We start from the raw sequence: 230,686 nt of genomic DNA on the forward strand, positions 1-230,686 counted from the left end.
CGATAACAGAACCCATTTGTGCTATTACAGCTATAGTTTGAAAAGCTTGGAAAGAGTCGCTATGATGTTGCTCGAAATTAGCTAAAATCACTGGTGTGATTCCCCAATGCACACCGAAAATAACGAAAACTTGCCAAAAACCGCCAATTAAAGTTCCTGCTAGCCATGGTGCTACATCTACAAGATAGTTAAATCCACCAGCTATACCATGAGCCACTAAGGTTGTGATGGGGCCTATAACTAGTAAAGTGAATGGAACCATGATTACAATGCTAAAAAATGGTGTGAATAGTGGTTTGACGACGTCATGAATCCAACGGTTTAAATATTTTTCAACGTATGATAGTAACCAAACTAAAACTAATGGTGGTAATACTGAGGAAGTATACATTGTTTCTGATAAAGGTATACCAATTAGCCTTACTGTACCGCCGTCACTTATTTTATTAACTATCCCTGTTAAATCAGGACTTACGAGCGCTGCACTACAAGCTACAGCTATATAAATATTTACATTAAAATGTCGAGCAGCTGTTATAGCAATAAATATAGGTAAAAATGTAAAAGGCGCCCATGAAATAAAATTAAATACATCATAAGTCCCTGTGTGTTTAAATACTGGGAAAAGCAATTTAAGAATAATTAATAAACCTTGTAAAATACCAGCTGCAGCTAAAATATAAATAAAGGGAGCGAATACTGCTGACATCGTCGCAATAACTCTATTTAAAATACTTCCTTTATTTTCACTTTCTGCAGTATTGTTTCCTTCACTTTCTCCGATTAAAGTTTCAAATTCCTTATAAACATCTCCTACGTTATTGCCAATCACTATTTGAAATTGGCCATTATTTTCAACAACTGTAACTACACCGTCAATATTAGATACATTTTTTTTGGCATCAGGTAAAGATCTTTTCAAAACAAGACGTAATCGAGTGGCGCAGTGTGTACTGCTGACGATATTATCTTTACCACCTACATTTTCTAAAATTTTATTTGCTAAAGTTTCATTTTTTGACGACACATTAGCTAACCTCCCATCAATAAAAACGCTTTCAATAATTTCTAAAATTCATTATAATTGTACCGGTACAATATTTAAAGTAGGGTATAATATTATTGATTAATGTTTATATAGAAATCATGATAAAATAAAATCTAGAATTGCTAAGTGAGGATAACAAAATGTTAAAATATGAACTTGTAGCACAGTATATTCAACAATTTATAAAAGAGAATGGCTTTCAAGCGGGTGATAAATTGCCCAATGTTGAAAGCTTTAAAAATAAATATGAAGTAAGTAAAAGTACTGTCATTAAGGCGCTTGAAGAATTAGAGAAAAATGGTATTATTTTTCAAACACAAGGTAGCGGTATATATGTTAGAGGTAACAAGAGAAAAGGTTATATGAACTTATTGATATCTCATGGATTTAAAGATGAAATTGAAAATGCAACTGTCTCATATAAAGTTAATAAATTAGAAGAACTAATACCATCTAGTAATGTCCGAGAACAGTTAAAATTAAGAGAAGATGAATCAGTTTATTTTTTAGAAAGAATAATTTATGTAAATAAGGAGATATTGTGCAAAGAAATATCATATTTCAATAAAGATATTGTTCTTTTCTTAAATAAACCTATCGCTGAAGGTTCAATATTTCATTATTTAGAAAATAACTTGAAAGTTAAAATTGGTTTTTCAGATATTTATTTTCAAGTGGATAAACTAAATGAACATGAGGCGAATATATTAAAGCTTCAGGAAGATGATCCATGTTTAAGGTATGAGCAAATATTTTATACTACAACTGGAATTCCATTTGATTACTCTCAACTTGTCTATCATTATGGCAATGCACAGTTTTATATACCTGCCCATAAATAAATAAGGCCATCTAAGTTATATTGTAGTAACTTAGATGGCCTGCTTAATTTTTATCTATTCAAAGCGATTAGTAACGTCTTCGATTGTGTAAGTATTTAGTTTGTTAATAATTGAGGTGTCGACCTCGGTATAAATATCGTTTAATGCGGGCGTGATGTTTTTACCTACGGGACAATGTGTATTCGTATCTTCGTGTATTTTAACGAAATGGCTATCAATGTCTGTAGTATAACGAAAAACCTCACCCAATAAAATTTGGCTTGCTGATTGAGTTAACTTGTAACCTGTAACGCCTTGAGTACTCGTTATAAATTGTCCGTTTTTTAAATAACGACAAATTTTGCGTACTAAACTTGGATTACTATTAACACTGGATGCAATGTATTGACTAGATACTGGATCTTCCTCGAGTGATAATAAGCTAAGTATATGTACAGCTATAGAAAATTGTGAATTCATAAATAGGGTCATCCTTATCATACAACTTGTTATTTTTTTGAATACAAGTAAAGTTTACTCGGTGAAACAGCATTTTACAAATTTTTTCGCTTTTTATTGTATGAAATTATAAAAAGTTATTATATCATACAGTAAATAGTTTATATAAAGGTGAGTGGGGTTCATGTTAAAAAACGAGAAATCGATTAAGGATACTTATACCTCTAGAGAAACGGTAGAAAGTATCGTTAGTCAAGCGCAAATGAAAGAAGTGATGTATAATCAAACGCCGGCGAGGTATGCATTTAAATCAATAATGTCAGGATTTTTACTGGCAATCGTTACTGTATTTATGTTAGCGATAAAAACACAATTTTCAGGTGCTCTAGAAGGGGTCGTGAATTTATTAGGCGCGATTGCATTTAGTTTAGCATTAGTGTTAATCGTATTAACTAATTCTGAATTATTAACAAGTAATTTTATGTATTTAACCGTTGGTTGGTATTATAAGGCCTTGAAATTAAATAAAGTAATGATTATTTTTATCGCTTGTTTTATTTTTAATATTATCGGTGGCCTTATTTTGTTTGCCTTAATGAAATTCACACATATTATGACACCAGACATGATTAAAGCTTTAACGAAGACCGTCGATTCCAAAACAATTGAAGCAACATGGTACGCTATATTAGTGAAAGGGATATTTTGTAATTTCTTTATTAATATTGGCATATACATATCATTGCAATTTAAAGATGGTCTATCTAAAGCATTTTTCATTGCATGTGGCGTAGTTGTATTCGTCTTTATGGGATATGAACACGTCGTATTTAATGCAGGCCTATATGCAGGTATGCTGTTTTATAACTTTGATGCGGTTGCTTGGTTAGACGTATTGAAAAATATCGTGTTCGCATTTATTGGTAACTATATCGGTGGAGGTATTTTTGTAGGTTTACTATATGCTTATCTAAATGGACACCGTGACAGTTTAAAAATTTAATAATTAACTGAGGGCTTGAATGAGGTATGTCACCTTGTTCAAGTCATTTTATTTGTTACCTAAAGCTGTAACATGTAATATATCTTATTGTTATAAACAAGCTGTAGTAAAAAATACCTCATAGACGATTAGAAGAAGGGAGAGTTTTAATTGACTAACCATAATATTCGGATTGCTGAAGAACAAGACGCAGAAGAACTGCAACAGTTAATGTATGAAGCATTTACACCGTTAAGAGAGCTAGGCATCGACTGGCCATCTGTTAATGCTAATGTTGATGCTGTAAGAAGAAATTTAATTGAAGGCACTACTTTTGTGTTAGAAAATGACGATGAAATTATTTCAACAATTACTGTACGTTACCCTTGGCAAAGTAAGCGTAGAGTATCGATATATCCATTTGTATGGTGGTTTGCAACAAAACCTAAATATGACGGACAAGGTTTAGGAAGTAAGTTACTAACGTATGTTGAAGAAACATTTTTACGAGATACTTTGAAAGCCCCTGCGGTAACGTTAGGTACTTCTGCTAGAAAACATCCTTGGTTGCTAGGCATATATGAAAAACGTGGCTATAAAATTTATGATGAACATGAGAGTGATGATGGCGATTTAGGCGTTATTATGAGAAAAGTTTTAATTCCTGAACGCTTTGATGAAGAAGTACTCGGAAAGCCACCATTTTAGTATAAAAATAACCCTTTCGCACTACACATATTGTTGATGTGTATGACGAAAGGGTATTTTAATGTTAGTTAATTTCTATATTACTTGCTACATTAACGGTTGTATCTTGTTCTTTTGGTAATGTAACGTACAATACGCCGTTATCAAATTTAGCTGAGATTTGTTCTTGTATAATATGCTTAAATGTAAATTGGCGATTTAAGTCGTTCGTAGCACGTTCTTTATGAATAGTTTTACCTTCATCCGTAACATTAGCTTGTGATTGTTTTGCTTCTATAGTTAATGTTTCATTGTCGAAATTCAACTGAATGTCAGTTTTGTTAAATCCTGGTAATTCAGCTGCTACTACAAAATGATCATTATATTCTATAATATCTGTCTTAATATCTTTTTTAAAAGGTGATTGTTCATATATCTGTCTGCCTACATCTTTAAAAAACTCTCCGGGATCGACGTCAAATAAATTATTGTTGAAAGATCTTTTTTCAAATGCCAAATTAATCAGCTCCTTTAAATTAGTCTAAAAGTTAGACTACCTATATTGTAAAAGGTAAATGAAAAAAAGCAAAATAAACCACATCTATTAGCATAAAATTAGATGAATAAACTTATGAAGCTTAAAAATCAAATGCTAATAATGTGGTTTATAAGTACGGTATAAGTAAATATTATAAATTTGCGTCGAAATTTTTATTTACAAAATTTTGTAATGTGTCTTTTAATTCTTTTGACTCTTCTAAATCCATGTCGAATTCAGTGAATACTTTTTTAGATACGTCTAAAAGTTGTTCACGAATGTCTATACCTTCCTTAGTCAATGAAACTTGTAAGTTACGTTCATCATTTTGTTCACGCATACGTTTAACAAAGCCTTTTTTCTCTAACTTTTTGAGTAGAGGTGTTAAAGTACCTGAATCTAAGAAAACGCGTTTTCCTAATGTTTTGATGTTGATTTTTTCATCTGGTTCCATGGCAAGTAGCACAATATATCCAGTATATGTTAAATCATACTCTTTTAAGTAAGTAGTATATTTCTTAATTATCTCTTTGGAAGAAACATAAAATAAAAAGCATAATTGTCGTTCTAAATAACTATCTTTATTCATCTAATTAATCGCTCCTTTTGCTTTTTAACCATAATATTATAATGACACCATGTCAATACAAATTGGAAGCGATACGATTTTTATAGTTAAATATTTATAAATTTGTAGATATTAAGAACATTTTGTTACAAAGTTTGTATAACTCTTTATAATTAAATATTTTTAAGTCATAATAAATAAGATACGTATTAACAAACTGGGTTAAAGGAGATTCATAATGAAGACGTTTTTCAAAATACTAGGAATCTTAATTATTTCATTTATCTTAGCTGTTGTCTTCTTTTTTGGAATGAGAACTTATCAAGGCCATAAAAACCTTGAATTAGTAGATAAATATTTAGCTGAACATCATTTAACTGATAAAGTTCAATCTGAAAAAACGAAGTACAGTGGTAAAAAAGGGCTATATTATAAAGAAGTGAAATTTAAAACAGATCCCAACTTAACATATGTCGTACAACCAATTAGTACATTTAAAGGCATAGTAGTACAAGGTTTTGATAATGAAACGAAAAAAAGAGTTAAAGATGCTAAATATCGGAAGTTTGATCAAGACTATAAGCCTAAAAAATAAATAAAAGTCCGTTAACTGCGAGTCACAGAAATATTTATTATTTCTGTGACTTATTTTATTGATATAGGAAGTTGTAAATTGCTTTAAAAGCAAACGGTTTCATAACATGTTACTCATTTATAAATTTAACTTAAAAAAGTATCGTTATATAAATTAAAGCTTCATAAAATTTCAAATAATATCGGTATAATCGTATTTAAATAAAAAATAGAGATTTATTATACTTGATTTTGCAAAATATTACTGATGTTACTTATTTATACTTTTTAAGTGTATAAAATTATAAATGATGTAATAAGTTACAATTTTGCAAAAAGTTTTATATTCTTTTTTTGCTTTGTTTGATATAATTTAGAAATGTCAGAAGAAGGGGAGTTTCAACATGAAATATTTGAGAAAAATTAGTTTGCCAACTCAGGTTATTATTGCTCTTATACTTGGTATCGTTGTTGGTTTACTATTATATGGACACGATGAATGGGTAAATTACATTAAACCATTTGGTGATGTATTTTTAAATTTAATTAAAATGATTGTAATACCAGTCGTATTCTGTGCGCTAGCATTATCAATTTCTAATGTTGGTGAATCAAAAACAGTTGGACGTTACGGACTAAAAACAATTATATATTTTGAAGTTATAACTACAATAGCAATCGCATTGGGAATCATTTTTGCGAATGTCTTTAAACCGGGTTCTGGACTAGATCCTCATAAATTACCGAAAGGTGACATATCATCATACGAATCATCAGCGAAGGCAGCTGAACATTCTACATATGGTAATCACTTTATCGACACACTTGTAAACATAGTACCTACAAACTTTTTTGAAGCATTAAATAAAGGTGATTTATTACCAATTATCTTCTTTGCCGCTTTCTTCGGTATTGCATTATCTGCAATTGGGAAAAAAGCAGAGCCAGTAAGAAATGTTTTAGGTGGCGTTTTAGAAGCAGTATTCTGGATGATTAATAAAATTCTTAAATTAGCACCAATTGGTGTTTTCGCGTTTATTAGTACAACAGTTATGACATTTGGTGCTTCGGCATTATTACCACTATTAAAATTATTACTAGTAGTAATCGGAGCAATGGTATTCTTTGTAGTAGTCGTATTAGGTATTGTTGCTAAAATATGTGGTATCAATATTTTCCATATTATGAAAATACTTAAAAATGAATTAATACTAGCATTTTCAACATCAAGTTCTGAATCGGTGTTGCCAATTATCATGAAAAAAATGGAAAACTTTGGCGCGCCAAGGGATATTACATCATTTGTAGTGCCAATCGGATATACATTTAACTTAGACGGTTCTGCATTGTATCAATCAATAGCGGCACTGTTCGTGGCTCAAATGTATGGTATAGACATGTCAATTGGGCAACAAATTATGTTAATGGTTACTTTGATGGTAGCCTCTAAAGGTATGGCCGGCGTACCAGGTGTATCTATCGTTGTACTTGTAACTACTTTAGGTGCAATGGGATTACCAGCACAAGGTCTAGCTTTAATTATCGGTATCGATAGACTGCTAGATATGGTTAGAACGGCTGTAAACGTAATGGGTAACTCTTTATCAACAATCGTTATTTCTAAATGGGAAGGCGTATACAATAAAGAGAAAGGCCAAGAATATTATAAATCTATATAAAACAAGAGTTTGTGACATAATTCCTAACTTAAATTAAATAGCACCCCATTCTACTGATTTATTCAGTAAAAATGAGGTGCTATTTTTTTATAATCTATGATTTTGTTCGTGCATGCTTGCCTTGATTTAGGATAGTATGGCTCGAGCCTGTAGTCTCTCACACATATGATTCCCTCAGGCGTCAGCACGATGCAAAATCATTACAACTTTCCAATTTTATAAAAAATAAAGCACGCTCGTATAATTTAATTAATCATGACAAAAACCAAATTAACGAGGTGCCTTATGTATAGAGTTTATAACATGCTAGAATCTTTCTGTCCCAAACTCTAACGTATGCATTATTGCATGTGCATATTACCCATGTCATGTATTTTCATCATTAAACCATGAGGAATATCATCGTGCTTAACAATTTTCATAGATGAGTATTTGTCAGAACCTTTGGCTTTAACTAATTTTACAAAATCGCCTTTTTTAGGTGAAAAACCACTTTTAGAAGGGATTTTAACGTCTTTTTCTACTTTGTGATCTTTGTCGTTAATAACTTTTTCTGCAGTGTGTTTATCTTTCATATAACCGTAATACGTTTCTTTTTCACCAGTAGTCAACATGACGATAACTAGAACGATACTTACGATTAACATTACTGCGATTAAGCCGTAACTAAATACTTTTTTATTCATAGTAATTCTTGGCTCCTTTAACTATCTATATTATTAATATAACTTCATTATAATAATAATATAGATAAAAACAAAATTAAATCGTCAAATTTTGTTTGATTTAACAAATTTGTCGTATTTTACATAATTCTAGTGTATATGGCAATTCTGAAATTCAGTTGGAGAGACGTTAATATAAATGTTCGGACAGTATGGAATATAAGTATATTGTTGTCTGTAGGCATGTGGCGTCGTATTTAAGTAACGTTTAAAATGAGTTAAATAATTATAGTAATTTTTAAAACCAAAAAAGTAGGCAATAGATGTAATAGAACTATTTGTAAACAAAAGCTCTGGTATAGACAGCGCGATTTTTAGACTAGTAAGGTAGTATTTAAAATTTACAGTTAGCTTTCTGCTAAATAATAACGAAATGTAACTAGTGGAAAAATATAATTTTTGTGCTAAATAATGTGAAGAAAGCTTTTCTAAACTATAACGGTTAATATACGAGGCTACATTATTTAGAGAATTACTAGTTGAACAAATAATGGGTTTGTAGATTTTACTGTGCGTTACGTATGTTTCAGTATTTAATAACTGTATAATATCGAACAATAATAACGTATTAATTGTATTATTGTAATGATATTCATTAATGATGTGAAAAATTAGTAATTTTAACGTGTGAGATGATTGTAGCTTTTGATAATTATAATGACTGTTAAATAAATTATAATGATTTTGAGCAAGCAGAAACAATGGAATCTTAGTTTCTATAATTTGAGTGCCACCAAGAATCGTGTATAAATCATTATGATTAATAATCAAGACGTTATCATTTAATGCTACTATTTTGCCATTTAAACGTACCTTTAAATCGTTACATAGAGACAAATATATTATAAAGTGATTTAAACAACGACGCGTAGTTGTTGTGTAATCATTGTGGAAGTGGATTGTACAGTGCATTAAATCAACTCCTTAACTCAGATGTTTTCATTGGGACAATATTCATTATACAATAGTTAACCCAACTCATTTTTACTACAGTTTTATAGAAGTTGAGATTTATAGTTACAGCTATATGTTTGTTAGAATAGTAAATATTAAAAATGTGATGTTAAATAGGTGACTGTCGATGAAGCACATATATTCCGATTACTTTAATGGTAAACCTAAAATTACAAATAAAAAGCCACAAATATGTGGTATTGTCTTGCATGATGATGCAGAGAATATGGCTGCCAAAGATTATATAGAATGGCTCAAAGAAAGGGAACAACAAGGTTGTTTAGAAAAAGGATGGGCGAGTATATATGTTGATAAAGATACGTGTTACTGGTTTCACCCTATTGAGTACGTAGAGTGGCATTGTGGAGATCGCTTTGCCAATGAACATTATGTTGGCATTGAAAGGTGTCAGTCGAAAATAGATGGCGTACTGTCTGATTCACAATTTCATGAAAATGAAGAAGCTAGTTTTGCTCTAGCGGCACAAATTTTAAAAGACCATATGTTACCAGTAAACAGAGATACTATCAGACTGCATAGAGAATTTTTCGATACGGCTTGTCCTGCTAGGGCATGGCATATGCATGTTAATAATGGTGAAAATTCTGAAGCGAACAGGAAACGATTAAAGGATTACTTTATTAGTCGAATCCAAAGCTATTACGAAATTATATAACAATGATAAAACAGCTATACTACGATAATGGTTACATTACAGTAGTATAGCTGTTCTATTGTTTATAAAGTTAAAGCTTCTGTTTGCGCCATAAAAATGCACCGACAAATGATACAAGGATCAGTGAAATAACAATAACGACAATCCATGAAATATAACTGTGAGCGTTAATAGGTAACGGCACGTTCATACCAAAGAAACTGAATACTAATGTTGGTAACGTTAAGAAAACCGTAAATAAGGTTAATGTTTTCATAGTGTTATTTAATTCATTTGATAATAGAGAAGCATGTGAAGTCGTAATACTCTCTAAAATCTTAGTATAGAGTTCAGTTGTTTCGACGGCTTGTTTATTTTCGATGACTAAATCTTCAAGTAATTCTTCATCTTCATCAAATCTTTTAATGGCAGGCAATCTAAAGAGTTTTTTAATAATATTATCATTACCTTTAAGTGCCGCTAAAAAGTAAACTAAACTCTTTTCTACTTCCATTAAGTTATACAATTGCTTGTTACTAACATTATTTTTCAAATTACGTTCAATACGTAGTCTTGTTTTGTTTAATAATCTTAAATTTCTGTTATAGTGATTTGCTATTGTTAATAAAATATTTAAAGCAAAGCGACTATGATATTTTAAATTAATATGTTGACGCGAAAAGTTTTCAAGAAATTCATTTTCTTCGTTACATATCGTAATAATTCTTTTATTACCAATAATGATACCTAACGGGATTGTTATAAATGAAAGCACATTATGATTTGTTTTATTTACAACTGGTAAATCGATAATTATTAAAGAATAACCAGATTCATCATCGTATTCGATACGTGAACTTTCTTCACTGTCTAATGGGTCTTTAATAAAATCCTCAGGAATATTATATTGGGACATTATTGTTTCTATTTCTTCTCGTTCAGGCTCCACAATATTAATCCAAGAAGCCGTTGAATCTACTGGAGATTCCATAATTTCTTGATTGTGATTATGCTTGTATGCTGTAATCATTTCCCAATACCTCCTTCAAAATAAATACTTTATTATATTAGCGAATAAATAGGTATCTTACAACAATTACTGTATTTAATATTGCTCATATTTTTCATTAGCCATTAAGCGCAGCGGACCATTAAATATTATTTTAAATAAAATATCTGATAAATCATCTACGCTCATTCGATTATCGTCTTGTACCCAGTGTTTTATAAACGAAATAGTAGCACCTGAAACATAACTATGGAAATAATCTATTGGAATACCAGCAATTTGGTTTTCGCTCGTAATATGGGTCTGCATATTGTTAAACATTAATTGACTTATTTTATTTTCAATTTGGCTTTTACGCTCTAAATTTAATATAACTTTATAAAAATCGATATTGTTTTCGATATAAGACATAATATTCTTAAGTATACTTGAAGTAAATTCTTTAGCAAAGGCTTCTGTTGAATCATATTGTTTGAGTAGATAATCAAAGTTTAATTTTTCAGAGAGATGGGTTATATATTCATCTTCCATTGATGACAACAAGTCATATTTATCTACATAATGTAAATAAAACGTACCTCTATTAATATCAGCTAATGTCGTAATATCTCGTATTGTAATTTTATCTAATTCTTGTTCTTGTAATAATTGAATGAACGCTTGTTTAATTGCTTGTTTTGATTTTTTTATACGACGGTCTTCCAAAATGATACCTCCTTATAATGAACAATTTAATGTTGATTGTTGATTTATGAACACTATGAACAATATTGATTATTGTCAGTGCGTTTAAAACTATTATAATAGACAAGGTGATAGATATTCAACAACGTGTTCAAAAACGTGTTGATACAAGGAGGTAAATAAATCATGAATATTTTAAAAAGTAAATTACTGTGGATTGCACCAATAGCAATCATACTAATATTAGGAATTTTTTCCATAGCGTTTTATCCTGCATATAATCCAAAACCTAAATCCGTACCAATAGCAATCGTGAATCACGACAAAGGGACATCAATTCAAGGTAAAAATGTAGATATTGGTGGAAAATTAGTAGATAACTTAAAAGATAGCGATTCTAAATCTATAAAATGGGTCGAAGTAGATAGTGAAAAAGAAGCTAAAAAAGGTTTAGATGAACAAAAATATTATGGCGCTGCTATTTTAGAAAAAGACTTCTCAAAAAATGCGATGAGCAAAACGCAAAAAGTCGTAATGGATAGTAAGAAAGCCGAAATGAAAGAAAAAATTAAATCTGGTGACATTCCTCCAAAGCAAGCTAAAAAGATGCAACAATCTGCACCTAAAAATGATATAACAGTAAAACAAGCTCATCTTAAAACATTGGCTAATGGCGGAGCTAACATGCAAGCTTCTCAAATGGCTTCAAATGTCTTAAAAGGTGTTGGTGAAAACATCAATAAACAGATTACTAAACAGAGCATCGGCACATTAGAAAAACAAGATGTCAAAGTGAGCGCAAAAGATATTAATAGCATTACGAATCCGGTAAAAGTTAATGACAAAAAAGTTAACGAAGTAAAAGATCATCAAGGTAGTGGGAACGCACCATTCTTAATGTTTATGCCGGTATGGATAAGTTCTATTGTAGGTTCAATTTTACTATTTTATGCATTCAGATCTAGCCGTAACATTACAATTGTTCAACGTGTGACAGCTACGCTAATACAAATTGTTGCTGCGATTGTTACAGCCTTTATAGGTGGCTTTGGCTATATTTACTTTATGTCTGGTGTGCAAGGTTTCGAATTTAATGATGTTAATAAAATTGCACTCTTCGTATCAATATCAATTTTAAGCTTTATGGGTCTAATTATGGGAGTAATGACATGGTTAGGAATGAAATCTATTCCAATCTTCTTTATTGCAATGTTCTTCAGTATGCAATTAGTAACATTACCAAAACAATTATTACCAAAATTTTATCAAGATTACATTGTCGATTGGAATCCGTTCACACATTATGCTAATACAATTAGAGAATTAATTTATATGCATCAACCAATAACAATGAATACTACAATGTGGATGTTTGTTGGTTTTATGATTTTCGGTGTTATTTCATCACTTATAGCAACTATAGTGAGAAAACATAGCAATAAAACTACAGAAATCCCTTCATAATATAAAATGTTTAAGCTGTGTTATAGAATACTTTTATTCTGTAATGCAGCTTATTTTATTTTGTAATATCATTACAGAATGATTGAGCTATAACCTACACAATCTTTAACTTATCTTAACATTAGCTTAACAAAGCTTAGATATAATTTAAGTAGTTAACAAATAATTTAAAGAGGTGGGACGATGAATTCTTTTGCAATGGAAATTCTGTTTACTTTTATTGGTGGACTTGGAATTTTCCTATACGGCATTAAGCAAATGGGAGATGGTCTGCAAGCTTCGGCGGGCGATAGACTGAGGAGTATCTTAAATCGTTTTACAAGTAATCCAGTCATGGGTGTTCTTGCAGGTATGATTGTTACAATTTTAATTCAAAGTAGTTCTGGTACTACGGTAATTACAATTGGTTTGGTCACTGCTGGATTTATGACAATGAGACAAGCTATCGGCGTTGTAATGGGAGCTAATATAGGGACAACGGTTACTGCATTTATAATTGGTATTGATATTGGTGCTTATGCACTTCCTATACTAGCTATTGGCGCATTTTTAATATTCTTTATCCATAAGAGAAAAGTTAAAAATATCGGTATGATTCTATTTGGTTTCGGTGCATTGTTTTACGGACTTGAATTGATGAGTTCTGCAGTTAAACCTTTAGCCAATTTAGATGGTTTTAATAAAATTATGCTCGATATGTCATCCAATCCTGTCTTAGGCCTATTAGCTGGAACGATAGTAACGGTAGTTATTCAAAGTTCAAGTGCGACGATTGGTATCTTACAAGGATTTTACGCAAATGATTTAATTTCGTTACATGGTGCGTTACCGGTATTACTTGGAGATAACATAGGTACAACGATTACTGCTGTATTGGCTAGCTTAGCAGGTTCTATTGCTGCTAAACGTGTTGCGATGGTACACGTATTATTTAATGTCATCGGTGCGACTATCTTTATTATAATATTACCTTTATACCAAGGTGCCATGGTGTGGATTCAAAAAGCACTTAGCTTGAAGCCGGAAATGGTAATTGCGTTTGCACATGGTTCTTTCAATGTCACTAACACATTAATTCAATTACCTTTTATCTTTGCGTTAGCATGGATAGTGACGAAAATTATACCAGGTGACGATATTCACGAAAAATTTCAACCACGTATTCTAGATAAAAATTTAATTAACAGAGCACCAAGTTTTGCATTGCAAGAGGCGCAAGATGAAATACAGCATCTAGGTCATATGTCTTATTCAGTGTTAGAAAATGTGAAATATTACGACGATAAAGTGAAAAAAGATATAGAACAAAAGCAGGCAGTTGTAGAGAATATGTATGATAATATTCGACAGTATTTAACAAAAATATCAGAGAAAAAGTTGTCGGCGAAAGATGCAGAACGTATGTCAGTGTTATTTGATGTAAATAGGGCAGTATTGAAGGTGGCATCGTTATCGCAACAATATTTCAAAATAATAGAACAACAACGTACTGACAAAATTTATATTTCTGAAGAAGCCCAAAACAGTATTAATCAACTGTATGATCACGTTACAGTTTCCTTTAATAAAACAATAAATAACTTTAATGTCTATGATCATATAACAAAAGAAGAAATCGTCAAACGTAGTAAAGATTCATATGGATTAGAGCATGAATTAAGAAAGCAACATATTCAACGCTTGAGTTCTGGTGATTGTTCACCTGAAGGAGCGATATTATACTTGGATATGATTTCAGTGTTAGAACGTATAGGCTATCACGCGAGAAATATTTCAGAAGGCATGATTAATTACAACCATCTTGAACAAGCTGATTATAATCAATCTAATCAATGGGAACTTGAAACAACTTAATAAAATATAAAACGTGCGCATTATGCAATTATACTAAATTATATATCAACTAGGCGTTTTATAAATAATTACAACAAAAATAATAAAGAGAGTTTTGTTCTCTGAAAAAGTACGAGCCAATACTTTGGTTTCGTACTTTTTTTATTTAAATAGTTATATTAATGTAAAATTTTAAATATAAAAGAAAACGTTTCCATTGCAATGTATGAATTATTTATCTTACAATCATTTTATAAAAGTTTTTGGAGGTAAAAATATGTCAATTTTAGATAAGTTTAAATTAGATAATCAAGTTGCTATCGTTACGGGTGGTGCCTCTGGATTAGGAAAAGCTATGGGTAAAGGACTAGCAGAAGCAGGAGCGCATTTAGTAATAGCTGATATTAATTTAGAACTAGCACAAGCTACTGCAGATGAATTTACAAAGGATACAGGTAATAAAGCAATTGCTTGTAAAGTAGATGTAACGAATGTCGACGACGTTTATCAAATGGTTGAAGATGTAAAAAAAGAATTTGGTAGAATTGATATTCTATTTAATAATGCCGGCATAAATGAACATGTAAAATTTGAAGATATGCCATATGACAGATGGGTTAAAAATATGGATGTAAACATCAATAGTATGGTATTAGTATCACAAGCGGTAGGCGAAGTGATGATTGAACAAAAACGAGGATCTATTGTAAATACCTCTTCAATGTCTGGTATTATCGTAAATACACCTCAACCACAAGCGGCATATAATACCTCTAAAGGTGCTGTAATTATGTTCACTAAAAGCTTAGCTAATGAATGGGCAGAACATAATATCAGAGTAAATACGATTGCGCCAGGTTATATGAAAACCGAATTAACTAAAGATTACTTCGCTCAAGGTGGAGAAATGATTGATACTTGGATGAAATTCACACCAATGGGCAGACCAGGCGTGCCTGAAGAATTACAAGGCGCAGCATTATATTTAGCGTCTGACGCATCATCATTTGTAACAGGAAGTATCGTGACAATTGATGGTGGTTATACTGCACTTTAATTAAATAATTAAATAGTTAAATATCAAAAAACAAAAAGCTCAAGTCAGATTTAATACTAAAATCTGGCTTGAGCTTTTCTCATTGCTGCATCATTTATTCAGCAATTGTTATTTTAAAAGGAACATCAGACAACCATTTACTATTAGGTTTTTTATTAGTGATTACTTCGTCGATGTCATTTAATTTGGCAAATGATAGAGTTGAAGAAACGTCAAACTTGCTATGGTCTATAAGTGCTATTACTTTATCACTTTCTTGAACCATCTGTTTTTTCAATTGTACTTCTGGCAATGAAAAATCTGTTAAACCGTTTTGCAAAGTTAGCCCGTTTGCAGACAGGAAGAAATAATCGATATGATACATTTCTAAAATCTGTGAATCAATATTACCTGTAATCGCGTTGGAATCTTGTGACACAAAACCACCGACGATAAGAACAGTTAAATGTGGATTTTCTTTTAATAAAACAGCATTTTCTAAACCATTCGTAATGATAGTTAATTCCATCGACGTTTCAGCGAGTAATTTAGCTAATTCATACGTTGTAGAACTAGCATCTATCATAATGCATTGTTGTGGTTGGATTTTGTTAATCGCGTTTTGACTAATATGATGTTTTTCATCATGTCGTTGTGTTAAACGATATGAAAAGTTAAGTTTAGATTCAATATTTTCATTTATCTTCGCTCCACCGTGTGTGCGAATAAGTTTATTTTCACTTTCCAACCTTCGTAAGTCACTTCTTACCGTTGCCTCAGTTACGCTTAAATAATTAGATAGTTGTTTTACAGTTGCCCTTTTATGAGATTTTATATATGTATAAATATTTTCTCGTCGTTCATCTGCATACATTTTCATTTGCGTCACATCCTTAATTTAATCTTAATTCATTTTATATTATTACTCAATATGTAAGCATAAACAAACAAAAATGAAAATAAACGAAAAAATATTTGAAGAAAACGAAAATATATATTAAAATAATAATTGTAAATGAAAGCGTTTCCTAAAATTGAAAGGGAGTTGTATATTATGACAAAGAAAAATTATCCTGACACTATGAATGCAGTAGTAGCATATGCGCCTGGAGATTATAGATATGAAACTGTTGAAACACCAACAATCGAAAATGGTAAAGAAATTGTAGTAAAAGTTGAAGCTTGTGGCATTTGTGCAGGCGACATTAAAGCTTATGGTGGGGCGCCAAGTTTCTGGGGAGACGAAACGCAACCATCTTACATTAAAGCGCCAATGATTCCGGGACATGAATTTATTGCCCGTGTCGTAGATAAAGGCGACGAAGTAACTGATTATGAAGTTGGGGATAGAGTTATTTCTGAACAAATCGTGCCTTGTTGGAATTGTAGATTTTGTAACCGTGGCGAATATTGGATGTGTGAAAAACATGACTTATATGGTTTCCAAAACAATGTTAACGGCGGTATGGCTGAATATATGAAATTTACAAAAGAAGCTATTAACTATAAAGTTCCAGAAGATTTACCAATTGAAAAAGCTGCATTAATTGAACCATATGCATGTAGTTTACATGCAGTACAACGTGCCAACATTAAATTAGGCGACTTTGTAGTTCTATCTGGTGCCGGTACATTAGGTTTAGGCATGGTAGGAGCAGCTAAAAAAGCAGGTGCTGAAACATTAGTTGTATTAGATATGAAAGACGACCGTTTAGAATTAGCTAAAAAATTCGGTGCGGATATCGTAATGAATCCAGCGAAAGTGGATGTAGTTAAAGAAATTAAAGATATGACAGAAGGTTACGGTTGCGATACTTATATTGAAGCAACTGGTCACCCTAAATCAGTAGAACAAGGATTAAGTGCGATTAGAAAATTAGGTAGATTTGTTGAATTCTCAGTATTTGGAGATCCAGTAACTGTTGATTGGAGTATTATATCTGACCGTAAAGAACTAGACTTAATGGGTAGTCATTTAGGACCTTATTGTTACCCACTAGTTATTGATGGCATTCAAAATGGTGATTTCCCAACTGAAGGTGTAGTAACTCATAAATTACCTCTCGAAAAATTTGAAGAAGGATTCGAGTTAATGAAAAAAGGCGACAAATCACTAAAAGTAGTGTTAGAACCATAAACATCATAGATGAATATAGCTTCAATAAAGGAGAGAGTAATAAATGAAGAAAATGATAAATAATCCGGATAACGTTATTGATGAGTTAATGACAGGGTATCTTGCAGCTTATCCAGAATATATTAGACGCTCATCTTTACACCAACGTGCCCTTATCGGTACAAAGAGACATGAAAAAAGAAAAGTAAGTGTGTTAATAGGTGGCGGTTCTGGTCACGAACCTGGATTTTTAGGTTATGTAGGCAAAGGTATGGCAGACGGTGTTGCGGTAGGTAACATCTTTGCTTCACCTTCACCAATTCCAATTCAAGCTGTTACAAGAGAAATTAATCAAGGTCACGGTGTACTTTATATTTATGGTAACTATGCTGGTGACTTAATGAACTTTGAAATGGCGAGTGAGATGACTGAAATTGAAGATGACATCCAAACAGAGGTTGTTATCGGCAATGATGATGTTGCATCTTCTAAAGATTTAGATGATAGACGTGGTATTGCTGGTGAGTTATTAGTATTTAAAGCAGCTGGTGCAGCGGCAGACTTCGGTCATGATTTATCAGAAGTAAAACGTATTGCACAATTAGCCAATGATAATACACGTTCAATGGGTATTGGATTAAGTCCTTGCTATTTACCTCAAACAGGTAAGCCAAGCTTCGATTTAGAAGACAATGAAATGGAAATTGGACTTGGTCACCATGGTGAACCAGGCATTGAAAAGACTACGATTCGTACTGCTAAAGAAACAGTTAACGTTATCATGAAAAACATTTTAAATGAAGGACTATACGAAAGTGGCGATGAGGTAGCAGTGTTAGTTAATGGCTTAGGTGCTACGTCACAAATGGAATTGTATATCATTAACAAAGAAGTTAATGAAATATTAGAAGAAAAAAATATTGTTACTTACAAATCCTACGTAGGTAATTTCATTACATCAATGGAAATGGGTGGCTTTTCGGTAACATTGATGAAGTTGGATGACACATTGAAATCTTGTCTAGCACATCCAGTAGATTGTCCTAATTTTAAAGAAGTGTAGGTGGAATGATGACATTAACAAGTAATGAATATAAAGAATATATTTTAGCATTAACAGAATTATTTGCGACTAAAAAAGACTATTTATGTGAACTAGATAGAAAAATTGGTGACGGTGACCATGGTGTAACGATGAATATTGGTTACCAAGCAGTGAGAGATACTGTCGAACAAGAACTACAAGAGCAAAATGATATTGCGAAAATTAGTGTAGCCGTAGGTAAAAGCTTCTTAGATGCAGTAGGTTCTTCAGTAGGGCCATTGTATGCTTCAGGTTATTTAAAAGCTGCAGTTGCAGTGAAAAATAAAACTGAACTTGATGATGAGGGTTTATTCGATTTTTGGATCTCTTTCAGTAAAGGCATTAAAGATAGAGGTAAAGCAAAAATCGGCGACAAAACTATGATAGATACACTGGAACCATTTTTCACAACGTTAGATGAACAACGCGTAAATGGTTTGTCATTCTCAGAAGCATTTGACAAAGCATTGGAACATGCGAAAAAAGGAATGGAAAGTACAAAAGATATTGTTTCAAATAAAGGGCGCTCAAAACGTTTAGGATATCGTTCACAAGGACACGTTGATCCAGGTGCGATGTCAGCATATTTAATGTTAGAAACATTTCAACCCTTTGCTAAATAAAAATAAGTAATAAATATAAGGAGGAACAAGATAATGAAAATTGCTATAGGTGCAGATCACAACGGTTATGATTTAAAAGAAGCGGTAAAAAAACAAGTTGAAGACATGGGTCATGAAGTTGAAGATTTTGGTTGCCATCATTGTGCAGAAACAGATTACCCTGATGTTGCTGCAGAAGTGGGTAAAAGTATTCAACAAGGTAATAATGAACGTGGCATTTTAATTTGTGGTACTGGTATAGGTGTTGCAATTGCTGCAAACAAAGTTAAAGGCATTAGAGCAGCAATGGCACATGATGTATACTCTGCAGAACGTGCACAATTAAGTAATAATGCTCAAATTTTAACTATGGGTGCACAAATTATTGGTGTTGAAGTAGCTAAGAAAAATGTAGAAGCATACTTAAATGTTGCATGGGAAGGCGGTTCTCAACGTAAAGTTGATAAAATCGTAGATCTAGAAACATCTGAAGCAGAATAGTAACTTATAAAATAAAAAATTGAGTCATAATTTGATATAATCAAAAAAGACAAAGCCTGTCGCAGGTTTTGTCTTTTTTGATTTTATAAGTCTTAAAGATGTAATAGCTTTATGTCTAAAACATGACAAATTTTAAAATGTATTGTTCATAAAAGTTTTCTTATATATTATTAAATTGTATGTAATAAATAAGTGAATGGAGGCTTAAAAGTGTCTATAAAAAGTAACTTTTTTATAAAGTTATATTTAGTATTTTTTGTAGCGTTAATTTGTTTAACAGTATTTTCAACGCAAAACGCATCGGCGCATGCGACACTTGAAAAAGTAACGCCTCAAGAAAACAGTACTGTTAAGTCGCAACCTAAACAGATATCATTACAATTTAATGAGCCTGTTAATACGAAATACTCTAGTATTACTATTTTTGACGATAGTGGTAATGAGCTTGATAATGTTAAACCTAATACCACAGGGCATAATAAAACACTGGACTTTGATGTTAATCATTTAAAAAAGGGAACTCATAAAATTAAATGGCATGCCATGTCAGCTGATGGTCACGAAGTCGGGAACCAATTTGAATTTTCTATTGGTAAAAAAACAGCTAATAATGTAGATACAACACCGCCGTTTTTTGAAACTGCAGCATTCTGGTTTGGCTTTTTACGCTTTTTAGCTGAAGGATCCATCATCGTGCTTATAGGTCTTTTCTTAGTTAATCAAATGGCTATTAAAAAAGGTTTGCCGGAATTTAATATCATTCCTAAATACCGTTCTGCAATTTGGATGATTATTGGCGTAACATTTATGACGTGTTTAGTTTATTTGATGTCGCTTACTTCAGATGTAAGTAGTGAGATATTAACTTTAAATATAGAGACGTTACTGCAAGTACCTTTATTATTATCATTATTAGGTATTATTGTTCTGCTTATTTTGTTTAGCTTAAAAAATATGTTAGCTAGCTGGTACACACTGATTGCGCTTATTATATTAGTCGTATTGAGCATGTCGGGTCATGCTTTTGCACAGCAATTTCCAGTATGGTCCATCATCATACGTACAATACATTTAGTCGGTATGTCGATTTGGTTAGGTGCATTAGTTTATCTATTTTGTGTAACGCTAAATAACAAAGTCAATCAGCTAACGAATATTAAAAACTTTTTATTAACAGTAAATAGTATCGCCGTCTTGATGATTATTGTATCAGGTGTGTTAATGGTAATTGATGAATCAAGCATATTAAATGTATTTAATCATCTTCAAACGTGGTCGATGCTAGTTATTGTTAAAGTCGCAGGAGTTATTGCGATGATGTGTCTTGGCGCTTATCAGACAACGCGTGCATTAAGCCGTCAATATACAAATAAATCAATGTTATCAATAGAAATAATTATAGGTATCGTACTCATAGTTGCAGGTATTATTATGAGTCAAATTAATATACCAAGTTAAAGGAGAAAAAATATGAAGAAAATAGTAGTTACTATCGTAGCATTTATTGTTGCTTTAAGTATGTCTAAAGTTGCCGATGCGCACGTAACATTAAACCCTAATAGCAGTGAGCCAGGATCATACGATAAGTATGATGTGAGAGTACCAGTTGAAAAAGACGACAACACGACAAAAGTTGAATTAAAAGTACCTAAGGGCCTAAACGTAGTAGGGGTTGAACCTGTAAATGGTTTTGAACATAAATTTACTAAAGATAAAAAAGGTAATATTACTAAAATTACTTGGGAAGCAACTAATGGTGGCATTAAACCGAATGAATTTATTGATTTACCAATTCAAGTAGCAAACCCTGATAAAGAAGGTAAATTTAAATGGGATGCTTACCAAACTTACAAGAATGGTGATGTTGTAAAGTGGACAGGAAATGAAAAATCTGAGACACCTGCACCTGTTACTACTGTAAGTAAATCAAGTAATAGCAATCAAGGAAACGAGCAAGGTGACGCTTCACATAGTAATGTAGCACTATGGATAGTCTCTATTATTGCTATCGTTTTATCATTAATTGCGATATTTAAAAAATCTCGTAAATCATAAAGAAAAGTGATATCTTTAGTAATGAGATAAATAGACTATGCGGTGGTTTATCAAATTAGGAGGGTCATCGATGCGTAGAATTTTATATGCATTTTTAATCTATACGATAATTGGTTTAATTAGTGGTTTTTATTATAGAGAACTAACTGTTGCGCATCATTTTACTGGTGACACGCAGTTGAAAGTTTTACACACGCATTTATTGATGCTAGGTATGTTTATGCACTTAGTGTTACTGCCATTTGAAAAACTGTTTAAATTATCTAGCTACTATATCTTTAATTGGTTCTTTATCATTTATAATCTTGGTGTTTTATTCACGGTAGGTATGATGTTTATGAAAGGTACTTACCAAGTAATAGGAAAAACAGTACCTGAATCATTTGCTGGTTATGCAGGTATTGGTCATACAGTACTAACAGCTGGATTTGTATTACTATTCTTTTTACTTAGAAATGCATTAATTAAAGATCCAAGAGATTAATTATTAAAAAAAGCTAGGACGGAACTGCCAACATAAAATATGAACAACTCATTTTACTGATGTAGTCAGGTAGAATGAGTTGTTTTTTATTTGCTTCATTGTTCTCGTATAAGCGGAAATTAAGAGATTGTAGATTATCGGGAATAAGCGTTATTTAAATTTACCACTATACTTAACATGTAAATATAAAGTGACGAAATAATGAATATACGATGATAATCGATTCATACAAAAGATAGATGTAAACGTTTATATTGATAATGGTTATCATTTATAGGATAATAGATAATGAAATAGAGTTAGTAGATTGGGAGGATTATTATGAAGGACGTTACAATTATAGGTGGTGGTCCTGCTGGATTGTTCGCTAGCTTTTATGCTGGTTTACGAGGAATGGACGTCAGTATAGTCGATGCCCAAGATAAATTGGGTGGTAAAATGCACGTTTACCCAGAAAAAATTATCTGGGATATCGGTGGCTTAGCCCCAAAACCATGTTATCAAGTAATAGAAGATACAGTTGCACAAGGATTACATTTTAATCCTGATGTACATCTTGAAGAAACTGTAACTGATATTAGAAAAATAGATGAACGACATTTTGAAATCGAAACACAAAAAGGGAATGTATACAGTTCTAAGTCAGTGATTATTGCTATTGGTGGAGGTATTATTAACCCTAAACAATTAGATATTAAAGATGCAGAGCGTTATAAATTAACTAATTTACACTACGTTGTACAATCACTGAAAAAATTTAAAGACAAAGATGTACTTATTTCTGGTGCCGGAAATTCTGCATTAGATTGGGCAAGAGATTTAAGTGGTTATGCTAAAAGCGTTACATTAGTATATAGAAAGGCCGATATTTCTGGTTATGAAGCATTGAAAAATATTTTAGATGATTTAAACGTTAAAAAGTTACCTAACAGTCGTATCAATCAACTTATCGGTGACGATGAAGGCGAACGTATCGCGCAAGTTGTATTAGAGAATATCGAAACGGGTGAGACTTATCAGCAACAATTTGATGAAGTGATTGTCAGCCACGGCTTTGATAGGGAAAGCCCATTATTGGAACAATCTTCAGCAAAAGTAGATATGTTTAATGAATATCAGATTAAAGGTTTTGGTAATACTACTACGAGTATCGATGGTTTGTTTGCTTGTGGTGATATTGTGCATCATGATGCCAAGGTTCATCTTATAGCAAGTGCATTTAGTGATGCTGGTAATGCAGCTAATTTGGCAAAAAGTTATATAGAACCTGATGCCCCAAGTGAAGGATATGTATCAAGTCATAATGACGTCTTTAAAGAATCTAATAAAATGGTAATGAAGAAATATTTATAACAATATAAAGCATTAATATTGTAAGACAAATCAGACTGTGTGCTATGGTATAGTCACAGATGATTTGTCTTATTTTTTAGGAGTGATAAAAGTATGATTAATGTAAAACACGAAGCACCTTCAGTTGAAGACTATTGTAATTTAAGAAAAGTTGCAGGTATGAGTGAAAAGACACCATCAGCTGCGAAGAAAGGTTTAGGTAATGCTTGTTTCGATGTCGTTATTTACGACGATAATCGCGCGATTGGCATGGGTAGAGTTATCGGTGATGGAGGTACGGCATTTCAAATTATAGATATAGCAGTCGATCCTCAGTATCAAGGATTAGGATATGGTAAAATGATTATGACGCATGTAAAGGGTTACATTGATTCTGTTGCTGAAAGTTCAAGCTATGTTAGTTTAATTGCTGACTATCCAGCAGACAAACTGTATCAACAATTTGGATTTCAGTCTACAGAACCCAATTCAGGAGGCATGTATATATTATATTAGGCATTGAATTAATAGCAGTGCCATCTAAAGGGGGAAGCGTTATGAGAATATTTGATGCACATTTTCATATTACAGACTATGACTATGACATAAAAGGCAACAATGGATATATGCCACCATCTTTTACCGCCCACGATTATCAACAACAAAGTACTAAGCTCAATATAGCAGGAGGCGCTATTGTGTCAGGTTCTTTTCAAGGATATGATCAACAATATTTAGTGAATGCATTACAAACTTTAGGTGAGCATTATTGTGGTGTGACTCAATTACCAGCTACAACGACGGATGAGGAGATTGTAAACTTACATAAACAAGGCGTTAGAGCTTTAAGATTTAATGTGCAACGCGGTGGCTCAGAAGATTTGTCTCAATTAGCATATTTTGCCCAACGTGTTTATGATTTGGTAGGTTGGCATAGTGAGTTGTATATAGATTCTACGAAGTTACCTCAAATAATGTCTACGATTGAACAATTGCCTGCAGTATCTATTGATCATTTAGGTTTATCTGAAGCGGGCATTAAACATTTATTATCACTCGTCGATAAAGGAGTACATGTTAAAGCCACTGGTTTTGGACGCGTAGATCTTGATGTAGTAAAGACAATGCAATCAATTTATAATATTAATCCTGACGCTTTAATGTTTGGTACAGATTTGCCTTCCACTAGGGCACCAAGACCATTCCAAGAGCAAGACATTGAATTAGTTAAGCAATCATTTGATGACACAGCATGTGAGAAAATTTTCTGGCAAAATGCAATGGATTTTTATAAGCTAAGCAAGTAATAAAAGTAATAAATTTTGACTAGGACAATGACTTGGATATAGGTTGTTTCAAGTATCGACTTATATTCACAAAAGTTAGTAGAGGGATGAATTAAATGTTGTTGTTTGTAACAATGATTTTGGTAGGGGTACTTATTGGATTTACTGGTGCTGGTGGTGCAGGTACTGTTATTGCAATATTAACAGCAATATTTGGTATTCCAGTACATACAGCATTGGGGACTTCATTGGCTTCGATGATTTTTACATCGTTGTCGGGTACGTTAAGTCATTTCAAGGCACATAATGTTGTGCTGAAAATAGGATTAATCACAGGTTTGTTTGGTGCAATTGGTTCTTTTATTGGGGCGCAAATTGCAGGATTTATCGATGAAGATATACTTAAATATTGTACAGCAGGAATGATGACATTTTCAGCATTTTTATTATGGCGTAGACTTTTTATGATACAACGTCCATCTAAAACAAAAACAATAAGCAAATCAGTAAATAATAATACTAATTTAATTGCTAAAGGTGCATTTGTAGGCATTATAACGGGTTGCTTATCTGGTTTTTTAGGTATTGGAGCGGCGCCATTTATACAAATAGGACTTTTAACTATCTTTGGTTTAACTGCTAAAAAAGCCGTGGGTACTACGATGTTAGTTATTTTACCGATTGCTTTTGTAGGTGGTTTTGGTTACTACATAATAGGCCATTTAGATATACCATTATTTATAAAGGTAGTATGTGGTACGATTATCGGTTCATATATAGGAGCCAAATTAACTGCATATGCAAATGAAGTATTTTTAAAAGTAGTAATGATAGCAGTTCCAATTGCATCTGCATTGTTACTTATATTTGGTAAACAATAAAGTATATATGAATAAATAACAAAGACGTTACAAATTATGAAAATTTGTAACGTCTTTGTTGTCTGAAATTATTTAATGTTAGCGTCAGTCGCATTTGTTCTTGAACGTAAGTCTGCTTCTATTTCTTCTAAGCTACGGCCTCTTGTTTCAGGTAAATATTTAATTACAAATATTAACGCTACAATACCGATAACTGCGAAGATTAAGAATACTTGTTCAACTGGTAAAACATCAGTCAATATAGGGAATAACTGAGCTACTAATAAACTACCAATTGATAAGATTAATGCTGCAAAACCAGTTGCCGCACCACGTGCGCGCATAGGGAATAGTTCTGGTAACATAACCCATAACACTGGTCCCCAAGTGAAACCAAAGAAAATAATAAATAAAGTTAAACATAAGATAATAATCCATGCAGAAGATTGAATACCAATCATCCAAATTAAGATTGCCATAATAAGTAATGAAGCAACCATACCACTATTACCGATAACTAATAACTTTTTACGATCAATTTTATCGATAATAAATATTGCTACGATTGTAATAATTACATTGACTGTACCGATACCAACTGTACCTAAAATTGAAGTTGCATCACCTAATCCAGCTTTACTAAAAATTGAAGGAGCGTAATAAATAATGGCATTGATTCCAATTATTTGTTGGAATAGGGCAAAGAGTGAACCGATAATCAATGTGGGACGTAACCATGGTGATTTTAAAACATTCCATGTACTTTCAGAAATACGATTTATTTCTTTCATGTCCGCAATTTCTTTATTAATTTCACTTTCGTTAAATGTCATTTTCATTACGTCTCTAGCGGCTTGTTCGCTTTTATGTTCTAATAGCCATCTTGGACTTTCAGGCATAAAGGCTACACCTATTAACAGTATAAGTGAAGGAACAACTGCTAAACCTAACATCCATCTCCAACCATCGATTGGTGTGAATGCGTAGTTAATTAAGTATGAAGCTAAAATACCGATTGTAATCATTAATTGGTTTAATGAACTTAATGAACCCCTTTGTTCTGTAGGAGCCATTTCTGATAAGTATACGGGTACGATAGCAGTAGAACCACCGACCGCTAAACCGATAACTAAACGACCAATAACCAATACTGGCATTGAAGGTGCTAACGCTAAAATAAGGGCCCCAACAATATAGACGATTGCAATAATAAAGACGACACGTCTACGTCCTAACTTATCGGACATTGGGCCACTAGCACCTGAACCGAATATTGCTCCAACTAGCATTGAAGCTACGACTAGGCCTTCAGTAAAACTATTGAGTGGAATATCATTTTTAATAAATAATAATGCACCGGATATAACTCCCATATCATATCCGTATAATAAGCCACCTAAAGCGCCTAGGAAGAAAATCAATTTTTTGTTTATTTTAATTCCCATACTATAACCCCTCTCGATTGTTTCAACCACAGTAAAGTATACGCTTTCATAATAAAGATGTAAATATTAAAGTATAACTAATTTATATAGTTTTAAATCTTAGTAAATATATATATAAAGAAATTTTTAACTAATATTGTTATCACCAAAGTAAAAAATTTGTTATAAAACAAAAAAAGACAACTTTCAGTAAATGAAAGTTGTCATGTCTAATGAATAGGGACCTAATTATTAAAATCTATAATAATTCTGCCTTTATTATTATGATCAAGCACGTTTTGAATGCCTTGTTCGATATTATCGAATGAGATAACTTGTTTAATATCGTGTAGTTGTTTTGGTTTCAAGTCCGTAGCAAGTCTTCTCCAAATTAATTGGCGACGTTTCATTTTAGTATAAACTGAATCGATACCAAAGACATTAATGCCTCTTAAAATAAATGGGAATACTGAACTAGTAAATTTATCGCCACCAGTCATACCGATTGTAGCTACACTACCATTATAGTCGATATGTTTTAGGACGTGAGCTAAACCTTCGCCACCAACTGGATCGATTGCTGCTGCCCAAGTGCGTGAGCCTAATGGTTTTGCATCATTGTCAGAAATACGGTCTATGACTTCTTTTGCACCTAATGAAGTTAATGTATCTTTCGCATCAGCTTTACCAGAACTTGCGATAACTTTAAAGCCGATTGAATTTAACATCATAACTGCTAATGTACCAACACCACCTGATGCTCCACGAACTAAGACTTTTCCATCTTCAATAGATAAACCGTTATGTTCTAAAGTTTCAATGGCTAAACCAGCAGTGTATCCAGCCGTACCGTAAATCATCGCTTCTTCTAAAGTAAGATTTTTAGGTAAACGAACAATCCATTCTTCTTTAACGCGTGCATATTCACTAAAACCACCATAATGTGAAATACCTAAGTCAAATCCGGTAACGATTACTTCGTCACCTTCTTCAAAAGCGTGACTGTCTGAAGAAGCCACTACGCCTGCTAAATCAATACCAGGTACCATTGGATAATCGCGAACTATTTTATTGTTATCTTCGGTAGCTAATGCATCTTTATAATTTATACCTGAATATTTTACTTTTATTAATACTTCACCTTCAGGTAAATCTTCTGTAGTTATATCTTTAAATTGAGCGTTTACTTTGCCGTCTTGTTCATCGACCACAAAAGCTTTAAATGTTTCAGTCATTGCTCTATGGCACTCCTTTATGTAAATAAAATTTATGAACAGTAAAAAAACTATTGCCACAATATCATGAAAACATACTATTCACAATAAGGCTAATTTTATTTTTTTACAGTAAATGTAGAAGTTTATATAAAAAACAATATTTTCATTTATACAACCGTTTAATTATAAAATATACAAGTAACTTACACAATGATAGATTTTAAATTATTTGTAAAAGTAATGTTAATTATGGTTGGAATTGAAATGCGCCTAATAAAAATATAATATATTAGTATATTTTTAAAATCAGTGTATGAAATGGGTGAGTTGTATGTCTTACGAAATTAAAAAAGTAAAATCAACAGAATTACAATTATTAAAAGAGCTTGGAATAAAAACTTTTCTTGATACTTTTGAAGACAGTTATAGTGATGAAGATTTTCAAGATTATTTTGATTCGGCATTTACAATCGAAAAGTTAGCTGAAGAACTAGAAGATAGCAATTCGGAAACGTATTTTTATGTAGTTGATAGTAACATAGTAGGCTATTTTAAATTAAATATTGGTGAGTCACAAACTGAACCAATGGGTGAACAATATTTAGAACTACAACGAATTTATTTTTTAAAAGAAGCTCAAGGTGGGGGCAAAGGCGCGAATGTTATTAACTATGCCGAAGAACGCGCAAAAGCTTTAAATAAAACGCATATCTGGTTAGGTGTGTGGAAACATAACGAACAAGCGCTGAAATTTTATAATAAACATGGTTTCCAAGTAACCGGTGAACATCGATTTGTTACCGGAGATACGGTCGATTTAGATTTAGTAATGGAGAAATCCGTAGTACATTAACATAATAATTTATTCAGAATCCAACCTCAATCACATGAAACTCATATTGTTTTTAATAGTGTCCAAATATATTGCCTTATTGTTACAATTTTAATTTCATTTAAATATTATTAAAATTTTTAGTATTTAGGTTTATATAAAAAATTTTAGTGTATAAAATAGTTAAGCTTACCAACTAGCCACTTCGTAAAAAGTGGCAATACATATGATGGTTTGCACACAGTAAGCATATTTTTGAGGAGGTTGTATTCTATGAAAAAACTTTTGGCAGGTATTTTAACGTTATCTTTGGCACTTGCAGCGTGCTCAAACGGTGACAATGGTAGTAGTAAGGACGATTCTAATAAAGATAAATCGTCTAGTTCAGACAAAGCTAAAGACTCAAACAAAGATAACAAGAAAAATAACGATGATAGCTCTAAAGCTGACAAAGACAGTGACAGTAAATCAAAAGATAGTAATGGCAATGACAATGCGTCTTCTAATGACAGCGACAAGTCGGATAATAACTCGAACAGTAATGGTAATGGAAACGATTCGTCTTCAAGTAGTAATAGCGATAATAATTCAAATGGTTCAGATGCGGACAATTCAAATGGCAATAGCAATGCTAACGGTAATGACAATAGTAATGCAAATAGTAATGCAAACGCTAATGCAAACGCTAATGCTAATGCGAATTCAAGTGACGATAATGCCAACTCAAATTCACAAAATGGTGCAACAAACAACGGTTCAAATGGTAAGTATGTAGCTCCTTACCAAGGACAAAACGCAGTACCTGTAGCACAAAATATTTCATCATCAAACGATAATTCACAACAAGCATTACGTAACTTACCAAATTTCCAAACTTCATTAGATCAAGCGACTAAAGAAGTAAATGGTTTGAACGGACAAAATAATCCTTATAATGATTATGCAGTTGAAGGTAGTGACGGTAATTATAGTTATATCTTTAGTTTCCAAAACCAAGCACAACCAGGCACTTATGCAATCGCAACTGTAGATAAACAAGGAACAGTACGTATAGTTGACCCTGCGTATCATCAATAATATTTACTTACAATATAAAAGCTGGTAAAGACCTCATCATAGGCTTTACCAGCTTTTTTTATTTATGATAATTAATATGTTTATTAATTATATTTGAAAGTGTCTCGAAAGCGTGATTGTTATCATTTACAAAGGCATTATTCGTAATTGATGTCATTTGAAAGCTAACTAAATCATTGAGTAAGGCTTTAGCGTCACTATATCTGACTGTTGCTAAGGAATGCATAACATCATCATAGACGCCACGTTCAGCAATGTATTGTTCATGATTAGGCGTGTACTGACAAACTGTTTTATCTAATGCTAATGCGTCAAAAATAATTGATGAATAATCAGTCAATACAACGTCTGCACTTAGTATTAAATCTTGTGTTTCAAGATTAGTGGGTGCAATAATGGCATTTTCCGGTAAATAAGTAGAATTACTTTCAACATGACCTTTATAAATCACATTGTATTTATTTAATAAACCATCGCTAATAGGGAATAACGCTTCTTCGTCTGATTCTGATTTCCAAGTAGGCGCATATAATAGAGTTGGTTTTTCAGTATCTAATTTTAGTTCATGTTTTATAAACTGAATATAAGGCGCATCAAATTGTTTGGCCAATAAATATTTCACTCTTGGATAACCACAACTTATGACATTTGTATGTTGTAAAGGATAAGCACTTTTGAAATAATCAACGATTTCTTCACAATCACACACTAAATAATCTTGCTGTAACCATTTATTGTATTTACGAGCACGATAATTATAAATATTAAGATTTTGATATGGCTCGTGACTATCTAAAAATAATTTTTTAATTGGTGTGCCGTGCCAAAGTTGAATAATAGTACCGTTAGGTTGTAGCGAGTCTGGTATATTACTTTCTAATATAACTACTCTTGCTTCTTCTATAAGCGATTTAGCTTTAGGGTCATCTGGATTAATAAAATTAGGACCTTTTATATCACTTGTAATGAAATAAATAGGTATTTTAGCAAAGTGCTTGGCAAAATGATTAAATAAATAACGTGAATTTCCTCTAAAGCCATAATCAAAACCTAAAAATACGATATGATCTTTGAGTTTATTGGCATTTTTTTCATAGATATAACTTTGTTGTTGATGTTTTTTTACAAAGTGTCGTTGTACGCTATTAAATATCCAATGCGGTAGTTTAAACTTTGTTTTTAACAGTAATTTATCAACGAAACGTAATGTGTCTGGCGCTAAAATTTCTTGTTGTTTGAAGGGCACTTTATGACCATGTATATATGCTAATTTATTTAGATTGTATTTTGTCGTGTTTAACAGAGAACAATTTTTAACAGTTGACCATATAGCACTAGAAGTAGTTATATTTTGAGTGAAGTTATAAACTACATGCGGATCGACCGCTACTTCATCTTGTAGTAACGAAATAATAGCTAAATCAAAAATATTATTGATTTCGTGTGTGTTAAGTATGTCTAGTGTTGTTGCAATATCAAAGATAACGTTAGGATAGTGATTAATGTTTTCTATCCAATCATTAAAAGTGATTGTTGTTTTGCCAAAATAGCGACAATCGTTTCTATAGAATTGGTCTACCGTATAATCTGTAATGATAGTACACGGTTTTAGTTCAACAGCGTCTAACATATCCTCATATATCGTAATACTGTCTGATAATGCTACAAAATGAGAATAGCCATCTTGTATAGCTTGTTCTAGTCGGCGTGTTAAATCTTGCCAACTTTCTATAGTTAATTGTTTAATCATAAATTATCTCTACCAATCTTTATTAATTAATTTTAGTGTTATTAGTTCAATGAAGCGTTTAATCATTTAACATAGTTAGAAATTGTGTATAAACGGCATTTGGCTCATATGCTTTAACAGTCTTATAACCATTTTCCACAATGTCGGCGTTATTATCGTCATTAGCAAGTAATGCTTGTAGCTTGTTTGATAAAGCCATGACATCGCCTTGAGTCACTAAATAACCATTTTGTTCGTTGTCAATAATTGACGTAGGACCAACAATATCATCAAAACTTACTACTACACTTCCCTGATTCATTGCCTCCAATATCACCATGCCAAAACCTTCGTTGCGAGAAGGTATGACAGTGTATTTACTTTCGGCTAATTTTGTTGATAATGACTTCGTAGTCGGATTTAACGAAATAATATCTGCCAAGTTAAATTGTTCAATTTGTTGCTGTAGGTGCGTTCGTTCTTGACCTTCGCCATAAATAGCTAATTTATAATTTTGCTCGCGCATCACATTTTGAATATTATTGATACTATCAATGAGTAAATCAAAACCTTTTTCATATTCTAAACGTCCGGCAGCAATGATTAAGTTGCGTTTACTTAGAGATTGGCGTCCTTCATTTAATACATTCGGAACGACATAAGCCGGTGTATCAATAACAGATTCATAGCGTTTCTTATCATTGCTCGTTAATGTAGTAATTTTGTCTAAATGGCGATATGCTTTTACGATTTGATCCTGATAAGCAGTAGGGTGAGCGTCGAAATTCATGTGTTCCATACCTATTTTTTCTACATTAGTAGGTGCATGTTGTGTGATGAAAATATTAAAGCTAGCACGTGTACCGATTAAGACGTCAGTGTCTACTGATTTAATACTACGAATCATTTTGTTCTCAACGTAAGAAGAAAATTGATATAGTCCCGGTTCATGTTGAGATAACACTCGTGGTTTATTGAATGGTGTGAATTTTCTTAAACGGTTATAAAATATATCTTTAACATTTGAAGGATGTAATTGATAATTAGTTAATGCAGTGATTTCAATATTAGGATGTAACTCAAAATAAGGTTCGTTACTTCCTTTAAAAACAGAAATAATTTTTACATTATGTCCTTTTTGAGCTAATACATTCGCTAATTGTGATATTGACTTTACAGTGCCACCCATAGCGTAAATATTGTGAGTGAAAAAAGTGATTGATTTCATTATTTATCCCCCAAAAAATAATAATGCTTATAAAAAATGTGTCCAAAGTTAGTAACATAAGCATTATTTTCTATAAAGTACCTAGTTAATATCATTAATTATATGAGAAGAACTTATAACTTTCAATTATTGTTAAATAAGCATTTAAATAAGAAAAATAGGGTATACAATATAAAGATAAGCCTTAACTAATCGTTAAAAAAATTAATGTTTAGTTTTTGGGGCTTTTTTCATTGTTGATTTATGTATATAATTAAAGAAGTTGATATATGTAAATTGTTATTGTTTGTAAGCATATAATATGACAATGATACAATAACTAAGAATAATGATTTTTTATTTAAGACCAATAGAAAGCGCTTTATCGATTTCATTATCATACGATGAGTACGACTTTGAATTATGTATGAAACCTTTCTATGAACATTTATAAAAGGGGGACTGTATTTGTTATGACTACACAACATAGCAAAACAGATGTCATCTTAATTGGTGGCGGGATTATGAGTGCAACGTTAGGAACTATGTTAAAAGAGTTAGCACCTAACAAAGAAATTAAAATGTTTGAAAGGCTAGATTCACCAGCACAAGAAAGTTCAAATGCATGGAACAACGCGGGCACAGGGCATTCGGCGTTATGTGAATTAAATTATACTAATGAAGACAAATATGGCGGTATAGACATTAAGAAAGCCGTTAAGATAAACGAACAATTTCAAATTTCAAAACAGTTTTGGAGTTATTTAGTTAAACAAGGTAAATTAGAAGATCCTCAAGCCTTTATTCAACCTGTACCACATATGAGCTTTGTACAGGGAATTAAAAATGTTGAATTCTTACGCAAACGTGTAGAGTATTTAAATGAAAATATTCTGTTTAGCAATATGGAAATTACAGACGATAAAGAGAAAATCAAATCATGGGCACCATTAATGATGGAGGGTCGTACTTCTAATATCCCTATGGCAATTACTTATGATAAAACAGGTACGGACGTAAACTTCAGCAGTTTAACACGCCAATTATTTGCCAATTTAGCAGAGAAAAATGTTGAATTAAATTATGAACACGAAGTACAAGACATTAAACAACGTAAAGATGGCAAATGGGAAGTCACAGTTAAAAACTTAAAAACAAATCAAACAGAAGTTGTTGAAAGTGACTTTGTATTTATCGGTGCTGGTGGCGCTAGTTTACCATTGTTACAAAAAACTGGTATCAAAGAGTCTAAACATATTGGTGGGTTCCCAGTTAGTGGCTTATTCTTAGCATGTTCAAAAGAAGAAATTACTAAACAACATAATGCTAAAGTTTATGGTAAAGCCGCTGTCGGAGCACCACCTATGTCGGTTCCACATTTAGATACACGTTATATAGATGGTAAACGTACGTTATTATTTGGGCCGTTCGCAGGCTTTTCACCTAAATTCTTGAAAACAGGTTCAAATATGGATTTAATTAAATCTGTAAAACCAAATAATATTGTAACGATGTTATCAGCAGGCATTAAAGAAATGAATTTAACGAAATATTTAATTTCTCAATTAATGTTATCGAATGAAGAACGAATGGAAGACTTGAGACTGTTTATGCCTAATGCTAAAAGCGAGGATTGGGATGTAATTGTTGCAGGTCAACGTGTTCAAGTTATTAAAGATACTAAAGAAAGTAAAGGTAATTTACAATTTGGTACAGAACTCGTTACTTCTAAAGACGGTTCATTATCAGCGCTGTTAGGTGCTTCACCTGGTGCATCAACTGCAGTAGACATCATGTTAGATTTATTGAAAAAATGTTATAAAAATGAATTTAGCCAATGGGAAGATAAAATTGTAGAAATGATACCTTCTTATGGTCAAAAACTATCTGAAAATGAAGCGTTATATAAAAAAATAAATGAAGAAATCAAAAAGAATTTGAAAGTAAATTAATAAGTTGAAAGCACCTTCTATTTTAATTAAATAGAAGGTGCTTTTTTATTTTGTATGAGGTAATGTAATCGTAAATATTGTAGCGTCATCTTCGCTATTTACTGCGATATGACCATTGTGTAGTTCGCTAATGGTTTTGGCGATAGCTAAACCAAGACCATTGCTATTATCGTGATTGCTCACTTTATAAAATCTTTCAAAAATATGTTGCTGCGTTTGTTTATCAATCACGTTACCTTCATTTTTGATTGTAAATGTGATTGCGTCGGCATTTTCTTTTAAAGATAAATCTATAATGCCGTATTCAACAGAATATTTAATGCCATTCGTAATTAAATTTTGAAATGCTTGATGTAGTAATCGTTCATTACCGACATAATTGATGTCAGCTAAGTCGGACATGATTGTTATCCCTTTTTGTTCCGTGGCGAAGCGCTCATGACGTACGATATCAGTAAGTAGGTTATTTAATTTAACTTTATCGTTAAATGATAAATGTGAGCCATTATCAAGCTCTGATAATAATAGTAATTCTTTTGTGAGCTCACTTAATTGTGTAGTAATGCGATAAATTTCGTCCACATAATAAGCTTGTTCTTCTTTTTTTGTCGTAAACGTAAGTTTATCTAACAATTGATGAATATGTGTAAGGGGAGTTTTAATTTCATGTGATACATTTTGCACAAAATGTTGTCGCATCGAATCTAGCTCTTTTAATGATTGTCGCATCGTATCAAATCTATATTGTAATGTGCCTAGTTCGTCCTTACGTGTAACTTTAATTGGTGTTGAAAAATTACCACGCATCATAAGTTCTGTAGAACGCTTTAATTGTTTGACCGGCTTAATGATAGCGTAAGTAGATAATATAACTAAAGTGATTGAAATGACTAATAAGAGTGTAATTAACACTGCTAAAAAGACTCTAAATTCACTAAATGTTTTACCTATATCTGGACGCATAAAAACGGCAAATTCTTGATTGTGCGTCGTAAATTTAACACCGACAGTATTAGATGTCACGTTTTCAAAAAAGCCTGTAACAAATAATTTGTAAGGTTGATTTTTTATGCCATGATAATCTTTATTATGTAGTACCTGAGAGATAGCATGTTGCGAGATATTATCTTTACGAAAAGGTTCGCCATAAAATTGTTTATGTCCATGTTTATTAACAGTCAAAATTTGGTAATTCATGTCACCCAAATGTTTAAAATAATCGCTACTATATTTAGGGCCATCGTTCATTTCAAAAGCTTTTGCTTCTTTTAATGTGCGCATGATTTTAGCGTCATTATTTTCTTTTAAATAAACATGGTAATATACGTTCGTTATAAGGAAACTTACTAAAGCACTAAAGACCATTACTATGATTGTGTATACTGCAATTCTAATATATAAAGATTTAAACATAATCATCCACCTTATATCCTAACCCTCGTACGGTTTTAATCGTTACATCTGCATTAAGTTGTTCTAGTTTCTTACGCAGTCTTTTAATGTGAACGTCGACAGTTCGTTCATCGCCCTCATAATCAAATCCCCAAATCTTTTCAATTAAATCATCTCTACTAAATACTTGCTTAAAATTAGAAGCTAGTAAAAATAATAATTGAAATTCTTTATTAGGTAAATTCATAGTCTTTCCATTAGCTTGTATTTCTAAATAAGGTTGATTAATAGTTAAATTATTAAGCGTAATTTCACTATTTGAATTGATGTTATAACGTCGTAATACGGCTTTAATTCTAAACATTAGTTCTTTTATTTCAAATGGTTTAGTAACATAATCATCGGTTCCAGTTAGGTAAGCACGTTCTTTATCACTCAGTGCATCACGTGCTGTTAACATAATTACCGGCATTTCATAGTCTTCCTTTAACACCTTGCAAAGTTCAAATCCATTCATGCCTTCCATCATTATATCAACAATACCAATGTCTACCGAATGAGCTTCTAAATAAGTTAATGCTTTTTCAGCACTTGGTTGTGTGATGGTTTGAAGACCTTCACGTTCTAAATATGTAGACACATAGTCTAATATTTTGGGATCGTCATCTACGATTAAACAAGTCGTCAAGATTCGCAACTCCTATCTGTTTATATTGTTAATTCTGACTGTCAGTTTAATTCAAATATAGTCGTTTTAAATTTTTTTAGCAAATATGAATTTTGTTCATATTCAGTTCATATAACAGTCTTATTATACAAATATAAAGTTAACAGAGGAGTGAATATACTATGAAACTAGCACTACAAGAGATGAAATTCTATAAATTCCGTTTTATTTTAATTATGCTCATCATTTTATTACTAAGTATTATGGTGTTATTTATAAGCGGTTTGGCACAAGGACTAGCAAGAGAAAATGTTTCTATGTTAAATAATATGAATGCACAAAAGTACGTCATGCAAGATAATAAACAACCACAAATTGAAAAATCTGTATTATCAACAAAGCAACAAAAAGAAATTAAAGATATTACGAAACAACAACCGATGAAAATAGCACCTCAGACCCTAAATATCAATAAAGATGAAGAAGACGTTATGATGATTAATAGCGTAAAAGATAAACAACCAAAATTAGAAAAAGGTCATTATCCGAAAAACAACAACGAAGTCGCTATTAATAATAAATTAACTGCGGACGGCTTATCAGTAGGAGATAAAGTCAAAACAAAATCTGGTGAGAAATTGACTGTCTCTGGTATTCTTACAGATACGATGCATGCCCACAGTTCAATAGTAATGATGAATAATAAAGGATTCGACGATTTGAATAAACGTAGTTCAGTAATCTTCCCAGTGAATAAATTATCAAAAGATCAACAACAAAAAATAAAAGATTTAGATGGTGTTAAAACGTATAGTGAGAAAAATATCACTGATGAACTTCCAAGTTATCAAGCTGAACAAGCACCATTAAACATGATGATAGTGAGTCTATATATTATAACTGCTATTGTATTAAGTGCCTTCTTCTATGTTATGACAATTCAAAAAATATCAGAAATTGGCATACTTAAAGCAATCGGTATCAAGACAAAACATTTATTATTAGCTTTAGTAACACAAATCGTGTTAAGTACAATGGTCGGAGTTATTATTGCTATCGGCATCATTAGTGGATTATCAATGATTATGCCAGTATCAATGCCGTTCCATATAACAGCTACTAACTTGGCAATCGTAGTAGTCATATTTATTTTAGTTGCAATTATTGGTGCAATCTTATCATTCGTTAAATTATTTAGAGTAGATCCTATAGAAGCCATTGGAGGTGCAGAATAATGACTTTAACAGTAAAAGAAATTACAAAATCATTCGGTAAAGGTCAAGCTGAAACAGAAGTTTTAAAAGGTATTAATTTTAATGTGGACGATGGAGAGTTTGTTATTTTAAACGGTGCATCTGGTTCAGGAAAAACAACGTTACTAACTATTTTAGGTGGTCTATTAACGCCTAATAGCGGTGATATTATTTATAATGATGCGCCCTTGTTCTCAGCAAGTAATAAACCTGCAGATTTACGTCTAAATGAAATAGGACTTATATTTCAATCATCTCATTTAGTGCCGTATTTAACAGTTAAAGCTCAACTAACAACTTTAGGTAAAGAAGCTAAAATGTCTAAAAAAGACGCTGATTCTAAAGCACAAACACTATTGGAAAATATAGGATTAGCACATCGTTTAAATGTTTACCCACATATGTTATCAGGAGGGGAAAAACAACGTGTAGCTATAATGAGAGCGTTTATGAATGATCCTAAAATAATTTTAGCCGATGAACCTACAGCTAGTTTGGATGCAAGCAGAGCAACTGAAGTAGTCCATATGATTAAACAACAAATTCAAGAGAACAATATGATTGGTATTATGATTACACATGACCAACGTCTATTCCAATATGCCGATAGAATTATAGAATTAGATAACGGTAAAATTGTAGATAGCAATAAAGAAACAGTTTCGAATTAAGCTAAAATAAAAAGGAAATCATCATTAAGATGATTTCCTTTTTATTATTTAAAATGACCATAACGCAAAAAAGCTTAAAATAAATAATGCTGCGAAATAAATCGTTAGTACGGCTTTATACTGATACATTAATGCCAGATAATCTCTGATTAACGCTACCTCAAAGAAATGATAGGGTGTTCGACTGCCTAGCCCTTTAAATTTTAAATTGAACTTTTGACCGAATCTAAGCGCACGTAATATGTGAAATTGGCTTGTGACACAAATCATTTTTGTATTTCTGGAAATATGGTTGATAAGTAATAACTTGGTATATTTTATATTTTCATAAGTGCTTGTAGAACGATCTTCCATTATTATTTGGTGTTGTGGTACATCGTTAGCAATTAAATAACGTTGCATAGCTAACGCTTCAGAAATGGGTTCGTCTGGTCCTTGCCCGCCACTAACAATAATTTGTGCAGTGGGATTGGACTGAAATAATTTAAGAGCACACTCTAAACGGTCTTTTAACATAGGTGTTACTTCTTCCGTGAAAATACCTGCACCTAATATTAATATTGCATCGCAGTGTTGTTTAACTGATACATCAGCATAACTAGACGACCATATAGTATAACAAATTAGAGAGAATAATGCGCTGAAACCTACTGCAGCTAACCATAAAAATACAAAGTTGAAAAATAATGGTATCAAGCTAATATAAGTACAGGCTAATATAAAGATACACAGTTTGATAACAATGATATATAATCTTCGGAGAAATAATTTGCTATTATTGCTTTTGAACAGGTGTCGATGTTTAATGTGTAATAAAATACCACCTATAATAATTGTTATGATTAAATCTATAGGAAACGTGTCTTTCCAGACATGGTAGGCGATGCTTATAAAACCTATGATTACTACTGTGATATAAGCATTCAAAGAGATAAAGTATTGTTGACCTAAAGTTAAACTAATAAAAATTAAAACAATAGCAATACAGAGTATAATTGTTGGTAAGTACATCTTGCACCTCGATTGGTTAATTTATAATTAATGTAGAGTATTCGTTAGAAATAAGCAACTAGAAGTCCTTATTGCTTTAAATTAAAAAATTTTAAAAGTGTATTATAAATAATAAATAAAGTTTATATGTTAACCATTATTCTTATAATGCTTTATTACAACCTAATTTATTGATATTATATAATTAACATATTTAGGTGAGAGTGACCATTTTTTAAAGGACAAAGCTAGTTTGGGGTGCGAGGTTTATGGTTAAAAATATTAGAAGTCATATTGAATTTATGGGTGGTTTTTTAGATGACATCAATACTTTGTTAGCTAAACTACTTAAAGATTTAAGAGAAGAATATAACATCTCTAAAGAACAAGAAAATGTTATTATGATGTTGGAAAATGAAAAAGCTTTAACGTTAACAGAAATTACAGAAAGACAAGACGTTAATAAAGCTGCTGTAAGTCGTAGAATTAAAAAACTTATTCAATCGGGCTTAGTAGAATGGGATAAAACAGAAGCACATTTAGATCAAAGATTGAAATACATTAAGTTAACCGACAAAGGGAAACAATTTAGTAATGAATGTAAATCTATTATTAGCGATATCGTAAGCGATATGTTGTATGACTTATCGGAAGAACAAATCGAACAAGCGCGCTATGTGTTAGAAATCATTGACGACCGATTAAAAAACTTCAATGTTAATAGTTAGAAAAGAATAAGGGTGGCTCAATTAGTGGAAAGTTGAGCTTCTTTTTTTATATAAAAAGCACCGGAGCAATCATTTATATCGATTGCTCCGGTGCTTAATTATTGTTTTTAATAATGAATAAGCTTACTGATTGTTACCTTTATATTTGAATGGCCACCAGTTACCTTTACCAAATGATTTAGCGACTGCTGGAATAAATAGTGGTAACATTAATAAATTGTAAATGATTAAACCAAGTATAACGACTGTTGCTATTTCCATTAGTGTCATTGCACCTGATGCATATAATGCAGCAACAGTACCTATTAGAATAATACATGCAGTCATTATAACTTTACCCATTTTACGCATAGCGATTTGTAATGCTTCGTTAATTCCTAGGGAAGCTTCTTCGCTGAAGCGGTTGACTAAGAATATAGCATAGTCAACACCGAGTGCCATTAATACTACGAAACTAAAGAATGGTACTACGAGTAATAATCCGCCCATATGCAACATGTTGCCAAAGATAATATTACTAATACCTATCGAAGCGTAGTAAGTAATTAATATAGAAGCAATCATGTAGATTGGCATAATAATTGAGCGTTGGAATATTAATAACACTATGAATAAGAATATTGAAATTAGGATGATTGCTTTATTCATATCATGGTCGATTGTGTCTTGTAAGTCATTGTTTTGAGAAGACATGCCACCATATTCAATTTTGCTATCTTTAAATGATGTTCCTTTAACTTGATTATCTACTGTTTTATGAATTGTATCGACAGTATTCATTGCTTTATTAGAGAATGGATCATCTTTTAAATCAATATTTAATAGCACAATTTTGCCATTATCTTCGCTATATTGATCAACTGATTTTTTCAAATCTCCATTGTTTAGCATGTCATTTGTAATATACATACCTGATTTTTTGATGTCTTCATCTTTAGACATATCTTTCATTCTTTGTTGAATTTTAGATTGTCCATCTTGAACTTGAGAAATACCATTTTGAGATTTTTCAAGTCCTTGAGACAATTGACCAGCCTGTTGTGTCACTTTTTGGTTTGAACCTTGTGGGTCTTGACTGCCTTGTTGCATCAATCCTTGAACTTGTTGGCTATCTTTTAATGGTGATACTTGTGAGTTCAATTGATTAAGACCATTGTTGACGTCATTTAAGCCATTATTGGCTTTGCCAAGTTGTTTTTGCATTTCATTTAACTGATAAGTAGCACCAAGTTGTTTGATAGGTGTACCAGTTGGGCGAGTGATTGTATTTACTGAATCAACGCCTTTAATTTTGTTAATAGATTGAGATAATGCCTCAAGGTCATTAACACCTTTACTATCAGTTAATTTGCTGTCGGATTTAATCGCTACTTGAACTGGGAAAGCTTCACCGACACTGAAATCATTTTTAATAACATTGATGGCTTTTATTGAGTCATATTTATCACTAATTTCATTAGTATTGTCGTACGTAATGTTATTAGGTGAGAAGAAAATAAGTGGCACCATAATTACGAATACGATTACTAATGCTATGAATGGGCGTTTAGTAGTGAAATCTGCTAATTTACCCCATAACTTACTATCTGAATGACCAGCAGCATTTTTACTTGGCCAAAATACTTTGTCTCCAATTAGTGCTAGGAGTGTAGGCAATAATGTAAATAAAACAATCATTAAACATAAAACGCCGACTGCAATACCAACGGCAGATTTAAATAAGCTAAATTTAACGAAGAATAATGCACCAAAGCCAACTAGTACGGTAATGGCACAAATTAATATTGTACGTCCACCATTTTTAAAAGTGCTTAAAACAGCATCGAAATTAGATTGGTCTTTACCTAATTCTTCCTTATATCTGTTTAGTAATAAAATACAATAGTCAGTACCTATACCGAATAATAGGGCGACTAAAAATGATTGAATATAAATAGACACAGGGAAATCAAAGTATTTAACTAATAGTGCGAGAATTCCTTGTGCAAAAACATATGACAACCCTACAAATACTAATGGTACGAAAGGAGTCACTACAGAACGGAAGACGAAGAATAAAATCACTAGTATTAATATTACTGTGATGATTTCAGTAGCTTGTAATCCTTTCTCTACACTTTTGTTGATATCGTCATGAATAATATCGTTACCAGTTAAATAAACATTTTTGAAATCCGGGTTTATTTTCTGAATATCTTCTTTAGCATCTAAAGTTTTGTTTTTATTATCAGAAGACACGATAGGTATCATGACAGACTTTTTATTATCTGAAACAAGTTTGTCTTCAGTATCTTTAGAATCAAAAGGTGAAATAACGCTTTCTACACCTTTAACTTTTTTAACTTTATCTACATAATCGTTGATTTCTTTTTTAGATGAATTGTCCAACTTATGATCCAGTTTGATTACGGCACTCATACTGTTTGAATCAGCGCCAACATCTTTTAACATTTGCTTGTATTGTTGTGAAGTCGTATCATTCGGTGGCACGATGTCCCCTTTATCACTAGCTAACTTTGAAAGGTTGGGTGCAAATACAATTGAACAAGCAATCGCTATCACAACTATAATGGAAATCAGCCATCTAAATTTTAATATTGATTTCATAATAGCCTCCTAGAATTTTTTTTACTGGAATAGTATAGCATCATGGTTGATACCTGTCAACTAATGGTGAACGATAATAATTTTTTCAAATGTTGGACTAAATGCGTATATCAATGTAATAGGAAAGTTCATATAATAGAAGATAAGATATAAAGAAATTCATGTACGAGTTTAATTTTTATTAAAGTTGAAACTTATCCTTGCATATAAGTTCAATTAAAAATATGATATTATAGTAAAATAGTTGTAAAATTTTTTAGTAAGAGGTGATATAAATGCGCAAGTGCCCAAACTGTGGAACAGAGGTACATAATGACGACAAAGTGTGCCCTAATTGTGGACATGATTTATTAAATCGACAATCAAGAAATAACCAGAAGAAAGCTTCAAATACAAACGTTCGCAAAATTATCCCATGGGGAATTGCATTTTTTATCATCGTATTAATCATTATTATTTTCTTCTTATTAAAGAATTTTAACTCACCCGAAGCGCAATCTGAATTATTAATCAATGCAATTGATAATAATGATACGCAGAAGTTATCGACCGTTCTAAGTACTCAAAATAACAATGTCGATGAAGACGAAGCTAAGGCATATATTAAATATATTAAAAATGAAATTGGTATGAAAAATTTCACTAAAGATGTTAGAACAAAAATAGCTTATTTAAATGAAAATGACGACCAACTTTCTAAATACGTGACAGCTCGCAACGGGGAAAAGATTTTAAAAATAACTAAAAATGGACGCAGATATTTAATATTTAATAATATGAATTTTACAGCGCCAACAAAAGAAGCAATTGTTAAACCTAAATTTGATGCGAAATACAAATTTAGATCTAATGATAAGCAACGTACTGTTGAAGCACCTAAAGATAAAACAACTTCCTTAGGTAAATTTATCCCAGGAAATTATAGTATAGATGCTAAGCGAACTACAGATAACGGACAGTTCAGTGGTAAATTGAAGTTTAACTTTAATAATAGTAACAATGAAACTGTAGATGTGTCTGAAAACTTCGACGAAGCATATTTACGTGTAAACTTAACTGGCGCAGACAAACTTGATGACGATTCTATTAAAGTGAAAATTAATGACAAAACATATGATTATGATGAATCGAAAGCATATGGACCTTATCCTAAAAACGAACAAATTAAAGTTTCCGCGAGTGGTGAAGCTAAGAAGAAAGACTTTAAATCTAGCGAAACAACGATTCAACCAGACAGCTTAAAAGATAATACAAATGTTAAGGTTCCTTTCGATAAAGATAAGATAGAAGACTATGTTAAGAAGAAAGAAAAAGAAGAAAATAGCTTCCGTTCTAAAATAACAAATTTTTTTAGTAATTATACGACAGCCTTGAATACTGCATATGGCCAAAGTGATTTTAATATTGTCTCTAATTATTTGAAGAAAGATTCATCTAATTATAAATCGACTAAGAGTGCTATAAGTTCACAAAGTTATAGTGCGATGCAAGTTCCACAAATATCAGAAATTATTAAAGTTGGTAATAAATTTTATGTAAGTGGTTATGGCATAAAAAAAGATGGTCAATATGGCGAAGTTAAATATACGCTAGAAGGCAATGACAATGGTAATGATTTAAAAGTTACTAATTATACCGAGTAATACAATATTTCAGCAAACTCTTAAAATATTGTTTTAATAATGAAGTTAATAGGAATGGTACTAGAATAAGATAAGATTTGTTTTGTATCGTGCTGTCGCCTAGGGTAGGTGTATGAGTGAGAGACTACAGTCTCGAACCATACTATCCTAAATCAAGGCAAACATGCACGGCAAAATCATAGGGAGCGGGACAAAAATCTTATTTTTATAAGATGATTTTGTAGTCCCACCCCGGCAAGGATGACTAGAGTTGAAAGAAGCTTGATAGAAGCGCATTTTCAATTCAGTCATAAAGAACCATACTATCAATATAAAATTAAAATAAGATAAGATTAGCTTTGTAACGATTTTGTATCGTGCTGACGCCTAGGGGAAACGTATGAGTGAGAGACTACAGTCTCGAACCATACTATCCTAAATCAAGGCAAACATGCACGGCAAAATCATAGGGAGCGGGACAAAAATCTTATTTTTATAAGATGATTTTGTAGTCCCACCCCGGTATGGATGACTAGAGTTGAAAGAAGCTTGATAAAAGCGCATTTTCAATTCAGTCATCTACTGACAAGATAAAAAGTGAGCCTGAAGACAATATTAATATAATCTTCAGGCTCACTTTTTTTAATAATTAAATAGATACTTTAATGTGATTAGTGTTACTATTTAAATAATACATAAAAAAGTTTATTTTAGGAGTTAAATAAATGAAAAATTACGAACAAACTTCAAAACCTACTATATTATTTATCGTTATATTAGGTGCATTAACAGCAATAGGTGCTTTATCTATTGATATGTTTCTGCCAGGATTACCTCAATTGCGTTCGGATTTCGGTACGACAACTTCAAATGCTCAGCTTACGCTGTCATTATTCATGATAGGTTTGGCTCTCGGTAATTTATTCATCGGGCCAATTTCAGATGCCTTAGGGAGAAAAAAGCCGCTTATCATCGCCATGGTAATTTTTGCAATAGCAAGTATAGCTATCGTTTTTACTACTAATATTTGGATAATGGTATTGTTAAGATTTATCCAAGGTTTCTGTGGTGGAGCAGGTGCAGTTATTTCACGTGCAATTTCAAGTGACTTATATAGTGGTAAACAACTGACTAAGTTTTTAGCAGTGTTAATGTTAGTGAACGGGATTGCTCCCGTTATAGCACCGACGCTTGGTGGTATTATCTTATCATTTTCTACGTGGCGAATGGTATTTATAATATTGACGATATTTGGTGTTTGTATGGTAGTTGGCTCATTGTTCAAAATTAATGAATCACTACCTATTGAACGCAGAGACCAAGCACATATAGGTGCTATTTTTAAAAACTTCAGTATGTTAATAGTAAAACCTAAGTTTGTATTACCGATGTTAATTCAAGGCTTTACATTTATTATGTTATTTAGTTACATCTCGGCATCACCATTTATCACACAACGTATTTATCATTTGTCGGCATTGCATTTCAGTTGGATGTTCGCTGGCGTGGGTATTACACTTATTTTTTCTAGTCAGCTTACTGGTAAGCTTGTGGACTATATTAATCAACAAACCTTATTAAGAGCGTTAACTCTGATTCAAATTATTGGCGTGATATGGGTGACTATTACGTTAACAGCACATTTACATATCATTACACTCATTATCGGTTTTGTTATTTTAGTAGCACCAGTTACCGGCGTAGCTACTTTAGCATTTTCAATTGCTATGAACGAGAGAACAGGGGGTAGTGGTAGTGCTTCAAGTTTGCTTGGCTTAGTACAGTCTCTATTTGGAGGTCTAGTTACACCGTTAGTAGGTTTAGCTGGTGAAACGAGCGCTATGCCTTATATAACTATTATTTGCATTAGTGGTGTTATCTTAATTATCTTACAAATTTTTAATTATTTTGCTTTTCGCAACACAGTACAATAAAAAAGACTACAAGCGTTGTTGAATTAAAATCAAATACGTTTGTAGTCTTTTTGTTTATTAATTATTATAAATGGTTAACGTTGTAGTTTAATTGTATTTGCTAATAATATTTGAGCAAGGGAATCAACAGACTCTTCACAGTTTTCACGAATCCAAAAATAGACAATGCCTATTTGTCCACCAACATTATAAATTACAAATTCTTTTTTATTTTTAACACTACTATGTTTTCCAATTATTTCATTATATGCATTTTTAGTAGCAGTCATATATTCAGAAAAAAGATTTTTATTTGGGTGTGTAACCATGATTGCATGGAAATATCCATAGTTTCGTTTAATGTATGTTAAAACTATCTTGAAAAATTTGTAAAGTTTGACTGGGTGGCTAGGCGCATTTTCTAAACTGTTATCGAAAGCATTTAATAAGTTTTGATATTTTGTTAAATGATACTTTTGAATCTGTGTTATTAAATCGTATTTATCAAGAAAATAATCATAAAATGTTGTTCTATTTACATTACTATAGGCACACACCATTTTAATTGTGATTTCTTCAAAAGGATATTCCTCAAGTAATATGATCATATTGCGTATAATTCTAAATTTGGCCTTTTGTCTCATTATTACACCTACGTTAAATTTTCTATATCTTTGCCGACACATTTTTTTTAAGTGTTGGTATTTTTTTGTGTCTCATCTCTCTATAATAGATAAAGTGAAATTTAAAAGCAAATAGGAGGAAACAATAATGAAAAAAATGATATTAATTAATGTCATTACTATTGTAGTTCTTGTAATTATTGGTGTCGTTGGCTTCCATTTTTACAATCAAGCTACAAGCTATGTATCGACAGACAACGCTAAAGTTGATGGCGACCAAATTAAAATATCTGCACCTGCGTCAGGTGAATTGAAATCTTTCGATGCGAAAGAAAATGATGATATGAAGAAAGGTGACAAAGTTGCTTCAATCGCAGCTAAAAGCGAAAGTGGCGGTTCACCTCAAACAATGGACATTAAAATGCCTCAAGACGGTACAATCGTTAAAACTGACGGCATGAAAGGTTCAGTAGCTCAAGCTGGATCACCAATTGCTTATGCTTATAATTTAGATGATTTAAATGTAACTGCAAACGTTGACGAAAAAGACATTGCAGATGTAGAAAAAGGTAAAGACGTTGACATTAAAGTTGATGGTGAAAATGCTAACCTTAAAGGTAAAGTTGATCAAGTAGGTAAAGCAACTGCTGCAAGCTTCTCAATGATGCCTTCTTCTAATAGTGATGGTAACTATACTAAAGTTTCTCAAGTAGTACCTGTTAAAATCAAATTAGATTCAAAACCATCTAAAAATGTTGTTCCAGGAATGAACGCTGAAGTTAAAATTCATAAAAACTAAGGGGGTCTTTAAATGACAGCGACCTTCATTATAATTTATGTAGTCATAGCGATCATTCTTGTCGGGTTGTTAAACTTGTTTATTTCGAAAAAAGGCAAGAAATCAACTAAAAGACAACTGGAACAAAAAAATTATAACAATGATTCGTCGAGTCAAAGTTATCAATCTAAATTTAACATAAGAGACAAAGATGATACGGCAGAGTCCAATAAATTATCTAACACTGATTCTACAGAGAAAGCTGTAGCGGCTTCTGTAGATAATGAAGAAACTCAATCATTTACTTCTGATTCTGCACAGTCAACTTCTCATGACGATATTCAAGAAGATGCTGCACAAGACTCAGATTTTGATAAAATCAACCCTGATTCAGAGGAAGCTAGGGTTAACGAAAAATTAAAAAAAGAACATAGCTCATTTATGTTTGGTAAAGGTACTACACAAATGAAAGTGTTATTGGCAATGATATTTGGTATGTTTATTGCGATTTTAAACCAAACATTGTTAAATGTGGCCTTACCTAAAATTAATACAGATTTTAATATTTCAGCAAATACAGGGCAATGGTTAATGACAGGTTTCATGCTTGTAAATGGAATTTTAATTCCAATCAGTGCCTTCCTATTCAATAAATACTCATATCGTAAATTATTCTTAGTTGCGATGGCGTTATTTACAATAGGTTCACTTGTTTGTGGTGTCTCCGGTTCCTTCACAATTATGATGGTTGGACGTGTACTACAAGCTATTGGTGCTGGTATATTAATGCCTTTAGGTACTAACGTGTTTATGACTATCTTCCCACCAGAAAAACGTGGTGCGGCGATGGGTACACTTGGTATCGCAATGATTTTAGCGCCAGCTATTGGTCCAACATTATCAGGTTATATCGTTGAAAATTATCACTGGAACGTAATGTTCTATGGAATGTTCGTGATCGGTTTAATTTCACTATTAATCTCATATATTTGGTTCCGTGTATACCAAGTTACAAGTAATCCTAAAGCTGATATTCCTGGTATTATCTTTAGTACTATCGGTTTCGGTGCTTTATTATATGGATTTAGTGAAGCAGGAAACAAAAGTTGGACATCACCAGTAATCATCGTTTCATTTATTATTGGTGTTATCTTTATCATCGCATTTGTTATTCGTGAGTTAACTATGCGTATACCAATGCTTAACTTAGAAGTATTGAAATACTCAGGTTTCACGTTAACAACTGTTATCAACATGATTGTTACAATGAGTTTATTTGGTGGTATGATTTTATTACCATTATATTTACAAAATTTAAGAGGTTTCACGCCTGTACAATCTGGTCTACTACTCTTACCAGGTGCTTTAATTATGGGTGTTATGGGACCAATCGCAGGACGCTTACTTGATGCTATTGGTATTAAACCATTAGCGATTATAGGTACCGCGATAATGACTTATGCAACATACGAATTGACTAAACTTAATATGAATACCACTTATGGTCATTTAATGTTAATTTATATCGTACGTTCATTTGGTATGAGTTTCATCATGATGCCTATTATGACGGCTGGTATGAACTCATTACCGTTACGTTTAATTCCTCATGGTAATGCATTGTCAAATACTTTGAGACAATTAGCGGGTTCGATTGGTACGGCAATACTAGTAACAGTTATGTCTAACCAAACAACTCAATATTCTGCTACTTATGCACAAGATTTAGATAAAACAAGCCCATTCCTTAAAGACCATTTACAACAAATGGCTCAAGCTATGGGTGGAGAACAAATGGCGACTAAACAAATCTTAGGTTTCGTTCAAAAGCTTGCTTCTATTAACGGTGTTAATAGCGCATTCTTAGTTGCGACTGGATTAAGTTTACTTGCATTTATCTTAAGTTTATTCTTAAAAGGCAAAGAGCATTATATTTCTAGAGAAAAATAATCGTAAAATATCCTAAAAATTTTAAGAGGCATCGTTATCATAGCGAGATAACGATGCTTCTTTTTGCATAAAAAAAGTACTGCACGTCTGACAGTACTTAGTGTTTATTTTATTGAATTGTATTAATGCGTTTACGTTTGTTTCTAAAGAATAGACTAATAAATAGTAATGCCAAACTACATATTAATAAGATTAATGCATTATTAATTGCATCAGCCTGTGTTAGTACTTGATCTGGTTTAACCGAAACATAATATTGACTTAGACTGTTTGCGATTCGTGTAGCAATATTTTGGAGAATAATTGAAAAACCAAAAGTTATCACTAGCATAATAATTAAAATGAAAATATTAATTATTTTTAGTACCATGCGATTAAAAATAATAGTTAGTATCGATAATACTAAACTTACAATCGTTGCTATAAAAAAGATATCAAAGACTAGAATAAGTGAATCTATGCGTGATTGTAGGTTTTCGATATTATCAATGTTGATATCAAGATTGGATATATTATTTAACGTGTCTTGAAAATGACTTAATTGATGAAACGTTATCGGCTCATTGACCAGTGCTAGATTAAATACAGGCTGTTTATACATACTATAACCAGTTATCGCTGTTAAGATTAACACAATGATATGAATAATAAGATTAAACCAAGAAAATCTTTTTTTACCTAACTTTTGACCTCTGTGCATCGGTGCACTTGTCAATGTATGTTCAAAATTTTTAAATCTATGATTTTGTTCTGCCATATGTACTCCTTTCAATAAAAACAGGTATATTTTTTAAGTTCAAAATTTTTATGTTAGTATTTAAATAATAATGTGCTATTAATTATTATCATATTGAAAATCAAATAGTTATTTATAATTTATTATAACTGTTTTTATAGCGTAAGTGGGAAAATATATACGATAAATATTACGATATCTATATTGTTTTTAAATTTATAAAAAGAGTGGGTTGGTTAATTCATGGCTTTTAACATAATGAATCACTTCATTAACAAATATTTATTACCAGTTAGATCAATTAATTTTGACAATGACGAGCAGTTACAACAATTTTTAACACAACGCGAGAGATTGAATGCTCAAAAACATAAACAGCCTGAAAGTTTAAATATAAAGTCAAATTTAGAAAAACAAACTTTTAACGATATGCAGGTGTTTAGGTTTAATTTTAGACATAATAGTAAACAGAAAATTTTATATCTTCATGGCGGATACAATGTATTGCAACCGTCAGTTTTCCATTGGAGATTTATGGATAAATTAGCGTTAAGTTCGTTACATGAAATTGTTATGCCTATTTATCCTAAGGCGCCAACTTACAATGTTAAAGATACTTACAGTGCAATTAATGATTTATATCAACAACTTGTTTCGGAAGTAGGAGAGGACAATATCGTTATTATGGGAGATGGCTCTGGTGGTAGTTTAGCATTGAGTTTTGTTCAGCAATTATATGCTCAAAATCTGCCAATGCCACAGAAAATTTATTTACTATCGCCATTGTTAGATGCCGAATTGGAAAATGATCAAATTACTGAGGCATTAATAAAAAAAGATAAACTGATTCATGTCGAAGGTGTACGTAAAGTCATGGAAGTATGGTCTGACGACTATGCACTGAAAGATGCGAAAATTTCACCGATTAATGGAAAAATCAATCACTTACCGCCTATTTACATGTTTGGCAGTACACAAGAAGTATATTACCCAGATATGTTAAAACTTGTAGAGTTGGGTGAAGAACATCAACAACCAATTCATTTTTATCCATATAAAAAGATGATACATGGCTTTCCATTATATCCAATTAGACAATCGCATAAAGTAGTAAGACAAATCGTACAATCATTAAAAACATAAAGTTTAAAAAATGCCGTCATAATTAAATGACGGCATTTTTAATGAGTTACTTGGAAGCAACTAACGTATTGATAGAATCAATTATTAATTTCTGACCTTTTAATGTATACAAATAAGAAATAAGCGTTGCAAAATCGTCCTCTGGATTATCCATTTGAGCGAACGTTTTTGAGGTATTCGTATAATCTTCCGCTATACCTTGTGCATATTCTTCATAGTGCTTTAAAAAGTCCGTTTCATCTTGATAAGCGTCTAATATAGAATAAACTGCATCCACAGTTTGTTTTTGGCCACGATAAAAACTGATGTTTAATCCTCTGTCAATTAACTGGTCATCAGGACCGTTAATAACGAGGGATTTACTTTGATTCAATTCACTTAAAGATGCTTTAACTTCGTCATGATGATCATAAAGTTGTGTACGGATAATATCTATTAATGATTCTGACATATGAATCACTCCTTATTTTGGTATGCCGATACGATGGCCAAGTTGTTTAGGCCAGTTGATAGTCGGTTGTTGCGCATAGTATTGCTCTAATTGTTGGTAATATTGTTGGGGGAAAGGACTTACTTTATTCGTATTTCTATCAATTCCTAACATCATTGCTTCGTTAGTGGCAGCAAGCGTATCGTCTTGCTTATACATAAATGCAAAAAAATGTGCTCTTTTAACATCATAGTCATACAAATATAATTTAACAGTATATGTTTCATCGAGCTTTAACTCTTGAAGATAACTTGTTTGTTCTTCAGCTGTGAACATAGTGTAGCTTAGTGTCTTTCTTTCTTCGAGTGACAAACCGTGTGCGTAATTAAATTGATTGATAATATCACTAAATATATGATTATAATGTGAATCATGCATGTGATTATTATGGTCAATCATGTCAGTTGAAACTTGCTGTGAAACTGTAAAAACTGTAGACATAGTCCTTTCAACTCCTGAATTTATATTTCTAAATTAGTAACGTCTACAATTATATTACTAAATATAGTTTAAACATACATCTATCACGATTCATGGTAAAATAAAGGAAAATAGTTGGGGAGGAAATTTTATGGGGCTGACGATAAATTATCAAATTGGCGACCATCCACTTCAACAAGTTGATGATGAACAAGCCTTACCGGCTGAGGCTGATTTCATATGGTATGATTACGAAAATCCGACATCATTAGAAAATCATCAATTACAAAATGATTTTAATTTTAATAAACTTGAAATTGATGATACAGTTAACGGTACACCAAGAGCAAAATATAAAACATATGCTTCATATCAATATATCGTTGTTCATGGCATACGTGATGAAGATTACAGACCGACTGCCATTAACTTCTTTATAAAAGATAATGTGTTAATTACATATCATCATACACATGAACAAGCTATTACAGATATCAACAATACTTTATGTGAACACACGATTGACTGTTTAACTGCTAGTAGCGTCATGCTTTATATTATAGATCAACTTGTAGATTATTATTTTGATTATATTTATGACATAGAAGAAAAAGTTTATGATTTTGAAGATAAACATGTAAATGATACTACGAGTAAGTTCATTATGGATAATGTGTTTAAGTTACGTTCGGATATCATAAAGTTAAAACGGATAGTCTTTCCAATGCATGAACTTATAGTTACACTTAAAGACAGTAAAACGCTATTTAACAGTCATAAAGACTATTTATATATTCAACATATTGAAGATCATATGATTAAACAAGAAAATAGTATTAAAACTTCTGACGAAATGACCAATGAAATAAGAGAGAATTATGAATCGTATAGTTCTTATAAAATGAATAATATAATGCAAATATTGACGCTTGTATCTGTGATTTTTTCACCATTAGCGTTAATTACAGGCATTTACGGTATGAACTTTAAATATATGCCAGAATTAAATTGGCACTATAGTTATTTCGCCGTCTTAGTCATTATGTTAGTTATTGCCAGTATATGTATTTGGTACTTTAAAAAGAAAAAGTGGTTTTAACCGTAACTTAAAAAATTTAACAAGATGAAAGTAGGGACAATAGTGAGCGATTCAAAGCGAGAACAAAGAAAGAATGACCATGTGGAAATAGCAATGGCACAAACAGATGCGCCACAATCAGATTTTGATAAAATAAGGTTTGTACATCATTCCATTCCAGATATAGATGTCAGTGATGTAGATTTGAGTAGTCAATTAACTGATTTTAAACTAGACTATCCTATTTATATTAATGCTATGACAGGTGGCAGTGAGTGGACAAAAAACATAAACGAGAAATTAGCAGTCGTAGCACGCGAAACAGGGTTAGCAATGGCAGTAGGTTCAACACATGCTGCATTACGTAATGCAAACATGGCGTCTTCATTTAGTATCGTGCGTGATACGAATCCTGAAGGTATTGTGTTTAGTAATGTCGGTGCCGATGTACCAGTCGATAAAGCGGAAGAAGCGGTAACATTATTAGATGCTCAAGCATTGCAAGTGCACGTTAATTCTCCTCAAGAATTAGTTATGCCTGAGGGGAATAGAGAATTTTCAACGTGGATGGATAATCTAGCATTGATTGTAGAACGTGTACCTGTACCTGTTATCGTTAAAGAAGTTGGCTTTGGCATGAGTAAAGAAACAATTCAAAGCCTTAAAGCTATTGGTGTAAAATACGTGGATGTTAGTGGTAAAGGTGGCACAAATTTCGTTGATATTGAAAATGAACGCCGTTCTTTAAAAGATATGAATTATTTATCATCTTGGGGCCAGTCCACAGTCGAATCATTGTTAGAAAGTACTAAATTCCAACAAGATGTTAATGTATTAGCGAGTGGCGGCGTTAGAACACCTTTAGATGCAGTAAAATGTTTAGCGTTGGGAGCAAATGCAGTAGGTATGTCGCGACCATTTTTAAATCATATTGAAAATTATGGCATAACTTCTACATTAGATTACGTTGAATCATTTATTGATCAAATGAAAAAAATTATGACGATGCTAAATGTTCGAACAATTGAAGAGTTAAAACAAACTCAAATTGTATTTAGTCCAGAACTTATTTCATGGATGGAACAAAGAGGCTTAACAATTTAAAATTCACTAAAAAACGTTAGTAATGAAGTCTAGTCACTTCTTACTAACGTTTTTTGCTTATATTATTTTAAAATATTAATAAATGATGTCACGATCGGCACACCTAATAAATCTATTAAAAAGGCGCCTACAATAGGTACAACAAGATACGCTTTCGGCGAAGCACCAAATTTTTTCGTAATAACGTCTAAGTTCGCCATTGCATTAGGTGTAGCACCTAATCCATGTCCTATAAAACCACCAATCATTACCGCAGCGTCATAATTTTTACCTAATCCTCGGAAAACGATAAAGACTGAGAATAAAACGATAAAGACAATTTGAACAAGTACGATAATAATAAGTGGAATAGCTAATTTATAAATGTCTGTTAAATTTATACTCATTAAAGCAATGGATAAAAATAGACTTAATGAAACATCACTGATTTTATCTACTATTTTCATATCGATTAATTGTAAATTACCATACTCAGATATGTTTCGAATAATAACAGCGACAAACATAGCGCCAACATACATTGGAATATTGATACTTGTTAAGTCTGTAAATGTATTGCCGATATAACTGCCGATTGCCATGCAAATAGCAACAATAGTAAATTGTAATAAAAAGACAGTTGTCGGTTCCATTTTATTATGTAAATGTTCATTATAAGAAACAGTACTATAATCTTCTTTTGTAGATTCCGCTTGTGAAGGTTTTAAATTATATTTGTTAATTAAGTATTTCACTACAGGTCCACCAATGAGCCCACCTGCAACGAGACCTAAAGTCGCTGCTGCTAATGCGGCTGTAAGTGCAGAATGATAACCGAGTTGTTGAATTGTTTGCCCATATGCCGCGGCATTACCATGTCCACCTTCCATTGACATTGATCCAGCAGTAATACCTAATAAAGGTGGTATATTAAGTACTTTTGCTAATGCAACACCAATAACATTTTGTAGTGTCGCTAATATGCCACAGAAAATAAAGTATAAAATGAGCACCTTGCCACCTAATTTTAATAATTTTAAAGATGCGCCTAGTCCTATGGTAGTAAAGAATGCTAGCATAAAGAAGTTTTGAAAGAAATCAGAGTTCAGTTTGATTGTGACAATGCTGAAACTCTGTAAAATAGCAACTAAGATTGCGAATAGTAAACCGCCTATGACGGGCGCGGGGATACATAATTTCTTTAATACCGAGACATGGTTCACAATATAGACACCAAGTAAGTACAAAATACTTGCTAATGCCAGGGTTGTAACCGCATCTATATGTAACATAATGAGCCCTCCTTATTATATGTAATAGTAATCGCTTACAAAATCATCTAAAGGGCATTATATATTGTAGTTGACAGTAATTGCAATGACAAATATATAGTTTATATAAAGAAGATAATATTTAATTTTTTTACAGTTTAATTGAATAAGTTCGAATTGATGACTTTATATTTATTTTTAGTTACCATGTAATCACGAGTAAATAGATAGAGATAAGGGGTTATGTCATGGAAAATTCACTACGCAGCCAAAAGCAATATGGTGCATTGGCTTTATTACCGCTAGTAATATTTTTAGTGTTATATATCGGCGTAGGTATTACATTTACAATAATGGGTAAAAAAGATGCCTTTGACCAATTACCACGTCATGTTGCAGTGTTTATCGGTATAGTGATTGCGTGGACTTGTTATGATCGCAAAACAAAATTTGCGAAAAAAGTACAAATTTTCACTGAAAATGCTGGTAACTCTGGCATCGTTAATTTAGGACTTATTTTACTATTAGCAGGTGCCTTTTCTACAGTTACATCCGACATGGGTGGTAAAGATGCTATGGTTAATATGGGTCTATCTGTTATACCACCGAGCTTATTAATTCCCGGCATTTTTATAATGAGTGGTTTTGCGGCACTGACTTTGGGAACGTCAACAGGGGCTCAGGCGGCCTTCATTCCTGTGGGTGTTGCGGTAGCACAAGCGGCAGATTTAAGTATAGCTGCAGCAGGTGCAGCAGTTATTGCAGGTGCATATTTTGGTGATAACTTATCCATTATTTCTGATACGACGATAGCTGCGACAAATGGCGTAGGCGCTAAAATGCGCGATAAATTTAAAATGAATGTTCTGATTGCCTTACCGGCCGCTATTTTAACGGCAGTCTGTTATGGTATTGTTGGTGGTACAGGTACGGTAAAAGGTGATTTAAGCTTTAATTTTATTAATATATTACCTTATTTATTTGTGTTAATTGCCGCGATTGCCGGATTAGACGTTATTTTAGTCCTTATTATAGGTATTTTAATGGCTGGTTTATTAGGCATCGTGCAAGGAAATATGGGCATTTTCCAATTTACAAAAGCGATTGGCGATGGCATGCAAAGCATGTTTTTAATTTTCTTAGTTGCCTTTTTAGTTTCAGGTTTAGTTGCTTTAATCCGTTACTACGGTGGTATCGATTGGATTATTCAAGCAATGAAAGCTAAAGCAAAAGGGCGCAAAAGTGCAGAATATGTAATAGGCTTTATGTCGGGCATTTTATCGGCAGCGTTGTCACATAATACATTAGCTATTATAATTTCAGCACCTATAGCCAAAGAAATCGGTGATGAGTATAAAGTACCACCAAAAAGAATGGCAAGCTTGCTTGATATTTTTGCTTGTAGTGCATTAATGGTTTTACCACATGATAGTGGGATGTTAATGGTTGAACAGTATGGACATGTATCGTACCTCGATGTTTTAAAATATTCATATTACCCCGTTATCTTTATTATATGTACAATAATTACCATACAATTTGGATTATTAGATAAGAAGAAAGTAAAGAACAAATAAATTAAAAGCTACGATAACTAATGCTGTTATCGTAGCTTTTTTATCATTGCTATTATTATTTCCAAGTTTCATCTGGTGGGAGCATAGCAGACTTTTTTAATCGCGAAACATAAGGATTTCCTTTAACGGTATAGCGTAGAGGTTTATGTGTCCATTCACCTTTGTTAGGAATACCAATGCGTCCGTCCTCAACAATAGCTCTCGGATATTTTCTGTTTTTTGTATCTATTATTAAATTGCCTTCGTTAAGTCTAGAGCCGTCTATATGTCTTGGAATATTGAACGCCTTAGTCCATTTACCAGGCCCATTAGTAATGTCATAACCGGTTTTACCACGGTGGTAAGCCATTGTCTCTATACCTTCTTCAGGTTCTACTGCTCGAATAAGGACACCTTCAGGTATGTCGGCTTGTTGGGTGACGAAGTTAATTAGTAAATGGGTATGCATCACGTGTGCATAAATTGTACCACCTTGTTTATATAAAGAAGCTACTTTGGGTGTGCGCTTACCATTAAAACCATGCGCAGCTTTATCATCAAAGCCTAAATACGCTTCCGTTTCGACGATATAACCTGTAAATGTTTGTTGTTCATCATGATAAATCACTTTAACACCTAATAAATCTTTAGCAATCGTTGTGGTATCACGTTGTAAAAAATCCACTTTTAAATGCCTCCTAAAAATAAATGCAAAATATAGTAATTATAAAATTTAGTTATTTTTAAAATTGTATATATATTTTTGTAATAGTTTGTTAAACTACATAATACATAAGTTGTAAAATATTTCATTCACACATATAGTTTACATTTAAAATACTACATAATAAAGGAGTTGCATTAAAATGACATCAAAAGTAGGGTTTGGTACAGCATACAAGCTGTTTTGGAAAAACTACGTTAATTTCACTGGGCGCTCGAGAAGAAGCGAGTACTGGTATACGGTATTATGGCACATTATTGTTTGTATTCCAGGTATTTTATTACTCGTTGGTGGCATTATAGGCACAATTATGGGTTTAATTGATAATAATGCGAGTACATCAGGTGTAAGTATTTTTTGTCTTATAGTAGGTTGGATTTATTTAGCGTTATATGGTTTAGCAACAATTATACCTAATTATGCATTGTTGATAAGAAGATTTCATGACACTGGTCGCACTATGGTCGTGCCAATTATCTTATTTAGTTTTTCAATTGTGATAAACGTTGTACCTTCAATTATTTCTGCACAATTATCGGATAACAATAGTTTAACTGGTTCAATAGTTGTCTTAATTTTTTATTTGGCGTACTTAGTATTAACGGTATACCAAATTGTCATTACTTGTCTTGATAGTCAACGTAATAGTAATAAATATGGATTAAGCCCAAAATATCAAGATACAAAAGCTAATTCATCTGCTGGGATATCACATGAGAATGATATCAATAACCAACATAATAATTTAACTCAATAGGTCAATATGAAAAGCCAATCCTTTTTTAATAAGAGGATTGGCTTTATTTATTATTATTTAATGATTAAATCAGACAGTTAAATTTTATTTTAAATGTAAGATAATGTTGGGTTTTCTCTACCAAGTAAATCATGTAGCGCTTTGTATTTATTAAATAAATGTTCATAAGCTTTAACTTTTTCAGCTTCAGGCTGCTTGCGATATAAAACAGCTTGTTTCATATTTTCTACTGTAGTTTCTAAATCTGTATAAGCACCACCAACATTAGCGCCAAGCATTGCAGCACCTAATGCGGTTGCATTACTTGAATCCAATACTACTACTTCCTTGTTTAATACATTGGCATATATATCTACAAGTAGATCACTTTTCTTAGGAATGCCTCCTGAAGCAAATACAGTGTGTACTGGAATATTGTTATTTTCAAATTGTTGCATGATTAGTTTTGTACCAAATGCAGTTGCTTCAATATGCGCACGATGGACCATTGCGAAAGGTGTTTGTAACGTTAAACCGAAAATACTACCCGTAAGTTGACTATCGCTTAAAATACTGCGATTACCATTGTGCCAATCTAACACCGTTACGTGTTGATCTTCGATGGCAATTTCTTTAGCTAAGTTTTCAAGATGTTCTAATACTGATATGTTTTGTCTTTTTGCTTCATCCACAATCGCTTTAGGCGCTTGTTGGGCAGAATAATTAAACAAGTCACCTACAGCTGCTTGACCAGCTTCATAAGCATACAGTCCCGGTATGATAGCATCTTTTACAGAACCAGTAATAGCTGGTATTGGTGCTTGTTTAGCATCTAACATTAGGTGACATGTGCTAGTACCGATAACTGGTGTGAATTCACCTTGTTGAATCGCACCTACACCTAAAACGCCTGAATGTGCATCAATAATATAAGGAGAAATTTGAACATTAGCATTTAATCCCCATAATTGTTGATAGTGTGTACTAAGAGATCCCGCACTTTCTCCAATTTTGACTACTGGTGCTTCACATTTTTCTTTAACGATGTCTGGCAATTCACTATCTACTGCAGCGAAAAACTCATAATTGAATCCTTCTTCTTCATTATAAAAGCCTTTAAAACCAATACCACAATTAGAACGTAAATTTTTGTTTGTTAGTAAGCTAACGAGATAGTCACCAGCCTCCATAATATATGAGGTAGCTTCTAAAATTTCAGGCGCTTGCTGTTTCACTTCTAATATTTTAGGAATCATCCATTCACAATTAACACTATGACCATAATTATCTAACCAGTGCTTATTATATTGTGCGCTAATTTCATTCATTAAATCAGCTTGTTCTTGAGCACCGTGGTGTTTCCATAGTTTTACATAGGAATGTGGATTATTTTCGTATTCAGATTTAGTATGTAATGGTTCGAAATTATCATCTAAAAATACGATGGTACAACTTGTAAAATCAATGCCAATGCCAATTACTTCATTAGGATCAACTTGACTGTCATTTAATACATGAGTTACACCTTGTTCAAGGATCTGCGTATAATCCTCGGCATGTTGTAAAAAATAATTTTGCGGTAATTTTTGGCCGTTTAAGGAACCAGAAATTGTGCCATGTGGGTATTCTTTAATATAACTTGATATTATAGCTCCGTTTGATGTATCTACTAAAAATACTCTTCCAGAGGCTGTGCCATAATCTATGCCAATACTGTAACTCATATCGGGTAAATCCTCCTTATAATAGGTAATTATTTATATTTTAATTAAAGATTGTAAACTAATGATAGTGCTTACATTTCATGCTGTAAAGTTGTACAACTCGTAAACTTACAGTAAACTATTCTTTTGTTTACTTGAAAGTGCTATGATGTAATTAGTTTAAGCAGAAGAAATACATAATTATCGACACAAAAAACATAAAAAGATATATAAGGAGAAGATGTGTAATGACTCTGCGTATAGAAAACGTGACCAAGAAATATAAAGAGTTTAAAGCTGTAGATGATGTTTCCCTTACACTCGAAGAAGGTAACATGTTAGGCTTTCTTGGACGTAACGGAGCAGGCAAAACAACGACATTTAGAATGATTTTAGGCTTAACGCCTATCACTGAAGGACAAATTACTTATAAAGGGAAAAAAATTGATAAAAAGCAATATGATTATGTAGGCTATTTACCTGAAGAACGTGGTTTACACCCTAAGATGAAAGTGTATGATGAGTTGTTTTACTTGGCTACATTAAAAGGGATGAAGTCAAAAGATATAAAAAAAGCCATTGATTATTGGCTTAATAGATTCGATATTGTGCAAAATAGAGACAAAAAAATCGAAGCATTATCAAAAGGGAATCAACAAAAGATTCAATTGTTAGCAAGTATGATACATCAACCACAATTATTAATTTTAGATGAACCTTTTAGTGGTTTGGATCCAGTCAATGTAGAATTATTAAAGTCTGCAGTAAAAGAATTAAACGATCAAGGTACGACGATTATTTATAGTTCACATAGAATGGAGCACGTAGAAGAACTATGTGACGATGTGTGTATTTTAAATAATGGTAAGTTAGTCGTGGCCGGTCAAATTGATGAAGTCAAAGCGAATCATGGTAATAAGAGTGTAATGATAGAAACTGCGCATGAAATGCCGGAGTTAGAATCGATTGACGGCGTATTAAATGTGGAACGCAACAAACGCGAAATTAAGGTGACGATCGAGAATGAAGCAATAGCCGAAAAGGTTTATGAAGTAGTCGTAAATTATGGCTTTGTTAAGAGATTTCAAGTCGTTGAACCTTCTTTAAATGAAATTTTCATAGATAAAGTAGGTGATTATAATGGATAGATTTTTAGCTACTTTCGCACTTACTTATCGTAATAAGGTAAAAGCAAAATCATTTCTAATTTTCACAGGCATTGTTGTTATTTTAATCTTAGCAGCGGGCAACATTAATAAAATCATTGATTTATTCGATAATGGCGGAGATAAAATAGGTATAGTTGCGAATAATGATAAGTTATATAAAGCAATAAACTCTCAAGAAAAACAACTGAATGATGATGCCACGTATCAAAGAATGTCAGAAAGTAAAGCCAAGAAAGAGATAAAAGATAAAAAGCTAGATGAAGCTTATATTGTTAGTTTAGCTGATAACAAATTAAACGGTAAAATTTTAAGTCATGACACAGTATCTGCACAAAAGCAACAAAAGTTTCAAGCTATGTTAACGACGATACAAACACAGATTACGGCATCTAATTTGAAATTAACACCATCAGAATTAAAGTCATTGCAAGCCCAAAGTAAAGTATCGACAGAAATGATATCCGATAATCAACACAATAATAATTTATCTGAAGCACAAAAAATGTTTAATATCATCGTTGTGTATGCCGGAATTATGTTGCTATTCTTTATTATTATCAATTATGCAAATCAAATAGCTATGGAAATTGCTACAGAGAAGACGTCGCGTGTTATCGAAATGATTATAACGAGTGTATCACCAATGATGCATATTCTTGCTAAAATAGCAGGGATTATAGCAGTAGCATTAACACAAATAGTGATTTTCGTGATTGTTGCCATTATTTCGTATTTTGCATTTGACGTTAAAGAAATGTTCAAAGGTTTTGATGTACATCCCGGCTCATTAACTACACAAATTATTATCGTAGGTATGATTAATTTAATCGTGGGTGTATTATCTTACGTTTTCTTAGCAGCAATATTAGGTGCAATTACTGCTCGAATCGAAGACATTAATCAGTCTATTATGCCAATGTCATTATTAGGTATGATTGGATTATATGTATCGTTATATAGCGTTTGGAATCCGGATGCGTTAATCACTAAAATTACGAGCTTTATTCCAATGTTATCGCCATTTATTATGTTTGTGCGTTCATCTTCTCCGAATGTCGAGATATGGGAAATTGTTGTCAGTGTCATTATTTCGCTGATTACTGCAGTTATTTTATTATGGGTGGCAATAAGAAGTTATAAAGACAGTATTTTAAGTTTTGATAGAAGCGTAAAAGCTTCAATGAAACGTCTATTAAAACGTAGTTAATTCTTTGTGTAAATTTACAAAATATATAGATTTACATTTAGTAAAATTGTTACAATGTAACTTATAAATATTAGAGTTGTAAATAAAATGAAAACATGCAGGCATACCCCAACAAGTTTATTATTGCTTGTATGTTTTTATTTGATTGATGTTTGAACAAGGGAACAGTAATTAGCAGTATCGACAATTAAATAGTTGACTTACGCAGTATTGATATAGTAAATCATCTTAGTATTTTGAGGCATATCAATTAGCATTTCATCGGCATTATTGAATTACTCTCAAATTTTATGTTGATGAAGATGTTTAGTGGGAAAGGGAGTATTTAACATGTTTGCAAAAGTAGAAAAACAGCGTAACGGTATTGAATTAATAAAAATCGACAACCAAGAAACGACAATCGTATTTTCAAATTTTGGTGCGCGTATTATTTCATGGAAATATGATGATAATAGTATTGTGTTAGGTAATATTGTTGAAGCGGATGAATTTTATCAAGCGAACCCATTTAAATTTGGTGCAACGATAGGACGCTACAGTGGCAGAATTGCAGATGCTACTTTTGAGTTAGATGGTAAAACTTATACTTTAGATCAGAATGATGGGGAAAATAATATTCATGGCGGACCACATGGTCTAGATACTAAATTTTTTGACTATGAAATTTATGAACAAGTGGGTCAAGTCAAAATCATTTTTACGACGATAATAAAAAGTGAAGATGATCATTTCCCGGGTAATATTGAGTTAAAAGTGACGCATACATATAATGTTGAGCATAAGTGGACTGTTGAATATGAAGCTATTGCTACTGAGAAAACATTATTTAATCCAATGAATCATGTTTACTTTAATTTAAATAGAGACAACAATATTATTGATAACCATTATATTAGTAGTGAAAAATTAGCATTGTATCCTTTGGGCGATAATAACTTAGTAAGTAGTTTAGACCCCATCGATTTAAAAGCATGTTTTGACACTGACAAGATTAAATTTAAAGATATATTTGAAACAACGCATCCTCAGTTGCAGCAACAAATGACGCGTTATAATGGTTTAGATCATCCTTTTGACATTAATGATGGCCAAATGACGATTGAAAATAAACATTTTTTATTAAAGGTAGAAACAGATATGCCGAATGTTGTTATTTTTACATTTAATGACACTTCAAGTTGGCAAAGTAATTTTAATATTTATAAGCCACATTCAGGATTTACTTTAGAAACACAATGTATTCCTAATGATATCAACTTGGAAGGTGAAAATGCCCAGTCTATCATAGAAGCAAACAAACCTTTCTACTCTAAAACATCTTATAAAATTTTTGAAAAAGAAATATAAAAAAGTATGGGGTTAGTGCTAAACACTAATCCCATACTTTTTATTATTATTGTGCACGAGTTAATAAACGCTGTAGCTTCTCTTTTCTTTTACTTGTAAGATAAGGGTTTTGGAGTGCATAACTTAATCGCGAAGCGTTTTTACGGTCATTGTAATAAACATCATTAAGTTCATAAACTGATAGTTGTGTATCTTTGTCTGCTGTTTTTATTAATTTAAGATGGTCATCGCATGATACATATCCCTCTTGTATAACTCGGAAATAAAAGCCTGTTTTGCCCGAAGTAGACATTCTTTTAACTAAGTCAGGAATTTGATATTTTGCTTGTATTTTCCAACAAGGCTCTCTTATTTCGGATATTTCGATAATTGCATCACCTAATTGATATTGATTGCCAAAATAAGCTTCGCGTTCATCTAAATTCGCAACCGTAAGATTTTCGCCAAACATAGCATAAGTGGGGAGCTCAACTACATCATCTTGCCACATTTGATAGTTTGATTTGCTAAATAAACAGACTGCCTTATCGGGACCCCCGTGATCTTTATATTCTTGTTCATCTTGAGTAAAGCCAGTTAGCGATAGCCACATCGATCCACTAAAAGGCGTTTTGTTAAGCGCAGAACGCATCGGTCTTTTACTGCTGTAATTTAAATCTTCAATTTTGCCTGTAGATATTGCTTCGACTTCGTAAATCATTATTTGACCCCCATTCCCAAGTTTATGCTTATTATATATGAAATATAATGATTATTGAAGCGTAGATGATAGTAATTATTGGTGAATATTACTTTATTATTATGATGATAAACAAGGACTTTAGCTATATATTTTTAACATTCTAATGTACAATAAAGATATTACAACTATAGTCATAAAGGGGCAGCATTATGGATAAGAAACAGTTAAAAATAAGTACATTTGACGATGCATTGCAACAAGTAAAAGACGGTATGGTTATTGGAATTGGGTCAGGTTCCACAATTGAATTACTAATCCCACAATTAGCAGAAAAAGTTTCAACTGAACAACTTGATATAACAGGTGTATGTACTTCAAATAAAACAGCTTATATAGCCAAAAAGCATGGCATTAAAGTAATAGAAATTAACGATGTTACGAATATTGATTTAGCAATTGACGGCGCAGATGAAGTTGATACAGATTTAAACCTTATTAAGGGTGGCGGTGGCGCATTATTTAGAGAAAAAGTTATTGATGCCATGGCAAATAAATTTGTTGTACTAGCGGATGAATCTAAAATGGTGAGTTATTTAGGTGAAACCTTTAAATTACCTGTTGAGGTAGATAAATTCAATTGGTTACTTGTAGCAAGAAAAATTGAAGCATACGATAATCTTGAAGTAATACGTCGCATGGCAGATGATGTGCCCTTTATTACAGATAACGGTAATTATATATTGGATGTTGTATTACATAGTGACATTAAACCAGCTGAATTTCATGAATATTTAATTCATTTAATAGGTGTATTAGAAACTGGGTACTTTATCGATATAGCAGACCAAGCAATTGTTGGTACGCAAGATGGTGTGCAAATTTTTAATAAAGCAAATTAAAAAAGAACGTTAACACTAATAGGTGTTAACGTTCTTTTTATACTATCTTCTGTTACGTTTTTTGAGTTTTGTAAGGAACGATGTACGGTGATAGTCACTTGTAGCATTATTATCACGCTCATCGCTTTGATTACTGTTGTGCGTTTCATCTGTCTCAACATTGTCTTGAGAAGCTTGTTCTTCATTAGTGACATGCTTAGAAGAAGTTGTCGTTTCAGTATCATTAGCCACATTGTGCGTTAAATTTGAATGTCTATCGTACTTAGATTCGTGATGCGCATTATCAGTGTTTGAATGCGTTTGTGTTTCATGTGTTGATTCAAAAGCATCGCTATCTTCTGGCTCTACTTGGTGATGTTCTAAATCATCATTTTGAGTAGTAGGTGCGTCTTCAGTAACCGGTATTTCGTCATTGCGCGCACTGTCTTCAGTAATAGGTGTATCGTCATGATGTACAGTATTTTCTGTGATTGGTTCGTCATCGTTATCACTCATTTGATGAGTTTCATTATCATTTGATTCAGTTATTGGAGTATCTTCAGTAACCGCTTGTTCATCAACGGCTGTCGTAGCAGTCGCAGCAGTTTCTTCGTTGTGTAGTGCGTTAGATGACTCATTATGTTTATTAGACGCAGCTATCTCATCTTCATCATTAAGGTGATCCATGTAGTTATTGTCTTCAATTTCTTCAAAGTTACGTCTTGTAAAGAAGTAAAGAATTGCTCTAATAATCATACTTAATATTAAATAAACAAGTCCAACTGCAACTGTTGAGTATGCTATGATCTTCATGGCAAAGATATTGCCTAATTCTTCATTAAATAAGAAGACAAGGCCAAATGACATCATAAAGTGAAAGGCTGTTGCGATATAAATTGTACGTCCTCTCATACCACGAATAAGTTCGCCAACAATTATTGAAAATGCAAAGCCATATAAGAAGCTGTACATAGCAAAAGTTAAACCAAAACTAAGATTCACATTCCATAGTGCGTATAAAAAACCAACTATAATAGATGCGAATAAATTATATACGCGATTTTCCACTATATTTTGTAAGTATGAACGGAATGCAAATTCTACTAAAAATGCCATAATTAACTGACCAATAATTACTGTAGTTATTGATACTGATAAATCTTCAGCTTGTAGTAAGATGAAACTATTTGCAAAAACATTAAAGCTAGTCATTGCTACAATAAAAATCACTAATGGAATAATTAATGCTAATAAAAATCTAACAATTGTATCTAGCCCAAATGTGAATTTTAAACCACTTAATTGAAGTCTTCTGCTTCCAAATATAATTAAACATATAAATACTGCCACAAAAGGTGCAATAAAACTTAAGTCAAAAACGAAAGATTTATACGGCACACTGCCTTGAAAATCTTTAAGTATCGTAGGTAATGCATAGGAAATGATATAAAAGATAAAAATCATCATTGCCCATCTAAAACCAGGAATACGTTGCTTATCCATTTACGTAACCTCCATTTAGGTTTTAAATATTTCATTCGCACCTAATTATACATTTTACATATGTAGAAATAAATTAAATACAGTAAATATCATTGAATTGTAATAGTATAGTGTTAAATTTCACTAAAATTGAGGTATTAAATTGTTGTAAACTAATTATTTAATCAAAATAAGGGTAATAAAGGAGTATGAATTGAATTCAAAAAAATGTAAGCGTATACTTTAAGTGTTCAATTAGGTTTAAAGGGGGAAGAGTATGCATAATTTACCAAATGCTGAACTTTGGACAGGTAGAATTGATAGCGAAACGGATAGTACTCAGTTTCGTCATTTTCAAACAATTCAATTCGGTAATTTAAATGAAAAGACAACAAAGTCACAACGTGAAGGTGTAGGTATACTCGGTTATGAAGTAGATAAAGGGGTCGAATTAAATAATGGTCGACTAGGCGCTAAAGATGGTCCCAATGCTATTAAAAGTGCATTTGCTAATTTACCAGTACTACGTTCTAGCCCAATTTATGACTATGGTAATATAGCCCATGATCATGCAACATTAGAAGAAACGCAACAAGAATTCGCACAATATGTAACGCAATCCGTTAAAAAACATAAGCAAACATTTTTATTAGGTGGCGGGCATGATATTGCCTACGCACAATACTTAGGCGTTAGAGCGGCAAACCCCGAGTCGTCTATAGGTGTCATTAATATTGATGCACATTTCGATACTCGAATTGCTGAAGGCTCTACGTCAGGTACAAGCTTTCGACAAATTTTAGAAGAAGATGACAACGCTTCATATTTAGTATTAGGTATTCAACAAGGTGGCAATACACAGGCTTTATTTGATTATGCAGAAGCACGAAACATAGACTATGTCTTTTCAGATGAGTTATTGCATCAAGTCTCTCCACCAATTAAAGATTTAGTAGATCGATTTGTACATGACCATGATGTCATTATGTTTACAGTGTGTATGGATGTAATCGATAGTGCTTATGCACCAGGCGTAAGTGCTCCGGCAGTGTTAGGTTTATATCCAAATATTGTGTTGGAATTGGCGAAACGTATAATACCAAACGATAAAGTTTCGACAATAAGTATTGCCGAAACGAATCCAACATATGATATTGATAATAGAACTGCAAAATTGACAGCCAACTTTATTCATCATTTTTTACGCTAATATCCCAATAATTTAAAAATACAGAGATTAAGGAAAGTACTCTAGCCGAGTGCTTTCTTTTTTTTAAGTAGTTGAGGTAAATCGTACGACCTAAATTCGGTTTGAATTTAACGGCATCTAATTGATTTGTGTTAAATGATTGATAATAAAATCTCGGTATAATAGCATAGCCTAAACCTTTATGTACAAAATTCGTTGCCGCTTCAAATCGATCAACTTCCAATATGATATTGGGATGGAGATTTACTCGCTTAAAGTAATCATCTAAGTGTTGTCTAACCTGTGAACCTTTTTTCGGTAATATTAAAGGTAAATCATCTATTGTTATATGTTGTTGTTTGAAGGTATTATGTGGCGCTAACAAAACGTAAGATTCATCATATAAGGGTGTGGATTGAATCGCTTCGTGTGTAATTTTTTCATTTGATAAAGCGATATGCTCTTCGAAATTTAATAAGTGTTCTAGGATATCGTTTTGATTATGTATTTCTGAAATTAAATAAGTTTGATCGTCGTATGTTTTACGGTGCATGGCTATAATTTGCGACACCCATTGATTCGTTGATTCTAATATAGAGATTTTAATTTTAGGAGATTCGCTCATTTTTAAGTCATGCATTTTTTCCATAGTTTGATGGTATTCCTGCACTAACTGCACTGCATAATTGTAAAATTGAATGCCTTTTTCTGTTATCTTGATATCTTTTGTTGTGCGTGTAAATAAATCATAGCCTAAATTACTTTCAATTTTTTTAATTGTTGCCGTTAGAGAAGGTTGGCTAATATGTAAAAATTTAGCAGCTTGTGTAAAGTTGTTATATTTAACGACTGCAATAAAGTATTCTAACTGAATAATTTTCATAAAAACGCCACCTCTGTTATTTATAGTTTTATCCTATCAATGATTAGTTTATTTATATTGGTAAGTTATAACTAAGCATAATATAATTACACTACAGCGTAAATAAATAAGTGGTTAATTTTCTTTAAAGCACAATAAAAAGTGTAGTTAGCTTGAGATTTATATAAAATATAGCAATTAAACAAAGGGATGGAGTGATTGTTAATGAGACAAATACAAGCCAAAAAAGGATTAGATATCGAATGTAAAGGATGGGAACAAGAAGCAGTTTTAAGAATGCTTTATAATAACTTAGATCCGGAAGTAGCAGAAAGACCAGAAGATTTAGTCGTATACGGGGGCATTGGTAAAGCGGCTAGAAACTGGGAGGCTTTCGAGGCAATTGAAAATACATTACGAGATTTAGAAGCGGATGAAACGATGTTAGTCCAATCTGGTAAACCAGTTGCAGTATTTAAAACGCACGAAGAAGCACCTCGTGTATTAATATCAAATTCAGTATTAGTGCCTGAATGGGCAAACTGGGATCATTTTCATGAATTAGACAAAGAAGGTCTTATGATGTATGGACAAATGACTGCAGGTAGTTGGATTTATATTGGTTCACAAGGTATCGTTCAGGGGACTTATGAAACTTTCGGTGAGCTAGCAAATCAACATTATGATGGAAGCCTTGCGGGCACTGTGACGTTAACTGCTGGTTTAGGTGGAATGGGTGGTGCGCAACCACTTGCTGTTACGATGAATGAAGGTGTCGTAATTGCAGTAGAAGTTGATGAATCAAGAATTGATAAACGTATTGCTACTAAATATTGCGATGTTAAAACAGATAATTTGGATGAAGCATTAAAATTAGCGGATGAAGCGAGAAAAGAAAAGCGTCCTTTATCAATCGGTCTTTTAGGTAATGCTGTAGACATACACAAAGAAATATTAGATAAAGGTTTTAAAATTGATATTATTACAGACCAAACAAGTGCACATGATCCGTTAAATGGCTATGTACCTCAAGGTTATTCAGTTGAAGAAGCGAAAACATATCGCGAGAACAACCCTAAAGCATACGTTAAAGAATCTGAAGCATCTATGGCTAAACACGTTTCATTAATGTTAGAGTTCCAAAAACAAGGTGCTATTGCGTTTGACTATGGTAATAATATTCGTCAAGTTGCTTATAATAATGGTGTTACAAATGCGTTTGATTTCCCAGGATTTGTACCAGCTTATATTAGACCACTATTTTGTGAAGGTAAAGGACCATTTAGATTTGCAGCATTAAGTGGTGATCCTAAAGATATCGAACGTGCGGATGAAGAAATGAGAAAATTATTCCCAGAAAATGAAAAACTAAATCGTTGGTTAGATTTAGCTTCTGAAAAAATTGCATATCAAGGCTTACCATCACGTATCGCTTGGTTAGGTTATGGTGAAAGAGCTAAGATGGGCTTAGCGTTAAATAAATTAGTTAGAGATGGAGAAATTTCTGCACCTATCGTTATTGGTCGTGACCATTTAGATTCAGGTTCAGTAGCAAGTCCTAACAGAGAAACTGAAGGTATGAAAGATGGTTCTGATGCAATAGGTGACTGGGCTGTACTAAATGCATTGATTAATACAGCAGCAGGTGGCTCATGGATTTCATTCCACCATGGCGGTGGCGTAGGTATGGGTTATTCGCTCCATGCGGGTATGGTAGTAGTTGCTGATGGCTCAGAACGTGCAGATAGACGTTTAGGTAGAGTGTTAACTACAGACCCAGGCATGGGTGTAGCACGACACGTTGATGCTGGCTATGACTCAGCAGTAAAAGTTGCCAAAGAACAAGGCGTCAAAATTCCAATGATAGATAGAAAAGGTGATCAATAATGAATGATTTAATTATACAAAATATTAAACAGTTAATTTTACCAAAATCTACCAATCGACCATTAAAAGGTAAAGAATTAGATGAATTGACAACAATTGACAATGGTACTGTTGTAGTTAAAGATGGAACAATTGTCTATTCTGGAAAGTACACTGATGAATATGAAGCTAAAGAAACGATTGATGCAAGCGATAAAGTTGTGTCACCGTCCTTAGTTGAAGCCCACACTCATTTAGTGCATGGTGGTTCAAGAGAACATGAAATGGCGCTGAAGAGACAAGGCGTGTCATACCTTGAAATATTAGAACAAGGTGGCGGCATACTTTCAACAGTTGAGGCTACACGTAATACTTCGGAAGAAGACTTACTGAAAAAAGCAGAAAAGCAAGTATTAACTATGATGCAACATGGTGTGTTAACGGTTGAAGCTAAAAGTGGATATGGCTTAGATAAAGAAACTGAATTAAAACAATTACGTGTTTCTAATCAATTAGCCGACAAATTTAACTTAGAAATGAAACATACTTTTTTAGGACCACATGCTATTCCTAAAGGTGCTACATCTAATCAAGCATTTTTAGATGAAATGATTGATATGTTACCTGAAGCAAAACAATATGCCGACTTTGCAGATATTTTTTGTGAAACAGGGGTCTTTACGATAGAAGAATCTAAAAAGTATATGGAAGCTGCCAAAGAAGCCGGCTTTAGAGTGAAAATACATGCCGATGAAATTGATCCGCTTGGAGGATTAGAATTAGCGATAGATGAAGATGCAATTAGTGCTGATCACTTGGTTGCTTCAAGTGAGGAAGGCAAACAAAAATTAAACAATAGTGACACTGTTGCAGTTATTTTACCAGGAACGACTTTCTATTTAGGTAAAGAGCAATATGCAGATGCAAGAGGCATGATAGACAATAATGGCGCGATCGCGATTGCCACAGACTTTAACCCAGGTAGTTGTGTCACAAATAATTTACAACTCGTAATGTCTATTGCATCACTTAAATTGAAGTTAACATCAAATGAAATATGGAATGCTGTAACTGTCAATGCAGCCAAAGCTATAGACAGTGAAGCAGGTACAATCAATAAAGGTGATAGAGCTAATATTGTCTTATGGGATGCACCAAATTATGAATATATTTTATATCATTTTGGTATTAACCATGCAGATAAAGTAATCAAAGATGGACGAATTATTTTTGATAATGCAATATCAGATTCCACAATTAATGTATAACATTATCAACAATAGGCCTTGTTTAAGGCCTATTTTTATTATTAGATTTTAGTTCCCTTAAAAATTCAGAAAATTGTGATACGATAGAGTTATTGGGGTTATATAAGGGGGAATACTTGTGATTAGTCTTGATTATTTAAGGCAGTGGCAAGCAAAAAATTATAGTAATGACATTATCATAGGTATCCTTTTAGCATTAGCACTTCTACCTGGGGCTATTGCATTTTCTTTTATTGCTGGAGTTAGTCCGGCGATGGGTTTATTAAGTACCAGTGTTATTATGCTTGTCATTAGTATTACTGGTAGTCGAACAATAATGGTAACTGCACCTAGTAGTGGTGTGTCATTGGTTGCAGCACCGATAGTAGCTCATCATGGTTTGAAATATTTAATATTAGCCACACTTGCAATGGGGATTATTCAAATTATTTTTGGTCTATGCCATATAAATAAAGTACTAGATTTAATTCCTAACACAGTCGTTATTGGATTTATGAACGCCTTAGGTATATTACTATTTACTTCTCAATTATCTAATGTTTTCCATATTTCAAGCATGACTTATGTGTTTGTTATCATTTCATTTATCATTATTTGGCTCGTACCTAAATTTACTAGAATAATACCATCACCATTAGTGGCAATCATCGTCTTAACTATATGTGCCTGGTATTTTAAGCCGAATATTAAATACGTAGCAGATTTATCAACCATACATATCATGTTACCTAAACTCTATTTGCCATTGGATATTTTAACTTTACATAGCATAGGTGTAATTCTTTTTTACGGGTTAATGATGGCAATAGTAGCCACAGTTCAAACTACACTTACTGCACGTTTAATTGATGAGCTCACACATTCTACTAGTAATAAAAATAAAGAATCCATTGGTCAAGGTATCGCAACAATAATTACCAGTTCCCTAAGCGGTATTGGAGGTAGTGCTTTAGTAGGGCAGTCTCGTTTTATCGTCTCTATGGGTGTAACTTCAAGAATTACAACATTTGTGACAGGTGTTTTTTTATTTGTCGGCCTATTTGCCTTTAGTAATATTATCGGCAAGATTCCAATGGCAGTATTAGCTACGGTACTTATAACCATTTCATTAACTACTTTTGACAGAAGGACAAAATCATATATTCAAGCGGCACCATTAAAAAATGGTACTGTTATTATTACAACGATGATGATTATACTAATAAGCAATAATCTCGCTTACGGTGTTTTATTTGGCACTATATTTTACTACACTATAAATAATATATTAAAAAATAGAAGGAGTGATACGTAATGCCTAATTTTGACGATTACGTAGAATGGAGAAGACATTTTCATCAATATCCTGAAGTGTCTAAAAATGAATATGAAACTACAAAGAAACTAAAAGAAATTTTAACTGCTTATGATATTAAAGTGCTTGATCTGCCGTTAGAAACAGGATTAATCGCAGAGGTAGGACAAGGTGATGACTTTGTAGCAGTAAGAACTGACATTGATGCCTTGCCAATCAATGAACAAGTTGACCATGCTTTTAAATCAACAAATGAAGGTGCAATGCACGCATGTGGTCATGATATTCATATGGCAAGTATTTTAGCTGTAGCGACTAAACTTAAAGAAATTGAAGCCGATTTAAAGGGTAGAGTTAGATTATTATTTCAACCTGCCGAAGAAGTTGGTTTTGGTGCCTTAAGCCTTGTTGATACTGGTGCATTGGAAGGTGTGAAAGCAGTGTTAGGATATCATAATTTCCCTACGTTAAATATAGGTGAATTTATGGTTAAATCTGGACCGGTTACGTCTTCTGTTGACCGTTTTGAATTTAAAATTAAAGGAAAAGGTGCACATGCTGCAAAACCAGAACAAGGTAATGATACCGTCATAGTGCTCGGCCAACTTATTAATAGTATACAGTCTATAGTTAGTCGAAATATAGCGGCCTTTGATAATGCAGTTGTAACTATCGGTGAAGTTTCTTCTGGTAATACTTGGAATGTAATCGCCGATGAGGCCTATGTGCAAGGGACAGTACGTTCATTTGATCAAACAGTACGTCAAAAAATTGAAGATAGAATGAAACAGATTGGTGATGGTTTAGCACAAGCATTTGATTTAGAAATTGAAACACTTTATCACCGTGTAACTGCTGCCGTTAGTAACGATACAAAACTAACAAATGACGCAGTTGAAGTCGCTAAAGAAGTTGGTTATGACGTCTCAATCATGGATGAACCATTAACAATTGGTGAAGACTTCTCTGGATATTCAACACATTATCCTAGTGTGTTTGCTTTTATTGGCTCGAATAGTGATTATGACTTACATCATCCTAAATTCGATCCAGATGAACGTATTTTAGAAACAGTGCCAGATTATTTTGTTACTTTCGTTAATAAATTGTTTGATGAGTCGTAAATTATGAATAATAATGTGTAACCGATAGTGCTTCTTGGGTATTTATTATCATAACTTGATTTAAAGGAGTTTTGATTATGCCAAATACAGATCCTAGAAGTAAATATTCAAATGCAGATTTTCCAAAACAAGAGCAACCTATTCCAGGGTTACAGAGCGAATTAAATCCTCAACCCGATTGTGGGGAAACATCATATACAGGTCACGATAGATTATTAGATTACAAAATGTTAGTAACTGGTGGCGATTCAGCTATTGGTCGTGCCGCGGCTATCGCTTATGCGAAAGAAGGTGCAGACGTAGCTATAAACTATTTACCAGCTGAAGAAGAAGACGCGCAACAAGTTAAACAAGTCATAGAACAAGCTGGCAGAAAAGCTGTCTTGATCCCAGGTGATTTAAGAAATGAACAATTTAATTATGATTTAATTGAACAAGCACAAGAGCAATTAGGTGGCTTAGATAACGTAACAACCGTCGCTGGTCACCAACAATATCGCGACAATATTAAGGGTTTTGACACGGCTTCATTTACCGAAACGTTTGAAACTAATGTATATCCAATATTTTGGTTAGTGCGAAAAGCGGTAGATTATTTAAAACCAGGTGCAACGATTACAACAACGTCATCAGTACAAGGTTATAATCCTAGCCCGATTTTACACGATTATGCCGCATCTAAAGCAGCAATTATATCTTTAACTAAAAGCTTGTCAGAAGAACTCGGTGGCCAAGGTATTAGAGTAAACTGTGTTGCACCAGGGCCTTTCTGGTCACCATTGCAAATTTCTGGTGGTCAGCCTCAAGAAAAAATACCACACTTTGGTCAAAAAGAAGTATTAGGTAGAGCTGGACAACCAGTAGAACTTGCAGGTACTTACGTACATTTAGCGGCTGAGGAGTCTAGTTATACAACTGGCCAAGTATACGGTGTTACTGGTGGTACGCAATTAGACTAGTGCAACAACTTGGCGATGAAAATCAGGAATATTTTTGTTATACAATAGAGGCATTGAATAAAGTAAAAGCATGCCATAGTCTCAATAAGAATAAGCAGTGGCTAATAGAATTGAAAATACGCTAATATTTTGCGTGTTTTCAATTCTTGTCATTTGTGCAGGAGTGTTATTATGAAACAGTTAAATCCACAAGAATTATCAAAACAACAAAATTATAAATTATTAAGTGGCAGTGTAATTCCACGTCCAATCGCTTTTGTAACGACGCAAGATAGTACGGGGAATATAAACGCTGCGCCGTTTAGTTTTTTTAATGTCGTTAATAGTGCACCTCCGATGATTATGATTTCAACGGGTAGAAATAATGGGAAACGCAAAGATACTTCACTAAATATCGAAGAAACAGAAAACTTTGTAGTGCATATTACTGATAGTGATAATGTTGAAGACGTGAATATTACAGCTGCACCAATAGAACGAGAAGAAAATGAAATTGAGCGCACTCAAATGGAGTTGATAGACTCTACAGTTGTTGATGCTCCAAGCGTAAAAAATGCTAAAGTACGTATGGAATGTAAACTTGACCGTCTTATTCAATTAGGTGATGAACTTGAAGGTTCAGATTTAATAATTGGTGAAGTCGTCATGTTCCACATAGATGATCAAGTTTATTTCGAAGATAGTAAAATATACGCAGAAACTCTACAACCCATTGCTAGGTTATCTGGGAATGATTATGCGCGTCTAGGAGATAAATTTACGATTGAACGTCCAACTGAATAAAGGTAAACCTATATATGTACATCATTTATTATTTATGTCAATTTGACTTATAAGTGTAAATAGTGTAACGTATATACGAATTTATTTAATTTATCTATGAATGCAAAACGTGAAAATGTTCGTAATATTACTGAGAATTTTAATGGCATTATATAGGTAAATAAGACTAACTATACACTCTTTTCTTCATTATTAAGAAAAGAGTTTTTTATTTTTAAGAGAGTAGGTTGAATATGAAAGAGAAACAAAAAGGTAATTTATGGGCACTATCGCCACTGTTATTATTTGTCTTACTGTTTTTAGGTATAGGTATAATTACTGGTGATTTTACTACAATGCCACTTAACGTTGCTATCGTGATTGCCTCAGTATATGGTTTATTGTTATATCGTAAAGAAACGTTTGCAAAAAAAGTGGAAGTATTTACAAAAGGTGCGGGGCATTCAAATATTGTATTAATGATGATTATCTTTATTTTGGCTGGCGCTTTTTCTCAAACTACAGAAGATATGGGAGGCGTCCAATCAACAGTTAATCTAGGATTGACGTTAATACCAGAAAACTTATTGATTGTCGGATTGTTCATTATTTGTATGTTCGTTTCTATTTCTATGGGTACTTCTGTAGGTACAGTTGCAGCAATTGCACCAGTTGGATTCGGGTTAAGTCAAGCAACAGATGTTTCTGCCGCGCTAACGATGGCCACTGTAGTTGGTGGTGCTATGTTTGGTGACAATTTATCAATGATTTCTGATACAACGATTGCTGCCGTTCGTACGCAAAAGACTAAGATGAGTGATAAGTTTAAAGTCAATTTTAAAATTGTCTTACCAGGTGCAATTTTAACGATTATTGTATTGTGGTTTATGACACATGGTACGCACATTGATAGCACGAAAGATTATGATTTTAATATAGTTAAGGTAATTCCTTACTTAGTAGTGTTAATTTTAGCCCTTGTCGGTATCAATGTAATACTTGTACTTATTGGCGGTACTGTATTATCAGCAATTATAGGCTTGATTGACGGCTCATTTAACTGGACACATCTATTGAAATCAATTTCTAAAGGTATAATAGGTATGGAAGACATCGCTATGATTGCTTTATTAATTGGTGGACTAGTTGCATTGATTGAATATTATGGTGGTATTGCATGGCTCTTGAATTTTATTAGAAGCAAAGTTAAATCTAAAAGAGGCGCTGAATTTGGTATTGCGAGCTTGGTAAGTGTTGCAGACATTTCTACAGCTAATAATACAATATCTATTCTTATGGCCGGAACGCTCGCTAAAGATATTTCAGACGAGTTTGACGTTGATCCAAGAAAATCAGCTAGTATATTAGATATATTTGCGAGTTGTTTCCAAGGATTTGTACCATACAGTCCTCAATTAATAGCAGCTGCTGGTGTCGCTAAAATATCACCAGTAGAACTAATGGGTTATAGTTTTTATCCAATTCTATTAGGTATTTGTGGTTTAATTGCGATATTCTTTAAACTGCCTAAATTAAATAACAAGAAAAAACAAAAGACAGCATATTAATAATACCTAAATAGCTTGTGTTTATATAATTATTGATGCGTAATATTGACGTGAGCGAAAAATATCCAGTAAAGTTGTTAAGTGGGTATTATTTATGTAATTAAAGCAATAATTGTTTAGGATATTCAAATAATAAGTTAATATAAATATAAGAGGGAAAGTAGGTGACGAATATGGCCAAATATAATGTGGAAAACGATAACGTTAATGTGAACCTAGAAAGGTTATTTAAATCTTCTCCTGAACTTTTGTATCGTGCATGGACGGACGAAAGATTACTTAAGCGTTGGTTTATGACTTCAGAAAGAACAAATCAACTTATTCAAATCGATGCTCAAGAACAAGGTTCTTATAAAATTATAGATATACGTAAAGGCAAAGAGAACAAAGTTCAAGGCCGATTTGAGTCATTAGAAGAAAATGAATATATAGCAATGACGATAGGCATGCCTGAAATTAGTGAAGCGGAAGATAAGATTACTGTTGAAATTTTTGAAAGAGAAGCAGGTATTACACAAATGATTTTTAATTATAATGCGGTAGTACCTAAAGAAAGAAGACTTTCAAATTTAGAATATAAACAAAAGAAAAAAGAATATCATGATTCTACTGCACACGGATTTGAAATGATGTTCGATAAGTTACAACAAGTAATAGCAGATGAACGTGAAAATGGGTCTAATTAAATAATTAAAAGCTAGGATGAAGTAGATGCTCATCCTAGCTTTTTTAGTTACTTATTTTAAATTAAAGTGTACCAAATTCTATACGCTCATTAAACTTCCTTACAACAGTTTCGAAAAAGATATGATAACTAATGAAGCTTGAATAATCAGTGCCATCATGAAGGTAAAATGTATTACTGGAAACATAAACATTATAATTAGCTTTTTGCGCCAAGTTGTTGTCTTTTAATGTCGTCACTGAAATAAAATATTGTTGTTTAAGTTGTAAGGCGTTTGTGATCTCCGGTATTTGATAAGATTCTCCAGATAACGAAATAATGAAGAATAAATCTTGAGGCGTCGACTTGTTTAATATCATTTTTAATTCATGTACATCATGTAAAACGATGATATTTTTATGTATTGTTAATAATACACGTTGTGCTTCTTGAGCGACATTTAATTGTGCTAATCCCGTGCCGTATAGATAGATTGTTTCTGCTTCTAATAATTTGTCTGTAATGAGCTTATAGTCAATGCGTTCTAAATAGGCGAAGGTATTTTTAATTTCTTGCTGAAATCCTTCAATTGAATCTGAAGGTAATTGTTTCACTTGTTCAGTTTCAAATTTTAGGTATGATTTAAAATCGCTATAACCATCGAAACCCAATTTTTTAGTGAAGCGATGTATAGAAGCATTAGAAGCATGCGTTTGAGCGGCAAGATCTTGTATTTTCATCGATTTACATGCTTGAATATGTGTATTAATAAATTGAGCGATATGTAAATCATTATCGTTAAGCTTATCGAAATTTTTATTTAGTCTTTCATCTAAAAACAAGTTAGCACCTCATTTGTTTGAAAATATTTTCGGTTTTTGAAAATATAATCTGATTATACAAAACATTTCAAAATGACGTCAAACTGTTGTTTAAATGTAAGCGTTTACTATAACATATAATTAAGTAAAAAAATTGAAAAATAAATTAACTGTAAAGCATTATACAATCAATTTTTATAAAAGTATTGGGGTGTCTATATGAATGCAATTAAACGTTTTGGTAGTGCTATGATTGTACCCGTACTTATGTTTGCTTTCTTCGGGATAGTTTTAGGGTTTGCGACTTTATTTAAAAACCCGTCTATAATGGGAAGTATTGCGGATAGTGGTACGGCTTGGACTAAAGTTTGGACAGTAATTGAATCTGGTGGTTGGACCATTTTCAATCATATGGAAATAGTTTTTGTGGTAGGTTTACCAATTTCTCTAGCTAAAAAAGCATCGGGACATGCGACATTAGCAGCATTAATGGGGTATTTAATGTTTAATACGTTTATTAATGCTATATTAACGCAATGGCCTCATACTTTTGGGGCTAACTTTAATAAAGGTGTAGAAAATGTTACTGGGTTAAAAGCTATTGCCGGTATTGATACATTGGATACTAATATTTTAGGTGCGATCATTATTTCTAGTATAGTAACTTGGATACATAATAGATATTACAGTAAAAAATTGCCTGAGATGTTAGGTATTTTCCAAGGATTAACTTTTGTTGTTACGATTTCATTCTTTGTAATGTTACCTATTGCGCTAATTACATGTATTGTATGGCCAACAGTTCAAGATGCGATTTCGTCACTACAAGGTTTCATTATAGGATCTGGTTATGTAGGCGTTTGGTTATATCACTTCTTAGAAAGAGTACTTATACCTACAGGTTTACATCACTTCATTTACGCACCAGTTGAAGTTGGGCCAGTCGTAGTTAATGATGGCTTGAAAGCTGAATGGTTCAGACATGTAAATGATTTTGCTAAAAGTACTAAACCGTTAAAAGACCAATTCCATTATGGCTTTATGTTACAAGGGAATGGTAAAGTATTTGGTGCTATCGGTATAGCATTGGCAATGTATTCTACGACGCCTAAAGAAAATAAGAAAAAAGTTGCGGCGTTATTAATACCAGCAACATTAACTGCAGTAGTCGTTGGTATCACTGAACCATTAGAATTTACGTTCTTATTTATTGCACCATATTTATTTGTAATTCATGCAATATTAGCTGCAACAATGGATACAATAATGTATGGATTTGGGCTAGTAGGTAACTTTGGCGGAGGGCTAATCGACTTCTTTGCTACTAACTGGATACCGCTAGGACAAAACCATTGGATGACATATTTAATCCAAATTATTATCGGCTTAATTTTTACAGGTATTTATTTTGTAGTATTCAGATTTTTAATTTTGAAATTCGACATACCGTTACCGGGACGTAAAAAGGAAGAAGAAAATGTGAAACTTTATAGTAAAAATGATTATAAAGAAAGTAAAGGCGGAGCGACTACTACAGCTTCTACAGGTAATGAATATGAAGATAAAGCTATCTACTATTTAGAAGGTTTAGGTGGAGCTGACAATATTAAAGACGTGACAAATTGTGCGACAAGATTACGTTTAACTGTCAATGATCCTGAAAAAGTTGAAGGTAACGATTACTTTATTCACAATCAACAAGCTCATGGCTTGGTTAAAAGCGGGAAAAATGTACAAGTGATCGTTGGAATGTCAGTGCCACAAGTTAGAGAAGCATTTGAGGAAATTTTAAATAATAAATAATTGAATTAAACGAATAATATTAAAAAAGTTTACGACATCATTCCTAACTCAAATTAAATAACACCTCATTCTACTGATTTATTCAGTAAAAATGAGGTGCTATTTTTTTTATAATCTACGATTTTGTTCGTACATGCTTGCCTTGATTTAGGATAATATGGCTCGAGCCTGTAGTCTCTCACTCATATGATTCCCTCAGGCGTCAGCACGATGCAAAATCATTACAAAGTTAAAATTTTATACAAAAAATAAAGCACGCTCGTATAATTTAATTAATCATGACAAAAACCAAATTAACGAGGTGCCTCATGTATAAAGATTATAATATGTTTCAAACTCTTTATTTATACCATTTAATGAATGTAATTAAGAAATACGCTCTTTACGAGTACTAGTGACTTTAGGGCAATATACTGCATTAAGAATGTCGATATTTTTCGTTGCTAATTGGTAGATGAGTTGAGCAAAGGTTGCAACAGAGCAGTTAACATTTAATGTATTTCTAGACATAGTATATGCGATGGACTCAGATGTAGTTAGCATATTCATGATATCGATGATTTTATCTTTAATAAATGCATCGCTTAAACCGTCTATATAAATTTCAAAACGTTTAGATGCTTTAGGTAGTTGGTCTGAATCGATGAGTGTGCTAGCTTTCGAAGATTTAACTACTTGATAAATAGTATAATTATTAAAACTTAAAAAACTTAGTAAGAAAGGTAATTGTTGTTTCGGTAGGGTAATTTCTAAAGCATAAATATGTTTATACTTTGCAATTGTGTAGTTTAAAGCACTACAAAAGTTAATTTGACGACATAATTTTAATAGTTGTTTACGGTTTTTTCGTTTACTTAAACCACCAATATTTAAAATAAACGTTTCTGTTTTATCAATAAACATCTGAGTCCTCCCATTCTATATTATAAATTTTAGCGTTACATTGTTGTAGGTAATGTTAGGCTTTTTCTAATTCCATTAAATTGTACCACTCTTTTTTTGGAATAGCACTAGGTCTTTGGAATGAACTGTTATTATTTTGATAAATAAAAATTTAATTAAGTAATTCTTTAGAATTTTCTGAAAATATATTGAGGTCATTACTAAAGTGTGATACATTTTTCTGTATTACATAATTAAGGGAAGTGTTTAAAGATGTTAACAAAGGTAAGTAGATTTGCAACAAACACATTCTTGTTTTGGATGTTAGTCGCAGCTATAATTGGGTTTGTTTTTCCAACTGAATTGGCACAAATAAGTAAATATGTGCCTTACTTATTAGGTATTGTGATGATCGGTATGGGTTTAACTATCGATCCGAAAGATTTTAAAATAGTGTTCCAAGCACCGCGTTCAGTTATTATTGGGGTAATTTTACAGTTTACAATTATGCCAGTTACAGCTTTCGTTATCGCTAAAGTTTTTCAATTACCGCCTGAAATTGCAATTGGAGTTATTTTAGTAGGATGTTGTCCGGGAGGCACGTCTAGTAACGTGATGAGTTACTTAGCGAAAGCGAATGTAGCACTTTCTGTTGCAATTACGAGCGTGTCGACATTACTTGCGCCAATCGTTACACCGGCATTAATTTACTTATTTGCCAACCAGTGGTTAAAAGTTTCTTTTGGAAGCATGTTATGGTCAGTAGTCCAAGTTGTGTTAATACCAATTATTATTGGTTTTATTTTACAAAAAGTGTTTAAAAACTTTGCTGCTAAATCTGCTACGGCGTTGCCGATAGTATCTGTTATTGCGATTTCATTAATTTTAGCCTCTGTCGTAGGTGGTAGCAAATCTCAAATATTACAAACAGGTTTGTTAATATTCGCGGTCGTTATTCTACATAATATTGTAGGTTACACTTTAGGTTATGTCTTAGCTAAATTATTAAAATTAGAAAGAGCTGATAAAAAAGCTGTTTCTATCGAAGTGGGAATGCAAAATTCAGGTTTAGCTGTTTCCTTGGCAACCGTGCATTTCAATCTATTAGCTGCCGTCCCTGGCGCCGTGTTTAGTTTAGTCCACAATATTACAGGGCCTATTCTTGCTAGATATTGGTCCAAAAGATAATAACATAACAACTGAGGTACGTTAACGTATCTCAGTTTCTTTATGACTTACGAAAATATTATGTGATAAACTGTGTAGTAATGAAAATATAATAAACAACACGGTTTGGGGGATGAACAATGTATAAAGCGGTAGTATTTGATTTTGACGGTACAATTATAGATACTGAAAAACATTTATATGACATAATAAACAAGCATTTAATCAAGCATAATCATGAACCCGTATCGCTAGATTTTTATACGGGCTCAATTGGTGGTGCTGCCAATGATTTACACGAATATCTAGAGGATAAACTAGGTAAAGAACAAAAAGAAAAAATATATATTGAGCATCATAATACGAGCAAAGATCTACCAATATTTGATGAAATAAAAAAATTAATGGAATATTTAAAACAACGTCATATTCCTATGGCAATAGCAACAAGTAGTTATAGATCGTCTATCGATCCGGCATTTAAACAACTAGCGCTAGAAAATTATATTGATGTAGTCGTAGGTAGAGAAGACGTCACTGAAGTGAAGCCTAATCCAGAATTATATTTAAAAGCAGTACAAGCTTTAAACTATAATCCCGCTAATTGTCTGGCATTAGAAGATTCTGTCAATGGTGCGACGGCAGCAATCAATGCAGGTCTTGATGTAATAGTTAATACGAATAAAATGACTAAAAATCAAGATTTTGCAAGCGTAGCTTATTTAGATAAAGATATGAGTACTGCAAATATAATTGCTAACTATTTTGAAGCGTAACGCAAAGAAGGGTGCTTAATATGACTGTAAATTTAATATTATTCTTTTTAGCAGGACCTATTATTTTAGCTATAGGTAACCTGATACTTGGACCCATTTTTAACAAAAAGATTCCTTTTAGAATCCAAATGAGATCATTTATAGTGAGTACAATTATTTATTTGATTTGCGCCGGTCTGCTTTATCATTTCTTTTTATCTAGTAAATTTTAAATTAAAAAACAGATGATTATCTAATTTAAAGATAATCATCTGTTTTTTTGTATTAACTATTTTAGAAATTGAAAAATTAACGTTGCTATGACTAATACAAGTAATAGGGCGTCGACGCCTATCATAATATTGAAACGAGTGCTTTTTTGACCGGCAAGTTTGCTATTTTTAGCAGCTCTCATGTTGGGTATCAAACTCACTAATAATAAAATAATTATTACGATACCTAAGAAGATAGTCATTTAGGGCCACCTCCTTGTTTGCGTTTATCGATATAAACCCATATATAACCAGCGATTACACCTAAAACAAGTCCGGCAATAATCGCTATTTTTAAAGCAGATAATATGCCACCAATAATTACACAAATAAGCATCGCAATCGGAATAGTCGTTCCAAATTTAAATTTAAGTTCAGGCGTGTGCATCATCGCAAATAAGGTGAAATATAGTACACCTAAAACGAGTGCAGCTAAAATAGATTTACCTACTAAATAGGGAATGTTTCTATCATGTTGACCGAAGTAATTCAGTATAAAAAACAGGATGCCAAAAATAATAGTAATGGTAACGGTACGACTGAATAAATTTTTGTTCATAGTGAACTCCTTTTTGTAAATATAGAGAAAATTATAGCATATTGTTTTATTTTATTATAACGAGAAAACAATAGGGCTATAAAGGGTTTGATTTTTAGACAACATAATAATTTTAATTCAAAATAAAAATACCTTTTGCAATTTTAATGAAAGTATCATAGAATATATGAGGGGTTGTGAAAGCCCTTACATTTTGAAAACTGTGTTTTTTATTAAAAATTTATAGTATACTAACGAGATATAACATTAAAATGTTCGTTTATTTTCAAGAGAGAGATGGGGTTAGAATTAAATGAATGATGAAACAGAATTACATAGGGGGCTGAGTGCTCGTCAAATTAGAATGATCGCACTTGGTGGTACTATCGGTGTCGGACTATTTATGGGGGCAACGAGTACAATTAAATGGACTGGACCTTCAGTTATATTTGCTTATTTAATTGCAGGTTTATTTTTATTCTTAGTTATGAGAGCAATGGGTGAAATGGTTTACTTATATCCAACAACAGGCTCATTTGCTAACTTTGCGAGTGATTACATACATCCAGTTGCTGGTTATTTAACAGCATGGAGTAATATATTCCAGTGGATTGTCGTCGGTATGAGTGAGGTTATAGCCGTCGGTGAGTATATGAATTTCTGGTTCCCGAATTTACCTCAATGGATTCCGGGCGTTATCGTAGTCTTATTATTACTAGGCGCTAACTTAGTTTCTGTAAAAGCATTTGGTGAATTTGAATTCTGGTTTGCGATGATCAAAGTAGTAACAATTATCTTAATGATTGTTGCAGGTTTAGGTTTAATATTCTTTGGCTTCGGTAACGGTGGTCATGCAATTGGTTTATCTAATTTATGGTCAAACGGTGGCTTTATGCCTAATGGTTGGTTAGGCTTCTTCTTTGCATTATCAATTGTTATTGGATCATATCAAGGGGTTGAACTTATCGGTATCTCTGCCGGTGAGACAAAAGACCCACAAAAAAATATAAAAAGCGCAGTTAATGGTATCATATGGCGTATATTAATTTTCTACCTAGGTGCAATTTTCGTTATTGTTACTGTTTATCCTTGGGATGAACTTGGTAATATCGGTAGTCCGTTTACAGCTACATTTGCTAAAGTAGGTATTACATTTGCTGCTGGATTAATTAACTTTGTAGTATTAACAGCTGCAATGTCTGGTTGTAACTCAGGTATATTTAGTGCAAGTAGAATGACTTTCACGTTAGCTCAAAAAGGGCAAATGCCTAAAGTATTCTTAAAAGTAATGAAAAATGGTGTGCCAGCATATACAGTTATTGCGATTGCAATTGGTATTTTAATTGGTGCCTTATTAAACGTAATTTTACCTTTACTTATTAAAGGTGCAGATAGCGTCTTCGTATATGTATACAGTGCGTCAATCTTACCTGGTATGGTGCCATGGTTTATGATATTAATTAGTCATTTAAGATTTAGAAAATTATATCCTGAAAAAGCAGAAGGACACCCATTCACAATGCCGGGTGGTAAATTTGCTAGCTATGTTACTATTTTATTCTTCTTATTAGTACTTATTGGTATGTTATTTAATAAAGAAACTGTAGTATCAGTTGTTATCGGAATTGTATTCTTAGCATTTATGACAATTTTCTATTTCGCAAAAGGCTATCATAAATTAAGTAAAAAAGATCAAATATAATATATTATAAGGACATGTTCAATTTAATTTGAATATGTCCTTTATTTTAATGTGAAAAAACACTTCATAGTGAAGCCATATCTAGGCTACTATGAAGTGCTTTATTAATGTTTAAATTTAATGTTTGATAAATGTTTATGATAATTATCTAACGCCATTTTAGATTGCGTAATAGAATCTAACGCTTCACGATAGTGTAGCGATATATAACGATAATATAATACATCTACAGTAAAGAGTTGCGCAAATAATGAAGTAGTAGCTGCCATACGTAATTCATTTTCATCTGTCGAACCATAAACAATTGTATGATTCGACATATTAGCAATAGGGTTAGAATGTGTGCTTGTTATCGTAACGATAGGTATTTGATAGTCGTTTGCTACCTTAGCCATGGATTGCATTTCGCTATGATGACCTTGATTAGTCACGAATATTATACAATCATTCGCATCATGTGTTGCCAGTGTAGTCATAAATAAATGCGTTTCTTCCATCAAACGGACATTTAAACCAATTCTAGATAACTTTTGAAATAAATCATTGACGATAATTGAAGAAGCACCATAACCAAAAAGAAAAATAGTACGTGACTGTTTTAATACATTACATACTTCATCAATCGTATCATTGTCGATTTGTTGAGCAGTGTATGTCATTGTGTCCGTAGCACGTGTTAACATCTTACTCTTTAATGTATCTACTGCTTCGTTGTTAATAATTTCCATATAATTATTTTTTGTCGTATCCGAAGGTAAATAACGGGATACGTAAATTTTTAACTCTTGGAAACCTTGATTCGTAATCTTTTTGCTGAAACGAACGATTGAAGCGGTACTCGTATTTATTTCTTTGGCTAAATCTTGTACAGACATTTTTATAATAAGGTGCGGACACTTTAATATAAAGTCCGCTATTTTCTTTTCACTTTTTGTGAAATCTTGATATTTACTCTCTATTTGATGAAGTACATTTTTCATAGTTAATCACCTAAATGATCAGATTCTCGCATAGCTTTATTTGTACCGAATAGATAAGTGAATACAAAGCCACCTATATATGCTGCGAGTAGTCCTGCAATGTAACCTAAATACATATGGTCGGATATTAGTGGTAAAAGAGATATACCACTAGGTCCTATTGCAGTAGCACCTATATGTCCGATACCACCGACCACAGCACCTCCAATGCCACCACCAATACAAGCTGTAAAGAATGGTCTGCCTAAAGGTAAAGTGACACCGTAAATAAGTGGTTCACCGATACCTAAGAAACCTATAGGTAAAGCACCTTTAATTGTATCACGTAATGTTTTGTTTTTACGACATCTAAACCATAACGCAATAGCTGCACCAACTTGCCCAGCACCTGCCATTGCTGCTATTGGTAATAAATACGTTGCGCCTGTTTGATTTATCATTTCGATATGAATAGGGGTAAATATATGATGTAATCCTAACATAACCAATGGTAAGAAAAAAGCGCCTATAATAAAGCCACTAAAGATACCACCAATACCGATAACCCAGTTTATTACTGACACAAGTCCTGTAGATACAAATCCTGCTAAAGGCATTATGATAAATATAGTCATTAAACCAATAACTAACAGTGTTAACGTCGGCGTAATAATAATGTCTATAGCGTTGGGTACGATTTTATGTAATCTCTTTTCAACTAAGCTAAGCAACCAAACTGCAAAAATTACACCAATTATCCCACCTTGGCCTGCTTGCAAATGATCACCAGTAAATATATTCGTAATTGCATTTTTATCTGTTAACCCTGTTAACAATGTTGTACCACCAATAACGCCACCTAAGCCTGGTGTTGCTCCGAATTCTTTTGCTGCGTTAATACCTGCAAAGATTGCTAAATAAGCCAACATACCATCTTTAATTACGTTAAAGACTGTCACAAGTTGAGTAACCCATTCTCCAGATATTTGACCACCTTGCATTAAGTTACTTAATACCGCGCCAATACCTCCAATTAAACCAGCACCGATAAAAGCTGGTATTAAAGGAATAAAGATATTAGCAATTGTTTTTAATAATTTATTAAATTTACCACGCTTTTGCTTACTTTGAAATTCTGATTTGTTTTGCGCAGCTTTAGATTCTGCCGCTTCTCTATACGTTTGTCGTTGGTGGGGGATGGTATCACCTAATTTCACACCACTTTGTTCTGCCATATGATTAGCAACTTTATTAACAGTTCCTGGTCCCACAACGACTTGCACACGATCGTCGTTAACGACTCCGAGCACACCTTCAATAGATTTTAAAGTATCATAGTTTACGTCACTTTCATCGATAACTTTAATACGTACTCTTGTCATACAATTAATTATATTGTCTATATTGTCCATACCACCGACTGCGGATATAATTTGATCGGCTAATTTTTGTTCTTTTGACATATGATTAACCACCTTTATTATTTATTTGATAGCTTCTTTAATAATGCCGTTATTGTTTTGTAACTTATTAACAGCTGCATCAGCATCTAAATCGCATAAATACATGACGACAGCTACCTTTAAGTTTTGATGTGCATTGTCATAGAGGTTTTTTGCTAATTGCGCGTCGATATTACATATTTCTTGAATAATATTTATTGCCCTGTCGTTTAATTTATTATTCGTTGGTTTCACGTCTACCATAAGATTACCGTAAACTTTTCCTACACCCACCATAGTGATGGTAGAAATCATATTTAAAATTAATTTTTGTGCGGTGCCTGACTTTAATCGTGTTGAACCTGTCAGTACTTCAGGTCCCACATCGACTTCGATAGGAAATTGAGCATAATTACTAATTTCAGCGTTTGTATTACATGCGATAGCTACAGTGTGAGCGTTTATAGACTGTGCATATTTTAAACCACCTATAACATAAGGCGTTCTACCACTAGCAGCGATGCCAATAACTACATCCGATGAAGTTAAATTAATACTTTGTAAATCGTTTTGAGCACCGATTTCACTGTCTTCAGCGCCTTCAATAGCTTGAGTCATAGCTTGTTGACCACCCGCGATAAGCCCAATGACTTCTTCTGGCGTAGTATTGAAAGTAGGTACACATTCTGCCGCATCAAGTACACCCAAACGACCACTTGTTCCAGCCCCAATATAAATAATCCTGCCACCTTGATTAAATTGTTGTGTAGTTAAGTTAACGACTTCAGCAAGTTGAGGTAATAACTGTTCAATACATAAAGCTACTTTTTGATCTTCTTGATTCATAACTGTAAGTGCCTCTTGAATAGTCATTTCGTCTAAGTGTTGTGTAGCGTTATTTCTTTTTTCTGTAGATAAATGATTCACTTTATTCATCTCCTTTAATTTATGTTTAATGAAAAAGTATAGTTACATTTTATACAATGTAATAAAGCAATATCGTCTTCGTCAATATGGCCTACAACATTGACATGTGGATGACTAGGTAAGTTAGACTTCATCATTTGTAATTCTCCTTCATATCTGCCGTTCAAATGATTATCAATCGTTATATCACCTTTATTTCTCACATCGGTATTTAGTGGCATGATAGTTGTTTGACAATATGACCTTGCTTCTTGCGACCGAATACTAGTCGCAGGATTATCAGGTCGCGACGTATGTTGATGTTGAAAAATTTGTTCATACTGCTTATCAAACAACGTCACATTTAAAGAAATATGCTGTTTATGCAAATAATCACTTATCAGAGATGCTTCATCATAATTTATAGCGCTATCCCCGATGAGTACATTGTTAATGCCGGTTGCTAATAAGTTATGCGCATTTACAATAGGATTACCAAAACGAGCTTCTTCTAAGGTTGGCAAACCTTTATGTAATGGACCTCTTGTTGTACTTCCTGGTATAAAACCATAAATAACTGCTTCGTTGTTAAATGATAAAATTAATTTATTTTGATGTGCGACATGGTTACAATCAAGTCCTGTATCTGGACGAGGGTAATAATTATGGCAATAAAGTATTTGATCAAAGTTGGTCACTGAGTGATATAAATCATTTAATAAATGATGAGAAACTGTACTGGCATTTAAACAACATTTGAAACCGTGTTTGATAATGTCATTTACGACCGCCTTAGATGTTTCGTTATCTATGCGAATTACAATATTCGCATTTGGAAATGATAAATCATTATATAAAGATTCAGTTAGTAATATAGGGTTTATATCTATAATGTAAGTTATGTTCGTATGTTGTAAGAAGGTTAAAAGAGACGTTAGATACTCTATTTTAGTAGCGTCGTTTTCCTCTGGTATCTGCATCGACGTGAAAATGGTGTCATAATTCAAATCAATCATAGTTTGAATATAGTTTTTGTTTATATTTTGTCCTAAATAAACAGCAAAACCGTGCATTGTAGTATCCCTCCATTCTTATGTAATCGATTACATTATACAATATATGAAATAGTATTACAATTTGGCGTAGGAGTTCAATATTAATTGAAATATTATTTCAATATAAAGACGATACTTTCATGTAATAAAAGCAATCTTCTTTGTATGTCTTCAATGTATACTTTAGTATTTCCATTATCCAAAGGTTCAATCGGATTATAATAACAATCAGTTAAAAAATTAAAAAACTTATAATGCAGAAGGGAAGTATGTATAATTGGTTGTTCCTTTAAATCGTTATATAAGTTATGAATATTGTCATTTACGTTGTTTTGGTAAGTATTAAGTTTTTTATCATTAGTAATGTAGGCAAATTTAAAAAGTTCAATATCATTTAATAGGCTGTTGATTTGCTGTTCTAATTTTATTAATTGTTGTAGTATCATTAAATATATACATTCCTTTCAAATAAGAGAGATGAGTGAGAAGTAGGATAGAGCGAGGTACAACTATGTTGAGAAGTGAGAAGTATAGCAAAATTAAAATAAATAAGATTGATTTTTTAGTAATCCCAATACTCATCGTAGCGATGATTATTTTTATATTGTTAGGCAGATTTTATTCCAGTGTTGTGGTTGACGATTTATCTAAAAGTGAACATGTCATGTTAGGAGCATTGGTACAACTACTTGCCTATACGGCAACTATAGTTTGTTATTGGGTCTTAAAAAGAAAAAGTTTTGTGGCTCGATTTAATGAAAATTTTAATTACATAGTAAAACATTGGAAATTTATAGTGTTAGTATTTGTAATTACATATCTACTGTCTTACATATATAATTATGGCGTACAGTATTTACCTGGAGACTTAGGGTTTGAGGAAACGCAAAATGAATTATCGTTACAAGTCATTTTTAGTAACCCAGTATTTTTACCAATCACCTTTATACTAATAGTCATCGTTGGTCCTTTTATTGAAGAATTATTTTTTAGACATCTTTTAATCGGGGAGTTAGGAAAAAAATTCAATTTCAAAATAATGGGAGTTATATCTGTCATTGCATTTAGTTTTATGCACGTTACAGATGCAGCCTCGCCGTTAGAATTTGGAAGTTATTGCATTATTGCGATTGGTATCGTCTATGCTTATTTAAAATCTGGAAGAAAATTAGGGGTAAGCGTCTGCTTGCATATGTTGAATAACTTAATAGCATTTATCATTACAATTTTAATGTAATGATAAATAGCATAAATCCAACTGGAGTTTAGACTTCAGTTGGATTTAAAAATTCACGATAGTTTTTAATAGATATATCTTGCGTTTTTATTTTTTTCTCAAATGAGTAAGCTATATCTTGAATATTTGCGATAGGAATTTCACTAGTACTACCAAGTCCTATCTCGAAAACGACCGCTTTCCAAAGTCCATTTTCACAAATTAATCCAATGAAAATAACATTTTCTGTAAATAATTGTTCCTCATCAAAGTATTCCATTGACATTACATTACGTTCAGTGCAATAAATTAATAAATCGGAAAATAGTGAAGGTAATGCTACATGTTCATGTTGCTCAAATTTGATATAACGATCTAATCGTTTGAGTGTCTTTCTCATTTTACTATATGGTAAGTTTAAACATTTTTTAATTATTGCTGATATTTCTTCTTTATAAGGTAATGTGGAAATTGATTGGCTTTCATTTAACACAAGAAATAGAGCAGATAACTGACTTTCTGTAAGTTCGATTGCGTAATTATGTTGAGATTCTTGCAATTGATAGCCGCCCAACTTGCCATGTTTAGCTAAAATTTTAACACCTTGATCTTCTAAATCTTGTATATCTCTTAATATAGTACGTTTGGAAACTTTGAGATTGTTAGCTAATTCAGCTGCAGTTATTTGTTTATTATGATGAATTGCATTTACAATCATATTTTGTCTTTCGCGTTTGTTCAAAGAAAGTCACCTCCCAAATCATTACATATTACATTTAGTATAGCACAAATACGATGATGACGATATTCAGACAGGTTTTATTAAAAAATTTTAAGAAAACGCTTACATTATTGTGCGACATATGTTAATATATTAATCAGTAACAAAGGGGATAGCATTAAAGAAAAACAAAGGGGTAGCTATATACATATAGTTTTGTTGAATATTTAATTGCTTTAGTTACTATTCAAACATCTTCAATATTTATTACTTACTTTCCTTTCTAATGCCGGCTAGTTAAACTAGTCGGTTTTTTTGTTTCATTATAGAGTGGTAAAAGTATGATAGTTGAACAAGGGGATATATGGTAGAATGAAGAAAATTATGCAAAGGTAAAAAAGTGTTGAGAGGTGTAATAATGGAAAAAGAAGACTTACTACAAATAGATAAACATATTAGAGAATGGTTAAGTACATTAGATGCTGTTATACCACAATTAATTGCTGAAATGGAAACTACGACTAAAAAAAATAGATTTGATTTAGTTACGAACGTTGATAAAACTATCCAACAACATTTCGAACAATTTCTAAGCGAAAACTATCCGCAGCATCAACTTTTTGCAGAAGAAAAAAATAATGATGATATTAAACCAAAAGAAGGTCATGTTTGGATAATGGATCCAATCGATGGAACGACTAATTTAGTCAAACAACAATATGATTATTGTATTATCTTAGGGTATTTTGTTGATGGTATACCAACACTTTCATACATATATGATTATCCGAATCAAACATTACATAAGGCTATAAAAGGACAAGGTGCGTATACGAATGACACACAAATTAAAAAACCCGAACCTCAACCGTTAAAGGATTTAATTATTTCATTTAATTCACAAGTAATGAATAATGACACGATTAATGCGCTATACGACGCAGCATTTAGTTACCGTTTTATTGGATCATGTGGTTTAGATTCAGTAAGAGTAATACATGGACAATTTGGTGCACATATTAATACAAATCCAAAACCATGGGACATTGCAGCACAGTTTTTATTCGCACAAGAATTAGGTCTTAAAATGACGACACTAAGCAACGAAAAACTTGATTTTGCTACGAGTGGACCATTTATTATTAGTAACGAAGGTTGTCACGAGGAAATTTTGAATATATTAAATAGTGGAAATGGTTATGAAAAATTTTAACTAATTAATTCTATATAAATTAAAATATAGGTCTAAAGCACTATGCTTTTATATGACGTTTAATATATAATATTTGATAAGTAATTAAAAAAGAAAAATAGAATAGGAGTGATGTGAGTGAACCGCTCAGATTACTATACAAAGAAAAAGATGAGTGCGCCGAAAAAAGCTATTTTATGGATAATTGGCATACTTGCATTATTAGCTGTTATTGCAGTAATTTATTTAGGGTTTAAAATACTATCAGTAGGAAACGCAATACATAATCCTTTAGATAGAAATAAGTCATCATTAAGAAGTAAAGATGTAAGTTTAAAAAAAGGTGAACCGTTCACAATCGCATTTTTTGGGGTAGATTCAGACGCTAAACGTGCTGCGAATAACGGTGGCCAACGTAGTGATTCAATTATGGTCGTATCTATGAATCCTAAGAAAAAAACTTCTGAAATCGTAAGTGTTCCTCGTGATACACAAGCTAAAATAGTAGGTAAAGGGACAACCGAAAAAATCAATCACGCATATGCTTATGGCGGACCTGACATGGCTGTTAAATCTTTAGAAAAATTATTAAACGTGCCTATTGATCATTATGCAACAATCGATATGGACGGTATGAAAGAAATGATTGACACACTTGGTGGTGTAACAGTTGTAAGTAATAGTACTTTCTCATATGATGGTCAAAGCTTTGAAAAAGGACAAAAAGTTCACTTAAATGGTAAGCAAGCTATGGCATTTATCAGAAGTAGAAAAGAAAGTGGCGCAGGTGGAGACTTCGGTAGACAACAAAGACAACAAATTGTTATGGAAGCTCTAGCAAACAAATTGACAAGCGTTAAATCTGTAACACACTTCAATTCTTTAATGAATCACGTCAAAGATAATGTGAAAACTGACTTATCAATTGGTGACATTAACACAATTAGAGGCAAATACAAAAAAGCAAATGACACAGTAAATAGACATCAATTAGACGGTCAAGGTGGCATTCAAGACGATGGATTGTATTACTTCGTACCAAGTGAAGATTCATTAAAAAGCATTAAATCAGCTATAGACGATAATCTGGGCATATAAGCTCGCAACTTCACAGTATAAAGATTGAGATAGAGACCTTCTGTTAACAGAAGGTCTCTTTTTTTATACGCTCAGTTATATTAGCGTTCATTAAAACCTAATATTTTTTAGCTAAAATAGTTATAAGACGATTTAAATTTCATAAAAAAAGAATGTGAAAAATGTTGTGAAATACCTTAACATTTTAGTTTATTGGGTATACACTAGGTATAATTCTATCTTTAATGAGTGTGGGGCTTATTGAAATAGAAAAATGTCACCTTTGTCAGTCGGGCATCAAATAATAAAAGGGGCTGTTGTAATGCAAACGCATTTAATAATTACGCTAGATGGTAAGGACTATTTAGTAGAACCGGGTACAAATTTACTTGAGTTTATTAAATCTCAAGATACTTTCGTACCGTCAATTTGTTATAACGAATCGTTAGGGCCTATCCAAACGTGTGATACATGTACTGTAGAAATAGATGGACAAATTGCTCGTGCATGTAGCACAACAATTAATAAACCTATGGTTGTAAACACACAAAATGATAGAGTCCAAACAAGTCAAAAAGAAGCGCTAGACAGAATTTTAGAGAAACACCAACTCTACTGTACCGTTTGTGACTATAATAATGGAGATTGCGAAATTCATAATACGATGGACCAATGGGGTCTTGAACATCAAACTTATGAATATAAAGAAAAGCCATACGAAAAAGATTATGGTCCATTTTATCGCTATGATCCAAATCAATGTATTTTATGTGGTCGTTGTGTAGAAGTTTGTCAAGATGTACAAGTCAATGAAACATTAACGATTGACTGGGAACGCCAACAACCGAGAGTAATTTGGGACAATGATACTACGATCAATGACTCATCTTGTGTTGGTTGTGGCCAATGTGCAACGGTTTGTCCATGTAATGCAATGATGGAAGTGAATATGGAAGGTAACGCTGGTTATATGACAGATATGGAACCAGGTTCACTTGCTGCGATGATTGATTTAACTAAGAAAGCGGAACCAGGTTATGGTCCGTTGTTTGCTGTGTCAGATTCTGAAGCGGCAATGCGTAAAGAACGCATCCAAAAAACTAAAACAGTATGTACATATTGTGGTGTTGGATGTTCATTTGATGTATGGACAAAAGACCGTGAAGTCTTAAAGGTTCAACCACAACCTGAATCTCCTGCAAATAAAATTTCATCTTGTGTTAAAGGTAAATTTGGTTGGGATTATGTAGATTCTGACGAACGTTTAACGAAACCTTTAGTACGTAAAGATGGTGAATTTTATGAAGTGGAATGGGATGAAGCTTTAAAAGTAGTATCTGATAATTTCAACAAAGTAAAAGAAGAAAAAGGTTCAGATGGTTTAGCATTTATTTCATCTTCTAAAGCAACAAACGAAGAATCTTATTTAATGCAAAAACTTGCTCGTCAAATTATCGGAACTAACAACGTCGATAATTGTTCACGTTATTGCCAAGCACCAGCTACTAAAGGTTTATTTAGAACTGTAGGTCACGGTGGTGACTCAGGTTCTATAGATGATTTAGAAAAAGCAAGTATGGTTGTTTTAATTGGTACGAATACTGCCGAAGCTCATCCAGTCATCGCGTCTAGAATTAAACGTGGTCACAAGTTGTATAACAACAACTTAACTGTTTTTGATATTAGAAAACATGAAATGGCAGAACGTGCGGATTATTTCTATCAACCTAAACCAGGTACTGATTTAGTATGGATTTCAGCAGTTACAAAATATATCATTGATCAAGGATTACAAGATCAATCATTTATCGATGAATGGGTAGATAACTTCAATGAATATTATGAGTCTTTAGCACCATTTACAATGGAATTTGCCGAAGAAACAACTGGTATTCCTAAAGAAGATTTAATTGCCTTTGCACATCAAGTTGTTGATGCAGAAGCAGTATCAATTTGCTGGGCTATGGGTGTAACACAACAAGATATTGGTAGTGATACGTCTACTTCTATCTCTAATTTATTGTTAGCTACTGGTAACTATAGAAAGCCGGGTTCAGGTGCATATCCTTTACGTGGTCACAATAACGTACAAGGTTGTAGTGATATGGGTAGCATGCCAGACCAATTCCCAGGGTATCAATTAGTAACAGATGATAAAATTCGTGCTAAATTTGAACAAGAATATGGTACAGAATTACCCGCTAAAGCAGGTAGAGACAACCACCAAATGATGGAAGGTATTCACAATGACGAAATCGGTGCGTTGTATTTATATGGTGAAGATACAGGTATTGTAGACTCTAATATTAATTTCGTACAAGCAGCATTAGAAAAAGTTGAGTTCTTAGTCGTACAAGATGAGTTCTTTACTTTTACAGCTACTTATGCTGACGTAATATTACCTGCCAGTCCATCACTTGAAAAAGAAGGTACATTTACTAATACAGAACGACGTATCCAACGTCTGTATCAAGCCTTTGATCCGAAAGGTGATTCTAAACCGGATTGGCAAATTATCCAACTTGTTGCAAAATCATTAGGTTATGATTGGAATTACAATAATCCAAGTGAAATTATGGATGAGATAGCTAGATTAACGCCATTATATTCTGGCGTAAGTTATGACCGTTTAGAAGGATATAATAGTTTACAATGGCCTGTTGCTGAAGACGGTACAGATCAACCAATATTATATTTAGATGGTTTCAACTTTGAAAACAAAAAAGCTAAATTCTTCCCATTATCATTTGATAACTTCTTTAAAGAAAATGAAGTTTATGATTTACATGTTAATAATGGTCGTTTATTAGAGCATTTCCATGAAGGAAACATGACTTATAAAGTGCCAGGCTTAGAATATAAAATGCCTAATACCTTTGTAGAAATTTCACCTGAGTTAGCTGAAGATCGTGGCATTCATGAAGGTGCTGAAGTAAAACTAATTTCTGATACTGGTGAAGTTGAAATTATCGTTCACGTAACAGACCGAGTTAAAGGTAAAGAAATTTACATACCTTTAAATAATAATGCGATGCTACATGGCGATAATGGTGCTATTAATTTATTAACGAATAGCGAAGTAGATAAAGATACTGATACACCGTCTTACAAACGTACAAGTTGTCGTATGGAAGTTAAAACACGCCGTGGTAAATCACCATTAAATCCAACAAACTTCCGTGTAGATAAACAACGCAAACCGCAATATAGCGTTCAAGTACAGAAGAAATGGGAACGTGGCGACTATATTTTCCCAGGAAATCAGGTGGATAAATAATGGCTGAAAGAATTAGTAAAATTAATCGAATAGAAAAGTCAGAAGAACAAATTAAAGCAGAAAGCCTGAGCGAAGTTACAGATGCTATAGCTGAAAACAAAGATAGCATTTTAAAAGCAATTAACTTAGTTAAAGCACTAGATGATGCTAAGCTTTTAGATGCTATGTCTGGTGCAGTGAATGGTAGAGGCGTTATTGCTAACAAATTTGCTGTGGAATTAAACAAAGAACAATATACTGGGTTGATATCTAACATGGCTTCACTCGTCTTTTTATTAGGTGATTTAAATGTTGATGATTTAACGACAATGCTAAACAAAGTTTCAAAAGGTTTACGTGTTGCAAATCAAGCTAATCCTAATCAAAAAACGTCAATTACAGGTTTAATGGGTGTATTACGAGACGACGAGATGAACAAGAGTCTTACGTATATGTTAAATATGCTACGAGGTATGTCTAGAGAATAATATTAATTTTAATTGCATACACCATTTGAACACTATCGCACGTGTTCAAATGGCTGTATGCTTTTTTGTTGTGTTATTGTGATATAGCTTTATGTTAAATTATGGTACAATTTGAATTGTTGCGTCACTATAAGACGTGTAACTAGGTAAAGGAGTGGACTGCTTATCAATCCAAATATCATTAAAATAATGGCTATATTTTCTAATATATTACTCGTTATAGGAATTATTTTATTAATTCTGATGAAGCTCATACCGGCGATAGCTATGTTTGTTGCGTCATTAGCGATTAGTCTGGTTATTTTTAATGCTTTATTTAGAGACAAAAAAGGCATGAGAATTGCGGTAAATGTTTCATTTGTCGTTGTCATATTTGTTATTGTTATAGCATATAAAATATTAACCTAATTAACCTGCAGGGGGATCTTAATACAATGGACGAGCGCATTAAAAAGCGCCTACCAACAATAATTTTAATCGTTATATTAGTGGTTTTTGCCATTTTATTAATTATTAATGAAACGAATTTATTTCATAATGAAAGAAATTATACGTTTAAAGAAGCGGTAAATAAACAAGTTGGTAATGGCGCTTTAAATACAAAGGCCACGAGTAATGGTTTTGAAAATGCATCAAAAACAGATGTTAGTAAGGCAATGAAAGTAGACGATAAGAACGACAATATTAACCATATGCAAATTACGGAAAAAGTAGCTTTGTCAAAAAAAGAAGTTAATCATATGTTGCGTGATAAAGGCGTATTTAAAAATAAGGGACAAGCATTTTTAGATGCCCAAGATAAATATGATGTAAATGTTATTTATCTAATTAGTCACGCACTTGTCGAGACTGGTAATGGTAAATCAGAATTAGCACAAGGTTTAAAAGATGATGGTAAACGATATTATAACTTTTTTGGTATAGGTGCTTTTGATGAAAATGCCTTACATCATGGTAGTAGTTATGCAAAGAAAGAAAAGTGGGACTCACCAGATAAGGCAATTATGGGTGGTGCAAAATTTGTCAGAGAAAATTATTTTGATAATAATCAATTATCTTTATATCAAATGAGATGGCATCCTGAAGACCCAGGTAAGCATCAATATGCGAGTGATATAAATTGGGATGATAATATCGCTCAAGTAATGAAACATTATTATGAACAACTAGGCATTAAAAAAGATCATATTAATAAGCATCATTACTTGTAAATTACTAAGCAAGTAATGGCATAATAATATAATTTTCGTGACTTTTTTGTTTATTTCATCAATTTTAGATTTGAGGTGCAAGGAAATTGAAAATAGCAATTATTGGTGCAGGTATAGGCGGACTAACTGCCGCAGCTTTATTACAAGAACAGGGACATGAAGTAGAGATATATGAACGTAATGAGACTGTTGAAGAATTAGGTGCAGGTATAGGTATTGGTGGTAATGTACTCGCTAAATTAGCAGGTCATGATTTAGCTAAAGGTATTAAAAATGCTGGTCAATTAATAAAAGCAATGGAAGTGTTAGATGATAAGGGTAAAACACTTTCAATGGCTACTTTGAAAGAAAATACCGTCAATTTAACGTTACGTCGTCAAACATTGCTAGACGTTATTAAATCTTATGTTGATCCTTCTACTATTTATACAAATCATAACGTAATACGTGTTGAGAATAATAGTGATAAAGTAGAGGTTCACTTTGCGCATCATGATAGTAAATCGTTTGATTTATGTATTGGTGCTGACGGCTTACACTCACATGTTAGAGCAAGTGTTGAACCAGAAAGTAAACCTATTTATCAAGGTTATACTGTCTTTCGAGGTTTAGTACAAGATATTCATTTAAAAGAACCTCATATAGCTAAAGAGTATTGGACTAAAAAAGGGCGAGTAGGTATCGTACCATTAATCAATAATGAAGCATATTGGTTTATTTCTGTTAATGCTAACGAACAAGATGACAAATTTAAAGCTTATGCTAAACCGCATTTGCAGGCTAGGTATAATCATTTACCAAATGAAGTAAGAATGGTCTTAGATAAGCAAGAGGAAACTGGTATCTTGTTACATGACATTTATGATTTAAAACCGTTAAAAACTTTTGTTTATGAACGTACGTTACTATTAGGAGATGCTGCACATGCAACGACGCCTAATTTAGGACAAGGCGCTGGGCAAGCGATGGAAGATGCAATTGTATTAGCAAATTGTCTTAAATCTTATGACTTTGATGAAGCATTATCACGTTATGATGCATTACGTGTGGGACATACGAAAAAGGTTATTAAGAAATCGAGATCAATTGGTAAAATTGCGCAAAGTTCGAATGGATTAGTTATTAAGGTGAGAAATTTTATTACGAAGTTGATACCAAATAAATTAATTTCTAATCAAACTAAGTTTATTTATAAAATGAAAGATAAGTAAGAATAGAAATGCTAATAACCAATCAACATGTTTGAAACTTAAATGTGTTGATTGGTTTTTTATATGTATCTTGGTTTGTAATAATAATTATTTTGAGTTGCGCTTTCCTACGGGAAAGGCTCGAGCCTGTAGTCTCGAGGCACTTTCTATTCCGTCAGGAGTCTTGCTCAAAATAAAGTGTGTTAAAGGGAATGGTAACGACAGTGTTATTGGCTTAGTCATTTCATTCATCTTTATTTTAATTGGGGAGTAGTGTGTGAATAATATATTTTGAGCTACGCTTTCCTACGGGAAAGGCTCGAGCCTGTAGTCTCGAGGCTCTTTCTATTCCGTTAGGAGTCTCGCTCAAAATAAAAGTGTATAAATGGGAATGGAATTAACAAAAACTAAGTTATGTTAATAATTTAGATAGCCATTTCATTCATCTTTTTTTTATTGGGAAGTGTGATGTGAGTAATATATTTTAAGCTACGCTTTCCTACGGGAAAGGCTCGAGCCAGTAGTCTCGAGGCACTTTCTATTCCGTCAGGAGTCTTGCTCAAAATAAAGTGTGTTAAAGGGAATGGTAACGACAGTGTTATTGGCTTAGCCATTTCATTCATCTTTATTTTAATTGGGAAGTGGTGTGTGGATATATATTTTGAGCTACACTTTCCTACGGGAAAGGCTCGAGCCTGTAGTCTCGAGGCACTTTCTATTCCGTCAGGAGTCTTGCTCAAAATAAAGTGTGTTAATGGGAATGAAAACAACGGTGTTATTCGGTTAAATCATACCTTCATCTTTATTTTAAAAGGGAAGTGGTGTGTGAATATATATTTTGAGCTACGCTTTCCTACGGGAAAGGCTCGAGCCTGTGGTCTCGAGACACTTTCTATTCCGTCAGGAGTCTTGCTCAAAATAAAAGACTTCGTGGATAGAAAGAAATTGAGCTTTATGTTGAAGTAACATGCTTTATAAATTCTAGGTGTTAACTTCATTGGCTCGCGATTCAAAGTAATAATTTTAAGTGGCTAGCTGAAAAGATTAATATAATATCTCTTAGTATGAAAGTTAAGTGTATATATAAAATAACGACGGTTACAATGGGATTCCAAAGTGACCGTCGTTTTGCTGTTTATTATTAACAAGATATTTGATAAATCTTGTTAAGTTGTTTAGTTTACTTTAAATTGTGGTTCGTCACCTGAAAGTTTACTAATCGTATCGTTGGCCACAATTTTAGACATCATATCGCGTGCTTCAAATGTAGCATTACCAATGTGTGGCGTTATAACAACATTATCTAATGTTGTTAGTTCATCATTTATTTCAGGTTCAAACTCAAATACATCTAGTGCAGCACCTTCAATTTCTTGTGATTTTAAGGCATCAACGAGTGCTTGTTCATTTACAATTGGACCTCTTGATGCATTGATTAAATAACTTGTTGGTTTCATCATTTCAAATTGTTCTTTATCAATTTGGTGATGTAGTGAAGGGTTGTAAGCTGCATTGATAGTTATAAAGTCAGCATTTTTTAGTAAAGTTTCTAAGTCTACATACTTAGCACCAATTTCGCGTTCTTTTTCTGGTTTTTGATGTGGTCCTGTGTACAAAATGTCCATATCAAAGGCTTTGGCACGACGAGCAACGGCGCTACCAATTTCCCCTAAACCGATAATACCAATCGTTTTTTTCGATACTTCACGGCCTCTAAAGAATAAAGGCGCCCAGCCGTCAAAACCAGTGGTACGACATAATTTGTCACCTTCAGGAATTCTTCTAGCTACCGATAAAACTAATGCAATTGTTAATTCAGCAGTTGCATCAGTTGAAGCTTTAGGTGTGTTTGTAACATCGATATTGTTTTGTCTTGCATAATCAATATCAACATTATTAAAGCCAGCACCATAGTTTGCAATGATTTTTAAATTTTTACCAGCGTCGATAATTTCTTTATCAACATTAGTAGAAAGTAAACTAACTAAAGCATCGGCATCTTTGACGCCATCTTTTAATGTTTGTTGATCTATTATACCAGTACCTTCATAAACAGAAACTTCAAAGTGTTGTTCGAGCAAATCCAAACCTACTTGTGGTATTGCTCCGGCAATAAATACTTTTGACATTTGTGTTCACATCCTTTACCCCTAGTATAATAAAGATTTTAAAGAGTCACAAACAGTAGTGTTTTAACTTATTAATTTTAATCCTATAACTGCTACTATAATTAACCCAATAAAGAAAATACGTGCGATGCTTTTAGATTCTTTGTAAAATAACATACCAACAATCGTGCCCCCACCAGTACCTATACCACTCCACACAGAGTAGGCAGTACCCATAGGAATATGAAGCATAGCAACTTTTAATGTGCTGAAACTACAAATAAAGGCGATGGCAAGTGCGACTATCAGTGATTTACTATTACGCTTTGTCAGTTCATTTAAAATAATAACACCTACGATTTCCATACAACCAGCTGCTACTAATATTAACCATGCCATTATGCTTCACCTTCAGTCGTAGTTAATTTTAGTCCGATTATGCCAATGATTAATAAAGCTATTAAAATAAGTTTTAATAAACTAAATGGTTCATGGAAAAAGAATATGTCGACTAATACTGTACCAATGGTCCCCATGCCGACGAAAACGGCGTAGACTGTACCTACAGGTAATGTTTTACAAGCGGCTATAACTAAATAAAAACTTAAAACAATAAAAATCGCGACGATAAGCCACGCAAACAATGAGTCGGCTTTATTCAAACCAGTAACCCAAATAACTTCTACCAAACCAGCTAAAAATACTTTAAGCCATTGCATAGTAGACCTCCTTAAATATGTAATAAACTCCACCATTTTCTCAAAAACTATAGTGTCATGCAATGAGTATGATTTTCAACAAAAAAAATAACAAATGACCGCAGTCATTTGTTATCTATATATTAATAATAAGTTAAGTTTTATTTTACGTGAATATAATTATAAGAACCAGCTTCACTAGCTGAGATAGTACGGTTACTTACAGAGTATGGTCCGCCACTGTAGTTCATTTCTGATACTTCAACAGAACCGTCGCTGTTTACATTTTCAACATATGCAACGTGGCCCATAGCGCCTTCACTTGATTGTAAGATTGAACCAGCTGAAGGTGAATTGTTTACTGTATATCCTGCTGCTGATGCTGCAGAAGCCCAGTTATTTGCATTTCCCCAAGTAGAGCCGATGTTGCCACCAACTTTATCGTAAACATACCAAGTACATTGACCTGCAGTATATAAATTACCGCTAGTGCTTTGTGTACTAGCTGATTGTGTTGATTGTTGAGCGTTAGCAGTTTCTGCTGCATGTGCTTCATGACCGTGATCTAAACCTACGATTGCTGCTCCGATTCCTGCTGTTAAAGTTGTAGCTGTTACTAATTTTTTCATAATAAAAATATCCTCCCAAAAATTTCTATCTTTATATTTCTAAGCGATTGACTGAAATGACTTTATTCTAATGTCGCATTAATACTACTAGCGATTACGACAAGTAATACTTTATCAGAAGAAAACGCGTTTGTGTGGTTTGTTATTGTTTTGTAAAGGAATTAAAAAAACCTCACATATCGTTGTAATAAACGCTACATGAAGTTACAAAATGATATCAGGCCATTAAAAGGCATTGAGCCGATAACAATAATACTTTTATGAAATTGTGGTATTACTTTATTACAAGACTTTGTAAATTTTCATAATATTGTGTTTGTCTTATTTTATAAATCTTATAGATAAAGGCGGTAGGTAATGTTCACCATTGCTAGCCTTAACTATGGCAATGATTGTGAAAACTAAATTTAAGATAGCTACAATAGGTAATAAAACAAAACCAATTAAAATAAGTATAAGTAACGTAGAAACGACTGTCCAAATAATATAAGAAATTAAGAAATTAAAGTAGTCTTTTCCACCACGGTCAACGAAAGGTGATTCTTCACGTTTAACTAACCATATTATTAATGGGCCTATAAATGAAGTGAAAAAACTTAAAATATAAATTAACATAACCATTAAACGTTCTTCACTCGTCGTATTCAAAGTTTGCTTCGTGTCATCAAAATCGTATTGATATGAGTCGTTATTAGTCATAAGATTCCTCCTTTTGAGAGGATTATAACAAACTATTGAAATAATTAATATATTGTGTAGCAAATACCTCACTAATATGATAGTTTACAATGAAGTGGTTTATATACTAAATTGAACTGCAGCAAGTTAAATCCTATTTAAAGAAAGAAGTGATAAGCATGAAAATAGCAATCGTAGGATCAGGTAACGGTGCGGTTACGGCTGCCCTAGATATGATAACAAAAGGTCATGAAGTGAAGTTATATTGTAGAAACCAATCAATTCATAAATTTGAAACGGCTATTAATAATGGAGGCTTTCATTTTAATAATGAAGGTGAAGAACAATTTGTTGAATTTACAAATATTAGTGATGATATGGAATATGTATTAAAAGATGCAGAAGTGATACAAATCATTATTCCATCTTCTTTTATAGAACATTATGCTAAAACAATGGCTGAGTTTTTAACAAATGACCAACTTATTTTATTTAATATGGCAGCAGCAATGGGCTCAATTAGATTTATCAATGTGCTCGAAGATATGCATATTGACACGATGCCACAATTTGCAGAAGTCAATACATTAACGTATGGGACAAGAGTTGATTTTGACAACGCAGAAGTCAATTTATCTTTAAATGTGAGAAAAGTTCATTTTTCTACTTATGATAAATCTTATTTAGCAGACAGTTTTAAATTAGTAGAAGACCTTTATCCATATATTGTTAAAGAAGAAAGTTTATGGAAAACTAATCTTGAAAATGGGAATCCCGAAGTGCATCCCGGACCTACTTTATTAAATGTAGGACGTATAGATTATGCGGACGAGTTTGCATTATATAAAGAGGGTATAACATTGCATACAGTTAAATTGTTGCACGCAGTTGAATTAGAAAGATTAACTTTAGGGAGAAAGTTAGGTTTTGAATTAAATACTGCGAAAGGTGCCAGAATAGAACGTGGTTATCTATCTGAAGAAGATGAAGATATGCCATTGCATAGATTATTCAATTCCAGTGAAGTATTCTCACAAATAAAGGGACCTAACGAAGTTAAAAATCGTTATTTAACTGAAGATATTGCTTTTGGACTAGTATTATGGTCTAGCTTAGGTAGAGCGTTAGATGTTGAAACACCGAATATTGATGCCATTATTGTTATTGCATCAACGATATTAGAGCGAGACTTCTTTGATGAAGGACTTACTGTCGAAGAATTAGGACTAGAGAAATTAGGGTTAGATTAAAATGATGGTTTAGCAAATTATTTGTAAAGGGGAATTGGATGACGAGAAAGCCTACATTTATAGAATCTATTTCAACTATTTTAGTAATGATTGTAATTGTAGTAACAGGATTTATTGTTTTTAATATACCTATTCAGGCATTACTTATCTTATCATCTGCATATGCAGCATGGATTGCTAGGAGAGTCGGTTTAAAGTGGACAGATCTTGAAGAAGGTATTACAAAAAGGCTATCCACAGCGATGCCAGCGTTGTTCATTATATTAGCAGTAGGTATTATTGTTGGTACTTGGATGTATTCAGGGACTGTACCTTCATTAATATATTATGGCTTAGAGTTTCTAAATCCTCACTATTTTTTAGTGTCGGCATTTATTATTAGTGCAATTACATCTGTTGCTACTGGTACGGCTTGGGGTTCAGCTTCTACTGCAGGTATTTCATTAATGGCTATAGGGACACAGTTAAATATTGATAGTGGAATGGCTGCTGGTGCCATTATTGCCGGAGCAGTATTTGGAGACAAAATGTCGCCGTTATCAGATACGACTAATTTGGCAGCACTTGTCACTAAAGTAAATATTTTTAATCATATTAGAGCAATGATGTGGACTACAATTCCAGCATCGATTATAGGTTTAATTGTATGGTTTTTTGCAGGCATGGGTTATAAAGGTAATACGAATACATCACAAATGAAAAGATTATTATCAGAGCTGGCACAAATTTATAATATAAATTTTTTCGTATGGATTCCTATTATCGTTATAGTAGTTTGTTTATTATGTAAGATTTCTACTGTACCAGCGATGTTAGCATCAAGTTTAAGTGCAATTTTGGTCGGTACATTTAACAATCATTTCAATATAGTAGATGGTTTTAAAGCGAGTTTCGATGGTTTTAAAGATACGATGCTAGTGCATAGTAGTGGATTGTCAGAAAAGACTATTGCCCTTGTGCAACAAGGTGGCATGATGAGTATGACTGAAATCATCGTCACTATTTTTACTGGTTATGCTTTTGCTGGAATAGTAGAGAAAGCCGGTTGTTTAGATGTAATTTTAGAAAAAATAGCTAAAAATATTAACTCTGTTGGACAATTAATTTTAGCTACAATTATCGGTGGTATTATTATGGTATTGGCTGCCGGCGTAGCATCTGTAGTTATTATTATGGTCGGTGTATTAATGATGGACATGTACAATAAAATGGATTTAGATCGTTCTAATTTATCACGAACATTAGAAGATTCAGGAACGATGTTAATCCCATTAATTCCATGGGGGACTTCAGGTATTTACTATACACAACAACTAGGTGTTGCCGTCGATAAGTTCTTTATTTGGACAGTCCCATGTTACTTATGTATCGTCTTTGCAATTATTTATGGATTTACAGGTATTGGTATTAAAAAGGTAAACAATCGATCCGATGATAAACAATTACCGTCATCAAACGGTTAATAGTTATAGTGTGAAATTATTTTTGAAAAAAATATAATCAATTTTAATATTTAAGTTTTAGAAGATGTAGAAACGGATAGAATAATAATATGGATGAGGTGATTCCAATGTTATATATAGTAATCATTGTAGCGATATTACTATGTTGTTTTGGAATACATCAATATTTCAATTTGAATATTCATAAGAAAAAATATCCTTCAATTATTTTTTCAATAATCGGTTTTGTATTGTATTTTATTGTAGCGATTGTGCAATACAAAACTGATTGCGTTAATAACCGTTTTTTTATTCATGAATTACTCGTGATTTCGATATACGGTATATTATTATTTTGGCTTTATTCTATTTATAAACGACTATCAATTATATACATTTACACTGTAGCGATAATAATTTTTTCTATATTTTTGGTGTTGAGTTCGTACACACCAAATGTAACGGAAAGTATAACAATGTTAATAGTAAGATTGTTATTAACAATTCTGTTATTAATATTTGGCAGTATTTTTATATTAAAACGAGATAATAACCAACAAGCGGAAAATGTACCGATATATTTTTTATTTTCGTTTATATATTGGTTAGTAATAGCTTATCTATTTTAACCCAATTAAATAAATAAAATAGGGACTAGACAAGGTATCATACTTTGTCTAGTCCCTTTAATATTTAAGAAAAATAAAAAAGCAACCAAGCGGTTGCTTTTTTTATTAATGAATGTAGTTATAGCTTGAAGCTTCACTAGCAGAGATAGTACGTGTTGATACTACACCAGCACCGTGACCATAGTTCATTTCTGAAACTTTAACTGAACCATTGCTTCCAACGCTTTCAACGTATGCAACGTGTCCATAAGCACCAGCAGATGATTGTAAAATTGAACCAGCTTTTGGTGTGTTATTTACAGTGTAACCTGAAGATGCAGCAGCGCTTGCCCAGTTTCTAGCGTCTCCCCAAGTTGAACCAATTTTACCGCCAACTTTGTCATATACATAGTATGTACATTGACCAGAAGTGTATAAATTGTTTGAAGAACCTGATGTGCTAGCGATTGAGTTAGCTGAGCTTGATGGTGCAGTTTGTGTAGTTACTTTGATGTTGTGGTTAGAAGTTGAGTTAGAAACTGCGCCTCTACCACCAGTTGTATTGTTGTTAGCTGTATATGATTGAGTCGCGTTTGCAGTTGACCCAGCATTATTTGAATAGTTAACATTACTATTGTTAGTGTGGTTAGCTTGGCTTGGATTCCAATTACCTTGCCAGTCATAGTGATAATTACCTTGTTGATCTATTGTGTAAGTGTAGCTGTATGACGTAGGGTCATTTGGATTGTATCCACTATTATTATTTTCAGCTGCGTGTGCATCATGATGTGCAAAAGCAACAGTAGCGATTCCTGCAGTAGCGATAGTAGCAGTAGCGATTTTTTTCATTGTAAAATATCCTCCTAAAATTTTTCAATAATTTTTCCCAATGTCACGCCTCAAAAGCGTGGTTAAAACGACAAGAATTAATATAGCAGAAAAATTAGCTTTTGTGCGCAATGTTATAGTTTTGTAATTTAGTTCTAATAAAGAGTAGAAATTTGTAACAAATAACTTTAATTAATTAAATCGCTAAAACTTGTCAGTGAGGCGTTTTTAGAATTAGGAGAGTAAAATTACCTTAAAGATTATTACAAAGCTGTAAAATAACAGAAAATTTAAATTAACGTCTTTCAACATTTAATAGTTAGATGTTGATTTACATAAAACATATAAATAGAAAAAATTTAACTGAAATAACATTTTGCGAGCAAGTGAATTAGGATTATAAAAAACATATGCTATAATATTTAAGTAATTAAATTAAAGCTAGTCATAAATGCTGCAAGTTAGTATAGTTGGTAGCGTATTTTCTTCTCTTACTTTGACAAATTTAGTTCGCAGGAGAAGGGCTAGTTTAGTAACTAATCACTATTTATAAGGAGAGAAAGTAATGATATTACGTTATTTAGCTAATGTTAAATTAGCGAAAGAATTATTTAATGCAGCGCAACCTAAATTAAAAGGTGACCAATCAATGAAAGATACTTTTGTTGACGTTTTTGGTTTACCAGAAAAATCAGTACCATTAGCAGGAGCGCTTGAAGCATTAAGTGCATTATTCTTTGTATTAAGTTTCGCTAGTAAAAAATTATCTCGTTTAGGTTCATTATTAACAATCGCTGTTTTAGGTGTTGCAGCTTATAAACATTTTGAAGCTGGACATGGTAAAGAAGGCGCTAAACATGCACTTGACTTATCAGGTATGGCAGCACTTAGTTTCTTAGACACTTTCGATTGTAAAAATAAATAATCAATTACAGGATATGTTTCTTCCTGAAAAATAGAATGAAGGAAATCATACATAAATGATGTTCCTTCATTTTTTTTAGATTTACAGTGTTTACATACATGAATTTTTATAACAATTTGAGATAACAGTTAAGTTAAATATGACGCATGAAATTGAATTACTATATTGTTTTTCAATATATATTGAATTTGTATGCTAAAGTGTTATAGAATAAATATTATAATATTTACAAAAATAATTATATTTTTAAGTATTGACATCTAAGACTAACACAACAGGAGTGATACTATGGAAGAAAAAGCATTTACAACATTAGATGAACTTTTTACCATCAATCATCAAGTCAAATCTTTCTTTAAAATAATCAAAGATCAATTTAAACTGAATTTTGAAGAAATATACATCTTGAATATTTTAAACAACTGCAGTGGTTATGAAGTGACGGCAAAGGAAATTGCTCAAAAAACCAATTTAAAACCCTACTACATAACGAAAGCATTGCAAAAGTTAAAAGATATGGGTTATTTAGATAAAAAACGAAGTGAACATGATGAGAGAACAGTTATTGTATTTATAAGTAATCAAGAAAAAGCTAAAATTGAATATACAATAAATGCTTTAAATAAACATTTTTATTAATTAGTAACTATACACCTACAATCAATTGCCGATAAAGTTCGATACTTTATTGGCAATTTTTTTATTTGATAATAACTTTTAAACAAAATAAGACGAGTAATTTACCTAGTACAAAGTATTGAAGTCTTTTGTTTAATAATGTCGAGTGTTAAACTAAGAATGATTGAGTTAGATCATAATCAATGAGGTGAATAATTTGAATACTTCCGCTATGATACATTCAGAAATACAACAAAAGTGGATTAAGAAATTAGAAAATGTAAAAGAGCAATTTCAACAAAATGCTGATTATAATGATAAACATGCAGAATTTCCATATAATAATGTGCAATGGTTAATCGATGAAGGATACACGCTAATTTCGCTACCTAAAAAATATGGTGGTGAAGGTGGCACAATAGAAGATATGGTTATATTACAAACTTATCTAGGTTCTATCGATGGGGCAACTGCGCTTTCAATTGGTTGGCATATTAGTGTCGTTGGTCAACTATACGAACAACAACTATGGGAACAATCAATGCTAGATTCATTTGCAAAAGATATAGTAGATGGTGCATTAGTAAATAGAGCCATTAGTGAAGCTGAGACGGGTAGCCCAACAAGAGGTGGAAGACCCGCGACGAATGCAACAGAGACTGAAGATGGCTATATTTTAAATGGTGTTAAAACATTTACATCAATGAGTAAACGATTGACGCACTTTATTGTAAGTGCCTACGATCAACACTCTGAACAAATTGGTTACTATCTTGTACATAAAGATACTGACGGCGTTGAAATAGCCAATAATTGGGATATGGTAGGTATGCGAGCTACAGAAAGTCATGATTTAGTACTTAATAACGTGCATATTCCAAAAGAAAACTTTGTTGAAACAAGAGCTGCAGGAACAAAGAAACCAAATGGTTGGATTCTCCATATACCGAGTACGTATTTAGGTATTGCACAAGCGGCAAGAGACTACGCAATAGATTTTGCGAAAACATACAAGCCTAATAGTATCGATGGCACTATAGGTGAAATCGCGACGGTGCAACAAAATGTAGGGAAAATGGAATCTTTACTTTTATCTGCACGCCAATTTTTATGGAGTACAGCTATGCTTTACAATGACGATAATAACACTGCTAAAATATGGAATGAAACGTCAGCAAGTAAAGTGTTAGTGATGAATCAAGGCTTGGAAGTTATTGATTTAGCTATGCGTATAGTAGGTGCCAAAAGTTTAGAAATGGACAGACCATTACAACGTTACTATAGAGATATGCGAGCTGGCTTACACAATCCTCCTATGGAAGACATGGCTTACACAAATATCGCCAAATCTGTACTCGACTTATTTTAATAATAATTTTATGTAAAAAGCTTAAAAGCTAGTCATTAGTTTTTAAGCTTTTTTATGTGAAAAAAACAGTGTGTTTGAAGCAATTAAAAAATATTGCAAAATTCTATAAATTTATATTGTAAAAGTAGGAATAATTTTTTATAATGAATTGGTACTGATAATCATTTTCAATGGAGGCTAGTTTATGAAAAAATTATTATTGCCGTTAATTGCTCTAGTACTTATTCTTGCTGCATGTGGTAATAAAAAAGATAGTGACGATAAAAGCAAAAAAGAGGCTACAAAATCATATACATTAGATAGTGGTAAGAAAATAGATATACCTAAAGATCCAAAACGTATTGCTGCTGTTGCACCTACATACGCGCCTGGTCTTAAATATTTAGGAGCTAACCTTGTCGCGGTAAGTAACCAAGTAGATCAAAGTAGTGTTATTAAAGATAAATTTAAAGGTGTTACAAGAATTGGGGACAATGATGTAGAAAAGGTAGCAAAAGAAAAACCTGATTTAATCATTGTATATTCTACAGATAAAAATATCAAAAGATTGCACCAACTATAGTGTTCGACTTTAATAAACATAAATACTTAGAACAACAAAAAGAGTTAGCTAAAATCGTTGGCAAAGAAAAAGAAGAACAAAAATGGGAAAAAGATTGGAAAGCCAAAACTAAATCTGACGCAGCAGAAATTAAATCACATATCGGTAAAGATGCAACGGTATCAATTTTCGATGAGTTCGATAAAAAACTTTACACTTATGGAGATAACTGGGGCAGAGGCGGCGAAGTATTATATCAAGCCTTTGGATTAAAAATGCCAACTAAACTTGAAGAATTAACGAAAAAAGAAGGTTGGGCAGAAGTTAAACAAGAAAAACTTGGTGATTACGCTGGCGATTACATTGTGTCAACAAGACAAGGTAAAGCTAAACCAAGTTATGAATCAACAGACTTATGGAAAAATTTACCTGCAGTTAAACAAGGTAAAGTTGTTAATGTAGATGCAACATCATATTGGTATAACGATCCATATACTTTAGATTTCATGCGTAAAGACTTAAAGAAAAAATTATTAGAAAAATAAAATAACATAAATGATTTATCAGTGAATGGTTTTAAAGGGAAAGGTAACTAACTATCAGGGACATAAATGGCTCTGATTAAACATGAACGTCAATTTCTAACGTATCTACGTTGAAATTGACGTTTTTTAATACCTAATTTTTTATTTGAGGCAAAAAGAATAATATGTAGTGAAAAGGTTATTAATGCTATTGGTAAAAAAGGAAGAGTAATATGTAAAAAAAATAATGTTAACTATGTGTTATTAAAAGTTAACATTTGTGGTATAATTTTGCTCATGTGAGGAGGAATGGATATGTCCACAAAGAATTTAGTGTATACGGCATTAATGACTGCGATAATTGCAGTGATGGGAGTTATACCTTCAATACCACTTCCTTTTATGCCTGTACCTATAGTTTTTCAAAATACAGGTATTTTCTTAGCAGGTATTTTGTTAGGTAGAAAATATGGAACGATCAGTGTCATTGTGTTTTTATTACTTGTAGCAACAGGATTACCGCTATTATCAGGCGGTAGAGGTGGTATAGGCGTATTTGTAGGGCCTTCTGCCGGTTTCTTATTCTTATATCCGGTTGTAGCATTTTTAATCGGCTTAGTAAGAGATAAATATTTCGACAAAATTAACTTTATAGTATTAATAGTGACAACATTATTGATTGGCGTCTTATTACTTGATATAGTAGGAACAATAATAATGGGTCTCATTACAAACTTACCGATTTCTAAAGCAATTAGTTTGTCGTTTGTCTTTATGCCTGGTGACATTATAAAAGCGATTTTAGCGAGTATTATTGGTAATGTGATGTTAAATCATAGTAGATTTAAGCAATTAATGAAGTAATCTCAAAAATTGCTTTGAAAGGAATTATATTCTATGAGTAATGTAACGATGCGTAATATTTATCAATCTGGTCAATTGAAAATGGAAGACGACAATAAATTAATTTATTTAACACCTAGTGAACCAATAGTTTATGTTTCAAACTATTGGATATATAAACAAATGCCTTCTGTAAAACAGTGGGTCAATGATATTGAAACACAATCGACGATGCATAAAGCACAAGGGTCTAATCATTTATCATTTACCTTTCCTGAAAATGAAACACCTGATGACCAATTACTTAAAGAAATTAAAGATAAAGACTTTGAACTAAGTTACTTAGAACTTTATGCAATTAGCCCAGAAGAATTAAATTTTAATACTACGATTGATATAGATGTTCAATTTGTTACGCAAGATAACATAGAAGATTATTTGAGTATTCATCAAGTTTTTGCCAAACCTTTTGGCGATGATTACCTTCAACAAAGCACTGAAATCATTCGGGATCAATTTGTTGATGATAATAAAGATAGAATTATTGCATATAAAGGTACGATTCCAGTTGGTATTATGGACTTAATCAAAAGTGAGGATACGATAGAGATTGATGGTTTTGGTGTTTTACCAGATTTTCAACGACAAGGTATAGGCGAAGTTATGCAAAGTTTTGTTGCCACAGTTGCTAATAATAGAACGATAATATTAGTGGCTGACGGCGAAGATACTGCAAAAGATATGTATTTAAAACAAGGCTATGTCTACATAAGTTATAGTTACAACGTGCTTAAAGAACACATAAATTAAAGAAAAGCTGTTAATACTTCTATCAATAGAAGTATTAACAGCTTTTTATGCGTTCGGGATGACTGTATACATTAAAGTTGCCATCACGTATAAAACCTATAGCAGTTATATTTAAATCGTCAGCTAATTGGACGGCTAAAGTAGTTGGAGCAGATTTTGACAAAATAACTCCAACTCCGATTTTAGCAGCTTTTATTAATATTTCTGACGATATTCTACCACTAAAAATCAGTACTTTATCGCGTACTGGAATATGATTTTTAATACAATAGCCATATAATTTATCTAACGCATTATGTCTACCAATATCTTGTCTATGTTCAAAGAAATCTTGGCCGTCACTGATTGCGCCATTGTGCAAACCACCTGTTTGTTTAAATAGGGCACTGGCGTTTTGAAGTTGAGACATCATCGAAAGAATTTGTTCAGGATTTAACGTAATTTTAGACATTGATGTTTTAGCTATCGCAGCATCATTTTGAAAATAAAACTCTCTACTTTTACCACAACAAGATGCAATCATACGCTTTGTAGAATATTGAAATCTGGTACCTAGTTGTTTTGTTAATTCTACATGAGCAAATCCTTTACTATCGTCAATTTGTAATGATTTTAACTCATTATATTTTAAGATGGCACCTTCAGACGCTAGAAATCCTAAAGTTAATTCTTCCATATTATTTGGGCTACAAATAACTGTAGCAAATTCTTCACCATTGACCATTATCGTTAATGGAAATTCTGTGACGTAACTATCTTGCGTATTTACTAATTCACCATTTTCATAGCGTACAATAGGTTGGTCTTTTAAAACATCCTCATTCATGTGACCCAACTCCTTTTTATCTTAATTATTATTTTATCGTACATTTCAAACTAGATAAATGATTAGGTGTTAGCTAAGAAAATAAAAATATGTTGTAACATCATGTGAGTAAACTATAATAGAAGTAAATAAGTAAACATAAGTAAACAAAGTGAGGTTCTAAAATGGCAAGTATTAGAGATATAGCGCGTGAGGCAAATGTAAGCCCCGGTACTGTTTCACGCGTATTAAATAATGATCCAACTATCTCTGTAGCTCAAAACACTAGAGAAAGAATTTTTTCAATTGCTGAAAAACTACGCTATGAAAAAGTGACACGCACAAATAAAAGTATTCAATTAATTACGTATGCATCAAAAGAACGTGAAATGTCTGATCCATATTATCGCGAGATACGTTTAGCTATAGAGGCAGAGGTAAAACGATTAAAGCTGTCATTGAAAAAAACGATACGTATCGATGGCACAACGCAAACGCTTGATGAGCAAAAGATTGCTAAATCCGGTGCCTTAATAGTAATAGGTAACTTCTCAGTTGAAGCTTTGGAACAACTATATGCAATTAATCCCAATTTAGTCGTTATTAATAATCCACAAACGCCACAATATATAGATGCTGTGTATTCTAATATCGAAGATGCAATGCACAATTTATTAACTAAAATACAAAGTACAGGTCATTCAATTATTGGTTATATGGGCGGACTACATACAACAAGAGATTTAGCAGGAAATGCTACTATGAGTGAGAATGACCCAAGATATAAAGTGTATAAAAAATGGTGCGACGATAATAATATTGAACAACAAGCATACTTATGTGGTTGGAATAAAGAACAGAGTGCTGAGCAATTAAAATCCTTAATAGAGAAGGACCAATTACCAGAAGTATTTATTGCTGGAAACGATATGGTAGCCATTGGTATTATTCAGCAATTATTACAACATGGCATACAATTACCCGATGATATTAAACTGATTAGTTTTAATGATTTAGAAGTAATTCAATACGTAACACCAAGCATTAGTAGCGTGCATATTGCCATTGATGAATTTGGTCGTAGTGCAGTGAAAATGGCTGAAGAAAGAATTCATAATTTAAGATCTGTTGCTCAACATATTGTTGTCGAAGCAAGATTAATAGAACGAACAACATTTAAAACACAATGATAAAATATTGACAGGTTAATAAGTAAACAAGTAAACTTTAATTGTGTTTACTATTCGTAATTTAAAAAATTAAGGGGTGGGAGAAATGTTAGAATCTATAAAGACTAAGTTTGCAACAATTTTTGACTCTGAACCGACACATTATGCATTTGCTCCGGGAAGAATTAATCTTATTGGCGAGCATACTGATTATAATGGAGGATATGTATTTCCAGCAGCAATAGAATTAGGAACTTATGGTTTAGCACGTAAACGTGAAGATAATAAAATTAATGTTTACTCTTTGAATTTTGAAGAAAAAGGAATTATTTCTTTTGACTTAAATAACCTAGCTTATGATGAAAATCATGATTGGGCTAACTATGTAAAAGGCGTTATTAAATATTTAGTAGCTTCATTTCCGTCTATTAATCAAGGCTTTGACATTGTATACGAAGGCAATATACCTAATGGTGCAAGTTTATCATCATCCGCTTCAATAGAACTTGTCAGTGGTTGGCTTATTAAAAGTTTATTTGATCTTGAGCTTGATAGATTAACTTTAGTGAAAATTGGACAAAAAGTTGAGAATAACTATATTGGTGTTAATTCTGGAATTATGGATCAATTTGTAATTGGTCTAGGTAAAAGTGAACACGCCATATTACTTGATACAGGTACTTTAAAATATGATTATGTACCGGCTTATTTTGGAGACTATGTTATTTCAATTATGAACACTAATAAGCGTCGTTCATTAACGGAGTCTAAATATAACGAGCGTCGTGCCGAGTGTGAAGCAGCATTAGCATCGTTACAACAAGAACTTACGATTGAACATTTATGTGATATTGATGTAGCTACATTTGAGCGTTATCAATATTTAATAGACAATGCTACTAATCTGAAGAGGGCGCGTCATGCGATTAGCGAAAATGAAAGAACAAAACAAGCACATGAGATGTTGTCGAACAATCAATTTACTGCATTTGGTCAACTGCTAAATGACTCGCATGAATCATTGAAAAATGATTATGAAGTGACAGGGTTAGAATTAGACACGTTAGCTGAAACTGCACAATCTATTGATGGCGTTTTAGGTGCAAGAATGACTGGCGCAGGTTTTGCAGGTTGTGCCATTGCTTTAGTACATAAAGATAGTGTTAAAGCGCTAGAACAAGAAGTTACTGCAACTTATACAGAGAAAATTGGTTATGCACCATCGTTTTATCATGTGAATATCAGTGATGGCGTTAAAAGTTTAAATTAATTTATTAGTGAGAGGAAGATTAATATGTCAGTACTAGTACTAGGCGGAGCAGGCTATATTGGTAGCCATTGTGTACATCAACTTATAGAAAAAGGCTATGATGTTGTCGTTATCGATAATTTAGGTACAGGACATAAAGCATCGGTTAATGTGCAGGCTCGATTTTATGAAGGCGATATTAGAGACAAAGCATTTTTAGATGAAGTGTTTAATAAAGAAAATATCGAGGGCGTGTTCCATTTTTGTGCTTACTCATTAGTTGGAGAATCTGTCGAAAAACCACTAACTTATTTCAATAATAATATTCATGGATTACAAACATTATTAGAGGTTATGTACGATCATAATGTGAATAAAATCATTTTTTCATCAACTGCAGCAGTGTACGGAGAACCAAATTCAATTCCTATTAAAGAAGATGATACGACTAATCCTACTAGCCCTTATGGGGAAAGTAAGTTAGTTATGGAGAAAATGATGCGTTGGTGTCATGAAGCGTATGGTATTAATTTTGCGGCATTACGTTACTTTAATGTGGCAGGTGCTAATCCAGATGGCACTATTGGTGAAGACCATAGACCCGAAACGCATTTAATACCTATCGTTTTACAAGTTGCTCTCGGACAACGTGATAATTTAACAGTATTTGGCGATGATTACAATACGCCAGATGGGTCATGTATTAGAGATTATTTACACGTTGAAGATTTAATAGCAGCACATATTCTTGCTTTTGATTATTTGAAAAATGGCGGTGCTTCAGGCGCATTTAATTTAGGCAGCAGTCAAGGATATTCAGTATTTGAAATATTAGAAGCGGCGCGTGAGGTAACAGGAGAAGAGATTAAAGCTGAAGTCGGTAAAAGAAGAGCAGGCGATCCAGGTACATTAGTTGCATCAAGTGATAAAGCTAAATCATTGTTAGGTTGGATTCCACAACATGACGATATTAAAGAAATCATACAAGATGCATGGAAATGGCATCAATCTCACCCACATGGCTACAAACAGGAAGAAGGTTAAGCAATGTTACTTAATAAACAACTTGTAAATCAGTTTATACAGTACACTGTGGATATGGGCGAATTTGATACATTAGATGCTATTTATGTTCAAAATAGACTCATCGCTATACTTGGTGCTAAAGGTATTGAGGATGAAAAAACAATAGATTCGATATCGGCGATGACGCCAAACGATATCGCACAAATATGGATTGAGGAAGCGGTTAAAGCAGGGACTATCGAAGGTGAACTCTACAATAGAGAAATAATAGAGGCCCAAATACTTGATTTAATAACGCCTAAACCTTCAACTATAAATAATTATTTTTGGCAACAGCATAAAGAAAATCCAAAGCTTGCAACGGATTATTTTTATGAGTTATCTAAGCGTAATCATTATGTTAAAGAGGACGCTATCGCTAAAAACATTAGTTATAATGTTGCAACCGACTACGGCGATATAGAAATAACAATAAATTTATCAAAACCAGAAAAAGACGGTAAACAGATAGCTAAAGAAAAAAATGCAACTGCAAGCGCCTATCCGCAATGTGCACTATGTTTTGAAAACGAAGGATATATTGGGAGTGTATTACAAGCAGCGAGAACAAATCATCGTATTATCCGTATGAATTTAGCAGGCCATGAATGGGGCTTCCAATATTCACCATATGCTTACTTTAATGAACATAGCATCGTATTATCAGGTACACATGAACCAATGGAAATTAATCAACAAACATTTGTAAATTTAGTGGAATTTGTTCAACAATTTCCCCATTACTTTATAGGTTCTAATGCTGATATTCCGATTGTAGGAGGCTCAATTTTATCGCACAATCATTATCAAGCTGGACGACATGAATTTCCAATGGATAGAGCCACAACTAAAGAAACTTTTAAGTTAACATCATTTCCGGATATTGAAGCAACGACATTAAAATGGCCGATGAGTGTTATTAGATTGAAAAGTAAAAATAGCGAACAATTAATTAAAGCTGCTACCTATGTAATGGATAAATGGAATAATTATTCAGACAGTAGTGTCGATATAAAAGCCTATAGTGACGATGGCACAAGACATCATACTGTAACACCGATAGTACGTTTTAACAATGATCAATATGAAATTGATATTGTGTTACGTGACAATCAAACGTCGAATGAATATCCTGACGGTATTTTTCACCCTCATCAAGATGTACAACATATTAAAAAAGAAAATATTGGGTTAATCGAAGTGATGGGCACGGCAATTTTACCTGGAAGATTAAAAAATGAACTTGCCGATGTAAAAAATTATTTACTTGGAAAATCTGTTAATGATTTAGGACCTCATAAACAATGGGCAGAAACGATGGCTCAAAATTATAACATTGATAATGACAACGTGGATGACATTATAGACAGAGAAGTAGGACTTAAATTTAAAAGAGTATTAGCAGACGCAGGTGTATTTAAAGATAACGAACAAGGCAATAATGCATTTAAACAATTTTTAAACGTACTTTAAAATGGATGATGAATTCATCCTTTTTTTTTATATTTCACAAGTCTATAATAAAACTAAATAGGGGGTAATAAAATGAATATAAAAAAATTATTAGTTGGTATCACTACTGCGAGTGTAGTGTTAGCGGGTTGTTCGAATTCTGGAAGTGACCACAAAAGCAAAGAAAGTTCTAAAAAAGATTCAAATAAAAAGCAACATATTACAGTTTCTGCAGCAGCAAGTTTAACTGACGTGAACAAAGATTTAGCTAAAGAATTTAAGAAAGACCATAAAAACACTAAGATTTCATTTAATTATGGTGGTTCTGGTGCGTTAAGACAACAAATTGAAAAAGGTGCACCAAGTGACGTTATGATGTCTGCCAATACAAAAGATGTTGATATGTTAGTAAAAGATAAGAAAGCAAAGAATACATATAATTATGCACAAAATAAACTAGTGCTTATCGGTGATAAAGACAGTAACTACAAATCAGTAAAAGATATTAAAAAAGGCGATAAATTAGCTATAGGCGAGACTAAGTCCGTGCCTGCAGGTAAATATGCCGAACAATATTTAAAAGATCAGAAGTTATATGACGATGTTAAATCAAACTTGGTATATGCTAAAGATGTTCGCCAAGTATTGAACTACGTAGAAAAAGGTAATGCGCAATTAGGTTATGTTTATAAAACGGATTTAGCACAAAGCCAAAAAAATGGAAACAATAAAGTTAAAGAAATCAATGCAGCTAAGCTGAAAAAACCAATTACTTACAAAGCAGCAACGACTTCAAATAAAAAAGCAGCAAAAGAATGGGTAGACTTCTTGAAAACGAAAGATGCTAAAAAAATCATGAAAAAATATAAATTTGAAGAATAGTAATTGAAGGAGGTAGGACGATGGTCGATTTAACACCATTTTGGATTTCAATTAAAGTAGCAGTCATTAGTACGATCATCGTTTTCTTCATAGGTATCATAGTTGCAAGATGGTTGTATAGTAGACATGGTATAATCGCTAGGTTATTGGAAAGTATTGTTGTGCTACCTATTGTGTTACCGCCGACGGTTATGGGTTTTATATTGCTTATAATCTTTTCACCTAAAAGTCCTGTCGGTCAGTTTTTTAGTCATGTATTACACATACCTGTCGTGTTTACTATGACAGGTGCAATCATTGCCTCTATTATTGTAAGCTTCCCATTAATGTATCAACATACAGTCCAAGGTTTTAGAGGTATTGATAAAAAGATGTTGAATACTGCGCGTACGATGGGAGCAAGTGAAAATAAAATTTTTACACAACTCATCTTACCTTTATCAAAGCGTTCTATCTTATCTGGTGTAATGATGAGTTTTGCGAGAGGTATTGGCGAATTCGGTGCTACTTTGATGGTAGCTGGGTACATTCCAAATAAGACAAATACGTTGCCATTAGAAATTTATTTCTTAGTGGAACAAGGTAAAGAAAATCAAGCTTGGTTATGGGTGCTTGTGTTAGTTGCTTTCGCAATAACGATAATCGGCACAATCAATGTCTTGAACAAAGAACGTTATTTGGAGGGTGATTAGATGCTTACTATTAAATTAAAACATCAGCTAAAAGACACTCCAATAACAATTGATATTAATGATCAAAAACCTAAAATATATGCTTTAAGAGGCCCGTCTGGCATAGGTAAAACAACCGTATTAAATATGATTGCAGGTTTAAGACAACCTAACGAAGCATTTATTAAAGTGAATAATAACGTGTTAACAGATACTGAAACTAATGTGAATGTTAAAATTCAGCAACGTAATATAGGTTATTTATTTCAAGATTATCAATTATTTCCTAATATGAATGTCTTGAAAAATATAACCTTTATGACTCCATATTCGAGACATATCGAAGACTTAATGTCAGAACTGAATATAACGCATTTAGTTGAGCAATATCCGTATACATTATCTGGTGGTGAGTCTCAACGTGTGGCATTAGCACGTACACTGAGTACAAAACCAGATTTAATATTGTTAGATGAACCATTCTCTAGTTTAGATGATTATACTAAAGATGAAAGTATAAAAATCGTCAACAATGTGTTTGAAGAATGGCAAATACCTATAATATTCGTGACACATTCAAATTATGAAGCAGAACAATTAGCGCATGAAATTATTACATTTGGTAATTAAGCGCATTGCATAAACAAATATAAATCCCTTTACTTATTATCGAGTGAAGGGATTTTTAGGATTATTTATTGTGTTCTGATTTTAATACGTTGTTGATCGCAGCCACCATTTTTTTGGCTTTGGAATAATTGATATACCACATAAAGAAATAAATGATGTTAAAAATAAACGTAAACATTAAAATAGCGGAGATATATAATGGATACCAACCAAACAAAATAGCTATCGGTAAAAATTTAAGTCTATTTGAACACGGATAAATATATTGCACAATAATATATAGATGAATGGAGTTATTTATTAGATGAACGGTATTGATTTACTTATAAAATTCAGGTTCAATACGACTTTTAACCATTTTAAAATGATTGTGACTCACCATAGATAGATTTATAATGGATGTAATGTATTTAAGAGAGGACAATTACAGTGGATAATAATCGTTATTCAAGACAAATACTATTCAAAGGTATCGGTCAAGAGGGACAAACTTTAATAGCACAGGCCCACGTCACTATTGTAGGTATGGGGGCTTTAGGATCACATCTTGCCGAAGGTTTAGTAAGAGCGGGTATTGGTGAATTAACAATAGTAGATAGAGATTATATAGAAGAAAGTAATTTACAGCGACAAACGTTGTATTCTGCAAATGATGCGGTTGAAGCGTTACCTAAAGTTATCGCAGCAGAACAAGCATTGCATGCTATTAATAAGGACGTAACGATTAACACATTTATTGAACAAGTTGATTATGCATTTTTAGAAGAACATAGTCGTGAAGTAAATTTAATTTTAGATGCTACTGATAATTTTGACACTAGAATGTTAATCAATGATTTTGCCTTTAAAAATAATATTCCTTGGATATACGGTGGTGTCGTACAAAGCACTTATGTTGAAGTGCCATTTATATCAGGGGAGACACCTTGCTTTAACTGCTTATTACCACAACTTCCTGCGATTAATTTAACATGTGATACGGTAGGCGTAATTCAACCTGCAGTCACAATGACGACGAGTTTACAACTGAGGGATGCACTTAAAATTATTACGGGTAATGATGTTCCAGCAAAGTATACCTATGGAGATATTTGGAATGGAGAACATCACGTGTTTGGTTTTAGTCGTATGTCTGATAATGGTTGTCATACATGTGGCGCAAAACCGACGTTTCCACATTTAAATAAGCAAGCACATGAGTATGCTTCATTATGTGGTAGGGATACGGTGCAATATCAAAATAAACATATTTCCCAGGAAATGTTAGTAAACTTTTTAGTAAAAAATAATATTGATTATAAATCAAACGATTATCTTATTATGTTTCGTTATGATGGGTATCGCTTAGTCAATTTTCAAGACGGCAGATTTCTGATTCATAATATGTCACAAGCGAGTGAAGCGGCAAAACTGATGAATAAATTATTTGGATAAAATGGGGGCGTAGTTATGCATAGTGATATTAAATTAACACGTAAAATACAAAGTGCAGTGTTGACGATTTCTGATACGAGAGATTATAAGACGGATAAAAGTGGTCAATTGATTAAGTCTTTACTTGCAGAAGAAAATGTTGAAGTTAGAGACGAAGCTTACAAAATTGTCAAAGATGAACCACAAGCTATAAAGTCTCAAATTGAAGAATGGTTAAAGTCTGACGTTGACGTCATTATTACTACAGGTGGTACTGGTATATCTCCGCGAGATATTACTATAGAAACAGTGCGACCATTATTTACGAAAGAAATAGAAGGTTTTGGTGAATTGTTTAGGTATTTAAGCTATACCGAAGATGTAGGTACAAAAGCATTATTATCTAGAGCTATTGCAGGTACGGTGAAGGATAAATTAATATTTTGTCTACCAGGTTCTTCCGGCGCAGTGAAATTAGCGTTAAATAAATTAATTAAGCCTGAATTGAATCATTTAGTACATGAATTAACAAAATAATTGGGCATGATGTAACCATTATTATTTAAATATTTACACTGCCCAATATAGATACTATTGTTTACGCGTATAGTCACCTGATTTGCCGCCAGTTTTTGAAGAAAGGTAAGTTTCGCCGATAACCATACCTTTATCTAAAGCTTTTGTCATGTCGTACACGGTTAATGCCACAACAGACGCAGCTGTCAAAGCTTCCATTTCAACACCAGTTTTACCTGTAGTAGAAACTGAAGTTGTAATATTAAGTGTATAATCATCGTCGTTAGTAACCCAGTCAAAACTAACATCGATGCCACTTAAAGGTAAGGGATGGCACATTGGTATGATTGTTGATGTGTTTTTGGCAGCCATGACGCCAGCAATTTGAGCCGTATTAAGCACGTTACCTTTTTGGTTGGTATGTTCCACGATTTGTTGGTAAATATCGGTATTAACAGTAATGCTAGAATGTGCAATAGCAGTACGTTTTGTATCGCTTTTGTCCGACACATCTACCATCTTTGCATTACCTTGTTCATTAATATGTGTGAAATTTGACATAATATACCTCCTAAACAATTCATAGTATAACATGGAGCAAATAAGAAAGGGGATTAAGAATGACAGTAGAAAAAAGAAATCCAATTGCAGTAAAAGAAGCAATAGCGCGAGTGATGAAACAAGACATTACAATGCCTACAATAGAAGTACCTTTGCAACAAAGTTTGGATCATGTGCTAGCGCAAGACATTATAGCGACTTACGATATACCGAGATTCAATAAATCACCTTATGACGGCTTTGCAATTAGGAGTGAGGATTCAGTCGATGCAAGTGGAGAACATCGCGTTGAATTTAAAGTTATTGATCACATTGGCGCTGGTTCAGTTTCTGATAAAAGGTTAGGAACTAACGAGGCAGTTAGAATAATGACAGGTGCTGAATTACCTCAAGGTGCCGATGCCGTAGTTATGTTGGAACAAACAGTAGAAAAAGAAAGTTCATTTACTATTAGAAAGCCATTTGAATCATATGAAAATGTATCGTTAAAAGGCGAAGAGACAACTACTGGTGATATTGTCTTGAAAAAAGGGCAACATCTTAATGCAGGTGGTATCGCTGTTTTAGCTACATATGGTTATCAAGATGTTACTGTTTATAAAAAACCTAGCGTCGCCATTATAGCTACTGGTAGTGAATTGTTGGACGTCAGCGATGAACTTGAACCGGGTAAAATTCGTAATTCAAATGGCCCAATGATACAAGCCTTAGCAACTAAAGTTGGTTTAGAGATAGAAACATATAAAATACAACAAGATGATTTAGCAAGCAGCATTCAAGTAGTTAAAGAAGCCAAAAACAAACATGATATGGTGATTACTACAGGCGGAGTGTCAGTTGGAGATTTTGATTATTTACCTGCGATTTATGAAGCATTAGATGCCAAAGTTTTATTTAATAAAGTTGCAATGCGTCCAGGTAGCGTAACGACTGTGGCTGTAGCAGATAATACTTATTTATTTGGTTTATCTGGCAATCCATCTGCTTGTTTTACGGGTTTTGAATTATTTGTAAAACCTGCCCTTAATAAGATGACAGGTGCGAATGCTTGTTATCCGCAAATTGTTAAAGCGACATTAATGGAAGACTTTACAAAACCAAACCCATTTAGTCGTTTTATCAGAGCAAAAGCAACCTTTACAGGTGGTGAGATGACAGCTGTACCGTCTGGGTTTAATAAATCTGGTGCAGTTGTTGCTATAGCACATAGTAATGCAATGATTATGTTGCCTGGTGGTACGAGAGGTTATAAAAAAGGTCGTACGGTTGATGTTATTTTGACCGAATCATCTAGTTACGAAGAGGAATTATTATTATGATTTTGCAAATTGTCGGTTATAAAGATTCGGGTAAAACAACATTGATGAGCTATACAATTAAACTGTTAAAATCCTTTGATTTAAAAGTTGCTACAATTAAAAATCATGGTCATGGTGGTGAAATAACGCTACAAGATAGCAATGTCGACCATATGAAACATTTTTCTGCTGGCGCTGATCAAAGCATTGTTCAAGGAGAAAATTATCGTCAAACAGTAACTAATGTAGCAAAACAAAATCTTAAGGAACTCATTGCTGAATCTGTTACAATAGACAGTGACATAATCTTAGTAGAAGGTTTTAAAGAAGCTCCGTATGATAAAGTTATCGTCTATCAAAACCAAGCAGATTATCATAAGTTAACACAATTATCTAACGTGCAATATCATATTAATTTAAGGGAAGAACATGCTTATAAACAATATGAAAGTTGGTTACTTACTTTGCTACGTACAAAAGGACTGATTGAATGAAACAGTTTGAAGTCACAAATACGCCCATTCAAACTGAGCAATATAGAGAATTTGTAGTGGACGCTACAAAAGGTGCTGCTGTTGTATTTACTGGCCATGTAAGAGAATGGACAAAAGGCATTAAAACTGAGTATTTAGAATATGAAGCGTACGTACCGATGGTAGAAAAGAAACTCGCGCAAATAGGCGATGAAATTACTGCACGTTGGCCAGAGTCAAGGACGGCGATTGTTCACAGAATTGGTGCATTAAATATCTCTGACATCGCAGTATTGATTGCAGTGTCTTCACCTCATAGAAGAGATGCCTATGAAGCAAATGAATATGCTATAGAACGCATCAAAGAAATTGTCCCTATTTGGAAAAAAGAAATATGGGAAGATGGTGCCGAATGGCAAGGTCATCAAAGAGGTTATCATGAAGATGCAATTGAAGGAGGCTAGGAATGAAAGTCTTATATTTTGCAGAAATAAAAGAAATTTTAGCTAAACAGTCTGAAGAAATAGCTTTAGATAGTACATTGACTGTCGAACAACTTAAAATTAATTTACTTGAACAATATCCAGTATTAAAAAATAAAACTTATCAAGTAGCCGTTAATGAAGAATTTGTTAAAGACGATGCCATCGTAGAACAAAATGATACGGTTGCGTTGATACCACCAGTTAGCGGAGGTTAATATAGAGATGAAAGCAATAATCCTTGCCGGTGGGCGTTCAGAAAGATTTGGCGCTCAAAAAGCATTTGCAGAAATACAAGGTCAGTATTTTTACCAACGCATCATAGATGTGCTTGAAGCAACAAACATGTTTAATAAAATAATCATTAGTACAAACGAAGAATTAGCGCCAAAATTTGATTATAGTGATGTCGTCGTAGACGCGCCGCAATATAAAGATAAGGGTCCATTGGCAGGACTTTGCACAGTCATGAAACAATATGACGATGAGTTATTTTTCGTAGTATCTGTTGATACACCTATGATTTCTAAAAAAGCAATTAGCAAACTTTATCAATTTATGGTAGCGCATTTAATAGAAGATAAATTAGATATAGCAGGTTTTATCGCTGACAATTATCCAATTCCGACAATAGCATTTTATAGTCCTAAAACATTACAATATATTGAACAAGCTTTAAATTCTGATGATTATAGCTTCAAAAATGTCTATAACCAAGTAGACCATGCTTGGTTAAACGTTGAAGATATTGATGCACCAGAATATTGGTTTAAAAATATTAATTATCAACAAGATTTGGACTCTTTAGAACAAGTGTTAAATAAATAAGGAGGTCCTTAAAATGGTTGAACAAATAACTGATAAATTAGGTAGACCGATTCGAGACTTAAGATTATCAGTTACCGATCGGTGTAACTTTCGTTGTGACTATTGCATGCCGAAAGAAATATTTGGAGATGACTATGTCTTTCTCCCAAAAGATGAATTATTAACTTTTGACGAGATGACTCGTATTGCAGAAGTCTATACGCAACTTGGAGTGAAGAAAATACGCATTACTGGTGGGGAACCACTAATGCGCAGAGATTTATATAAGTTAATAGAACAGTTGTCACAAATAGATGCCATCGAAGATATAGGTTTAACTACAAATGGATTACTGTTAAAAAAGCACGGGCAAAATTTATACGATGCAGGTTTAAGAAGAATAAATGTGAGTCTTGATGCGATTGATGACAAAGTCTTTCAAAATATAAATAACCGTAATATTAAAGCAAGTACGATATTGGACCAAATTGATTATGCTGTTAGTATTGGATTCCATGTTAAAGTGAACGTGGTTATTCAAAAAGGTGTGAACGACGATCAAATTATTCCAATGATTGAATACTTTAAAGATAAAGACATTGAAATACGTTTTATTGAATTTATGGACGTAGGTAATGATAACGGCTGGGATTTTAGTAAAGTCGTTACTAAAGATGAAATGCTATCAACCGTGGAACAACATTTTGATATTGCACCTGTGGAACCTAAATATTATGGTGAAGTTGCTAAATATTACCGACATTTAGACAATGGGGCGAAATTTGGCTTGATAACGAGTGTATCTCAATCGTTCTGTTCAACTTGCACACGAGCAAGACTATCATCAGATGGTAAATTTTACGGTTGTTTATTTAGTGAAATCGATGGTTTCAATGTGAAATCTTTTTTACGTTCAGGTGCAACCGATTCAGAACTTAAAGAGCAATTTAAAGCATTATGGAACATTCGAGATGATCGTTATTCAGATGAACGAACTGAACAAACAGTTGCTAATCGTAAACGTAAGAAAATTAATATGAACTACATTGGAGGTTAGTTAAAAGACTAATCTTTCAAAAGTATAAACTTTTTAATCTCACAATAATCTATTGTGAGATTTTTATATTTAAATTTAAAAACTATTAAAGTAATAATTTAAAGATAATAAAAAACCACTGAGGTTGAATAAATGAATGATAAATAAGCGTTAATCTTTAATATCTTTAATTTAAAATCTAAATGAGTAATTTAAATAACAACTTAAAAGTTATAGATTTAAAGAAGGAATTGTTATATAATATTTCAAAAGCATAAGACTATATATAAAGCCATTTAAACATTAAAACAACAACTAGAATAAACGTAGGAGGCTTGATCAAAATATGGAAAGTAAAGTAAAGCAATTCATCGAATCCGAAAAAGCACTGAGCCAACTTAAACATTGGCTTAAAACGACCCAAAGTTTATCTATGGAAGAATTTGTAGTGCTGTATAAAGTTTATGAGGCACAAAAAATTAGTGGTAAAGTATTAAGGGATACTTTACATTTTGAAATGCTGTGGGATACAAGTAAGATTGATGTTATTATACGTAAAATTTATAAAAAAGAACTCATTTCAAAAATTCGCTCAGATTCGGATGAACGACAAGTATTTTATTACTTTGATGAAAAGCAAAGTGAATTACTCAGCCATATAACGGCGGCTATCGAAACTTCACAAATGGCAAACTAATAAAAAGGTTAGGTATAATGAATGTGATCATTCACGTATACCTAACCTTTTTTAATTAATATTGTGTTTTAACTTTACGTCCATGGACGAATAAATAAATAATTGCGGTAACGAGTGCTACTATTGCCATAATGCCGTATAACTGTGCAAATGACACAGCAGAAGTTACGAATCCTAATACATACGGACCGAAGCCTAAACCAAGGTCTAAACCTATAAAGTAAGTAGATGTTGCGATCCCATATTTTGTAGGAGGGGACACTTTAATTGCGATTGCTTGCATACTTGAAGAAATATTACCGTAACCACAACCAAGTAAAAGTCCAGCTATAATAAGTAACCAACCTGAATTTGTAAAGCATAGTGCAACGAATGTTAATATTAAACAAATGAAAGCAGGGTAAACAACGACGTTTTCATTTTTGTCATCCATCATACGACCAGCAACAGGTCTTGTGATTAACGAAGCAATAGCATAGAAAATAAAGAAGTAACTTGCTAATGTTACTAAATGAATTTCTTCAGCGTAAAATTGTAAAAACGTAAGTATTGAAGAATAAGTTAAACCAGTGATTAACATAATAATGGCAACTGGAATTGCTTCTTTTCCAATATAATTGTTAATATTAAATTTTTTCTTACTTTGTGTATCTTTAGTAGGCTCATCTTTTGTTGTTTCAAATTGTAAATTAATAAAGAATGATACTGCGAAACTAACGATGCCACATATTAAACAAATAAAGAATAATAATTCAACTGGGAAAGCATTAATTAATAATAAACCAAAGAATGGTCCTATAGCGGCACCTAATACTAAACTTAATGAGAATAAGCTAATACCTTCGCTTTTACGTTCTTGAGGCGTTACATAAGCTGCGATTGTACCAGTTGCGGTAGTTGTAACACCTGTTGCGATTCCGTTAATAACACGTGTAATCATTAATACTGTTAATGAACCCTCAATAAAATATAATAATTGAGAAACGATTAAAAATATTAAGCCGATTAGTAATATTCGTTTCGGCCCAACTTTATTTACATATTTACCTGTTACAAATCTACCTATGAGTGATCCAATAATAAAAAGACCTGATACTAATCCGGCTATACTATCTGATGCGTGGTATTCAGACTTTGTATAACTTGCTATAATTACAATTAATAAATACATACATAGGTAAACTAAAAAGTTTGTTAAAAAGTTAATGTTAAAACTTTTAGTCCATATTGGTGATTTTAGAGCACCTTGTTCTACTTGTTGCACTATTATTCCTCCTCTAATTTAGCTAATTGTTCGTGTAATGCCAATACAGTTTTAATAGTGATATCGGCTTCTTCTGCAGTAATACCTGATCGTTCGACGATGTTACCTTGAATACGGTCAAATTGTTTACTCATATCCTCAAATAATTCAGCACCTGCTTTTGAAAGAGTTAAAATGCGTTCTCTTTTATCATTACCTTGCCTTATCGTTAACAAAGATTTGTCCGACAGCACTTTTAATATTTTACGTGTTGTCGGTTTTTCGATTGCTCTTCTTTTAGATATTTGGACTAATGTTGTCGGTTCGTTAAGTGCAATATCTTTTAACACAAGCCATTGAGCTGAAAATAAGTCATACTCTTCAAAAATTGGTTGAAATAATTTTACATATGGTCGATATATACCTGTTAAACTATCAAATAATTTTTTTGTATTCATAGGCACCTCTCAAATAGTTAGCTTAGCTAACTTTATTTACAACGTTTACTATTCTAATGCAATTTTGAAAATAAATCAATAGTTAAATACAAATTTTTAATTAAATTAGTATTATGTTTTTTTGAAGGAGAAATTACTATAAACTGTAAATAAGCATTGGTGTTTTTCGGGTATTAGTAAAATACGAGTAATGAGAGAAGTCATTTGTTAATATAGAATTAAATAAAATTAAGGGGTTTTTCCATGAATCTTAAACTTGATCATTTCGTGCACTATATAAATAATTTATCAGAGTTTAAATATCCTGGGGAATTATTAACATTATATAATGGGGGACGTCATGAACGTTTTGGTACGTTCAATCGACTAGCTTATATATCGAACGCTTACATAGAATTATTAGATATCTATAATAAAGAAACTTTATTAAAAATATGTAAAACAGACGAGGGCAGAGTTGCCTTTCCTTCAAAATTAATTCAAGACAATTATAAACAAGGATTAAAAACGCTCGCTTTTAGTACAGATGATATTGACTATTTAAAGTTAGAATTAGAATCTAAGGGTATTGATATTATTGGTCCAGTTAAAATGAACCGTGTTGATGCAAAGGGTAATAAAATAGAATGGCAACTATTGTACATTAATGAACTAGATGAAAAAGTTAAACCGCCATTTTTTATACAATGGGATGAACCGGATGAAGTGAGAGAAAAGAAATTAGCACCATATAGGCAAAATGAATTTACAGTTAAAAGAGTGCGCATTGGATGCGAAAATAGAAAGATTACTGCCGCTAAATGGAGACAGTGGTACGAAATGATTGTCGTCAACGATGATGATGACGTCACGGAGTTACAATTACCAAATGATAATGTGATTTATGAATTTTACAATAGTGATAATCCTAAATATGAAAAAATAGTCTTGCATGATAGCAAGACTACTGCGCCATATACGTTAATAATTAGAGGTCTACATTATCTTTTTGAGGCTGATTAATAGATGTACTGATAAGCACTATGTGCGATGATGAATATATGCAAGAGTGCTAATATAAGTGTTATAATAGCACAGTATGTTGCCACTTTAGTAGTACGTATTAATAAAAAGAATAAGGATAATATAAATGTCAACGCAGCGAGTATAACGCGTAAACTAAAATTGTTAATCGTTAATGGATTAGCTAATGTATGGACAACAATTATAAAATTTATAATAAATAATAAACTGAGGATAATTATTCTCATGGTAAACCTTCTTTAATTAGTATTTACTTCATTATATCAAAAGACGATGTTATACGTGAAAGATTGAATTGTGCGTTGTATAATTAAAGAACTGTAAAGATAAAGGAGACAGAGATATGGAAAAGATGAATATTACAAATCAACAACATGATGCATTTGTGAAAAGTCATCCAAATGGGGATTTACTTCAATTAACAAAATGGGCCGAAACAAAAAAATTAACAGGCTGGTATTCTAAGCGTATCGCTGTCGGTGAAAATGGTAAAATCGTAGGTGTAGGGCAATTATTGTTCAAAAAAGTACCTAAATTACCTTACACGTTATGTTATATCTCAAGAGGATTTGTCACTGATTATTCGAATAAATTAGCTTTAGAAGCATTATTAGAAAATGCGATGCAAGTGGCTAAAGATGAAAAAGCTTATGCAATTAAAATAGACCCAGACGTAGAAGTAGATAAAGGCGTTGATGCATTACGCAACTTAAAATCACTAGGTTTTAAACATAAAGGCTTCAAACAAGGATTATCAAAAGACTATATTCAACCTAGAATGACAATGATTACTCCAATAGATAAAGATGATGAATCACTTATTCAAAGTTTTGAACGTAGAAACCGTTCTAAAGTTAGATTAGCATTAAAACGCGGTACAAAAGTTGAAAAGTCAGATAGAGCAGGTTTAGAAACTTTTGCGAATCTAATGAAAATAACTGGTGAAAGAGATGGCTTTTTAACAAGGGATATCTCATATTTCCAAAATATCTATGATGCATTACATGACGATGGAGACGCCGAATTGTTTTTAGTTAAGCTTGAACCTAAACCAGTCTTAAAAGAACTAAGACAAGACATGGATGACTTAGATCAAGAAATTGTTAAACTAACTGAGAAAAAACAAGATAAAAAAACTTTAAACAAAATAAAAGATGCTGGTAACAAAAAAGATAAAACACAAGCATTAATTGATGACCTAGAACGGTTAGAAGCTACGCATCCTGATGGTATATATCTATCAGGCGCATTATTAATGTTCTCAGGAGAAAAGGCTTATTATTTATACGGTGCGTCATCAAATGAATTTAGAGACTTTTTACCAAACCATCACATGCAGTTTGCAATGATGCAATATGCGAGAGAACGTGGTGCCAAAACTTATGATTTTGGTGGTACTGACAATGATCCTGATAAAGATTCAGATCATTATGGTTTATGGACCTTTAAAAAAGTATGGGGAACTTATTTAAGTGAAAAGATCGGAGAATTCGATTACGTGCTAAATAAACCACTTTACCAAATTATTGAAAATGTTAAACCACGCTTAACAAAAGCTAAAATCGCACTTTCTAGAAAACTTAAAAGAAAATAATTTACTACATTGCTGTCGACACAAAGGACCTGTCGGCAGTTTTTTGTGACAAAAGTGAGTTATAACAATAAATTTTCATATTGAAGAAGAGTTTTAATAATTAATAATTTAAGGTAACTTAATGAATTTATAACTATAAATATAATGCGTAAAATTATTTGCATTAATTTTTAAAATTGAAATTATTATTGTTTGATTTATGGTAAATTATTACTAAATTGATATTTTGATGGGGGATTAAGTTAATGATAAAGAAACTGCTACAGTTCTCACTGGGAAACAAATTTGCCATATTTCTAATGGTACTGCTAGTTATTCTCGGTGGTATTTATTCGAGTGTAAAACTTAAACAAGAATTATTACCAGATGTTGAGCCACCTATGATGACAATACAGACTTCTGTACCTGGTGCTACACCAACTGCAGTTAAAGACGATGTCAGTGATAAGATTGATGATCAAATACGATCAATGGCAGATGTTAAAAATGTTAGTGCTGAATCTATTCAAAATGCTTCTATGGTAACTGTGGAGTATGAAGATAGTACAGATATGGATAAAGCCGAAAATGATTTGAAAAAAGAACTGGATAAAATAAAGTTTAAAAGTGGCGTCAAAGAGCCAGAAATAACACGTAACTCAATGGACGCTTTTCCTATAGTTGCCTATTCTTTCACTAACAAGGAAGATAACCTTAAAGAGGCAACAAAAAAAATAAATCAACACTTAATACCTAAATTACAACAAGTTAAAGGCGTTCAAAATGCGCAAGTTAATGGACAAACGAAACGTGAAGTCTCAATTAAATTTGATAAAGCAAAACTTAGTAAAAATCATTTAACCGAGCAAGATGTGCAGAAATATATTAAGAATGCTACAAGTCAGACACCATTAGGGTTATTCCAATTTGATGATACTGATAAATCAGTTGTTGTAGATGGCAAATATAAATCGGTCGATGCTTTGAAAAATTTAACTATTCCGCAACAAAGTGCTGCTAGTGGTGCGAGTAGCGCTGGTGGACAACAAGCTAGTGAGATGATGTCACAGCAATCAAGTGGAGATGATGATTCATCTTCATCAGTTAAATTAAAAGATATCGCAGACGTGAAGTTAGGTGATACGCGAGAAAGTATCTCTAAAACGAATGGTAAAGATGCATTAAATGTTCAAATTACAAAAGCTCAAGATGCGAATACTGTACAAGTTGCTGATGACGTAAGAGATAAAATTAATGACTTTAAAAAACAAAATCCTGATATGGAATCGCATATCGTATTAGATACTGCTAAACCTATTAAAGATTCATTACACACAATGATTAATAAAGCATTATTAGGTACTATTGTAGCTATTATCGTTATCTTACTTTTCTTAAGAAATATAAGAATGACGACGATCTCAATCGTATCGATACCAATGTCTATTCTCATAGCAATGATTGCATTGAAGCTCTCTGATATATCATTAAATATATTAACACTAGGGGCTTTAACTGTTGCTATTGGAAGGGTTATCGACGATTCAATCGTAGTAGTGGAAAATATTTATCGACGACTCTCCGATAAAAATGAACAATTAGTTAAAGATGATTTAATTATTAGTGCTACAAAAGAAGTATTTAAACCTATTTTGTCATCAACGATTGTGACGATTATAGTCTTTTTACCGCTTGCTTTTGTAAGTGGTTCAGTTGGGGAAATGTTTAGACCATTTGCTTTAGCTATCACATTTAGTTTATTGGCATCATTATTAGTGTCAATTACAATTGTGCCGGCATTAGGGTCTACTTATTTTAAAAAAGGACTAAAACGTAAAAAAGAAAAATCACTTGGTATAGTTGGATCCAATTATCGTAAAGTTTTATCTTGGTCATTAAATCATAAATGGATTGTATTAATTTTAAGTACAGTTATTTTGATTTCAAGTATAGTACTGGGCGCGGCTAAAATAGGTACAAGCTATATTTCAACTGGTGATGACAAATATATGGCGCTGACTTATACACCAAAACCTGGTGAAACGGAAGGTAAAGTTTTAGATCATGCCGAGCAAGTACAAAAGTATTTAAACCATAAAGGTAAAGTTAAAACAGTTCAATATTCCGTTGGAGGACCTTCGCCAACTGATCCAACAGGTAGTACGAATAGTTTAGCGTTAATGGTGCAATATGATTCTAATACGCCTAATTTTGATGAAGAGCCGGATAAAGTGTTAAAACATATTGGTAAATATAAACATCCTGGTGAATGGGGTAACCAAGATATGGGTACTGGTGGCAGTAACAATAAAATTGAAATTGATGTTACTGGACCTTCTTTAGCTAAAATTAAAGGTACTGTTAATAAAATCGAAGACACTATGCAAAAAGAACATGGTATTGCTAATGTAAAATCTGATTTATCACAAACATATGAACAATACAACGTAAACGTAGATCATAATAAAGCTGCTAAGCAAGGTATTACAGCTTCGCAATTAGCAATGACACTTAATCAAAATACACCGGACCAAACTGTAACTACAGTTAAAGATGGTGGTAAAAATGTTAACGTTAAAATTAAGCAAGACAAAGTAACAGACTGGAGTAAAGAAAAATTAGAAAATACTAAAGTACCATCACAAACGGGCAAAGAAGTTAAACTAAGTGATATTGCTAGTTTGGAAAAAACGTCTACACCAAATAAAATTAAGACAGAAGCTGGAGATTATACATCAACAGTATCTGGTAAAGTAACAAGTAGTAATGTTGGTGGTATTTCACAAAAAATGATTTCTAAAGTGAATAAAATGGATAAACCTAACAGTGTGAAAGTGAATGTTGGTGGCGCCAATGATGATATTGGTAATGCTATCACACAATTAACTTTAGCGATGTTAGCGGCAATCATTATTGTTTATTTAGTATTAGTACTTACTTTCAAAGGTGCCTTAGCGCCATTTACAATTTTATTCTCATTACCATTTACTGTAATCGGGGTCGTATTAGCTTTAGTTATTACAGGAGAAACTTTATCTGTACCAAGTATGATTGGTATGTTAATGCTCATAGGTATTGTAGTAACTAATGCTATCGTACTTATTGATAGAGTAATTAATAATGAAAAATCTGGTATGCCTATGAAAGAAGCGTTGATTGAAGCTGGTGGCACACGTATAAGACCAATTCTAATGACTGCATTAGCAACAATCGGTGCGTTATTACCAATGTTGTTTGGTAAAGATAGTTCGATGCTTATTTCAAAAGGAATGGCAGCGACTGTTATAGGTGGCTTGATTTCTTCTACATTATTAACTTTAATCGTAGTTCCTGTTATATACGAAATATTAATGACGATGAGAAATAAACTAAAACGTAAATTTAATAAATAAATAACAAGAGGTTAAAACGATGACGTTTTAACCTCTTGTTTAAGTTAAATAAAAAAAGCATCGTCTTAGAACGATGCTCTTAGTCTAAATTAGTATAAAATAAGTGTTAAAATTATATATATCACTATTAAAATGACTGTTATTATATTTAAAATCTTAACAGCTTTTGAATCTTGTTTGCTAAATTTAAATGCCGTAATTTCAACATTTCCGACGATAAGTAAGAGGATAACAAATACCCACCAGTTAACTGCAGCAAACGATAATGTTGTTAAAGCTACAACAAATATTAATAAGATAGCCATTATGATTCTTAATATTTTAGTAAAAATAGTATTCATTTTATAGATACTTATGTAACTAACAATTAAATAAAGAAGCGGTAGTAAGACAAGATAAAGTTGCATAATTTAACATCCTTTCGAAGTTCTTTCTAATCTTAGCATGAATATAATCTTCTGACTAGAATGCTAATTTTTAGATTGGTTATTTATTTCTGAGCGAACTGAAGCAATTTCTTCTTCAATTTTTGCTAGTTGACGGTGTAGAGGATCGATATCTTGATTTAATGATTCTCTTTTCTCAAGATCGTTTTGTAATCTTACATAATCATCTTTAAGTTCCATTAATTTAGAATTTAAATCCATATTGATTCTCCTTATTTATAAATAAAAAATATTTAAGAATATTAATTAAATTATAACATGAAATTGATAGCTTCTAAAATAACAAGTAAGTATGTTATAGTATGAAAATGTAATGAAAACGGAATGAAAGAAGGATTACTGTGACGCAACAATTTATTATTATTATTTTACTAATAGCGTTAGGCTATATATTAAAACGACTTAATTATTTTAAAGCAAATGATAGTCAGATTTTTGCAACGTTGGTATTAAATATCACACTTCCTTCTTTAGTTATAGTTAATTTAAATAAAGCGGAACTAGATATTTCATTATCTATATTGCCTATTATGATGATTTGTTTTGGGATTATTGCTAAAATCATTGTTATTTGGTGCTTTTTAAATAGAGATAACCAAATTAGAGGTACAATGGGAATGATGACGGCATCACTAAATATTGGATTGTTTGCTTATCCACTTGTAGCGACGATATGGCCTGAAAAGGGTATGATTTATTTTGGTATGGCTGACATCGGTGGCGCTATTATTATGTTCGGTGTCACTTATTTTGTAGGTAGTTATTTTAGTAATGGTGCGGATAATTTTGATTTTAAATATTTAGGTAAAAATATTGTGAAGTCAGTACCATTAATGACTTATATTATTATGTTCATAATTAATTTATCTAATATTCATTTCCCAGCGCCAGTTATTAGTTTTTTCTCAACGCTATCTAAGGCGAATATGCCGCTATCAATGATTTTATTAGGTTTAATGTTGAGTTTTAAAATTGAAAAACGTTATTTACCGCTTGTTGCCAAGTATTTAGGTTTACACTATGGTGTTGCGTTAATAGCTGGTTTATTGGTGCATTATTTGTTACCAGTCCACGACGAAATGATAAAAACGACATTACAAGTTGCATGGCTGTTGCCTGTTGGTGTGTCTGTTATTCCATATGCGATTCAATTTAGATACAAAACTTTACCAATTATTGGCATGGTAACTAATTTGACCATAGTGATTAGTATAATAATATTGTATGTGTATCAAGCGATTTTTGTTTAACATTTAGGGACAATAATACTTTATATGAAATGCGAATCCATAGTTGGGATTCGCATTTTTTTAATTCTTTAGCTTGCTTTCTAAATTATTATTAAAATGATAGGGTGTTAAATTCATTGGCTCGCTTTCCAAGGGGACAGCTTCAGCCAGAGGTCTTCAGCTAGTCCTAATCCCTTAGGAGTCTCGTCAATAATAAGTAACCTATGCCACTATTATTAAAATGCTAGAGTTTAAATTCATTGGCTCGCTTTCAAAATAGAAGGGGAGTTCATTTTAATATTTGGGTATAGTGTGGAATGATTATCGGGATTATGTTTTTTGAGTGTAAATCATCGCATTGGCGCAATTTTAATTTTTCAGGGATATTTTATTTATTTGTAGTAATGTTGATTTAGCTTCTTCATAGCAACTATATTTGTGCTAAAACAAAAACAGATGAAACACCTATGGTTGTAAGTGTCTCATCTGTTTAGTTAAAACTATAAATTTATAATTCGAGTATTTTAATATTAAACTAAGATTATATTAACCTTTACCACCCATAAATGCAGGGTAGTTAGTCATACCACCATCTACATAAATTGTAGTACCGTGAATATAATCTGAGAAGCCAGAAGCTAAGAATAATGCAACGTTAGCAACTTGGTGTGCTTCTCCAATTTCTTTTGCTGGGATCATTTCTAATGTTTCAGCTCGTGTTGTTGGATCAGAGAATTTTTCGCGTGTATGTTCTGTAACTATAGCTCCCGGTGAAATATTATTGATACGAATACCATATTGTGCATATTCCATTGACATTGTTTCCATCATTAACTTTAAGCCGCCTTTACTAGCTGCGTAGTTAACGTAGTTTGGCCAAGGAATAGTATCATGTACGCTAGAAGTGTTTAAAATAACACCTTTTTTATCTTCTTTTAAAAATTGGTTTACAGCTGCTTTAGCACCCATAAATGCACCAGTTAAGTTGATATCGATAACTTTTTGCCACTCTGATACTGACATTTCGTGAGATGGGATAGGTTTTTCGAAACCAGCATTGTTTATCATAACGTCTAGTGTGCCGAATTCTTTAACAGCAGTTTGTACAAGGTTATTAACGTCATCTTCAACAGATACATCACCTTGAACTTTAATAGCTTGGCCACCAGCATCTTCGATTAATTTAATTGTTTCATTAACGTCATCTAAGTGTTTTTCACTTAAATAGTTCATTACTACTTTAGCTTTTAATTTGCCGAATTCTTCTGAGAAAGCTTTACCTAATCCACTTCCTGCACCAGTAATTACGACTACTTTGTTTTCTAAATCTTTAAACATTCCATTGTCCTCCTTAAATTGTTACGCTTTTAAATTTCCTAAAATAAAGGCAGCAACAATGATTAATACAATACCTGACCATATGCCAATCATTTGACGTCTGTCTTTACGTTCACCTAATAAATAAATTCCGCCTAATGTTGATACGATAACGAGTAATTGTGAAAATGAGAAACTCGTTGCTACACCAACTTTAGGTTGAGAGTAGAACATAAATAAGTTACCAATGCCCCATACGACACCCGGTATTAAATTTAAAGTAGTACTCTTAATAGAAGTTTCATGTTTCATAGATAAGATAAAGCCACCAATAGCCATACCTATTGATTGGAAGAATAATGCGCTTGTTCCGTCTACACCAAAGATTTGTGCTACAACGACATAAACCACATAACCAACAGTTGAAATTAATAAAATCACCATTGCTTTACCAAATTTGCTATTGCTTCCTGAAGCTTCATTTCTACCTTTTAATGAAGTTAATGCAATACCAATCACTAATAAGATCATGGATAATAAGCCTAAAATCACTTGTGTCCCAGTGCTCCATTCTCCTAAGAAAATAGCACTAAATAGTGTTGTACCGACTAATTGCATACCTGTAGAAATAGGCATTGTTTTAGAAACACCAATTAAATTAACTGATTTCAATTGATAACCTTGTCCTAATGCCCAGAAAACACCTGATATTAAGCCAACAACAATTACGATGGGGTGATCGAATTGTGCTTGACCGGATAATAGTAAAATAACACCTATGATTAGCGTACCTAAAGTAGTCCCTCTAATTTGGTTAAAAGGTCCTCCTCCAACTAATACGTTAATTAATACTACACTACCCCAAAATATTGCAGGTAGTAGAGCTATTAAAAAATCCATATTACTACTCACTTCTCTCTCTAATATTTTATGTGGGAGCTATACGTTTAAAATAGCTACAACTAGATATATTAAATTAAATTAATTACATAGTAAATAAAACCGGTTTCTTTTTTTATGTGAAAACGCTTTAATATAAAATTTATCTTTTTGGAAACGTTAATAGTGTTTTTAAAAGTGAAATTGCGCAATGTTAATGTCGCAAAAACAAAAGAACAGCACCATTCTGTAAATAAGAAACGATGCTGTTAATATATTGTTAAAGTGTTTGCTATAGGTAGGCTTTGACAAACTTATATTTTTTAAATTCATGGTTAACATTAAACCCAAGTTCATTAAAACGTGCGACCAATTTGTTATTTTTACTACGAATTTTGAAGTATATTTTTTTAACGTCGTAGTTTTGGAAGGCAAAGTGAAGTACATATTTTAATAATTCAAACGCTATACCTTTGAAACGATAATCGGCGTGAGATGCGAAATATTTAATCTCAGCCGTTTGTTGATTTTCAAATATTTGTAAGTATACGTAGCCTTTTAACAAACCTTCTGACATAAACATAAATAAATGATTATTATCTTGTAACGAATCAATAATTTCGCTGCCAGTCATAGCATTATGTGCAAATGTGCTTTTATGTAATTTATTAAATGAGCGAAAATATGCTGGATGATATTCGGTAATATTTTGTGTGGGGCCGATTTCCCCGACGTCGGTATCAGTTTCTAAATAATAATCGGTAAAATTATAAGATGCACCTATCGTCTTCATAGGTAAGTGAAAATATTGTTGGGCTTTTTCAAATGAAAAGTTGAAGTTAGCACTATCAAGCTGTTCATTAATCATCGCCTGAAATAAACTATCAAAATCCTCAATTGCATATTGTACATTAGGGTTAATTAAAGGCCCAATAACTTTATATTTGTTTGTTTCATATGGGAATGCCATTAACATCATTGTTAACTGACCTTCATCATTTTGTATTGCGTAAACACCGGGATTATCAATAACGTCTTTAAGAAATGCATCGAATTGGTTATGTGCTTGAGGAAGTTTATATAAATAAGATGCCATTTCATAATTTGCAGATTCTATAAAAGATTTAATTTGATCTATATCACTAACATTAATTATAGTCATGAAATACCTCCTTGTTATTTAAAACAGTTACCAGTATTTAGTTTAATTATATGTATTTTTTGTCGTAAATGGAAGTTAAGATGTGTTTGATACATGTTACAATAACGATATTAAACATTTGAAAGGGCGTAATTATGAAATCTTTAATTTTAGCTGAGAAACCCTCAGTAGGAAAAGATATTGCTAAAGCTTTAAATATAACTACTTCACGCAATGGTTACTTTGAGAATAATAACTATATTGTAACATGGGCACTAGGACATTTAGTAACGAATGCTACTCCAGAACAATATGATAAAAACTATAAAGAATGGAAATTGGCTGACTTACCTATCATTCCCAATAAAATGAAAACAGTAGTTATCAATAAAACAAAGAAGCAATTTCAAACGGTACAAAGACTACTTCAAAAAGATGAAGTTCAAAATATAATAATTGCTACCGATGCAGGTAGAGAAGGGGAACTCGTTGCTCGATTAATCTTAGATAAAGTACATAATAAAAAACCAATCAAAAGATTATGGATTAGTTCTGTAACTAAAAAGGCGATTGTTGATGGATTTAAAAAGTTAAAAGACGGTCGTCAATTCAATCAACTTTACGCAGCTGCTTTAGCAAGAAGTGAAGCGGACTGGGTTGTGGGCATAAATGCAACAAGAGCTTTAACGACAAAATATGATGCGCAATTATCTTTGGGACGCGTACAAACACCGACTATTAAATTAGTAGAAATGAGACAAACAGAAATTAATGATTTTACCCCAGAGACGTATTATACTTTGAACATTAATGTAGATGGATTGTTATGTCAGTGTATAACACCACAGCAAGCAACAAATAAAGAAGTTTATGAAAAAATCGTAACGAATATTAAGGGACAAAGTGCTAAAGTAAATTCGATAAACAGAAAAAGTAAGAAAGCTTTTCCACCTAAGTTATTTAATTTAACTGATTTACAACAAGAAGCTTATAAAAGATATAAGTTTGGGCCTAAAGAAACACTTAATACTTTGCAACAATTATACGAACGTCATAAATTGGCTACTTACCCACGTACAGATGCAAATTATTTAACTGACGACATGGTAAGTACTATTAAAGATAGATTGAGAGCTTTAATGGCAACTGATTACAAATCTTTTGCTAAAGCTCAAATGAGTCACACTTATAGTGCAAATGATAGCTTTATAAATAATAATAAAGTTTCAGATCACCATGCTATTATTCCAACTGAAGTGAGACCAGATATGGAAGCATTATCACCAAAAGAACAAAAAATATATATGCTAATAGCGCAAAGGTTTTTAGCAAACTTAATGCCACCACAAGAATATGAAGCAATTGAATTAGAATTATCTATTAACGAGTATAAATTTGTTTACAAAGATAAAATTTCAACAAAATTAGGCTTTAAAGCACTATTTAATAATGAAGCCCAAACATTCACATTAGATTCTAAGTGGCAACAAGGGACTAATATACAAGTAAATAAAGTAAGCGTTAATGAACATGAAACAACACCACCATCTTACTTTAATGAAGGGTCATTATTAAAAGCTATGGAGAGTCCACAAAAGTTCTTCAAATTCAATGACCATAAACATAGTAAAACATTGAAAGAAGCGGGTGGTATAGGAACAGTTGCAACACGAGCAGATATTATAGAAAAACTGTTCAATATTAATGCGATTGAATCAAAAGATGGCAAAATCAAAGTAACTAATAAAGGAAAGCAAATATTAGATTTAGCCCCTGAACAACTTACATCACCGTTATTAACTGCAGAATGGGAAGATAAATTAATGATGATTGAGCAAGGGAAATATGATGCGCGTAAATTTATGGAAGAAATTAGATCCTTTACCAAAAAAATTATTGCTACAATCAAAGACAGTGAACAAAAATATAAACATGATAATCTAACAGCGACTGAATGTCCTACTTGTGGAAAATTCATGTTGAAAGTTAATACGAAAAATGGATCTATGCTTGTATGCCAAGACCCAAATTGTAAAACTAAAAAGAATGTTCAATCTAAAACAAATGCGCGTTGTCCTAATTGTCACAAAAAAATGACACGTTTCGGGACTGGAAAAGATGCAACATATAGATGTGTTTGTGGTCATACAGAGAGTCAGGCACAAATGGATAAACGGCACAAGAATAAAAAGAACGACAAAGTATCCAAAAAAGATATGAAAAAATACTTAAATAAAGATGATGGACTTGAGAATAATCCATTCCAAGATGCGCTGAAAGGGCTGAAATTTTAAATTTTATCGAACTTAAAAGAAATATTTGTTATAAAAGTTCGGATTTACTATTGTGTTTTGAGGCGTTGGATATTAAAATATTAAGGTATTTTAATAAAAGGGAGACTTAACTGTGAAAAAATACTTTAAGTTCAAAGAACATAACACTAACTTTAAAAAAGAGATATTAGGTGGATTAACTACCTTCTTATCTATGGCTTATATTTTAGCCGTCAATCCACAGGTGTTAAGTTTGGCAGGAGTTAACGGTGCTACAGATAGTATGAAAATGGACCAAGGTGCAATTTTCGTTGCTACAGCGTTAGCTGCTTTTGTTGGTTCGTTATTTATGGGATTAATTGCAAGGTATCCAATTGCCTTGGCCCCAGGAATGGGATTAAATGCCTTTTTCGCATTCACTGTTGTGTTAACAATGGGCATACCTTGGCAAATAGGGTTAACTGGCGTACTCTTTTCCGGTATATTCTTTGCTATATTAACAATGACAGGATTAAGAGAAACGATTATTAACGCCATACCCCATCAAATGAAGATGGCTGTATCGGCTGGTATCGGATTATTTATTACGTTTGTTGGACTTCAAAGTTCAGGCATTATTGTTAAAAATAAATCAACGTTAGTAACGTTAGGTCATATTACTGACGGAACAGTATTACTTACTATATTTGGTATTATTATTACCGTCGTGATGTATGTTAAAAAAGTACCAGGTGCAATTTTTATTGGTATGATCTTAACTTCAATCTTAGGAATGTGTACTGGTTTAATACATACGCCATCTGGCATTGTAGGAAAAATTCCTAGTATTTCTCCTACCTTTGGTGCTGCATTTGATGCATTTAAAGATCCGGGGCAATTATTTACGGTACAATTTTTAATTGTTATTTTAACTTTCTTATTTATTGATTTCTTTGATACGGCAGGAACGCTTGTTGCGGTTGCTACACAAGCAGGAATTATGAAAAATAATAAATTACCACGTGCTGGTAGAGCTTTATTCTCAGATTCATTAGCAACAATTGTAGGTGCAATTTTTGGTACAACGACTACAACGTCATATATTGAATCTACAGCAGGTGTTGCTGTGGGTGCAAGGACTGGATTTGCTAGTATTATTACTGGTTTCTGTTTCTTGCTAGCGATTTTCTTTAGTCCATTAATCGAAATTGTAACGAGTGCCGTAACAACTCCAGCGTTAGTAGTAGTTGGTGTATTAATGGCTGCCAATTTTGCAGAAATTGAATGGAAAAAATTCGAAGTGGCAGTACCGGCATTTATAACAATTATTATGATGCCTTTATCATATTCAATTGCTACAGGTATTGCATGTGGATTTGTATTCTATCCAATAACAATGCTAATCTCGAAAAGACATAAAGAAGTACATCCAATGATGTATGGTTTAATGGTACTGTTTATTCTTTACTTTATATTTGTTCATGGTTAAAAAAAGAAAACCGTTAACGCAAAATTACTTTGCGCTAACGGTTTTTTTATTTTCTCATATAATATGGAAGAGTTAGTTTTTATTACGTCTATCTTCTGTATAAATTACACGTGCATTTTTATTAGGCACATAAATTGGCGAAGACAATATAATAAGAAGAAAGAATAATAATAGGAAAAAAAGAATCCAGTGTGCAATCATACCGATAAATGGAATGAAAGCAATAATCGATCCTATAATACCTATTAATGGAATAATAGCCATTGGTTTAATAGCGTTTTGTCTATCTACTATTAAAATAATTAACATAATTAGATATAAAAACATGTTTACAAATAATGGTTGCCAGCTTAAACCTAATATGAAACTTCCACCAAGGAAGGGGATACCATAAAATAATTCGCTTAATAATAAGATAATAGTTAATACAATCAATATATTTCTAATACTTGATTTCATTTATTTTTCACCACCTACAATTACAATTATATACGAAAAGAAATTATATTTATATTAATTTGAAACTTAAATGAAAACTTTTAGTGCTTACAATTTAAGTAATTTCCTTAAAACGGTTGAAGAACAAAAGAATTTCAAGTACAATGTCAAAGTATGTGTTAGACAAAAAGTGAAAAGTTTTATAGAAAAGCTTGATAAATCAGTGCTTTTCGTGTAACATATCTAATGTTGGACTTTAAGGAAATGCGATGAAGCGAAAGGTTACTGACACACCCGGCCGCTTTGCCATGGCGTTGTGTAAGATAGTTTTCGTGGAGAAGTCTATCACTTAAATGTAGACGAATAAGGAGGGAAAATTATGGCAAAACAAAAAATCAGAATCAGATTAAAAGCTTATGATCACAGAGTAATCGATCAATCAGCTGAGAAAATTGTTGAAACTGCGAAACGTTCTGGAGCAGATGTTTCTGGACCGATTCCATTACCAACAGAAAAATCAGTTTACACGATTATCCGTGCTGTACATAAGTACAAAGATTCTCGTGAACAATTCGAACAACGTACTCATAAACGTTTGATTGACATTGTTAACCCAACACCAAAAACAGTTGATGCTCTTATGGGCTTAAACTTACCATCTGGTGTAGACATCGAAATTAAATTATAATAGAAAAAATTAGGAGGTGGACTTTCGATGACCAAAGGAATCTTAGGAAGAAAAATCGGGATGACACAAGTGTTCGGTGAGAACGGTGAATTAATCCCAGTAACAGTAGTAGAAGCAGGTCAAAACGTTGTATTACAAAAGAAAACTGAAGAAGTTGATGGATACAACGCAATTCAAGTAGGTTTTGAAGATAAAAAAGCTTACAAGAAAAACAGTAAAACTAACAAATATGCTAGTAAACCAGCTGAAGGTCATGCTAAAAAAGCTGACACAGCACCTAAGCGCTTCATTCGTGAATTCAGAAACGTTAACGTTGATGAATACGAAGTAGGTCAAGAAGTCTCAGTTGATAAATTTGAAACTGGCGACATCATTGATGTTACAGGCGTATCAAAAGGTAAAGGTTTCCAAGGCGCTATTAAACGTCATGGACAAGCACGTGGACCAATGGCTCACGGTTCTCATTTCCACAGAGCACCAGGTTCTGTAGGTATGGCTTCAGATGCGTCAAGAGTATTCAAAGGACAAAAAATGCCAGGACGTATGGGTGGAAATACTGTAACAGTACAAAACCTAGAAGTCGTTCAAGTAGATGCTGACAATAATGTAATTTTAGTTAAAGGTAATGTACCTGGACCTAAAAAAGGATTATTAGAAATCTCAACTTCAATTAAAAAAGGTAATAAATAATAAATAACGAAAGGAGGAAAAGCATAATGGCTAATTATGATGTATTAAAAGTAGACGGAACTAAATCAGGTTCAGTTGAATTAAATGATGCAGTTTTTGCAATCGAACCAAACACAGACGTTCTATTTGAAGCAATCACTTTACAACGTGCTTCATTACGCCAAGGTACTCATGCTGTTAAGAACCGTTCAGCAGTACGTGGTGGTGGACGTAAACCATGGAGACAAAAAGGTACAGGACGTGCGCGTCAAGGTACAATTCGTGCGCCACAATGGCGCGGTGGTGGTATCGTATTCGGACCAACACCTAGAAGTTATGCTTATAAAATGCCTAAGAAAATGCGTCGTTTAGCTTTACGTTCAGCATTATCTTACAAAGTACAAGAAAGTGCTTTAACAGTTGTAGATGCATTCCAATTTGATGCACCTAAAACTAAAGAATTCAAAACTGCTCTTTCTAACTTAAAACAACCTAAAAAAGTATTAGTAGTTACAGACTCAGAAGATGTAAACGTTGAATTATCAGCTCGTAACATCCCTGGCGTACAAGTTTCTACAGCTCAAGGGTTAAACGTATTAGACATAACAAGCGCTGACAGTGTAGTAATCACAGAATCAGCTGCTAAAAAAGTTGAGGAGGTGCTCGGATAATGGAAGCAAGAGACGTTCTTAAGCGCCCCGTAATCACTGAAAAATCATCAGCTGCTATGGCTGAAGATAAATATACATTCGACGTAGATACTCGTGCTAACAAAACACAAGTTAAAATTGCTGTCGAAGAAATCTTTGATGTAAAAGTTGACAATGTAAACATCATCAACTACAAACCAAAGAAAAAACGTATGGGCCGTTACCAAGGCTATACAAACAAAAGACGCGTAGCAATTGTTAAATTAAAAGAAGGATCAATCGATCTATTCAACTAAAATAAATTACCAATAAGGAGGTAAGCGACAATGGCTCTAAAAAAATACAAGCCAATTACTAATGGTCGTCGTAATATGACTACGTTAGATTTCGCTGAAATCACGAAAACTACACCTGAAAAGTCATTATTACAACCGCTACCGAAAAAAGCGGGACGTAACAACCAAGGTAAATTGACAGTTCGCCACCATGGTGGAGGACACAAACGTCAATACCGTGTTATTGATTTTAAACGTAATAAAGATGGAATCACTGCTAAAGTTGATTCAATTCAATACGATCCAAACCGTTCAGCAAACATCGCATTATTAGTTTATGCTGATGGTGAAAAACGTTACATCATTGCTCCTAAAAACTTACAAGTAGGTCAAGTATTAGAGAGTGGTGACAATGCGGATATTAAAGTAGGTAACTCATTACCACTTCAATTTATCCCAGTAGGTACAGTAATTCATAATATCGAATTAAAACCTGGTAAAGGTGGACAACTTGCTCGTTCAGCAGGTGCAAGTGCTCAAGTACTTGGTAAAGAAGGAAAATACGTTTTAATCAGATTAAGATCTGGCGAAGTTCGTATGATTCTTTCAACTTGCCGTGCAACTATTGGTCAAGTTGGTAACATCCAACATGAACTTGTAAACGTTGGTAAAGCAGGTCGTTCAAGATGGAAAGGTATTCGCCCAACTGTTCGTGGTTCTGTAATGAACCCTAACGATCACCCACACGGTGGTGGTGAAGGACGTGCTCCTATCGGTAGACCATCTCCAATGTCACCTTGGGGTAAACCTACGCTTGGTAAGAAAACACGTCGTGGTAAGAAATCATCTGATAAACTTATCGTACGTGGACGTAAGAAGAAAAAATAATAACAACTTATTGGAGTGTGCGGCTTAACTGCTGCACGCACTAAATAAGAAGGGAGGCGCCACTATGGCTCGTAGTATTAAAAAAGGACCTTTCGTCGATGATCATTTAATGAAAAAAGTCGAAGCTCAAGGCGAAAGCGAGAAAAAACAAGTAATCAAAACTTGGTCACGTCGTTCAACTATTTTCCCTAACTTCATCGGTCACACTTTCGCAGTATACGATGGACGTAAACATGTACCTGTATTCGTTACAGAAGATATGGTTGGTCACAAATTAGGTGAATTCGCTCCAACTCGTACATTCAAAGGACACGCTGCAGACGACAAAAAAACAAGAAGATAATTTCTAACAAGTAGAGGAGGAAATCCGAATGGAAGCAAAAGCGGTTGCTAGAACAATAAGAATCGCACCTCGTAAAGTTAGATTAGTATTAGATCTAATCAGAGGTAAGAACGCTGGAGAAGCTATTGCTATTTTAAAATTAACTAACAAAGCTTCATCACCAGTTGTTGAAAAATTATTAATGTCCGCTTTAGCAAATGCTGAACATAACTATGACATGAATACAGATGAATTAGTTGTTAAAGAAGCTTATGCTAATGAAGGACCAACATTGAAACGTTTCCGTCCACGTGCACAAGGCCGTGCAAGTGCGATTAACAAACGTACAAGCCACATTACAATCGTCGTAAGTGACGGTAAAGAAGAAGCTAAAGAAGCTTAATACATTATTTAAGGAGGGAATACTGTGGGTCAAAAAATTAATCCAATCGGACTTCGTGTCGGAGTAATCCGTGACTGGGAAGCTAAATGGTACGCAGAAAAAGACTTCGCTTCACTATTACATGAAGACTTAAAAATCCGTAAATTTATTGATAACGCATTAAAAGAAGCATCAGTTTCTCACGTTGATATCGAACGTGCTGCTAACCGTATCAACATCGCTATTCATACTGGTAAGCCTGGTATGGTCATTGGTAAAGGCGGTTCAGAAATTGAAAAACTTCGTAATAAATTAAACACATTAACAGACAAAAAAGTACACATTAACGTAATTGAAATCAAAAAGGTTGATTTGGATGCTAAATTAGTAGCTGAAAACATCGCACGTCAATTAGAAAACCGTGCTTCATTCCGTCGTGTACAAAAACAAGCTATTACTAGAGCTATGAAACTTGGTGCTAAAGGTATCAAAACTCAAGTATCTGGTCGTTTAGGCGGAGCAGACATCGCTCGTGCTGAACAATATTCAGAAGGAACTGTTCCACTTCATACATTACGTGCTGACATTGGTTACGCACACGCAGAAGCTGACACTACTTACGGTAAATTAGGTGTCAAAGTATGGATCTATCGTGGAGAAGTTCTTCCTACTACTAAGAACACTAGTGAAGGAGGAAAATAATAATGTTACTACCAAAACGTGTAAAATATCGTCGTCAACATCGTCCTAAAACAACTGGTCGTTCAAAAGGCGGTAATTATGTAACATTTGGTGAGTATGGTTTACAAGCAACTACAACGTCTTGGATCACTTCTCGTCAAATCGAATCAGCTCGTATTGCTATGACACGTTACATGAAACGTGGCGGGAAAGTTTGGATTAAAATCTTCCCACATACACCATATACTAAAAAACCTTTAGAAGTACGTATGGGTGCTGGTAAAGGTGCTGTTGAAGGCTGGGTTGCAGTAGCAAAACCAGGTAGAATTTTATTTGAAATCGCAGGCGTTAACGAAGAAGTTGCGCGTGAAGCATTACGTTTAGCAAGTCACAAACTTCCTGTAAAAACTAAGTTTGTAAAACGTGAAGAATTGGGTGGTGAAACAAATGAAAGCTAAGGAAATTAGAGACTTAACCACTTCAGAAATCGAAGAACAAATCAAATCTTCAAAAGAAGAGCTTTTTAACCTACGCTTTCAGTTAGCTACAGGTCAATTAGAGGAAACTGCACGTATTCGCACAGTAAGAAAAACGATTGCACGTCTAAAAACTGTTGCTCGTGAAAGAGAAATTGAACAAGGTAAAGCGAATCAATAATTAATTGAAAGAGGAGGTTACAAAAGTGAGCGAAAGAAATGATCGTAAAGTTTATGTAGGTAGAGTCGTTTCAGATAAAATGGACAAAACTGTAACTGTACTTGTTGAAACATACAAAACACACAAATTGTACGGTAAACGAGTAAAATACTCTAAAAAATACAAAACTCATGATGAAAACAACTCAGCTAAGTTAGGGGACATCGTTAAGATTCAAGAGACTCGTCCTTTATCAGCTTCTAAACGTTTCCGTTTAGTTGAAATTGTTGAAGAATCAGTAATCATATAATACACAATATAGATAAAGGAGGTTTAACTCATGATCCAACAAGAAACACGTCTAAAAGTAGCAGATAACTCTGGTGCTCGTGAAGTTCTTACAATCAAAGTATTAGGTGGATCTGGTCGTAAAACAGCTAATATCGGTGACGTTATTGTTGCTACTGTTAAAAATGCAACACCAGGTGGCGTTGTTAAAAAAGGCGAAGTAGTAAAAGCTGTTGTAGTACGTACTAAATCAGGTGTACGTCGTAATGACGGTTCATACATTAAATTTGATGAAAATGCATGTGTAATCATTCGTGACGACAAAGGCCCACGTGGTACTCGTATTTTCGGTCCTGTTGCTCGTGAATTACGTGAAGGAAACTTCATGAAAATCGTATCACTAGCTCCAGAAGTACTTTAATAATTATTTAATAAAAAGCTTAAGGAGGTGCCACGCATGCATATCAAAAAAGGTGACAACGTAAAAGTTATCGCAGGTAAAGACAAAGGTAAAGAAGGTAAAGTTGTTTCTACTGAACCTAAAAAAGACCGTGTCGTTGTGGAAGGTGTTAACGTAATTAAAAAACACCAAAAACCAACTCAATTTAATCCTGAAGGTGGAATCTTAGAAACAGAGGCAGCAATCCATGTTTCTAACGTACAATTATTGGACCCTAAAACGAATGAACCAACACGTGTTGGATATAAATTCGAAGATGGCAAAAAAGTTCGTATCGCTAAAAAATCTGGCGAAGAAATCAAATCTAATAATTAATAACTAGTTGAAAGGAGGATCCACTTTGAACCGTTTAAAAGAAAAATTCAACTCTGAAGTTACTGAAAGCTTAGTTAAGAAATTTAATTATAGTTCAGTAATGGAAGTACCAAAAATTGAAAAAATCGTTGTAAATATGGGTGTAGGTGACGCAGTTCAAAACTCTAAAGTGTTAGATAATGCTGTTGAAGAGTTAGAATTAATCACTGGTCAAAAACCATTAGTTACAAAAGCTAAAAAATCTGTTGCTACTTTCCGTTTACGTGAAGGTATGCCTATCGGAGCTAAAGTTACATTACGCGGCGAAAGAATGTATGATTTCTTAGATAAATTAATCGCTGTATCTTTACCTCGTGTACGTGACTTCCGTGGTGTTTCTAAAACAGCATTTGATGGAAGAGGTAACTACACTTTAGGTGTTAAAGAACAATTAATTTTCCCTGAAATTGACTATGATAAAGTATCAAAAGTACGCGGAATGGATATCGTTATCGTTACTACTGCTAACACTGACGAGGAAGCTCGTGAATTGTTAACACAATTCGGTATGCCATTTCAAAAATAATCTCTAAAAGGAGGCTAATTAAGTGGCTAAAAGTTCAATGGTTGCTAAGCAACAAAAAAAACAAAAGTTCCAAGTACGTGAATATACTCGTTGTGAACGTTGTGGTCGTCCACATTCTGTATATCGTAAATTCAAATTATGCCGTATTTGTTTCCGTGAATTAGCTTATAAAGGCCAAATTCCTGGCGTTCGTAAAGCTAGCTGGTAATAAAAAGAGGATGAAAGGAGGCAACAATCAATGACATTATCAGATCCAATTGCAGATATGCTAACTCGTGTAAGAAACGCTAACATGGTTCGTCACGATAAATTAGAATTCCCTGCATCTAATATTAAAAAAGAAATTGCCGAAATCTTAAAAAGTGAAGGTTTCGTTAAAAACGTTGAATTTGTAGAAGACGATAAACAAGGTGTTATTCGTGTATTCCTTAAATATGGTCAAAACAATGAACGTGTTATCACTGGATTAAAACGTATCTCTAAACCAGGTTTACGTGTTTATGCTAAAGCTAATGAAGTGCCAAAAGTTCTTAACGGCTTAGGTATTGCTTTAGTTTCAACTTCTGAAGGTGTAATCACTGACAAAGAAGCAAGAAAACGTAACATCGGTGGAGAAATCTTAGCTTACGTTTGGTAATAATAAATAAGGAGGTGCGATAACATGAGTCGTGTTGGTAAAAAAATTATTGACATTCCAAGTGACGTAACAGTAAGTATTGATGGTAATACAGTTACTGTTAAAGGTCCTAAAGGTGAATTATCAAAAACATTAAATGAAAGAATGACATATAAACAAGACGAAAACACATTAGAAGTTGTAAGACCTTCTGATTCTAAAGATGATAGAACAGTACATGGTACAACTCGTGCTTTAATCAATAATATGATTCTTGGTGTTTCTCAAGGTTTCCAAAAAACTCTTGAACTTGTTGGTGTTGGTTACCGTGCTCAAATGCAAGGTAACGACTTAGTACTTAACGTTGGTTATTCTCACCCAGTTGAAATTAAAGCCGAAGACGGTATTACTTTCGCTGTTGAGAAAAATACAACTGTAACTGTTTCAGGTGTATCTAAAGAACAAGTTGGAGCTATCGCTTCAAACATCCGTTCAACTAGACCTCCAGAACCTTATAAAGGTAAAGGAATTCGTTACCAAGGTGAATACGTTCGCCGTAAAGAAGGTAAAACTGGTAAATAATAAATAACTCTCTATAGAAAGGAGTATTGCAATGATCAGCAAAATTGATAAAAACAAAGTACGTTTAAAAAGACATGCGCGTGTTCGTACTAAATTATCTGGCACAGCTGAAAAACCACGTTTAAACGTTTATCGTTCAAACAAGCACATCTATGCTCAAATTATCGATGACGTTAAAGGTGAAACTTTAGCTCAAGCCTCAACTCAAGACAAAGATATCGCAAGTGAATCAACTACAAAAGTTGACTTATCTGCTAAAGTAGGCGAATCAATCGCTAAAAAAGCAAGCGATAAAGGCGTAACTGCTATCGTATTTGACCGTGGAGGTTACTTATATCATGGTCGTATTAAAGCATTAGCTGAAGCAGCTCGCGAAAACGGTTTAGAATTTTAATTTAAAGGAGGGACAAATTACATGGCTCGTAGAGAAGAAGAAACTAAAGAATTTGAAGAACGCGTTGTTACAATCAACCGTGTTGCAAAAGTTGTTAAAGGTGGACGTCGTTTCCGTTTCACTGCTTTAGTAGTAGTAGGAGATAAGAACGGTCGCGTTGGCTTTGGTACTGGTAAAGCACAAGAAGTTCCAGAAGCAATCAAAAAAGCTGTAGAAGCAGCGAAAAAAGATTTAGTTGTAGTTCCACGTGTTGAAGGTACTACTCCTCATACAATCACTGGACGCTTCAGTTCAGGTAGCGTATTCATGAAACCAGCTGCACCTGGTACAGGTGTTATCGCAGGTGGCCCAGTTCGTGCTGTCCTAGAATTAGCTGGAATCACTGATATTTTAAGTAAATCATTAGGATCTAATACTCCAATCAATATGGTTCGTGCAACTATTAATGGATTAAAAAATCTTAAAAATGCTGAAGAAGTTGCGAAATTACGTGGCAAATCAGTCGAAGAATTATACAATTAAGGAGGGAAAGAGTTATGGCTAAATTACAAATTACCCTCACTCGTAGTGTTATTGGTCGTCCTGAAACACAACGTAAAACTGTTGAAGCTTTAGGTTTGAAAAAAACTAATTCTTCAGTAGTTGTTGAAGATAACCCTGCAATCCGTGGGCAAATCAACAAAGTAAGTCACTTATTGACTGTAGAAGAAAAATAATTAAGGAGGTGCCGAAATGAAATTACATGAGTTAAAACCAGCAGAAGGTTCACGTAAAGAACGTAACCGCGTTGGACGTGGTGCGGCTACAGGTAACGGTAAAACAAGTGGACGTGGACAAAAAGGTCAAAAAGCACGTTCAGGTGGTAAAGTAAGACCAGGATTTGAAGGTGGTCAATTACCATTATTCCGTCGTTTACCAAAACGTGGTTTCACTAACATTAACCGTAAAGAATATGCTATTGTTAACTTAGACCAACTTAATAAATTTGAAGAAGGTACTGAAGTAACTCCAGCTTTATTAGTAGAATCCGGTGTAGTTAAAAGTGAAAAATCTGGTATTAAAGTATTAGGTAACGGTTCACTAGAGAAAAAATTAACAGTAAAAGCTCATAAATTCTCTGCTTCTGCAGCAGACGCTATTGATGCAAAAGGTGGAGCACACGAGGTGATCTAATGATTCAAACGCTTGTGAGCTTCTTTCAAACAAAAGAAGTTCGTAACAAGATCTTTTTTACACTCGCAATGTTAGTTATTTTCAAGATAGGTACTTATATTCCAGCACCTGGCGTAAATCCAGCTGCCTTTGACAGTCATCAAGGTTCTCAAGGTGTCACTGATTTGTTAAATACATTTGGTGGTGGAGCCTTGAAGAACTTTTCAATCTTTGCAATGGGAATAATGCCTTACATTACTGCATCTATCGTAATGCAGTTATTGCAAATGGATATTGTTCCTAAGTTTACAGAATGGGCAAAACAAGGTGAATCAGGTAGGAAGAAGCTAAATAATTTTACACGTTATTTCGCTATTATTCTTGCCTTCATTCAATCAATTGGTATGGCTTTCCAATTTAACAACTACCTAAAAGGTCAATTGATAATGGATCAATCAATCTTTAGTTATTTGTTAATTGCAGTTGTCTTAACATCAGGCACAGCATTCCTAATTTGGTTAGGTGAGCAAATAACACAATTTGGTGTTGGTAATGGAATTTCAATTATTATCTTTGCAGGTATTCTATCTACGCTTCCGTCTTCACTCATCCAATTTTACCAACAAGCATTTGTTGGCCAAGACGATGTCACTTTAGCATGGCTTAAAGTAATTGGTATAGTTATCGGAATGATATTACTAACTATTGGTGCTATTTACGTATTACAAGCTATTCGTAAAATACCAATTCAATATGCAAAGAAACAATCAGCACAACGCCTAGGTTCTCAAGCAACGTATTTACCATTAAAAGTTAACTCAGCAGGAGTTATTCCTGTTATCTTTGCAATGGCATTCTTTTTATTACCTAGAACGTTAACATTATTTTTCCCTGATGCTGCTTGGGCACAAAAAGTATCAGACGTGGCTAACCCTTCAAATAACATTGGAATGATTGTGTATGTAGTATTAATTATTGCGTTCGCATATTTCTATGCATTTGTTCAAGTTAACCCAGAAAAAATGGCTGAAAATCTTAAGAAACAAGGCAGTTACGTTCCAGGAATCAGACCTGGAGAACAAACAAAAAAATATATTACTAGAGTACTCTATCGATTAACATTCGTTGGATCAATCTTCTTAGCTGTAATTGCTATCTTACCGATAATTGCGACTAAGTTTATGAACTTACCTCAATCAATTCAGGTTGGTGGTACAAGTTTACTAATCGTAATTGGTGTAGCAATTGAAACGATGAAGAGCCTTGAAGCTCAAGTGGGCCAGAAGGAATATAGAGGCTTTGGTGGTAGATAAATTGTAGGAGGGCACTTTTATGAATATCATTTTAATGGGTTTACCTGGCGCAGGTAAAGGAACTCAAGCGAGTGAAATTGTAAAGAAATTCCCAATTCCACACATATCTACTGGTGACATGTTCAGAAAAGCGATTAAAGAAGAGACAGATTTAGGTAAAGAAGCTAAATCGTACATGGATCGTGGAGAATTAGTTCCTGATGAAGTTACTGTGGGTATCGTTAAAGAAAGAATTTCTGAAGACGATGCAAAAAAAGGATTCTTATTAGATGGCTTCCCTCGTACTATTGATCAAGCAGAAGCATTAAATGACATCATGAAACAATTAGACAGAGACATTGATGCTGTTATCAATATTGAGGTTCCAGAAGAAGAATTAATGAACCGCTTAACAGGTCGTCGTATCTGTCCTAAATGCGGAACAACATATCATCTAGTCTTTAACCCACCTAAAGAAGATGGTGTTTGCGATCTTGATGGTGAAAAGTTATATCAACGTGAAGATGATAACCCTGAAACAGTTGCTAATCGTTTAAACGTTAATGTTAAACAATCAAAACCTATTTTATCTTTCTATGATGAAAAAGGCGTATTGAAAAACATTGATGGTTCAAAAGATATCAACAAAGTCACAGAAGACGTTATTTCTATCTTAGATGACTTGAAATAATATTAACTTTATACGGTCTATGTATTGCAGTCATCCTATTTGAGTAAGTATCTACGTATTGAAAAAATAAAATAATATAAGAGTGACGTATAGCGTAAGTAATTCTTTTATTTTTGTTGACTTATTAACACGCACTGATAGACACGTATGGTTACAGTTGATAGCAGACGATAACCAACTATAGTAAAAAGGGGGAAGTTAATAAATGGCTAAACAAGATGTAATAGAATTAGAAGGTACTGTATTAGATACTTTACCAAATGCTATGTTTAAAGTAGAATTAGAAAATGGTCATGAGATTTTGGCACACGTTAGTGGTAAGATCAGAATGAATTATATTCGTATTCTACCTGGCGACAAAGTAACAGTAGAAATGTCTCCGTATGATTTAACTCGCGGAAGAATCACTTATCGTTATAAATAATCGTCACTCCATAATATAGGGAGGTATAAAAATGAAAGTAAGACCATCAGTTAAACCAATTTGCGAAAAATGTAAAGTCATTAAACGTAAAGGTAAAGTTATGGTAATTTGTGACAATCCTAAACACAAACAAAAACAAGGTTAATAAAAGAGAGGTGTAAATATATATGGCACGTATAGCAGGAGTGGATATTCCACGTGAAAAACGCATCGTTATTTCATTAACATACGTATACGGTATCGGTACTACGACAGCTCAAAAGATCGTAGAAGAAGCTAATGTTTCAGCTGAAACTCGCGTTAAAGATTTAACAGATGACGAATTAGGTCGTATCCGTGAAGTAGTAGACAGTTATAAAGTTGAAGGTGACTTACGTCGTGAACAAAACTTAAACATCAAACGTTTAATGGAAATTTCATCATATCGTGGAATCCGTCATCGTCGTGGTTTACCAGTACGCGGACAAAAAACTAAAAACAATGCTCGTACTCGTAAAGGCCCAGTTAAGACTGTAGCTAATAAGAAAAAATAATAGGTAAAGGAGGCAAAATTTAAATGGCACGTAAACAAGTATCTCGTAAACGTAGAGTGAAAAAGAATATTGAAAATGGAGTAGCTCATATCCGTTCAACATTCAATAATACAATCGTAACAATTACTGACGAATTTGGTAATGCATTATCTTGGTCATCAGCAGGTGCATTAGGATTTAAAGGTTCAAAAAAATCTACACCATTCGCAGCACAAATGGCAGCTGAAACAGCATCAAAAACAGCTATGGAACATGGTTTAAAATCCGTAGAATGTACAGTTAAAGGCCCAGGTCCTGGTCGTGAATCAGCTATTCGTGCATTACAATCAGCTGGTTTAGAAGTAACAGCAATCCGTGACGTTACTCCAGTACCACATAATGGTTGTCGTCCACCAAAACGTCGTCGCGTATAATTTTATTGTTATTGTCACAGGTCACTGAGAAATACAGTACAAATCTAGTCGACGTAGTCAAGGAGGATATTTGTAAATGATAGAAATCGAAAAACCTAGAATTGAAACAATAGAAATTAGTGAAGATGCTAAATTCGGTAAGTTCGTTGTTGAACCACTAGAACGTGGCTATGGTACTACACTAGGAAACTCCTTACGTCGTATCCTACTATCTTCATTGCCAGGCGCAGCCGTTAAATATATCGAAATCGAAGGTGTACTTCACGAGTTCTCTGCAATAGACAATGTAGTTGAAGACGTTTCTACAATCATTATGAACGTTAAAAAACTAGCATTAAAAATCTATTCAGAAGAAGATAAAACGTTAGAAATCGATGTTAAGGATGAAGGCGAAGTAACTGCAAGTGACATTACTCATGATAGTGATGTTGAGATTTTAAATCCTGAACTGAAATTGGCGACTGTTTCTAAAGGTGGACATTTAAAAATCCGTCTTGTTGCAAACAAGGGTAGAGGTTACGCATTAGCAGAACAAAATAACACTAGTGATTTACCAATTGGAGTAATTCCTGTTGATTCACTATATTCACCTGTAGAACGTGTTAACTACACAGTAGAAAATACACGCGTAGGACAAAGTAGTGATTTTGACAAATTAACACTAGATGTGTGGACTAATGGATCTATTACGCCACAAGAATCAGTTTCATTAGCAGCAAAAATTTTAACTGAACACTTGAATATCTTTGTTGGATTGACTGACGAAGCACAAAATGCTGAAATCATGATTGAAAAAGAAGAAGATCAAAAAGAAAAAGTACTTGAAATGTCTATCGAAGAGTTAGACTTATCTGTTCGTTCATACAACTGTTTAAAACGTGCAGGCATTAATTCTGTTCAAGAATTAGCTGACAAGTCTGAAGCAGACATGATGAAAGTGCGTAATTTAGGTCGTAAATCACTTGAAGAAGTTAAATATAAACTTGAAGACTTAGGTTTAGGCTTAAGAAAAGAAGACTAATATAAAGGAGGTTAACTCATGGGTTACAGAAAATTAGGTCGTACTTCTGATCAACGTAAAGCTATGTTACGTGACTTAGCTACATCACTTATCGTTAGTGAACGTATCGAAACTACTGACGCTCGTGCTAAAGAAGTACGTAGTATCGTAGAAAAATTAATTACTTTAGGTAAAAAAGGCGATTTAGCTTCTCGTCGTAATGCAGCTAAAACATTACGTAATGTTGAGATTTTAAACGAAGATGAATCTACACAAACTGCTCTTCAAAAATTATTCGGTGAGATTGCAGAACGTTATACTGAACGTCAAGGCGGATATACTCGTATCCTTAAAGCTGGTCCTCGTCGTGGTGACGGTGCCGAATCAGTAATTATCGAATTAGTATAATTTTAAAATAAATACACGTACTACTATGTATAAAGCAAATGAGTGCAACGATAATGTTTGCCACATACAAATATTGTCTAGCTCAGAGTACCCCATCAACCAAATAATATTTTAAAGCGTGAACTCAAATAATCTGATGGGGTGCGCGCTTTTTTATTTAAGCTATAGTTAAAGCTATGGCTTTTTTTATTTGACTATCTTTAAAGTGACTCATTGGTGGTGTAGGATATACATAAATATTAAAATCATGTAAAATAGAACAGTATACATTTATGGGGGGCAATGAAATGCAAACTAATGGTCAAATTATAAAATTTAATCACGTTTCATTTAAATATAAAAGTGATGAACCATATGCTTTGAAAGATGTTTCATTTGCTATCCCTAAAGGGAAGTGGACTTCAATCGTTGGTCATAATGGTTCAGGAAAATCAACACTCGCTAAACTCATGGTGGGAATTGAACAAGTCAACGAAGGGAACATTACCTACAACAATCAAGTTATAGATAACGCTAATTTACAAGTTTTACGTAAAAGTATTGGTATTGTTTTTCAAAATCCAGAAAATCAATTCGTCGGTTCAACCGTTGAATTTGATGTTGCATTTGGTCTCGAAAATCATGCTGTCCCATATGACGAAATGCATGATATCGTGCCAAAGGCATTGAGTGATGTACAAATGCTTGATAGGGCAAATAAAGAACCTCAATCATTGTCTGGTGGGCAAAAACAACGCGTCGCAATTGCCGGCGTTTTAGCATTGAATACTGAGGTTATTATTTTGGATGAAGCTACTTCAATGTTAGATCCATACGGACGTTCTGCTTTGATGAATCTAGTGCGCAAACTAAACCATGAGAAAGAAGTTACAATTATTTCTATTACACATGATTTATCAGAAGCAGCTGAAGCCGATAATTTAATTGTCTTAGATAAAGGGGAGATATTTACCACAGGCACACCTCAGCAAGTTTTTGATAAAGGTGAAGCATTATCCCAAATAGGACTCGATTTACCATTTTCAATGCGTATTAATCAACTGTTGGGTAATCCCTTACAATATATTTCATATGAAGGGTTGGTAAGCCAGTTATGACGGTCGAATTTAATCAAGTGAATTATGTTTATCAACAAGGCACACCATATGAGTATCATGCTTTGAGGGATATTACGACACAATTTGATGATGGTAAGTATTATGCCGTAATAGGTCAAACTGGTTCTGGAAAATCAACGTTAATACAACATTTTAATGGTCTGTTAAAGCCTACAATCGGGAAAATGGTATTTAATGATATCGTTATTCAACAAAAAACCAAAGATAAATTATTACGTGATATTCGTAAAAAAGTTGGTATTGTATTTCAATTTCCAGAATCTCAATTATTTGAAGATAGTGTTGATAAGGAAATAGAATTTGGCCCTAAAAATTTTGGTATGGATATTGAAAAAGTTAAAAAAAGAGCGTTTCAATTGTTGTTGGAATTTGGCTTTCCAAGAGAAATAATGACCTTATCTCCATTCCAAATGTCTGGGGGACAAATGAGAAAAATAGCTTTAACTTCAATATTAGCTATGGATCCAGATATTATTATTTTAGATGAACCTACAGCTGGCTTAGATCCACAAAGTAAAAAACAAATTATGCGCAAAATTAAAGAATTACAGCAACAACACAATAAAACAATTATATTGATAACGCATGAAATGAATGATGTGGCAAAATATGCTGACGAAGTTAAATTAATGCATAACGGTGAATTGACGGATGATTTAACACCGCGTGAACTTTTTGCCGATAGTGATGCTGTTAATAAATATCAGTTGGATGTTCCAGAAGTTGTTAAATTGCAACGTGATGTCGAAGAGAAGTATCACTTTAAGTTCGATAAAGTTGCTTTAACAGAAGAAGAGTTTGTGGAAATGTATAAGGAGTGGCGTAGTAATGAAAGATAAGTTTATAATTGGTCGTTACTTACCGCTTGATACACTTATACATCGCTTAGATCCGAGATCTAAGCTAATCTTTGTGTTCTTATTTGTCATTTTAATATTCTTTGCACATTCGTTTGCAACTTACCTATGGTTATTTATTCTTATAATGACTATAGTACAACTATCTCATATTAAAACATGGTTTTTAATTAAAGGGTTAACACCTATTTGGATATTTTTAATATTTACATTTATTATGCATTTGTTCGTTACTAAAGGTGGCGTACGTATCTTTGAACTCGGCTTTGTATCTATTGATACACATGGCATTTTAGAAGGTATCTACATCGTACTACGTCTAATGTTTATTATGATGATTTCAACCGTCATGACATTAACTACAAGCCCTATTGATTTAACTGATGCATTTGAAAAATTATTATATCCTTTGAAATTGGTTAAAATACCCGTGCATCAGCTGAGTATGATGATGTCAATTGCGTTACGTTTTATACCAACATTAATGAATGAGTTAGATAAAATTATATTAGCTCAAAAATCTCGTGGCTCTGAACTGAGTAGTGGAACTTTAATGAATAGAATTAAAGCATTTATACCACTCTTGATACCATTATTTATTTCAGCATTTCAACGAGCTGAAGATTTAGCCATAGCAATGGAAGTTAGAGGCTATGACGCCAATACTGAACGTACAAGTTACCGTGAATTGCAATGGAAGTTGAAAGATACTATTGTAGTACTCTTAATAATTCCTATAGCAGTTGTATTATTTGTACTTAAATATATAGGAGTGTAAAACATGCGTGTGTTAGTAAATATTTCATATCTAGGTACACATTTTATGGGATTTCAAATTCAACAACACGAAAGAACCATTCAACAACAATTCGAACGTATATTAAAAAGAATGCATAAAAGACCAATACGTATTCACCCAACAAGTAGAACTGACAGAGGTGTGCATGCATACGAACAATTTTTTCACTTTGATACAGAGTTAAATATCACGCCAGAAAAGTGGCGATATGCAATGAACAGTGCGTTACCTAATGATATTTTAGTTAAAGCAGTTTCCTTCGTCGATGATTCGTTTCATTGTAGATATGACTGTGTAGGTAAATCATATCGCTATAAAGCATATGTAGCTGAGGAGCGCGATCCTTTTCAAAGTGGATTAAGAACACATATCAAAGAAAGCTTGAATTATGATAAAATGAATGAAGCTGCTGCTAAATTTATAGGCACGCATGATTTTACTGGCTTCTGCTCTCAAAAAACTGAAGTAGATAGTAAAGTGCGTACGATTTATCAAAGCGAAATTATCCAAACTGAAGATGGTTTTGATTATGTCGTAACTGGTTCAGGATTTTTGTATAATATGGTGCGTGTGCTCGTCGCATTTCTCGTTGAAGTAGGTAAAGGACACCGTAGTCCAGAAGAAGTGCCAAGTTTATTAGAAGCGCGCAATCGCAGTAATGTACCATTTACGGCAGCAGCAGATGGACTTTATTTAGAACATATATATTTATCAGAACAATCGTTAATTCAAGACTTTGGTGAAGATATAAAAATACACCGAAAAAAATCATTGCAAAATGACTAAATTACATTGACAAATTGACATAAAAATTATACGATTATCAACGGTATTGTTTTATATCACCCCACGATAAGCCCCGGAAACTTATTGTGTTACAAGATATATAAGCAGGTAGAACAACAGTTAACAAATAAATGAAATCGAAGCTTTTAATCGTAACAATTATTTAATAACAAAAGAACCATTCATTTACTAGGAGGACATTAATTATGCGTCAAACATTTATGGCTAATGAAGCAAACATTGAGCGCAAATGGTATGTTATCGATGCAGAAGGTCAAACACTTGGTCGTCTATCATCAGAAGTAGCAGCTATTTTACGCGGTAAGAATAAAGTAACTTATACACCACACGCTGACACAGGTGATTATGTAATCATCATCAATGCAGGTAAAATCCAATTCACAGGTAATAAAGCTCAAGATAAAGTTTATTACCGTCACTCAAACCACCCAGGCGGAATCAAATCTGTTACTGCTGGTGAGTTAAGAGAAAACAATCCAGAACGTTTACTTGAAACTTCAATTAAAGGTATGTTACCAAGCACTCGTTTAGGCGAAAAACAAGGTAAAAAATTATTTGTATATGGTGGCGCTGAACATCCACACGCTGCACAACAACCAGAAAACTACGAGTTACGTGGTTAATTAGAAGGAGGAAATTACATTGGCACAAGTTGAATATAGAGGCACAGGCCGTCGTAAAAACTCAGTAGCACGTGTACGTTTGGTACCAGGTGAAGGTAACATTACAGTTAATGGACGTGACGTACGTGCATACTTACCATTCGAATCATTAATCTTAGACATTAACCAAGCTTTCGACGTTACAGAAACTAAAGGTAACTACGATGTATTAGTAAATGTACAAGGTGGAGGTTTCACTGGGCAAGCTCAAGCTATCCGTCACGGAATCTCTCGTGCATTATTAGAAGCTGATCCTGAATACAGAGGTTCTTTAAAACGCGCTGGATTACTTACTCGTGACCCACGTATGAAAGAACGTAAAAAACCAGGTCTTAAAAAAGCACGTCGTTCACCACAATTCTCAAAACGTTAATATTATTATTACGTTACAAAAGCACTTTTCGTTTATCGAAAAGTGCTTTTTTTTATGCCCTTATTTAATTAAGTAAGGTATGTTATTGCATTTCCCCTAGAAGTGTAATCAAGCGTTCTCTATGTTCTTCACCATACACATGTGGCAACACCATAATTTCATCTGCATTATAAAAACGTTGAATATGCATTAATTGTCTATAAACCTCAGATATTGTCCCCGAAATTACCCGATTTTCATTTTTAGCAATTTTTTCTAGTTCTCTTGAAGAGAAACCTCTTTCCTCAACAAATTTAGGTGATGGATAGAAGTGTGGTTGTTCTAAATAATTTATTCTTAATAACCACAGATGAAATGCCTTAGTTAAGGCATTAATAGTAGTCTCATCGTCTGCGGTAATCACAAATGTAGCAACAATAATATAGGGCTGTTGAGTTGTATTATTTGCTGAAAATGTACGACGATATGTTTCAATCATCGCGTCTATTTTACTTTGAGACTGTCCCATTAATGCTATGACTAAGGGTAACCCTTTTTTCGCAGCTATTTTTGCACTTGCTTCACTTGTAGATAGTAAGAATAAATTAGGTTGAGAATCTATTATTGGTGTGGCAAGTAATTGTTGAAATCTATTATTTGACGATTTGTCATCATTAAAATAAGTACTTAAATCAGCTAGTTGTGTTTCATAATCTATTTGTTTATTTTTACCTTCATTGAGCGCTTTATTAACGTTGTTAAAACTCGGTGAGCGCCCTATGCCTAAATCTACTCTGTTGGGATGGCGAGCTTCTAAAATTTTAAATTGTTCAGCTACTTTATATGCACTATAATGCGGTAACATGATGCCACCGCTCCCAATATTAATCGAAGCTGTATTTTCTAATAGTGACATCATAATCATTTCAGGCGCACTGGATGCTACTGAATAGACTTGATGGTGTTCAGCGACCCAATACCGCTTAAAATGAAACTTTTCTGCTAATTGTGCAAGTTGTACAGTATGATTTAAAGCATCTGTAGCATTACGATTTTCAAATATTGGTACATAATCTAATATACTTAAATTCATTTTTAACGCTCCAATAGTAGTTTACAATTTTACGCTTATCATAACATGCGTTAAATGAATAAGCGATTTGATTGATTGAACGTAAATCGGGGAATATCATTAAATGTATGATAAATTTTTAGGAGTGATGTAAATGAAAACAGAACAAGTCGTACTCGCTAAAAGACCTGAAGGTATACCAAGTGATGATGTATTTAGATACGAAACAATTGAAGTAGCTAAACCTCAAGAGAATGAGATTATGGTAGAATCGCTCTATATATCAGTCGATCCTTATATGAGAGGAAGAATGGATGACTCAGAGTCGTATGTGGCACCATTTGAACTAGATAAACCGATAGTCAGTCATATTGTGGCTCGAGTTATTGAAAGTAAAGATAGTAATATTGTTGAAGACGATATCGTTGTTGGTCGTTTACCATGGCGTAAAAAAATGACGGTAAATAGTGCAGAAGTCACAAAAGTAACAAATCATGATATTCCTATTTATTTATACCTGAGTGTATTAGGATTAACTGGTCAAACTGCATATCATGGCTTATTAAAGATAGGAAATCCTCAACCGAACGAAACCGTTGTAGTTTCAGCTGCATCAGGTGCAGTCGGCTCAGTAGTGGGTCAAATTGCGAAAATAAAAGGCGCTCGTGTTGTTGGTATTGCAGGTGGCCAAGAAAAAACGAAGTATATAAAAACTGAATTAGGCTTTGATGAAGCAATAGATTATAAAGATAGTAATTTTGCGCAAAATCTTGCTCAAGCCGTTCCTGATGGCATAGATGTTTATTTTGAAAATGTAGGCGGCGAAATTGCCGATGAAGTATTCAAACACTTAAACCAATTTGCAAGAATACCAGTATGTGGCGCAATATCAGGTTATAATGATAATGAGATTTCATTTGGCCCTAGAATACAACCTATACTCATAAAATCACAAGCGCTTATGCAAGGATTTATTGTAGGTAATTATGCTGATGATTTTCCACAAGCAAGTAAACAGTTAGCGCAATGGGTAGAAGAAAATAAAATTAAAACGAAAACATCTATTATGGATGGTTTTGAAAATTTACCACATGCATTTAGAAATTTATTTAGTGGCGACAACTTTGGTAAACAAGTTGTTAATGTCGAAAATGATATATAAAAGGAGTGTCTGAGCATGAAAGCAATTGGTGCAGATAAAGGATTTCAACTTGATGAGGGGAATTTATTTTATGAATTTGACCGAGCTAAACCTACACCACAAAAGCAAGAATTGTTAGTTAAAGTGAATGCGATTAGTGTTAATCCTGTTGATACTAAAATAAGACAAAGTCCTATAGAAGATGGACCACGTGTTTTAGGATTTGACGCTGTAGGTGTTGTTGAAGCGGTAGGTGAAAAAGTTAGTTCATTTAAAGTTGGAGATAAAGTTTACTACTCTGGTTCTCCAAATTATCAAGGCTCAAACGAAGAATATCAACTAGTAGATGAAAGAGTTGTAGCTTTAAAACCAACAAACCTGTCAGATGTTGAAGCCGCAAGTATTCCACTGACTGCTTTAACTGCTTCGGAAACATTATTTGATGTGTTTGGTATTTCACATCAACCTAAAGAGAATGAAGGCAAATCTATATTGATTATTAATGGTGCTGGCGGTGTAGGTAGCATTGCTACACAAATTGCCAAACATCACGGATTAAAAGTTATTACTACTGCTTCTAGACCGGAAACGGTTGAGTGGTCTCAAAATATGGGTGCAGATATTGTATTAAATCATAGAAATGATTTGAGTGATGAGTTTGCGCAACATAATATAAAAGATGTTGATTACATCTTTTGTACGTTCGACACTGATTTATATTTTGAAAAAATGATTGAACTTGTAAAAACGAGAGGTAAAATTGCCACAATAGTTGCATTTAATGAGAAGCAAGATCTCAATTTATTAAAATCTAAAAGCGTCACATTTACACATGAATATATGTACTCTAGACCGTTACATGATGCTGATGATTTAAATATACATCATCAGTATTTGACAGATATTACTGAGAAACTAGAGGCAGGACAATATAAACCAACGGTAAATAAAGTTATTGATGGGTTATCAGCAGACTCATTATATGAAGCACATAAAACGCTAGAAAGTCATAGCATGATTGGTAAATTAGTTATCACATTAGATGACATAGCAAATTAATAATTATTCAAAGCAACCTTTTATTTAAAGGTTGTTTTTTCTATTTTAAATGACTAAAAAATGCTCAAAAAGGGTAAATAAAGGTAGTTATAATAAAATATACTTTATAAGAGGGATAACCTATTATAAAATTTCAAAATTGTTCAAGTTATATTGTTTTAGATAACTAATTTTTTATTTATTTTGAAAGAAAAGTTAAAAAAATGTTTTTTGAAATTACTTATTGGGTATATTTTTGTATGACGCAGTACTAAAAATCACAGTTTAAATGCATAGGAGGTGTCATACGGGGTGAAACGCTTAAAGAACTTTATCTTAGGACTATTAATTGTTGTCATTGTTGGGTTCTTATTATTCATGTATATTGATGATTCTAGAATAACGCAATACCAACAATACCTATTACAATTTAATTGGTTCAAACCAACACTTATTGGATTGGCAGCATTTCTTATTTTAATAGGTCTTATCTTAGTATTTAGCTTGTTCAAACCTACGTATAGAAAACCTGGACTTTATAAAGATTATCAGGATGGACATATTTATGTATCAAGAAAAGCAGTTGAAAAATCTGCTTACGATACTCTAGTAAATTATGATCAAATTAGACAGCCAAACGTAGTGGCTAAACTTTATAACAAGAAAAAGAACTCACATATTTCAATCAAAGCTGATTTCTTTGTTCCAGGAGATGTACAAGTTAAATCATTAACTGAACAAATTAGAAATGATATTAAGCAAAATGTTGAACATTTTACAGAAATACCTGTAAAAAAATTAGAGGTCAATGTTAGAGATCAAAAAACCTCAGGTCAACGCGTGTTGTAAGGGAGGGTAATCATGACTAACAATAACAATCAAAATGGACAAGATTCCACTCAAGCAGTGATTGATATATTCAAATCATTTAAGTGGAGAATTATAGGTTTCTTAGCATTCTTAATTATCGCGATTCTATTTTTAACGTTAGGTTTTTGGAAAACAATTTTAATTATAGTATTGTGTTTAATTGGCATCGGTATAGGGTATATGAAAGACCGTAAGCAAGACTTTTTAAATTTTTTAAACCGATGGAGTTAAATAATAACTTTTAACTTTTAAAATTTAAAATTCACAATAAAGGAGAAATTAATATGGCAGTAGATAACAATAAAGCAAAACAAGCATATGATAACCAAACTGGAGTAAACGAAAAAGAACAAGAGCAAAAACAAGAACAACAAAATCAAGAACAAAACTTCTCAAACAAATTAACTTTTGCTGACGAAGTAATCGAAAAAATTGCCGGAATTGCAGCACGTGAAGTTAACGGCATCTTAGCTATGAAAGGCGGATTTGTAGATAGCATCTCAAATTCATTCGGTAGCAATAGCGGCGGTAACGTTACACAAGGTGTTAGCGTTGAAGTAGGAGAAAAACAAGCTGCAGTTGATTTAAAAGTAATTTTAGAATATGGTGAATCAGCTCCTAAGATTTTCCGTAAAGTGACTGATTTAGTTAAAGAGCAAGTAAAATATATTACTGGTTTAGACGTAGTAGAAGTTAATATGCACGTTGAAGACGTAATGACTAAAAAAGAATGGTCACAAAAAAATGATAAAAACCAATCTTCAAATGAAGAAAAAGGTTTACAATAATATAATAAAGCCTGAGACGATATGTCTCAGGCTTTATTTTTTATGATCAGTAGATGACTGAATTGAAAATACGCTTGTATCAAGCTTCTTTCAACTATAGTCATCTTGGCCGAAACGGAACTACAAACGTTTCTTTTAAAAATAAGATTTCGTCTCGCTCCCAAATTTAGTTCTGTCGATAAAGTGGGTTAGATACTTTAACATACGTATAGTAATCAGCTTCGTCAACTAGACGCATTGTTGTTACACACTTATAATCTATTTCTTTAGCGAAAATGATAGCTTTAAATTCTTCTATATTTTCTTTTGTTGTTACAGATTGTGCTATTGCGTCGATATTTTCAGCTAAAATATCACTTAATTTACGCCATACGTTTGATTCAAAATTAGAATCTGTAGCTGCTTTTGCCACCGTTAAAATAAATTCACCTAAATGATTTTGTACAGTAGAATAAAATGCTTTATTAAATACTGTTTGTTGTTTATCAGTAAGAATGAGTGATGAATTATGGAAGTTTGAAGTACTATAGCCCATATCAGCTAACTGATTCTTATCTATTCTTAAGCCTTCGAAATCTCTTATATAAATCTTGTTAAGTGAACCATCTTTATTAATAGCAACAATAGCATTTTGTAAATGAGCTTCTAACGCTATCCCATACTTAGCAACTAACGGTATTACTAAATTGAATAATTGCTGTCCATAATGAGTTAGCCATGCATATGCTGCTTCATCAAAATCATTGAATTGATAATTTTTCATATATTGGTTGATGATGGTTTCTAAAGGTGAAGTTTGATTATAATGATGAGCACTTACTAAACTAGAAGCGATAACAGGTGTCGCGTCATTATCAATAAGTTGATAAATATTTTTTCTAAATAATGTGCCTAATTGTTCGCTACGTTGACGTTGTTTATCACCATCATTTGTATTGTAAAAGTGGATACCTGCTAATTCATCGACGGTAGTAGCTTGAATATTATCGAATAAATCATCTTTAGTTAAAATTTGATTTAATATTTGAGTTACTAATGGTCCATTATACGTCGTTTGTTCAGATAAAGTTCTGATTTCACCGGTAATGTGTACATTAGTAGCTAGTTTGATATGTGGTAAAACATTTGGATACTTTGGCATTAATGTTCTAAATGATAAGCCAGAGTAATAGGTAACATCGTAATCAAGTAAAATAAAATAATCGCTTGATATTAAATCTGTATATTCTTCTTTTAAAATACGCTCATATTGCCAAGGATGTATAACAATAATATTAAAATTGGCAAGTTGATCAGCGCTAATTTTATTTAATACAGAAGTTTCAAGACCATCAAATTGTGCAAATAACATTTCATTAAATGAGCCTTGTTGTGATTGCGTACGAGATAAGTCTTTATGTAATAAAGCAAATTTTAATGTCAATGGTGTGCCAAATTCAGATGAATAATTAATCGTTTCTTCTGGTGTCAAACCTTTACGTAATTTAGCGCCTGGATGAAGCGGATGGCCTTCAATGACAGCTTGTTCTGATCTTAAATAACTATCTTCAGCATGTTCGATAAGCTGCCATAGTTCTGTATGATCATTTTCAAAGGTAAGCGCCTGAAAGCTAATGGCTAACGCTAAGTTTGCAGCGCTATTAATCATGTCCGCATTAAATTGTTCGCTGGCACTATTATTTAATTCTGGTAATTCGATTAAAATGCAATCTAATACTTCTGATGGATGTAAAATACGTTTGCATTTATTATCCTCTATAAAATAAAAAGGACCTTCAACATCTAAACGATTAAAGGCAAATGAACCAGATATTGGGGCGATAATTGTTTTATTTACTTTAGGATAATTAATTTTAAGTACTTTTGGTTGTGATGTTGAAATGTCGTAAGATAAATCACTAACATCTAAGATAGTGCTATAGAGATGACATTGTGCTAAGTTTTCTCTATACATTGACGTTATTAGTCGTTGCGTAATTTTATCACGACTTGTCATAACTGTTTCTTTATATTTAGTCGCCCATGCTGGATTAGTTGAAGTTAAATATTCATAAGCATGACGTTCATCTTCAGTTAATTCAATTTGCAGATTCATAATGCACCTCTAAAAAATTATTTTACAAATGTATATTATATTTGTATAATCCATAATATCGATAATGATAATTATTATCAATTAAAAAGATGGGTGGATTTTCATGGCTAAGTACTTTTTTCCTAGTTCATTTCTTTTGTTTTTAGGAAATTGGATAGGACAGATTACTTTAAATTGGTATGTCTTTAGTTTATACCATAATGCAATATATTTGGGATTAATAAATTTTTTCAGATTAATACCCATTCTAATTTTAAGTTTATGGGCTGGTAATTTAGCCGATAAATATAATAAAGCTACCTTAATCAAAATAACGATTTCGTTATCATTTATTTTAACGAGTTTATTATGCATACTCAACATATCGTTAGATAAATTACCGATAATAATATTTTTAATTTATTCATTAGGTAGAGGGATACTTAGTGCAATTGAGACACCGATAAGACAATCGGCGTTGCCTAACCTTAGTTCCAAATTATCAACTACACAAGCAGTATCTTATCATTCATTTATAATTAATATTTGTCGTTCTATTGGACCAGCAATTGCAGGTTTTATTGTTGCAACCTATAATTCACAAGTTTCATTTGTTATTCAAGCAATTTGTTACTTGTTAGCTGCGCTGGTTTGCTTACCAATTAGTTTTAAAGACGATGATCAAATACCAACAAGTAAAACATTATCATTAAAAGTAGTAACTGATTACTTCAAAGAAAATCTAGTTGGCGCAAGAATTTTTATTACCTCATTGTTAATCATGGCTACAGGTTTTTCATTTAGTACATTATTACCTGTGTTAACTGATAAAAACTTTCCGAATCAAGCAGCAATTTTCGGTACAGCTATGACTTGTAGTGCAATTGGAGGTATTATTTCGACAGTAGTATTACCTAATATTTTAAATAAATTATCAATCGTTCAAGTTTATTACGGTAGTTCTATTTTATTTGGTATCGCATTATTAGGAACGATGATATCTAATACATATACATTATTTATTTCAATATTTTTAATTGGTTTGTTCAGTCAATGGGCGAGAACTACGAATAGAATTTATTTTCAAGAACGTGTAAGTACTGAAAATCGAGGTAAAATAATAAGTGTAATAATGATGGATCGAGGAATGATTCCATTAGGTTCTATGTTAATGAGTTTTATTGCTAATTATTTTGGTATTATACAAACATTTATGATTATGGGTCTAAGCACATTATCAATTGCACTTATTTTTAGCCTTATTAATAACAGAAAAAAGTTGGAGGACCTAATTTATGATTAGCTCAGCGTGGGACTTAGCAGATTTAAACATACAACATAGAGTAATGAATGCAATAATTAAAGAAGAAATATTTCCAGAAGGATTAATGTTTAGCGAGCATAACAACCAAGTTAATTTGCAATATAAAGGTCGAGCGCTTGTACTAGATGTTGAAAGAAAGAGTATTATGCAACGTTATGTTTTTAATGGTAAACCAACTTATAAATGCGGTAATACCCAATACTCAATTAATGATCTAGAGCAATTGATTAACATTTTAACTTATGAATTTGATATTAATATTCAGGAGCGGCTCAAAGAAGAATTATTATCTAGCAGAGATGGCTTCGAGATAACTTATCAAAACTTTGAAAATAGAGAAAAACATATACATTCAAGTTTACGTTTTACAAGAATGCCAGAAATCATTAATTTTTTCGCTTGGTTACAACATATAACTGCAGAGAGCGATTTGAATGATTTGAGTTACTCTGAAAGTCTTGTGTTAGAAGGTCATCCAACCCATCCTTTATCAAAAACAAAGTTGCCATTAACGCAAGATGAAATGAAAAAGTATGCGCCAGAATTTGAAAAAGTTATACCACTTAAACTTATGTTAATCCATAAAAATAAAGCCGTACCAACAACTATGGAAGACGATGAACAATTTATATTAGACAGCGTATTACCTGAATATAAATATAGATTAAAAGCATTTTTAGAGCCGTATAATCTTAAACTTAAAGATTATCAATTAATTTTAGTACATCCTTGGCAATATGATAATGTTATTGTGAACGAATTTAAGTCATGGATTAAGGATCAATACCTATTGCCGACGCCTTTTGAAATTCCATCTAAAGCGACATTGTCATTTAGAACAATGGAATTAATTAATAAACCGTTTCATATAAAATTGCCAGTCAGTATACAGATGACTAGTGCAATTAGAACTGTTGGACCAGTAACGACTATAGATGGTCCACGCCTTAGCTATGAATTACAGTCCATGTTGGATATATATCCTCAGTTACAAGTAGCAACAGAACCATATGGTATTTATGCGGATACTGAAGAATCTTTAGCTAAACAATTAGCGTGTATTGTTAGAAGAAAGCCGATTTTTGTACGAAACGGCGTAACAATAGTAACAGCGAGCCTAGTTAATAAAAATCCAATAGATAATAAATATATCGTCGACAGTTATCTTGAATGGATAGATAATGGGGTTGATAAAAACACTATACAAAAATTTATATTTCATTATGCCGATACATTAATCAAACCACTAATAGCTTACATCCAAGACTATGGCATAGCATTAGAAGCACATATGCAAAATACAGTAGTTAATTTAGGATATGATTATCAAATGGCATTTATTGTGAGAGATTTAGGTGGTTCTAGAATAGATTTAAATACAATGCATGAACGTTTACCAAACGTGGAAATTAATAATAAAAGTTTAATTGGTGAATCAATTGAAGCGGTTATTGAGAAATTCCAACATGCAGTGATTCAAAATCAGATCGCAGAATTAATTCATCACTTTAACCAATACGATGATGTAGACGAACAAGGATTATTTAAAATTGTGCAAAGTATCGTTGACGATGCAATAGATGATAATAAACGTCATGCTACTGAATTAAGAAAGATTTTATTTGGAGAGACAATTACTGTAAAAGCCTTATTAAGAATGAGAATGGAAGATAAGGTCAAAAAATATGTTACTACAGAATTAACTAACCCATTAAGAAGAGAGGTGTAAAGTTATGGTGCAATTACAAATTAATTTATCTAAAATTCAATACAATGCTAAAGTATTAATGTCTACATTAGCTGAGCATGATATTAACTTTACACCTGTAATCAAATGTGTAGCAGGGGATAAAAAAATTATAGAAGTATTAAAACATATTGGATTAACTCATTTCGCAGAAGCGCGTATGGATAATGTAAATAAATCATTAGACGAAGATGTATCTTTCACAATAATAAGGAACGTAAGTCAAAGTGAGTTAGAGGACGTTGTTCTTAAAAGTAAAATGAGTATTCAAACTGAAATCACTACAATTAGAAAAATAAATGAAATAGCTAAACAACATCATAAAAAACATCAAATATTGCTGATGATTGATTGGAAAGATGCACGAGAAGGTATTTTGACTTATGATGTTATCGACTATATTCAAGAAATAATATCTATGCATCATATTTGTTTATCGGGCTTAGCATTTAATTTTATGTGTTTTAATGCAATTCCGCCTAATGACAATGATGTAGAAATGATTAATCAATTTGTTGCCTCAATTGAAAATGAAGTAGGATTTCGCTTCAAAATTATTTCTGGCGGTAATTCTAGTATGTTACCACAGATGTTTTATAATAATTTAGGTAAGATTAATGATTTACGTATTGGGGAAACGTTATTTAGAGGTGTTGATACGACAACAGATAAACCTATTGCGACGTTATTCCAAGATGCAATTACAATGGAAGCTGAAATAGTAGAAATCAAACCAAGAGTAGATATATCTACTGGTAAAAATTATTTGCAAGCCATACTAGATATAGGCTATTTAGATACTTTCGTGGATGAAATAGTGCCAATTAATAACAATATTACTGTGCTAGGTGCTACAAGTGACCATGTAATGATTGATTTACAAAATTGTGATCATTATCAAGTAGGGGATAGTATTAACTTTGCGTTAGGCTATAGAGCTTTAGCTCAAAGTATGTATGCCGATAATGTACCGAAACATTATGTAGAAGATTCAGGCATTCAATTAATGAATGAGCACTTCATAGAGCAACAATTAAATAGTTATTAAATAAATTTAAATTTATATTGACAATGATAATCGTTATCAATACAATTGAATATGTGATGTGATACATATTTAAGGAGTGAAACGATGAAGCATAAAGTCAAATTCATAAGTGTTATGTTTTTAGCATTATCATTGTTATTAGTAGCAGCATGTGGAACGGTTAGTAATAACGATTCCAAGAAATCTAGCAACAAGAGTGACTCTAAAGAAACAGTCTCTATAAAAAATGATGGAGGCACAACTGAAGTTAAGAAAAACCCTAAAAAAGTTGTAGCATTAGAATTTTCATTCGTTGATGCACTTGCAGCATTAGGTATTAAACCTGTAGGCGTTGCAGACGATGGCGATAAAAATAGAATACTTGAACCAATTCGCGATAAAATTGGTGACTACAAATCAGTAGGTGCTCGTAAACAACCTAACTTAGAAGAAATCAGCAATCAAAAACCAGACTTAATCATAGCTGATAGTAATCGACACAAAGGCATTAAGAAAGATTTAGAAAAAATTGCTCCAACTATTATGTTACCTAGCTTTGATAGTGATTATAAAGACAACATTGAAGCATTCAAAACAATTGCTAAAGCAGTAGGTAAAGAAGATAAAGGTAAAGAAAGACTTGATAAACACGAAAAATTAATGGATAAATACAGCAAAGAAATCACATTAGATAAAAAAGAAGCGGTATTACCTGCCGTTGCTTCTAAATCAGGTCTATTAGCTCACCCTGAAAATACATACGTAGGTCAGCTATTAAAAGAATTAGGTTTCAACAATGCTTTAAATAAGACAAAAACAGATAGTTTATCTAAATATCTAAAAGGTCCTTACCTACAATTAAATTCTGAAGTTCTTTCAGATATAAATCCTGGTAGAATGTTCATTATGACTGATAAAGGTAAAGACGATCCAGACTTGAAGAAACAAGAAAGTGATAAAGTTTGGAAAGATTTAGACGCAGTTAAGAATAATAGAGTCGAGGTAGTTGATAGAAACACATGGGCTCGTGCAAGAGGTATCATTTCATCAGAAGAAATCGCTAAAGAATTAGTTAAGGTTTCAAAAAATGAAAGTAAATCTCAAGATAAGTAAGGTGGAAAATAATGGCTAAATTAAATGTATTTAGCCAAACTAAGATTAAACAAGATAAGCCTAAGCGAGCCGCACTCATATTTATTGTGAGTGTGTGCTTGCTTTTTATCGTAATGTATTTAAACTTAGCTATTGGCTCATCGCATATTACAACACGCGATATTTTCAGTTATTTTACAGGACATACAAATACGAAAGCGACATTTTTAGTACACAATGTTCGCATGCCTAGAATGATAGGTGGATTATTAATTGGTGCAGCATTAGCTTTAGCAGGTTTATTAATGCAGGCGATGACCCGAAATCCATTAGCTTCACCACAAATTTTTGGTGTGAATTCAGGTGCGTCATTCGTAATTGTATTAATTACATTAGCGATACCATCATTATCATCGATTTCAACAATTTTAGCGTTTATTGGTGCGTTTATTGGCGGGTTAACCGTTTATTTATTATCAGGTTCTACGCAGAAAATTACACCAATTAAATTGGCACTTGCAGGTATGGCAGTGCACTTGTTTTTTTCTAGCATGACTCAAGGTCTTATTTTATTAAATGAAGATTCTACGACTACGGTTATGTTTTGGCTTGTTGGTTCATTATCTACCATTAAATGGGTACAAGTAATGAATATCTTACCGTGGTTAGTTATAGCATTTGTAGTAACTATATTGATGGGAAGACAACTGTCAATATTAGAGTTAGGCGAGGATTTGGCAAAAGGATTAGGACAAAAAATACAATTAATACGTATCATGATTGGCATACTTGTTATTGTTTTAGCAGGTACATCGGTGTCGATTGCAGGTCCAATTGGTTTTGTAGGACTCATTGTACCGCATATTGTTAAGCATTATGTCAGTAGGAATTATTTATTGATGATTCCTTTATCAATGATAATTGGCGCAGATTTATTATTAGTATCAGATGTTCTAAGTCGATTAATTGCTTTTCCTTTCGAATCACCAGTTGGTATCGTTACATCATTTTTAGGAGCGATATACTTCTTAGCAATTACCATTAGAGGAGTAGATCGACTATGACAAACAAATTTTTATTTCGTTACATAACAGTTAGTATTCTTTTAATTTTAAGTACGATTTTATCTTTAGCTGTTGGTGCAGTATTTATTAATCCAATAGACGTGATAAAAGACGTATTTGCACATAGCAATTTTATTATAAATGAGTATCGCATGCCTAGAATGCTACTAGCACTTATTGTCGGTAGTAGTTTATCAATATCTGGTGCACTTATTCAGGGTGTTGTTAGAAATCCGCTTGCTTCACCAGATGTAATTGGTATTACGAAAGGTGCCAGTTTAACAGCGGTAATTATTATTATGCTTTTCCCATCAGCACCATTATTTATTTTACCTTTTGGTTCGTTCGCTGGCGCGTTAATCATTAGTGTATTATTAACTTTCTGTATTACAAAACTAAATGTAAAAGGCTCTAAGTTAGCTTTAATCGGTTTAGCCATTGGCGCGATTTGTACAGCAATCGTGCAATATTTATTAATTAGAAATCCACTAGATGCAAATAATGCATTAGTATGGTTAACAGGAAGCCTATATGGTCATAACATGAACAATGTAGTGGCTTTATTACCATGGTTTATCGTGACACTGCCTATTATTTTTTATTACAGCTTTCAACTGGATATTCTTAACCTAGGCGATGATGTGGCTATGGCTTTAGGTGCTAGAGTTAAACATGTCAAAGTGGTGTTATTACTTTTAGCTGTTATATTAGCCGGTGCTTCTATTTCAGTCGTAGGCGGACTTACATTTTTAGGTTTATTAGCACCACATATTGCACGTTCATTAGTAGGACCAAAACATATTCATGTCGTAACAATGTCTGGTTTAATAGGGGCATTATTATTAGTTGTTAGTGATACATTAGCTCGTGGTATACATCCTCCATTAGATATCCCTGTAGGTGTTATCGTTACGATAGTTGGAGCACCATATTTTTTATATTTATTAAGAAAGATGTAGGGTATAATAACAATAATAATGTATATTTAACTTCTCATTTGATAATCTAGTTATAATCAAGAAAATATATAACTTGGGCTATTTACATAAATATACATATTAAGTTATAATTATTGCTGCATTATGGAGATGATAGAAAATAAACGACACCAAAGGGAGATGAAGCTAATGAATCAATATAGTAGGTCGCAAATTATTAAAGGTCGTTTGAAGTTTATAATTATGTCGCTTATAGGTATAATCTTATTTTTATTACCTATTACGGTGACGAATGATGATGGCAAGAAAGAAACAACTTTAACAGTCGCATTTTTAGCTGGTGTGTTAAAAGATTTAATTGGAGGCGCGATGCCAATTATTATTGTAACGATTATCACACTCTCTGGAATATTAACATTAATATGTTCTACAATTTTAAAAAATAAATTAAATCCAAATGGATTAATGTATAATGCTTTTAATGTAAAATGGGTTTGGCTTATTTTAAGATTGTTAGCTGTCGTATTTGTATGGATTACATATTTAAAAATAGGGACAAAAGTTATTTATTCTGAGGATACTGGTGCATTAATATTTACAAGTTTATTACCAACATTAGTAACGGTATTTCTTTTTGCGGCATTATTCCTGCCACTATTAATGGAATATGGTTTGCTTGAATTGTTAGGTCCTATATTTAGACCGATTATGAGACCACTCTTTACATTACCTGGACGTTCTACTGTAGATAATTTAGCTTCATTTATTGGTGATGGCACAGTGGGAGTGCTTATAACTAGTAAACAGTATGAAGGTGGCTTTTATTCAAAAAGAGAAGCTACAGTCATTGCGACAACGTTTAGTGTCGTGTCTTTAACTTTTGCCATTGTGGTAGCACAAACTGTACATATGCAAAACCATTTCTTCTACTTCTATTTAACGGTTATTGTGTCATGTTTAGTTTTAGCCGTTATTACACCAAGAGTATGGCCGTTACGTTCGGTTAAAGATGTCTATGCAAAAGAAGTTCCAGAGGAAATGCGTACTGAGAAATTGCCAGAAGGTAAAACTGCATTAGGGCATGGATTTGATATGGCTACAGAAACTGGTATCAAAGCACCGGGATTTAGAGCGTTCTTTAAATCAGGTTTCAAAACAGTGATTGATATGTGGTTTGTCATATTACCTGTTGTTATGAGTATTGGTACTTTAGCGACAATTATAGCTAACTACACACCACTATTTGCAATCATTGGTAAACCATTTGTACCATATTTAGAATTATTGCAAATCCCGGAGGCAGCACATGCTTCTGAAACTATAATTATCGGTTTCGCAGATATGTTCTTACCTTCAATACTTATTGAAGGTGCCAATAGCAATATTACTTTATTTGTTATCGGGGCGCTGAGTATAACACAACTTATATATCTGTCAGAAGTAGGTGGAGTAATTTTAGGTTCTAAAATTCCGGTCAGTATATTTAAGTTATTTGTGATTTTCCTTATTCGTACAATTATCGCTTTACCTATAATTGCGTTAATGGCACATTTATACTTTAGCTAAATATTATTTTATACAGTTTAAAGAAAAGTACGCATCCTTATTAGGGTGCGTACTTTTTTTAAAAAATTAATTATTATCTAATGTTGATAATACATTTGCTTTTACGATTTTATTACCTAAGACTGGTGATTCTTCTTTATTTGAACTATCCTTTTTACTATGTGCTTCTTTAAAGGCATCGCTATGTAACCAATTTTTGAAATCTTCTTCAGTTTCCCACCATGTATTTACATACATTTGATCATAGTCTTCAGAATCGTCGATTTGCCAAACTTCGATACGATGAAATCCAGGTAATTCTTTTATTTTTTCACCTGATGTGAATTTACTAGCCATTTTTGCTGCAAATCCTTTTTTTACGTCAATGCGATTTGTTACTACGTACATAATAGTCACCACCATGATTGATTTTATAAAGTTAATTATAATTTTATAATAGAAAGTTCTCTTTCTATAGTCAACATAAAAGGCATATAAAATGAGACGATAGCTAGGGATTAGACACCGTCTCATTTTATATATTATTTAGTTAATTCGTTATAAACTTTTTGATCGTTTTGAGTATAGATAATGTATTCATGATCTGCTGTATCGATAATAACTCTGTTTGTTTTACCGAAAGTTGAACCAATTCTGGAAACTTTTTCTCTGTCTAGTTTAGGAATAGCATGAATATTTTGATCTTGAGAAATGTTTTTAATTTCGTTGTTAGGAATTTTGATATCTGCAACTCTCCATTGAATTCTAACTTCATTATTATCTTTTTTTACTGTCATTGCCATATCTAGAACACATCCTTATAAATATTTTGTAGCTACATCATATAATAAAATGGAATCGTTTTCAAGTTATTATGTGATACTTTTTATTTAATGTGTCATACTTTAATCATTTTGCGAAAGTATGTTCGCTTAAAATAAGCGTATGTGATAAAATATGTACATTAAGGAGAAGTGATAATGACAGGGAAAACGCATGCTTCGTGTGGTATTTTAGTAGGGGCTTTAGCCATTGAATATTATAAGACGGATTTGTTTACATCAGTAACGATAGTCGTATTAGCTGTTATTGCTAGTTTGTTACCAGATATCTGTCATACGCAAAGTAAAATTGGACGTAAGATTAGAATAGTGAGTTTTTTTATTCGATTACTTTTTGGTCATCGAACCTTTACACATTCAATTTTATTTATAGTTATAATAGGATTAGGTCTCTATGTAATACAGACACCACAATATTATTTTATGACGATAATTACTGGGTTGATTTCACATGTTATACTAGATATGTTAACGCCTAAAGGTGTGAAGTTGTTTTATCCTATACCTTTAACTGTTAAATTACCGATAACTTTTAAAACAGGTGGCTTAGTAGATTTATCGTTGGCTTCTGCACTTATAATAGGAAGTCTATATACTTTGTTTAAATCTAATATAGATGATTTAATTAAATATTTTATAAGTTATTAGTTGTTATATTAATTAATATGCTTTATCGTACATACAGTGTTTTTATATTAATGTATTTTATATAGTTTAGTTATTTCTAGTACATTAGAAATGTTAGGAGAGAATAAATGTTGGATAAAAAAGAACTAGACAAATTCAATCAAGGTCATTTGGTGGAATTCGAAAAGTTAATGAGTTCAAATGAAAAGGCACAACTAAATGACAAGGTTAAATCACTTGATTTAGAACAAATTCAAAATTTATACCAATCATTATATGTAAATAAAAAAGTCATTGAAGATGTATCTTCAGTACAAGAAGTTAAATATGAAAGAAAAGCTGACTTTTCACAACAAATGTTGGAAAGCTATGAACAACAAGGGATACAAGCCATTAAAAATGGCAAGTTTGCAGTTGTGTTGATGGCTGGTGGTCAAGGGACACGTCTCGGATATAAAGGACCAAAAGGGTCATTCGAAATTGAAAACGTCAGTTTATTTGAATTACAAGCCAAGCAATTATTAGACTTACAAGCTAAAACAGGGACAACTGTAGATTGGTACATTATGACGAGTAATATTAACGACAGAGAAACAAGATTGTTCTTTGAAGATAAAAGTTATTTTGGTTACGACAGTGATCATGTACATTTCTTTATACAAGATAATGTCGTTGCACTTTCTGAGGAAGGTAAATTAGTTTTAGATGTGAATGGTAAAATATTAGAAACACCAAACGGCAATGGCGGGATATTTAAATCACTAGAAAAAGCTGGCTATTTAGCTGACATGAGTGCAGCTGGTGTAGAATATATTTTCTTAAACAATATCGATAACGTTTTAGTTAAAGTACTAGACCCAGCGTTTGCGGGATATGTAGATGCCCACGGTAAAGATGTATCAACTAAATCGATTCAACCTAAAAAAGGTGAAAGTGTCGGACGCTTAGTCAACGTTGACCATAAAGATACAGTTTACGAATATTCAGAGCTGTCTGAAGACACTGCTAACGAAATTAATAATGCTAATATTGGTATTCATGCGTTCAAACTGTCATTTATCAAAAATGTAGTTGACCGAGACTTACCTTATCATCTTGCCGTTAAGAACTTAAAACAGTTAGATGAAGATTTTGGTGTGATCGAACAACCGACACTTAAATTTGAACTGTTTTATTTTGATATTTTCAAATATGCGAATAGTTTTATTACATTGCAAGTTGATAGAAACGAAGAGTTTTCACCTCTTAAAAATAAAGAAGGCAAAGATAGTGTAGAAACTGCTACTCAAGATTTAAAACGTATGAACATCATAAAATAAGGGTGATTGATTGAATGAACGAATATACAAACGACAAGAATAACCATAAAATCATGGAAACTTTTAAAGATATTATCCCTTTATCATTTGGTGAAGAAATAGGTAATGCAGCCTCTCATGGTATTGCTGCATTTCTAACATTATGTGTATTGCCTTATGCAGCAGTACGCAGTTACATACATGGTGATGCATTACTTGCATTCAGTGTTTCAGTTTTTGTAATTAGTATATTTTTAATGTTTATATCATCAACGGTTTATCATGCCATGGCGAACAATTCTGCACATAAATATATTATGAGAATTATAGATCATAGTATGATTTATGTAGCTATTGCCGGCACATACACACCTATTTGTTTATCACTTATCGGTGGATGGATGGGTTGGACAGCTATGATTGTATTATGGGGGATCACGATTTGGGGCATTTTATACAAATCATTGGCTAAACATGTTAATCATAAATTAAGTCTTATAATGTATTTAGTTATGGGTTGGATTGGTATCATCTTCGTCCCTACAATCATTGCACATACTTCAATTATGTTTATGTTGTTTATACTTTTTGGTGGTATTGCTTATACAATCGGCGCTTGGTTTTATGCACAAAAAAACAAACCTTATTTTCATATGATATGGCATATATTTATAATATTAGCTTCTGTATTTCATTTTGTAGGCATCGTTTACTTCATGTAAAAGATAGATGTTTTACATGAAGTATATTAAACGACCAGCATCCTTTCATTTAAAGATAGGGTGCTGTTTTAATTTTTTATATAGGTCATCGGTATTATTTTCGAGTTTTACTATTGCACGTTGTTGGTAAAAATGGTTAAGTAATGTGTGGTAATTTTTTAGGAAGAAGCGGTGAGATTATGAATTTAAAATCTATAGGAATTGTTGTCGCATTGATTTTAATCATGTTTATGTCAGCGATCGAAACGTCTATTGTTTCATTAGCGCTACCTACAATAAAACATAATTTCAATGCAGGTGGTTTAGCATCTTTAGTTTTTGCAGTTTATTTTATAGCAATCGTCATTGCAAACCCTATAGTAGGTGAAGCGTTAGATCGTTTAAAAATTAGCTATATAACAATATTTGGGTTACTCTTATTTTCAATCGGTAGTTTATTTTCTGGTTTAAGTGGCTCGTTTTCTATGTTGATAATATCTCGCTTTGTTCAAGGGTTAGGTGCTGGCGTAATGATGGCACTAAGTCAAATTGTTCCTAAGTTAGCTTTTGAGATTCCACTTAGATATAAAATTATGGGAACTGTAGGAAGTGTATGGGGCATATCAAGTATTGTAGGTCCTTTAATAGGTGGCACAATTTTACAATTTTTATCATGGCACTGGTTATTTTTTATTAATTTGCCAATTGCAGCTATCGCAATCATACTTGTGTTACTAACGTTCCACTTTAAAAATGAAACAAATGCATCTAAAACGGATAGAAAATTAGATGTCAAAGGAATGACCGTATTTTACATAATGATATTCGCGTTTTTATTTGCAGTAATGAATAAAGAGCATTTGATACTTAATCTTTTTTCAATAATAATCACCATCATCATTGGTTATATTCTTTATCGATATGAAAAAAGTTTAAATAAGCCATTTATTCCAGTGACTGAATTTAATAAAACAATAGTCGTTATTTTTGCTACTGATTTTATCTATGCAATGATACTTATGGGTTATAACATTTATATGCCAGTTTACTTACAAGAACAGTTACACCTTTCTCCGCTACAGAGTGGCTTTGTTGTATTCCCAATATCTATAGCATGGCTAATTTTGAACTTCTCATTAGACAAATTAGAATTGAAATTTTCAAGAAGAGGACTTTATTTATTTGCTTTTACCTTATTAATAGTTTGCGGCGTCTTAATACTATTGGTGAAAGAAATACCATTATTTATTGCCTTTAGTCTATTATTAGCTGGTGTCAGTTTTGGTACAGTATATACAAAAGATAGTGTCATTACACAAGAAGAAACCAGCCCACAACATATGAAACGCATGATGTCTCTCTATACTTTAACTAAAAGTTTGGGTAGTTCTATAGGATCAACAGTGATGGGTTATGTATATTACTTGTCATTATCGTTCGTTAAGTTCAATATTTATAATGTTATTATGCTTACTTTTGTCTTATTAATCGCACTCGTCATATTGTGGCTAGTGACACAACATAAAGAAAGTATGAGATAGACAAATAAAGAGTAATTGAATTGAAGTTAATTCTTAGTTAGTATTATAATGACTATTATTAGTATTTAACTTATGAATAGATTTATTAAAAGTTATACTTATTTAACAAGAAAATGAACCTGGTTGATATTTTGCTATAGCACTTAATAGGAGGGCAAAGATGCTATGAAGTTTATAAAGTACTTTTTCACAACGCTAATTGTTCTCACTATTTTTGTAATATCAGGTGCCATCTTTCTAACTTTCTTAGGCTTTGGTCTGTTTGGACTAAGCCGTATTCTTATTTACTTTCATTTGGCCTATTTTGGATATAATCGAGGTTTTTACGACAATTTATTATATTATGGTAGCTATATCGTTTTTGGTTACTTTACGTTATTTGCAGTTGAAAATTTAATGGATTATTTCAGAAAAAAACTGAGTAATAATCCATATTTTCAAGGTTTAACTTATCATTTAATAACTTTTGTCGTAACCACTTTGCTTTTTTATTTCGTTGTCCACATTCACTACACTTATATCAACATAGAATTCTGGGTAATCGTAGTCATTATGGGACTATTGTTTATTTGTAAAGAAGTATTTTATCCAGATAGTAAAGATTTAAATCAAAAAAAATAACCGAGTTACTGAAAGGAGTGACTGGATGCCCTCGCAATCTATATCTAATTCACAAAGAAACATGATTGTTGCGGTAATGATCGTCAGTGCGTTTGTTGCTATATTAAACCAAACATTACTAAATACGGCATTACCTCAAATAATGAAAGGTCTAAATATTTCCGAAAACACTTCACAATGGTTGGTTACGGGTTTTATGCTTGTTAATGGTGTTATGATACCTTTAACAGCTTTCTTAATGGATAAAATTAAAACACGTCCACTTTATTTAATAGCTATGGGCGTATTTTTAATTGGTTCAATCGTCGCTGCACTTGCACCAAACTTTGGTGTATTAATGTTAGCTCGTGTAATTCAAGCAATGGGTGCAGGTATTATCATGCCATTAATGCAATTTACATTGTTTATGTTATTCCCTAAAAGTAAACGTGGTTTTGCAATGGGGTTAGCAGGTTTAGTTATCCAATTCGCACCTGCTATTGGACCTACTTTATCAGGTTTAGTAATTGATGCTACAAGTTGGAGAATGCCATTTATAATTGTTGTAGGAGTGGCGTTATTAGGATTTATATTCGGAGCTATTTTCATAAGAAGTTACAATGAAACCAAGGATACAAAACTAGATAAAAGATCTGTTGTATATTCTACTTTAGGCTTCGGAATTTTACTTTATTCATTTAGTAGTGCAGGTAATCTAGGATTTTCTAGTCCTATTGTTATTATTGCGCTTATAGTCAGCATCTTTATAATTGGTGCATTTATTAGACGACAATTAAATATAGACAATCCATTATTAAATTTAGTCGTATTTAAAAGTAGAGTTTTCACGTTAACGACTGCTTCATCTATGATTGTTATGATGGGGATGGTAGGGCCAGCATTGTTAATTCCATTATATGTACAAAATGCATTAGGCTTATCTGCATTTTTATCTGGTTTGGTTATTATGCCTGGTGCAATTATTAACGGTATAATGTCTATATTTACTGGTAAGTTTTATGATAAATATGGTGCACGTCCATTAATCTTAACTGGATTTACATTATTTTTAATACTTACTATATTACTTTGTTTCCTAACGGTTGAAACATCTTATATGTATTTAATTATTGTATATGCATTAAGAATGTTTTCGGTATCATTATTAATGATGCCATTAAATACGGCTGGTATTAATTCATTGAGAAACAAAGATATTTCACATGGTACTGCTATTAGTAACTTTGGTCGTGTTACAGCAGGTTCATTAGGTACTGCGCTTATGGTTACTTTTATGACGGTAGGGGCGAAAATTTTTGCACCTAAACCAACGGCACATGAGAGTAAAGACTTATTACAACGTCAAGCTATAGCAGGTGGTGTAGATTTTGCCTTCGCTATCGTATCCGTACTCGTAGTTATTGGATTAATAATGGCTTGGTTTGTTAGAGAAGACAGAACGAATGTAAATACGAGAGAAATTTAATATATTTATGTTTATAAAAGAAGTTAGTTTATTAATTTTTTAATTGTGAGCTAACTTCTTTTTTCATATTAATTAAAATCTTATACTTACATTAAATTAATTATTACTATACATAGCTTATTGCAACGAGTTTTTGTTAGAATGATATTAATAATAACAATTTGAGGGGGATTTACTGTGTTGACAGTTGAACAAGTTAAAGAGCTTGTTGGAAATATAAATGATCCAATAATAAATGTACCATTATCAGAAAATGATGGTGTCGTTGAAGTCTCTATTAAAGAAGAAATTGAGCACGTTAGTGTTAAAGTTGCGATTGCACAATTAGGAGGTCAACCACAATTAGATCTTCAAATGAAAATCGTGGAAGCCTTAAAAGAAAATGGGGCAAACACGGTAGGTATAAGGTTTGAAGAACTTCCAGCTGATACAGTTGATAAATATAAAGGGTCATCTAGTGATCAACCACAAACTATTGAAGGACTGTTATCTAAAGATAACCCAGTAGAGTTTATTGCAATTGCATCAGGTAAAGGTGGCGTTGGTAAATCAACGGTAGCGGCTAACTTAGCAGTATCTTTAGCTAGAGAAGGCAAAAAAGTAGGACTAGTTGATGCTGATATTTATGGTTTTAGTATTCCTGACATGATGGGTATTAATGAAAGACCAGGCGTTGATGGTAAAGAAATCATCCCAGTTGAACGTTACGGTGTTAAAGTCATTTCAATGGCATTCTTTGTTGAAGAAAACGCACCAGTAATTTGGAGAGGACCTATGTTAGGTAAGATGTTAAATAATTTCTTTACGGAAGTACGTTGGGGAGATTTAGATTATTTACTATTAGACTTACCACCTGGAACAGGGGATGTCGCATTAGATGTGCATACAATGTTATCATCTAGTAAAGAAATTATTGTTACAACACCACATCCAACTGCAGCATTTGTAGCAGCAAGAGCAGGTGCAATGGCGAAACATACAGAACATTCTATTCTTGGGGTTATTGAAAACATGTCCTATTTCGAAAGTAAAGAAACAGGTAATAAAGAATATGTATTTGGTACAGGTGGTGGCGAAAAATTAGTAGAAGAATTAAAAACTGACCTCTTAGGTAAATTACCATTAGCGCAACCTTCATGGGATCCACAAGATTTTGCACCTTCTATATATCAAGAAACAGATGATTTAGGCAAGATATATCAATCTATGGCTCAACAAATTATCGAAAAAACGCAATAGTTAAAGTAGAAAAGTACACAATTTATTGTGTGCTTTTCTATTGCATTTTGTAGATTTGGTGGTAGAATAGTTCTTTGTGAGCCAATAGTAAATAGTTGATAACTAAAGTATTGTTGCTCAACAAAAAAATATTAAAAAGTAGTTGACTTAAACATCGCTATTTGATAATATATAAAAGTCGTCAAAAACGACAAAAATATTATTCAATTTTTTCTTGAAAGTGTAAAATTTATTCTTGATAAAATTAAAATAAAATTTTAAAATAATAAAGTATTCTTAATTACAACTTCAAAAACAAATTAATTTTTGATTGACAAAACAATGGTTTGTATGGTAAATTTGTAAAGCGAATATTTAAATGAACATTGAAAACTGAATTGCAATATGTCAACGTTAATTCCAAACACAACGATATAATCGTTGGTTTAAACGTGTTAGGGATAACACATAATTAGTATTTATGAGCTAATCAAACATCATAATTTTTTATGGAGAGTTTGATCCTGGCTCAGGATGAACGCTGGCGGCGTGCCTAATACATGCAAGTCGAGCGAACAGATAAGGAGCTTGCTCCTTTGACGTTAGCGGCGGACGGGTGAGTAACACGTGGGTAACCTACCTATAAGACTGGAATAACTTCGGGAAACCGAAGCTAATGCCGGATAACATGTAGAACCGCATGGTTCTACAGTGAAAGATGGCCTTGCTATCACTTATAGATGGACCCGCGCCGTATTAGCTAGTTGGTAAGGTAACGGCTTACCAAGGCAACGATACGTAGCCGACCTGAGAGGGTGATCGGCCACACTGGAACTGAGACACGGTCCAGACTCCTACGGGAGGCAGCAGTAGGGAATCTTCCGCAATGGGCGAAAGCCTGACGGAGCAACGCCGCGTGAGTGATGAAGGTCTTCGGATCGTAAAGCTCTGTTATTAGGGAAGAACAAGTGCGTAAGTAACTGTGCGCACCTTGACGGTACCTAATCAGAAAGCCACGGCTAACTACGTGCCAGCAGCCGCGGTAATACGTAGGTGGCAAGCGTTATCCGGAATTATTGGGCGTAAAGCGCGCGTAGGCGGTTTCTTAAGTCTGATGTGAAAGCCCACGGCTCAACCGTGGAGGGTCATTGGAAACTGGGAGACTTGAGTGCAGAAGAGGAAAGTGGAATTCCATGTGTAGCGGTGAAATGCGCAGAGATATGGAGGAACACCAGTGGCGAAGGCGACTTTCTGGTCTGTAACTGACGCTGATGTGCGAAAGCGTGGGGATCAAACAGGATTAGATACCCTGGTAGTCCACGCCGTAAACGATGAGTGCTAAGTGTTAGGGGGTTTCCGCCCCTTAGTGCTGCAGCTAACGCATTAAGCACTCCGCCTGGGGAGTACGACCGCAAGGTTGAAACTCAAAGGAATTGACGGGGACCCGCACAAGCGGTGGAGCATGTGGTTTAATTCGAAGCAACGCGAAGAACCTTACCAAATCTTGACATCCTTTGACCACTCTGGAGACAGAGCTTTCCCCTTCGGGGGACAAAGTGACAGGTGGTGCATGGTTGTCGTCAGCTCGTGTCGTGAGATGTTGGGTTAAGTCCCGCAACGAGCGCAACCCTTAAGCTTAGTTGCCATCATTAAGTTGGGCACTCTAAGTTGACTGCCGGTGACAAACCGGAGGAAGGTGGGGATGACGTCAAATCATCATGCCCCTTATGATTTGGGCTACACACGTGCTACAATGGACAATACAAAGGGCAGCTAAACCGCGAGGTCATGCAAATCCCATAAAGTTGTTCTCAGTTCGGATTGTAGTCTGCAACTCGACTACATGAAGCTGGAATCGCTAGTAATCGTAGATCAGCATGCTACGGTGAATACGTTCCCGGGTCTTGTACACACCGCCCGTCACACCACGAGAGTTTGTAACACCCGAAGCCGGTGGAGTAACCATTATGGAGCTAGCCGTCGAAGGTGGGACAAATGATTGGGGTGAAGTCGTAACAAGGTAGCCGTATCGGAAGGTGCGGCTGGATCACCTCCTTTCTAAGGATATATTCGGAACATCTTCTACGAAGATGAAACGGAATAACGTAGACATATTGTATTCAGTTTTGAATGCTCATAGAGTATTCAAAGATTGTACATTGAAAACTAGATAAGTAAGTAAAATATAGATTTTACCAAGCAAAACCGAGTGAATTAGAGTTTTAAAAAGCTTGAATTCAAACTAAAATAATCGCTAGTGTTCGAAAGAACACTCACAGATTAATAACATTTTGGGTTTTGAGTTAGACGTTATGTTTGACTTAAAAACAAAAAGATTAAGTTATTAAGGGCGCACGGTGGATGCCTTGGCACTAGAAGCCGAAGAAGGACGTTACTAACGACGATATGCTTTGGGGAGCTGTAAGTAAGCTTTGATCCAGAGATTTCCGAATGGGGAAACCCAACACGAGTCATGTCGTGTTATCAACATGTGAATACATAGCATGTTAGAAGGCATACCCGGAGAACTGAAACATCTTAGTACCCGGAGGAAGAGAAAGAAAAATCGATTCCCTGAGTAGCGGCGAGCGAAACGGGAACAGCCCAAACCAACAAGCTTGCTTGTTGGGGTTGTAGGACACTCTATACGGAGTTACAAAAGTTATTGTTAGACGAAGTATCTGGAAAGATACATCAAAGAAGGTAATAATCCTGTAGTCGAAAACGATAACCCTCTTGAGTGGATCCTGAGTACGACGGAGCACGTGAAATTCCGTCGGAATCTGGGAGGACCATCTCCCAAGGCTAAATACTCTCTAGTGACCGATAGTGAACCAGTACCGTGAGGGAAAGGTGAAAAGTACCCCGGAAGGGGAGTGAAAGAGAACTTGAAACCGTGTGCTTACAAGTAGTCAGAGCCCGTTAATGGGTGATGGCGTGCCTTTTGTAGAATGAACCGGCGAGTTACGATTTGATGCAAGGTTAAGCAGGAAATGTGGAGCCGTAGCGAAAGCGAGTCTGAATAGGGCGTTGAGTATTTGGTCGTAGACCCGAAACCAGGTGATCTACCCATGACCAGGTTGAAGTTCAGGTAACACTGAATGGAGGACCGAACCGACTTACGTTGAAAAGTGAGCGGATGAGTTGTGGGTAGCGGAGAAATTCCAATCGAACCTGGAGATAGCTGGTTCTCTCCGAAATAGCTTTAGGGCTAGCCTCAAGTGATGATTATTGGAGGTAGAGCACTGTTTGGACGAGGGGCCCTTCTCGGGTTACCGAATTCAGACAAACTCCGAATGCCAATCAATTTAACTTGGGAGTCAGAACATGGGTGATAAGGTCCGTGTTCGAAAGGGAAACAGCCCAGACCACCAGCTAAGGTCCCAAAATATATGTTAAGTGGAAAAGGATGTGGCGTTGCCCAGACAACTAGGATGTTGGCTTAGAAGCAGCCATCATTTAAAGAGTGCGTAATAGCTCACTAGTCGAGTGACACTGCGCCGAAAATGTACCGGGGCTAAACATATTACCGAAGCTGTGGATTGTCCGTAGGACAATGGTAGGAGAGCGTTCTAAGGGCGTTGAAGCATGATCGCAAGGACATGTGGAGCGCTTAGAAGTGAGAATGCCGGTGTGAGTAGCGAAAGACGGGTGAGAATCCCGTCCACCGATTGACTAAGGTTTCCAGAGGAAGGCTCGTCCGCTCTGGGTTAGTCGGGACCTAAGCTGAGGCCGATAGGCGTAGGCGATGGATAACAGGTTGATATTCCTGTACCACCTAAATTCGTTTTAAGCGATGGGGGGACGCAGTAGGATAGGCGAAGCGTGCTGTTGGAGTGCACGTCCAAGCAGTAAGACTGAGTGTTAGGCAAATCCGGCACTCATAAGGTCAAGCTGTGATGGGGAGAGGAAATTGTTTCCTCGAGTCGTTGATTTCACACTGCCAAGAAAAGCCTCTAGCTAGAATATTAGGTGCCCGTACCGCAAACCGACACAGGTAGTCAAGATGAGAATTCTAAGGTGAGCGAGCGAACTCTCGTTAAGGAACTCGGCAAAATGACCCCGTAACTTCGGGAGAAGGGGTGCTCTCTAGGGTTAACGCCCGGGAGAGCCGCAGTGAATAGGCCCAAGCGACTGTTTATCAAAAACACAGGTCTCTGCTAAACCGTAAGGTGATGTATAGGGGCTGACGCCTGCCCGGTGCTGGAAGGTTAAGAGGAGTGGTTAGCTTCTGCGAAGCTACGAATCGAAGCCCCAGTAAACGGCGGCCGTAACTATAACGGTCCTAAGGTAGCGAAATTCCTTGTCGGGTAAGTTCCGACCCGCACGAAAGGCGTAACGATTTGGGCACTGTCTCAACGAGAGACTCGGTGAAATCATAGTACCTGTGAAGATGCAGGTTACCCGCGACAGGACGGAAAGACCCCGTGGAGCTTTACTGCAGTCTGATATTGAAATTCGGCACAGTTTGTACAGGATAGGTAGGAGCCTTAGAAGCGTGAACGCTAGTTTACGTGGAGGCGTTGGTGGGATACTACCCTCGCTGTGTTGGATTTCTAACCCGCACCATTGATCATGGTGGGAGACAGTGTCAGATGGGCAGTTTGACTGGGGCGGTCGCCTCCTAAAGAGTAACGGAGGCGCTCAAAGGTTCCCTCAGAATGGTTGGAAATCATTCACAGAGTGTAAAGGCATAAGGGAGCTTGACTGCGAGACTTACAAGTCGAGCAGGGTCGAAAGACGGACTTAGTGATCCGGTGGTTCCGCATGGAAGGGCCATCGCTCAACGGATAAAAGCTACCCCGGGGATAACAGGCTTATCTCCCCCAAGAGTTCACATCGACGGGGAGGTTTGGCACCTCGATGTCGGCTCATCGCATCCTGGGGCTGTAGTCGGTCCCAAGGGTTGGGCTGTTCGCCCATTAAAGCGGTACGCGAGCTGGGTTCAGAACGTCGTGAGACAGTTCGGTCCCTATCCGTCGTGGGCGTAGGAAATTTGAGAGGAGCTGTCCTTAGTACGAGAGGACCGGGATGGACATACCTCTGGTGTACCAGTTGTCGTGCCAACGGCATCGCTGGGTAGCTATGTATGGACGGGATAAGTGCTGAAAGCATCTAAGCATGAAGCCCCCCTCAAGATGAGATTTCCCAACTTCGGTTATAAGATCCCTCAAAGATGATGAGGTTAATAGGTTCGAGGTGGAAGCATGGCGACATGTGGAGCTGACGAATACTAATCGATCGAAGACTTAATCAATTTAAATGTTTTGATTGGTAAAATGATATTTACTTACTATCTAGTTTTGAATGTATAACTTTTATACATCATTGTCTGGTGACAATGGCAAGGAGGTCACACCTGTTCCCATGCCGAACACAGAAGTTAAGCTCCTTAGCGCCGATGGTAGTCGGATTTACATCCCGCTAGAGTAGGACGTTGCCAGGCAATATTATTATTCCACAGTAGCTCAGTGGTAGAGCTATCGGCTGTTAACCGATCGGTCGTAGGTTCGAGTCCTACCTGTGGAGCCATATGGCCCCGTGGTCAAGCGGTTAAGACACCGCCCTTTCACGGCGGTAACACGGGTTCGAGTCCCGTCGGGGTCATTACATATTGGAGAATTAGCTCAGCTGGGAGAGCATCTGCCTTACAAGCAGAGGGTCGGCGGTTCGAACCCGTCATTCTCCACCATTTATTTTAATAAGCGCGGAGGGGTAGCGAAGTGGCTAAACGCGGCGGACTGTAAATCCGCTCCTTCGGGTTCGGCAGTTCGAATCTGCCCCCCTCCACCATTGTTGGGCTATAGCCAAGCGGTAAGGCAACGGACTTTGACTCCGTCACGCGCTGGTTCGAATCCAGCTAGCCCAGCCATTTTTGAGCCATTAGCTCAGTTGGTAGAGCATCTGACTTTTAATCAGAGGGTCAGAGGTTCGAATCCTCTATGGCTCACTTGTAAAACACTTCTTCGGAAGTGTTTTTTTTATGAATTTTTTTATACATATTCAAGCATCATTTATGCAAAATATAAGGTAATAATGAATGTTCAAACGTTTTAATGTTTTTATATGTAAGACACCCCAAATCCATTGCCATACAAGACTTTAGCTCACTTGAAAGTTCGAAATTAATAACGTATCCTAGTATTAAAATGAATGCAAAGGGGTTTTTGATCTATGAAAAACATTAATATTATTGGAGCACCATCGACATTTGGTCAAAGAAAATTAGGGGTAAACTTTGGCCCAGATGCTATTAGATATGCAGGTATTGTTGATCGCATTAGACGTATTGGTTATACGGTAGTAGATAAAGGTAATATCGATGTACCGGAAATCAACTTAGATAAGTTTAATTCAGAACAAGAGGGATTAAGAAATATTGATGAGATTGTTCAAGTATCTGAAAACTTGAGTAATGCAGTATCTGATAGCGTACAAAGTGGTGCTTTTCCATTAATATTAGGTGGAGATCATTCAATAGCAATTGGTTCAATTGCTGGTATTAGTAAGCATTATGAAAATTTAGGTGTGATTTGGTATGATGCACATGGTGATTTAAATGTGCCTGAAGAATCACCTTCTGGTAATATTCATGGTATGCCATTGAGAGTTTTAGCTGGAGATGGTGATGATAGATTGGTTAATGTATCCAACTATACACCTAAAGTAAAACCAGAAAACATAGTTTTAATAGGTATGAGAGATTTAGATACCGGAGAACGTGAATATATTAAAAACAATAACATTAAAACATATACAATGGCTGATATTGATAGACTTGGCATCCAACAAGTTATCAATGAATCAATAAAGCATCTTAAAGATAAGACGGATGGTATACATTTATCACTAGATGTCGATGCACTAGACCCAGCAGAAACACCAGGAACAGGCACAAGAGTTTTAGGTGGCTTGAATTACAGAGAAAGTCACTTCGCATTAGAATTATTACATAATTCTCAATTAATCACTTCTATGGATTTGGTAGAAGTTAATCCACTTATTGATCAAAATAATCATACTGCAGAACAAGCAGTTGGTCTTGTAGGTAGTTTCTTTGGCGAAACTTTACTATAAGTCATTGTTTATAATGAGTAAGACAAAAAATGAACTATGCCCAGATACATTATTTGGGCATAGGTTTTTTCTTTTACGTATAAAATTAATGAAGTTAATATATTCCTTTAACACGTAAAATAATATGCAATTTATTGTTTTTAAATTTTTAGATTTATTGAGTCATAATATGACAGTATAAAAGAAGATTGGTATAATGTTTACAGTGGGATTAGAATACCGGAGGAGATGTCATGGATTTATCCAATTTATTTGAACATTGGAGCACGGTTAAAATTATAACAAGCGTGCTTGACTTATTAATTGTATGGTATGTACTTTATCTTCTCATTACTGTGTTTAAAGGTACAAAAGCCATTCAATTATTAAAAGGAATTCTCGTAATTGTCATAGGGCAACAAATTAGTAAAATGCTAAGTTTAACAGCTACTTCACGTCTTTTTGACTTAGTTATTCAATGGGGTGTATTAGCACTCATTGTTATTTTCCAACCAGAAATACGTAGAGCTTTAGAACAATTAGGACGAGGAAGTTTATTCAAACGTTATGCGAGTAACGTTAATAGTGATGAAAATAAATTAATTTCTGCCGTGTCTAAAGCCGTTCAGTATATGGCTAAAAGACGTATTGGTGCATTGATTGTATTTGAAAAAGAGACTGGCTTACAAGACTACATAGAAACTGGTATACCAATGAACTCTAATATATCACAAGAGCTATTAACGAATGTCTTTATACCTAATACACCATTACATGATGGTGCTATGATTATCCATGATAGCAAAATTGCTAGTGCTGCATGCTATTTACCACTTTCAGATAGTGCGAAAATAGCAAAAAGCCTAGGTACGAGACATAGAGCAGCTGTAGGTATTTCAGAGGTCTCAGATGCATTTACAGTTGTTGTGTCAGAAGAAACTGGTTCAATTTCAGTTACCTTTGATGGCAAATTAAGAAAAGATATTTCTACTGAAGCATTTGAAGAACTTCTTGCAGAACATTGGTTCGGCTCACGCTTGCAAGAGAAGGGTGTGAATTAATATGTTAGAAAGTAAATGGGGGTTGCGCCTTATAGCATTAGCGTTGGCTGTTTTTTTCTTTCTATCTGCAAATAATGTTTTTGGAAATATGTTTAATGCAGATAAATTTAGTCAAAAGAGTACAGAGACTATTGAAAGTGTACCAGTCGAAACTAAATATGATAACCATAAACTTTATGCTAACAACGTGCCTGATAAAGTGGATGTAGATATTTCGGGTCCACAATCACAAGTTTTAAAGGCAGAAAATGGTCAAAATATTAAAGTAACACTTGATTTAGCCGGTGCTAAAGCTGGGAAGCATACAGTACAATACAAGGTTAGTGGTTTAAGTAAAGATATAGACTACAAAGTTAAACCAAAAGAGACAACTGTTAAGCTTGAAGAAAAAGTTACAAAAGAGATGAAAGTTGATCCTGATGTAAGTACTGATAACATCGATGCAGATTATAAGATTGCTGACCAAAGCGTGTCACCTGAAAAAGTTAAAGTCACAGGCGGACAAAGTCAAATTGATAAGATTGCTTATTTAAAAGCACATTACAAAAACAAGAGCAAAATCGATAAAGATACAACAGATTTAGCGAATATTACAGCTTTTGATAGAAACTTAAATAAATTAAATGTTTCAATACGACCTAACGATGTCAATTTAACGACTAAGGTTGAGCCATATAGCAAAAAGGTTAAAGTAAAAACAAAAACTACTGGAAGCTTAGCTAATGGTAAAGATTTAGATAATATTAAATTGGATAAAGATGAAGTTGAAATTTATGGTAATAGAGAAGACTTACAAGACATTGATTCTATCACTGGAGAAGTCAATTTAGATAATATTTCAGACGACACAGATAGAGATGTTAGTTTTAAATTACCTAAAAATGTATCCAAAGTTCAACCAGATAATACAACCGCAAAAATTACAGTTAAATAATAGGAATAAAGAGCAAAAGGAGATATTATAATGGCAAAATATTTTGGTACAGATGGAGTTAGAGGTGTAGCAAATAAAGAATTAACACCTGAACTTGCATTTAAACTAGGTCGTTATGGTGGCTATGTATTAGCACACAATAAAGGACAAAAACATCCTAAAGTTTTAGTAGGTAGAGATACTAGAGTTTCTGGAGAAATGTTAGAAGCAGCACTTATCGCTGGCTTAACATCAATTGGCGCAGAGGTTATGCGTTTAGGTGTTATTTCAACGCCTGGTGTAGCTTATTTAACACGTGAAATGGAAGCAAGCTTAGGCGTAATGATTTCTGCTTCACATAACCCTGTTGCAGATAATGGAATAAAATTCTTTGGCTCAGATGGTTTCAAATTATCTGACGATCAAGAAAACGAAATTGAACAACTTTTGGATCAAGAAAACCCTGATTTACCAAGACCAGTAGGGGAAGACATTGTCCATTGTTCTGATTACTTTGAAGGCTCACAAAAATATATTAGTTACTTAAAATCAACAGTAGATGTTGATTTAGATGGTATGAAAATTGCACTTGATGGTGCCAATGGTTCAACATCTTCACTTGCACCATTCCTATTCGGTGATTTAGAAGCTACTACAGTAACAGTAGGTTGTAACCCGGATGGATATAATATTAACGAAGGTGTAGGATCTACACACCCTGAAACACTTAGTAAGACAGTTGTTGAATCTGAAGCTGACTTTGGTCTAGCTTTTGATGGTGACGGTGACCGTCTTATCGCAGTTGATGAAGAAGGTAACATCGTAGACGGCGACCAAATTATGTTTATTATTGGTCAAGCAATGGCTAAAAACCACGAATTGAATAATAATATGATTGTATCTACAGTTATGAGTAATTTAGGTTTTTATAAGGCTTTAGAAAATGAAGGTATCCAGTCTAACAAAACTAAAGTGGGCGACCGTTATGTAGTAGAAGAGATGAGAAGAGGTAATTACAATCTTGGTGGTGAACAATCAGGTCATATTGTACTAATGGATTACAATACTACTGGTGATGGTTTATTAACAGGTGTACAATTAGCTTCTATCATTAAAATGACAGGTAAAAAACTTAGCCAATTAGCGGCTCAAATGAAAAAATACCCACAATCATTAGTTAACGTACGTGTAACAGATAAATATCGAGTTGAAGAAAATATCGATGTTCAAGAAGTTATGACAAGAGTTGAAGTAGAGATGAATGGTGAAGGTCGTATCTTAGTTAGACCTTCAGGTACAGAACCTCTTGTACGTGTTATGGTTGAAGCGGCAACAGATGAGGATGCGCAACGTTTTGCCCAAACTATCGCTGATGTTGTAGAAGATAAAATGGGTTTAGATAAATAAATATTAAAAAAAGGAACGACGATTAAATTCGTCGTTCCTTTTTTATTACAGTACGTTGTATGCTGCAACGATTTCTGATGTTAATGTGTCATCAGTTTTTGCATAATCTTGTAAGAACTTAGCGACACCATTTTGTGCAATGTAGTCATTTTTTTCAACCGTTTCTTGGTCATTGTTATCATCATATTTTAACAATAACGCTGCTAATTTTACTAAAGCGTCATGTTTTAAATTGTTTTGATATAGATAATTTAATGGCTTCATTATTCTATCTTGAGGTCCTATTTTACGAACAGTACCACGACCAACACGTGTTACGCCATCTGATAAATTAGGATTTTCAAAGCGTTCTATAATTTTATCTGCGTATTGTGCTTGTTGTTGTTCAGTAAAATTGAATTCTTTAGTAATATAAGCGCTTGTTTCGGCTAATACAGCACGTAATCCGTCTTTTACATTAGCATCTTTTACTGCATCTAATATAGTTGGTAGTTGATGATATCTACCTGCATAAGCAAGATATGCATGTCCCGTATTAACAGTTAATAGTTTACGTTCTATATAAGGTGTTAAATCATCAACATATTTAATATGATCTAACTCAGGACCGTACCATGCGTCTTTTTCTACAACCCATTCAAAGAATGGTTCTACAATTACATCTAAGATATTGTCGTTTGATTGGATTGGAACTATACGATCGACAGCTGAGTTAGCAAAGTGAATGTGTTCACCTAATGGTCCAGTAATATCTAAGATAGCTTTTTTAAGAGTATTTGTTGCCATAATCGCGTTTTCACACGCAACGATATTTACTGGTGTTTCCTTTTCTTTTAAATAAGGAGCAAATGATTTAGCAATGATAGGTAAGATATTCACACCAACTGCTGTAGTGATTAAATCTGCTTCTAAAACTGCTTGTTTTAATGCTTCAGAAGGCTCACCAGAATATAAAGCGTCAACATTATGAACTCTTGTAGTAGTGTGGTCTTGATCAGCTAAAATAACATCATATTCTTGTTCTTGATCTAGCGCATTGATGATTTCATTGTTAACATCTGCAAAAGTTACTTTTATATTATTATCAGCTAAAATATATCCTATAAAGCCTCTACCAATGTTACCAGCACCGAAATGAAGAGCTTTCATTATGCTTCAGCCTCCTCAAATACTTGTTTGATTTCTTCAGCAGATTTAGCATTAACAATACGGTCTACGTTTTCTTCTTCACTAAATGTGATAGCGATTTTAGATAATAACTCTAAATGTTCACCATCTTTACCAGCGATACCTACTACGACTTTAACTTCTTCGCCATCCCAATCAATGCCTTCAGGGATTTGTAATAATGTTAAACCAGATTGTAAAACACTTGTTTTAGCTTCGTCTGTACCATGTGGTATAGCTAAACCGTTACCCATAAATGTAGATACTACGTCTTCACGGTCTTTCATTGCTTGAATATAATCTTCAGTTACAGCTCCAGCAGATACTAGGGCATTGCCAGCTTTTTCAATTGCTTCGTCTCTTGTGCTAACAGTTGCGTTAATAAATATGTTTTCGTTACTAAATAATTCAGTCATGTGTATTCACTCCATTTTGTAATTTTTTTTGTAATTGTTGAAGATAACTTTGTTTCAAAATATTTATAAGTTGTTCTGGTTGTGACATTAAGTCACTTAAATTATCAAGATGATTTACTAATTCGCTTGAAAAGTTACTTACAATGCGAGCGGGAATTTCATCTTCAGGAACAAATATACTTAATAAATATTGAATGTAATGTTGGTCATTTTGATCATTCATAAAGTTGATTGGCTCATTTAATATAGATACTAAAATGATTGGTTTTAAAATCATTTCATGCTTTAAATGAGGTAGTGCTAGAGGATATGGCTCTAAAATAAAATTTTGATCCAATGCACGTTGATGAATTAAATCAGCGAATGACTTTTTACTTTGTATTACTTTGTGCTCATATAAAAATTTCGTTAAATATTTAGTCCAATTTTTAGTCTCTGTATAGTCAATATAAACCGAATCAATAAGCTCTAAACCTTTACGCATATAATTTAAAAGAGCTTCTTGATTATTTGAATCAATAGGCCAAGGTTGGTGAGCAAGATTAGCCATGTTCTTTTGTGGTCTAGTAACGTTAATAAAAGCAGATACATGATTAATATCTGTGTCAGGTAATAATGGATTCACAGTGATATAAGGTACAGTTATATCTAAATCGACGGTCGATATAATCGCGTCATAATTGTTAAAATTAATATTGGTTAACTCACCGACAGATGCTTGTGTTGTATCCGTAATTTTACTGAATATTTGTTGTAATCTCGTTGCTAGTATTTGACTCGTCCCGATACCACTACTACATACGACGAGCGCATGAAAAGTAGCTTCGTTTTCCCTTTGAATAGCACCGCCAAAATGCAACACAATAAAACCGATTTCGCTGTCTGGAAAGGCAAAATTTGGCCAAACTTGACGTAAGCTATTACTGACTGTATCGAATAATACAGGATAGTCTTGTTTAATCATTTCTGTTAAAGGATTATAAGTTTCAATATTTGCATTTAATCTATTAATCGCTGGGATGATATGAAGTTTTAAACCTTCACTTAATGCCTCTCTATTATTAAAAGACATTTGTGTTGATTGACTTACTAAATTAATAAAGTAATCAATGCGTTTTAATTCGTCCTTATCATCTTTAAATATTTCTTCTGAATCTTTACGTTTTGCGCCACGCAAATGAATCGTTATAAAGGCAATTTCTGCTTGGTTAAACTGCACGCCATAAATATGTTCTAAATGATGACTTAACGCAGTAGCTATTTCATGCTCATACGTGTCTTTAACATCATTGTAAACATCATCATTTAAAGTTACATATTCACCCTTAAGCATGCGTTCTATACTCAATACGATATGCACCGTTAATGTTAAATAACTTGATTCTGTTAAAGAATAGGGCAAACGATCTAAATGATCCATTAAAATACGTTCAACTTGGAATATTTTATCCATATCTACCATAGATAGTTGATTTTGATTAATAGATTGATAGACAAAATGGTTTTCGATAACAGAATAAACACTTGTACTATTAAGATTATTTACCATAAGTTGACTTAATAATTCACGTTTTTTAGATTCGGTGCCTTCTAAGTGCACACCTTCACCGCGTTTTTTGAGTAACGTTAATTGGTAATTTTGAAGTTCTTGTGATAATTCATCTAACAGTTTTGTTAAAGTTTGAATTGAAACACCGATTTCTTGGGCTAAACTATATTGTTTGATTGGTTTATCACTTTGGATTAACGCATACAAAATAATAACTTTTTGTTCTTCTTGAGATAGGTCAACAGTAGTTTGTTGGTATAAATAGTTTTTCAAATCATCAATTTGTTGCTTATTGCCTTCTAATTGAATCCCTTTTTTAGTAACTCGACTTAACGATAAACCAAATTGATGTAGGGAAGATTCAACAGATTTTAATTCCCTATGAATAGTACGAGAGGATACAGCTAAGCTTTGAGCAATATCATAAATAGTGACATATTGACCGTAATATTTAATTAACATGTCAATAATATCTTTTTCACGTGTACTCAATAACATAGTCGTATCCTCCAGTAGGTTACATAATTAAATTAGTTTTGTTCACTTTTAAGATTTTCTAATAATTCATCATATCTTGGTGAATTTAAGAAGTTATCAACTGAGATATGAATTGCTTTAGGCACTTGTTTAATTGCACGATCAGTAAGTTTCTTCTGAGTGATTACAAGTTGAGCATCGTTAGGTAATTGATTGATAGCTGTATTTGTGACGTCAACGTCTTGAATACCTGCTTTTTTGAATTTATTACGTAACATACTTGCACCCATTGCACTTGAACCCATACCTGCGTCACAGGCAAAGATAACATGGTTAACTTTACTGTAGTCATGGGCATCGACATTCTCAGTATCATAGTTATCTAATAAATCTTCTTCTGAGTCTGTTTCATTGTTATCTTCAGCAGCAGTTGCTGTAGTAGCACCTTCACTTCCACCTTGTGATAATTTAGAAGAGACACTAGATTTTTTACCTTTAGTTTGTTCCATTTGTGCTGTAGCACTTTCTAAATCTTGTTTAGGTTCTTTTGTAAATCTTAGTATTAATGATGATACTACAAAAGATACTAATGCTGCTAAGAATACGCCTAGTAGCATGTGTAGAAGTTCACCCTTAGGTGCATTTAATACATATACAATAAAGGAACCTGGTGATGCCGGACTCTTGAATCCGAAGTCTAACATTGAGAATGTTGCAACACCTGTCATACCACCTAAAATAACTGCGACGAATAATAAAGGACGCATTAAAACATATGGGAAATAAATTTCGTGAATACCACCAAGGAAGTGGATAATACCAGCACCATATGAAGTTGCTTTTGCAGTACCTTTACCAAAAATCATATAGGCAACTAACACACCAAGACCTGGTCCAGGGTTTGATTCGATTGTGTATAAAATTGATTGACCAGCATGTGCTGATTGTTCTGCACCAAGTGGTGTAAATACACCGTGGTTGATCGCATTATTTAAGAACACGATTTTAGCTGGTTCTACAATAATACTAACGATTGGTAATAAGTGAGCATGTACTAAAAATTCTACTGCCACTGATAAAATATGCATGATGAATTTCATGATAGGAGCTAATAACTCAAATCCTAAAATTGTCATAATAAAGCCTAGAATACCTGCAGAGAAGTTATTGAATAACATTTCAAAACCTTGTGGCGTTCTAGGTTGAATAAATTCATCCGTTTTCTTCATTAACCAACCAACTAATGGTCCCATAATCATAGCACCTAATAACATTGGAGTATCAGGTAAAGCTACGATAACACCCATTGTGGCAACGGCAGCTATAATACCTCCACGCATTTCATGGATTAAACGGCCACCACTATATGCAATAAGTAATGGGATTAAATAAGTAATCATTGGACCTGCTAATTGTGATAGGTCTTTATTTGGGAACCAACCGTTATCGATAAAGATTGCGGCGATAAATCCCCAAGCGATAAAAGCACCGATATTCGGCATGATCATACTACTTAGAAAAGATCCAAATGCTTGAACTTTACGGCCAATACCTTTTTTCTCTTCAGCTTGAGCTTGTGACATAAATTGCACCTCTTTTTTTATTTATTTGTTACTTTCATTGTAAGTGTTTTCAGTTATATAGCCAATATTTACTAAAAGTGAATTTGTCACAGAATTAATGACAACGATGAAAGAGAGATGGCCGTAGAGGTTATATGAAAATAATATTAAAATTATTAAAAATAACTTGTTTTATTGTTTATAAATAATTTGCAATAGAAGTTAAAAACGTTGTACAATGGTTATTAATGACGAAAGGAGGACAGTACAAAGCAAATTTAATAAAAGCGCCTGTACAAGTGATGAAATGCATTGTTGACTACTTAAAATTTATAACAGAAATTTTAACAGACGATAAATTGAAGCTTGTAGACGAGGAGGATAGTTATCGATTATTCGGCGGATGCTATCCCGGATGTGGCCCATCCGATATCTTATTAAGTAAAACATTAGGGTAACCTAGTGCACAAAGTTAATAAGTTAGCCTTCGATATTTATTTAAAAAAATTATTATGTGCAAAGGGATATTTCTGTGCTTTTTTAACGATTATTACGTCAAATAAGCTTTATTTACGTATGTTTTTCTTTAACAAAACAGAATATCTAGCACAAACAACATTGGAGGAAATTTTAAAATGTGCGGAATAGTAGGATATATTGGTTATGACAATGCAAAAGAATTATTATTAGAAGGTTTAGAAAAATTAGAGTACCGTGGTTATGATTCTGCAGGTATTGCAGTAGTAAATGAAGAAGGTACAACAGTATTTAAAGAAAAAGGTCGTATTGCTGAATTAAGAAAAGTTGCAGACAGCGAAGATACTGATGGTAACGTTGGTATTGGACATACGCGTTGGGCAACTCACGGAGTACCAAACCACGAAAATTCACACCCTCATCAATCAAGTACTAAACGTTTTACTTTAGTACATAACGGTGTAATCGAAAACTATGAAGAATTACGTAATGAATACTTATCAAATGTTACATTCTTATCAGATACTGACACAGAAATTATTGTGCAATTAGTTGAACATTTTTCAAATGAAGGTTTAGCAACTGAAGAAGCATTTAGTAAAGTTGTTTCATTATTAGAAGGTTCTTATGCTCTTGGATTAATTGATAGCCATGACAGAGATACTATCTTTGTTGCTAAAAATAAATCACCATTACTAATTGGTGTAGGTGATAACTTTAATGTAATAGCTTCTGATGCTTTAGCTATGATTTCAGTTACTAACCAATATAAAGAGATTCACGACCATGAAATTGTTATTGTGAAACGTGATAGTGTAACAATTAAAGATACTGACGGTAATGTACAAGAAAGAGATGCTTATACAGCACAAATCGATGCATCTGATGCTGAAAAAGGTGTTTACGATCATTACATGTTAAAAGAAATACATGAACAACCAGCAGTTATGCGTCGTATTATTCAAGAATATCAAGATGATAATGGTGAATTAAAAGTTGATAAAGAAATTGTTAAAGACGTTTCTGAAGCGGACCGTATTTATATCATAGCGGCAGGTACTAGTTACCACGCAGGTTTAGTAGGTAAAGAATTTATCGAAAAATGGGCAGGTGTACCTACAGAAGTACATGTTGCATCAGAATTCGTTTATAATATGCCGTTATTATCTAAAAAACCATTGTTTATCTATATTTCACAATCAGGTGAAACAGCAGATAGCCGTGCCGTATTAGTAGAAACTAATAAGTTAGGTCATAAGTCCCTAACAATTACGAACGTACCCGGATCAACTTTATCACGTGAAGCAAACCATACATTGTTACTTCATGCAGGTCCAGAAATTGCAGTAGCATCTACTAAAGCATATACAGCACAAATCGCAGTATTATCAATCTTATCTCAAATTGTAGCTAAAGAACATGGTATTACGACGAATATAGATTTATTACGTGAATTAGCTAAAGTAACGACAGCTATTGAAGCAGTTGTTGATGATGCAGATGTTATGGAACAAATTGCTACAGATTACTTAAGAACTACACGCAATGCATTCTTTATTGGTCGTACAATTGACTACAATGTAAGTTTAGAAGGCGCTTTAAAACTTAAAGAAATTTCTTACATCCAAGCAGAAGGTTTTGCTGGTGGGGAATTAAAACATGGTACTATTGCGCTTATCGAAGATGGTACACCTGTTGTAGCGTTAGCAACGCAAGAAAATGTTAACTTATCTATCCGTGGTAATGTTAAAGAAGTTGTAGCACGTGGCGCTAACCCATGTATCATTTCTATGGATGGCTTAAATAAAGATGGTGACACTTATGTGATTCCACCTGTTCACGAACTATTAACGCCATTAGTGTCTGTAGTAGCATTACAACTTATTTCTTATTATGCAGCATTGCATAGAGATTTAGACGTAGATAAACCACGTAACTTAGCAAAATCAGTTACAGTTGAATAATTAACCAAATAAAGGCTGAAGCATATCCTATGATGTGTTTCAGCCTTTATTAATATGTAAGTAAAATCATGAATTAATAGATATTATTATCGAAAGTTTGAGTAACGTTTTGTTAATTGTGTATAAAAATATTTGATATTATAAAATACACTTTTTTTCTTCTTCAAATTAATGCTAAAATTAAAATATAAAAAGGAACTATAACGTTTAAATTTATATTTTATTCTGACTAAAAAAGTTTAATATATTTATAAACAAGGATTGTCTTTAACATATATTTCTTTAAAAAGTAAATTAAAGAAATTTCATGAACTATAGTGAATGCTTTTATTTATAAATGAAGCATAAGTTTTTGGATTTAAATGTTTGTCATGTAAGGTAAATTTAAACAATTAAATATGACGGCAATTTTTCAGTTTAAAGAGGGACAATACAAAGGTGGAATAATGGTGTTAATAGAATTAAGTCATGTAGCGCGCAAAAAACAAGGTAAAACAATTTTAAAAGACATTAATTGGCAAATTAATGAAGGTGAGCGTTGGATGCTCTACGGGTTGAATGGGGCAGGTAAAACGACACTATTGAATATTTTGAATGCTTATGAACCAAATACTGCTGGTCAACTTACTTTATTTGGGATGCAACCAGGTAAGAAAGGATATTCTGCAGATAATGTAAGACATCAAATCGGTTTTGTATCTAATAGTTTGATGGATCGTTTTCAAGATGGGGAAGTCGTATTAGATGTAGTAATTAGTGGCGCTTTTAAATCTATAGGTGTGTTCCAACAAGTTACAGAAGAACAACGCAAAACGGCTAAAAAATTATTAAAGCAACTAAATATGAGCCAATTTGAAAATCAATATTATGGTTATTTATCTACTGGTGAAAGACAACGTGTACTTATAGCTAGAGCTTTAATGGACAAACCTAAATTGTTAATATTAGATGAACCTGCCTCTGGTCTAGATTTTATATCTCGAGAAGAAGTACTACAATCATTAGAACAAATGTACATTGATAATCCAAAATTAGCCGTCATTTATGTGACACATTTTGTTGAAGAAATTACTCAAAATATAGATTATGGCTTTTTACTAAAAGACGGTCAATGTTACAAAAGTGGGCCTATCAGTACTATATTAACGAGTGAAATGCTGTCTGATTTCTTTAATAAGCAAGTGCAAGTGGCATATCAAAACAATCGATACGCATTATTTTTGAATGAATAATTCAAGTAGAATTAACTTATTAAATAGTTGGAGGAAAATAAAGTATGAATGATGTTAAAGCAATATTTTTAGATATGGATGGTACAATTTTACATAAAAACAACTTAGTAAGTGAACAAAGTGCTACAATTATTAGTAATTTAAGAGAAGCGGGTTATAAAGTGTTTTTAGCGACTGGAAGATCACATGACGAAATAAAATATCTTGTACCAAAAAACTTTGAGGTAGATGGTATTATAAGCTCTAATGGTACGTTAGGCGTAGTACATAATGAAGTTGTTTTTCAACATAGTTTATCATTAAGCAGTGTTAAAGAAATCGTAAGCCGAGCACAAGAACAACATATATACTATGAAGTTTTTCCTTTCGAAGAACAACGTGCAATTTTAAAAGAAGATTATGAATGGACTACCGCAATGCTTCAAGGAGACACACCACCCGGTAATGTTGGTGAAAGCGAATGGTCTTCAAGAAAAGATGCTTTGGCACATAAAGTGAATTGGGTTCCTACGATTGATTTTAATAGTTTTGCAAAGATATATTTATTTGCCACTGATTATGATGCAATTACGCAGTTTAGAGCACAACTCGTCGAAGATCAGGAAGAGTTAAAAATTACCGTGTCGAATTCCTCTCGTTATAATGCAGAAACAATGGCATATCATGTTGATAAAGGAACGGGCATTAAAGAAATGATTGAACATTTTGGTATACAGCAACATGAAACTTTAGTAATAGGCGATAGTGATAATGATAGAGCAATGTTTAGTTTTGGTCATTATACAGTTGCAATGAAGAATGCACGACCAGAAATTCAAGCACTTGCACAAGACGTAACGTTCTTAACAAATGAAGAAGATGGAGCGGCTTTATACTTAAAAGATAAATTTTTAGTTTAATATTATTACTAGTAAAAAAGCCGTTAAACTTAAATTGCGACATACAAAAACCTGCAAAGTATTCACTTTGCAGGTTTTTATTATTAATCTTTGTTATTAAAGTTTTCTTTTAAATCAGATGCTTTGTCTGAAGTTTTATTAGAAACATTATCAGAAGCATCATTAAATTTATCTTGTGCTTGATCTGTTACATTTGATTGAGCTTGATTAGATTGTTCTTTAACTTTTGATTGCGTATTATTTGCTTTATCTTTTACATTATTTGCAGTAGCAGAAAATGCATTAGCTTGTTTGTTTTTTGCGTTGTCTTTTTTAGAAGACGCTATTCTTTCACCATTAACATGATGATATTGAATAATTGCTAATAAGTTGATGTAATAAATAAATAGTCGAACAATTACTACGATAATAGAAAGGGCATAAACAATCACAGTTGCTACGTTTTGAGACATGTTACCTGTAAAGATATTAACAAGTTGACTTACAGGGTTAGCTAATAAAATAACGATTAAGTTTAATAATAATATGCCAAGGTAAAGTTTGAACCATGTTTTATGGCCATTTTTAATTTTACTAAATCCTTGTTTTACTGATTGTAAGACGCCAGCTTTTGGATCTTTTGTAAACGATAATGTGTAATTAACAATCATGATTACAAATAACCAATAAATTAAAGATAAAATAAATACAACAAGTGTTGCTGCTACGATTTGTATTGTTAATGAAATTCCTAAAGCATGTGAAGAACTACTAATTGAGTTTTGAATAGCTCCAAAACCTTTTAAAATTAGGAAATTCAATAATTTACCAATAAATAAATTTAAAATCATTAATACTATGAAAAATACTAAAGTAATTAATGCCATAACTATTGATTTTAAGTATTTGCCTTTAGTAAAAGTAGAGAATATATTACTGAATTTAATTTTATCTTGTGATATTGCTTTATCTATAGTGAAAATCACGCCCGAAGCTAATGGATAAACGACAAATAAATATACTATGATTGGTACTAATATAGCCAATATGAGCATCATTATAGCCGAACCAACAGGCTGTTGTATCGCTTGAGCCATTGCAAATTTATACAATGCAGGTTGTACTGGTAAGATGGCAACGTAAGCTAATGCCATTACAATAATGAAACCAACAATTGTAAACAATAATGTCTTTGCATTTTGTGGCTTTAAGTTTTGTATTGCTAGTTTATGATATTTAAACAAATTTTAAGCACTCCTTTTTGATGATATTAATACAATATCAAAAAAATTATAATTTTAAAATTAATAGGTAACAAATACGCTATAAAATGTTAAAATATGCTAATGACATTTCATTGAAAGGAGATATCATCATGAAATTTGCAGTTATTACAGATGTACATGGTAACTACGATGCGCTTGAAACAGTATTAGATGATATTGATCGTAGAGGTGATATCGACAAGATTTATAATTTAGGAGACAACATAGGTGTCGGTCATGAAACAAATAAGGTACTAGATGATATTTTTGATCGAGACGATATGGAAATCATTTCCGGGAACCATGACGAGGCGATAATGTCACTGGTTAATGGCACGCCATACCCAGAAGATTTAAAAGATAAATTTTATGAACATCATCAATGGATACAACAGCATTTAGACGAAGATTATTATGATAAATTAAACAACTTGCCACGTGTGATAGAGAAAACAATTTGTGGTAAGAAAGTATTGATTATCCATTATGAAATTCCTAATGATAAACTTGATGATACTATAGACTTACAACCATTTAGCCCAATAGAAACACCTACAGAAGCTAATATGAAATCTTTATTTGAAGACAAAAATGCAGATTTGATTTTATTTGGACATAACCATACAGTTCATTTATTCGATGACAAAGATAAAATATATTTTAATCCAGGTTCTGTAGGTTTAAATAATGGTCCTAATGTAGTGTATGGAATTGTAACAATTGACGAAAAAGGCATTGATATTGAGCGCGTCAAAGTAACTTATGATAATGAAGAATTTTTACGTGGTTTTGATGAAAAGCAAGTGCCTGGTAAACAACTTATTTTTGATAAATTTATCTAATTAAAATAGATAGAGGGACATAAATCCCTTTAAATATAAAAAAGCTAATCCTTATGGATTAGCTTTTTTATATTTAGTAAAGATATTAATGTGAGTGTTGAACTGAAGAACAGAGAGTATGTTCTTCATGTTTATGTTTATCTGTCTCTAATTGTATTGTCATATGATTAACATTGAGGTGATTTAATTTATCTTCTATTCTTTCAAGAAGTTGTTCACATCCTGCGACTGTCATATCTGAAGAAACAACGGCGTGACAACTTAACGCATTTAAATCATTTGAAATAGTCCATAAGTGACAATCGTGTACAGCTGATATTGCATCTTCTTCTAAAATAGTATTTATTATTGTTTCGATATTGATATTTGAAGGTGCGCCTTCCATCAATATATTTAGTGACGATTTCGTAATACCCCAACTACTTTTAATAATTAAAATAGAAACAATTATACTAGCAATTGGATCGGCAACGGTCCAACCAAATGCCCATATTAAAATCGCAGCAATAATTGCACCTAATGAGCCTAGTAAATCTCCAAGGACATGAATAAAAGCACCGCGCATATTAATGTTCTCTTTAGTATCGCCACCACTGAACATTAAAATAGCTACCACTATATTAATAACTAGACCTAGTACACTAATGATAAACATTTCTGTAGATTGTACTTCTGTTGGTTTGAAAAAGCGTTGTATCGCTTCGATAATAATGATGATACCTATTATAAATAAAGTAACTCCATTAAATAAAGCTGCTAAAATTTCGAAACGTTTATAGCCAAAGGTCTTACTTAAAGTGGCATGCTTTTCAGCATAAATAAATGCTACTAACGCCACGCCTAAAGAAACGGCGTCACTAAACATGTGCAAGCCGTCTGAAAGTAAAGCTAAACTATTAGCAACAAAACCGCCGATAATTTCAATTATCATAAAGGCAGTAATGATTATAAATGAAAATAATAATACTTTTTTATTGTTTGTATGAACGTGACCATGACTATGATCGTGGTTGTGGTCGTGATTATGCGTCATGAAAAACACCTCTTTGTGTATTAATGTGAAGCGTGATTTATGGATTGGTTAAGTATGGAAGAAACATGTGTATCATCAATTGAATAGATCATAGACTGACCATTACGATGAGCTTTTACTAAATTAGCTGTCTTTAAAATGCGCAATTGATGCGATACGTTTGACTGGCTAATATCCAATGCATGCGCAATATGACCTACACTACAATCTCCATGTGCTAGTAAGTTTACGATACGTAGCCTAGTACTATCACTTAAAGCCTTAAAGAAAGTCGTTACTGCTTCGACAGTTGTTGTTTCTAGGTCTTGAAATTGATGTGTCATAGTAAGTATCCTTTCATATTAATATATGAACATTTATTCATATATTAATATTAATACATTATAATGTCAATGTTGAGCCGATTAGTTTTGTTAATTGAGCAAGGGGTATATTCTGTATATAAGTAATCAATGAGGAGGATGTATATATGAGTACTCTAGTTATTGGAGCAAATGGTGGAATTGGTAGAATTTTAATTCAACAACTTAAAGACGCAAATGAATCTTTTACAGCCGGTGTAAGAAAAGAAGCACAAGTTGAAGAATTAAAAAATGCTGACGTTGATGCTATATTAGTCGACGTTGAAAATGACAGTATTGAATCATTAACTGATAAATTTAAAGGCTTTGATAATGTCGTATTTTCAGTTGGTTCTGGTGGAAGTACTGGACCAGATAAAACTATAATTGTCGACTTAGATGGTGCTGTGAAGACGATTGAAGCTAGTAAAGCAAGTAATGTTAAGAAATATGTAATGGTTTCAACATACGATTCACGTAGAGAAGCTTTTGATCCAAGTGGAGATCTTAAACCATACACAATTGCTAAACACTATGCTGATGAACACTTGAAAAATTCTGGTGTAAATTACACTATTGTACATCCCGGTGGATTATTAGATGATGCGGGAACTAATAAAATTGAAGCTGCCGCATTCTTCGAGGGTAGAGGATCTATACCTCGTGAAGATGTTGCTTCAGTCTTAAAAGAAGTCGTAACGACAGAAGGATATAACAATTCAGAATTTCAAATTATTAGCGGAAAAGAATCAATTACTGACGCGTTAAAAAATTATAAATAAAAATAATTAAAAAAATTGAGATTTTGGTGAGTTAATTCTATTAATGGATGAATTAACTCGCTTTTTTTTGTAAAATAAAAGAAATAGAGTTGATACATACTTAAATTAATTATAAAGATGAATGTGATGTGCGGAGGTATTTTATGAAAATTTCAAACTCAAAAATATATGAACAGGTAGCTGATTTATTATTAGAACAAATTAAATCAGATGAATTTAAAATTGGTGACAAGTTACCATCAATTCAAAAATTAGCTACAACATATGGGGTGAGTGTAGCATCTATTAGAGAGGCATTAAATGCGTTAAGAACAATAGGTGTTATTGAGATAAAGCAAGGGTATGGTACGATTGTAAAACAAAAAGAACCAACATTCTTTGAAATAGGCGAGAAGTTTAATTCGTTAGATCAAATCAAAGAATTATTAGAATTACGACAAATTATTGAAAGTGCCACTGTGGCTAAAGCTGCTAAAATGCGTACTAAAGAGGATTTAGAAACAATGCGCCATTATTTAAATAAAATGGAAAAAGCAGTTTCTGATGGAACGTCTGGAGAAGAAGCCGATTTAGATTTCCATTTAACTATAGCCAAAGCAACTAATAATTCATTGCTTGTAGATTTAATGAATAACATTTCTGAATTAATGAAAGATTCTATGAAAGAGACGCGCAAAATTTTCATTTATAGCAGACAAAAAACGATGGAAATATTACAAGATGAGCATGAAAAAATATTTAATGCGATAGAACAACAAGATGATGAATTAGCAACCCAATGTATGAATAGGCATTTAACAACAGTAATCAATACGATTTTAGCGAATTTTAATGAAAAGAATAACGTATTATAATGATTATATATTGGTTAAATAATTAGAAAAAAGCCCAAACTTTTTTAAAGTTTGGGCTAGCAAATTTTATAGTTTTGGAAAGCCATCACACTTTCCAATAGCAAATTATTAATCATGAATTACCTTATACGTAAGACGAATATAGTTTAATGCTTTAAACTATAGTTTTATTATAATAGTATCTACAACACATTATCAACCACATAATAGTTTAAATTTACACTCAAACTTGATGATAAGCGATTTCATAACTTAGAGAATATAAAGATTATACTACTAAAGTGTTCTGACTATTGATATAATACTAAATGAATTAATTTAGATGTCATTTTTAATTGTAAATATGAATTTCGAATGTGTAATAATAGCGTTCAAATTATATTAACGGCAATTATTAAATTAAGTGACTCTCGGAGGTGTAGCAATGCCATTATTTTTACGACCTGTTTTTCATACAAAGGTATGGGGAGGTAGCAACTTAGAACAATTAGGATACACATTACCTAATCACAATATCGGAGAAGCATGGGGGATTTCTGCACATCCAAATGGTAATTGTGAAATTATAAACGGGCCATATAAAGGCGAAACTTTAAATGAAGTTTGGACAAATCATAGAGAATTATTTGGTGACTTTCCGAGTAAAGATTTTCCGCTTATGACTAAAATTGTGGATGCCAATAAACCATTGTCTATACATGTTCATCCAGATGATGCATATGCTTATGAAAATGAAAGTGGGCAGTATGGTAAATCAGAATGTTGGTATATCATAGATGCACAAGAAAATGCTGAAATTGTATATGGTCTAAAGGTTGATTCTACTGATGAAGCTAAAAGTAAAGTATCGGCACAAGATTTTACTAATTTATTTAATAAAATCAAAGTCCAACCAGGGGAGTTTTACTTTATTCCTGCCGGTACAGTGCATTCAATTGGTGAGGGTATTATTGCATACGAAACAATGCAAGCTTCAGACGTATCATATAGAATATATGATTATGAGCGCCAACCGCTTGAAGGCGAAAATAGAGAGCTACAAGTAGATAAAGCAATAGATGTAATTGAAGTATTTAATGAGAATATGAATATTACGCCTGATACAGAAATGGTAGAAAACCATAAATTGACTAAACTTGTGTCGAATGACTTTTTTACTATTGTGAAATGGGATATATTTGGCACGTTGAATTATATGAAGCCTAGAGAATTTGTGCTTGTATCGATTATAAAAGGTGAGGGACAAGTAATTATTGACGGCGATATATACGATATTAAAGGTGGCAATAATTTTATTTTGACTTCTGATGATTTAGACACGGTTTTTGAAGGCGAATTTGAAATTATTATTAGTTACCTGTAAAAATCACAAGAGAGGTGACTGGCATGTATAAATTTTTATACGTAGCGTTAGCATGTGGAATAATTTCTGGCGCTGGAGTGTTCTTACATATACCGCAATATCCATCGTTGATTTTTCCAATGTTAGTTGCTCTACTAGGTGTTATCAGTACGTTAATAACAATCCCTAATAAAGAAATAAGTGGCATGTTAAAACTAGGAGGTATATTAATTAATATTATGCCACTATTAGGTTCTTTTACGATGCTAAATAGTTAATGCCTAATTAGTGTCGTATTTGCCGTTGTAAAATACAATAATTTTTAGCTTTAACACACAAAGTTTATGGTTGTTTGAACAACATAATATGAATATAATGGGAAAGATATAAATTTTACAGAGTTAGGAGTATCATAAATGTCAGAGGAAACAAGCTATTTTTGGTTAAATTGTGGCTATAATCGTTGGAATCACAATGAACCACTCGTAGGTCAAACTACATTATTCGAGTCAGGTGCACAATTTAACCCATCTCAAGGCTTTCGTGCATTTAAGCAGGCTAAAGTAGGAGATCAGGTTATCTTCTATCAAGTACAAATGGATACTGGGTTATTAGGCTATGGTGAGATAACTAGCGTGCAAACTGGTGCACAAAATAAAACTCGTGTACATTTTGAACTTAAAGCTCAATTAAAACCATTAACGGCTGATTATCTTAAACGTAGCGAACGTTTAGAATTCAGAATGAGCAATATGAAAGAAACATTGTTTAATCAAATCACTAAAGAAGAGTTCGATTTAATTGTTAACCTTGGTACAGGTGACATTAAAGTACCGAGATATTTCTTCGTGTCAGAAACAGAAGACTTTGAAGAAGGAGAAACATATACTTTATTTACACATACATATAATGGTATTAAACGAAATGGTTATCATTTTTATACACAACTAGAGCAAGGCGATAAAATAGTGTTTTACGATAAGAACAAAGACCAATCAGTCATCGGTTTAGGTGAAATTACACGTCATATTCATGAAAAACCACCCATCGCTGGAAGAACAAATAGTACCGCGATCGAAGTGTATTATGAAAAAGATATTACGCCAGTGTCATTATCAACATTAAATAAACATCCTAAACTAAAAAATCTTTATTTTTTACAAGAAAATACTAAACAAGCAATTGCCAGTTTATCTGAGACACAATATGAATCCATTGTCGAAATGAGTGAAAATAATGGCTTGAAGCCACAGTTTGAATCTGTGAGCAACGAGCAAATGATTACAGAACAAGATGAAGATTTAAAACCATTTATCTTGTTAGTCGTAGAACCTGGTGAGCCGGGATTAAAAGCCGCTGAAGATTTGCTACAAAAAACTAACGCACATCCTGTTATTACAACAGGTCATCCCGATTTTACCGAAGATATGTTATATGGTAAGTACTTACCAAATGAAGCGGGTGCCCTATACTTTAGAGAAGGATTTATTACAGAATTAATGCCTAGAAAAGATAAAAGTTATCTTGTTATAGATAATTTTAATCGTATAGATCCAGATATTTTCCAAGCATTTATCAATGTTTTAGAAGGTTATGAAGTGACTATGCCTAGATATAATAAAGATGGCAATATGATTAAATGGTCACGTAAAAAAGATTCGTTTTATCATTTCAATCCTAATTGGCATATTGTTGGCGTTACTTATGAAAGTTTGAATGACATAAAAAATCATTATTCAGAACAATTTTTAAAATATACTCGTATCGTTAGAGTAAATCAAGATTAATAGTTAGTTATATTAAAAGGTTGAGACATTATTTATGTTTCAACCTCTTTTTGTGCATTTAGATATTATAGAAGTTTTAGTGAAATATGTTTTTATGAGCATTTAAAATGATTTAAAGTTTATACATATGGATATAATATAAGTAAGTAAAGAAAAGTGAGGTGTTTGTTGTGCCAATTATTTATTATGACGGTGGTTGTGTTTATTGTTATAACTTTGCTATTTGGTTAATTCAAAATGGCTTGTCTACGCGTTATCAATTTGCAACTTTAAAAGGTTCTACAGGTCAACAACTACAACGAGAATACCCAGCAGCAAGACGTTTTGATAGTGTCATATTGCAAGAAGGTGATCACTTACAATTTAAATCAGATGCTATTGCAACATTGATTACTTCATTGACTAATTACAAATGGCTCGGTGTACTAATTAGAATTACACCTAAATTTATTCGTGATTTTGGTTACAATTTATTTGCAAACAATAGAAATAACATGTGGAAAACACATTGGCATAAACCGGATGACTATGAACAATCATTCTTTATAGATTAATTTAAGTGGAGGCAAACAATGAATAATATCATCGTAGTTGGTAGTTCATCAATTGATTTAGTAGTAAACACAAATAAAATTCCTAATGCGGGAGAAACTGTATTAGGAAAATCGTTTTTTACTACACCAGGAGGCAAAGGAGCTAATCAAGCAGTTGCTGCAGCCAGATTGTCTGCTGAAGTATATATGATAGGTGCAGTTGGTAACGATGCTTATGGTACACAGATTATAAATAATTTAAAAGACAATAACGTTAATACCGATTATATGGATACAATTGAAAATGTACAATCAGGTACGGCACATATAACTTTATATGAAGAAGATAACCGTATAATTGTAGTTCCAGGTGCAAACAATCATATTAAACCTGACACAGTTATACCTAAACTGGCTAAATTTAATAGTGGTGACATTATTATACTGCAACAAGAAATTCCATCTGACACAGTTGATGCCGTTGTTAAATATGCTTATGAAAATAACTTAAAGGTTATTTTAAATCCTGCTCCATATAGAGCATTATCACAAGAAACAATTGATAGAGTAACTTATTTAACACCAAATGAAAGTGAAAATGAGTTGCTCTTTGGTAATGATTTAGACAAAGTAATTGCCAATTATCCCAATAAATTGATTGTAACGCGTGGCGATCAAGGAGCAGTTTATTTTGATACAATAATTCGAAACATCGCTGGTCATAAGCAAAACGTAGTCGATACCACTGGGGCTGGTGATACATTTAATGGAGCACTAGCCGTGGCATTAATTGAGAAAATGGATTTAGCAAAGGCTATAGATTTTGCTAATATGGCCGGAAGTTTATCCGTCACTCAATTAGGTGCGCAAGGTGCTATGCCTTATCGTCAAGATATACAAGATTAAATGAATTTAATTTAGCGCCTCGATAAACAGATTATAATTATTATAATTTAGTGGTCATTATACCTTTACAGATTAGAATAATTATAATATAATAATAATTACAATAAAGCTTTAAGATAAATACACAAATAAAGGAGTAATTAAATATGACAAACAATACACAAGTAGTAGAAGTATTAAATAAACAAGTTGCTAACTGGACGGTAGCGTTCACAAAATTACACAATTTCCATTGGTATGTTAAAGGACCAAACTTCTTCTCATTACACACAAAATTTGAAGAGTTATACGACGAAGCGAGTCAATATATTGATGATTTAGCTGAACGTATTTTAGCAGTAGGTGGTAACCCAGTTGCTACACTAAAAGAAAGTTTAGATATTTCTATTATTGATGAGGCTGGTAAAGGTTATAAAGCTGAAGAAATGGTAGCAGAATTATCTCAAGACTTTACAAATATTGCAAAACAATTAGATGAAGCTATTGAAGTTGCTTCAAATGCAGACGATGATGTTACTGAAGATATGTTTATCGGTATGCAAACAAACATCGAAAAACATAACTGGATGTTAAAATCTTATTTAGGTCAATAATTAATATAAAAAGCAACCGTTTATACGGTTGCTTTTTTATTATTCAGCAATTTCTAATGCGATTTCCATCATTTGTGTAAATGAATTTTGTCTTTCTTCAGCTGTAGTTGCTTCATCTTTTAAGATATGGTCACTTACAGTAAAGATACCTAATGCTTTTTTATTAGCATAAGTTGCGTTTAAATATAACGCAGCTGATTCCATTTCAATACCTAAAATACCCATTCGTTGCCATTGATCATTGAAAGTACTATCAGCATTATAAAAAGTATCAGATGATAATATATTTCCGACATGGCTCGTTGCTCCTAAAGCGTCAGCTTGTTGCTTCGCTTTTAACATTAAATCAAAGTCAGCTAATGGTGCAAAGTGGCCAGGAATATTGTATTGATCTACATAACTTGAATTTGTAGAAGCACCTTGAGCGATAATAATGTCATAAAGGTTAACATCATTTTGTAAAGCGCCACATGAGCCGATACGAATGATTGTTTCAACATCAAAAAAGTTATAAAGTTCATAGGAATAAATTCCAATACTTGGAATGCCCATGCCAGATCCCATTACCGAGACTTCTTTTCCTTTATATGTTCCTGTATAACCAAACATGTTACGTACTTCGTTAAATTGTTCTACATTTTCTAAGAAATTTTCTGCAATATATTTAGCGCGTAGTGGATCGCCAGGCATTAAAACAGTTTTTGCGATTTTTTTCCCATTTGGTTGAATGTGTGGTGTCCCTTTAGTCATAGTTAATCTTCTCCTTTAATATCATTCTTTAAAATAAAGATAACATTTGTTTATATTTTTTGCTATTTTTTGTAAAATATTATATGAATAAACATTTATAAAATGTTTGCCAAAAATGAAAATTAGTAGCTATTAGAGACTTAAAATTATAAAATTAAGATGAACTGAATTAAGCAAATAATAGTTTGATTTTGTTAGGTTACATTTTATAAACACACTAGGAGGATTTTTATATGAATTATGCAAAATATATAGACCACACTTTATTAAAACCTGAATCTACAAGAGAACAGATTGATAAAATCATTAGCGAAGCTCGCGAATATGAATTTAAATCAGTATGTATCAATCCTACACATGTAAATCATGCTGCACAACAACTTGCAGACACTAAAGTATTAGTTTGTACAGTAATTGGTTTTCCTTTAGGTGCAACTACTACTGCTACTAAAGTTTATGAAACAGAAGATGCTATAAAAAATGGTGCAGATGAAATCGATATGGTGATAAATATTGGTGCTCTTAAAGATGGACGATTTGAAGAAGTTCAAAAGGATATTGAAGGTGTAGTAGGCGCAGCAAATGGTAAAACAGTTAAAGTTATTATCGAAACTTGTTTATTAACTGATGATGAAAAAGTTAAAGCATGTGAATTAAGCCAAGCTGCCGGTGCAAATTTTGTTAAAACTTCTACTGGTTTTGCTGGCGGAGGAGCGACGCCAGAAGATGTTAAATTGATGAAACAAACTGTAGGTGACGATCTTGAAGTTAAGGCTTCAGGTGGCGTACGTAATTTAGATGATTTTAATGCCATGTTAGAAGCAGGCGCAACACGTATTGGTGCCAGCGCTGGTGTGCAAATTATTCAAGGTTTACAAAGTGATTCAGACTATTAATAACGGGAATTAATAAAATAGCAATGATGATTTGGGAATGTTAAACAACACGAAGGGGAGGTTTTTTCTATGAGAATGGTTGATATTATTGAAAAGAAAAGAGACGGGAATGCTTTAACGAAAGAGGAAATTGAATTTTTCATCGAAGGTTATACAAAAGGTGATATACCTGATTATCAAGCTTCGAGTTTGGCGATGGCTATTTTCTTCCAAGATATGAATGAAGATGAACGTGCTGCATTAACAATGGCAATTGTTAATTCGGGAGATGTAATCGACTTATCTAATATCGAAGGTATTAAAGTAGATAAACATTCTACTGGAGGTGTCGGTGATACGACAACTTTAGTATTAGCACCGCTTGTTGCTTCAGTAGGTGTACCTGTAGCTAAAATGAGTGGGCGAGGGCTAGGACACACTGGCGGTACAATTGATAAATTAGAATCTATTGAAGGCTTTCATGTCGAAATATCCGAAGATAAATTTACGCAACTTGTTAATGAAGCAAAAGTAGCTGTAATTGGACAATCTGGTAATTTAACGCCAGCTGATAAAAAATTATACGGTTTACGTGACGTTACTGGTACTGTCAATTCTATACCATTAATTGCGTCATCGATTATGAGTAAAAAAATCGCAGCCGGTGCTGATGCAATTGTCTTAGACGTTAAAACGGGCAACGGTGCATTTATGAAAACGATTGAAGAAGCAGAAGCTTTAGCTCATGCAATGGTAAGCATTGGTAATAACGTAGGCCGTAAAACAATGGCTATTATTTCTGATATGAGTCAACCACTTGGTAATGCTATTGGTAATGCGCTAGAAGTTAAAGAAGCAATTGAAACTTTACAAGGTAAAGGACCTCAAGATTTAACAGATTTAGTATTAACATTAGGATCACAAATGGTAGTCCTTAGTAACAAGGCTAAAGACTTAAAAGAAGCAGAAGCTATGCTAAAAGAAGCGATTAATAATGGCTCGGCGTTAGAAAGCTTCAAAACGTTTTTAACTAACCAAGACGGTGATGCATCAGTTGTCGATGATGTTTCTAAATTACCTCAAGCACAATACCAAATTGAATTACCAGCACAACAAAATGGTGTCATAACCGAAATTATTGCAAATGAGGTTGGTGTTGCATCTATGATGTTAGGCGCAGGTAGACAAACAAAAGAAGACGATATTGATCTTAGTGTTGGTATTGTACTGAACAAAAAAGTTGGTGACCAAGTTAAAGAAGGCGAATCATTATTAACGATTCATTCTAATAGTGAAACTATTGATAACGTTAAAGAGAAACTGAATAACAGCATCACTATTAGTAAACAAGGTAGTAATCCAACATTGATCCACAAAATAATTACTGAATAAGGAGTGGGAACTATGACTTCACCTTTTAAAAGAATTCATCTTATAGTTATGGATTCAGTAGGCATTGGAGAAGGTCCAGACGCAGCAGCATTTAATGACGAAGGTAGTCACACCTTAAAACATACATTAGAAGGTTTTGAGCAAGATTTACCGAACCTCGAAAAATTAGGTCTTGGTAATATCGAAGATTTACCTGTAGTAAATAAAGTGACAAATCCACAAGCTTTTTACACTAAAATGAGTGAAGCCTCTGTAGGTAAAGATACAATGACAGGTCATTGGGAAATTATGGGCTTGAATATTATGCAACCTTTTAAAGTTTATCCAGAAGGATTTCCAAAAGAGTTGGTAGACGAGATTGAATCAATGACTGGACGTAAAGTTGTTGCCAATATCCCTGCTTCAGGTACTGCAATTATTGATGAGTGGGGCGAGCATCAAATGAAGACAGGCGATTTAATCGTTTATACTTCTGCAGACCCAGTTTTACAAATTGCTGCACATGAAGACGTTATACCATTAGAAGAATTATATGATATTTGTGAAAAAGTTAGAGAATTAACTAAAGACCCTAAATATTTAATTGGACGTATTATTGCGAGACCATACGTAGGTGGACCTGGTAATTTTACACGTACTTCAAATCGTCATGACTATGCCTTAAAACCTTTCGGGAAAACAGTTATGAATGAACTGAAAGAAGCTAATTATGATGTTATCGCTTTAGGTAAAATTAACGATATATATGATGGTGAAGGTGTAACTCAAGCAATTCGTACCAAGGATAATATGGACGGCATGGATAAACTAATTGAAACAGTTCAACAAGATTTTAATGGCCTTAGCTTCTTAAATTTAGTTGATTTTGATGCGCAATATGGTCATCGAAGAGATAAACCAGGCTATGCACAAGCGCTAAAAGATTTTGACAATCGCTTGCCCGAACTTTTCGATAATTTAAAAGAAGATGATTTAGTCATCATCACAGCAGACCATGGTAATGACCCAACTGCCGATGGTACGGATCATACGCGTGAATATATTCCGGTATTAATGTTTAGTCCTAAAATTACGGACTATCATGAACTAGCTCAAGACGATACGTTTAGTTCAATTGGTGCTACGATAGCAGATAATTTTGACGTGCCATTACCTGAATATGGAAGAAGTTATTTAACGGAATTAGGAGTGGAAAAATAATGAACATAGTAAGAAAAATTTTAGGAGCAATGTTTTCGATTATAGGATTGTTGCATTTCAAAGACGAACAGTCATTTAGAAAAATTGTACCTGATTATTTGCCACTTAGAAAAACAGCCGTGTTAGTAACAGGTGTCGTTGAAATCATTATTGGTATTTATTTTATTATAAAAAGACCATCTCAGCTTTTTAAAAAGTTAACCAATTTATTCTTGATCTCAGTAATGCCAGCAAATATTTATATGGCACGTAAATCGTTGCCACTAGGTAATAAACAATTACCACAATGGATGCTATATGCACGTATTCCTTTACAATTTGTACTAATGAAAACAATAACTAAACTATAAATTAATTTACACAAAAAACCTGACGAATATTTATTATATCCGTCAGGTTTTTTTAATTTCTGTTATTTCGCGTCGCTAAAAACTTCGTTCCATTGTTGACGTTCATTTAAAAATTCTTGTGCGATTTCTTTTGCGCCATCTAATGAGTGACTTGCTGCCCAGCCACATTGTACTTCATTACATGCAGGAACTTCAGTTGCTTGTAAAACATCTTTTAATGTTAATTCAACGATGTTAAGTACATCATCGTAATCATCATTATTAATGAAAGACGCATAGAAACCTGTTTGGCAACCCATTGGGCTTACATCTACAACTTTATCAGAATGATTTCTAATATTTTCAGCCATTAAATGTTCTAATGAGTGTAAACCTGGCATATCCATATGCGCTTTGTTAGGTTGTTTGAATCGTATATCATACTTATGAATAACGTCGCCGTTAAGTCCTTCCATAGTACCAGCTAAGCGTATAAAAGGTGCAACTACTTTAGTGTGATCTAAATTAAAACTTTCAACATTCATTTTTGGCATGTTAATTCCTCCTATTGAGTCAATAGTTTAATTGTAACAAGTGATATATAGTTTTACAATTGCCGTCAACAATTGCCACAAGTATTGCACATAAATAAATTTTTGAATATTAAGAAAAAATAATGACAAAAAATTATAAAACCGATAGAATAAGTAATAATTCGCGAGCGTTTTGTACAATTTAATATTCAACATGATACAAGATGTTTGGAAACAGTATGAAATGTGAATTATAGAAAACAATGAAAGTAGGGTGGAGATAGTATGGAAAATAAACAAGTTATTTTAGATTATATAGAAAATGAAAAGTTAAATTATATTGAAATGAGTCATCAAATACATCAACGCCCAGAACTTGGGAACGAAGAAATTTTTGCTTCTAGAACTTTAATTGAACATTTAAAAGCACAAGGCTTTGAAATAGAAACAGATATAGCTGGTCATGCAACTGGTTTTATAGCTAGATATGATAGTGGCAAAAAAGGCCCAACTATTGGATTTTTGGCAGAGTATGATGCTTTACCAGGCTTAGGTCATGCTTGTGGACATAATATTATTGGCACGGCGAGTGTTTTAGCTGGTACTGCGTTAACTAAAACGATAGATAATATTGGCGGTAAAGTAGTTGTTTTAGGCTGTCCTGCTGAAGAAGGCGGCGTTAATGGGAGCGCTAAAGCATCCTATGTCAACGAAGGTGTTATAGATGAGCTAGATGTGGCTCTTATGGTTCATCCAGGTAATGAAACGTACAAAACGATAAATACCTTAGCGGTAGATGTTTTAGATATTAAATTTTACGGCAAAAGCACGCACGCATCGGAAAATGCACATGAAGCATTAAATGCTTTAGATGCGATGATTTCGTATTTTAATGGCGTGGCGCAGTTAAGGCAACATATTAAGAAGAGCCAACGTGTGCATGGCGTCATTCTTGATGGAGGTAAAGCCGCTAATATTATTCCAGACTATACACATGCAAGATTTTATACGCGTGCTACAACGCGCAAAGAGTTAGATATCCTAACTGAAAAAGTAGGACAAATTGCTAAAGGCGCAGCGCTCCAGACAGGTTGTGATTATGAATTTGGCCCTATACAAAATGGCGTAAATGAATTTATTAAAACCTCTAAATTAGATGAATTATTCGCTAAGTATGCCACTGAGATGGATGAAGATGTGATTGATGATGATTTTGGTTATGGTTCTACAGATACAGGAAATGTCAGCCATGTCGTGCCAACTATTCATCCACATATTAAAATTGGTTCGAAAAATCTAGTAGGACATACCCATCGTTTTAGAGAAGCGGCGACAAGTTCACACGGCGACCAAGCATTAATTAGAGGTGGAAAAATATTAGCATTAATGGGGTTAGAATTAATCGAAAATCAAAAATTATTTGAAGAGATTGTTGAAGAGCATCAACATGCAAAGGGGCACTGATTATGAAGAAAAAAAGTTCGCTTAGCACTAAGTTAACACTTAGCGATCTTTACCATAAGGATACGGTTTATACTTCTAGACCTTCATACGTTTCTAATCCATGGTTAGAACCTGAAGAACACCAATCTAACTTTTTGACTGGTAGGGAATTACTTATCGCTAATAAAATGTCCGTTATTGTTCACGAAGCGAGTGTAACAGATAAATTAGCACAATTATTCGAAGTGATAGGGACTGAAATACCGAGTAGCATATATAAATTTAAGGACAAACATTCTTATGAATCTTTAATTCAACAGTTAGCACATGAAAATGATAAAAGAATATATTTCCAATATATACATGATGAACAAGTATTAGCTAAAGAGTTTTATGCTTTAAATAAAGATGTATTTGTGGCATTAAATAATAAAGCTAAAATTCCACAATGGACTAACGGTCGTTTTTTACCTCAAAGGCAGGTTATAGCTCTGCAAGATTTCGAAGAGGTGATCGAACAATGGGCATTTCCTTTTGTTATTAAGCCTGGCGATGATTTACCTACGGCAGGTGGTTATGGCGTTATGATTTGCTACAATGATAATGATTTAGCACAAGCTAAGAAGCGTATTGCCGAAGCACAAAATGACACTGATAATTTAATTATTGAACAAAAAATTGAAGCGGTGGCTAATTATTGCGTGCAATTCGCATATTCTGAACAAACAGGCTTACAGTATATTGGTTCAGCAGAGCAACTCACAAATGAATACGGATTTTATAATGGTAATCAAAATGCGCAAGAAGTTCCAGACGTGGTCATTGAAGCCGGTAAAGAAATAATGCGTAATGGCATAAAAGAAGGATTTATCGGCGTTGCAGGATTTGATTTATTGGTAGATGACAAAGGTGATGTCTATGCAATAGACTTAAATTTTAGACAAAATGGTTCTACAAGTTTATTACTGTTAGAGCCTGCTTTAACGGACGGTTATCATAAATTTTATAGTTATATTGCACCAAATAGTAATGAACAATTTTTCCAAACTATTCTTAAATATGTGAGAAAAGGTGTGCTATTCCCGCTATCATATTATGATGGGGACTGGTTTGAAGACGTGCATGTACCATCACGATTTGGGTGCATTTGGCATGCTGGAACCAAACAACAAGTTGAAGACTATGAAAAAGCATTTTTAAGTGAAATCGAGTAGATAAATGCTTTATATAGTTATACAATTTGCCCTCATTGACGAGTGCGACAAAGTTAAGATATATTTTAAATGTAACTTATACAAAGAATTGGGGTGCAGTAATGTCTTACAAAACAAAAGAATTTTACCAAGACATACTTGTGACAGAAAAAATTTACTTAGCCACTAAAAAAGGTAAAATAATCAAACAAGATATTCTAGGTAAAAATGTTATTGCAATATGGACACGTAAAGACGTGGCAGAGCAATATTTATCTAAACTTAACGTCGAATATGACGAGTTAAAAACTTTAGATATTGATAAGTTTGTTACTTATGAAATGGATGAAATTTTTAAAGCGCATGAAGAAGTTATTATTAATCCAACTTCTAATAACGATGGCGAACTAGTAGAAATTGAAGCATGTACTGATGAATTAATGTCTGATTTGGATAATATTCGCATTAAAGAATTTAATAACACAATAGCAAAATCGGACTCAGTTTATGGTCTATCATCACAAAATAAACAACAATTTATTTTAATTAGTGATGACGAACACGAAAAGCCGAATATTATGCCTGTGTGGAGTGTTAAGAAGCAAGCCGAAAAAGTAAGAGATGAAGACTTTGAAGAGTGCGACATTATAGAAGTAGAAGGCGAAGTATTTGCGGATTGGCTCGACGTTTTAAGAGACGATGACAAAGCTGTTGCTATAGACTTAAAACCTGGAGTTATAGGTACGGTGACATCTGCTCAAGTTTTATCAAATAAACTTATTATATAAGCAGTCTTAATATTTATATTTCATCTATGAAAAAAGTGGTGATCACAATGAATTGACATGTGATTACCACTTTTTTTTGTTAGGTTATAAGTTAAGACAACCAAGTGCGCCTGAAAAAGCACCATGCTCAACATAATAAGGCTTAAATCCTCTTAAGATTGTATAATCTTCAACTACTTTTCTTAACAAAAAGTTATTGTGGAACGAAGAACCTATATATGCAACATGTTCAGTATTATGTTCTCTCGCAACTGTA

235 protein-coding genes, 6 tRNA genes, 3 rRNA genes and 1 pseudogene (2 of these 245 cut by a window edge) are annotated in these 230,686 nt (G+C 33.1%); 177 read left to right on the plus strand and 68 right to left on the minus strand.

The features are described 5' to 3' along the window. Positions 1–1,027, minus strand: the 5' portion of a protein-coding gene (locus C7J89_RS04095; protein ID WP_103295366.1) for a beta-glucoside-specific PTS transporter subunit IIABC. It extends 866 nt beyond the left edge of the window; 1,027 of the gene's 1,893 nt are visible here — the first part of the coding sequence; it begins with the start codon at positions 1,025–1,027; its stop codon lies beyond the left edge, outside the window. A gap of 161 nt (positions 1,028–1,188) precedes the next feature. Between C7J89_RS04095 and C7J89_RS04100 the strand changes: the two genes are divergently transcribed. Further along, the gene (locus tag C7J89_RS04100; RefSeq protein WP_103295367.1) at positions 1,189–1,890 is read left to right on the plus strand and encodes a GntR family transcriptional regulator; all 702 of its coding nucleotides are present in this window, start codon (positions 1,189–1,191) and stop codon (positions 1,888–1,890) included. Positions 1,891–1,944: 54 nt separating this feature from the next. On the opposite strand, the gene C7J89_RS04105 is transcribed toward C7J89_RS04100, so the two are convergent. Then, positions 1,945–2,349 (minus strand): Rrf2 family transcriptional regulator, encoded by a 405-nt coding sequence (locus C7J89_RS04105; RefSeq protein WP_061853618.1) that lies wholly within the window; start codon positions 2,347–2,349, stop codon positions 1,945–1,947. A 163-nt stretch (positions 2,350–2,512) separates the two neighbouring features. Here C7J89_RS04105 and C7J89_RS04110 point away from each other — a divergent pair, with 163 nt between their 5' ends. Together C7J89_RS04110 and C7J89_RS04115 are read left to right on the plus strand one after the other, a co-directional pair. Continuing rightward, positions 2,513–3,331 (plus strand): formate/nitrite transporter family protein, encoded by an 819-nt coding sequence (locus C7J89_RS04110; RefSeq protein ID WP_103295368.1) that lies wholly within the window; start codon positions 2,513–2,515, stop codon positions 3,329–3,331. A gap of 150 nt (positions 3,332–3,481) precedes the next feature. Further along, positions 3,482–4,018 carry a GNAT family N-acetyltransferase gene (locus C7J89_RS04115; protein ID WP_103295369.1) on the plus strand — a complete coding sequence of 179 codons (537 nt, stop codon included), beginning with the start codon at positions 3,482–3,484 and terminating at the stop codon, positions 4,016–4,018. A gap of 64 nt (positions 4,019–4,082) precedes the next feature. On the opposite strand, the gene C7J89_RS04120 is transcribed toward C7J89_RS04115, so the two are convergent. Further along, complete coding sequence (locus tag C7J89_RS04120) at positions 4,083–4,514, minus strand: Hsp20 family protein (RefSeq protein WP_103295370.1); 432 nt, start codon at positions 4,512–4,514, stop codon at positions 4,083–4,085. Between the two features lie 172 nt (positions 4,515–4,686). Then, entirely contained in the window at positions 4,687–5,124 is a 438-nt protein-coding gene (locus C7J89_RS04125; RefSeq protein WP_103295371.1) for a MarR family winged helix-turn-helix transcriptional regulator, read from the minus strand. Positions 5,125–5,341: 217 nt separating this feature from the next. Here C7J89_RS04125 and C7J89_RS04130 point away from each other — a divergent pair, with 217 nt between their 5' ends. Continuing rightward, on the plus strand, positions 5,342–5,698 hold the full coding sequence (locus C7J89_RS04130; protein ID WP_103295372.1) for a DUF3139 domain-containing protein: 357 nt from the start codon (positions 5,342–5,344) through the stop codon (positions 5,696–5,698). A gap of 382 nt (positions 5,699–6,080) precedes the next feature. Next, the gene (locus tag C7J89_RS04135) at positions 6,081–7,355 is read left to right on the plus strand and encodes a cation:dicarboxylate symporter family transporter (RefSeq protein ID WP_061853612.1); all 1,275 of its coding nucleotides are present in this window, start codon (positions 6,081–6,083) and stop codon (positions 7,353–7,355) included. Positions 7,356–7,696: 341 nt separating this feature from the next. Here C7J89_RS04135 and C7J89_RS04140 read toward each other — a convergent pair whose 3' ends face one another. Both C7J89_RS04140 and C7J89_RS13565 read right to left on the minus strand, forming a co-directional pair. Beyond that, complete coding sequence (locus C7J89_RS04140; protein ID WP_103296049.1) at positions 7,697–8,041, minus strand: DUF4889 domain-containing protein; 345 nt, start codon at positions 8,039–8,041, stop codon at positions 7,697–7,699. A 129-nt stretch (positions 8,042–8,170) separates the two neighbouring features. Next, a complete protein-coding gene (locus C7J89_RS13565) occupies positions 8,171–8,992 on the minus strand; it encodes a helix-turn-helix domain-containing protein (RefSeq protein ID WP_103296050.1) in 822 nt (273 codons plus the stop codon). A gap of 169 nt (positions 8,993–9,161) precedes the next feature. Here C7J89_RS13565 and C7J89_RS04150 point away from each other — a divergent pair, with 169 nt between their 5' ends. Next, positions 9,162–9,710 carry a peptidoglycan recognition protein family protein gene (locus C7J89_RS04150; protein WP_061853610.1) on the plus strand — a complete coding sequence of 183 codons (549 nt, stop codon included), beginning with the start codon at positions 9,162–9,164 and terminating at the stop codon, positions 9,708–9,710. A gap of 70 nt (positions 9,711–9,780) precedes the next feature. Here C7J89_RS04150 and C7J89_RS04155 read toward each other — a convergent pair whose 3' ends face one another. Together C7J89_RS04155 and C7J89_RS04160 are read right to left on the minus strand one after the other, a co-directional pair. Continuing rightward, the gene (locus C7J89_RS04155; protein ID WP_103296051.1) at positions 9,781–10,719 is read right to left on the minus strand and encodes a magnesium transporter CorA family protein; all 939 of its coding nucleotides are present in this window, start codon (positions 10,717–10,719) and stop codon (positions 9,781–9,783) included. Positions 10,720–10,794: 75 nt separating this feature from the next. Further along, on the minus strand, positions 10,795–11,406 hold the full coding sequence (locus C7J89_RS04160) for a TetR/AcrR family transcriptional regulator (RefSeq protein WP_061853608.1): 612 nt from the start codon (positions 11,404–11,406) through the stop codon (positions 10,795–10,797). Between the two features lie 162 nt (positions 11,407–11,568). On the opposite strand from C7J89_RS04160, the gene C7J89_RS04165 reads away from it, so the two are divergent. From C7J89_RS04165 to C7J89_RS04175, 3 genes are all read left to right on the plus strand, one after another. Then, the gene (locus tag C7J89_RS04165; RefSeq protein ID WP_103296052.1) at positions 11,569–12,846 is read left to right on the plus strand and encodes a YhgE/Pip domain-containing protein; all 1,278 of its coding nucleotides are present in this window, start codon (positions 11,569–11,571) and stop codon (positions 12,844–12,846) included. Positions 12,847–13,029: 183 nt separating this feature from the next. Next, positions 13,030–14,700 carry a Na/Pi cotransporter family protein gene (locus C7J89_RS04170; protein WP_061853607.1) on the plus strand — a complete coding sequence of 557 codons (1,671 nt, stop codon included), beginning with the start codon at positions 13,030–13,032 and terminating at the stop codon, positions 14,698–14,700. A 256-nt stretch (positions 14,701–14,956) separates the two neighbouring features. Continuing rightward, entirely contained in the window at positions 14,957–15,736 is a 780-nt protein-coding gene (locus tag C7J89_RS04175) for an SDR family NAD(P)-dependent oxidoreductase (RefSeq protein ID WP_061853606.1), read from the plus strand. Between the two features lie 94 nt (positions 15,737–15,830). Here C7J89_RS04175 and C7J89_RS04180 read toward each other — a convergent pair whose 3' ends face one another. Continuing rightward, entirely contained in the window at positions 15,831–16,595 is a 765-nt protein-coding gene (locus tag C7J89_RS04180) for a DeoR/GlpR family DNA-binding transcription regulator (RefSeq protein ID WP_103296053.1), read from the minus strand. Positions 16,596–16,769: 174 nt separating this feature from the next. Here C7J89_RS04180 and C7J89_RS04185 point away from each other — a divergent pair, with 174 nt between their 5' ends. From C7J89_RS04185 to C7J89_RS04235, 11 genes are all read left to right on the plus strand, one after another. Next, positions 16,770–17,852, plus strand: coding sequence for an MDR/zinc-dependent alcohol dehydrogenase-like family protein (locus tag C7J89_RS04185; protein ID WP_061853604.1), 1,083 nt, complete (start codon positions 16,770–16,772; stop codon positions 17,850–17,852). A gap of 43 nt (positions 17,853–17,895) precedes the next feature. Next, entirely contained in the window at positions 17,896–18,894 is a 999-nt protein-coding gene (locus tag C7J89_RS04190) for a dihydroxyacetone kinase subunit DhaK (RefSeq protein ID WP_061853603.1), read from the plus strand. Positions 18,895–18,902: 8 nt separating this feature from the next. Next, entirely contained in the window at positions 18,903–19,538 is a 636-nt protein-coding gene (dhaL, locus tag C7J89_RS04195) for a dihydroxyacetone kinase subunit DhaL (RefSeq protein ID WP_061853602.1), read from the plus strand. 33 nt (positions 19,539–19,571) lie between these two features. Then, positions 19,572–20,018 carry a ribose 5-phosphate isomerase B gene (gene rpiB / locus C7J89_RS04200; RefSeq protein WP_061853601.1) on the plus strand — a complete coding sequence of 149 codons (447 nt, stop codon included), beginning with the start codon at positions 19,572–19,574 and terminating at the stop codon, positions 20,016–20,018. A gap of 210 nt (positions 20,019–20,228) precedes the next feature. Beyond that, the gene (locus tag C7J89_RS04205; protein ID WP_172459000.1) at positions 20,229–21,476 is read left to right on the plus strand and encodes a copper resistance CopC/CopD family protein; all 1,248 of its coding nucleotides are present in this window, start codon (positions 20,229–20,231) and stop codon (positions 21,474–21,476) included. A 12-nt stretch (positions 21,477–21,488) separates the two neighbouring features. Continuing rightward, a complete protein-coding gene (locus tag C7J89_RS04210) occupies positions 21,489–22,073 on the plus strand; it encodes a YcnI family protein (protein ID WP_103296055.1) in 585 nt (194 codons plus the stop codon). A gap of 70 nt (positions 22,074–22,143) precedes the next feature. Further along, a complete protein-coding gene (locus tag C7J89_RS04215) occupies positions 22,144–22,557 on the plus strand; it encodes a DUF2871 domain-containing protein (RefSeq protein ID WP_061853598.1) in 414 nt (137 codons plus the stop codon). 321 nt (positions 22,558–22,878) lie between these two features. Continuing rightward, on the plus strand, positions 22,879–23,910 hold the full coding sequence (locus C7J89_RS04220; protein WP_061853597.1) for an NAD(P)/FAD-dependent oxidoreductase: 1,032 nt from the start codon (positions 22,879–22,881) through the stop codon (positions 23,908–23,910). A gap of 93 nt (positions 23,911–24,003) precedes the next feature. Then, the gene (locus tag C7J89_RS04225; protein ID WP_061853596.1) at positions 24,004–24,405 is read left to right on the plus strand and encodes a GNAT family N-acetyltransferase; all 402 of its coding nucleotides are present in this window, start codon (positions 24,004–24,006) and stop codon (positions 24,403–24,405) included. Between the two features lie 41 nt (positions 24,406–24,446). Further along, positions 24,447–25,196, plus strand: coding sequence for an amidohydrolase family protein (locus tag C7J89_RS04230; RefSeq protein WP_103296056.1), 750 nt, complete (start codon positions 24,447–24,449; stop codon positions 25,194–25,196). Between the two features lie 95 nt (positions 25,197–25,291). Continuing rightward, positions 25,292–26,056 carry a sulfite exporter TauE/SafE family protein gene (locus C7J89_RS04235; protein WP_103296057.1) on the plus strand — a complete coding sequence of 255 codons (765 nt, stop codon included), beginning with the start codon at positions 25,292–25,294 and terminating at the stop codon, positions 26,054–26,056. 68 nt (positions 26,057–26,124) lie between these two features. Here C7J89_RS04235 and glcP read toward each other — a convergent pair whose 3' ends face one another. Continuing rightward, complete coding sequence (gene glcP, locus C7J89_RS04240; RefSeq protein ID WP_172459001.1) at positions 26,125–27,480, minus strand: glucose transporter GlcP; 1,356 nt, start codon at positions 27,478–27,480, stop codon at positions 26,125–26,127. 224 nt (positions 27,481–27,704) lie between these two features. After that, positions 27,705–28,694 carry an acrylyl-CoA reductase family protein gene (locus C7J89_RS04245; protein ID WP_103296058.1) on the minus strand — a complete coding sequence of 330 codons (990 nt, stop codon included), beginning with the start codon at positions 28,692–28,694 and terminating at the stop codon, positions 27,705–27,707. A gap of 313 nt (positions 28,695–29,007) precedes the next feature. On the opposite strand from C7J89_RS04245, the gene C7J89_RS04250 reads away from it, so the two are divergent. Beyond that, entirely contained in the window at positions 29,008–29,529 is a 522-nt protein-coding gene (locus C7J89_RS04250; protein ID WP_061853592.1) for a GNAT family N-acetyltransferase, read from the plus strand. Between the two features lie 252 nt (positions 29,530–29,781). Beyond that, a complete protein-coding gene (locus tag C7J89_RS04255; RefSeq protein ID WP_103296059.1) occupies positions 29,782–30,585 on the plus strand; it encodes a hypothetical protein in 804 nt (267 codons plus the stop codon). A gap of 58 nt (positions 30,586–30,643) precedes the next feature. Here C7J89_RS04255 and C7J89_RS04260 read toward each other — a convergent pair whose 3' ends face one another. Both C7J89_RS04260 and C7J89_RS04265 read right to left on the minus strand, forming a co-directional pair. Beyond that, positions 30,644–32,335, minus strand: coding sequence for a CDP-glycerol glycerophosphotransferase family protein (locus C7J89_RS04260; protein ID WP_103296060.1), 1,692 nt, complete (start codon positions 32,333–32,335; stop codon positions 30,644–30,646). A gap of 58 nt (positions 32,336–32,393) precedes the next feature. Then, on the minus strand, positions 32,394–33,542 hold the full coding sequence (locus C7J89_RS04265) for a glycosyltransferase family 4 protein (protein ID WP_061853589.1): 1,149 nt from the start codon (positions 33,540–33,542) through the stop codon (positions 32,394–32,396). Positions 33,543–33,994: 452 nt separating this feature from the next. Between C7J89_RS04265 and mqo the strand changes: the two genes are divergently transcribed. Next, positions 33,995–35,473, plus strand: coding sequence for a malate dehydrogenase (quinone) (mqo, locus tag C7J89_RS04270; RefSeq protein WP_103295664.1), 1,479 nt, complete (start codon positions 33,995–33,997; stop codon positions 35,471–35,473). Positions 35,474–35,518: 45 nt separating this feature from the next. Here the strand turns inward: mqo and C7J89_RS04275 are convergent, their stop codons facing one another. Together C7J89_RS04275 and C7J89_RS04280 are read right to left on the minus strand one after the other, a co-directional pair. Next, positions 35,519–36,886 carry a sensor histidine kinase gene (locus tag C7J89_RS04275; RefSeq protein WP_103295665.1) on the minus strand — a complete coding sequence of 456 codons (1,368 nt, stop codon included), beginning with the start codon at positions 36,884–36,886 and terminating at the stop codon, positions 35,519–35,521. Further along, positions 36,879–37,553: a response regulator transcription factor gene (locus tag C7J89_RS04280; protein WP_061853586.1), complete on the minus strand. Its 675-nt coding sequence runs from the start codon at positions 37,551–37,553 to the stop codon at positions 36,879–36,881. Before C7J89_RS04280 ends, C7J89_RS04275 begins: the two co-directional genes overlap by 8 nt. Positions 37,554–37,714: 161 nt before the next feature. Here C7J89_RS04280 and C7J89_RS04285 point away from each other — a divergent pair, with 161 nt between their 5' ends. Both C7J89_RS04285 and C7J89_RS04290 read left to right on the plus strand, forming a co-directional pair. Beyond that, entirely contained in the window at positions 37,715–38,767 is a 1,053-nt protein-coding gene (locus C7J89_RS04285) for an ABC transporter permease (protein ID WP_061853585.1), read from the plus strand. Then, positions 38,767–39,456, plus strand: coding sequence for an ABC transporter ATP-binding protein (locus C7J89_RS04290; RefSeq protein ID WP_103295666.1), 690 nt, complete (start codon positions 38,767–38,769; stop codon positions 39,454–39,456). The genes C7J89_RS04285 and C7J89_RS04290 overlap by 1 nt, the downstream gene beginning before the upstream one ends. 48 nt (positions 39,457–39,504) lie before the next feature. Here C7J89_RS04290 and C7J89_RS04295 read toward each other — a convergent pair whose 3' ends face one another. Continuing rightward, entirely contained in the window at positions 39,505–40,467 is a 963-nt protein-coding gene (locus tag C7J89_RS04295; protein ID WP_103295667.1) for a YdcF family protein, read from the minus strand. 248 nt (positions 40,468–40,715) lie between these two features. Between C7J89_RS04295 and C7J89_RS04300 the strand changes: the two genes are divergently transcribed. After that, positions 40,716–41,174, plus strand: coding sequence for a MarR family transcriptional regulator TcaR (locus C7J89_RS04300; RefSeq protein WP_061853582.1), 459 nt, complete (start codon positions 40,716–40,718; stop codon positions 41,172–41,174). A gap of 123 nt (positions 41,175–41,297) precedes the next feature. On the opposite strand, the gene C7J89_RS04305 is transcribed toward C7J89_RS04300, so the two are convergent. Beyond that, positions 41,298–43,781 (minus strand): MMPL family transporter, encoded by a 2,484-nt coding sequence (locus tag C7J89_RS04305; RefSeq protein ID WP_103295668.1) that lies wholly within the window; start codon positions 43,779–43,781, stop codon positions 41,298–41,300. A gap of 275 nt (positions 43,782–44,056) precedes the next feature. On the opposite strand from C7J89_RS04305, the gene C7J89_RS04310 reads away from it, so the two are divergent. Both C7J89_RS04310 and C7J89_RS04315 read left to right on the plus strand, forming a co-directional pair. Further along, a complete protein-coding gene (locus tag C7J89_RS04310; protein WP_103295669.1) occupies positions 44,057–45,424 on the plus strand; it encodes a membrane-associated protein TcaA in 1,368 nt (455 codons plus the stop codon). 704 nt (positions 45,425–46,128) lie between these two features. After that, a complete protein-coding gene (locus tag C7J89_RS04315; protein ID WP_103295670.1) occupies positions 46,129–47,337 on the plus strand; it encodes a putative multidrug effflux MFS transporter TcaB in 1,209 nt (402 codons plus the stop codon). Between the two features lie 74 nt (positions 47,338–47,411). Here C7J89_RS04315 and C7J89_RS04320 read toward each other — a convergent pair whose 3' ends face one another. Next, positions 47,412–47,960 carry a TetR/AcrR family transcriptional regulator gene (locus C7J89_RS04320; RefSeq protein WP_061853578.1) on the minus strand — a complete coding sequence of 183 codons (549 nt, stop codon included), beginning with the start codon at positions 47,958–47,960 and terminating at the stop codon, positions 47,412–47,414. A gap of 127 nt (positions 47,961–48,087) precedes the next feature. Here C7J89_RS04320 and C7J89_RS04325 point away from each other — a divergent pair, with 127 nt between their 5' ends. Next, a complete protein-coding gene (locus C7J89_RS04325) occupies positions 48,088–48,738 on the plus strand; it encodes an HlyD family secretion protein (RefSeq protein ID WP_061853577.1) in 651 nt (216 codons plus the stop codon). A 12-nt stretch (positions 48,739–48,750) separates the two neighbouring features. Beyond that, positions 48,751–50,667, plus strand: coding sequence for a DHA2 family efflux MFS transporter permease subunit (locus C7J89_RS04330; protein WP_061853576.1), 1,917 nt, complete (start codon positions 48,751–48,753; stop codon positions 50,665–50,667). 109 nt (positions 50,668–50,776) lie between these two features. Here the strand turns inward: C7J89_RS04330 and C7J89_RS04335 are convergent, their stop codons facing one another. Next, on the minus strand, positions 50,777–51,424 hold the full coding sequence (locus C7J89_RS04335; RefSeq protein WP_103295671.1) for a hypothetical protein: 648 nt from the start codon (positions 51,422–51,424) through the stop codon (positions 50,777–50,779). Positions 51,425–51,646: 222 nt separating this feature from the next. Between C7J89_RS04335 and C7J89_RS04340 the strand changes: the two genes are divergently transcribed. Beyond that, positions 51,647–52,546, plus strand: a complete 900-nt coding sequence (locus C7J89_RS04340; RefSeq protein ID WP_103295672.1) for an alpha/beta hydrolase fold domain-containing protein — start codon at positions 51,647–51,649, stop codon at positions 52,544–52,546. Positions 52,547–52,592: 46 nt separating this feature from the next. Here the strand turns inward: C7J89_RS04340 and C7J89_RS04345 are convergent, their stop codons facing one another. After that, positions 52,593–52,997: a hypothetical protein gene (locus C7J89_RS04345; RefSeq protein ID WP_061853573.1), complete on the minus strand. Its 405-nt coding sequence runs from the start codon at positions 52,995–52,997 to the stop codon at positions 52,593–52,595. Between the two features lie 12 nt (positions 52,998–53,009). Next, positions 53,010–53,477: a thioesterase family protein gene (locus C7J89_RS04350; protein ID WP_103295673.1), complete on the minus strand. Its 468-nt coding sequence runs from the start codon at positions 53,475–53,477 to the stop codon at positions 53,010–53,012. 130 nt (positions 53,478–53,607) lie between these two features. Between C7J89_RS04350 and corA the strand changes: the two genes are divergently transcribed. After that, the gene (corA, locus tag C7J89_RS04355; protein WP_103295674.1) at positions 53,608–54,555 is read left to right on the plus strand and encodes a magnesium/cobalt transporter CorA; all 948 of its coding nucleotides are present in this window, start codon (positions 53,608–53,610) and stop codon (positions 54,553–54,555) included. A 42-nt stretch (positions 54,556–54,597) separates the two neighbouring features. Further along, complete coding sequence (gene fni, locus C7J89_RS04360) at positions 54,598–55,638, plus strand: type 2 isopentenyl-diphosphate Delta-isomerase (RefSeq protein ID WP_061853570.1); 1,041 nt, start codon at positions 54,598–54,600, stop codon at positions 55,636–55,638. A 62-nt stretch (positions 55,639–55,700) separates the two neighbouring features. On the opposite strand, the gene gltS is transcribed toward fni, so the two are convergent. Continuing rightward, positions 55,701–56,909 carry a sodium/glutamate symporter gene (gene gltS / locus C7J89_RS04365; protein ID WP_103295675.1) on the minus strand — a complete coding sequence of 403 codons (1,209 nt, stop codon included), beginning with the start codon at positions 56,907–56,909 and terminating at the stop codon, positions 55,701–55,703. Positions 56,910–57,136: 227 nt separating this feature from the next. On the opposite strand from gltS, the gene C7J89_RS04370 reads away from it, so the two are divergent. Then, a complete protein-coding gene (locus C7J89_RS04370; protein WP_103295676.1) occupies positions 57,137–58,465 on the plus strand; it encodes a Na+/H+ antiporter NhaC family protein in 1,329 nt (442 codons plus the stop codon). Between the two features lie 55 nt (positions 58,466–58,520). On the opposite strand, the gene C7J89_RS04375 is transcribed toward C7J89_RS04370, so the two are convergent. Continuing rightward, positions 58,521–59,129 (minus strand): DNA-3-methyladenine glycosylase, encoded by a 609-nt coding sequence (locus tag C7J89_RS04375; protein WP_103295677.1) that lies wholly within the window; start codon positions 59,127–59,129, stop codon positions 58,521–58,523. A 181-nt stretch (positions 59,130–59,310) separates the two neighbouring features. Between C7J89_RS04375 and C7J89_RS04380 the strand changes: the two genes are divergently transcribed. Then, positions 59,311–59,925, plus strand: coding sequence for a DUF805 domain-containing protein (locus tag C7J89_RS04380; RefSeq protein ID WP_103295678.1), 615 nt, complete (start codon positions 59,311–59,313; stop codon positions 59,923–59,925). A gap of 89 nt (positions 59,926–60,014) precedes the next feature. On the opposite strand, the gene C7J89_RS04385 is transcribed toward C7J89_RS04380, so the two are convergent. After that, positions 60,015–61,628 carry a ribulokinase gene (locus C7J89_RS04385; RefSeq protein WP_103295679.1) on the minus strand — a complete coding sequence of 538 codons (1,614 nt, stop codon included), beginning with the start codon at positions 61,626–61,628 and terminating at the stop codon, positions 60,015–60,017. A gap of 227 nt (positions 61,629–61,855) precedes the next feature. On the opposite strand from C7J89_RS04385, the gene C7J89_RS04390 reads away from it, so the two are divergent. The 3 genes from C7J89_RS04390 (at position 61,856) to C7J89_RS04400 (ending at position 65,330) form a co-directional block, all read left to right on the plus strand. Further along, entirely contained in the window at positions 61,856–62,755 is a 900-nt protein-coding gene (locus C7J89_RS04390) for an ABC transporter ATP-binding protein (protein WP_061853564.1), read from the plus strand. Continuing rightward, the gene (locus C7J89_RS04395) at positions 62,748–63,983 is read left to right on the plus strand and encodes an ABC transporter permease (RefSeq protein WP_061853563.1); all 1,236 of its coding nucleotides are present in this window, start codon (positions 62,748–62,750) and stop codon (positions 63,981–63,983) included. Before C7J89_RS04390 ends, C7J89_RS04395 begins: the two co-directional genes overlap by 8 nt. Before the next feature lie 330 nt (positions 63,984–64,313). Further along, positions 64,314–65,330: an aldose epimerase family protein gene (locus C7J89_RS04400; RefSeq protein WP_103295680.1), complete on the plus strand. Its 1,017-nt coding sequence runs from the start codon at positions 64,314–64,316 to the stop codon at positions 65,328–65,330. 46 nt (positions 65,331–65,376) lie between these two features. Here C7J89_RS04400 and C7J89_RS04405 read toward each other — a convergent pair whose 3' ends face one another. After that, a complete protein-coding gene (locus tag C7J89_RS04405) occupies positions 65,377–66,030 on the minus strand; it encodes an MOSC domain-containing protein (RefSeq protein WP_061853561.1) in 654 nt (217 codons plus the stop codon). A gap of 188 nt (positions 66,031–66,218) precedes the next feature. Between C7J89_RS04405 and C7J89_RS04410 the strand changes: the two genes are divergently transcribed. Next, the gene (locus tag C7J89_RS04410) at positions 66,219–66,911 is read left to right on the plus strand and encodes a ribose 5-phosphate isomerase A (protein ID WP_061853560.1); all 693 of its coding nucleotides are present in this window, start codon (positions 66,219–66,221) and stop codon (positions 66,909–66,911) included. A 42-nt stretch (positions 66,912–66,953) separates the two neighbouring features. On the opposite strand, the gene C7J89_RS04415 is transcribed toward C7J89_RS04410, so the two are convergent. After that, positions 66,954–68,393 (minus strand): peptidoglycan release complex CPBP-like subunit SdpC, encoded by a 1,440-nt coding sequence (locus C7J89_RS04415; RefSeq protein ID WP_103295681.1) that lies wholly within the window; start codon positions 68,391–68,393, stop codon positions 66,954–66,956. A 256-nt stretch (positions 68,394–68,649) separates the two neighbouring features. On the opposite strand from C7J89_RS04415, the gene hutG reads away from it, so the two are divergent. Beyond that, positions 68,650–69,582 carry a formimidoylglutamase gene (hutG, locus tag C7J89_RS04420; protein ID WP_061853559.1) on the plus strand — a complete coding sequence of 311 codons (933 nt, stop codon included), beginning with the start codon at positions 68,650–68,652 and terminating at the stop codon, positions 69,580–69,582. Here the strand turns inward: hutG and C7J89_RS04425 are convergent. Beyond that, complete coding sequence (locus C7J89_RS04425) at positions 69,560–70,444, minus strand: LysR family transcriptional regulator (protein ID WP_103295682.1); 885 nt, start codon at positions 70,442–70,444, stop codon at positions 69,560–69,562. The genes hutG and C7J89_RS04425 overlap by 23 nt on opposite strands. A gap of 204 nt (positions 70,445–70,648) precedes the next feature. Between C7J89_RS04425 and hutU the strand changes: the two genes are divergently transcribed. From hutU to C7J89_RS04465, 8 genes are all read left to right on the plus strand, one after another. Continuing rightward, on the plus strand, positions 70,649–72,310 hold the full coding sequence (gene hutU, locus C7J89_RS04430; protein WP_103295683.1) for a urocanate hydratase: 1,662 nt from the start codon (positions 70,649–70,651) through the stop codon (positions 72,308–72,310). Beyond that, positions 72,310–73,557 carry an imidazolonepropionase gene (gene hutI, locus C7J89_RS04435; RefSeq protein ID WP_103295684.1) on the plus strand — a complete coding sequence of 416 codons (1,248 nt, stop codon included), beginning with the start codon at positions 72,310–72,312 and terminating at the stop codon, positions 73,555–73,557. Before hutU ends, hutI begins: the two co-directional genes overlap by 1 nt. 118 nt (positions 73,558–73,675) lie before the next feature. Next, positions 73,676–74,851 (plus strand): SulP family inorganic anion transporter, encoded by a 1,176-nt coding sequence (locus C7J89_RS04440; protein ID WP_307725081.1) that lies wholly within the window; start codon positions 73,676–73,678, stop codon positions 74,849–74,851. Continuing rightward, positions 74,851–75,975: an amidohydrolase gene (locus C7J89_RS04445; protein ID WP_061853554.1), complete on the plus strand. Its 1,125-nt coding sequence runs from the start codon at positions 74,851–74,853 to the stop codon at positions 75,973–75,975. The genes C7J89_RS04440 and C7J89_RS04445 overlap by 1 nt, the downstream gene beginning before the upstream one ends. Before the next feature lie 77 nt (positions 75,976–76,052). Next, positions 76,053–76,934 (plus strand): SDR family oxidoreductase, encoded by an 882-nt coding sequence (locus C7J89_RS04450; RefSeq protein WP_103295685.1) that lies wholly within the window; start codon positions 76,053–76,055, stop codon positions 76,932–76,934. Positions 76,935–77,105: 171 nt separating this feature from the next. Then, on the plus strand, positions 77,106–77,717 hold the full coding sequence (locus tag C7J89_RS04455) for a flavin reductase family protein (protein ID WP_103295686.1): 612 nt from the start codon (positions 77,106–77,108) through the stop codon (positions 77,715–77,717). Between the two features lie 233 nt (positions 77,718–77,950). Next, positions 77,951–79,264 carry a Na+/H+ antiporter NhaC family protein gene (locus C7J89_RS04460; protein WP_103295687.1) on the plus strand — a complete coding sequence of 438 codons (1,314 nt, stop codon included), beginning with the start codon at positions 77,951–77,953 and terminating at the stop codon, positions 79,262–79,264. A gap of 173 nt (positions 79,265–79,437) precedes the next feature. Next, positions 79,438–79,950, plus strand: coding sequence for an SRPBCC family protein (locus tag C7J89_RS04465; RefSeq protein WP_061853550.1), 513 nt, complete (start codon positions 79,438–79,440; stop codon positions 79,948–79,950). A 61-nt stretch (positions 79,951–80,011) separates the two neighbouring features. Here the strand turns inward: C7J89_RS04465 and C7J89_RS04470 are convergent, their stop codons facing one another. Further along, positions 80,012–80,770, minus strand: coding sequence for a MurR/RpiR family transcriptional regulator (locus tag C7J89_RS04470; RefSeq protein WP_061853549.1), 759 nt, complete (start codon positions 80,768–80,770; stop codon positions 80,012–80,014). Positions 80,771–80,968: 198 nt separating this feature from the next. On the opposite strand from C7J89_RS04470, the gene C7J89_RS04475 reads away from it, so the two are divergent. Beyond that, a complete protein-coding gene (locus tag C7J89_RS04475; RefSeq protein WP_061853548.1) occupies positions 80,969–82,552 on the plus strand; it encodes an alpha-glucoside-specific PTS transporter subunit IIBC in 1,584 nt (527 codons plus the stop codon). A gap of 366 nt (positions 82,553–82,918) precedes the next feature. Here C7J89_RS04475 and C7J89_RS04480 read toward each other — a convergent pair whose 3' ends face one another. Next, positions 82,919–83,455 carry a hypothetical protein gene (locus tag C7J89_RS04480; protein WP_103295688.1) on the minus strand — a complete coding sequence of 179 codons (537 nt, stop codon included), beginning with the start codon at positions 83,453–83,455 and terminating at the stop codon, positions 82,919–82,921. A gap of 252 nt (positions 83,456–83,707) precedes the next feature. Here C7J89_RS04480 and C7J89_RS04485 point away from each other — a divergent pair, with 252 nt between their 5' ends. The 3 genes from C7J89_RS04485 (at position 83,708) to C7J89_RS13390 (ending at position 85,589) form a co-directional block, all read left to right on the plus strand. Beyond that, entirely contained in the window at positions 83,708–84,622 is a 915-nt protein-coding gene (locus C7J89_RS04485) for a bile acid:sodium symporter family protein (RefSeq protein ID WP_103295689.1), read from the plus strand. Between the two features lie 119 nt (positions 84,623–84,741). Next, positions 84,742–85,377: an HAD family hydrolase gene (locus tag C7J89_RS04490; RefSeq protein ID WP_103295690.1), complete on the plus strand. Its 636-nt coding sequence runs from the start codon at positions 84,742–84,744 to the stop codon at positions 85,375–85,377. Positions 85,378–85,397: 20 nt separating this feature from the next. After that, positions 85,398–85,589, plus strand: a complete 192-nt coding sequence (locus tag C7J89_RS13390) for a hypothetical protein (RefSeq protein WP_081108151.1) — start codon at positions 85,398–85,400, stop codon at positions 85,587–85,589. Between the two features lie 56 nt (positions 85,590–85,645). Here the strand turns inward: C7J89_RS13390 and C7J89_RS04500 are convergent, their stop codons facing one another. Together C7J89_RS04500 and C7J89_RS04505 are read right to left on the minus strand one after the other, a co-directional pair. Continuing rightward, the gene (locus C7J89_RS04500; protein ID WP_061853544.1) at positions 85,646–85,831 is read right to left on the minus strand and encodes a hypothetical protein; all 186 of its coding nucleotides are present in this window, start codon (positions 85,829–85,831) and stop codon (positions 85,646–85,648) included. Continuing rightward, a complete protein-coding gene (locus tag C7J89_RS04505) occupies positions 85,828–86,187 on the minus strand; it encodes a hypothetical protein (protein WP_061853543.1) in 360 nt (119 codons plus the stop codon). Before C7J89_RS04505 ends, C7J89_RS04500 begins: the two co-directional genes overlap by 4 nt. 292 nt (positions 86,188–86,479) lie before the next feature. Between C7J89_RS04505 and C7J89_RS04510 the strand changes: the two genes are divergently transcribed. Further along, a complete protein-coding gene (locus C7J89_RS04510) occupies positions 86,480–87,868 on the plus strand; it encodes an amino acid permease (RefSeq protein WP_103295639.1) in 1,389 nt (462 codons plus the stop codon). A 104-nt stretch (positions 87,869–87,972) separates the two neighbouring features. Here C7J89_RS04510 and C7J89_RS04515 read toward each other — a convergent pair whose 3' ends face one another. The 4 genes from C7J89_RS04515 to C7J89_RS04530 are packed head-to-tail and all read right to left on the minus strand — an operon-like array spanning position 87,973 to position 92,248. Further along, on the minus strand, positions 87,973–88,848 hold the full coding sequence (locus C7J89_RS04515; protein ID WP_061853541.1) for a MurR/RpiR family transcriptional regulator: 876 nt from the start codon (positions 88,846–88,848) through the stop codon (positions 87,973–87,975). A gap of 2 nt (positions 88,849–88,850) precedes the next feature. Next, complete coding sequence (locus C7J89_RS04520) at positions 88,851–90,290, minus strand: PTS transporter subunit EIIC (RefSeq protein WP_061853540.1); 1,440 nt, start codon at positions 90,288–90,290, stop codon at positions 88,851–88,853. 21 nt (positions 90,291–90,311) lie between these two features. Continuing rightward, positions 90,312–91,196, minus strand: a complete 885-nt coding sequence (gene murQ, locus C7J89_RS04525; RefSeq protein ID WP_103295638.1) for an N-acetylmuramic acid 6-phosphate etherase — start codon at positions 91,194–91,196, stop codon at positions 90,312–90,314. Positions 91,197–91,210: 14 nt separating this feature from the next. Then, a complete protein-coding gene (locus tag C7J89_RS04530) occupies positions 91,211–92,248 on the minus strand; it encodes a MupG family TIM beta-alpha barrel fold protein (RefSeq protein WP_103295637.1) in 1,038 nt (345 codons plus the stop codon). A 493-nt stretch (positions 92,249–92,741) separates the two neighbouring features. On the opposite strand from C7J89_RS04530, the gene C7J89_RS04540 reads away from it, so the two are divergent. Next, positions 92,742–93,467: a CPBP family intramembrane glutamic endopeptidase gene (locus C7J89_RS04540; RefSeq protein WP_103295636.1), complete on the plus strand. Its 726-nt coding sequence runs from the start codon at positions 92,742–92,744 to the stop codon at positions 93,465–93,467. Positions 93,468–93,495: 28 nt separating this feature from the next. Here C7J89_RS04540 and C7J89_RS04545 read toward each other — a convergent pair whose 3' ends face one another. Beyond that, complete coding sequence (locus tag C7J89_RS04545) at positions 93,496–94,188, minus strand: helix-turn-helix transcriptional regulator (RefSeq protein ID WP_061853535.1); 693 nt, start codon at positions 94,186–94,188, stop codon at positions 93,496–93,498. A 397-nt stretch (positions 94,189–94,585) separates the two neighbouring features. Between C7J89_RS04545 and C7J89_RS04550 the strand changes: the two genes are divergently transcribed. The 7 genes from C7J89_RS04550 (at position 94,586) to C7J89_RS04580 (ending at position 102,602) form a co-directional block, all read left to right on the plus strand. Further along, positions 94,586–95,380, plus strand: coding sequence for an inositol monophosphatase family protein (locus C7J89_RS04550; protein ID WP_103295635.1), 795 nt, complete (start codon positions 94,586–94,588; stop codon positions 95,378–95,380). A gap of 150 nt (positions 95,381–95,530) precedes the next feature. Next, positions 95,531–96,457: an LCP family glycopolymer transferase gene (locus C7J89_RS04555; protein ID WP_229294337.1), complete on the plus strand. Its 927-nt coding sequence runs from the start codon at positions 95,531–95,533 to the stop codon at positions 96,455–96,457. Positions 96,458–96,758: 301 nt separating this feature from the next. Next, positions 96,759–99,713, plus strand: a complete 2,955-nt coding sequence (gene fdhF, locus C7J89_RS04560) for a formate dehydrogenase subunit alpha (RefSeq protein ID WP_061853532.1) — start codon at positions 96,759–96,761, stop codon at positions 99,711–99,713. Further along, positions 99,713–100,180: a helical membrane plugin domain-containing protein gene (locus C7J89_RS04565; RefSeq protein WP_061853531.1), complete on the plus strand. Its 468-nt coding sequence runs from the start codon at positions 99,713–99,715 to the stop codon at positions 100,178–100,180. Before fdhF ends, C7J89_RS04565 begins: the two co-directional genes overlap by 1 nt. Before the next feature lie 189 nt (positions 100,181–100,369). Further along, a complete protein-coding gene (locus C7J89_RS13395) occupies positions 100,370–100,588 on the plus strand; it encodes a hypothetical protein (protein ID WP_061853530.1) in 219 nt (72 codons plus the stop codon). A 26-nt stretch (positions 100,589–100,614) separates the two neighbouring features. After that, the gene (locus tag C7J89_RS04575; RefSeq protein ID WP_061853529.1) at positions 100,615–101,391 is read left to right on the plus strand and encodes an N-acetylglucosaminidase; all 777 of its coding nucleotides are present in this window, start codon (positions 100,615–100,617) and stop codon (positions 101,389–101,391) included. An 86-nt stretch (positions 101,392–101,477) separates the two neighbouring features. Next, complete coding sequence (locus C7J89_RS04580; RefSeq protein WP_103295633.1) at positions 101,478–102,602, plus strand: FAD-dependent monooxygenase; 1,125 nt, start codon at positions 101,478–101,480, stop codon at positions 102,600–102,602. 1,154 nt (positions 102,603–103,756) lie between these two features. Here C7J89_RS04580 and C7J89_RS04590 read toward each other — a convergent pair. The 5 genes from C7J89_RS04590 to C7J89_RS04610 all read right to left on the minus strand — a co-directional run bounded on the left by C7J89_RS04590 (position 103,757) and on the right by C7J89_RS04610 (position 106,715). Then, positions 103,757–104,710, minus strand: coding sequence for a 2-hydroxyacid dehydrogenase family protein (locus C7J89_RS04590; protein ID WP_103295631.1), 954 nt, complete (start codon positions 104,708–104,710; stop codon positions 103,757–103,759). 63 nt (positions 104,711–104,773) lie between these two features. Further along, positions 104,774–105,088, minus strand: coding sequence for a DMT family transporter (locus C7J89_RS04595; protein WP_061853525.1), 315 nt, complete (start codon positions 105,086–105,088; stop codon positions 104,774–104,776). Further along, on the minus strand, positions 105,088–105,408 hold the full coding sequence (locus tag C7J89_RS04600; RefSeq protein WP_103295630.1) for a DMT family transporter: 321 nt from the start codon (positions 105,406–105,408) through the stop codon (positions 105,088–105,090). The genes C7J89_RS04595 and C7J89_RS04600 overlap by 1 nt, the downstream gene beginning before the upstream one ends. A 140-nt stretch (positions 105,409–105,548) precedes the next feature. Then, positions 105,549–106,016, minus strand: coding sequence for a CHAP domain-containing protein (locus C7J89_RS04605; RefSeq protein ID WP_061853523.1), 468 nt, complete (start codon positions 106,014–106,016; stop codon positions 105,549–105,551). Between the two features lie 321 nt (positions 106,017–106,337). Continuing rightward, positions 106,338–106,715 (minus strand): DUF4870 domain-containing protein, encoded by a 378-nt coding sequence (locus C7J89_RS04610; RefSeq protein WP_103295629.1) that lies wholly within the window; start codon positions 106,713–106,715, stop codon positions 106,338–106,340. 158 nt (positions 106,716–106,873) lie between these two features. Between C7J89_RS04610 and C7J89_RS04615 the strand changes: the two genes are divergently transcribed. Then, positions 106,874–107,944: an NAD/NADP-dependent octopine/nopaline dehydrogenase family protein gene (locus C7J89_RS04615; RefSeq protein ID WP_061853521.1), complete on the plus strand. Its 1,071-nt coding sequence runs from the start codon at positions 106,874–106,876 to the stop codon at positions 107,942–107,944. Between the two features lie 38 nt (positions 107,945–107,982). Further along, a complete protein-coding gene (gene nhaC, locus C7J89_RS04620; RefSeq protein WP_061853520.1) occupies positions 107,983–109,407 on the plus strand; it encodes a Na+/H+ antiporter NhaC in 1,425 nt (474 codons plus the stop codon). A 713-nt stretch (positions 109,408–110,120) separates the two neighbouring features. On the opposite strand, the gene C7J89_RS04625 is transcribed toward nhaC, so the two are convergent. Further along, entirely contained in the window at positions 110,121–110,843 is a 723-nt protein-coding gene (locus C7J89_RS04625; protein ID WP_103295628.1) for a CHAP domain-containing protein, read from the minus strand. A gap of 544 nt (positions 110,844–111,387) precedes the next feature. Here C7J89_RS04625 and C7J89_RS04630 point away from each other — a divergent pair. The 6 genes and pseudogenes from C7J89_RS04630 to C7J89_RS04655 all read left to right on the plus strand — a co-directional run bounded on the left by C7J89_RS04630 (position 111,388) and on the right by C7J89_RS04655 (position 116,452). Beyond that, the gene (locus C7J89_RS04630; protein WP_061853518.1) at positions 111,388–111,747 is read left to right on the plus strand and encodes a hypothetical protein; all 360 of its coding nucleotides are present in this window, start codon (positions 111,388–111,390) and stop codon (positions 111,745–111,747) included. A gap of 288 nt (positions 111,748–112,035) precedes the next feature. Beyond that, on the plus strand, positions 112,036–112,386 hold the full coding sequence (locus C7J89_RS04635) for a transcriptional regulator, SarA/Rot family (RefSeq protein WP_061853517.1): 351 nt from the start codon (positions 112,036–112,038) through the stop codon (positions 112,384–112,386). Between the two features lie 211 nt (positions 112,387–112,597). Beyond that, positions 112,598–113,734, plus strand: coding sequence for an acyl-CoA dehydrogenase family protein (locus tag C7J89_RS04640; RefSeq protein ID WP_371860692.1), 1,137 nt, complete (start codon positions 112,598–112,600; stop codon positions 113,732–113,734). A 184-nt stretch (positions 113,735–113,918) separates the two neighbouring features. Beyond that, positions 113,919–114,820 (plus strand): annotated as a pseudogene (locus tag C7J89_RS04645) (ABC transporter substrate-binding protein). 294 nt (positions 114,821–115,114) lie between these two features. After that, positions 115,115–115,663, plus strand: a complete 549-nt coding sequence (locus C7J89_RS04650; protein WP_103295423.1) for a biotin transporter BioY — start codon at positions 115,115–115,117, stop codon at positions 115,661–115,663. A 33-nt stretch (positions 115,664–115,696) separates the two neighbouring features. Continuing rightward, entirely contained in the window at positions 115,697–116,452 is a 756-nt protein-coding gene (locus tag C7J89_RS04655; protein WP_172459002.1) for a GNAT family N-acetyltransferase, read from the plus strand. Positions 116,453–116,486: 34 nt separating this feature from the next. Here C7J89_RS04655 and fdhD read toward each other — a convergent pair whose 3' ends face one another. Continuing rightward, positions 116,487–117,278, minus strand: a complete 792-nt coding sequence (gene fdhD / locus C7J89_RS04660; RefSeq protein WP_061853514.1) for a formate dehydrogenase accessory sulfurtransferase FdhD — start codon at positions 117,276–117,278, stop codon at positions 116,487–116,489. 164 nt (positions 117,279–117,442) lie between these two features. Here fdhD and C7J89_RS04665 point away from each other — a divergent pair, with 164 nt between their 5' ends. From C7J89_RS04665 to C7J89_RS04695, 7 genes are all read left to right on the plus strand, one after another. Then, positions 117,443–118,447 carry a LacI family DNA-binding transcriptional regulator gene (locus C7J89_RS04665; RefSeq protein ID WP_103295424.1) on the plus strand — a complete coding sequence of 335 codons (1,005 nt, stop codon included), beginning with the start codon at positions 117,443–117,445 and terminating at the stop codon, positions 118,445–118,447. A gap of 85 nt (positions 118,448–118,532) precedes the next feature. Next, positions 118,533–119,696 carry a galactokinase gene (locus C7J89_RS04670; RefSeq protein ID WP_103295425.1) on the plus strand — a complete coding sequence of 388 codons (1,164 nt, stop codon included), beginning with the start codon at positions 118,533–118,535 and terminating at the stop codon, positions 119,694–119,696. 24 nt (positions 119,697–119,720) lie between these two features. After that, positions 119,721–120,719, plus strand: a complete 999-nt coding sequence (galE, locus tag C7J89_RS04675) for a UDP-glucose 4-epimerase GalE (protein WP_103295426.1) — start codon at positions 119,721–119,723, stop codon at positions 120,717–120,719. A gap of 3 nt (positions 120,720–120,722) precedes the next feature. Continuing rightward, positions 120,723–122,213 carry a UDP-glucose--hexose-1-phosphate uridylyltransferase gene (gene galT / locus C7J89_RS04680; RefSeq protein WP_103295427.1) on the plus strand — a complete coding sequence of 497 codons (1,491 nt, stop codon included), beginning with the start codon at positions 120,723–120,725 and terminating at the stop codon, positions 122,211–122,213. A 72-nt stretch (positions 122,214–122,285) separates the two neighbouring features. Then, on the plus strand, positions 122,286–123,074 hold the full coding sequence (gene modA / locus C7J89_RS04685) for a molybdate ABC transporter substrate-binding protein (RefSeq protein ID WP_061853509.1): 789 nt from the start codon (positions 122,286–122,288) through the stop codon (positions 123,072–123,074). Positions 123,075–123,094: 20 nt separating this feature from the next. Then, on the plus strand, positions 123,095–123,766 hold the full coding sequence (gene modB / locus C7J89_RS04690; protein ID WP_061853508.1) for a molybdate ABC transporter permease subunit: 672 nt from the start codon (positions 123,095–123,097) through the stop codon (positions 123,764–123,766). Further along, the gene (locus C7J89_RS04695) at positions 123,767–124,375 is read left to right on the plus strand and encodes an ATP-binding cassette domain-containing protein (RefSeq protein ID WP_103295428.1); all 609 of its coding nucleotides are present in this window, start codon (positions 123,767–123,769) and stop codon (positions 124,373–124,375) included. A 61-nt stretch (positions 124,376–124,436) separates the two neighbouring features. Here the strand turns inward: C7J89_RS04695 and C7J89_RS13570 are convergent, their stop codons facing one another. After that, positions 124,437–124,646, minus strand: coding sequence for a DUF3021 family protein (locus C7J89_RS13570; protein WP_158260842.1), 210 nt, complete (start codon positions 124,644–124,646; stop codon positions 124,437–124,439). Between the two features lie 158 nt (positions 124,647–124,804). On the opposite strand from C7J89_RS13570, the gene C7J89_RS04705 reads away from it, so the two are divergent. Both C7J89_RS04705 and C7J89_RS04710 read left to right on the plus strand, forming a co-directional pair. Then, positions 124,805–125,809, plus strand: coding sequence for a ThiF family adenylyltransferase (locus C7J89_RS04705; protein WP_103295430.1), 1,005 nt, complete (start codon positions 124,805–124,807; stop codon positions 125,807–125,809). 15 nt (positions 125,810–125,824) lie between these two features. After that, positions 125,825–126,325 (plus strand): MogA/MoaB family molybdenum cofactor biosynthesis protein, encoded by a 501-nt coding sequence (locus C7J89_RS04710; RefSeq protein ID WP_103295431.1) that lies wholly within the window; start codon positions 125,825–125,827, stop codon positions 126,323–126,325. 54 nt (positions 126,326–126,379) lie between these two features. Here the strand turns inward: C7J89_RS04710 and moaC are convergent, their stop codons facing one another. Beyond that, positions 126,380–126,865, minus strand: coding sequence for a cyclic pyranopterin monophosphate synthase MoaC (gene moaC / locus C7J89_RS04715; RefSeq protein ID WP_103295432.1), 486 nt, complete (start codon positions 126,863–126,865; stop codon positions 126,380–126,382). A 59-nt stretch (positions 126,866–126,924) separates the two neighbouring features. Between moaC and C7J89_RS04720 the strand changes: the two genes are divergently transcribed. From C7J89_RS04720 to C7J89_RS04750, 7 genes are all read left to right on the plus strand, one after another. Continuing rightward, positions 126,925–128,184 (plus strand): molybdopterin molybdotransferase MoeA, encoded by a 1,260-nt coding sequence (locus C7J89_RS04720; RefSeq protein WP_103295433.1) that lies wholly within the window; start codon positions 126,925–126,927, stop codon positions 128,182–128,184. Then, positions 128,181–128,657: a molybdopterin-guanine dinucleotide biosynthesis protein B gene (gene mobB / locus C7J89_RS04725; protein WP_103295434.1), complete on the plus strand. Its 477-nt coding sequence runs from the start codon at positions 128,181–128,183 to the stop codon at positions 128,655–128,657. Before C7J89_RS04720 ends, mobB begins: the two co-directional genes overlap by 4 nt. Then, positions 128,654–129,100 carry a molybdenum cofactor biosynthesis protein MoaE gene (locus C7J89_RS04730; protein ID WP_103295435.1) on the plus strand — a complete coding sequence of 149 codons (447 nt, stop codon included), beginning with the start codon at positions 128,654–128,656 and terminating at the stop codon, positions 129,098–129,100. The genes mobB and C7J89_RS04730 overlap by 4 nt, the downstream gene beginning before the upstream one ends. A 2-nt stretch (positions 129,101–129,102) precedes the next feature. Further along, positions 129,103–129,336 carry a molybdopterin converting factor subunit 1 gene (moaD, locus tag C7J89_RS04735; protein ID WP_061853500.1) on the plus strand — a complete coding sequence of 78 codons (234 nt, stop codon included), beginning with the start codon at positions 129,103–129,105 and terminating at the stop codon, positions 129,334–129,336. A 7-nt stretch (positions 129,337–129,343) separates the two neighbouring features. Next, positions 129,344–129,946 (plus strand): molybdenum cofactor guanylyltransferase MobA, encoded by a 603-nt coding sequence (mobA, locus tag C7J89_RS04740; RefSeq protein WP_061853499.1) that lies wholly within the window; start codon positions 129,344–129,346, stop codon positions 129,944–129,946. A gap of 13 nt (positions 129,947–129,959) precedes the next feature. Next, positions 129,960–130,982, plus strand: a complete 1,023-nt coding sequence (gene moaA, locus C7J89_RS04745; RefSeq protein WP_103295436.1) for a GTP 3',8-cyclase MoaA — start codon at positions 129,960–129,962, stop codon at positions 130,980–130,982. A gap of 325 nt (positions 130,983–131,307) precedes the next feature. Then, on the plus strand, positions 131,308–131,658 hold the full coding sequence (locus C7J89_RS04750) for a transcriptional regulator, SarA/Rot family (RefSeq protein ID WP_061853497.1): 351 nt from the start codon (positions 131,308–131,310) through the stop codon (positions 131,656–131,658). A gap of 55 nt (positions 131,659–131,713) precedes the next feature. On the opposite strand, the gene C7J89_RS04755 is transcribed toward C7J89_RS04750, so the two are convergent. Both C7J89_RS04755 and C7J89_RS04760 read right to left on the minus strand, forming a co-directional pair. Beyond that, the gene (locus tag C7J89_RS04755) at positions 131,714–132,922 is read right to left on the minus strand and encodes an MFS transporter (protein ID WP_061853496.1); all 1,209 of its coding nucleotides are present in this window, start codon (positions 132,920–132,922) and stop codon (positions 131,714–131,716) included. Between the two features lie 2 nt (positions 132,923–132,924). Continuing rightward, positions 132,925–133,359 carry a MarR family winged helix-turn-helix transcriptional regulator gene (locus tag C7J89_RS04760; RefSeq protein WP_103295437.1) on the minus strand — a complete coding sequence of 145 codons (435 nt, stop codon included), beginning with the start codon at positions 133,357–133,359 and terminating at the stop codon, positions 132,925–132,927. Positions 133,360–133,602: 243 nt separating this feature from the next. On the opposite strand from C7J89_RS04760, the gene C7J89_RS04765 reads away from it, so the two are divergent. Next, positions 133,603–134,361, plus strand: a complete 759-nt coding sequence (locus C7J89_RS04765; RefSeq protein ID WP_103295438.1) for a VOC family protein — start codon at positions 133,603–133,605, stop codon at positions 134,359–134,361. Here the strand turns inward: C7J89_RS04765 and C7J89_RS13400 are convergent. Beyond that, the gene (locus C7J89_RS13400) at positions 134,358–134,609 is read right to left on the minus strand and encodes a hypothetical protein (RefSeq protein ID WP_061853493.1); all 252 of its coding nucleotides are present in this window, start codon (positions 134,607–134,609) and stop codon (positions 134,358–134,360) included. The two genes, C7J89_RS04765 and C7J89_RS13400, sit on opposite strands and share 4 nt — an antisense overlap. A gap of 116 nt (positions 134,610–134,725) precedes the next feature. On the opposite strand from C7J89_RS13400, the gene C7J89_RS04775 reads away from it, so the two are divergent. Further along, positions 134,726–135,976 carry a lipid II:glycine glycyltransferase FemX gene (locus tag C7J89_RS04775; RefSeq protein ID WP_103295439.1) on the plus strand — a complete coding sequence of 417 codons (1,251 nt, stop codon included), beginning with the start codon at positions 134,726–134,728 and terminating at the stop codon, positions 135,974–135,976. 245 nt (positions 135,977–136,221) lie between these two features. Continuing rightward, a complete protein-coding gene (locus C7J89_RS04780) occupies positions 136,222–139,347 on the plus strand; it encodes an efflux RND transporter permease subunit (RefSeq protein ID WP_103295881.1) in 3,126 nt (1,041 codons plus the stop codon). Between the two features lie 89 nt (positions 139,348–139,436). Here the strand turns inward: C7J89_RS04780 and mspA are convergent, their stop codons facing one another. Both mspA and C7J89_RS13290 read right to left on the minus strand, forming a co-directional pair. Then, a complete protein-coding gene (gene mspA, locus C7J89_RS04785) occupies positions 139,437–139,754 on the minus strand; it encodes a membrane stabilizing protein MspA (RefSeq protein ID WP_061853490.1) in 318 nt (105 codons plus the stop codon). A gap of 63 nt (positions 139,755–139,817) precedes the next feature. Continuing rightward, positions 139,818–139,994 carry an SE1832 family protein gene (locus C7J89_RS13290; RefSeq protein ID WP_170066439.1) on the minus strand — a complete coding sequence of 59 codons (177 nt, stop codon included), beginning with the start codon at positions 139,992–139,994 and terminating at the stop codon, positions 139,818–139,820. A gap of 140 nt (positions 139,995–140,134) precedes the next feature. Between C7J89_RS13290 and C7J89_RS04790 the strand changes: the two genes are divergently transcribed. Further along, positions 140,135–141,043 carry an AEC family transporter gene (locus tag C7J89_RS04790; RefSeq protein ID WP_103295880.1) on the plus strand — a complete coding sequence of 303 codons (909 nt, stop codon included), beginning with the start codon at positions 140,135–140,137 and terminating at the stop codon, positions 141,041–141,043. Between the two features lie 525 nt (positions 141,044–141,568). Here the strand turns inward: C7J89_RS04790 and C7J89_RS04795 are convergent. The 3 genes from C7J89_RS04795 to C7J89_RS04805 form a co-directional block, all read right to left on the minus strand. After that, positions 141,569–142,360 (minus strand): glucose 1-dehydrogenase, encoded by a 792-nt coding sequence (locus C7J89_RS04795; protein ID WP_103295879.1) that lies wholly within the window; start codon positions 142,358–142,360, stop codon positions 141,569–141,571. A 21-nt stretch (positions 142,361–142,381) separates the two neighbouring features. Continuing rightward, entirely contained in the window at positions 142,382–143,239 is an 858-nt protein-coding gene (locus C7J89_RS04800) for a GRP family sugar transporter (RefSeq protein WP_061853487.1), read from the minus strand. A gap of 271 nt (positions 143,240–143,510) precedes the next feature. Further along, entirely contained in the window at positions 143,511–144,380 is an 870-nt protein-coding gene (locus tag C7J89_RS04805) for a GNAT family N-acetyltransferase (RefSeq protein ID WP_061853486.1), read from the minus strand. Between the two features lie 134 nt (positions 144,381–144,514). Between C7J89_RS04805 and C7J89_RS04810 the strand changes: the two genes are divergently transcribed. Both C7J89_RS04810 and C7J89_RS04815 read left to right on the plus strand, forming a co-directional pair. Continuing rightward, the gene (locus tag C7J89_RS04810) at positions 144,515–146,653 is read left to right on the plus strand and encodes a DNA topoisomerase III (protein WP_061853485.1); all 2,139 of its coding nucleotides are present in this window, start codon (positions 144,515–144,517) and stop codon (positions 146,651–146,653) included. 112 nt (positions 146,654–146,765) lie between these two features. Then, on the plus strand, positions 146,766–148,100 hold the full coding sequence (locus C7J89_RS04815) for an NCS2 family permease (protein WP_061853484.1): 1,335 nt from the start codon (positions 146,766–146,768) through the stop codon (positions 148,098–148,100). 72 nt (positions 148,101–148,172) lie between these two features. On the opposite strand, the gene C7J89_RS04820 is transcribed toward C7J89_RS04815, so the two are convergent. Then, positions 148,173–148,559 (minus strand): hypothetical protein, encoded by a 387-nt coding sequence (locus tag C7J89_RS04820; protein WP_061853483.1) that lies wholly within the window; start codon positions 148,557–148,559, stop codon positions 148,173–148,175. A gap of 358 nt (positions 148,560–148,917) precedes the next feature. Here C7J89_RS04820 and rpsJ point away from each other — a divergent pair, with 358 nt between their 5' ends. The 35 genes from rpsJ to rpsI all read left to right on the plus strand — a co-directional run bounded on the left by rpsJ (position 148,918) and on the right by rpsI (position 167,478). Continuing rightward, positions 148,918–149,226, plus strand: a complete 309-nt coding sequence (rpsJ, locus tag C7J89_RS04825) for a 30S ribosomal protein S10 (protein ID WP_001118667.1) — start codon at positions 148,918–148,920, stop codon at positions 149,224–149,226. Between the two features lie 27 nt (positions 149,227–149,253). Continuing rightward, the gene (gene rplC, locus C7J89_RS04830) at positions 149,254–149,916 is read left to right on the plus strand and encodes a 50S ribosomal protein L3 (protein ID WP_061853482.1); all 663 of its coding nucleotides are present in this window, start codon (positions 149,254–149,256) and stop codon (positions 149,914–149,916) included. 26 nt (positions 149,917–149,942) lie between these two features. Next, a complete protein-coding gene (rplD, locus tag C7J89_RS04835; protein WP_061853481.1) occupies positions 149,943–150,566 on the plus strand; it encodes a 50S ribosomal protein L4 in 624 nt (207 codons plus the stop codon). Then, positions 150,566–150,841 carry a 50S ribosomal protein L23 gene (gene rplW / locus C7J89_RS04840; RefSeq protein ID WP_002482614.1) on the plus strand — a complete coding sequence of 92 codons (276 nt, stop codon included), beginning with the start codon at positions 150,566–150,568 and terminating at the stop codon, positions 150,839–150,841. Before rplD ends, rplW begins: the two co-directional genes overlap by 1 nt. Positions 150,842–150,871: 30 nt before the next feature. Continuing rightward, on the plus strand, positions 150,872–151,708 hold the full coding sequence (rplB, locus tag C7J89_RS04845) for a 50S ribosomal protein L2 (RefSeq protein ID WP_061853480.1): 837 nt from the start codon (positions 150,872–150,874) through the stop codon (positions 151,706–151,708). Between the two features lie 64 nt (positions 151,709–151,772). Next, positions 151,773–152,051: a 30S ribosomal protein S19 gene (gene rpsS / locus C7J89_RS04850; protein WP_048792969.1), complete on the plus strand. Its 279-nt coding sequence runs from the start codon at positions 151,773–151,775 to the stop codon at positions 152,049–152,051. A gap of 28 nt (positions 152,052–152,079) precedes the next feature. Beyond that, complete coding sequence (rplV, locus tag C7J89_RS04855) at positions 152,080–152,433, plus strand: 50S ribosomal protein L22 (RefSeq protein WP_048792968.1); 354 nt, start codon at positions 152,080–152,082, stop codon at positions 152,431–152,433. A gap of 24 nt (positions 152,434–152,457) precedes the next feature. Beyond that, positions 152,458–153,114 carry a 30S ribosomal protein S3 gene (gene rpsC / locus C7J89_RS04860; RefSeq protein ID WP_061853479.1) on the plus strand — a complete coding sequence of 219 codons (657 nt, stop codon included), beginning with the start codon at positions 152,458–152,460 and terminating at the stop codon, positions 153,112–153,114. Positions 153,115–153,116: 2 nt separating this feature from the next. Beyond that, positions 153,117–153,551, plus strand: coding sequence for a 50S ribosomal protein L16 (gene rplP / locus C7J89_RS04865; protein ID WP_048792966.1), 435 nt, complete (start codon positions 153,117–153,119; stop codon positions 153,549–153,551). Then, entirely contained in the window at positions 153,541–153,750 is a 210-nt protein-coding gene (gene rpmC / locus C7J89_RS04870; RefSeq protein WP_002482620.1) for a 50S ribosomal protein L29, read from the plus strand. Before rplP ends, rpmC begins: the two co-directional genes overlap by 11 nt. Before the next feature lie 25 nt (positions 153,751–153,775). Beyond that, a complete protein-coding gene (gene rpsQ, locus C7J89_RS04875) occupies positions 153,776–154,039 on the plus strand; it encodes a 30S ribosomal protein S17 (protein ID WP_002509268.1) in 264 nt (87 codons plus the stop codon). Between the two features lie 30 nt (positions 154,040–154,069). Then, the gene (rplN, locus tag C7J89_RS04880; RefSeq protein WP_048792965.1) at positions 154,070–154,438 is read left to right on the plus strand and encodes a 50S ribosomal protein L14; all 369 of its coding nucleotides are present in this window, start codon (positions 154,070–154,072) and stop codon (positions 154,436–154,438) included. Positions 154,439–154,474: 36 nt separating this feature from the next. Continuing rightward, positions 154,475–154,792 (plus strand): 50S ribosomal protein L24, encoded by a 318-nt coding sequence (gene rplX / locus C7J89_RS04885; protein ID WP_048792964.1) that lies wholly within the window; start codon positions 154,475–154,477, stop codon positions 154,790–154,792. Between the two features lie 25 nt (positions 154,793–154,817). Continuing rightward, on the plus strand, positions 154,818–155,357 hold the full coding sequence (rplE, locus tag C7J89_RS04890; protein WP_048792963.1) for a 50S ribosomal protein L5: 540 nt from the start codon (positions 154,818–154,820) through the stop codon (positions 155,355–155,357). 22 nt (positions 155,358–155,379) lie between these two features. Next, positions 155,380–155,565 (plus strand): type Z 30S ribosomal protein S14, encoded by a 186-nt coding sequence (locus tag C7J89_RS04895; protein ID WP_046208421.1) that lies wholly within the window; start codon positions 155,380–155,382, stop codon positions 155,563–155,565. 30 nt (positions 155,566–155,595) lie between these two features. Next, on the plus strand, positions 155,596–155,994 hold the full coding sequence (gene rpsH, locus C7J89_RS04900; protein WP_048792962.1) for a 30S ribosomal protein S8: 399 nt from the start codon (positions 155,596–155,598) through the stop codon (positions 155,992–155,994). Positions 155,995–156,018: 24 nt separating this feature from the next. Next, a complete protein-coding gene (rplF, locus tag C7J89_RS04905; RefSeq protein WP_103295878.1) occupies positions 156,019–156,555 on the plus strand; it encodes a 50S ribosomal protein L6 in 537 nt (178 codons plus the stop codon). A 31-nt stretch (positions 156,556–156,586) separates the two neighbouring features. Continuing rightward, entirely contained in the window at positions 156,587–156,949 is a 363-nt protein-coding gene (gene rplR / locus C7J89_RS04910) for a 50S ribosomal protein L18 (RefSeq protein ID WP_061853477.1), read from the plus strand. Between the two features lie 21 nt (positions 156,950–156,970). Then, entirely contained in the window at positions 156,971–157,471 is a 501-nt protein-coding gene (gene rpsE, locus C7J89_RS04915) for a 30S ribosomal protein S5 (protein WP_048792959.1), read from the plus strand. A gap of 14 nt (positions 157,472–157,485) precedes the next feature. Then, positions 157,486–157,665 (plus strand): 50S ribosomal protein L30, encoded by a 180-nt coding sequence (rpmD, locus tag C7J89_RS04920; RefSeq protein WP_103295877.1) that lies wholly within the window; start codon positions 157,486–157,488, stop codon positions 157,663–157,665. 16 nt (positions 157,666–157,681) lie between these two features. Further along, the gene (gene rplO, locus C7J89_RS04925; protein ID WP_048792958.1) at positions 157,682–158,122 is read left to right on the plus strand and encodes a 50S ribosomal protein L15; all 441 of its coding nucleotides are present in this window, start codon (positions 157,682–157,684) and stop codon (positions 158,120–158,122) included. After that, positions 158,122–159,414: a preprotein translocase subunit SecY gene (gene secY, locus C7J89_RS04930; RefSeq protein ID WP_061853475.1), complete on the plus strand. Its 1,293-nt coding sequence runs from the start codon at positions 158,122–158,124 to the stop codon at positions 159,412–159,414. The genes rplO and secY overlap by 1 nt, the downstream gene beginning before the upstream one ends. Before the next feature lie 19 nt (positions 159,415–159,433). Then, positions 159,434–160,084, plus strand: coding sequence for an adenylate kinase (locus C7J89_RS04935; RefSeq protein WP_061853474.1), 651 nt, complete (start codon positions 159,434–159,436; stop codon positions 160,082–160,084). 205 nt (positions 160,085–160,289) lie between these two features. Then, the gene (gene infA / locus C7J89_RS04940; RefSeq protein WP_001118443.1) at positions 160,290–160,508 is read left to right on the plus strand and encodes a translation initiation factor IF-1; all 219 of its coding nucleotides are present in this window, start codon (positions 160,290–160,292) and stop codon (positions 160,506–160,508) included. A gap of 31 nt (positions 160,509–160,539) precedes the next feature. Further along, positions 160,540–160,653 (plus strand): 50S ribosomal protein L36, encoded by a 114-nt coding sequence (gene rpmJ / locus C7J89_RS04945; protein ID WP_048792955.1) that lies wholly within the window; start codon positions 160,540–160,542, stop codon positions 160,651–160,653. A 22-nt stretch (positions 160,654–160,675) separates the two neighbouring features. Continuing rightward, positions 160,676–161,041 carry a 30S ribosomal protein S13 gene (gene rpsM, locus C7J89_RS04950; RefSeq protein ID WP_061853473.1) on the plus strand — a complete coding sequence of 122 codons (366 nt, stop codon included), beginning with the start codon at positions 160,676–160,678 and terminating at the stop codon, positions 161,039–161,041. 23 nt (positions 161,042–161,064) lie between these two features. Next, positions 161,065–161,454 carry a 30S ribosomal protein S11 gene (gene rpsK / locus C7J89_RS04955; protein WP_048792953.1) on the plus strand — a complete coding sequence of 130 codons (390 nt, stop codon included), beginning with the start codon at positions 161,065–161,067 and terminating at the stop codon, positions 161,452–161,454. 76 nt (positions 161,455–161,530) lie between these two features. After that, a complete protein-coding gene (locus C7J89_RS04960) occupies positions 161,531–162,475 on the plus strand; it encodes a DNA-directed RNA polymerase subunit alpha (protein ID WP_048792952.1) in 945 nt (314 codons plus the stop codon). 18 nt (positions 162,476–162,493) lie between these two features. Then, on the plus strand, positions 162,494–162,862 hold the full coding sequence (gene rplQ, locus C7J89_RS04965; protein ID WP_048792951.1) for a 50S ribosomal protein L17: 369 nt from the start codon (positions 162,494–162,496) through the stop codon (positions 162,860–162,862). A 287-nt stretch (positions 162,863–163,149) separates the two neighbouring features. Further along, positions 163,150–163,959, plus strand: coding sequence for an energy-coupling factor transporter ATPase (locus C7J89_RS04970; RefSeq protein WP_103295876.1), 810 nt, complete (start codon positions 163,150–163,152; stop codon positions 163,957–163,959). Next, positions 163,956–164,819: an energy-coupling factor transporter ATPase gene (locus C7J89_RS04975; protein WP_103295875.1), complete on the plus strand. Its 864-nt coding sequence runs from the start codon at positions 163,956–163,958 to the stop codon at positions 164,817–164,819. The genes C7J89_RS04970 and C7J89_RS04975 overlap by 4 nt, the downstream gene beginning before the upstream one ends. Next, positions 164,809–165,615 (plus strand): energy-coupling factor transporter transmembrane component T family protein, encoded by an 807-nt coding sequence (locus tag C7J89_RS04980; protein WP_103295874.1) that lies wholly within the window; start codon positions 164,809–164,811, stop codon positions 165,613–165,615. Before C7J89_RS04975 ends, C7J89_RS04980 begins: the two co-directional genes overlap by 11 nt. A 3-nt stretch (positions 165,616–165,618) precedes the next feature. Next, a complete protein-coding gene (truA, locus tag C7J89_RS04985) occupies positions 165,619–166,422 on the plus strand; it encodes a tRNA pseudouridine(38-40) synthase TruA (RefSeq protein ID WP_061853469.1) in 804 nt (267 codons plus the stop codon). A 206-nt stretch (positions 166,423–166,628) separates the two neighbouring features. After that, positions 166,629–167,066, plus strand: coding sequence for a 50S ribosomal protein L13 (rplM, locus tag C7J89_RS04990; RefSeq protein WP_048792946.1), 438 nt, complete (start codon positions 166,629–166,631; stop codon positions 167,064–167,066). 19 nt (positions 167,067–167,085) lie between these two features. Beyond that, positions 167,086–167,478 (plus strand): 30S ribosomal protein S9, encoded by a 393-nt coding sequence (gene rpsI / locus C7J89_RS04995; protein WP_048792945.1) that lies wholly within the window; start codon positions 167,086–167,088, stop codon positions 167,476–167,478. An 82-nt stretch (positions 167,479–167,560) separates the two neighbouring features. Here rpsI and C7J89_RS05000 read toward each other — a convergent pair whose 3' ends face one another. Further along, positions 167,561–168,550: an LLM class flavin-dependent oxidoreductase gene (locus C7J89_RS05000; RefSeq protein WP_103295872.1), complete on the minus strand. Its 990-nt coding sequence runs from the start codon at positions 168,548–168,550 to the stop codon at positions 167,561–167,563. Positions 168,551–168,683: 133 nt separating this feature from the next. Between C7J89_RS05000 and C7J89_RS05005 the strand changes: the two genes are divergently transcribed. The 5 genes from C7J89_RS05005 to C7J89_RS05025 all read left to right on the plus strand — a co-directional run bounded on the left by C7J89_RS05005 (position 168,684) and on the right by C7J89_RS05025 (position 172,366). Next, complete coding sequence (locus C7J89_RS05005) at positions 168,684–169,691, plus strand: NADP-dependent oxidoreductase (protein ID WP_061853467.1); 1,008 nt, start codon at positions 168,684–168,686, stop codon at positions 169,689–169,691. Between the two features lie 15 nt (positions 169,692–169,706). After that, on the plus strand, positions 169,707–170,729 hold the full coding sequence (locus C7J89_RS05010; protein WP_103295871.1) for a zinc-binding alcohol dehydrogenase family protein: 1,023 nt from the start codon (positions 169,707–169,709) through the stop codon (positions 170,727–170,729). Positions 170,730–171,020: 291 nt separating this feature from the next. Then, positions 171,021–171,557 (plus strand): alkaline shock response membrane anchor protein AmaP, encoded by a 537-nt coding sequence (gene amaP / locus C7J89_RS05015; protein ID WP_061853465.1) that lies wholly within the window; start codon positions 171,021–171,023, stop codon positions 171,555–171,557. Positions 171,558–171,569: 12 nt separating this feature from the next. Continuing rightward, on the plus strand, positions 171,570–171,809 hold the full coding sequence (locus tag C7J89_RS05020; RefSeq protein ID WP_061853464.1) for a DUF2273 domain-containing protein: 240 nt from the start codon (positions 171,570–171,572) through the stop codon (positions 171,807–171,809). Positions 171,810–171,862: 53 nt separating this feature from the next. Next, entirely contained in the window at positions 171,863–172,366 is a 504-nt protein-coding gene (locus C7J89_RS05025; protein ID WP_061853463.1) for an Asp23/Gls24 family envelope stress response protein, read from the plus strand. A gap of 166 nt (positions 172,367–172,532) precedes the next feature. Here the strand turns inward: C7J89_RS05025 and C7J89_RS05030 are convergent, their stop codons facing one another. Continuing rightward, positions 172,533–174,461, minus strand: a complete 1,929-nt coding sequence (locus C7J89_RS05030) for an IucA/IucC family protein (protein ID WP_103295870.1) — start codon at positions 174,459–174,461, stop codon at positions 172,533–172,535. A 103-nt stretch (positions 174,462–174,564) separates the two neighbouring features. On the opposite strand from C7J89_RS05030, the gene C7J89_RS05035 reads away from it, so the two are divergent. From C7J89_RS05035 to C7J89_RS05065, 7 genes are all read left to right on the plus strand, one after another. After that, positions 174,565–175,743 carry an MFS transporter gene (locus C7J89_RS05035; protein ID WP_103295869.1) on the plus strand — a complete coding sequence of 393 codons (1,179 nt, stop codon included), beginning with the start codon at positions 174,565–174,567 and terminating at the stop codon, positions 175,741–175,743. After that, positions 175,736–177,493: an IucA/IucC family protein gene (locus C7J89_RS05040; RefSeq protein WP_103295868.1), complete on the plus strand. Its 1,758-nt coding sequence runs from the start codon at positions 175,736–175,738 to the stop codon at positions 177,491–177,493. Before C7J89_RS05035 ends, C7J89_RS05040 begins: the two co-directional genes overlap by 8 nt. A gap of 4 nt (positions 177,494–177,497) precedes the next feature. After that, complete coding sequence (locus tag C7J89_RS05045; protein WP_103295867.1) at positions 177,498–178,559, plus strand: alanine racemase; 1,062 nt, start codon at positions 177,498–177,500, stop codon at positions 178,557–178,559. An 84-nt stretch (positions 178,560–178,643) separates the two neighbouring features. Continuing rightward, the gene (locus tag C7J89_RS05050; protein WP_061853458.1) at positions 178,644–179,651 is read left to right on the plus strand and encodes an ABC transporter substrate-binding protein; all 1,008 of its coding nucleotides are present in this window, start codon (positions 178,644–178,646) and stop codon (positions 179,649–179,651) included. A gap of 11 nt (positions 179,652–179,662) precedes the next feature. After that, entirely contained in the window at positions 179,663–180,694 is a 1,032-nt protein-coding gene (locus C7J89_RS05055; protein ID WP_061853457.1) for a FecCD family ABC transporter permease, read from the plus strand. Then, positions 180,691–181,653, plus strand: coding sequence for a FecCD family ABC transporter permease (locus C7J89_RS05060; protein WP_061853456.1), 963 nt, complete (start codon positions 180,691–180,693; stop codon positions 181,651–181,653). The genes C7J89_RS05055 and C7J89_RS05060 overlap by 4 nt, the downstream gene beginning before the upstream one ends. A gap of 168 nt (positions 181,654–181,821) precedes the next feature. Next, on the plus strand, positions 181,822–183,198 hold the full coding sequence (locus tag C7J89_RS05065; RefSeq protein WP_106884392.1) for a YjiH family protein: 1,377 nt from the start codon (positions 181,822–181,824) through the stop codon (positions 183,196–183,198). 66 nt (positions 183,199–183,264) lie between these two features. Here C7J89_RS05065 and C7J89_RS05070 read toward each other — a convergent pair whose 3' ends face one another. Together C7J89_RS05070 and C7J89_RS05075 are read right to left on the minus strand one after the other, a co-directional pair. After that, complete coding sequence (locus tag C7J89_RS05070; protein ID WP_103295656.1) at positions 183,265–183,585, minus strand: heme oxygenase; 321 nt, start codon at positions 183,583–183,585, stop codon at positions 183,265–183,267. A 134-nt stretch (positions 183,586–183,719) separates the two neighbouring features. After that, positions 183,720–183,980 (minus strand): SunI/YnzG family protein, encoded by a 261-nt coding sequence (locus C7J89_RS05075; RefSeq protein ID WP_061853453.1) that lies wholly within the window; start codon positions 183,978–183,980, stop codon positions 183,720–183,722. Positions 183,981–184,157: 177 nt separating this feature from the next. On the opposite strand from C7J89_RS05075, the gene C7J89_RS05080 reads away from it, so the two are divergent. From C7J89_RS05080 to glmM, 20 genes are all read left to right on the plus strand, one after another. After that, entirely contained in the window at positions 184,158–184,667 is a 510-nt protein-coding gene (locus C7J89_RS05080; RefSeq protein WP_061853452.1) for a metal-dependent hydrolase, read from the plus strand. 107 nt (positions 184,668–184,774) lie between these two features. Further along, on the plus strand, positions 184,775–185,965 hold the full coding sequence (locus C7J89_RS05085; protein WP_103295655.1) for a UTP--glucose-1-phosphate uridylyltransferase: 1,191 nt from the start codon (positions 184,775–184,777) through the stop codon (positions 185,963–185,965). Between the two features lie 14 nt (positions 185,966–185,979). Further along, the gene (gene trhA, locus C7J89_RS05090) at positions 185,980–186,666 is read left to right on the plus strand and encodes a PAQR family membrane homeostasis protein TrhA (protein ID WP_061853450.1); all 687 of its coding nucleotides are present in this window, start codon (positions 185,980–185,982) and stop codon (positions 186,664–186,666) included. Between the two features lie 179 nt (positions 186,667–186,845). Then, complete coding sequence (gene sdrM, locus C7J89_RS05095; protein WP_103295654.1) at positions 186,846–188,186, plus strand: multidrug efflux MFS transporter SdrM; 1,341 nt, start codon at positions 186,846–186,848, stop codon at positions 188,184–188,186. Between the two features lie 165 nt (positions 188,187–188,351). Next, the gene (locus C7J89_RS05100) at positions 188,352–188,807 is read left to right on the plus strand and encodes a SepA family multidrug efflux transporter (protein WP_061853448.1); all 456 of its coding nucleotides are present in this window, start codon (positions 188,352–188,354) and stop codon (positions 188,805–188,807) included. A 25-nt stretch (positions 188,808–188,832) separates the two neighbouring features. Beyond that, positions 188,833–190,272, plus strand: coding sequence for an MDR family MFS transporter (locus C7J89_RS05105; protein ID WP_103295653.1), 1,440 nt, complete (start codon positions 188,833–188,835; stop codon positions 190,270–190,272). Positions 190,273–190,449: 177 nt separating this feature from the next. Beyond that, complete coding sequence (locus C7J89_RS05110; RefSeq protein ID WP_103296085.1) at positions 190,450–191,511, plus strand: Mrp/NBP35 family ATP-binding protein; 1,062 nt, start codon at positions 190,450–190,452, stop codon at positions 191,509–191,511. Between the two features lie 485 nt (positions 191,512–191,996). After that, a 16S ribosomal RNA gene (locus C7J89_RS05115) occupies positions 191,997–193,548 on the plus strand. Positions 193,549–193,824: 276 nt separating this feature from the next. Further along, a 23S ribosomal RNA gene (locus C7J89_RS05120) occupies positions 193,825–196,747 on the plus strand. Positions 196,748–196,821: 74 nt separating this feature from the next. Next, positions 196,822–196,936 (plus strand): 5S ribosomal RNA (rrf, locus tag C7J89_RS05125). The 16S, 23S and 5S rRNA genes sit together here with 6 tRNA genes alongside, the layout of an rRNA operon. An 11-nt stretch (positions 196,937–196,947) precedes the next feature. After that, positions 196,948–197,022 (plus strand) — tRNA-Asn (locus C7J89_RS05130). 3 nt (positions 197,023–197,025) lie between these two features. Then, positions 197,026–197,097 (plus strand) — tRNA-Glu (locus C7J89_RS05135). Positions 197,098–197,106: 9 nt separating this feature from the next. Beyond that, positions 197,107–197,182, plus strand: a tRNA-Val gene (locus tag C7J89_RS05140). Between the two features lie 17 nt (positions 197,183–197,199). Beyond that, positions 197,200–197,283, plus strand: a tRNA-Tyr gene (locus C7J89_RS05145). A 4-nt stretch (positions 197,284–197,287) separates the two neighbouring features. Continuing rightward, positions 197,288–197,362: transfer RNA gene (locus C7J89_RS05150), tRNA-Gln, on the plus strand. Between the two features lie 5 nt (positions 197,363–197,367). Next, positions 197,368–197,440, plus strand: a tRNA-Lys gene (locus C7J89_RS05155). Between the two features lie 224 nt (positions 197,441–197,664). Beyond that, positions 197,665–198,567 (plus strand): arginase, encoded by a 903-nt coding sequence (gene rocF, locus C7J89_RS05160; RefSeq protein WP_103296040.1) that lies wholly within the window; start codon positions 197,665–197,667, stop codon positions 198,565–198,567. Between the two features lie 233 nt (positions 198,568–198,800). Further along, positions 198,801–199,607: a diadenylate cyclase CdaA gene (gene cdaA, locus C7J89_RS05165; RefSeq protein ID WP_048792789.1), complete on the plus strand. Its 807-nt coding sequence runs from the start codon at positions 198,801–198,803 to the stop codon at positions 199,605–199,607. A gap of 1 nt (position 199,608) precedes the next feature. Then, a complete protein-coding gene (locus C7J89_RS05170; protein WP_103296039.1) occupies positions 199,609–200,541 on the plus strand; it encodes a CdaR family protein in 933 nt (310 codons plus the stop codon). A gap of 30 nt (positions 200,542–200,571) precedes the next feature. Next, positions 200,572–201,927 carry a phosphoglucosamine mutase gene (gene glmM, locus C7J89_RS05175; RefSeq protein ID WP_061855746.1) on the plus strand — a complete coding sequence of 452 codons (1,356 nt, stop codon included), beginning with the start codon at positions 200,572–200,574 and terminating at the stop codon, positions 201,925–201,927. A 45-nt stretch (positions 201,928–201,972) separates the two neighbouring features. Here glmM and C7J89_RS05180 read toward each other — a convergent pair whose 3' ends face one another. From C7J89_RS05180 to C7J89_RS05195, 4 genes are read right to left on the minus strand one after another with little or no spacing between them, the layout of a single operon-like run. Beyond that, complete coding sequence (locus tag C7J89_RS05180) at positions 201,973–203,076, minus strand: mannitol-1-phosphate 5-dehydrogenase (protein WP_103296038.1); 1,104 nt, start codon at positions 203,074–203,076, stop codon at positions 201,973–201,975. Further along, the gene (locus C7J89_RS05185; RefSeq protein ID WP_061855744.1) at positions 203,076–203,510 is read right to left on the minus strand and encodes a PTS mannitol transporter subunit IIA; all 435 of its coding nucleotides are present in this window, start codon (positions 203,508–203,510) and stop codon (positions 203,076–203,078) included. Before C7J89_RS05185 ends, C7J89_RS05180 begins: the two co-directional genes overlap by 1 nt. After that, complete coding sequence (locus C7J89_RS05190; RefSeq protein ID WP_103296037.1) at positions 203,503–205,557, minus strand: BglG family transcription antiterminator; 2,055 nt, start codon at positions 205,555–205,557, stop codon at positions 203,503–203,505. Before C7J89_RS05190 ends, C7J89_RS05185 begins: the two co-directional genes overlap by 8 nt. Positions 205,558–205,589: 32 nt before the next feature. Then, a complete protein-coding gene (locus C7J89_RS05195) occupies positions 205,590–207,119 on the minus strand; it encodes a PTS mannitol transporter subunit IIBC (RefSeq protein WP_103296036.1) in 1,530 nt (509 codons plus the stop codon). A gap of 614 nt (positions 207,120–207,733) precedes the next feature. Here C7J89_RS05195 and glmS point away from each other — a divergent pair. From glmS to C7J89_RS05210, 3 genes are all read left to right on the plus strand, one after another. Beyond that, positions 207,734–209,539, plus strand: coding sequence for a glutamine--fructose-6-phosphate transaminase (isomerizing) (glmS, locus tag C7J89_RS05200; protein ID WP_103296034.1), 1,806 nt, complete (start codon positions 207,734–207,736; stop codon positions 209,537–209,539). 449 nt (positions 209,540–209,988) lie between these two features. After that, entirely contained in the window at positions 209,989–210,771 is a 783-nt protein-coding gene (locus C7J89_RS05205) for an ABC transporter ATP-binding protein (RefSeq protein ID WP_103295627.1), read from the plus strand. A gap of 44 nt (positions 210,772–210,815) precedes the next feature. Continuing rightward, positions 210,816–211,670 carry an HAD family hydrolase gene (locus C7J89_RS05210; protein ID WP_103295611.1) on the plus strand — a complete coding sequence of 285 codons (855 nt, stop codon included), beginning with the start codon at positions 210,816–210,818 and terminating at the stop codon, positions 211,668–211,670. An 83-nt stretch (positions 211,671–211,753) separates the two neighbouring features. On the opposite strand, the gene C7J89_RS05215 is transcribed toward C7J89_RS05210, so the two are convergent. Continuing rightward, the gene (locus C7J89_RS05215) at positions 211,754–212,893 is read right to left on the minus strand and encodes a hypothetical protein (RefSeq protein WP_103295612.1); all 1,140 of its coding nucleotides are present in this window, start codon (positions 212,891–212,893) and stop codon (positions 211,754–211,756) included. Positions 212,894–213,024: 131 nt separating this feature from the next. Between C7J89_RS05215 and C7J89_RS05220 the strand changes: the two genes are divergently transcribed. After that, a complete protein-coding gene (locus tag C7J89_RS05220) occupies positions 213,025–213,756 on the plus strand; it encodes a metallophosphoesterase family protein (RefSeq protein WP_103295613.1) in 732 nt (243 codons plus the stop codon). Between the two features lie 85 nt (positions 213,757–213,841). Here C7J89_RS05220 and czrB read toward each other — a convergent pair whose 3' ends face one another. Continuing rightward, on the minus strand, positions 213,842–214,789 hold the full coding sequence (gene czrB, locus C7J89_RS05225; protein ID WP_103295614.1) for a CDF family zinc efflux transporter CzrB: 948 nt from the start codon (positions 214,787–214,789) through the stop codon (positions 213,842–213,844). Between the two features lie 20 nt (positions 214,790–214,809). After that, complete coding sequence (locus C7J89_RS05230; RefSeq protein ID WP_061855736.1) at positions 214,810–215,112, minus strand: ArsR/SmtB family transcription factor; 303 nt, start codon at positions 215,110–215,112, stop codon at positions 214,810–214,812. A 146-nt stretch (positions 215,113–215,258) separates the two neighbouring features. On the opposite strand from C7J89_RS05230, the gene C7J89_RS05235 reads away from it, so the two are divergent. From C7J89_RS05235 to C7J89_RS05270, 8 genes are all read left to right on the plus strand, one after another. Then, positions 215,259–215,912, plus strand: coding sequence for an SDR family oxidoreductase (locus tag C7J89_RS05235; protein WP_061855735.1), 654 nt, complete (start codon positions 215,259–215,261; stop codon positions 215,910–215,912). A gap of 143 nt (positions 215,913–216,055) precedes the next feature. Continuing rightward, the gene (locus C7J89_RS05240; RefSeq protein WP_061855734.1) at positions 216,056–216,766 is read left to right on the plus strand and encodes a FadR/GntR family transcriptional regulator; all 711 of its coding nucleotides are present in this window, start codon (positions 216,056–216,058) and stop codon (positions 216,764–216,766) included. A 424-nt stretch (positions 216,767–217,190) separates the two neighbouring features. Beyond that, positions 217,191–218,129: a type I phosphomannose isomerase catalytic subunit gene (locus C7J89_RS05245; protein WP_103295615.1), complete on the plus strand. Its 939-nt coding sequence runs from the start codon at positions 217,191–217,193 to the stop codon at positions 218,127–218,129. Positions 218,130–218,152: 23 nt separating this feature from the next. Then, the gene (locus C7J89_RS05250) at positions 218,153–218,386 is read left to right on the plus strand and encodes a hypothetical protein (protein WP_061855732.1); all 234 of its coding nucleotides are present in this window, start codon (positions 218,153–218,155) and stop codon (positions 218,384–218,386) included. A gap of 138 nt (positions 218,387–218,524) precedes the next feature. Beyond that, a complete protein-coding gene (locus C7J89_RS05255) occupies positions 218,525–219,895 on the plus strand; it encodes an EVE domain-containing protein (protein WP_061855731.1) in 1,371 nt (456 codons plus the stop codon). A gap of 170 nt (positions 219,896–220,065) precedes the next feature. Continuing rightward, positions 220,066–220,449, plus strand: a complete 384-nt coding sequence (locus C7J89_RS05260) for a thiol-disulfide oxidoreductase DCC family protein (RefSeq protein WP_061855730.1) — start codon at positions 220,066–220,068, stop codon at positions 220,447–220,449. 18 nt (positions 220,450–220,467) lie between these two features. Then, on the plus strand, positions 220,468–221,334 hold the full coding sequence (gene rbsK, locus C7J89_RS05265; RefSeq protein WP_103295616.1) for a ribokinase: 867 nt from the start codon (positions 220,468–220,470) through the stop codon (positions 221,332–221,334). Between the two features lie 146 nt (positions 221,335–221,480). Then, entirely contained in the window at positions 221,481–221,927 is a 447-nt protein-coding gene (locus C7J89_RS05270; protein WP_061855728.1) for a Dps family protein, read from the plus strand. Between the two features lie 39 nt (positions 221,928–221,966). Here C7J89_RS05270 and deoD read toward each other — a convergent pair whose 3' ends face one another. Next, complete coding sequence (deoD, locus tag C7J89_RS05275) at positions 221,967–222,677, minus strand: purine-nucleoside phosphorylase (protein ID WP_061855727.1); 711 nt, start codon at positions 222,675–222,677, stop codon at positions 221,967–221,969. A 233-nt stretch (positions 222,678–222,910) separates the two neighbouring features. Here deoD and deoC point away from each other — a divergent pair, with 233 nt between their 5' ends. The 4 genes from deoC (at position 222,911) to C7J89_RS05295 (ending at position 226,494) form a co-directional block, all read left to right on the plus strand. Beyond that, a complete protein-coding gene (gene deoC / locus C7J89_RS05280) occupies positions 222,911–223,573 on the plus strand; it encodes a deoxyribose-phosphate aldolase (RefSeq protein ID WP_061855726.1) in 663 nt (220 codons plus the stop codon). 69 nt (positions 223,574–223,642) lie between these two features. Beyond that, complete coding sequence (locus C7J89_RS05285; protein WP_103295617.1) at positions 223,643–224,944, plus strand: pyrimidine-nucleoside phosphorylase; 1,302 nt, start codon at positions 223,643–223,645, stop codon at positions 224,942–224,944. Between the two features lie 12 nt (positions 224,945–224,956). Then, positions 224,957–226,144, plus strand: coding sequence for a phosphopentomutase (gene deoB, locus C7J89_RS05290; RefSeq protein WP_103295618.1), 1,188 nt, complete (start codon positions 224,957–224,959; stop codon positions 226,142–226,144). Then, positions 226,144–226,494: a DoxX family protein gene (locus tag C7J89_RS05295; RefSeq protein ID WP_103295619.1), complete on the plus strand. Its 351-nt coding sequence runs from the start codon at positions 226,144–226,146 to the stop codon at positions 226,492–226,494. Before deoB ends, C7J89_RS05295 begins: the two co-directional genes overlap by 1 nt. 62 nt (positions 226,495–226,556) lie before the next feature. Here the strand turns inward: C7J89_RS05295 and C7J89_RS05300 are convergent, their stop codons facing one another. Further along, positions 226,557–227,027 (minus strand): S-ribosylhomocysteine lyase, encoded by a 471-nt coding sequence (locus C7J89_RS05300; protein WP_103295620.1) that lies wholly within the window; start codon positions 227,025–227,027, stop codon positions 226,557–226,559. Between the two features lie 264 nt (positions 227,028–227,291). Here C7J89_RS05300 and C7J89_RS05305 point away from each other — a divergent pair, with 264 nt between their 5' ends. The 3 genes from C7J89_RS05305 to C7J89_RS05315 all read left to right on the plus strand — a co-directional run bounded on the left by C7J89_RS05305 (position 227,292) and on the right by C7J89_RS05315 (position 230,430). Continuing rightward, entirely contained in the window at positions 227,292–228,470 is a 1,179-nt protein-coding gene (locus tag C7J89_RS05305) for a M20 family metallopeptidase (protein ID WP_103295621.1), read from the plus strand. A gap of 2 nt (positions 228,471–228,472) precedes the next feature. Next, the gene (gene ldmS / locus C7J89_RS05310; RefSeq protein ID WP_103295622.1) at positions 228,473–229,663 is read left to right on the plus strand and encodes an L-aspartate--L-methionine ligase LdmS; all 1,191 of its coding nucleotides are present in this window, start codon (positions 228,473–228,475) and stop codon (positions 229,661–229,663) included. Positions 229,664–229,764: 101 nt separating this feature from the next. Further along, positions 229,765–230,430, plus strand: coding sequence for a DUF2750 domain-containing protein (locus tag C7J89_RS05315; RefSeq protein ID WP_103295623.1), 666 nt, complete (start codon positions 229,765–229,767; stop codon positions 230,428–230,430). Positions 230,431–230,514: 84 nt separating this feature from the next. Here C7J89_RS05315 and coaW read toward each other — a convergent pair whose 3' ends face one another. Beyond that, positions 230,515–230,686, minus strand: partial view of a type II pantothenate kinase gene (gene coaW / locus C7J89_RS05320; protein ID WP_061855718.1) — the final stretch only. Its footprint extends 626 nt past the window's final position; only the last 172 of its 798 coding nucleotides appear in the window; its start codon lies beyond the right edge, outside the window; it ends in the stop codon at positions 230,515–230,517.

This window comes from Staphylococcus kloosii (genome assembly GCF_003019255.1).
Classification (GTDB): domain Bacteria; phylum Bacillota; class Bacilli; order Staphylococcales; family Staphylococcaceae; genus Staphylococcus; species Staphylococcus kloosii.

Excerpts from the sequence above, each read along its gene's own strand:
- C7J89_RS04350 (WP_103295673.1), bottom strand. The coding sequence starts at position 53,477 with ATGTCTACAGTTTTTACAGTTTCACAGCAAGTTTCAACTGACATGATT.
- C7J89_RS05270 (WP_061855728.1), top strand. The coding sequence starts at position 221,481 with ATGACAAACAATACACAAGTAGTAGAAGTATTAAATAAACAAGTTGCT.
- C7J89_RS04730 (WP_103295435.1), top strand. The coding sequence starts at position 128,654 with ATGAAACAGTTTGAAGTCACAAATACGCCCATTCAAACTGAGCAATAT.
- rplV (WP_048792968.1), top strand. The coding sequence starts at position 152,080 with ATGGAAGCAAAAGCGGTTGCTAGAACAATAAGAATCGCACCTCGTAAA.
- C7J89_RS04630 (WP_061853518.1), top strand. The coding sequence starts at position 111,388 with ATGATATTACGTTATTTAGCTAATGTTAAATTAGCGAAAGAATTATTT.
- C7J89_RS13565 (WP_103296050.1), bottom strand. The coding sequence starts at position 8,992 with ATGCACTGTACAATCCACTTCCACAATGATTACACAACAACTACGCGT.
- dhaL (WP_061853602.1), top strand. The coding sequence starts at position 18,903 with ATGACATTAACAAGTAATGAATATAAAGAATATATTTTAGCATTAACA.
- C7J89_RS04185 (WP_061853604.1), top strand. The coding sequence starts at position 16,770 with ATGACAAAGAAAAATTATCCTGACACTATGAATGCAGTAGTAGCATAT.
- C7J89_RS04595 (WP_061853525.1), bottom strand. The coding sequence starts at position 105,088 with ATGGCATGGTTAATATTAGTAGCAGCTGGTTGTATGGAAATCGTAGGT.
- C7J89_RS04655 (WP_172459002.1), top strand. The coding sequence starts at position 115,697 with ATGAGTAATGTAACGATGCGTAATATTTATCAATCTGGTCAATTGAAA.
- C7J89_RS04500 (WP_061853544.1), bottom strand. The coding sequence starts at position 85,831 with ATGACTATCTTCTTAGGTATCGTAATAATTATTTTATTATTAGTGAGT.
- C7J89_RS13390 (WP_081108151.1), top strand. The coding sequence starts at position 85,398 with ATGACTGTAAATTTAATATTATTCTTTTTAGCAGGACCTATTATTTTA.
- C7J89_RS04260 (WP_103296060.1), bottom strand. The coding sequence starts at position 32,335 with ATGATTAAACAATTAACTATAGAAAGTTGGCAAGATTTAACACGCCGA.
- C7J89_RS04180 (WP_103296053.1), bottom strand. The coding sequence starts at position 16,595 with ATGAAAATGTATGCAGATGAACGACGAGAAAATATTTATACATATATA.
- rocF (WP_103296040.1), top strand. The coding sequence starts at position 197,665 with ATGAAAAACATTAATATTATTGGAGCACCATCGACATTTGGTCAAAGA.
- C7J89_RS04340 (WP_103295672.1), top strand. The coding sequence starts at position 51,647 with ATGGCTTTTAACATAATGAATCACTTCATTAACAAATATTTATTACCA.
- rpmD (WP_103295877.1), top strand. The coding sequence starts at position 157,486 with ATGGCTAAATTACAAATTACCCTCACTCGTAGTGTTATTGGTCGTCCT.
- C7J89_RS04170 (WP_061853607.1), top strand. The coding sequence starts at position 13,030 with ATGAATTCTTTTGCAATGGAAATTCTGTTTACTTTTATTGGTGGACTT.
- C7J89_RS04520 (WP_061853540.1), bottom strand. The coding sequence starts at position 90,290 with ATGTCAAAAGAACAAAAATTAGCCGATCAAATTATATCCGCAGTCGGT.
- rbsK (WP_103295616.1), top strand. The coding sequence starts at position 220,468 with ATGAATAATATCATCGTAGTTGGTAGTTCATCAATTGATTTAGTAGTA.
- gltS (WP_103295675.1), bottom strand. The coding sequence starts at position 56,909 with ATGTTACATATAGATGCGGTTACAACCCTGGCATTAGCAAGTATTTTG.
- C7J89_RS05010 (WP_103295871.1), top strand. The coding sequence starts at position 169,707 with ATGAAAGCAATTGGTGCAGATAAAGGATTTCAACTTGATGAGGGGAAT.
- moaC (WP_103295432.1), bottom strand. The coding sequence starts at position 126,865 with ATGTCAAATTTCACACATATTAATGAACAAGGTAATGCAAAGATGGTA.
- C7J89_RS05285 (WP_103295617.1), top strand. The coding sequence starts at position 223,643 with ATGAGAATGGTTGATATTATTGAAAAGAAAAGAGACGGGAATGCTTTA.
- modB (WP_061853508.1), top strand. The coding sequence starts at position 123,095 with ATGGTCGATTTAACACCATTTTGGATTTCAATTAAAGTAGCAGTCATT.
- mspA (WP_061853490.1), bottom strand. The coding sequence starts at position 139,754 with ATGCAACTTTATCTTGTCTTACTACCGCTTCTTTATTTAATTGTTAGT.
- C7J89_RS04225 (WP_061853596.1), top strand. The coding sequence starts at position 24,004 with ATGATTAATGTAAAACACGAAGCACCTTCAGTTGAAGACTATTGTAAT.
- mobA (WP_061853499.1), top strand. The coding sequence starts at position 129,344 with ATGAAAGCAATAATCCTTGCCGGTGGGCGTTCAGAAAGATTTGGCGCT.
- C7J89_RS13395 (WP_061853530.1), top strand. The coding sequence starts at position 100,370 with ATGGCTATATTTTCTAATATATTACTCGTTATAGGAATTATTTTATTA.
- C7J89_RS04290 (WP_103295666.1), top strand. The coding sequence starts at position 38,767 with ATGACTTTAACAGTAAAAGAAATTACAAAATCATTCGGTAAAGGTCAA.
- C7J89_RS04285 (WP_061853585.1), top strand. The coding sequence starts at position 37,715 with ATGAAACTAGCACTACAAGAGATGAAATTCTATAAATTCCGTTTTATT.
- C7J89_RS04320 (WP_061853578.1), bottom strand. The coding sequence starts at position 47,960 with ATGAGACAAAAGGCCAAATTTAGAATTATACGCAATATGATCATATTA.
- C7J89_RS04805 (WP_061853486.1), bottom strand. The coding sequence starts at position 144,380 with ATGACTATAATTAATGTTAGTGATATAGATCAAATTAAATCTTTTATA.
- C7J89_RS04710 (WP_103295431.1), top strand. The coding sequence starts at position 125,825 with ATGCATAGTGATATTAAATTAACACGTAAAATACAAAGTGCAGTGTTG.
- C7J89_RS04385 (WP_103295679.1), bottom strand. The coding sequence starts at position 61,628 with ATGAGTTACAGTATTGGCATAGATTATGGCACAGCCTCTGGAAGAGTA.
- trhA (WP_061853450.1), top strand. The coding sequence starts at position 185,980 with ATGAACGAATATACAAACGACAAGAATAACCATAAAATCATGGAAACT.
- C7J89_RS05030 (WP_103295870.1), bottom strand. The coding sequence starts at position 174,461 with ATGAATCTGCAAATTGAATTAACTGAAGATGAACGTCATGCTTATGAA.
- rplW (WP_002482614.1), top strand. The coding sequence starts at position 150,566 with ATGGAAGCAAGAGACGTTCTTAAGCGCCCCGTAATCACTGAAAAATCA.
- C7J89_RS04960 (WP_048792952.1), top strand. The coding sequence starts at position 161,531 with ATGATAGAAATCGAAAAACCTAGAATTGAAACAATAGAAATTAGTGAA.
- glcP (WP_172459001.1), bottom strand. The coding sequence starts at position 27,480 with ATGGGAATTAAAATAAACAAAAAATTGATTTTCTTCCTAGGCGCTTTA.
- C7J89_RS04275 (WP_103295665.1), bottom strand. The coding sequence starts at position 36,886 with ATGTTTAAATCTTTATATATTAGAATTGCAGTATACACAATCATAGTA.
- rpsH (WP_048792962.1), top strand. The coding sequence starts at position 155,596 with ATGACATTATCAGATCCAATTGCAGATATGCTAACTCGTGTAAGAAAC.
- C7J89_RS04445 (WP_061853554.1), top strand. The coding sequence starts at position 74,851 with ATGCCTAATTTTGACGATTACGTAGAATGGAGAAGACATTTTCATCAA.
- hutI (WP_103295684.1), top strand. The coding sequence starts at position 72,310 with ATGAATGATTTAATTATACAAAATATTAAACAGTTAATTTTACCAAAA.
- ldmS (WP_103295622.1), top strand. The coding sequence starts at position 228,473 with ATGAAGAAAAAAAGTTCGCTTAGCACTAAGTTAACACTTAGCGATCTT.
- C7J89_RS13400 (WP_061853493.1), bottom strand. The coding sequence starts at position 134,609 with ATGAGAATAATTATCCTCAGTTTATTATTTATTATAAATTTTATAATT.
- C7J89_RS05055 (WP_061853457.1), top strand. The coding sequence starts at position 179,663 with ATGGCTAAATTAAATGTATTTAGCCAAACTAAGATTAAACAAGATAAG.
- rplB (WP_061853480.1), top strand. The coding sequence starts at position 150,872 with ATGGCTCTAAAAAAATACAAGCCAATTACTAATGGTCGTCGTAATATG.
- C7J89_RS04465 (WP_061853550.1), top strand. The coding sequence starts at position 79,438 with ATGGCCAAATATAATGTGGAAAACGATAACGTTAATGTGAACCTAGAA.
- C7J89_RS04610 (WP_103295629.1), bottom strand. The coding sequence starts at position 106,715 with ATGACTAATAACGACTCATATCAATACGATTTTGATGACACGAAGCAA.
- C7J89_RS04245 (WP_103296058.1), bottom strand. The coding sequence starts at position 28,694 with ATGACTGAAACATTTAAAGCTTTTGTGGTCGATGAACAAGACGGCAAA.
- C7J89_RS05035 (WP_103295869.1), top strand. The coding sequence starts at position 174,565 with ATGGCTAAGTACTTTTTTCCTAGTTCATTTCTTTTGTTTTTAGGAAAT.
- C7J89_RS05080 (WP_061853452.1), top strand. The coding sequence starts at position 184,158 with ATGACAGGGAAAACGCATGCTTCGTGTGGTATTTTAGTAGGGGCTTTA.
- nhaC (WP_061853520.1), top strand. The coding sequence starts at position 107,983 with ATGACGAGAAAGCCTACATTTATAGAATCTATTTCAACTATTTTAGTA.
- deoB (WP_103295618.1), top strand. The coding sequence starts at position 224,957 with ATGACTTCACCTTTTAAAAGAATTCATCTTATAGTTATGGATTCAGTA.
- C7J89_RS04810 (WP_061853485.1), top strand. The coding sequence starts at position 144,515 with ATGAAATCTTTAATTTTAGCTGAGAAACCCTCAGTAGGAAAAGATATT.
- rpiB (WP_061853601.1), top strand. The coding sequence starts at position 19,572 with ATGAAAATTGCTATAGGTGCAGATCACAACGGTTATGATTTAAAAGAA.
- C7J89_RS05065 (WP_106884392.1), top strand. The coding sequence starts at position 181,822 with ATGAATCAATATAGTAGGTCGCAAATTATTAAAGGTCGTTTGAAGTTT.
- C7J89_RS05185 (WP_061855744.1), bottom strand. The coding sequence starts at position 203,510 with ATGACTGAATTATTTAGTAACGAAAACATATTTATTAACGCAACTGTT.
- C7J89_RS05250 (WP_061855732.1), top strand. The coding sequence starts at position 218,153 with ATGTATAAATTTTTATACGTAGCGTTAGCATGTGGAATAATTTCTGGC.
- cdaA (WP_048792789.1), top strand. The coding sequence starts at position 198,801 with ATGGATTTATCCAATTTATTTGAACATTGGAGCACGGTTAAAATTATA.
- C7J89_RS05305 (WP_103295621.1), top strand. The coding sequence starts at position 227,292 with ATGGAAAATAAACAAGTTATTTTAGATTATATAGAAAATGAAAAGTTA.
- C7J89_RS04305 (WP_103295668.1), bottom strand. The coding sequence starts at position 43,781 with ATGAAATCAATATTAAAATTTAGATGGCTGATTTCCATTATAGTTGTG.
- C7J89_RS05025 (WP_061853463.1), top strand. The coding sequence starts at position 171,863 with ATGGCAGTAGATAACAATAAAGCAAAACAAGCATATGATAACCAAACT.
- C7J89_RS04760 (WP_103295437.1), bottom strand. The coding sequence starts at position 133,359 with ATGAATACAAAAAAATTATTTGATAGTTTAACAGGTATATATCGACCA.
- C7J89_RS04380 (WP_103295678.1), top strand. The coding sequence starts at position 59,311 with ATGACATCAAAAGTAGGGTTTGGTACAGCATACAAGCTGTTTTGGAAA.
- C7J89_RS04135 (WP_061853612.1), top strand. The coding sequence starts at position 6,081 with ATGAAATATTTGAGAAAAATTAGTTTGCCAACTCAGGTTATTATTGCT.
- modA (WP_061853509.1), top strand. The coding sequence starts at position 122,286 with ATGAATATAAAAAAATTATTAGTTGGTATCACTACTGCGAGTGTAGTG.
- C7J89_RS04230 (WP_103296056.1), top strand. The coding sequence starts at position 24,447 with ATGAGAATATTTGATGCACATTTTCATATTACAGACTATGACTATGAC.
- C7J89_RS05180 (WP_103296038.1), bottom strand. The coding sequence starts at position 203,076 with ATGAAAGCTCTTCATTTCGGTGCTGGTAACATTGGTAGAGGCTTTATA.
- C7J89_RS04395 (WP_061853563.1), top strand. The coding sequence starts at position 62,748 with ATGGATAGATTTTTAGCTACTTTCGCACTTACTTATCGTAATAAGGTA.
- sdrM (WP_103295654.1), top strand. The coding sequence starts at position 186,846 with ATGAATTTAAAATCTATAGGAATTGTTGTCGCATTGATTTTAATCATG.
- C7J89_RS04540 (WP_103295636.1), top strand. The coding sequence starts at position 92,742 with ATGTTGAGAAGTGAGAAGTATAGCAAAATTAAAATAAATAAGATTGAT.
- C7J89_RS05315 (WP_103295623.1), top strand. The coding sequence starts at position 229,765 with ATGTCTTACAAAACAAAAGAATTTTACCAAGACATACTTGTGACAGAA.
- C7J89_RS04720 (WP_103295433.1), top strand. The coding sequence starts at position 126,925 with ATGACAGTAGAAAAAAGAAATCCAATTGCAGTAAAAGAAGCAATAGCG.
- C7J89_RS04450 (WP_103295685.1), top strand. The coding sequence starts at position 76,053 with ATGCCAAATACAGATCCTAGAAGTAAATATTCAAATGCAGATTTTCCA.
- C7J89_RS05050 (WP_061853458.1), top strand. The coding sequence starts at position 178,644 with ATGAAGCATAAAGTCAAATTCATAAGTGTTATGTTTTTAGCATTATCA.
- C7J89_RS04315 (WP_103295670.1), top strand. The coding sequence starts at position 46,129 with ATGAAAAATTACGAACAAACTTCAAAACCTACTATATTATTTATCGTT.
- C7J89_RS05100 (WP_061853448.1), top strand. The coding sequence starts at position 188,352 with ATGAAGTTTATAAAGTACTTTTTCACAACGCTAATTGTTCTCACTATT.
- C7J89_RS04175 (WP_061853606.1), top strand. The coding sequence starts at position 14,957 with ATGTCAATTTTAGATAAGTTTAAATTAGATAATCAAGTTGCTATCGTT.
- C7J89_RS04980 (WP_103295874.1), top strand. The coding sequence starts at position 164,809 with ATGAAAGATAAGTTTATAATTGGTCGTTACTTACCGCTTGATACACTT.
- C7J89_RS04210 (WP_103296055.1), top strand. The coding sequence starts at position 21,489 with ATGAAGAAAATAGTAGTTACTATCGTAGCATTTATTGTTGCTTTAAGT.
- rplD (WP_061853481.1), top strand. The coding sequence starts at position 149,943 with ATGGCTAATTATGATGTATTAAAAGTAGACGGAACTAAATCAGGTTCA.
- C7J89_RS04765 (WP_103295438.1), top strand. The coding sequence starts at position 133,603 with ATGAATCTTAAACTTGATCATTTCGTGCACTATATAAATAATTTATCA.
- C7J89_RS04215 (WP_061853598.1), top strand. The coding sequence starts at position 22,144 with ATGCGTAGAATTTTATATGCATTTTTAATCTATACGATAATTGGTTTA.
- C7J89_RS04820 (WP_061853483.1), bottom strand. The coding sequence starts at position 148,559 with ATGAAATCAAGTATTAGAAATATATTGATTGTATTAACTATTATCTTA.
- C7J89_RS04555 (WP_229294337.1), top strand. The coding sequence starts at position 95,531 with ATGAGTGCGCCGAAAAAAGCTATTTTATGGATAATTGGCATACTTGCA.
- C7J89_RS04635 (WP_061853517.1), top strand. The coding sequence starts at position 112,036 with ATGGAAGAAAAAGCATTTACAACATTAGATGAACTTTTTACCATCAAT.
- C7J89_RS05045 (WP_103295867.1), top strand. The coding sequence starts at position 177,498 with ATGGTGCAATTACAAATTAATTTATCTAAAATTCAATACAATGCTAAA.
- C7J89_RS04370 (WP_103295676.1), top strand. The coding sequence starts at position 57,137 with ATGGAAAATTCACTACGCAGCCAAAAGCAATATGGTGCATTGGCTTTA.
- C7J89_RS04490 (WP_103295690.1), top strand. The coding sequence starts at position 84,742 with ATGTATAAAGCGGTAGTATTTGATTTTGACGGTACAATTATAGATACT.
- C7J89_RS04600 (WP_103295630.1), bottom strand. The coding sequence starts at position 105,408 with ATGCAATGGCTTAAAGTATTTTTAGCTGGTTTGGTAGAAGTTATTTGG.
- corA (WP_103295674.1), top strand. The coding sequence starts at position 53,608 with ATGGGGCTGACGATAAATTATCAAATTGGCGACCATCCACTTCAACAA.
- C7J89_RS04105 (WP_061853618.1), bottom strand. The coding sequence starts at position 2,349 with ATGAATTCACAATTTTCTATAGCTGTACATATACTTAGCTTATTATCA.
- rpmJ (WP_048792955.1), top strand. The coding sequence starts at position 160,540 with ATGAAAGTAAGACCATCAGTTAAACCAATTTGCGAAAAATGTAAAGTC.
- C7J89_RS04510 (WP_103295639.1), top strand. The coding sequence starts at position 86,480 with ATGAATGATGAAACAGAATTACATAGGGGGCTGAGTGCTCGTCAAATT.
- C7J89_RS05070 (WP_103295656.1), bottom strand. The coding sequence starts at position 183,585 with ATGTACGTAGTAACAAATCGCATTGACGTAAAAAAAGGATTTGCAGCA.
- C7J89_RS04325 (WP_061853577.1), top strand. The coding sequence starts at position 48,088 with ATGAAAAAAATGATATTAATTAATGTCATTACTATTGTAGTTCTTGTA.
- rpsJ (WP_001118667.1), top strand. The coding sequence starts at position 148,918 with ATGGCAAAACAAAAAATCAGAATCAGATTAAAAGCTTATGATCACAGA.
- C7J89_RS04405 (WP_061853561.1), bottom strand. The coding sequence starts at position 66,030 with ATGATTTACGAAGTCGAAGCAATATCTACAGGCAAAATTGAAGATTTA.
- C7J89_RS04125 (WP_103295371.1), bottom strand. The coding sequence starts at position 5,124 with ATGAATAAAGATAGTTATTTAGAACGACAATTATGCTTTTTATTTTAT.
- rpmC (WP_002482620.1), top strand. The coding sequence starts at position 153,541 with ATGAAAGCTAAGGAAATTAGAGACTTAACCACTTCAGAAATCGAAGAA.
- C7J89_RS04800 (WP_061853487.1), bottom strand. The coding sequence starts at position 143,239 with ATGGATTTTTTAATAGCTCTACTACCTGCAATATTTTGGGGTAGTGTA.
- C7J89_RS04505 (WP_061853543.1), bottom strand. The coding sequence starts at position 86,187 with ATGAACAAAAATTTATTCAGTCGTACCGTTACCATTACTATTATTTTT.
- rpsE (WP_048792959.1), top strand. The coding sequence starts at position 156,971 with ATGGCTCGTAGAGAAGAAGAAACTAAAGAATTTGAAGAACGCGTTGTT.
- C7J89_RS04970 (WP_103295876.1), top strand. The coding sequence starts at position 163,150 with ATGCAAACTAATGGTCAAATTATAAAATTTAATCACGTTTCATTTAAA.
- C7J89_RS04220 (WP_061853597.1), top strand. The coding sequence starts at position 22,879 with ATGAAGGACGTTACAATTATAGGTGGTGGTCCTGCTGGATTGTTCGCT.
- C7J89_RS04935 (WP_061853474.1), top strand. The coding sequence starts at position 159,434 with ATGAATATCATTTTAATGGGTTTACCTGGCGCAGGTAAAGGAACTCAA.
- C7J89_RS04575 (WP_061853529.1), top strand. The coding sequence starts at position 100,615 with ATGGACGAGCGCATTAAAAAGCGCCTACCAACAATAATTTTAATCGTT.
- C7J89_RS04475 (WP_061853548.1), top strand. The coding sequence starts at position 80,969 with ATGAATGCAATTAAACGTTTTGGTAGTGCTATGATTGTACCCGTACTT.
- C7J89_RS04150 (WP_061853610.1), top strand. The coding sequence starts at position 9,162 with ATGAAGCACATATATTCCGATTACTTTAATGGTAAACCTAAAATTACA.
- C7J89_RS05000 (WP_103295872.1), bottom strand. The coding sequence starts at position 168,550 with ATGAATTTAAGTATATTAGATTATGTACCAATATTTGAAAATCGTAAT.
- C7J89_RS04110 (WP_103295368.1), top strand. The coding sequence starts at position 2,513 with ATGTTAAAAAACGAGAAATCGATTAAGGATACTTATACCTCTAGAGAA.
- rplP (WP_048792966.1), top strand. The coding sequence starts at position 153,117 with ATGTTACTACCAAAACGTGTAAAATATCGTCGTCAACATCGTCCTAAA.
- rplO (WP_048792958.1), top strand. The coding sequence starts at position 157,682 with ATGAAATTACATGAGTTAAAACCAGCAGAAGGTTCACGTAAAGAACGT.
- C7J89_RS05240 (WP_061855734.1), top strand. The coding sequence starts at position 216,056 with ATGAAAATTTCAAACTCAAAAATATATGAACAGGTAGCTGATTTATTA.
- mqo (WP_103295664.1), top strand. The coding sequence starts at position 33,995 with ATGACTACACAACATAGCAAAACAGATGTCATCTTAATTGGTGGCGGG.
- C7J89_RS04250 (WP_061853592.1), top strand. The coding sequence starts at position 29,008 with ATGTCTTACGAAATTAAAAAAGTAAAATCAACAGAATTACAATTATTA.
- C7J89_RS04265 (WP_061853589.1), bottom strand. The coding sequence starts at position 33,542 with ATGAAATCAATCACTTTTTTCACTCACAATATTTACGCTATGGGTGGC.
- C7J89_RS05235 (WP_061855735.1), top strand. The coding sequence starts at position 215,259 with ATGAGTACTCTAGTTATTGGAGCAAATGGTGGAATTGGTAGAATTTTA.
- C7J89_RS05105 (WP_103295653.1), top strand. The coding sequence starts at position 188,833 with ATGCCCTCGCAATCTATATCTAATTCACAAAGAAACATGATTGTTGCG.
- C7J89_RS04140 (WP_103296049.1), bottom strand. The coding sequence starts at position 8,041 with ATGAATAAAAAAGTATTTAGTTACGGCTTAATCGCAGTAATGTTAATC.
- rplR (WP_061853477.1), top strand. The coding sequence starts at position 156,587 with ATGATCAGCAAAATTGATAAAAACAAAGTACGTTTAAAAAGACATGCG.
- C7J89_RS04750 (WP_061853497.1), top strand. The coding sequence starts at position 131,308 with ATGGAAAGTAAAGTAAAGCAATTCATCGAATCCGAAAAAGCACTGAGC.
- C7J89_RS04415 (WP_103295681.1), bottom strand. The coding sequence starts at position 68,393 with ATGGATAAGCAACGTATTCCTGGTTTTAGATGGGCAATGATGATTTTT.
- C7J89_RS13290 (WP_170066439.1), bottom strand. The coding sequence starts at position 139,994 with ATGGATTTAAATTCTAAATTAATGGAACTTAAAGATGATTATGTAAGA.
- C7J89_RS04345 (WP_061853573.1), bottom strand. The coding sequence starts at position 52,997 with ATGTCAGAATCATTAATAGATATTATCCGTACACAACTTTATGATCAT.
- deoD (WP_061855727.1), bottom strand. The coding sequence starts at position 222,677 with ATGACTAAAGGGACACCACACATTCAACCAAATGGGAAAAAAATCGCA.
- C7J89_RS04485 (WP_103295689.1), top strand. The coding sequence starts at position 83,708 with ATGTTAACAAAGGTAAGTAGATTTGCAACAAACACATTCTTGTTTTGG.
- C7J89_RS04775 (WP_103295439.1), top strand. The coding sequence starts at position 134,726 with ATGGAAAAGATGAATATTACAAATCAACAACATGATGCATTTGTGAAA.
- C7J89_RS04530 (WP_103295637.1), bottom strand. The coding sequence starts at position 92,248 with ATGCACGGTTTTGCTGTTTATTTAGGACAAAATATAAACAAAAACTAT.
- C7J89_RS05040 (WP_103295868.1), top strand. The coding sequence starts at position 175,736 with ATGATTAGCTCAGCGTGGGACTTAGCAGATTTAAACATACAACATAGA.
- C7J89_RS04190 (WP_061853603.1), top strand. The coding sequence starts at position 17,896 with ATGAAGAAAATGATAAATAATCCGGATAACGTTATTGATGAGTTAATG.
- C7J89_RS05020 (WP_061853464.1), top strand. The coding sequence starts at position 171,570 with ATGACTAACAATAACAATCAAAATGGACAAGATTCCACTCAAGCAGTG.
- C7J89_RS05210 (WP_103295611.1), top strand. The coding sequence starts at position 210,816 with ATGAATGATGTTAAAGCAATATTTTTAGATATGGATGGTACAATTTTA.
- C7J89_RS04335 (WP_103295671.1), bottom strand. The coding sequence starts at position 51,424 with ATGGCAGAACAAAATCATAGATTTAAAAATTTTGAACATACATTGACA.
- C7J89_RS05255 (WP_061855731.1), top strand. The coding sequence starts at position 218,525 with ATGTCAGAGGAAACAAGCTATTTTTGGTTAAATTGTGGCTATAATCGT.
- C7J89_RS04400 (WP_103295680.1), top strand. The coding sequence starts at position 64,314 with ATGTTTGCAAAAGTAGAAAAACAGCGTAACGGTATTGAATTAATAAAA.
- C7J89_RS04130 (WP_103295372.1), top strand. The coding sequence starts at position 5,342 with ATGAAGACGTTTTTCAAAATACTAGGAATCTTAATTATTTCATTTATC.
- C7J89_RS04640 (WP_371860692.1), top strand. The coding sequence starts at position 112,598 with ATGATACATTCAGAAATACAACAAAAGTGGATTAAGAAATTAGAAAAT.
- fdhD (WP_061853514.1), bottom strand. The coding sequence starts at position 117,278 with ATGAATGAGGATGTTTTAAAAGACCAACCTATTGTACGCTATGAAAAT.
- C7J89_RS04310 (WP_103295669.1), top strand. The coding sequence starts at position 44,057 with ATGCGCAAGTGCCCAAACTGTGGAACAGAGGTACATAATGACGACAAA.
- C7J89_RS05085 (WP_103295655.1), top strand. The coding sequence starts at position 184,775 with ATGTTGGATAAAAAAGAACTAGACAAATTCAATCAAGGTCATTTGGTG.
- C7J89_RS04300 (WP_061853582.1), top strand. The coding sequence starts at position 40,716 with ATGGTTAAAAATATTAGAAGTCATATTGAATTTATGGGTGGTTTTTTA.
- C7J89_RS04455 (WP_103295686.1), top strand. The coding sequence starts at position 77,106 with ATGAAACAGTTAAATCCACAAGAATTATCAAAACAACAAAATTATAAA.
- C7J89_RS04390 (WP_061853564.1), top strand. The coding sequence starts at position 61,856 with ATGACTCTGCGTATAGAAAACGTGACCAAGAAATATAAAGAGTTTAAA.
- hutG (WP_061853559.1), top strand. The coding sequence starts at position 68,650 with ATGCATAATTTACCAAATGCTGAACTTTGGACAGGTAGAATTGATAGC.
- galE (WP_103295426.1), top strand. The coding sequence starts at position 119,721 with ATGTCAGTACTAGTACTAGGCGGAGCAGGCTATATTGGTAGCCATTGT.
- C7J89_RS05170 (WP_103296039.1), top strand. The coding sequence starts at position 199,609 with ATGTTAGAAAGTAAATGGGGGTTGCGCCTTATAGCATTAGCGTTGGCT.
- C7J89_RS05075 (WP_061853453.1), bottom strand. The coding sequence starts at position 183,980 with ATGGCAATGACAGTAAAAAAAGATAATAATGAAGTTAGAATTCAATGG.
- C7J89_RS04480 (WP_103295688.1), bottom strand. The coding sequence starts at position 83,455 with ATGTTTATTGATAAAACAGAAACGTTTATTTTAAATATTGGTGGTTTA.
- hutU (WP_103295683.1), top strand. The coding sequence starts at position 70,649 with ATGAGACAAATACAAGCCAAAAAAGGATTAGATATCGAATGTAAAGGA.
- galT (WP_103295427.1), top strand. The coding sequence starts at position 120,723 with ATGTTACTTAATAAACAACTTGTAAATCAGTTTATACAGTACACTGTG.
- rplQ (WP_048792951.1), top strand. The coding sequence starts at position 162,494 with ATGGGTTACAGAAAATTAGGTCGTACTTCTGATCAACGTAAAGCTATG.
- secY (WP_061853475.1), top strand. The coding sequence starts at position 158,122 with ATGATTCAAACGCTTGTGAGCTTCTTTCAAACAAAAGAAGTTCGTAAC.
- C7J89_RS04615 (WP_061853521.1), top strand. The coding sequence starts at position 106,874 with ATGAAAATAGCAATCGTAGGATCAGGTAACGGTGCGGTTACGGCTGCC.
- C7J89_RS04155 (WP_103296051.1), bottom strand. The coding sequence starts at position 10,719 with ATGATTACAGCATACAAGCATAATCACAATCAAGAAATTATGGAATCT.
- C7J89_RS04565 (WP_061853531.1), top strand. The coding sequence starts at position 99,713 with ATGGCTGAAAGAATTAGTAAAATTAATCGAATAGAAAAGTCAGAAGAA.
- glmS (WP_103296034.1), top strand. The coding sequence starts at position 207,734 with ATGTGCGGAATAGTAGGATATATTGGTTATGACAATGCAAAAGAATTA.
- rplN (WP_048792965.1), top strand. The coding sequence starts at position 154,070 with ATGATCCAACAAGAAACACGTCTAAAAGTAGCAGATAACTCTGGTGCT.
- C7J89_RS04590 (WP_103295631.1), bottom strand. The coding sequence starts at position 104,710 with ATGTCAAAAGTATTTATTGCCGGAGCAATACCACAAGTAGGTTTGGAT.
- C7J89_RS04100 (WP_103295367.1), top strand. The coding sequence starts at position 1,189 with ATGTTAAAATATGAACTTGTAGCACAGTATATTCAACAATTTATAAAA.
- C7J89_RS04625 (WP_103295628.1), bottom strand. The coding sequence starts at position 110,843 with ATGAAAAAAATCGCTACTGCTACTATCGCTACTGCAGGAATCGCTACT.
- rplX (WP_048792964.1), top strand. The coding sequence starts at position 154,475 with ATGCATATCAAAAAAGGTGACAACGTAAAAGTTATCGCAGGTAAAGAC.
- fdhF (WP_061853532.1), top strand. The coding sequence starts at position 96,759 with ATGCAAACGCATTTAATAATTACGCTAGATGGTAAGGACTATTTAGTA.
- glmM (WP_061855746.1), top strand. The coding sequence starts at position 200,572 with ATGGCAAAATATTTTGGTACAGATGGAGTTAGAGGTGTAGCAAATAAA.
- C7J89_RS05295 (WP_103295619.1), top strand. The coding sequence starts at position 226,144 with ATGAACATAGTAAGAAAAATTTTAGGAGCAATGTTTTCGATTATAGGA.
- infA (WP_001118443.1), top strand. The coding sequence starts at position 160,290 with ATGGCTAAACAAGATGTAATAGAATTAGAAGGTACTGTATTAGATACT.
- C7J89_RS04650 (WP_103295423.1), top strand. The coding sequence starts at position 115,115 with ATGTCCACAAAGAATTTAGTGTATACGGCATTAATGACTGCGATAATT.
- C7J89_RS05230 (WP_061855736.1), bottom strand. The coding sequence starts at position 215,112 with ATGACACATCAATTTCAAGACCTAGAAACAACAACTGTCGAAGCAGTA.
- C7J89_RS05300 (WP_103295620.1), bottom strand. The coding sequence starts at position 227,027 with ATGCCAAAAATGAATGTTGAAAGTTTTAATTTAGATCACACTAAAGTA.
- rplC (WP_061853482.1), top strand. The coding sequence starts at position 149,254 with ATGACCAAAGGAATCTTAGGAAGAAAAATCGGGATGACACAAGTGTTC.
- C7J89_RS05195 (WP_103296036.1), bottom strand. The coding sequence starts at position 207,119 with ATGTCACAAGCTCAAGCTGAAGAGAAAAAAGGTATTGGCCGTAAAGTT.
- C7J89_RS05245 (WP_103295615.1), top strand. The coding sequence starts at position 217,191 with ATGCCATTATTTTTACGACCTGTTTTTCATACAAAGGTATGGGGAGGT.
- deoC (WP_061855726.1), top strand. The coding sequence starts at position 222,911 with ATGAATTATGCAAAATATATAGACCACACTTTATTAAAACCTGAATCT.
- C7J89_RS04295 (WP_103295667.1), bottom strand. The coding sequence starts at position 40,467 with ATGTACTTACCAACAATTATACTCTGTATTGCTATTGTTTTAATTTTT.
- C7J89_RS04515 (WP_061853541.1), bottom strand. The coding sequence starts at position 88,848 with ATGAAAAATGTACTTCATCAAATAGAGAGTAAATATCAAGATTTCACA.
- C7J89_RS05190 (WP_103296037.1), bottom strand. The coding sequence starts at position 205,557 with ATGTTATTGAGTACACGTGAAAAAGATATTATTGACATGTTAATTAAA.
- rplF (WP_103295878.1), top strand. The coding sequence starts at position 156,019 with ATGAGTCGTGTTGGTAAAAAAATTATTGACATTCCAAGTGACGTAACA.
- C7J89_RS05005 (WP_061853467.1), top strand. The coding sequence starts at position 168,684 with ATGAAAACAGAACAAGTCGTACTCGCTAAAAGACCTGAAGGTATACCA.
- C7J89_RS04235 (WP_103296057.1), top strand. The coding sequence starts at position 25,292 with ATGTTGTTGTTTGTAACAATGATTTTGGTAGGGGTACTTATTGGATTT.
- moaA (WP_103295436.1), top strand. The coding sequence starts at position 129,960 with ATGGTTGAACAAATAACTGATAAATTAGGTAGACCGATTCGAGACTTA.
- czrB (WP_103295614.1), bottom strand. The coding sequence starts at position 214,789 with ATGACGCATAATCACGACCACAACCACGATCATAGTCATGGTCACGTT.
- C7J89_RS04550 (WP_103295635.1), top strand. The coding sequence starts at position 94,586 with ATGGAAAAAGAAGACTTACTACAAATAGATAAACATATTAGAGAATGG.
- C7J89_RS04255 (WP_103296059.1), top strand. The coding sequence starts at position 29,782 with ATGAAAAAACTTTTGGCAGGTATTTTAACGTTATCTTTGGCACTTGCA.
- C7J89_RS04695 (WP_103295428.1), top strand. The coding sequence starts at position 123,767 with ATGCTTACTATTAAATTAAAACATCAGCTAAAAGACACTCCAATAACA.
- rpsK (WP_048792953.1), top strand. The coding sequence starts at position 161,065 with ATGGCACGTAAACAAGTATCTCGTAAACGTAGAGTGAAAAAGAATATT.
- C7J89_RS04165 (WP_103296052.1), top strand. The coding sequence starts at position 11,569 with ATGAATATTTTAAAAAGTAAATTACTGTGGATTGCACCAATAGCAATC.
- rpsM (WP_061853473.1), top strand. The coding sequence starts at position 160,676 with ATGGCACGTATAGCAGGAGTGGATATTCCACGTGAAAAACGCATCGTT.
- C7J89_RS05060 (WP_061853456.1), top strand. The coding sequence starts at position 180,691 with ATGACAAACAAATTTTTATTTCGTTACATAACAGTTAGTATTCTTTTA.
- C7J89_RS04665 (WP_103295424.1), top strand. The coding sequence starts at position 117,443 with ATGGCAAGTATTAGAGATATAGCGCGTGAGGCAAATGTAAGCCCCGGT.
- C7J89_RS04795 (WP_103295879.1), bottom strand. The coding sequence starts at position 142,360 with ATGTTTAAAGATTTAGAAAACAAAGTAGTCGTAATTACTGGTGCAGGA.
- truA (WP_061853469.1), top strand. The coding sequence starts at position 165,619 with ATGCGTGTGTTAGTAAATATTTCATATCTAGGTACACATTTTATGGGA.
- C7J89_RS04670 (WP_103295425.1), top strand. The coding sequence starts at position 118,533 with ATGTTAGAATCTATAAAGACTAAGTTTGCAACAATTTTTGACTCTGAA.
- C7J89_RS04330 (WP_061853576.1), top strand. The coding sequence starts at position 48,751 with ATGACAGCGACCTTCATTATAATTTATGTAGTCATAGCGATCATTCTT.
- C7J89_RS04425 (WP_103295682.1), bottom strand. The coding sequence starts at position 70,444 with ATGAAAATTATTCAGTTAGAATACTTTATTGCAGTCGTTAAATATAAC.
- C7J89_RS04605 (WP_061853523.1), bottom strand. The coding sequence starts at position 106,016 with ATGAAAAAATTAGTAACAGCTACAACTTTAACAGCAGGAATCGGAGCA.
- moaD (WP_061853500.1), top strand. The coding sequence starts at position 129,103 with ATGAAAGTCTTATATTTTGCAGAAATAAAAGAAATTTTAGCTAAACAG.
- rplM (WP_048792946.1), top strand. The coding sequence starts at position 166,629 with ATGCGTCAAACATTTATGGCTAATGAAGCAAACATTGAGCGCAAATGG.
- C7J89_RS04460 (WP_103295687.1), top strand. The coding sequence starts at position 77,951 with ATGAAAGAGAAACAAAAAGGTAATTTATGGGCACTATCGCCACTGTTA.
- rpsS (WP_048792969.1), top strand. The coding sequence starts at position 151,773 with ATGGCTCGTAGTATTAAAAAAGGACCTTTCGTCGATGATCATTTAATG.
- mobB (WP_103295434.1), top strand. The coding sequence starts at position 128,181 with ATGATTTTGCAAATTGTCGGTTATAAAGATTCGGGTAAAACAACATTG.
- C7J89_RS04780 (WP_103295881.1), top strand. The coding sequence starts at position 136,222 with ATGATAAAGAAACTGCTACAGTTCTCACTGGGAAACAAATTTGCCATA.
- C7J89_RS04975 (WP_103295875.1), top strand. The coding sequence starts at position 163,956 with ATGACGGTCGAATTTAATCAAGTGAATTATGTTTATCAACAAGGCACA.
- C7J89_RS05220 (WP_103295613.1), top strand. The coding sequence starts at position 213,025 with ATGAAATTTGCAGTTATTACAGATGTACATGGTAACTACGATGCGCTT.